The sequence below is a fragment of the Massilibacterium senegalense genome (genome assembly GCF_001375675.1).
In the GTDB taxonomy this organism is placed as follows: domain Bacteria; phylum Bacillota; class Bacilli; order Bacillales; family Massilibacteriaceae; genus Massilibacterium; species Massilibacterium senegalense.
Map to the genome: position 1 here is coordinate 987232 of NZ_LN831786.1, position 230686 is coordinate 1217917.

General features: G+C 35.5%; 236 protein-coding genes, 7 tRNA genes, 1 other RNA gene, 6 pseudogenes, 2 CRISPR repeat arrays, 1 riboswitch and 1 other annotated feature (2 of these 254 running past the window's edge). Of the genes and pseudogenes, 45 read left to right on the plus strand and 205 right to left on the minus strand.

What is annotated here, in order from left to right:
- The 25 genes from spoIVB to BN1372_RS08445 all read right to left on the minus strand — a co-directional run.
- Window positions 1-31, minus strand: partial view of a SpoIVB peptidase gene (gene spoIVB, locus BN1372_RS08325; RefSeq protein WP_062198487.1) — the 5' end (the start) only. It extends 1052 nt beyond the left edge of the window; 31 of the gene's 1083 nt are visible here — the first part of the coding sequence; it begins with the start codon at window positions 29-31; the stop codon falls past the left edge of the window.
- A 102-nt stretch (window positions 32-133) separates the two neighbouring features.
- Window positions 134-1861: a DNA repair protein RecN gene (recN, locus tag BN1372_RS08330; RefSeq protein WP_062198489.1), complete on the minus strand. Its 1728-nt coding sequence runs from the start codon at window positions 1859-1861 to the stop codon at window positions 134-136.
- A 15-nt stretch (window positions 1862-1876) separates the two neighbouring features.
- The gene (ahrC, locus tag BN1372_RS08335; protein WP_062198491.1) at window positions 1877-2326 is read right to left on the minus strand and encodes a transcriptional regulator AhrC/ArgR; all 450 of its coding nucleotides are present in this window, start codon (window positions 2324-2326) and stop codon (window positions 1877-1879) included.
- 253 nt (window positions 2327-2579) lie between these two features.
- Window positions 2580-3392, minus strand: coding sequence for a TlyA family RNA methyltransferase (locus BN1372_RS08340; protein ID WP_062198493.1), 813 nt, complete (start codon window positions 3390-3392; stop codon window positions 2580-2582).
- Between the two features lie 3 nt (window positions 3393-3395).
- The gene (gene dxs, locus BN1372_RS08345; RefSeq protein WP_062198495.1) at window positions 3396-5285 is read right to left on the minus strand and encodes a 1-deoxy-D-xylulose-5-phosphate synthase; all 1890 of its coding nucleotides are present in this window, start codon (window positions 5283-5285) and stop codon (window positions 3396-3398) included.
- 596 nt (window positions 5286-5881) lie between these two features.
- Complete coding sequence (locus BN1372_RS08350) at window positions 5882-6769, minus strand: polyprenyl synthetase family protein (RefSeq protein ID WP_062198497.1); 888 nt, start codon at window positions 6767-6769, stop codon at window positions 5882-5884.
- A gap of 2 nt (window positions 6770-6771) precedes the next feature.
- Window positions 6772-7011 carry an exodeoxyribonuclease VII small subunit gene (locus tag BN1372_RS08355; RefSeq protein WP_267902250.1) on the minus strand — a complete coding sequence of 80 codons (240 nt, stop codon included), beginning with the start codon at window positions 7009-7011 and terminating at the stop codon, window positions 6772-6774.
- Window positions 7008-8351 (minus strand): exodeoxyribonuclease VII large subunit, encoded by a 1344-nt coding sequence (gene xseA, locus BN1372_RS08360; protein ID WP_062201209.1) that lies wholly within the window; start codon window positions 8349-8351, stop codon window positions 7008-7010. Before xseA ends, BN1372_RS08355 begins: the two co-directional genes overlap by 4 nt.
- A gap of 17 nt (window positions 8352-8368) precedes the next feature.
- Window positions 8369-9223 (minus strand): bifunctional methylenetetrahydrofolate dehydrogenase/methenyltetrahydrofolate cyclohydrolase FolD, encoded by an 855-nt coding sequence (folD, locus tag BN1372_RS08365; RefSeq protein ID WP_062198499.1) that lies wholly within the window; start codon window positions 9221-9223, stop codon window positions 8369-8371.
- Between the two features lie 20 nt (window positions 9224-9243).
- A complete protein-coding gene (nusB, locus tag BN1372_RS08370; protein ID WP_062201212.1) occupies window positions 9244-9642 on the minus strand; it encodes a transcription antitermination factor NusB in 399 nt (132 codons plus the stop codon).
- A gap of 122 nt (window positions 9643-9764) precedes the next feature.
- The gene (locus tag BN1372_RS08375; protein ID WP_062198501.1) at window positions 9765-10133 is read right to left on the minus strand and encodes an Asp23/Gls24 family envelope stress response protein; all 369 of its coding nucleotides are present in this window, start codon (window positions 10131-10133) and stop codon (window positions 9765-9767) included.
- Between the two features lie 24 nt (window positions 10134-10157).
- The gene (gene accC / locus BN1372_RS08380) at window positions 10158-11522 is read right to left on the minus strand and encodes an acetyl-CoA carboxylase biotin carboxylase subunit (protein WP_062198503.1); all 1365 of its coding nucleotides are present in this window, start codon (window positions 11520-11522) and stop codon (window positions 10158-10160) included.
- Window positions 11523-11536: 14 nt separating this feature from the next.
- Entirely contained in the window at window positions 11537-12058 is a 522-nt protein-coding gene (gene accB / locus BN1372_RS08385; RefSeq protein WP_062198505.1) for an acetyl-CoA carboxylase biotin carboxyl carrier protein, read from the minus strand.
- A 407-nt stretch (window positions 12059-12465) separates the two neighbouring features.
- Window positions 12466-13041, minus strand: a complete 576-nt coding sequence (locus BN1372_RS08390) for a SpoIIIAH-like family protein (protein WP_062198507.1) — start codon at window positions 13039-13041, stop codon at window positions 12466-12468.
- Between the two features lie 15 nt (window positions 13042-13056).
- The gene (gene spoIIIAG, locus BN1372_RS08395; RefSeq protein WP_062198509.1) at window positions 13057-13635 is read right to left on the minus strand and encodes a stage III sporulation protein AG; all 579 of its coding nucleotides are present in this window, start codon (window positions 13633-13635) and stop codon (window positions 13057-13059) included.
- A gap of 9 nt (window positions 13636-13644) precedes the next feature.
- Window positions 13645-14208 carry a stage III sporulation protein AF gene (gene spoIIIAF / locus BN1372_RS08400; RefSeq protein WP_062198511.1) on the minus strand — a complete coding sequence of 188 codons (564 nt, stop codon included), beginning with the start codon at window positions 14206-14208 and terminating at the stop codon, window positions 13645-13647.
- A gap of 1 nt (window position 14209) precedes the next feature.
- On the minus strand, window positions 14210-15376 hold the full coding sequence (gene spoIIIAE / locus BN1372_RS08405; protein ID WP_062198512.1) for a stage III sporulation protein AE: 1167 nt from the start codon (window positions 15374-15376) through the stop codon (window positions 14210-14212).
- Window positions 15377-15391: 15 nt separating this feature from the next.
- Window positions 15392-15790: a stage III sporulation protein AD gene (spoIIIAD, locus tag BN1372_RS08410; protein WP_062198514.1), complete on the minus strand. Its 399-nt coding sequence runs from the start codon at window positions 15788-15790 to the stop codon at window positions 15392-15394.
- 8 nt (window positions 15791-15798) lie between these two features.
- A complete protein-coding gene (gene spoIIIAC / locus BN1372_RS08415) occupies window positions 15799-16002 on the minus strand; it encodes a stage III sporulation protein AC (protein ID WP_074018161.1) in 204 nt (67 codons plus the stop codon).
- A 13-nt stretch (window positions 16003-16015) separates the two neighbouring features.
- Complete coding sequence (locus BN1372_RS08420; protein ID WP_062198516.1) at window positions 16016-16531, minus strand: stage III sporulation protein AB; 516 nt, start codon at window positions 16529-16531, stop codon at window positions 16016-16018.
- A complete protein-coding gene (gene spoIIIAA, locus BN1372_RS08425) occupies window positions 16525-17436 on the minus strand; it encodes a stage III sporulation protein AA (protein WP_062198518.1) in 912 nt (303 codons plus the stop codon). Before spoIIIAA ends, BN1372_RS08420 begins: the two co-directional genes overlap by 7 nt.
- Before the next feature lie 100 nt (window positions 17437-17536).
- Window positions 17537-18094, minus strand: coding sequence for an elongation factor P (efp, locus tag BN1372_RS08430; RefSeq protein ID WP_062198520.1), 558 nt, complete (start codon window positions 18092-18094; stop codon window positions 17537-17539).
- 67 nt (window positions 18095-18161) lie between these two features.
- Window positions 18162-19229 carry a M24 family metallopeptidase gene (locus BN1372_RS08435; protein WP_062198522.1) on the minus strand — a complete coding sequence of 356 codons (1068 nt, stop codon included), beginning with the start codon at window positions 19227-19229 and terminating at the stop codon, window positions 18162-18164.
- Window positions 19230-19239: 10 nt separating this feature from the next.
- The gene (aroQ, locus tag BN1372_RS08440) at window positions 19240-19665 is read right to left on the minus strand and encodes a type II 3-dehydroquinate dehydratase (RefSeq protein ID WP_062198524.1); all 426 of its coding nucleotides are present in this window, start codon (window positions 19663-19665) and stop codon (window positions 19240-19242) included.
- 160 nt (window positions 19666-19825) lie between these two features.
- On the minus strand, window positions 19826-20272 hold the full coding sequence (locus BN1372_RS08445; RefSeq protein ID WP_062198526.1) for a YqhR family membrane protein: 447 nt from the start codon (window positions 20270-20272) through the stop codon (window positions 19826-19828).
- A gap of 250 nt (window positions 20273-20522) precedes the next feature.
- On the opposite strand from BN1372_RS08445, the gene BN1372_RS08450 reads away from it, so the two are divergent.
- Genes BN1372_RS08450 through BN1372_RS08460 form a run of 3 tightly spaced genes read left to right on the plus strand, consistent with a single transcriptional unit; the run spans window position 20523 to window position 22703 of the window.
- Window positions 20523-21452: a DUF1385 domain-containing protein gene (locus BN1372_RS08450; RefSeq protein ID WP_062198528.1), complete on the plus strand. Its 930-nt coding sequence runs from the start codon at window positions 20523-20525 to the stop codon at window positions 21450-21452.
- A gap of 21 nt (window positions 21453-21473) precedes the next feature.
- Window positions 21474-21881 (plus strand): SA1362 family protein, encoded by a 408-nt coding sequence (locus BN1372_RS08455; RefSeq protein WP_062198530.1) that lies wholly within the window; start codon window positions 21474-21476, stop codon window positions 21879-21881.
- Between the two features lie 48 nt (window positions 21882-21929).
- Window positions 21930-22703 carry a hypothetical protein gene (locus tag BN1372_RS08460; protein WP_062198532.1) on the plus strand — a complete coding sequence of 258 codons (774 nt, stop codon included), beginning with the start codon at window positions 21930-21932 and terminating at the stop codon, window positions 22701-22703.
- On the opposite strand, the gene BN1372_RS08465 is transcribed toward BN1372_RS08460, so the two are convergent.
- From BN1372_RS08465 to BN1372_RS08500, 9 genes and pseudogenes are all read right to left on the minus strand, one after another.
- Entirely contained in the window at window positions 22700-23566 is an 867-nt protein-coding gene (locus BN1372_RS08465; RefSeq protein WP_082418999.1) for a patatin-like phospholipase family protein, read from the minus strand. The genes BN1372_RS08460 and BN1372_RS08465 overlap by 4 nt on opposite strands.
- Before the next feature lie 183 nt (window positions 23567-23749).
- Window positions 23750-24181, minus strand: a complete 432-nt coding sequence (gene mntR, locus BN1372_RS08470; RefSeq protein WP_062198534.1) for a transcriptional regulator MntR — start codon at window positions 24179-24181, stop codon at window positions 23750-23752.
- A gap of 525 nt (window positions 24182-24706) precedes the next feature.
- Window positions 24707-25820, minus strand: a pseudogene (locus BN1372_RS08475) (RNA-guided endonuclease TnpB family protein).
- 35 nt (window positions 25821-25855) lie between these two features.
- Window positions 25856-26230, minus strand: a complete 375-nt coding sequence (tnpA, locus tag BN1372_RS08480; RefSeq protein ID WP_062198536.1) for an IS200/IS605 family transposase — start codon at window positions 26228-26230, stop codon at window positions 25856-25858.
- Window positions 26231-26609: 379 nt separating this feature from the next.
- A complete protein-coding gene (gene ucpA, locus BN1372_RS08485; RefSeq protein ID WP_062198538.1) occupies window positions 26610-27401 on the minus strand; it encodes an SDR family oxidoreductase UcpA in 792 nt (263 codons plus the stop codon).
- Between the two features lie 386 nt (window positions 27402-27787).
- Window positions 27788-29308, minus strand: coding sequence for a succinate CoA transferase (locus BN1372_RS08490; protein ID WP_062198541.1), 1521 nt, complete (start codon window positions 29306-29308; stop codon window positions 27788-27790).
- Between the two features lie 576 nt (window positions 29309-29884).
- Window positions 29885-30061, minus strand: coding sequence for a type 2 periplasmic-binding domain-containing protein (locus tag BN1372_RS15225; RefSeq protein WP_154662982.1), 177 nt, complete (start codon window positions 30059-30061; stop codon window positions 29885-29887).
- Window positions 30062-30074: 13 nt separating this feature from the next.
- Window positions 30075-30497 (minus strand): annotated as a pseudogene (locus BN1372_RS08495) (CGNR zinc finger domain-containing protein); the annotation flags it as partial.
- A 76-nt stretch (window positions 30498-30573) separates the two neighbouring features.
- The gene (locus BN1372_RS08500; protein ID WP_062198546.1) at window positions 30574-31464 is read right to left on the minus strand and encodes a LysR family transcriptional regulator; all 891 of its coding nucleotides are present in this window, start codon (window positions 31462-31464) and stop codon (window positions 30574-30576) included.
- Between the two features lie 132 nt (window positions 31465-31596).
- Between BN1372_RS08500 and BN1372_RS08505 the strand changes: the two genes are divergently transcribed.
- The 4 genes and pseudogenes from BN1372_RS08505 to BN1372_RS15960 form a co-directional block, all read left to right on the plus strand.
- On the plus strand, window positions 31597-32790 hold the full coding sequence (locus BN1372_RS08505) for a YbfB/YjiJ family MFS transporter (protein ID WP_062198548.1): 1194 nt from the start codon (window positions 31597-31599) through the stop codon (window positions 32788-32790).
- 140 nt (window positions 32791-32930) lie between these two features.
- A complete protein-coding gene (locus BN1372_RS15955; RefSeq protein WP_230198844.1) occupies window positions 32931-33005 on the plus strand; it encodes a hypothetical protein in 75 nt (24 codons plus the stop codon).
- A 565-nt stretch (window positions 33006-33570) separates the two neighbouring features.
- Window positions 33571-33858: an IS66 family insertion sequence element accessory protein TnpB gene (gene tnpB / locus BN1372_RS08510; RefSeq protein ID WP_074018162.1), complete on the plus strand. Its 288-nt coding sequence runs from the start codon at window positions 33571-33573 to the stop codon at window positions 33856-33858.
- Between the two features lie 234 nt (window positions 33859-34092).
- Window positions 34093-34289, plus strand: a pseudogene (locus BN1372_RS15960) (IS66 family transposase); the annotation flags it as partial.
- A gap of 270 nt (window positions 34290-34559) precedes the next feature.
- Here BN1372_RS15960 and BN1372_RS15885 read toward each other — a convergent pair.
- Entirely contained in the window at window positions 34560-34688 is a 129-nt protein-coding gene (locus BN1372_RS15885) for a hypothetical protein (protein WP_407656454.1), read from the minus strand.
- Window positions 34689-35083: 395 nt separating this feature from the next.
- Entirely contained in the window at window positions 35084-37645 is a 2562-nt protein-coding gene (locus tag BN1372_RS08520) for a vitamin B12-dependent ribonucleotide reductase (RefSeq protein ID WP_062198552.1), read from the minus strand.
- Window positions 37646-38041: 396 nt separating this feature from the next.
- Between BN1372_RS08520 and BN1372_RS08525 the strand changes: the two genes are divergently transcribed.
- The gene (locus tag BN1372_RS08525; RefSeq protein ID WP_062198554.1) at window positions 38042-38425 is read left to right on the plus strand and encodes a rhodanese-like domain-containing protein; all 384 of its coding nucleotides are present in this window, start codon (window positions 38042-38044) and stop codon (window positions 38423-38425) included.
- 100 nt (window positions 38426-38525) lie between these two features.
- On the opposite strand, the gene gcvPB is transcribed toward BN1372_RS08525, so the two are convergent.
- Genes gcvPB through gcvT form a run of 3 tightly spaced genes read right to left on the minus strand, consistent with a single transcriptional unit; the run spans window position 38526 to window position 42449 of the window.
- Window positions 38526-39986 carry an aminomethyl-transferring glycine dehydrogenase subunit GcvPB gene (gene gcvPB / locus BN1372_RS08530; protein WP_062198556.1) on the minus strand — a complete coding sequence of 487 codons (1461 nt, stop codon included), beginning with the start codon at window positions 39984-39986 and terminating at the stop codon, window positions 38526-38528.
- Window positions 39979-41328 (minus strand): aminomethyl-transferring glycine dehydrogenase subunit GcvPA, encoded by a 1350-nt coding sequence (gene gcvPA / locus BN1372_RS08535; RefSeq protein ID WP_062198558.1) that lies wholly within the window; start codon window positions 41326-41328, stop codon window positions 39979-39981. Before gcvPA ends, gcvPB begins: the two co-directional genes overlap by 8 nt.
- Window positions 41329-41348: 20 nt before the next feature.
- Complete coding sequence (gene gcvT, locus BN1372_RS08540) at window positions 41349-42449, minus strand: glycine cleavage system aminomethyltransferase GcvT (RefSeq protein WP_062198560.1); 1101 nt, start codon at window positions 42447-42449, stop codon at window positions 41349-41351.
- Between the two features lie 293 nt (window positions 42450-42742).
- On the opposite strand from gcvT, the gene BN1372_RS08545 reads away from it, so the two are divergent.
- Both BN1372_RS08545 and BN1372_RS08550 read left to right on the plus strand, forming a co-directional pair.
- Window positions 42743-44314: a DEAD/DEAH box helicase gene (locus BN1372_RS08545; RefSeq protein WP_062198562.1), complete on the plus strand. Its 1572-nt coding sequence runs from the start codon at window positions 42743-42745 to the stop codon at window positions 44312-44314.
- A gap of 34 nt (window positions 44315-44348) precedes the next feature.
- The gene (locus tag BN1372_RS08550; protein WP_062198564.1) at window positions 44349-45149 is read left to right on the plus strand and encodes a YqhG family protein; all 801 of its coding nucleotides are present in this window, start codon (window positions 44349-44351) and stop codon (window positions 45147-45149) included.
- 55 nt (window positions 45150-45204) lie between these two features.
- Here BN1372_RS08550 and BN1372_RS15230 read toward each other — a convergent pair whose 3' ends face one another.
- The 9 genes from BN1372_RS15230 to comGA are packed head-to-tail and all read right to left on the minus strand — an operon-like array spanning window position 45205 to window position 49674.
- Window positions 45205-45375: a YqzE family protein gene (locus BN1372_RS15230; RefSeq protein ID WP_147515360.1), complete on the minus strand. Its 171-nt coding sequence runs from the start codon at window positions 45373-45375 to the stop codon at window positions 45205-45207.
- A 14-nt stretch (window positions 45376-45389) separates the two neighbouring features.
- On the minus strand, window positions 45390-45911 hold the full coding sequence (locus BN1372_RS08555; protein ID WP_062198566.1) for a shikimate kinase: 522 nt from the start codon (window positions 45909-45911) through the stop codon (window positions 45390-45392).
- A complete protein-coding gene (locus BN1372_RS08560; RefSeq protein WP_062198568.1) occupies window positions 45829-46290 on the minus strand; it encodes a hypothetical protein in 462 nt (153 codons plus the stop codon). The genes BN1372_RS08555 and BN1372_RS08560 overlap by 83 nt, the downstream gene beginning before the upstream one ends.
- Window positions 46253-46723 carry a competence type IV pilus minor pilin ComGF gene (comGF, locus tag BN1372_RS15575; RefSeq protein WP_062198570.1) on the minus strand — a complete coding sequence of 157 codons (471 nt, stop codon included), beginning with the start codon at window positions 46721-46723 and terminating at the stop codon, window positions 46253-46255. The genes BN1372_RS08560 and comGF overlap by 38 nt, the downstream gene beginning before the upstream one ends.
- Complete coding sequence (locus BN1372_RS15375) at window positions 46636-46932, minus strand: hypothetical protein (protein ID WP_187118405.1); 297 nt, start codon at window positions 46930-46932, stop codon at window positions 46636-46638. Before BN1372_RS15375 ends, comGF begins: the two co-directional genes overlap by 88 nt.
- Window positions 46919-47356: a competence type IV pilus minor pilin ComGD gene (gene comGD, locus BN1372_RS08570; protein WP_062198572.1), complete on the minus strand. Its 438-nt coding sequence runs from the start codon at window positions 47354-47356 to the stop codon at window positions 46919-46921. The genes BN1372_RS15375 and comGD overlap by 14 nt, the downstream gene beginning before the upstream one ends.
- Entirely contained in the window at window positions 47353-47679 is a 327-nt protein-coding gene (gene comGC, locus BN1372_RS08575) for a competence type IV pilus major pilin ComGC (RefSeq protein ID WP_062198574.1), read from the minus strand. The genes comGD and comGC overlap by 4 nt, the downstream gene beginning before the upstream one ends.
- A gap of 10 nt (window positions 47680-47689) precedes the next feature.
- The gene (comGB, locus tag BN1372_RS08580; RefSeq protein WP_062198576.1) at window positions 47690-48712 is read right to left on the minus strand and encodes a competence type IV pilus assembly protein ComGB; all 1023 of its coding nucleotides are present in this window, start codon (window positions 48710-48712) and stop codon (window positions 47690-47692) included.
- Entirely contained in the window at window positions 48676-49674 is a 999-nt protein-coding gene (comGA, locus tag BN1372_RS08585) for a competence type IV pilus ATPase ComGA (RefSeq protein WP_062198578.1), read from the minus strand. The genes comGB and comGA overlap by 37 nt, the downstream gene beginning before the upstream one ends.
- 169 nt (window positions 49675-49843) lie before the next feature.
- Here comGA and BN1372_RS08590 point away from each other — a divergent pair, with 169 nt between their 5' ends.
- Together BN1372_RS08590 and BN1372_RS08595 are read left to right on the plus strand one after the other, a co-directional pair.
- The gene (locus BN1372_RS08590; RefSeq protein ID WP_062198581.1) at window positions 49844-50551 is read left to right on the plus strand and encodes a helix-turn-helix transcriptional regulator; all 708 of its coding nucleotides are present in this window, start codon (window positions 49844-49846) and stop codon (window positions 50549-50551) included.
- A 96-nt stretch (window positions 50552-50647) separates the two neighbouring features.
- Window positions 50648-50890: a DUF2626 family protein gene (locus tag BN1372_RS08595; RefSeq protein WP_062198583.1), complete on the plus strand. Its 243-nt coding sequence runs from the start codon at window positions 50648-50650 to the stop codon at window positions 50888-50890.
- A gap of 33 nt (window positions 50891-50923) precedes the next feature.
- Here BN1372_RS08595 and BN1372_RS08600 read toward each other — a convergent pair whose 3' ends face one another.
- The 5 genes from BN1372_RS08600 to BN1372_RS08620 form a co-directional block, all read right to left on the minus strand.
- Window positions 50924-52036: an SAM-dependent methyltransferase gene (locus BN1372_RS08600; protein ID WP_062198586.1), complete on the minus strand. Its 1113-nt coding sequence runs from the start codon at window positions 52034-52036 to the stop codon at window positions 50924-50926.
- Window positions 52037-52215: 179 nt separating this feature from the next.
- A complete protein-coding gene (locus tag BN1372_RS08605) occupies window positions 52216-52665 on the minus strand; it encodes a c-type cytochrome (RefSeq protein WP_062198588.1) in 450 nt (149 codons plus the stop codon).
- Between the two features lie 32 nt (window positions 52666-52697).
- Window positions 52698-52880 (minus strand): cbb3-type cytochrome oxidase assembly protein CcoS, encoded by a 183-nt coding sequence (gene ccoS, locus BN1372_RS08610; protein WP_062198590.1) that lies wholly within the window; start codon window positions 52878-52880, stop codon window positions 52698-52700.
- A 44-nt stretch (window positions 52881-52924) separates the two neighbouring features.
- Complete coding sequence (locus BN1372_RS08615) at window positions 52925-53419, minus strand: cbb3-type cytochrome c oxidase subunit II (RefSeq protein ID WP_062198592.1); 495 nt, start codon at window positions 53417-53419, stop codon at window positions 52925-52927.
- 207 nt (window positions 53420-53626) lie between these two features.
- Window positions 53627-54256 (minus strand): MBL fold metallo-hydrolase, encoded by a 630-nt coding sequence (locus tag BN1372_RS08620; RefSeq protein WP_062198594.1) that lies wholly within the window; start codon window positions 54254-54256, stop codon window positions 53627-53629.
- A 403-nt stretch (window positions 54257-54659) separates the two neighbouring features.
- Here BN1372_RS08620 and BN1372_RS14665 point away from each other — a divergent pair, with 403 nt between their 5' ends.
- Window positions 54660-54818 carry a DUF2759 family protein gene (locus BN1372_RS14665; protein ID WP_074018223.1) on the plus strand — a complete coding sequence of 53 codons (159 nt, stop codon included), beginning with the start codon at window positions 54660-54662 and terminating at the stop codon, window positions 54816-54818.
- A gap of 49 nt (window positions 54819-54867) precedes the next feature.
- On the opposite strand, the gene thiD is transcribed toward BN1372_RS14665, so the two are convergent.
- From thiD to BN1372_RS08765, 29 genes and pseudogenes are all read right to left on the minus strand, one after another.
- Window positions 54868-55665: a bifunctional hydroxymethylpyrimidine kinase/phosphomethylpyrimidine kinase gene (gene thiD, locus BN1372_RS08625; protein ID WP_062198596.1), complete on the minus strand. Its 798-nt coding sequence runs from the start codon at window positions 55663-55665 to the stop codon at window positions 54868-54870.
- Between the two features lie 13 nt (window positions 55666-55678).
- On the minus strand, window positions 55679-56794 hold the full coding sequence (thiO, locus tag BN1372_RS08630) for a glycine oxidase ThiO (RefSeq protein WP_325062682.1): 1116 nt from the start codon (window positions 56792-56794) through the stop codon (window positions 55679-55681).
- Window positions 56795-56808: 14 nt separating this feature from the next.
- Window positions 56809-57582, minus strand: a complete 774-nt coding sequence (locus tag BN1372_RS08635; protein WP_062198598.1) for a thiazole synthase — start codon at window positions 57580-57582, stop codon at window positions 56809-56811.
- 12 nt (window positions 57583-57594) lie between these two features.
- Entirely contained in the window at window positions 57595-58224 is a 630-nt protein-coding gene (thiE, locus tag BN1372_RS08640) for a thiamine phosphate synthase (RefSeq protein WP_062198600.1), read from the minus strand.
- Between the two features lie 68 nt (window positions 58225-58292).
- Window positions 58293-58392, minus strand: a riboswitch (TPP riboswitch).
- A gap of 41 nt (window positions 58393-58433) precedes the next feature.
- Window positions 58434-59570, minus strand: a complete 1137-nt coding sequence (locus BN1372_RS08645) for a M14 family metallopeptidase (protein WP_062198603.1) — start codon at window positions 59568-59570, stop codon at window positions 58434-58436.
- A gap of 98 nt (window positions 59571-59668) precedes the next feature.
- Window positions 59669-61543 carry an LTA synthase family protein gene (locus BN1372_RS08650; RefSeq protein ID WP_062198605.1) on the minus strand — a complete coding sequence of 625 codons (1875 nt, stop codon included), beginning with the start codon at window positions 61541-61543 and terminating at the stop codon, window positions 59669-59671.
- A gap of 295 nt (window positions 61544-61838) precedes the next feature.
- Entirely contained in the window at window positions 61839-62588 is a 750-nt protein-coding gene (gene nfsA, locus BN1372_RS08655; protein WP_062198607.1) for an oxygen-insensitive NADPH nitroreductase, read from the minus strand.
- Window positions 62572-62784 (minus strand): annotated as a pseudogene (locus BN1372_RS08660) (YqgQ family protein). The gene nfsA and the pseudogene BN1372_RS08660 overlap by 17 nt, the downstream one beginning before the upstream one ends.
- Window positions 62785-62792: 8 nt before the next feature.
- Complete coding sequence (locus BN1372_RS08665) at window positions 62793-63839, minus strand: M42 family metallopeptidase (RefSeq protein WP_062198609.1); 1047 nt, start codon at window positions 63837-63839, stop codon at window positions 62793-62795.
- A 19-nt stretch (window positions 63840-63858) separates the two neighbouring features.
- Window positions 63859-65352 (minus strand): rhomboid family intramembrane serine protease, encoded by a 1494-nt coding sequence (locus BN1372_RS08670; protein ID WP_062198611.1) that lies wholly within the window; start codon window positions 65350-65352, stop codon window positions 63859-63861.
- A gap of 131 nt (window positions 65353-65483) precedes the next feature.
- Window positions 65484-66869, minus strand: coding sequence for a Na+/H+ antiporter NhaC (nhaC, locus tag BN1372_RS08675; RefSeq protein WP_062198613.1), 1386 nt, complete (start codon window positions 66867-66869; stop codon window positions 65484-65486).
- 327 nt (window positions 66870-67196) lie between these two features.
- Window positions 67197-67769: a 5-formyltetrahydrofolate cyclo-ligase gene (locus BN1372_RS08680; protein WP_062198615.1), complete on the minus strand. Its 573-nt coding sequence runs from the start codon at window positions 67767-67769 to the stop codon at window positions 67197-67199.
- 81 nt (window positions 67770-67850) lie between these two features.
- Window positions 67851-68000 carry a 50S ribosomal protein L33 gene (gene rpmG / locus BN1372_RS08685; protein WP_062198617.1) on the minus strand — a complete coding sequence of 50 codons (150 nt, stop codon included), beginning with the start codon at window positions 67998-68000 and terminating at the stop codon, window positions 67851-67853.
- A gap of 96 nt (window positions 68001-68096) precedes the next feature.
- On the minus strand, window positions 68097-68753 hold the full coding sequence (phoU, locus tag BN1372_RS08690) for a phosphate signaling complex protein PhoU (protein ID WP_062198619.1): 657 nt from the start codon (window positions 68751-68753) through the stop codon (window positions 68097-68099).
- Between the two features lie 71 nt (window positions 68754-68824).
- Entirely contained in the window at window positions 68825-69568 is a 744-nt protein-coding gene (gene pstB / locus BN1372_RS08695) for a phosphate ABC transporter ATP-binding protein PstB (protein ID WP_230198845.1), read from the minus strand.
- 90 nt (window positions 69569-69658) lie between these two features.
- A complete protein-coding gene (gene pstA, locus BN1372_RS08700) occupies window positions 69659-70537 on the minus strand; it encodes a phosphate ABC transporter permease PstA (RefSeq protein WP_062198623.1) in 879 nt (292 codons plus the stop codon).
- Window positions 70538-70540: 3 nt separating this feature from the next.
- A complete protein-coding gene (gene pstC, locus BN1372_RS08705; protein ID WP_062198625.1) occupies window positions 70541-71497 on the minus strand; it encodes a phosphate ABC transporter permease subunit PstC in 957 nt (318 codons plus the stop codon).
- Between the two features lie 79 nt (window positions 71498-71576).
- The gene (locus BN1372_RS08710; RefSeq protein ID WP_074018163.1) at window positions 71577-72527 is read right to left on the minus strand and encodes a PstS family phosphate ABC transporter substrate-binding protein; all 951 of its coding nucleotides are present in this window, start codon (window positions 72525-72527) and stop codon (window positions 71577-71579) included.
- Window positions 72528-72710: 183 nt separating this feature from the next.
- On the minus strand, window positions 72711-74744 hold the full coding sequence (locus BN1372_RS08715) for a peptidoglycan D,D-transpeptidase FtsI family protein (RefSeq protein WP_062198627.1): 2034 nt from the start codon (window positions 74742-74744) through the stop codon (window positions 72711-72713).
- A 14-nt stretch (window positions 74745-74758) separates the two neighbouring features.
- Window positions 74759-75970: an MFS transporter gene (locus BN1372_RS08720; RefSeq protein ID WP_062198629.1), complete on the minus strand. Its 1212-nt coding sequence runs from the start codon at window positions 75968-75970 to the stop codon at window positions 74759-74761.
- A gap of 123 nt (window positions 75971-76093) precedes the next feature.
- On the minus strand, window positions 76094-76705 hold the full coding sequence (locus BN1372_RS08725; RefSeq protein ID WP_062198632.1) for a superoxide dismutase: 612 nt from the start codon (window positions 76703-76705) through the stop codon (window positions 76094-76096).
- A gap of 226 nt (window positions 76706-76931) precedes the next feature.
- A tRNA-Phe gene (locus tag BN1372_RS08730) sits at window positions 76932-77007 on the minus strand.
- Between the two features lie 3 nt (window positions 77008-77010).
- Window positions 77011-77087 (minus strand) — tRNA-Met (locus BN1372_RS08735).
- 17 nt (window positions 77088-77104) lie between these two features.
- Window positions 77105-77197, minus strand: a tRNA-Ser gene (locus BN1372_RS08740).
- Between the two features lie 19 nt (window positions 77198-77216).
- Window positions 77217-77293 (minus strand) — tRNA-Ile (locus BN1372_RS08745).
- A gap of 10 nt (window positions 77294-77303) precedes the next feature.
- Window positions 77304-77379 (minus strand) — tRNA-His (locus tag BN1372_RS08750).
- Between the two features lie 8 nt (window positions 77380-77387).
- Window positions 77388-77464, minus strand: a tRNA-Met gene (locus BN1372_RS08755).
- Between the two features lie 5 nt (window positions 77465-77469).
- Window positions 77470-77544 (minus strand) — tRNA-Asn (locus BN1372_RS08760).
- Window positions 77545-77668: 124 nt separating this feature from the next.
- Complete coding sequence (locus tag BN1372_RS08765) at window positions 77669-79291, minus strand: Na/Pi cotransporter family protein (protein ID WP_062198634.1); 1623 nt, start codon at window positions 79289-79291, stop codon at window positions 77669-77671.
- 302 nt (window positions 79292-79593) lie between these two features.
- Here BN1372_RS08765 and BN1372_RS08770 point away from each other — a divergent pair, with 302 nt between their 5' ends.
- Complete coding sequence (locus BN1372_RS08770) at window positions 79594-80367, plus strand: DUF1189 domain-containing protein (protein ID WP_062198636.1); 774 nt, start codon at window positions 79594-79596, stop codon at window positions 80365-80367.
- Here BN1372_RS08770 and BN1372_RS08775 read toward each other — a convergent pair.
- Window positions 80362-82047, minus strand: a complete 1686-nt coding sequence (locus tag BN1372_RS08775) for a methyl-accepting chemotaxis protein (protein WP_062198637.1) — start codon at window positions 82045-82047, stop codon at window positions 80362-80364. The two genes, BN1372_RS08770 and BN1372_RS08775, sit on opposite strands and share 6 nt — an antisense overlap.
- 116 nt (window positions 82048-82163) lie before the next feature.
- On the minus strand, window positions 82164-83042 hold the full coding sequence (locus BN1372_RS08780) for a DUF1002 domain-containing protein (protein WP_062198639.1): 879 nt from the start codon (window positions 83040-83042) through the stop codon (window positions 82164-82166).
- 138 nt (window positions 83043-83180) lie between these two features.
- Here BN1372_RS08780 and BN1372_RS08785 point away from each other — a divergent pair, with 138 nt between their 5' ends.
- Together BN1372_RS08785 and ispG are read left to right on the plus strand one after the other, a co-directional pair.
- On the plus strand, window positions 83181-83486 hold the full coding sequence (locus tag BN1372_RS08785; RefSeq protein ID WP_062198641.1) for a hypothetical protein: 306 nt from the start codon (window positions 83181-83183) through the stop codon (window positions 83484-83486).
- Between the two features lie 115 nt (window positions 83487-83601).
- Window positions 83602-84690 carry a flavodoxin-dependent (E)-4-hydroxy-3-methylbut-2-enyl-diphosphate synthase gene (ispG, locus tag BN1372_RS08790; RefSeq protein ID WP_062198643.1) on the plus strand — a complete coding sequence of 363 codons (1089 nt, stop codon included), beginning with the start codon at window positions 83602-83604 and terminating at the stop codon, window positions 84688-84690.
- A 67-nt stretch (window positions 84691-84757) separates the two neighbouring features.
- On the opposite strand, the gene BN1372_RS08795 is transcribed toward ispG, so the two are convergent.
- On the minus strand, window positions 84758-85102 hold the full coding sequence (locus tag BN1372_RS08795) for a hypothetical protein (RefSeq protein WP_062198645.1): 345 nt from the start codon (window positions 85100-85102) through the stop codon (window positions 84758-84760).
- A gap of 127 nt (window positions 85103-85229) precedes the next feature.
- On the opposite strand from BN1372_RS08795, the gene BN1372_RS08800 reads away from it, so the two are divergent.
- On the plus strand, window positions 85230-85820 hold the full coding sequence (locus BN1372_RS08800) for a 5' nucleotidase, NT5C type (RefSeq protein ID WP_062201226.1): 591 nt from the start codon (window positions 85230-85232) through the stop codon (window positions 85818-85820).
- A 65-nt stretch (window positions 85821-85885) separates the two neighbouring features.
- Here the strand turns inward: BN1372_RS08800 and BN1372_RS08805 are convergent, their stop codons facing one another.
- Complete coding sequence (locus BN1372_RS08805; protein ID WP_062198647.1) at window positions 85886-86302, minus strand: Fur family transcriptional regulator; 417 nt, start codon at window positions 86300-86302, stop codon at window positions 85886-85888.
- A gap of 299 nt (window positions 86303-86601) precedes the next feature.
- Between BN1372_RS08805 and ppx the strand changes: the two genes are divergently transcribed.
- Window positions 86602-88140, plus strand: coding sequence for an exopolyphosphatase (ppx, locus tag BN1372_RS08810; RefSeq protein WP_074018164.1), 1539 nt, complete (start codon window positions 86602-86604; stop codon window positions 88138-88140).
- 26 nt (window positions 88141-88166) lie between these two features.
- Window positions 88167-90293 carry an RNA degradosome polyphosphate kinase gene (locus tag BN1372_RS08815; RefSeq protein ID WP_062198649.1) on the plus strand — a complete coding sequence of 709 codons (2127 nt, stop codon included), beginning with the start codon at window positions 88167-88169 and terminating at the stop codon, window positions 90291-90293.
- 29 nt (window positions 90294-90322) lie between these two features.
- Here the strand turns inward: BN1372_RS08815 and BN1372_RS08820 are convergent, their stop codons facing one another.
- Entirely contained in the window at window positions 90323-91189 is an 867-nt protein-coding gene (locus tag BN1372_RS08820; RefSeq protein ID WP_062198651.1) for a YitT family protein, read from the minus strand.
- Window positions 91190-91255: 66 nt separating this feature from the next.
- Here BN1372_RS08820 and BN1372_RS08825 point away from each other — a divergent pair, with 66 nt between their 5' ends.
- The gene (locus BN1372_RS08825) at window positions 91256-91522 is read left to right on the plus strand and encodes a DUF2624 family protein (protein WP_062198653.1); all 267 of its coding nucleotides are present in this window, start codon (window positions 91256-91258) and stop codon (window positions 91520-91522) included.
- 28 nt (window positions 91523-91550) lie between these two features.
- Here BN1372_RS08825 and BN1372_RS08830 read toward each other — a convergent pair whose 3' ends face one another.
- A complete protein-coding gene (locus BN1372_RS08830; RefSeq protein ID WP_062198655.1) occupies window positions 91551-92444 on the minus strand; it encodes a deoxyribonuclease IV in 894 nt (297 codons plus the stop codon).
- 1 nt (window position 92445) lies between these two features.
- Complete coding sequence (locus BN1372_RS08835; protein WP_062198657.1) at window positions 92446-93762, minus strand: DEAD/DEAH box helicase; 1317 nt, start codon at window positions 93760-93762, stop codon at window positions 92446-92448.
- Between the two features lie 130 nt (window positions 93763-93892).
- On the opposite strand from BN1372_RS08835, the gene vrrA reads away from it, so the two are divergent.
- Together vrrA and BN1372_RS08845 are read left to right on the plus strand one after the other, a co-directional pair.
- A complete protein-coding gene (gene vrrA, locus BN1372_RS08840) occupies window positions 93893-94354 on the plus strand; it encodes a VrrA/YqfQ family protein (RefSeq protein ID WP_062198659.1) in 462 nt (153 codons plus the stop codon).
- A 200-nt stretch (window positions 94355-94554) separates the two neighbouring features.
- Entirely contained in the window at window positions 94555-95499 is a 945-nt protein-coding gene (locus tag BN1372_RS08845) for a 4-hydroxy-3-methylbut-2-enyl diphosphate reductase (RefSeq protein ID WP_062198661.1), read from the plus strand.
- 90 nt (window positions 95500-95589) lie between these two features.
- Here the strand turns inward: BN1372_RS08845 and BN1372_RS08850 are convergent, their stop codons facing one another.
- The 31 genes from BN1372_RS08850 to BN1372_RS15235 all read right to left on the minus strand — a co-directional run bounded on the left by BN1372_RS08850 (window position 95590) and on the right by BN1372_RS15235 (window position 124014).
- Window positions 95590-96711 (minus strand): Nif3-like dinuclear metal center hexameric protein, encoded by a 1122-nt coding sequence (locus BN1372_RS08850; RefSeq protein ID WP_062198663.1) that lies wholly within the window; start codon window positions 96709-96711, stop codon window positions 95590-95592.
- On the minus strand, window positions 96708-97418 hold the full coding sequence (locus BN1372_RS08855) for a tRNA (adenine(22)-N(1))-methyltransferase (RefSeq protein WP_062198665.1): 711 nt from the start codon (window positions 97416-97418) through the stop codon (window positions 96708-96710). Before BN1372_RS08855 ends, BN1372_RS08850 begins: the two co-directional genes overlap by 4 nt.
- A 225-nt stretch (window positions 97419-97643) precedes the next feature.
- Window positions 97644-98156 carry a c-type cytochrome gene (locus tag BN1372_RS08860; protein WP_062198667.1) on the minus strand — a complete coding sequence of 171 codons (513 nt, stop codon included), beginning with the start codon at window positions 98154-98156 and terminating at the stop codon, window positions 97644-97646.
- 113 nt (window positions 98157-98269) lie between these two features.
- Complete coding sequence (locus tag BN1372_RS08865) at window positions 98270-98821, minus strand: hypothetical protein (protein ID WP_062198670.1); 552 nt, start codon at window positions 98819-98821, stop codon at window positions 98270-98272.
- 127 nt (window positions 98822-98948) lie between these two features.
- A complete protein-coding gene (gene rpoD, locus BN1372_RS08870; protein WP_062198672.1) occupies window positions 98949-100064 on the minus strand; it encodes an RNA polymerase sigma factor RpoD in 1116 nt (371 codons plus the stop codon).
- 45 nt (window positions 100065-100109) lie between these two features.
- Window positions 100110-101936 (minus strand): DNA primase, encoded by a 1827-nt coding sequence (gene dnaG / locus BN1372_RS08875; RefSeq protein ID WP_062198674.1) that lies wholly within the window; start codon window positions 101934-101936, stop codon window positions 100110-100112.
- A gap of 45 nt (window positions 101937-101981) precedes the next feature.
- Window positions 101982-102440, minus strand: coding sequence for a YaiI/YqxD family protein (locus BN1372_RS08880; protein ID WP_062198676.1), 459 nt, complete (start codon window positions 102438-102440; stop codon window positions 101982-101984).
- A 192-nt stretch (window positions 102441-102632) separates the two neighbouring features.
- Window positions 102633-103430 carry a pyruvate, water dikinase regulatory protein gene (locus BN1372_RS08885; protein ID WP_062198678.1) on the minus strand — a complete coding sequence of 266 codons (798 nt, stop codon included), beginning with the start codon at window positions 103428-103430 and terminating at the stop codon, window positions 102633-102635.
- A gap of 18 nt (window positions 103431-103448) precedes the next feature.
- The gene (locus BN1372_RS08890) at window positions 103449-104093 is read right to left on the minus strand and encodes a transcriptional regulator CcpN (RefSeq protein WP_062198680.1); all 645 of its coding nucleotides are present in this window, start codon (window positions 104091-104093) and stop codon (window positions 103449-103451) included.
- Window positions 104094-104251: 158 nt separating this feature from the next.
- Window positions 104252-104995 carry a DNA repair protein RecO gene (recO, locus tag BN1372_RS08895; RefSeq protein ID WP_062198682.1) on the minus strand — a complete coding sequence of 248 codons (744 nt, stop codon included), beginning with the start codon at window positions 104993-104995 and terminating at the stop codon, window positions 104252-104254.
- A 137-nt stretch (window positions 104996-105132) separates the two neighbouring features.
- Complete coding sequence (locus BN1372_RS14670; protein WP_074018165.1) at window positions 105133-105276, minus strand: YqzL family protein; 144 nt, start codon at window positions 105274-105276, stop codon at window positions 105133-105135.
- 129 nt (window positions 105277-105405) lie between these two features.
- On the minus strand, window positions 105406-106314 hold the full coding sequence (era, locus tag BN1372_RS08900; protein WP_062198685.1) for a GTPase Era: 909 nt from the start codon (window positions 106312-106314) through the stop codon (window positions 105406-105408).
- Entirely contained in the window at window positions 106307-106702 is a 396-nt protein-coding gene (locus BN1372_RS08905) for a cytidine deaminase (protein ID WP_062198686.1), read from the minus strand. Before BN1372_RS08905 ends, era begins: the two co-directional genes overlap by 8 nt.
- A 14-nt stretch (window positions 106703-106716) precedes the next feature.
- Complete coding sequence (locus BN1372_RS08910) at window positions 106717-107112, minus strand: diacylglycerol kinase family protein (RefSeq protein WP_062198688.1); 396 nt, start codon at window positions 107110-107112, stop codon at window positions 106717-106719.
- A complete protein-coding gene (ybeY, locus tag BN1372_RS08915; protein ID WP_062198690.1) occupies window positions 107087-107560 on the minus strand; it encodes an rRNA maturation RNase YbeY in 474 nt (157 codons plus the stop codon). The genes BN1372_RS08910 and ybeY overlap by 26 nt, the downstream gene beginning before the upstream one ends.
- Window positions 107557-109689 (minus strand): HD family phosphohydrolase, encoded by a 2133-nt coding sequence (locus BN1372_RS08920; protein WP_062198692.1) that lies wholly within the window; start codon window positions 109687-109689, stop codon window positions 107557-107559. Before BN1372_RS08920 ends, ybeY begins: the two co-directional genes overlap by 4 nt.
- Window positions 109690-109847: 158 nt before the next feature.
- Window positions 109848-110810, minus strand: a complete 963-nt coding sequence (locus BN1372_RS08925; protein WP_062198694.1) for a PhoH family protein — start codon at window positions 110808-110810, stop codon at window positions 109848-109850.
- Between the two features lie 2 nt (window positions 110811-110812).
- The gene (yqfD, locus tag BN1372_RS08930; RefSeq protein WP_062198697.1) at window positions 110813-112012 is read right to left on the minus strand and encodes a sporulation protein YqfD; all 1200 of its coding nucleotides are present in this window, start codon (window positions 112010-112012) and stop codon (window positions 110813-110815) included.
- On the minus strand, window positions 112009-112305 hold the full coding sequence (gene yqfC / locus BN1372_RS08935; protein WP_062198699.1) for a sporulation protein YqfC: 297 nt from the start codon (window positions 112303-112305) through the stop codon (window positions 112009-112011). The genes yqfD and yqfC overlap by 4 nt, the downstream gene beginning before the upstream one ends.
- Window positions 112306-112405: 100 nt before the next feature.
- A complete protein-coding gene (locus tag BN1372_RS08940) occupies window positions 112406-112852 on the minus strand; it encodes a GatB/YqeY domain-containing protein (RefSeq protein ID WP_062198701.1) in 447 nt (148 codons plus the stop codon).
- A gap of 15 nt (window positions 112853-112867) precedes the next feature.
- Window positions 112868-113044, minus strand: coding sequence for a 30S ribosomal protein S21 (rpsU, locus tag BN1372_RS08945; RefSeq protein WP_062198703.1), 177 nt, complete (start codon window positions 113042-113044; stop codon window positions 112868-112870).
- A 100-nt stretch (window positions 113045-113144) separates the two neighbouring features.
- A complete protein-coding gene (gene deoC, locus BN1372_RS08950; RefSeq protein WP_062198705.1) occupies window positions 113145-113816 on the minus strand; it encodes a deoxyribose-phosphate aldolase in 672 nt (223 codons plus the stop codon).
- Between the two features lie 168 nt (window positions 113817-113984).
- Complete coding sequence (gene mtaB, locus BN1372_RS08955) at window positions 113985-115340, minus strand: tRNA (N(6)-L-threonylcarbamoyladenosine(37)-C(2))-methylthiotransferase MtaB (protein ID WP_062198707.1); 1356 nt, start codon at window positions 115338-115340, stop codon at window positions 113985-113987.
- A 233-nt stretch (window positions 115341-115573) separates the two neighbouring features.
- Window positions 115574-116948: a CRISPR direct-repeat array (repeat unit 32 nt; unit sequence ATTTCAATCCACACACTCATATAGAGTGTGAC).
- Window positions 116949-117105: 157 nt separating this feature from the next.
- Window positions 117106-118251 carry a type III-B CRISPR module RAMP protein Cmr6 gene (gene cmr6 / locus BN1372_RS08960; RefSeq protein ID WP_062198709.1) on the minus strand — a complete coding sequence of 382 codons (1146 nt, stop codon included), beginning with the start codon at window positions 118249-118251 and terminating at the stop codon, window positions 117106-117108.
- Window positions 118238-118579 carry a type III-B CRISPR module-associated protein Cmr5 gene (cmr5, locus tag BN1372_RS08965; RefSeq protein WP_062198711.1) on the minus strand — a complete coding sequence of 114 codons (342 nt, stop codon included), beginning with the start codon at window positions 118577-118579 and terminating at the stop codon, window positions 118238-118240. The genes cmr6 and cmr5 overlap by 14 nt, the downstream gene beginning before the upstream one ends.
- Window positions 118579-119376: a type III-B CRISPR module RAMP protein Cmr4 gene (cmr4, locus tag BN1372_RS08970; protein WP_062198714.1), complete on the minus strand. Its 798-nt coding sequence runs from the start codon at window positions 119374-119376 to the stop codon at window positions 118579-118581. The genes cmr5 and cmr4 overlap by 1 nt, the downstream gene beginning before the upstream one ends.
- Complete coding sequence (locus tag BN1372_RS08975) at window positions 119366-120457, minus strand: type III-B CRISPR module-associated Cmr3 family protein (RefSeq protein WP_062198716.1); 1092 nt, start codon at window positions 120455-120457, stop codon at window positions 119366-119368. Before BN1372_RS08975 ends, cmr4 begins: the two co-directional genes overlap by 11 nt.
- 2 nt (window positions 120458-120459) lie before the next feature.
- The gene (gene cas10 / locus BN1372_RS08980) at window positions 120460-122070 is read right to left on the minus strand and encodes a type III-B CRISPR-associated protein Cas10/Cmr2 (protein WP_062198718.1); all 1611 of its coding nucleotides are present in this window, start codon (window positions 122068-122070) and stop codon (window positions 120460-120462) included.
- Complete coding sequence (gene cmr1 / locus BN1372_RS08985; protein ID WP_062198720.1) at window positions 122067-122957, minus strand: type III-B CRISPR module RAMP protein Cmr1; 891 nt, start codon at window positions 122955-122957, stop codon at window positions 122067-122069. The genes cas10 and cmr1 overlap by 4 nt, the downstream gene beginning before the upstream one ends.
- Before the next feature lie 6 nt (window positions 122958-122963).
- A complete protein-coding gene (locus BN1372_RS08990; RefSeq protein WP_230198814.1) occupies window positions 122964-123782 on the minus strand; it encodes a DUF6602 domain-containing protein in 819 nt (272 codons plus the stop codon).
- A gap of 79 nt (window positions 123783-123861) precedes the next feature.
- Complete coding sequence (locus tag BN1372_RS15235) at window positions 123862-124014, minus strand: hypothetical protein (protein ID WP_154662983.1); 153 nt, start codon at window positions 124012-124014, stop codon at window positions 123862-123864.
- Between the two features lie 255 nt (window positions 124015-124269).
- On the opposite strand from BN1372_RS15235, the gene tnpB (BN1372_RS08995) reads away from it, so the two are divergent.
- From tnpB (BN1372_RS08995) to tnpC, 3 genes are all read left to right on the plus strand, one after another.
- Window positions 124270-124515 (plus strand): IS66 family insertion sequence element accessory protein TnpB, encoded by a 246-nt coding sequence (tnpB, locus tag BN1372_RS08995; protein ID WP_082419006.1) that lies wholly within the window; start codon window positions 124270-124272, stop codon window positions 124513-124515.
- Between the two features lie 63 nt (window positions 124516-124578).
- Window positions 124579-124941, plus strand: a complete 363-nt coding sequence (locus BN1372_RS15580; protein WP_230198815.1) for an IS66 family transposase — start codon at window positions 124579-124581, stop codon at window positions 124939-124941.
- The gene (tnpC, locus tag BN1372_RS09000; protein ID WP_230198816.1) at window positions 124875-126092 is read left to right on the plus strand and encodes an IS66 family transposase; all 1218 of its coding nucleotides are present in this window, start codon (window positions 124875-124877) and stop codon (window positions 126090-126092) included. The genes BN1372_RS15580 and tnpC overlap by 67 nt, the downstream gene beginning before the upstream one ends.
- Before the next feature lie 213 nt (window positions 126093-126305).
- Here the strand turns inward: tnpC and BN1372_RS15380 are convergent, their stop codons facing one another.
- A complete protein-coding gene (locus BN1372_RS15380) occupies window positions 126306-126473 on the minus strand; it encodes a hypothetical protein (RefSeq protein WP_187118407.1) in 168 nt (55 codons plus the stop codon).
- A 673-nt stretch (window positions 126474-127146) separates the two neighbouring features.
- Between BN1372_RS15380 and BN1372_RS09005 the strand changes: the two genes are divergently transcribed.
- Window positions 127147-127533, plus strand: coding sequence for a hypothetical protein (locus BN1372_RS09005; RefSeq protein ID WP_062198722.1), 387 nt, complete (start codon window positions 127147-127149; stop codon window positions 127531-127533).
- A gap of 713 nt (window positions 127534-128246) precedes the next feature.
- On the opposite strand, the gene BN1372_RS09010 is transcribed toward BN1372_RS09005, so the two are convergent.
- The 13 genes and pseudogenes from BN1372_RS09010 to gpr form a co-directional block, all read right to left on the minus strand.
- The gene (locus tag BN1372_RS09010) at window positions 128247-128534 is read right to left on the minus strand and encodes an ArdC-like ssDNA-binding domain-containing protein (RefSeq protein WP_062198724.1); all 288 of its coding nucleotides are present in this window, start codon (window positions 128532-128534) and stop codon (window positions 128247-128249) included.
- 3 nt (window positions 128535-128537) lie between these two features.
- Window positions 128538-129692 (minus strand): annotated as a pseudogene (locus tag BN1372_RS09015) (IS3 family transposase).
- 122 nt (window positions 129693-129814) lie between these two features.
- A CRISPR array of direct repeats spans window positions 129815-131647; the repeat unit is 32 nt; unit sequence ATTTCAATCCACACACTCATATAGAGTGTGAC.
- 277 nt (window positions 131648-131924) lie between these two features.
- Complete coding sequence (locus tag BN1372_RS09025; RefSeq protein ID WP_062198727.1) at window positions 131925-132677, minus strand: 16S rRNA (uracil(1498)-N(3))-methyltransferase; 753 nt, start codon at window positions 132675-132677, stop codon at window positions 131925-131927.
- Between the two features lie 12 nt (window positions 132678-132689).
- Entirely contained in the window at window positions 132690-133631 is a 942-nt protein-coding gene (gene prmA / locus BN1372_RS09030; protein ID WP_062198729.1) for a 50S ribosomal protein L11 methyltransferase, read from the minus strand.
- A 27-nt stretch (window positions 133632-133658) separates the two neighbouring features.
- Window positions 133659-134780 (minus strand): molecular chaperone DnaJ, encoded by a 1122-nt coding sequence (dnaJ, locus tag BN1372_RS09035; RefSeq protein WP_062198731.1) that lies wholly within the window; start codon window positions 134778-134780, stop codon window positions 133659-133661.
- A 195-nt stretch (window positions 134781-134975) separates the two neighbouring features.
- Window positions 134976-136814 carry a molecular chaperone DnaK gene (dnaK, locus tag BN1372_RS09040; protein ID WP_062201231.1) on the minus strand — a complete coding sequence of 613 codons (1839 nt, stop codon included), beginning with the start codon at window positions 136812-136814 and terminating at the stop codon, window positions 134976-134978.
- 26 nt (window positions 136815-136840) lie between these two features.
- Window positions 136841-137392 (minus strand): nucleotide exchange factor GrpE, encoded by a 552-nt coding sequence (gene grpE, locus BN1372_RS09045; RefSeq protein ID WP_062198733.1) that lies wholly within the window; start codon window positions 137390-137392, stop codon window positions 136841-136843.
- A gap of 30 nt (window positions 137393-137422) precedes the next feature.
- A complete protein-coding gene (hrcA, locus tag BN1372_RS09050) occupies window positions 137423-138451 on the minus strand; it encodes a heat-inducible transcriptional repressor HrcA (protein ID WP_062198735.1) in 1029 nt (342 codons plus the stop codon).
- Window positions 138452-138580: 129 nt separating this feature from the next.
- The gene (gene hemW, locus BN1372_RS09055; RefSeq protein ID WP_062201233.1) at window positions 138581-139714 is read right to left on the minus strand and encodes a radical SAM family heme chaperone HemW; all 1134 of its coding nucleotides are present in this window, start codon (window positions 139712-139714) and stop codon (window positions 138581-138583) included.
- Window positions 139715-139805: 91 nt separating this feature from the next.
- A complete protein-coding gene (gene lepA / locus BN1372_RS09060) occupies window positions 139806-141641 on the minus strand; it encodes a translation elongation factor 4 (protein ID WP_062198737.1) in 1836 nt (611 codons plus the stop codon).
- A gap of 151 nt (window positions 141642-141792) precedes the next feature.
- On the minus strand, window positions 141793-142083 hold the full coding sequence (locus BN1372_RS09065; protein WP_062198739.1) for a hypothetical protein: 291 nt from the start codon (window positions 142081-142083) through the stop codon (window positions 141793-141795).
- A 21-nt stretch (window positions 142084-142104) separates the two neighbouring features.
- Entirely contained in the window at window positions 142105-143256 is a 1152-nt protein-coding gene (gene spoIIP, locus BN1372_RS09070) for a stage II sporulation protein P (RefSeq protein ID WP_074018167.1), read from the minus strand.
- Between the two features lie 58 nt (window positions 143257-143314).
- A complete protein-coding gene (gene gpr / locus BN1372_RS09075) occupies window positions 143315-144337 on the minus strand; it encodes a GPR endopeptidase (protein WP_062198740.1) in 1023 nt (340 codons plus the stop codon).
- Between the two features lie 142 nt (window positions 144338-144479).
- On the opposite strand from gpr, the gene rpsT reads away from it, so the two are divergent.
- Window positions 144480-144746 carry a 30S ribosomal protein S20 gene (gene rpsT, locus BN1372_RS09080; RefSeq protein WP_062198742.1) on the plus strand — a complete coding sequence of 89 codons (267 nt, stop codon included), beginning with the start codon at window positions 144480-144482 and terminating at the stop codon, window positions 144744-144746.
- A gap of 83 nt (window positions 144747-144829) precedes the next feature.
- On the opposite strand, the gene BN1372_RS09085 is transcribed toward rpsT, so the two are convergent.
- The 3 genes from BN1372_RS09085 to holA form a co-directional block, all read right to left on the minus strand.
- A complete protein-coding gene (locus BN1372_RS09085; protein WP_062198744.1) occupies window positions 144830-145726 on the minus strand; it encodes a CsxC family protein in 897 nt (298 codons plus the stop codon).
- A gap of 154 nt (window positions 145727-145880) precedes the next feature.
- Window positions 145881-146681, minus strand: a complete 801-nt coding sequence (locus BN1372_RS09090; RefSeq protein ID WP_062198747.1) for a CsxC family protein — start codon at window positions 146679-146681, stop codon at window positions 145881-145883.
- Window positions 146682-146837: 156 nt separating this feature from the next.
- A complete protein-coding gene (holA, locus tag BN1372_RS09095) occupies window positions 146838-147869 on the minus strand; it encodes a DNA polymerase III subunit delta (RefSeq protein ID WP_062198749.1) in 1032 nt (343 codons plus the stop codon).
- A 386-nt stretch (window positions 147870-148255) separates the two neighbouring features.
- Between holA and BN1372_RS14680 the strand changes: the two genes are divergently transcribed.
- Window positions 148256-148387 carry a YqzM family protein gene (locus BN1372_RS14680; RefSeq protein WP_074018168.1) on the plus strand — a complete coding sequence of 44 codons (132 nt, stop codon included), beginning with the start codon at window positions 148256-148258 and terminating at the stop codon, window positions 148385-148387.
- 77 nt (window positions 148388-148464) lie between these two features.
- Here BN1372_RS14680 and BN1372_RS09100 read toward each other — a convergent pair whose 3' ends face one another.
- The 3 genes from BN1372_RS09100 to BN1372_RS09110 all read right to left on the minus strand — a co-directional run bounded on the left by BN1372_RS09100 (window position 148465) and on the right by BN1372_RS09110 (window position 152029).
- Window positions 148465-150699 (minus strand): DNA internalization-related competence protein ComEC/Rec2, encoded by a 2235-nt coding sequence (locus tag BN1372_RS09100; RefSeq protein WP_074018225.1) that lies wholly within the window; start codon window positions 150697-150699, stop codon window positions 148465-148467.
- 74 nt (window positions 150700-150773) lie between these two features.
- Complete coding sequence (locus BN1372_RS09105) at window positions 150774-151331, minus strand: ComE operon protein 2 (RefSeq protein WP_062198753.1); 558 nt, start codon at window positions 151329-151331, stop codon at window positions 150774-150776.
- A 62-nt stretch (window positions 151332-151393) separates the two neighbouring features.
- A complete protein-coding gene (locus tag BN1372_RS09110; protein WP_062198755.1) occupies window positions 151394-152029 on the minus strand; it encodes a helix-hairpin-helix domain-containing protein in 636 nt (211 codons plus the stop codon).
- A gap of 57 nt (window positions 152030-152086) precedes the next feature.
- Here BN1372_RS09110 and comER point away from each other — a divergent pair, with 57 nt between their 5' ends.
- Entirely contained in the window at window positions 152087-152905 is an 819-nt protein-coding gene (gene comER / locus BN1372_RS09115) for a late competence protein ComER (protein WP_062198757.1), read from the plus strand.
- A gap of 53 nt (window positions 152906-152958) precedes the next feature.
- On the opposite strand, the gene BN1372_RS09120 is transcribed toward comER, so the two are convergent.
- From BN1372_RS09120 to BN1372_RS09155, 8 genes are read right to left on the minus strand one after another with little or no spacing between them, the layout of a single operon-like run.
- Complete coding sequence (locus BN1372_RS09120) at window positions 152959-153705, minus strand: class I SAM-dependent DNA methyltransferase (RefSeq protein WP_062198759.1); 747 nt, start codon at window positions 153703-153705, stop codon at window positions 152959-152961.
- Between the two features lie 2 nt (window positions 153706-153707).
- Window positions 153708-154067, minus strand: coding sequence for a ribosome silencing factor (gene rsfS, locus BN1372_RS09125; RefSeq protein WP_062198761.1), 360 nt, complete (start codon window positions 154065-154067; stop codon window positions 153708-153710).
- The gene (yqeK, locus tag BN1372_RS09130; RefSeq protein ID WP_062198762.1) at window positions 154068-154649 is read right to left on the minus strand and encodes a bis(5'-nucleosyl)-tetraphosphatase (symmetrical) YqeK; all 582 of its coding nucleotides are present in this window, start codon (window positions 154647-154649) and stop codon (window positions 154068-154070) included.
- Window positions 154642-155214: a nicotinate-nucleotide adenylyltransferase gene (locus tag BN1372_RS09135; RefSeq protein ID WP_062198764.1), complete on the minus strand. Its 573-nt coding sequence runs from the start codon at window positions 155212-155214 to the stop codon at window positions 154642-154644. Before BN1372_RS09135 ends, yqeK begins: the two co-directional genes overlap by 8 nt.
- Window positions 155215-155233: 19 nt before the next feature.
- Window positions 155234-155524: a ribosome assembly RNA-binding protein YhbY gene (yhbY, locus tag BN1372_RS09140; protein ID WP_062198766.1), complete on the minus strand. Its 291-nt coding sequence runs from the start codon at window positions 155522-155524 to the stop codon at window positions 155234-155236.
- Window positions 155511-156362, minus strand: coding sequence for a shikimate dehydrogenase (aroE, locus tag BN1372_RS09145; protein ID WP_062198768.1), 852 nt, complete (start codon window positions 156360-156362; stop codon window positions 155511-155513). Before aroE ends, yhbY begins: the two co-directional genes overlap by 14 nt.
- 12 nt (window positions 156363-156374) lie before the next feature.
- Entirely contained in the window at window positions 156375-157481 is a 1107-nt protein-coding gene (yqeH, locus tag BN1372_RS09150) for a ribosome biogenesis GTPase YqeH (protein ID WP_325062684.1), read from the minus strand.
- 3 nt (window positions 157482-157484) lie between these two features.
- Complete coding sequence (locus BN1372_RS09155) at window positions 157485-158000, minus strand: YqeG family HAD IIIA-type phosphatase (protein ID WP_062201242.1); 516 nt, start codon at window positions 157998-158000, stop codon at window positions 157485-157487.
- Window positions 158001-158385: 385 nt separating this feature from the next.
- Between BN1372_RS09155 and sda the strand changes: the two genes are divergently transcribed.
- The 8 genes from sda (at window position 158386) to BN1372_RS09190 (ending at window position 165869) form a co-directional block, all read left to right on the plus strand.
- Window positions 158386-158529, plus strand: a complete 144-nt coding sequence (gene sda / locus BN1372_RS14685) for a sporulation histidine kinase inhibitor Sda (RefSeq protein ID WP_147515361.1) — start codon at window positions 158386-158388, stop codon at window positions 158527-158529.
- Window positions 158530-158786: 257 nt separating this feature from the next.
- Window positions 158787-161120, plus strand: a complete 2334-nt coding sequence (locus tag BN1372_RS09160; protein WP_062198772.1) for a Na+/H+ antiporter subunit A — start codon at window positions 158787-158789, stop codon at window positions 161118-161120.
- Window positions 161121-161122: 2 nt separating this feature from the next.
- Window positions 161123-161464, plus strand: a complete 342-nt coding sequence (locus BN1372_RS09165; RefSeq protein ID WP_062198774.1) for a Na(+)/H(+) antiporter subunit C — start codon at window positions 161123-161125, stop codon at window positions 161462-161464.
- On the plus strand, window positions 161457-162938 hold the full coding sequence (locus BN1372_RS09170) for a Na+/H+ antiporter subunit D (protein WP_082419007.1): 1482 nt from the start codon (window positions 161457-161459) through the stop codon (window positions 162936-162938). Before BN1372_RS09165 ends, BN1372_RS09170 begins: the two co-directional genes overlap by 8 nt.
- Window positions 162939-162942: 4 nt before the next feature.
- Window positions 162943-163419 (plus strand): Na+/H+ antiporter subunit E, encoded by a 477-nt coding sequence (locus tag BN1372_RS09175; protein WP_062198776.1) that lies wholly within the window; start codon window positions 162943-162945, stop codon window positions 163417-163419.
- Window positions 163419-163697: an MrpF/PhaF family protein gene (locus tag BN1372_RS09180; RefSeq protein WP_062198777.1), complete on the plus strand. Its 279-nt coding sequence runs from the start codon at window positions 163419-163421 to the stop codon at window positions 163695-163697. The genes BN1372_RS09175 and BN1372_RS09180 overlap by 1 nt, the downstream gene beginning before the upstream one ends.
- A complete protein-coding gene (gene mnhG / locus BN1372_RS09185) occupies window positions 163690-164046 on the plus strand; it encodes a monovalent cation/H(+) antiporter subunit G (RefSeq protein ID WP_062198778.1) in 357 nt (118 codons plus the stop codon). The genes BN1372_RS09180 and mnhG overlap by 8 nt, the downstream gene beginning before the upstream one ends.
- Window positions 164047-164360: 314 nt before the next feature.
- Window positions 164361-165869 carry a glycine betaine uptake BCCT transporter gene (locus tag BN1372_RS09190; protein ID WP_062198779.1) on the plus strand — a complete coding sequence of 503 codons (1509 nt, stop codon included), beginning with the start codon at window positions 164361-164363 and terminating at the stop codon, window positions 165867-165869.
- 10 nt (window positions 165870-165879) lie between these two features.
- Here the strand turns inward: BN1372_RS09190 and BN1372_RS09195 are convergent, their stop codons facing one another.
- The gene (locus BN1372_RS09195) at window positions 165880-166665 is read right to left on the minus strand and encodes a phosphatidylserine decarboxylase (RefSeq protein WP_074018170.1); all 786 of its coding nucleotides are present in this window, start codon (window positions 166663-166665) and stop codon (window positions 165880-165882) included.
- A gap of 133 nt (window positions 166666-166798) precedes the next feature.
- On the opposite strand from BN1372_RS09195, the gene pssA reads away from it, so the two are divergent.
- A complete protein-coding gene (gene pssA, locus BN1372_RS09200; RefSeq protein ID WP_062198781.1) occupies window positions 166799-167338 on the plus strand; it encodes a CDP-diacylglycerol--serine O-phosphatidyltransferase in 540 nt (179 codons plus the stop codon).
- Between the two features lie 162 nt (window positions 167339-167500).
- Here pssA and BN1372_RS15240 read toward each other — a convergent pair whose 3' ends face one another.
- The 10 genes from BN1372_RS15240 to mtnN form a co-directional block, all read right to left on the minus strand.
- Window positions 167501-167671, minus strand: a complete 171-nt coding sequence (locus BN1372_RS15240; RefSeq protein ID WP_154662984.1) for a hypothetical protein — start codon at window positions 167669-167671, stop codon at window positions 167501-167503.
- A 22-nt stretch (window positions 167672-167693) separates the two neighbouring features.
- Window positions 167694-168401: an RNA polymerase sporulation sigma factor SigK gene (sigK, locus tag BN1372_RS09205; RefSeq protein WP_062198782.1), complete on the minus strand. Its 708-nt coding sequence runs from the start codon at window positions 168399-168401 to the stop codon at window positions 167694-167696.
- Between the two features lie 995 nt (window positions 168402-169396).
- A complete protein-coding gene (locus tag BN1372_RS09210) occupies window positions 169397-171673 on the minus strand; it encodes a heavy metal translocating P-type ATPase (protein WP_062198784.1) in 2277 nt (758 codons plus the stop codon).
- 14 nt (window positions 171674-171687) lie between these two features.
- Window positions 171688-172002, minus strand: a complete 315-nt coding sequence (locus BN1372_RS09215; RefSeq protein ID WP_062198786.1) for an ArsR/SmtB family transcription factor — start codon at window positions 172000-172002, stop codon at window positions 171688-171690.
- A 214-nt stretch (window positions 172003-172216) separates the two neighbouring features.
- Window positions 172217-173443, minus strand: coding sequence for an EAL and HDOD domain-containing protein (locus BN1372_RS09220; RefSeq protein WP_062198788.1), 1227 nt, complete (start codon window positions 173441-173443; stop codon window positions 172217-172219).
- Window positions 173444-173695: 252 nt separating this feature from the next.
- Window positions 173696-177160, minus strand: a complete 3465-nt coding sequence (gene pyc / locus BN1372_RS09225; protein WP_187118409.1) for a pyruvate carboxylase — start codon at window positions 177158-177160, stop codon at window positions 173696-173698.
- 204 nt (window positions 177161-177364) lie between these two features.
- The gene (locus BN1372_RS14695) at window positions 177365-177523 is read right to left on the minus strand and encodes a DUF1540 domain-containing protein (protein WP_074018171.1); all 159 of its coding nucleotides are present in this window, start codon (window positions 177521-177523) and stop codon (window positions 177365-177367) included.
- Between the two features lie 59 nt (window positions 177524-177582).
- Window positions 177583-178212 (minus strand): cyclase family protein, encoded by a 630-nt coding sequence (locus BN1372_RS09230; protein WP_062198790.1) that lies wholly within the window; start codon window positions 178210-178212, stop codon window positions 177583-177585.
- A gap of 218 nt (window positions 178213-178430) precedes the next feature.
- Entirely contained in the window at window positions 178431-178883 is a 453-nt protein-coding gene (locus tag BN1372_RS09235; RefSeq protein ID WP_062201250.1) for an S-ribosylhomocysteine lyase, read from the minus strand.
- Window positions 178884-178887: 4 nt separating this feature from the next.
- The gene (gene mtnN / locus BN1372_RS09240) at window positions 178888-179601 is read right to left on the minus strand and encodes a 5'-methylthioadenosine/S-adenosylhomocysteine nucleosidase (protein ID WP_062198792.1); all 714 of its coding nucleotides are present in this window, start codon (window positions 179599-179601) and stop codon (window positions 178888-178890) included.
- 239 nt (window positions 179602-179840) lie between these two features.
- Between mtnN and BN1372_RS09245 the strand changes: the two genes are divergently transcribed.
- A complete protein-coding gene (locus BN1372_RS09245; RefSeq protein ID WP_062198793.1) occupies window positions 179841-180047 on the plus strand; it encodes a DUF2536 family protein in 207 nt (68 codons plus the stop codon).
- A 52-nt stretch (window positions 180048-180099) separates the two neighbouring features.
- Here BN1372_RS09245 and BN1372_RS09250 read toward each other — a convergent pair whose 3' ends face one another.
- The 18 genes from BN1372_RS09250 to cymR form a co-directional block, all read right to left on the minus strand.
- Window positions 180100-180714, minus strand: a complete 615-nt coding sequence (locus tag BN1372_RS09250) for a YrrS family protein (RefSeq protein ID WP_062198795.1) — start codon at window positions 180712-180714, stop codon at window positions 180100-180102.
- 184 nt (window positions 180715-180898) lie between these two features.
- Window positions 180899-181375 (minus strand): transcription elongation factor GreA, encoded by a 477-nt coding sequence (gene greA / locus BN1372_RS09255; protein ID WP_062198797.1) that lies wholly within the window; start codon window positions 181373-181375, stop codon window positions 180899-180901.
- 222 nt (window positions 181376-181597) lie between these two features.
- Window positions 181598-182794 (minus strand): peptidase U32 family protein, encoded by a 1197-nt coding sequence (locus tag BN1372_RS09260; RefSeq protein WP_082419082.1) that lies wholly within the window; start codon window positions 182792-182794, stop codon window positions 181598-181600.
- 88 nt (window positions 182795-182882) lie between these two features.
- On the minus strand, window positions 182883-183815 hold the full coding sequence (locus BN1372_RS09265; RefSeq protein WP_062198801.1) for a peptidase U32 family protein: 933 nt from the start codon (window positions 183813-183815) through the stop codon (window positions 182883-182885).
- Window positions 183815-184468 (minus strand): O-methyltransferase, encoded by a 654-nt coding sequence (locus tag BN1372_RS09270; protein WP_062198803.1) that lies wholly within the window; start codon window positions 184466-184468, stop codon window positions 183815-183817. The genes BN1372_RS09265 and BN1372_RS09270 overlap by 1 nt, the downstream gene beginning before the upstream one ends.
- Before the next feature lie 90 nt (window positions 184469-184558).
- Window positions 184559-185674, minus strand: a complete 1116-nt coding sequence (gene mltG / locus BN1372_RS09275; protein WP_062198805.1) for an endolytic transglycosylase MltG — start codon at window positions 185672-185674, stop codon at window positions 184559-184561.
- 210 nt (window positions 185675-185884) lie between these two features.
- Window positions 185885-186172 carry a DUF1292 domain-containing protein gene (locus BN1372_RS09280; protein ID WP_062198807.1) on the minus strand — a complete coding sequence of 96 codons (288 nt, stop codon included), beginning with the start codon at window positions 186170-186172 and terminating at the stop codon, window positions 185885-185887.
- 15 nt (window positions 186173-186187) lie between these two features.
- Window positions 186188-186607, minus strand: a complete 420-nt coding sequence (ruvX, locus tag BN1372_RS09285; protein ID WP_062198809.1) for a Holliday junction resolvase RuvX — start codon at window positions 186605-186607, stop codon at window positions 186188-186190.
- 2 nt (window positions 186608-186609) lie between these two features.
- Complete coding sequence (locus tag BN1372_RS09290) at window positions 186610-186879, minus strand: IreB family regulatory phosphoprotein (protein ID WP_062198810.1); 270 nt, start codon at window positions 186877-186879, stop codon at window positions 186610-186612.
- Between the two features lie 71 nt (window positions 186880-186950).
- Window positions 186951-189578: an alanine--tRNA ligase gene (alaS, locus tag BN1372_RS09295; protein WP_062198812.1), complete on the minus strand. Its 2628-nt coding sequence runs from the start codon at window positions 189576-189578 to the stop codon at window positions 186951-186953.
- A gap of 299 nt (window positions 189579-189877) precedes the next feature.
- A complete protein-coding gene (locus tag BN1372_RS09300) occupies window positions 189878-190927 on the minus strand; it encodes an AI-2E family transporter (RefSeq protein WP_062198814.1) in 1050 nt (349 codons plus the stop codon).
- A gap of 47 nt (window positions 190928-190974) precedes the next feature.
- Window positions 190975-191088 (minus strand): DUF3918 family protein, encoded by a 114-nt coding sequence (locus BN1372_RS15245; RefSeq protein WP_147515363.1) that lies wholly within the window; start codon window positions 191086-191088, stop codon window positions 190975-190977.
- 13 nt (window positions 191089-191101) lie between these two features.
- A complete protein-coding gene (locus BN1372_RS09305; RefSeq protein ID WP_407656457.1) occupies window positions 191102-191287 on the minus strand; it encodes a hypothetical protein in 186 nt (61 codons plus the stop codon).
- An 82-nt stretch (window positions 191288-191369) separates the two neighbouring features.
- Window positions 191370-193637, minus strand: coding sequence for an SF1B family DNA helicase RecD2 (gene recD2 / locus BN1372_RS09310; RefSeq protein ID WP_062198818.1), 2268 nt, complete (start codon window positions 193635-193637; stop codon window positions 191370-191372).
- 18 nt (window positions 193638-193655) lie between these two features.
- Complete coding sequence (locus tag BN1372_RS09315; protein WP_062198820.1) at window positions 193656-194324, minus strand: tetratricopeptide repeat protein; 669 nt, start codon at window positions 194322-194324, stop codon at window positions 193656-193658.
- A gap of 72 nt (window positions 194325-194396) precedes the next feature.
- Complete coding sequence (mnmA, locus tag BN1372_RS09320) at window positions 194397-195509, minus strand: tRNA 2-thiouridine(34) synthase MnmA (protein ID WP_062198822.1); 1113 nt, start codon at window positions 195507-195509, stop codon at window positions 194397-194399.
- A 14-nt stretch (window positions 195510-195523) separates the two neighbouring features.
- A complete protein-coding gene (locus BN1372_RS09325) occupies window positions 195524-196660 on the minus strand; it encodes a cysteine desulfurase family protein (protein ID WP_062198824.1) in 1137 nt (378 codons plus the stop codon).
- Between the two features lie 30 nt (window positions 196661-196690).
- A complete protein-coding gene (gene cymR, locus BN1372_RS09330; protein ID WP_062198825.1) occupies window positions 196691-197110 on the minus strand; it encodes a cysteine metabolism transcriptional regulator CymR in 420 nt (139 codons plus the stop codon).
- 165 nt (window positions 197111-197275) lie between these two features.
- Here cymR and BN1372_RS09335 point away from each other — a divergent pair, with 165 nt between their 5' ends.
- Window positions 197276-198622 (plus strand): replication-associated recombination protein A, encoded by a 1347-nt coding sequence (locus tag BN1372_RS09335; protein WP_062198827.1) that lies wholly within the window; start codon window positions 197276-197278, stop codon window positions 198620-198622.
- Between the two features lie 77 nt (window positions 198623-198699).
- Window positions 198700-199317 (plus strand): RsfA family transcriptional regulator, encoded by a 618-nt coding sequence (locus BN1372_RS09340; RefSeq protein WP_062201251.1) that lies wholly within the window; start codon window positions 198700-198702, stop codon window positions 199315-199317.
- Between the two features lie 142 nt (window positions 199318-199459).
- Here the strand turns inward: BN1372_RS09340 and BN1372_RS09345 are convergent, their stop codons facing one another.
- The 12 genes and pseudogenes from BN1372_RS09345 to BN1372_RS15585 all read right to left on the minus strand — a co-directional run bounded on the left by BN1372_RS09345 (window position 199460) and on the right by BN1372_RS15585 (window position 213475).
- Window positions 199460-200200 (minus strand): tRNA threonylcarbamoyladenosine dehydratase, encoded by a 741-nt coding sequence (locus tag BN1372_RS09345; RefSeq protein ID WP_062198829.1) that lies wholly within the window; start codon window positions 200198-200200, stop codon window positions 199460-199462.
- Window positions 200201-200333: 133 nt separating this feature from the next.
- A non-coding RNA gene (ssrS, locus tag BN1372_RS09350) (6S RNA) lies at window positions 200334-200512 on the minus strand.
- 183 nt (window positions 200513-200695) lie between these two features.
- Window positions 200696-202471 carry an aspartate--tRNA ligase gene (gene aspS, locus BN1372_RS09355; protein WP_062198831.1) on the minus strand — a complete coding sequence of 592 codons (1776 nt, stop codon included), beginning with the start codon at window positions 202469-202471 and terminating at the stop codon, window positions 200696-200698.
- A complete protein-coding gene (hisS, locus tag BN1372_RS09360; RefSeq protein WP_062198833.1) occupies window positions 202468-203748 on the minus strand; it encodes a histidine--tRNA ligase in 1281 nt (426 codons plus the stop codon). Before hisS ends, aspS begins: the two co-directional genes overlap by 4 nt.
- A 51-nt stretch (window positions 203749-203799) precedes the next feature.
- Window positions 203800-204015, minus strand: a binding site (T-box leader).
- A gap of 55 nt (window positions 204016-204070) precedes the next feature.
- Entirely contained in the window at window positions 204071-204892 is an 822-nt protein-coding gene (locus BN1372_RS09365; RefSeq protein ID WP_062198835.1) for a hypothetical protein, read from the minus strand.
- Window positions 204893-204962: 70 nt separating this feature from the next.
- Window positions 204963-205403 carry a D-aminoacyl-tRNA deacylase gene (gene dtd / locus BN1372_RS09370; protein ID WP_062198837.1) on the minus strand — a complete coding sequence of 147 codons (441 nt, stop codon included), beginning with the start codon at window positions 205401-205403 and terminating at the stop codon, window positions 204963-204965.
- Between the two features lie 16 nt (window positions 205404-205419).
- A complete protein-coding gene (locus tag BN1372_RS09375; protein WP_062198839.1) occupies window positions 205420-207609 on the minus strand; it encodes a RelA/SpoT family protein in 2190 nt (729 codons plus the stop codon).
- Between the two features lie 155 nt (window positions 207610-207764).
- Window positions 207765-208286, minus strand: a complete 522-nt coding sequence (locus BN1372_RS09380) for an adenine phosphoribosyltransferase (RefSeq protein WP_062198841.1) — start codon at window positions 208284-208286, stop codon at window positions 207765-207767.
- 17 nt (window positions 208287-208303) lie between these two features.
- On the minus strand, window positions 208304-210625 hold the full coding sequence (gene recJ, locus BN1372_RS09385) for a single-stranded-DNA-specific exonuclease RecJ (RefSeq protein ID WP_062198843.1): 2322 nt from the start codon (window positions 210623-210625) through the stop codon (window positions 208304-208306).
- Window positions 210626-210727: 102 nt separating this feature from the next.
- A pseudogene (gene secDF, locus BN1372_RS14995) lies at window positions 210728-212943 on the minus strand (protein translocase subunit SecDF).
- Between the two features lie 47 nt (window positions 212944-212990).
- Entirely contained in the window at window positions 212991-213299 is a 309-nt protein-coding gene (locus BN1372_RS09395; RefSeq protein WP_062198845.1) for a post-transcriptional regulator, read from the minus strand.
- Window positions 213281-213475 carry a hypothetical protein gene (locus BN1372_RS15585; RefSeq protein WP_062198847.1) on the minus strand — a complete coding sequence of 65 codons (195 nt, stop codon included), beginning with the start codon at window positions 213473-213475 and terminating at the stop codon, window positions 213281-213283. The genes BN1372_RS09395 and BN1372_RS15585 overlap by 19 nt, the downstream gene beginning before the upstream one ends.
- 59 nt (window positions 213476-213534) lie before the next feature.
- Here BN1372_RS15585 and spoVB point away from each other — a divergent pair, with 59 nt between their 5' ends.
- Window positions 213535-215088 carry a stage V sporulation protein B gene (gene spoVB, locus BN1372_RS09405; protein ID WP_062198850.1) on the plus strand — a complete coding sequence of 518 codons (1554 nt, stop codon included), beginning with the start codon at window positions 213535-213537 and terminating at the stop codon, window positions 215086-215088.
- Here the strand turns inward: spoVB and BN1372_RS09410 are convergent, their stop codons facing one another.
- Entirely contained in the window at window positions 215089-215751 is a 663-nt protein-coding gene (locus BN1372_RS09410; RefSeq protein WP_062198852.1) for a DUF421 domain-containing protein, read from the minus strand.
- Between the two features lie 124 nt (window positions 215752-215875).
- Between BN1372_RS09410 and BN1372_RS09415 the strand changes: the two genes are divergently transcribed.
- Window positions 215876-216247, plus strand: coding sequence for a TIGR04086 family membrane protein (locus tag BN1372_RS09415; RefSeq protein WP_062198855.1), 372 nt, complete (start codon window positions 215876-215878; stop codon window positions 216245-216247).
- Window positions 216248-216289: 42 nt separating this feature from the next.
- Here BN1372_RS09415 and yajC read toward each other — a convergent pair whose 3' ends face one another.
- From yajC to nadB, 12 genes are all read right to left on the minus strand, one after another.
- The gene (gene yajC / locus BN1372_RS09420) at window positions 216290-216553 is read right to left on the minus strand and encodes a preprotein translocase subunit YajC (RefSeq protein ID WP_062198857.1); all 264 of its coding nucleotides are present in this window, start codon (window positions 216551-216553) and stop codon (window positions 216290-216292) included.
- A gap of 19 nt (window positions 216554-216572) precedes the next feature.
- Window positions 216573-217712: a tRNA guanosine(34) transglycosylase Tgt gene (tgt, locus tag BN1372_RS09425; RefSeq protein WP_062198859.1), complete on the minus strand. Its 1140-nt coding sequence runs from the start codon at window positions 217710-217712 to the stop codon at window positions 216573-216575.
- A 1-nt stretch (window position 217713) separates the two neighbouring features.
- On the minus strand, window positions 217714-218754 hold the full coding sequence (queA, locus tag BN1372_RS09430; RefSeq protein WP_062198861.1) for a tRNA preQ1(34) S-adenosylmethionine ribosyltransferase-isomerase QueA: 1041 nt from the start codon (window positions 218752-218754) through the stop codon (window positions 217714-217716).
- A gap of 23 nt (window positions 218755-218777) precedes the next feature.
- Window positions 218778-218978 (minus strand): DUF2905 family protein, encoded by a 201-nt coding sequence (locus BN1372_RS09435; protein ID WP_062198863.1) that lies wholly within the window; start codon window positions 218976-218978, stop codon window positions 218778-218780.
- On the minus strand, window positions 218971-219975 hold the full coding sequence (ruvB, locus tag BN1372_RS09440; RefSeq protein ID WP_062198864.1) for a Holliday junction branch migration DNA helicase RuvB: 1005 nt from the start codon (window positions 219973-219975) through the stop codon (window positions 218971-218973). Before ruvB ends, BN1372_RS09435 begins: the two co-directional genes overlap by 8 nt.
- 15 nt (window positions 219976-219990) lie before the next feature.
- The gene (ruvA, locus tag BN1372_RS09445) at window positions 219991-220599 is read right to left on the minus strand and encodes a Holliday junction branch migration protein RuvA (protein ID WP_062198866.1); all 609 of its coding nucleotides are present in this window, start codon (window positions 220597-220599) and stop codon (window positions 219991-219993) included.
- Window positions 220600-220815: 216 nt separating this feature from the next.
- The gene (locus BN1372_RS09450) at window positions 220816-221406 is read right to left on the minus strand and encodes a YhcN/YlaJ family sporulation lipoprotein (protein ID WP_062198868.1); all 591 of its coding nucleotides are present in this window, start codon (window positions 221404-221406) and stop codon (window positions 220816-220818) included.
- Window positions 221407-221475: 69 nt separating this feature from the next.
- Window positions 221476-222222, minus strand: coding sequence for an NAD(+) synthase (gene nadE, locus BN1372_RS09455; protein ID WP_062198870.1), 747 nt, complete (start codon window positions 222220-222222; stop codon window positions 221476-221478).
- 119 nt (window positions 222223-222341) lie between these two features.
- Complete coding sequence (locus tag BN1372_RS09460; RefSeq protein ID WP_062198872.1) at window positions 222342-223202, minus strand: LysM peptidoglycan-binding domain-containing protein; 861 nt, start codon at window positions 223200-223202, stop codon at window positions 222342-222344.
- A 73-nt stretch (window positions 223203-223275) separates the two neighbouring features.
- Window positions 223276-224382, minus strand: coding sequence for a quinolinate synthase NadA (nadA, locus tag BN1372_RS09465; RefSeq protein ID WP_062198874.1), 1107 nt, complete (start codon window positions 224380-224382; stop codon window positions 223276-223278).
- Window positions 224366-225223: a carboxylating nicotinate-nucleotide diphosphorylase gene (gene nadC, locus BN1372_RS09470; protein ID WP_062198876.1), complete on the minus strand. Its 858-nt coding sequence runs from the start codon at window positions 225221-225223 to the stop codon at window positions 224366-224368. Before nadC ends, nadA begins: the two co-directional genes overlap by 17 nt.
- An 87-nt stretch (window positions 225224-225310) precedes the next feature.
- Entirely contained in the window at window positions 225311-226846 is a 1536-nt protein-coding gene (gene nadB, locus BN1372_RS09475) for an L-aspartate oxidase (RefSeq protein ID WP_074018174.1), read from the minus strand.
- A gap of 105 nt (window positions 226847-226951) precedes the next feature.
- Between nadB and BN1372_RS09480 the strand changes: the two genes are divergently transcribed.
- Together BN1372_RS09480 and BN1372_RS09485 are read left to right on the plus strand one after the other, a co-directional pair.
- Window positions 226952-228082 carry an IscS subfamily cysteine desulfurase gene (locus BN1372_RS09480; RefSeq protein ID WP_082419011.1) on the plus strand — a complete coding sequence of 377 codons (1131 nt, stop codon included), beginning with the start codon at window positions 226952-226954 and terminating at the stop codon, window positions 228080-228082.
- 6 nt (window positions 228083-228088) lie between these two features.
- Entirely contained in the window at window positions 228089-228610 is a 522-nt protein-coding gene (locus tag BN1372_RS09485) for a transcription repressor NadR (protein ID WP_062198879.1), read from the plus strand.
- 75 nt (window positions 228611-228685) lie between these two features.
- On the opposite strand, the gene pheA is transcribed toward BN1372_RS09485, so the two are convergent.
- The 3 genes from pheA to obgE all read right to left on the minus strand — a co-directional run.
- The gene (pheA, locus tag BN1372_RS09490) at window positions 228686-229558 is read right to left on the minus strand and encodes a prephenate dehydratase (protein WP_062198881.1); all 873 of its coding nucleotides are present in this window, start codon (window positions 229556-229558) and stop codon (window positions 228686-228688) included.
- A 20-nt stretch (window positions 229559-229578) separates the two neighbouring features.
- Window positions 229579-230022: an ACT domain-containing protein gene (locus tag BN1372_RS09495; RefSeq protein WP_267902256.1), complete on the minus strand. Its 444-nt coding sequence runs from the start codon at window positions 230020-230022 to the stop codon at window positions 229579-229581.
- Window positions 230023-230151: 129 nt separating this feature from the next.
- Window positions 230152-230686: the 3' portion of a GTPase ObgE gene (gene obgE / locus BN1372_RS09500; protein ID WP_062198885.1), read on the minus strand. Its footprint extends 761 nt past the window's final position; the window shows 535 of its 1296 coding nt (coding positions 762-1296); the start codon falls outside the window, past its right edge; the stop codon is at window positions 230152-230154.

Sequence of the window (230686 nt, forward strand, 5' to 3'; positions counted from 1 at the left end):
TTAAAACAAAGAATCCATGTATTTTTTTCATCAGCCACTCTCCTCGCTATAGAGTGCACAAAAAAAGGTGTGCAGTCATAATTTGACCTACCACCTTTTTAATTATTACAAAATCGCATGGGGAATGGATTCCTTATTTGGTTTTCTTTTTAAATTCATTCGCTAAATCAAGTAATTCTTTCGCATGTTGTTTCGTTAGTTCGGTCATTTCTACTCCGGAGATCATCCGACCAATTTCTTTTATTTTTTCGTCTTCTACTAACGGTTGGACTTTCGTTTTCGTCCGCCCCTTCTCTTCTTGTTTCGAAATATAAAGATGAACATCACTCATAGCAGCTACTTGTGGTAAATGAGTAATACATAGCACTTGCGAACCGTTGGCTAATTGGTACATTTTTTCGGCAATCGATTGAGCGACACGCCCACTTACACCTGTATCGACTTCATCAAAAATAATTGATGTCGTCCCTTGATTTTTCGATAAAATAGATTTTAATGCTAACATAATTCTCGATAATTCTCCACCAGAGGCAACTTTTGCCAATTCTTTTAAAGGTTCCCCTGGGTTTGTAGAAAGCAGAAATTCACACCGATCAATACCATTGCGGGTAAAATGTACATGCTCGCCATCAATCACTGGATCTTTCGTTGTCGCTTCTACTTTTTCAAAACGAATATCAAAACGCGTTTTATCCATATATAAATCTTTTAATTCTTGCGTAATGTCTTCTATTAGTTGTTGGGCTGCTTGTTGTCTACGTTCTGTTAGATTTTTAGCTTCTAAAATTAAATCTTGTGCCACTTCTTGGCATTCTTCTTGGGCACGACTTACATGTTCTTCTCGGTGAAGTAATGTATCAAGTTCATCTTCAATTTTTGCTGCATACTCTAAGATTTTCGCAACACTTTCCCCGTATTTTCGTTTTAATTGATTTACTTCATTTAAACGACTTTCGATGACATTTAAACGATTCGGATCAAATTCTAACGTATCTAATTCATTCCGTAATGTATAGGTTAACTCTTCAACGATAAAATAATGATTGGAAATTTGTTCATACCACTGTTGAAATTTTTCATCCATTGTACTGATTGATTCTAACTGACTCATTGCGTGTGATAACCAATCTAATCCTCGATTATCTCCATATAACGCATTATACGCATCGTGGATTCCTTCAAAGATTTTTTCATAATTGGCTAACCGTGACTTTTCGTGAAATAATGCTTCATCTTCATTTGGAACTAAGTCTGCTTTTTTAATTTCTTCTAATTGATATTGTAATAAATCAATTCTTTGGGCAACTTGTTGTTCATTTTCATTTAATTGCATTAAACGACGGGTTAATTTTTGATACCGTTCAAACAACTGTCGATATTCTTCTAATGCTCCAGATAAGATGTCTTTTGCATATTCATCAAGCAAAAACAAATGACGTTCTGGTTGCATCAAATCTTGATGCTCATGTTGCCCATGTATGTCAATTAACGATTGACCTACTTCACGTAATATCGCAATCGTTACCATTTTTCCATTAATACGACAAATACTTTTTCCGGAATCGGAAATATCTCGTCGTAAAATAATGGTATTTTCTTCTGCGTCAATTCCGTACTGTTTACAAATTTGCAAAGCTCTATGTTCCTCTTGAACAAAAAATAATCCTTCAATTTCTGCTTTTTTCGCCCCGTATCGAACGTATTCAAAAGAACCACGTCCGCCGGCTAAAAGACCAATCGCATCAATAATAATCGATTTTCCAGCTCCCGTTTCCCCGGTTAATACGGTCATTCCTTTTTCAAACGATAATGTTAATTGATGAATAATAGCAAAATTTTTAATCGATAATTCAAGCAACATTTTTTGTCACCTTCTTTATAGCATGTTTAAAAACCGTTGACAAACCGCTTCTGTTGTTTCCTCTTCTCGACAAATAATTAAAATCGTATCATCTCCACAAATCGTACCTAACACTTCATCCCAATCTAAATTATCAATCAATGCGCCAATCGCATTGGCATTACCAGGCAATGTTTTCATGACAAGTAAATTTTTTGCTTGGTCAATATGTACAAATGCATCCATTAATGCGCGTTTTAATTTTTGTAATGGATTAAATCGTTGATCACTAGGTAAACTGTATTTATACCGTCCATCAATCATCGGTACCTTGACTAAATGCAGTTCTTTTATATCTCTAGAAACCGTTGCTTGTGTAACGTTATACCCTGCTTCCTTTAATCGTGCTACTAGCTCATCCTGTGTTTCAATATCAAAATTGGATATAATCTCTCTAATTTTAATATGTCGCTGTCCTTTATTCATTTTTTCACCCCAAAAATCATACTTATGTTCATCTTATCGAATTTTTACTCATTTGTACAACTTTTTATGAATAAACATGCATTTTTTATATTTACCATATACTGTATGTTTCATTTCTTCCTTCTTATTTAACGAATATTTATTTGAACTGCTTTAAACGTTATCATTCTTACAATTCAATTATTCCTCCTCCAATCCCTTCTATCCATTATTAGGTACAAAATAAAAAAGAGTACATCGGTGTACTCTTTTACTATGTCTTTCTTAAATGTTCGTGCGCAGTATTTACTAACGATAGGACGTCTATTTCATGATCTACTTGCTCATTTGCTTGCCATTTCACATGTGCCAAAAATTCAATATTTCCATCTCCACCCGTAATCGGAGAATAAGAAATGTCACAAACCGTATACCCTTCTTGTTTTGCAAATTGGATAAAGGATTCAATAACACGAACGTGCACAGTTTTATCACGGACAATTCCTTTTTCGCCAACCTCTTCCCGTGCAGCTTCAAATTGTGGCTTTATTAATAAAATACAGTCACTATTCGGAAAAAGCATTGTTTTTAATACCGGTAAGATTAACTGTAAGGAAATAAAAGAAACATCTACCGTTGCAAATTGCGGCAAGCCTTTTTCAAGTTGTGCAGCAGTCATGTAGCGAAAATTGGTCCGCTCTAACACGACTACTCGTTCATCTTGGCGTAATTTCCATGCCAATTGATTATATCCGACATCTACTGCATATACTAATTTTGCTCCATTTTGAAGCGCACAATCCGTAAAACCACCCGTTGAAGCACCAATATCAATCATCACTTTATGTTGAACAGTGACTGGGAAAACACGTAATGCCTTTTCTAATTTTAAACCGCCCCGTCCGACATAAGGAAGCGTTTTTCCTTTTACTTTAATCGAAACAGTGTCCGCTACTTTCGTTCCAGCTGTATCCACCCTCATGTCATCTGCAAAAACAATCCCAGCCATAATTGCTCGTTTTGCTTTATCTGTGGTTGGAAAGTAGCCTTGTTGCACAAGCCATTCATCAATTCTTACTTTTTTCATTCCTTACGCCCTCTGTTCTTTGGACGGCACCATTTGTTGTACTCGCTTTTTAATTTCTGTGACGGTTAACCCAATTTCCTCATATAATTCAGGAATACTTCCATGCTCAATAAATCGATCTGGAATCCCAATTCGCTCTATTATGGTAGATGGACTATTTTCTTCTTCCAAAAATTCTAATACCGCACTGCCAAATCCACCTTCTAACGCATGTTCTTCTACCGTTAATAGTGGAATGTTTTCACTAACAAGTTGACGTAACATTTTAGAATCAAGCGGTTTGATAAAACGAGCATTAATCACCCGTGCAGAAATTCCTTGTTCCATTAACTGTTCCCGTGCTTCTAATGCTAATGAAATCATCGTACCAAATGTTAAAATGGCGATATCTGAACCATCTTCCAATACTTCCCACGTCCCGATTGGAATTTCTTTCAATGTGTCATCCATCGGAATTCCTAATCCATTCCCTCGTGGATAACGTACAGCAATTGGACCATCATTATATTGTAATGCCGTGTAAAGTAAATGCTGTAATTCATTTTCATCTTTTCCCATTGCGATTACCATGTTAGGGATATGGCGTAAATAACTAAGGTCAAAAACGCCTTGATGTGTTTCACCATCAGCTCCGACAAGACCAGCCCGGTCAATTCCAAAAACAACATTTAAGTTTTGACGACAAATGTCATGGACAACTTGATCATAAGCTCTTTGTAAAAACGTAGAGTACACAGCAAAAACAGGTTTCATCCCTTGAGTAGCTAGTCCACCCGCAAGTGTTGTCGCATGTTGTTCGGCAATTCCGACATCTACCATGCGATCTGGACAGGCTTCTTGGAATATGTCTAACCCAGTACCTCCTGGCATAGCAGCTGTAATCGCAACAATTCTCGGGTCTTCTTTTGCAATTTTCACCAATGTTTCTCCGAAAACTGCACTGTATCCCTTTGGACCAGGTTTTTTCACTACTTCTCCAGATTCAATCTTATATGGACCTAATCCGTGCCATGTTCCGACTTCATCATTTTCTGCTGGTTCGTACCCTTTTCCTTTTTTTGTAATTACATGTACTAATACCGGTCCTTTTGTCTTTTTTGCATAACTTAAAGAGGCTTGTAATTCCTCAAAACTATGCCCATCAACTGGACCTAAATACGTAAAACCTAAATCTTCGAAAAACATTCCTGAAACGAGTAAATATTTTAAGCTATCTTTCACGCGTTCTGCTGCATCCGCAATTTTTCCGCCAAAGGCCGGTATTTTCCGTAAAATAGATTCTAATTCTTCTTTGGCTTTTTGGTATTTACCAGCTGTTCGTAATCGGCCTAATACATTATGAAGAGCTCCAACATTCGGGGCAATTGACATTTCATTATCATTTAACACAACAATTAAATCTCGTTGTTCATGTCCAATATGATTTAACGCCTCAAGCGCCATGCCTCCAGTTAAAGCCCCGTCACCGATAATGGCAACAATGGATTCATCTGTTTTTTTCAAATCTCTTGCAACAGCCATTCCCATCGCAGCAGATAAAGAAGTAGAACTGTGCCCCGTCTCCCAGATATCATGTTCACTTTCATTACGTTTTGGGAAACCACAAAGCCCTTTGTATTGGCGTAATTGGTCAAATCCACTAGCACGTCCTGTTAAAATTTTGTGTACATACGCTTGATGCCCTACGTCCCAAATTAATTTATCTTTCGGGCTATTAAATAATTTATGGAGCATTATCGTTAATTCTACTACCCCTAAATTCGGACCTAAATGGCCGCCAGTAACCGACAATTTTTCAATTAAAAATTTACGTATATCAACAGCAAGATTCGTCAATTGTTCTTGATTTAATTCTTTTAAAAACGACGGACTGTTAATTTTTTCGAGATCCATGATTTTTTCCTCACTTTCATCTCGAGTAATCAATACCTCATGTTTATACTTTTTTATACCGGTTTCATCATACCAAATAAATACTCATTTGAGAAATCATTTCCCCTAAATTAGTCGAAAACGTGAAAATTGGCACTATCTTTTTATGATCTCTTTTTCCATTCTTTGTCCATCATAAGAACAAAAAAGCCGATATTTCCAGCGAAAACTATTCGTGGCATGTTCGGCTATTGGTATATTACATAAAACTTTTGTAAATCGTTTCTGATTTTTATCAAAAAATGCGGAGATGAGCTCATTCAACGATGAACTAAAAGTCGAATACCGAAAGAAGTTCTTTTTACTTCTGTAGAGCTTTGACTTATAGCAAAAGTCGTTCATTCATCCTAGCTACATTAGGGATTTTGTCCTCTCCTTCATGTTTTTCGGTACTTTATCTTAACATTTTGAAATAGGATTTTCTTCCCATTAAGAAGGATAAAATGGACAACGTACTATTTTGCGATTGAATGACTATTCTCCTATATAACAGGTTGTCATTTTTTATTCTTTGTTATAATACAAATTATACAAATTTTTATGGCTGTTGTCTATTTTTACGAATTACGTGTCATCACATAATCTGCAAGATTCAACAAATATTGATCATGAATCTTTGCTTTTTGGATGCTTTGTTTTGCTTCTTCGATATATTCATACAAGGTTTGTTTTGCTCCTTGTAACGTGAGCAACTTCGGATACGTACTTTTTTCTTGTTCATCATCGCTTCCGACATGTTTTCCAAGCGTTACTTCGTCCCCTTCCACATCCAAAATGTCGTCTTTAATTTGAAATGCAAGTCCAAGACTTCTTGCATATTGGTGAATATATTTCATTTGTTGTTCCGATGCACCTGCTAATAACGCTCCAGATTCAATACTAAAAGCTAATAAATCTCCCGTTTTATGAGTATGGATATATGTTAACTCTTCTAGAGACACTTGTCTTTTTTCCGCTTCCATATCGACTATTTGACCTGCAACCATTCCTTCAGGACCCGCTGCTTTAGCAAATTGTTGAATAAGTTGTACTTTCATTTCAGGTGCAATGTTTTTACTTTCCGCAATCACTTGAAAACTAAAAGTTAATAACCCATCCCCTGCTAAAATCGCCGTTGCTTCCCCAAACTTCACATGATTAGTAGGCAGATTACGGCGAAGCTGATCATCGTCCATTGCTGGTAAATCATCATGAATTAAGGAATACGTATGGACCATTTCAATGGCACAAGCAACATCAAGACCAATCAAAGGTTCTTTTTGAAACGCATCTAACATCGCTAAAACAAGAACAGGTCGTAATCTCTTTCCACCTGCTTGTAACGAATAACACATCGATTCTTTTAATGGTATTGGAATCATTTTATGTTCAAAATATGTCGGCAATGCTTGTTCAATGATGTTTCTTTTTTCGTGTAAATATTCTTTAAAAGAAAGATGCGCCACGATTATTCTTCCTCCTGGATAGAAAACGGTTCTGTTGTACCATCCTCTTTTAAAATTTCGTCCATTTGTTTTTCTACCGTTTGTAATTTATCATGACAAAACTTCGACCACTTCATGCCATCTTGAAAAAGCTGAATGGCTTGTTCTAACGGAACATCACCAGCTTCAAGTTTAGCAACAATTTGTTCTAATTCCTGCATTGCTTCTTCAAACGATACTTGTTGTTCTTTTTCTGTTGTCAATGGACTTCCTCCTTTTTCTCTACTTGTAACACCTGACATTGTAATGCACCATCTGATACTTTTACAGTGACATAATCATTTGTGTTTACTTGATTTACGGAACGAATAACGTTCTTTCCTGCTGTATACGAAAGACTATAACCGCGACTCATAATGTTGAGTGGACTTAATAATTGTAATTTGTTCAAAAGTGTATCATACGCATGCATATTTTTTGTAATGTTTACATTTGCCGCATTTACTAATGCTTCGTTTTGATGATTGATTTTTTCTTTCATCCGTTCAATTTGTGTTTGCGGATGATATTGTTCGACCTGTTGTTTATATGAATGTACCATTGTTTGTTTCCGTTCTACAAAATAGTTCATGGCACGCCCTAAATCTGTGTAAAGCCGATCTAGGCTTTGTTCTTTTTGTTCTATTAATTGTTGTGGATAGCGGAATGCATACGACGATTTTATTTGTTCGTATCTTTTTCTTTCATCGACCAGTTTTTTACGCATCGCTAAACGTAAACGAGCGGTTCGGTCGATTGTTTTTTCTAACAAATCTCGTACGTGCGGTACAGCCATTTCTGCTGCCGCTGTTGGTGTAGGGGCACGTAAATCTGCAACAAAATCACTAATCGTATAATCTGTTTCGTGTCCCACTGCAGAAATAACTGGGATAGTAGAAGAAAAAATGGCACGTGCCACTTTTTCTTCATTAAATGCCCATAATTCTTCAATCGAACCACCGCCACGTCCAACGATTATCGTATCAAAATATCCTAATGCATTCGCTTTTTCAATTCCTTCAGCAATGGAATCTTTTGCGTAAATCCCTTGAACCATCACTGGAATTAACGTTAACTTACACAATGGATATCGCCGTTTTACCGTAGTGAAGATATCGCGAATCACCGCTCCTGTTGGAGAAGTAATAACCGCAATATGTTTCGGATAAAGTGGAATGCTTTTCTTGACATTCGTATCGAACAATCCTTCTTTTTCTAACTTTTCTTTTAATTGCTCATATGCTAAATATAAATTTCCTATCCCGTCGAGTTGCATTTCTTGGATATAAAATTGATATTGGCCAGTTGCTTCATACACGGAAATTTTCCCTCGAACGATTACCTTCATTCCGTCTTCTGGATGAAACGTTAAATGGCGATTATTTCCTTGGAACATGACTGCATTCATTTTTGCTCCTTCGTCTTTTAAAGACAAATACATATGTCCACGAGAATGCCATTTAAAATTTGAAATTTCACCTTTCATCCATACTTCTTGTAAATGAACATTTTCATCGAATTGACGTTTGATGTACTTTGTTACCGCTGTTACAGAAGCAATCATAGAATGATTAGCCACGATTATTTTGCTCCTCGTCTTTTTGCCGATAAAATGGTGTTATGTAAAAGCATTGTAATAGTCATTGGACCAACGCCACCAGGAACTGGAGTAATGTAGGAAGCTTTTTCTTTCACTTCATCAAAGCGTACATCTCCACATAATTTTCCTGTTTCTAATCGATTTACACCAACGTCAATTACAATCGCGCCTTCTTTCACTTCGTCCGGACCAATTAAGTTTGGTTTTCCAACTGCCACAATTAAAATATCTGCTTGTTTTGTAATAGATGCACGATCTTTTGTACGAGAATGCGTATACGTTACAGTTGCATTTTCATTTAAGAATAACTGACCAACTGGTTTTCCAACAATATTGCTTCGTCCAATCACCACTACGTGCTTTCCTTCAATAGGAACGTTAATACTTTTTACCATTTCTAAAATTCCAAATGGTGTACAAGAAATGAAGCACTCTTCTCCTAATAGCATTTTTCCAACGTTCATCGGATGGAACCCATCTACATCTTTCTCTACTACAATACGATGGATGACTTTTTGTTCAGAAATGTGATCAGGTAATGGCAGTTGAACTAAAATACCATCTACTGTATCATCTTCATTTAATTGATCAATGATAGATAATAATTCTTCCTCTGAAGCGGTTGCTTCTAATTTAATTAATTGCGATTCGATGCCAACTTCTTCGCATCCTTTTTGTTTTCCTTTAATATAAGAAATAGAAGCGGGATTGTCACCGACTAAAACAACGACTAATTTTGGTGAAATGGCTGTTTTTTTTAATTGTCCTACTTCTTGCTTCATTGCTTCTCGTTTATTTTTGGCAAGTTCTTTACCACTAATAATGTGTGCTGTCACTTCAATGTCCCCCTAATAATTTATTTTTTTATTTCAGTTGCTTGAATAATGCTCGATAATACTCCGTTAATAAAGCGACTAGATTCATCTGTTCCAAATGATTTTGCCAGTTCAATTGCTTCGTTTAATGTCACATTAACGGGAATATTCTCCATATATAATAACTCATAAACCGCCATTCTTAAAATAGAACGATCAATATTTACTAATCGATCTAATGCCCAATTTTTTAAATGTTCAGAGAGTAACGCATCGATTTCTTGTTGTTTTTCACATGTTCCAAAAACAATTTCCTCTAAAAAGGCATCTTTTTTTTCTCCATCTAATACGTTTTCTATCGCAATTTGCGGACTTTCATTACTTAAATCAATTTGAAAAAGGGATTGTAGAGCTTTCTCACGTGCCATTCGTCTACTCATATTCATACAATAAAACTCCTTTATGGATAATTCTCTTACATATGAAATAATAGCATAAGACAAAGTCCCATAACAGCAAACCATGAAAAAAAAGGGGGATATCCCCCTTTTTCTTGTTTTTTTTATTCTGTTTGTTCAGAAAACTGCACACCTGTAATGTGGACATCGATGGACTTTGGTTCAAGAGATGCCATTGTTTCTAATTGTTTCCGGACATGATTTTGAATTTCGACACCTACTTTAGGAATCGACACCCCAAAGTCTACCATAACAAAAATGTCAATCATAATCCCTTCGTCGGTAATTTCCACTTTGACACCTTTGGAATAATTTTTACGGCCTAATTTTTCCACAACACCTTCTGCAAAAGTAGATTTTAATTCCGCCACCCCTTCTACTTCTTGCGTCGCAATAGCCGTAATCACTTCAATGACTTCCGGTGCAATTTCGATTTTCCCTAATTTCTCTTTCCCTTCGTCATGTTGAGTCAAAGCATTTCACCTCTGGATTTGATTTTATTTTTCTTCGTCGTCCATTACATTGTACGTTTCTAAGAATTTCGTATTGAACTCTCCACCAACGAACACTTCATGGTCGAATAAACGAGAATGGAAAGGAATTGTCGTATTCACACCATCGATTTCAAACTCGTCAAGTGCACGTTTCATACGAGCAATCGCTTCTTCACGAGTATCACCAAATGTGATTAACTTTGCAACCATTGAATCGTAGAATGGTGGAATAGAATATCCTTGGTAACAAGCAGAATCGATACGCACGCCAATACCACCTGGTGCTAAATATGTATTAATTTTACCTGGTGATGGCATGAAATTTTTGTACGGATTTTCCGCATTGATACGACACTCAATAGCGTGACCTTTTAATTGAACATCTTCTTGTTTAAGTGTTAATTCTTCACCTGAGGCAATACGAATTTGCCATTTTACAAGATCTAATCCAGTTACTTGTTCTGTTACTGGATGTTCTACTTGGATACGAGTATTCATTTCCATAAAGTAAAATGTTCCTGGAGCTGAATTATCGTAAATAAATTCAATTGTACCGGCACCTGTATAGTTACAAGCTTTTGCTGCATTTACAGCCGCTTGACCCATTTTTTGACGTGTTTCTTCTGTTAACACTGGTGAAGGTGCTTCTTCTACTAATTTTTGCATCCGACGTTGGATTGTACAATCACGTTCACCTAAGTGAAGAACATTTCCGTGCTCGTCCGCTAAAATTTGAATTTCAACGTGACGGAAGTCTGTAATACATTTTTCAAGGTATACATCTGGGTTACCAAATGCTGCTGCTGCTTCTTTTTGTGTAATGTTCATCCCTTTTACTAATTCTTCTTCGTTGTTACAAATCCGGATACCTTTACCGCCACCACCAGCAGTTGCTTTAATGATTACTGGGTAACCGATTTCGTTTGCAACTTCAATTGCATCTTCTACACTTTTAACAAGACCGTCAGAACCAGGAACAGTAGGAACTCCTGCTTTCTGTACTGTTTCTTTCGCAATATCTTTAATACCCATTTGCGTAATCGCAGCGGAAGAAGGGCCAATAAATTTAATGCCGTTTTCTTCACACATTTTTGCGAAATCTGCATTTTCCGCTAAAAATCCATAACCAGGGTGAATACCATCTGCTCCAGATCTTTTTGCTACTTCTAACACTGCTTCTTTTTTTAAATAACTTTCAGATGAAAGACGTGGACCCACGCAATAAGCTTCATCTGCTAGTTTTACGTGTAAAGAGTCTCGGTCTGCATCTGAATAAATAGCTACGCTTTTAATGCCAAGTTCTTTACAAGCTCGAATAATACGAACTGCAATTTCCCCACGATTGGCAATTAGCACTTTTTTAATCATTTTATCGCCGCCTCTTATTCAGGTTTTACTAGGAATAATGGTTGTCCATATTCTACAAGTTGTTCATTTTGAACTAATACTTCAACAATTTCACCTTTAACTTCTGCTTCAATTTCGTTGAATAATTTCATTGCTTCTACGATACAAACGATAGATTCTTCATCTACTTTATCGCCAACTTTAACATAAGCCGGTTGATCTGGAGATGGTGATGCATAAAATGTACCTACCATTGGTGAAGTGATTTTCACTAATGAAGGATCATCTACATTTGCACTTGGAGCTGCTGGTGCAGGTGCTTCTTCTTTCACAGGAGCTACTTCTGCTTTTGGAGCTGCTGGTGCTACTTCTTTCGCAGGAGCTGCTGGTGCTACTGGTGCTTGTGGAGCTGCTACTGAAATAACGTCAGCTGCAACAATTTTCTCTTTATTTCTTTTAAGTGTAATTTTTGCACCATCAAGTTCGTACTTGAATTCATCTAAGTTAGATTGGTCCATTAACTTGATTAGTTCTCGGATTTCTTGAATTTTTAACATTTTTTTACCCCTTCTCCTATAGTTTTAAACAGACACAATTAGTGGTATGAACTATTACAGATAAGTAAATATAAATTGTAATAGTACAGCTTATATTCATGCTACAACAAAAGTAAGAAAATTTAAAGAACTTTTCTACAAATTCTTAAAATTAATCACAAAAAAATAGAAAAAACAACAAAATATCAACTAAAAAACGTAAATAAGGTGACATATATTCGCGGATAAGTCCTTTTTTATACTATTTTTTGAAACAAAAGAAAAATTATCTACCACTTTTTTTGGAGGAGGTTTTTGTTATTTCTTTGTGATTCTGTATCACAACACAACAAAAAAGGTTAACACTTTATTTAGCGTCAACCTTTCATATCGAATTTATTCTTCCTATTTACACTTTTAAAAGAGTCTTACTTTGCTTGATATTCTACCGCTACATTTTTATGTCCTAATTCATCCATCGCAATAATCATTAAATGATCTGCTTCTTTTTTTGTCAGTTGATTCGATTTAACAATAATTCTAACTTGGTCCCCGTTGGTCGATACTAATGCATCTTCGTATCCTTTGGAGCGAATGAGCGACTCTAACATCGTTTCTTTTTGAGCCACTTCTTGTAGTGCTTCCATTTTTTGATAAGCATCATTTTTAATTTCTGCAGGCGTTTCATTAGAAGCAATCATTTGTGTATATTCTTCTTTCATTTGGCTACGATTTCCATCTCTTTCTAAACGTAATGTTTGAAAGACATCATCTTCGTTCGTCGCTTCTACCGATTGTTCTTGTGGCTCTTCTTTTGTTTGTTCCGTTGTTTGTTCTTCTTTTGTATCTTTTTCTTCTACCATTGGTTTGTCTTCTTTTTCTTTTAATGTCTCGATATATGCTTCGTTTTCTTTTTTTCGTTCAGGGTCTAGCATGTAATAAGCAGATAAAATCACCATTAAACTTAACATTGTCAGCAACCAAATCGTTTGTTTTCTCACCATTTCTCGCACTCCTTTTTACTTTTCTTTTGGTAAAACTGAAATCCGATGCGACCCTACATTTAACGTTCGACTGACAGCTTCTATTACCATTGTTTTTATTTTTGGATTTTCTACTCCTTTTGCTACAACCAGGACCCCACGCACTTTCGGTTGATCTTCACGAATAATAAACGGACGTTCTTCTCCATTCGTTTTTTCTACGACAATTTCGTCGTCAATAGAATGATCTTCAATTTCCCTTTTTCCTCCTTTTTGATCTGTTTCAATTGTTTTTTGTGTTTTTTCTTTTTTATTTTTTTCCACCACTTGCGTATCCATCGCTTCTAATGTAATTAACACCGTTACATCGCTCACGCCTGCAATTTCTTCTAATGTTCGTTGGAGTTTTTCTTCATAAAAATCTTCGTACTTTTGTACGTCATTCCAATCCTGCTCTTCTTTTTTATTTGGGGAATCTGTTGGAAACATAGATGCTTGTTCCACTTGATTTGGCATAATTGTTGTACTAATCATAAAAAGAAACCCAAGACCAAACAAAATAATGATGGTTGTTTTTTTTTTCAAAAAATGGACAAACGACTCGCTTTTGATCATTTGGACTCCTCATTCCCTTTTCACTTCAATTTTTAATTGTTCTTCTGCTAGTCCCCATTTTTCTTGAAAAAATGCAGAGAGTTCTTTTTTATCGTTGGCTTGTGTCGCTTCTCGTTCTGGTCTAATAATAATCGGATCTATTTTTTGAATTTGAAAATCTTGAAGAATCACTGTTACACCGTCATTGTTCTTGTTTGTTTCCCAAAAATGAATAGCGATAATTTCTTTTTGAAATGTTTCTTTCAATTCTTTTTCTACCTCTCTGATCATTTGCTGTCTCGTCTGTTCTAAAATATATGCATCCAGGGAAGCTTGTATTTCTTTTTTTTGTATTTGATACGATTTTTCTATTGTTTCATGATGAAAAAACTGCTCTATTTCTTTTTCTATCCATTGATCCGGTTGGATAGAAAATATCGCCGACAAAGGCTTGATCAAAAATAACACAAGCACCATTCCTAAAAACAACGATAAATAAGGACGATAACTCGTATTTGGCAACAGCCATTCCACTAAAGAAAGAAGCAATAATAAAAAAATAAGAGAGGTTATCCAAGGTATTATCATAGCCATGTTATTTCACCATCAAAAATAAATTACCAGAAATGATCATGATAGATAGAAGGAAAAAAAATAAGAAAGAAACAAACAAAAGTAATACTAAAAAATACAATATATACTTTCCAGCTACATCTACACATTCAATCATCTTTACCTCTCCAATTGGTTGTAATAAAGCACTTGAAACGCGGTACATAATCGCGATAACCCCAATTTTTATAACAGGAAACAACAGAATCCAAACAATAAACAATAATCCTGCAATTCCAATCGTATTTTTTACTAGCATACTTGTAGAAAGAACCGTATCAGCAGCTTCTGTAAAAAACTTTCCTAATACAGGGATAAAATTTCCCGTCATAAATTTTACTGTTTTCAAGGCGACTCCATCGCCAATCGATGCAGCTGCCCCTCGAATTGATGTCATTCCTAAAAAAATAGCAAAAAAGACACTTAGTAATGTAAACACCGTTTGCCGGATTAAAATGGCTAGCTTTAACGTATTAGTATGGGATGAAAGTAAACTGAACAAATGAAAAAAGGAAGCTAGCAATAACAATGGGACAAAAAGTTTTTGAACAGAAAAGCTCATAAAGTTTAAGAAAAAAATAAGAAGTGGGTGAAACAATGTAGCAGAGACAATTTGTCCAGTTGATAACATTAAACTTAAAAACAGTGGGACAAAAGCAATCATCATCGATACCATTGCATCAATACTAGAAATAACTAATTGAATCGTTTGCTTAAAACTTTCTAACACGGTCACAAACAATAAGATAAACATACACATATACGTAATAGGGTGAATGTGATTAGAAGCAAACGATTGGTGCAATAATTTCAAAAGAGCGCTTAATAAAAGAAGTGTAATCAAAACAACCAACAATTTTCCTTGGCCTACCCACTCTGCAAAAAAAAGATGCACAACAAGCGTTATCATTTGTTGAAAAGAAAAAGACCCGTGCATTAAATCGACAAAAGAAAGATCGGATAACTCTGGCATCGATTGCTCGTAACCCTTTTTCCATTCATTCCATTCTTTTTCCAATGTTTCGAGAGGCAAAGCTTCTAATTGTGCTTTTGTCATTTTTTCAACATTCGTTTCTTCAGTAGTGGCCCAAACTTCTTCTTGAAAACCGAATAAGAAAAAAAGAAGAAATAACCATCGTCTCATTTTCATTATTTCACTTCCAAACTACAAGAAAGATTGAATCATTTGTACAAAAGATTCAATTAACGCTGTTAAAATTGGCATAGCCATTGTAATCATTAAAATTTTTGCAGAAAGCTCTATTTTATAGCTTAATGCTTGAAAACCAGCATCTTTCATTAATTGCGCACTCAGTTCCGCAATATAAGCAACTCCAATCATTTTCATGATTAAAAGAACATAAGGTTCGTCCATTTTTAATTGTTTACTTAATTGTATAATCGAGGTGAAAATTTGTTGAATAGAATCGAGGAGTAAGAAAAAAATAAACAAACCAGCTACAAAAATAACAAGAAAACTAAAAAGAGTGTGCTGTTCTTTTAATACAAGTGATAAAAACATTGCCACAAACGCAATACTAATCATTTGTAACCATTCTGTCATACCATCACCTATTGAAAGAGAAAAACATCTTTAATTTTTTGAAATAAATCATCTAAAATAGAGGCTACTAAGTATAGGACAACAACAAAACCAATTAATGTGACCCAGTGTGCCCAGTCTTCTTTTCCCATTTGTTTTAACACGGTATGCAACATCGCGACAATAATGCCAACGCCAGCAATTTGAAAAATGATGTTTACATCATAGAACAATCACCACTCCTCCTCATATTAATAAAATAACGAACATCAATCCGAATAACAGCGAAACTCTTACCCCTAATTGCTTTACTTTTTGTTTTTCTAAAAAAGCTTCTTGTTCTTGTTCTGCTAAATGGAGTTGGGTTAATGCAAATTGCTTTTCTTGTTCTACACGATTAAATTTTCCTAACGTGTGTCCAATATCTTTTAACAACCATTTTTCTTCTTTTTTTAATGCCCAATTTTTTTCAAAACGATCAATATTCTCATTCCAAATCGTCATCAAATCAGCTTTACTTTGTTCTAAATCATGCTGCAAAGAAGCAAAAAAAGATTGATAATTAGGAGGAGCTTCTTGTTTAATTTTTTCACATATCATTTGTAACGGTAATTTTCGAAAAATAATTTCTGCTTCCATCCACTTTAACATATGGCTAATATACCGAATTTCCCGCAAACGCCGATCGTACTTTTCCTGCCACACCATTCCAAAAATAATCGATGACAGCATAATAAAAAGAGCACCTATGAGCTTTACCATTTTTGTAGATACACCTTTGTTATTTTCTCCAATGATTCGTTATAAATCGTTGCTGAAAATACATCTTGCATACGATGTAACACGATATACCGCTCAAACAATCGATTGTCCATTAACGGCATAAAAGACGGACGTCGACAAATATCTTGTAGCGTTTTTCCATGTGCGGTTGCCATGAAAGAAACGCCAGCATTCATTCCTTCTAATAATGCATCAATGTCCGCTTCTCTTCCAATTTCATCCACAATAATAACATCCGGGCTCATCGCTCGAATAAATAGCATCACACCTTCTGATTTTGGACAACCATCTAAGACATCTAGACGTGGACCAAATGAAAAGGAAGGTAATCCTTTTACACACGCACAAATTTCAGAACGTTCATCTACCACAGCCACTTTCATAGATGGTTGCGCTTGATTTCCTTGACTAAATAGGCGAACAAAATCTCGTAACAATGTTGTTTTTCCAACTTGTGGCGGACCAATGAGTAAAGTAGAATAAAGTTGCTTTTGATACACATACGGGAGAAATGATTGCGCAATGCCTATTTTTTCTTTGGCAATTCGAATATTTAAGGAAGAAATAAAACGAAAAGTTTGTATTTTTTGTTGATCAATCATTGGTTGTCCTGCAAAACCGACCCGATGCCCTCCTGCAATCGTTAAATATCCATTCTTCAATTCTTCTTCAAAAGCATAAATGGAGTAATGCGCTAATTTTTGAAACAAATGTTCAATTTGAAGAGGTGTCATCATTAATTCTTCTAAAAAAAGTACATCATCTGTTAACATGATTTCTATTGGTTGGTAACTTCTAATTCTAATTTCCTCCACTTTATCTAACGGTAATGTCTCCCACAAACAATGAAACGATGAAGGTAACCACTCGATTACTTGTCTCATCACATAAACTCCTATTAAGTAGCGTTTGCTTATCTATATGGTCTACTCGCGAAAAATAGAACAAAAAACCTCTTAGCGTCTATCGCTAAGAGGTTTTAGATTATGCACGAGAAACATAGTCACCAGAACGTGTATCGATTACTAGCACATCGCCTTCGTTTACGAATAATGGCACTTGAACCACATAACCTGTTTCAAGTGTAGCAGGTTTAGATGCACCTGTAGCAGTATCTCCTTTTACTCCCGGTTCTGTAGAAGTAACAGTTAATTCTACTGTATTTGGTAATTCTACTCCTAATGTTTCACCTTGATAAGACATTATATGTACTTCCATGTTTTCTTTTAAAAATTGAAGTTCATATTTAATTTGAGCTTCTGTTAATTCTAATTGTTCATATGTTTCGTTATCCATGAATGTATGCACATCACCACTGTTATATAAATATTGCATTCTGCGGTTTTCAATGTGTGCACGTGCAACTTTTTCACCAGCACGGAACGTTTTTTCTTGTGTAGAACCTGTACGTAAGTTACGAAGTTTTGAACGAACGAATGCTGAACCTTTCCCTGGTTTTACATGTTGGAATTCAAGGACTTGCCAAATTCCTCCATCCACTTCTATTGTTAAACCTGTACGAAAATCATTTACTGAAATCATTTTGTTCCTCCCTACTTAATAAGAAGTGCTACTTTATACTGTCACTTCTTTTCTAAAATTAGCCGGCTTATGCATCTAAAATAATTAATTCCTTCGGTGCTGTCGTTAATACTTCATTCCCTTGTTCGGTTATCAATAAATCATCCTCAATACGAACGCCACCAAATCCTTCCACGTAAATACCTGGTTCACACGTTACGACCATTCCTGGCTGCAATATGATATCGGAACGGACAGATAATGCAGGCCCTTCGTGAATTTCAAGACCAATTCCATGCCCTGTTGAATGTCCGAAGTTTTCGCCGTATCCCTTTGAAGTAATATAGTCTCTCGTTATGGCATCTGCTTCTTTTCCTGTTATCCCCGGTTTAATCCCTTGGATCCCTTTGATTTGTGCTTCTAAGACAATATGATAAATTTCTTGAAGTTTAGAATCTACGCTACCTACTGCAATCGTCCTTGTGATATCTGAACAATAGCCTTGATAATAAGCACCAAAGTCAAGCGTAATAATATCACCATGTTCAATTATTTTATGACTTGCTACCCCATGAGGCAAACTAGAACGAACACCGGAGGCAACAATTGTATCAAAAGAAGAGGATGACGCACCTTGTTTTCGCATCACATATTCTAATTCAGTGGCAATATCAATTTCTTTTATTCCCGGTCGAATGAACGTTAAAATATGATGAAAAGACGCATCTGCAATTTTCGCCGCTTCTTTTATTATCTTAATCTCTTCGCTATCCTTAATCAAGCGTAAATTTTCTACAAGACCATGTACAGGAACGAGTTCCGCTGGCAAAACTTTTTGATACATTTCATATAATGCATAGGTCATATGATCACGTTCAAAAGCTACTTTTTTAACCGCTAGTCGCTGTACTTGTTTTGCTACTTCTTCTGTCATCGGTCCTGTATGTTTCACAATTTCAAAAGATGGTGCTTGCACAGTTGCTTGTTCGATATAACGAAAATCCGTAATTAATAGGGCATGTTTGTCTGTTACGAATGCAACTCCACTAGATCCCGTAAAACCTGTTACGTAACGACGGTTTTCTATTCCTGTAATAAGCAAGGCATCGATACCTTTTTTATCCATCTCCTTGCGTAATGCTTGCAAACGATCCATGTTATCCCCCCTACTTCATTAGCGCGCATAAGGCTAGTTCATATCCTGTAAAACCAAGACCAACAATTTGCCCAGTTGCTACTGGCGCAATAACCGAATGATGACGAAATTCTTCGCGTGCATGAACATTCGAAACATGAACTTCAATGAGTGGAACAGTCACACTTGCAACTGCATCACGAATCGCATAGCTATAATGAGTAAAAGCACCTGGATTTAAAATAATCCCATCTTTTACTCCCTCTGCTTCATGAATCCAATCTATAATATCTCCTTCATGATTCGATTGTCGAAATTCCACTTGACAAGAGAGCGTCGTCGCAACATCTGTCACATACGTTTCTAAATCTTTTAACGTTTCGCTTCCGTAAATTTCTGGTTCTCGTTTGCCAAGTCGATTTAAATTTGGTCCATTAATGATTACGATTTTTTTCATTGCGGTTGCACTTCCTTACTTGTATTTCACGCGTCTCTATTTTTCTTTTCAGCGAATGCTCCAATCAAAAAACGCCACCTTATTTATTCGCTAAATTGGTGATTGTATCCATGAAATATTGTATCATAGCACCGCTTTTTTGAACAAGTACATCAAATAGTTACGATCCTTGTTCTTTTCGTTTTGCGTAGGAAAAAGACGTACCGAGAAACACACTATACAATACATATAAACAAATGCTCGTAATATTTGTACGAACACCGAGCTCCGTAACAGATTTAAAAGAATCAAAAAAACGGTAAAGAACAAAAAACACAAATAGCCATAAAAGAAAGCCTAACACAATCCCTATTGCAATAGATGCATTGGGAGGAACAATTCGCTCATATAGATAACCGATAGGAATAGACAAAAAACCAATACTAATAATCCCCATCACTTCACCTAAAGCGCCTTTCGTCCATGCAGCTTTCGAAAAAAAGTGAAGCATATACGCAGGATGCAGATCTGTAAAATTTAAAAAATACACCACATACCCTAAGAACGAAAAAAATATTCCCCCAAAAAGGCTTGTAATGAGCACAGATTGTTTGGAATGTTGGTTCATATTTTTCACCTCATCTATAGTATGAGTTAATTTCTCCTTTTTATTGACTAAAAAGAGTAATTCACCTGTTTTTTGGGAAAAATAAACATAGGATGGATGTTTTTCATGCTATTCCGATAGGAACCACTCTATTTTTCTTTCTTCCTCTCGAATAATTAATTAGGAAAGATAAGTCTTTGAGGTTTACACAACGTAGTTATAGCTTTAGAATAAAAGAAAATAATTGATTAAGATAGGAAGGTTTCGGCGCATGTCTCAACACTCACAACCAAATTATGGTGGGCAAGCAGTGATTGAAGGTGTTATGTTCGGAGGAAAACATACCTTTGTCACCGCTGTCCGAACAAAAGATCAGTCTATCGTCTATTACGAAGTAGAAAAAAAAGAGCAACCACGGATGAAAAAGCTAAAAAAAATTCCATTTCTTCGCGGTGTTGTTGCACTCATCGAAGCAAGTGCAAATGGTTCCAAACATTTAAATTTTTCTAGTGAACAGTACGATGAAGATAATGGCGTTGAAAAAAAAGAGCCATCCAAATTACGTTTATATTTAGGTGTTGCAGTAATCGGGATTTTATCTTTCATTTTTGGTAAACTTATTTTTACAGTAGTTCCAGCTTTATTGGCTGAATGGATGCGACCAATTTTTCCAGGGCACTTACTACAAAATATCGTCGAGGGACTTATTAAATTTACCTTACTTCTTCTTTACATTTATGTTATTTCCTTAACCCCTTTGATTAAACGAGTATTTCAGTACCACGGGGCAGAACATAAAGTGATTAACACATTTGAACATAACAAGCCGCTCACTGTAGAACAGGTAAAAAAACATTCTCGCCTTCATTACCGATGTGGAAGTAGCTTTATTTTATTCACTGTATTTGTTGGAATGGTTATTTATTATTTTGTTCCATCTGAACCACTTTCGACACGTATTTTATATCGTATCGCACTTATCCCTGTAGTATTAGGTGTTGCATATGAAGTATTACAAGCAACAAACAAAGTTCGTAACATTCCTTTATTGCGTTTTTTAGGATACCCAGGGTTAATGTTGCAACTATTAACAACGAAAGAACCGACAGATGATCAAATGGAAGTTGCTATCCATTCGTTCAACCAAATGCGAATTCGCGATTTAGAAATCGAACAATCACTAAAAGAAACAAGCTTATAACTACGAGTAGGAGGGATTTTAATGAATCGTCGATCAGCATTCCTTTTATATGTAATAGTTATGTTATTAGCGATTATTGGTTTTGGGTATCAAGTCATTACTAATCCAAAACAACTAGTTATAACATTGATAACTTTTTCCATCGTTGGAGTTATTTTGTTTTTTATTTTCAAAAAAATAGTGAATGCACAAATGAATGGACCAAGAAATTCAGAACAAGCTGCTTATAAAAAGGCAGTAAAACAATCGAAACAATTGCACGGCACGAAAGACGAAAAGAAAAGTGTCACTACCAAACCAAATTCAATGCTTCATCCATTCAAAACATCCAATAAAAACAAACCTTTACGCCATCGAAAAGACGTACCTTTTACTGTAATAGAAGGAAACAAAGGAAAGAAAAATAAAAAGAATCAAGCATCAAATTAAGCTTGATTCTTTTTTCTCTACATACCGGTAGAGAAAGGAGGAACAGTTATGCTTTCATCATTTTTAATTGATTCATTCACGTTATTGTTTGTGGTCGCGATTGGGGTTATTTATTGGACGATGGATAAAGAAAAAGGATTTCATCTACAATTATTGCTTGCTGCATCCATTTTTTTAAATCATATTATCCATGAATTTACTGCTACCATCGATGCCCCGTCATTAGAAGGTACCTGGTATAAAGATTTGCTATATCCGAATTTGTGGACACAAAACTTAACGATTTTAATTGGAGCATTACGCTTTGAAACTGGTCGTTTAAAAACAACGATGCTAAGTGGTATTATCATTAGTGTCATTTTATTACTAGCAATTACATTTTTTGAAACGAACATCATTTCTATTATTAGTGGACTTTTATTTGGTATTTTCCTCGTCATCGCGCTGTATCGTCAAGAAGAATGGATGAATGAATTGTTAGACCGAGATCGATTATTATTAATGATTTTTGTACCATTTATTTTCTGGGCTATACATCCAACGCAAACGACTAGTATTGTTTGTGGTTATATTTTAGGAGCAGGAGTCGGATATCAATTAGAAGCAATTAAATTACGCATGATTTTACGAGGACCATTCCTAAAAAAAATTGGTGCCACAAGTATTGGAATTATTGGAGTTATCGTCATTTTGTTTATCTTTTCCCGTTCGATGAGTAATCCCTTTTCTTTATTTTTATGCTATTTAAGCCTTGGCTTATGGACATATTATTTAGCTCCATTCGTTTTTATTAAAAGTAGATTGTATCGTTATATTGATTAAGGCCAATGTTGCAAGAATGTTTCTGTATGCACTTTTCCAAGTTCGAAAAGTGCTTTTTTTTCTTTTTCTGTAATGGAAAAATGCGTCGCTTGGACGTGATCAATCGGTAAAAACACTGTATTATTTTTAGCAAATTTATTCACATAACGAATATCATGGGCGTGGAGCATCGTATCTACTAACGCATGAAAGTAATCAATATTATTTTGAATCGATGAAACACCCTTCTTTTGTTTTCCAATATAAAAACCGATATTAGGCCTTCTTTCTTCATTTAATAACCAATACGGAAAATGACTCAAAACACCACCATCTACAAAGAAATACTCATTCTTAGCAGCTTTTAATCGTACTGGTTCAAAAATATACGGAATGCTACAACTCATTCGAATGGCTTTTGCGACAGGAAAATCTTCTTTCCGAATCCCATACTCTCCTAAATCATCTGGAATTACGACTATTTTTCTTCGTGTTAAATCAGACACAATAATCTTTAATTGTACTGTTTGTAAATCAGAAAAAGAAAATACTTTTTTTTCTTCCAGCCTTTTTTTTATCCATGTTTCTAGTTGATCTCCTTTATATAATCCTAATTGGTAGTACATTCTAACCCACTTTTGCCAACTGTATTTCGTTTGATTTTTTTCAAGAAAATCAGTTTTTTTCACTTCTAGTGCTACCTTCTTTAATTCGGTAGACGTATAACCTGCTGCTAAAAAACTGCCAATAAGAGCACCTGCACTAGAACCGATGATTTTTCGGTATGTCACTTGTTTTTTTTCGAGCGCTTCTATTGCCCCAATAAACGCAAGACCTTTCATACCTCCACCAGAAAACACGACATCAATCTCCAGCGTGATCACCTTCTTTTTATCCTTCCCGTAAAAAAAATAAGGAAGGGTTATGGGTAAAATCGGATGTACTACATATGTAAGCTTCTTTTCTTAAACTAGAACACAAAAAAACTTGCGATTCATTCTAACCTATCGCAAGTTTTCTTGTGAACGAGCTATACTTTCGTATAAAGAAAAGATTGTCTTATCGTTTTACGATTCTTTTTCCATTTCATTTTTTTGTTGAATGCTTAGCAATTCTTTGTGTCGTATTTCATCCTCTTCAAAATATTCCACCACGTTCCCGATTCTCTCTAACGTTTCCCAACTTAAGTGATGTTCAATTCCTTCTACATCATCATAAATAATTTCTTCATTGACGCCGATAATTCGTAAAAAATCCTCTAACAATTCGTGACGATCGACGAGCCGTTTTCCAACTTTTTTTCCTTTTTGTGTTAAAATTAATCCCCGATATTTTTCATAAATTAAATATTCACTTCGATCTAATTTTTGAACCATTTTTGTAACTGAAGAAGGGTGAACATGCAATGCTTCTGCTATATCTGATACGCGAGCATAACCTTTATCTTGAATTAGCAAATAAATTTGTTCAATATAATCTTCCATACTTGGTGTCGGCATCAATGTTTCCTCCATTTCCTCGTACCCGTACTTTACGCATTACATAAATGATACCTTAATTACGAATGTATGACAAGCGTACGAAAATCTCAATTTTATATAAAAAAATCGTAAGCGTCAAATAGCCCACACCTATTAATTAGTTTTGGGCTATTTGGCGCTTATTTTTATATAAAACTTTAATGATCAGAAATCCGTACAGAAACAATTTTTTATAATCCTATGAACTCGAGTAAGTCCCGTACTGAAACCTACACCAACCATTAGCTGTATGTCTAAAATTTTTCCACTCGCTTGTTGTGGTGCTTCATAAAGAAATCTTCCTTCAATAGGCGCTTTCGCACTTTCTACACCGATGATTAGATGTACTTATCTGTTTGTAGACCTATCTTACCATTGTGAACTACTCCTACCACTTATCACCCTTACGGGTCACTTGAAGTGGGGGCTTCTCGACTTCTCGTTGCTTTTAGTAGCCAACGAAAACTGACCGAGCTATCCCTCTCGTTCCAAGAGTTCTTTTTTCTATGATAACGCTAATAAACGTAATCCTTCATGTTTGATGTTGATAGAAGCATTCCAGTCTCTGTCTGCTACAAAACCACAATCACAGTGGAATGTACGCTCAGAAAGAAATAGAGACTTCTTTATCTGACCACAACATGAACAAATTTTGGATGATGGAAACCACTTAGCTATTTTGATCAGTTTTTTCCCTTGCTCTTCTAACTTGTATTGGAGAAATGTCGTGAACATGCTCCAGGCATTATCCGTAACGCTTTTACCGAAATGGAGTGCTTGTGACATTCCTTTCATGTTGAGGTCTTCGATTAACCACACAGTCATACAGTTTCACTAATTTGTACGATTCCTTATGTAGAAAGTCCTTTCGTTGGTTCGCAATTTTTTCATGTAGCTTCGCTACTTTTAGACGTTGTTTGTGCCAACGATTAGATCCTTTCTTTCTGAGTGATAGAATACGCTGTTCCTTCGCTAACTTTTCCAAAGCTTGATGATAGAAACGTGGGTAAGTGGCTGTCTTCCCTTTTTCACTATCGACAAATAAACCATTCATGGAAAAGTCTAAGCCAACAACAGCTTTTACTTCTTTTTGTACAGGTTGATGTTCGTATTCGATGAGAATAGAAACATAGTATTTTCCTGTTTTTGTTCGAGAAATCGTACAAGACTTGATGATATGATGCGACGGAATTTCCCGATGTTGCTTCATTTTCACAAGTTTCCATTTCGGTAATTTAATATAGCCATCCAAAAGCATAATGTTTCCATTTACCACGTTGGTTGTGTAGAATTGTCTTGCCTTACGGTTTTTGAACTTCGGAAATTCAGCACGACCAGAGAAGAAGTTTTTGTACGCCTTCTGCAAATTTAGTTGGGCGTTCGCCAATGCAAGACTATCTACTTCTTTGAGCCATGAAAACTCCTCCTTGTACTTAGCAGGAGTAGAGAACTTTTGCTTCTTTAGCGCTTCTTTGTCGTCCTTGAATTGTTCATACGCTTCCTTTCGTTCAGCTAACATTTTGTTGTAGACAAAACGAACACAACCAAAGGTTTTGACAAGAAGTTGCTCTTGTTCTTGCGTTGGATACAGACGAAACTTATATGCTTTGTTTGCCATATCGAATCACCTCACTTTACACCTTGATTTTCCATCTATTTCTTTATCACTTCAATGGAAGCACCAACAGTGGTAAGGAAGCGAAAATTCCTTGACCAAAAATACTCTTTCCACAGTTTCTTTTTCATCTGTGGAAAATGCTTTTTGATAAGTCGAGAACTTGCGCTTTTATAAGCGTTGATGAACTTTGACATGTCAGTATTCGGATGTGCTTTGAACAACATATGCACATGATCCATATCGTGATTCCATTCTACTAAGGAAATAGTATCATTTTCACCCAATCGAACAAACATATCTTTCGCATAGTCAGATATGGCAACGTCCATCACTTTTCTACAATATTTTACGACCAGAACAAGATAATAATAGAGTAGGAATACTGAATAATTATTATTATCTAATTTCATTGATACAACATACTTTCTATTATCTAAGACTGATTATATCATAATACAAAAAAGAGACAACTTTAGGCTACGCCTAACCGAAATTCATCTCCCACTTTCACTGGTGCTGCCGTACCTTCACGTTTAGAAGTGGGAGACTTCTTTCGGAGGAAAGTTAAAGTAGGGAGTTTTCTATCCGTTAACGAAGCTTAAATAGAAAATAAATATGGAAACTGTACATTTTCGTGCTTTATCAACAAAATGGAACTATGTTTAAAAAGAAATTTTTTCTTAACGTAAATGTCGGTTTGGACACTTACATTTTACATGGAGATTCCCTGATTTAATCCAATATTTTTGATTAAATCAGGGAATTCATACGAGTGATAAATTATTTTATTTATACTCCAACAGAAATGGTTTCTGGTAAAGTGCTTCCTCCGTCGATTACAATTTGCGTTCCTGTAATATAGCTAGATTCATCTGAAGCTAAAAAGGAAGCAAGTTCTCCTACTTCTTCAATTTCCCCTAAGCGTCCTAATGGTACACCACTAGCAATTCCATCGATTACTTCATTTGGATTATTAGGATTTGTTTCTTCAGCAATTTGTTTTGCCATTGGAGTTAATATGTATCCTGGTTGAATGGCATTAACAGTTATGTTAAATTCCGCCACTTCTCGAGCAAGTGCTTTTGTAAAGCCAATAATTGCTGCTTTAGATGTAGCATAAGCTGTTTCACCTGGATCAGCTACCATCATCCCTGTAACAGATGATAAATTAACGATACGACCATATTTTTTCTCTTTCATATAAGGTAGTACCGCTTTTGTAACATTCCAGACACCATTTATATTTACGTTGAATAAAAAATCACGATCTTTATCTTCTGTTTCAAGTAAAGAACCTAAATGGATGACACCAGCATTATTAACAAGTGCATCAATTTTTCCATATTTTTCGATTACTTGTTGAACTGCTGATTGAATGCTTGCTGGTTTACTTACATCCATTTCTACAGACATCGCTTCATAGCCTTGTTCAAGTAGTTGTTTACAAGCATCATGTACGGAAGTAGATAAATCTGCTAGTACTACCTTTCCGCCGTATTTAGCCATAACTTTTGCAATTCCTAGTCCATTCCCCATTGCAGCTCCTGTTACAATAACCACTTTACCTGACATCTTTGCCATAGCAATACCTCCTGAATGAAAATAATTTCTGTTCGCTACTTGTTTACCCTTGTTGTAAATTTATGAAACAACGAAATTACAGTACCACTTATGTGAACTACTTCCACCACTTACCATCCTTGATATATCAATCCTCTATTCTATTATGACTGATTATCCTAAAACCTTTTGCTAAGGGCCAACAGACGTTCATCTCCCACTTTCAGTAGTGTTTCCACACCTTCACACTTAGAAGTGGGAGACTTCTTTTAGGGGGCAAGGAAAAAGTTAATAACCGAAAATTTTGATTATTCTTAATATTCAAGTGAAATTAATATAATGCTAATGGGAAAAAATATAAAAGTATATATTTTATTATATATGGTAATCCTTTGTTAGTCTCAAATTTAATTTGTTTCTTTTTCTTCCTCAATTAACATTGTACCTTTTTCTTTTAAGTTTGTATGGAAAGAGAAAGCTTTCTCAAGAATATGTGGTGTATGACCACCAACTTTCTCTTTTGCTTCTTCAAAGTAAGCACGTAATTGTGGTCTATACTTAGGATGTGCAATTTCAATCAGCTTTTCTGCTTTTTTCACTGGTGGAAGTCCGCGTAAGTCAGCATATCCTTGCTCTGTCACAATGACATCTACATCATGTTCTGTATGGTCAATATGTGATACGAAAGGCACAATGGATGAGATAGCTCCGTCTTTAGCTAGAGAAGATGTTACAAAAATTGTAATTCTAGCGTTACGAGCAAAGTCTCCAGATCCACCAATTCCATTCATCACTTTTGTTCCACTAATATGCGTCGAATTGACATTTCCGTAAATATCTACTTCAATTGCAGTGTTAAATGAAATAACTCCTAAACGACGAATAATTTCTGGGTGGTTAGAAATTTCCTGAGGTCTAAACAAAACTTTACCTTTATATGTTTCTAAATCTTCAGCTAGTGAATCCACCCGCTTTTTAGAAAGCGAGAACGAAGTGCCAGCTGCAAATTTAACTACACCAGCATCTATTAAGTCAAAGATACCATCTTGTAATACTTCAGAAAAAACTTCGATATCTTTAAACTGAGAATTTTTCATACCATTTAGAACTGCGTTCGCAACAGATCCTACTCCAGACTGTAGTGGAGCTAATGATTCTGTCAAACGTCCTGCTTCTACTTCACCAGCTAAAAAGTCTAATAAGTTATTTGCAATTTGTTGTGTTTCTTCATTTGGCTCAAATAATGGAGAAGGAATATCAGGCTGTTCTGACAAAACAATTCCTTTTACTTTATCTGGATTAACTTTAATTCCAATTTCTCCAATTCGATCTGAAACTTTGTACAGTGGAATCTCTCTGCGCTCACCTTGATCCTCTAGTACAAAAATATCATGCAGACCTTCATATGCTTTAGGAGCAGTAGTGTTTAGTTCAATGATAACGTTATCAGCTTTTTCCACAAATATGGGGGAATTTCCCACAGAACCAGTTGGAATAATATAACCTTCTTCGGTGATTGCGGCAGCTTCAATAATTGCATAATCAATGTTTCCTAATGACCCTTTTCTTATCTCTTCAGCTGTATGTGAAATATGCTGGTCTATGTAGTATATTTCACCAGCATTTATTTTCCCTCGCATAACAGAGTTAGCTTGGTAAGGAACACGTAAATTAACAATTCCAGCTTCAGCCATTGATTGATCGGCGGCGGGTCCTAATGAAGCTCCAGTATATAGGTTGATTTTGAAATTTTTGTTTTTACCACGTTTAGAAAGTGCACGTGGAAATTCTTTTGGCTCTCCAAAAAGTGTAAATCCACTCATTCCAAGATTCATTCCATCTTCAATCCAAGAAGCTGCTTCCTCAGCCGAAACAACTTTGTCTAAAAACGCTTTATTTCTGATGAATTGACTTAAATCTTTTTCCATTAACAATCACCTCATATAAGTTTTGGATTTTGTTTTACTTTATAAATTTTTCCATAAAAATTTATAACATTATTGCCAATGGAAACTCCCTTTATCATGTAAATTTTTTCATCTGCATGAGTTTCTTGTCTACATTATAAAGTGGATTACAATGTTCGTCAATTACATCACTTCTATGATAATGATAGATAAAAACTATAATATAGCACGTTGCAAAAAATGAATCATATCTTTCTCGGTTTGAAAATGAAGTTTTGTGATTTCACGTACTAATAACTTAATATTTTCACGAGTAGCATAATTAATAAAGAAACCTTCCATGGGTAGAGGTCAATGTGTTGGAAAAACAAATCCTCTGTATCATAAAATTAGAATAGTGTACGTGAGACAACACCACTTTGAACGAGATTCAAAAAATTATGAACTGTGCGTTTTAACAATAAGCTCTATTTACTTTTCAATCTCATCACTCATCTTATTAAGCGGTTTCCTACATTGATGCATATTTAGAACTAACATAAAAGGACCATCTAAACTAGAAGAATATGGAACGCTCTATTCTCCATTACTAATGAACTAAAATTCTTCATCATACAACTCATTACTTACAACAAATCCTTCAGATTCAAATAAAAAATCCATACCAACATCAGTTTGATTTTCTAGCACAGCCTTTTTCACTTGATCAGTCGTTTCAATAAACACTTTAACGTTCGGATATAACTGATTAAAAAACATTCTAAATATCGCCATTCCATGTTACTCCTAAAGTTAATACATCAAAAGCAATTAAAGATAAAAGTACATCCTCAATCTCTCCAATCGGCAAAGGGAATAATTTATGTTTTATCAGTTTATATGTAAAAGGCGCTTTGTCAATTTACTTTTCTAAAAAAGTGATAAAATTGTTGGAAATGTGATTTTGATCTGCAATGGCTTCAAATTCTTTTCTTATAACCTTTCGCATTTCTAAAATATTTGATGTTACTTTGCCCAAACGTTCCTTAATTTTTATAAACAGTTGCTCATTCCAAAACGACTCTTCTTCTTTTACCGCATAGAGCCATTCCAATATATCTTCATCATTGATAAGTAAATCATATCGTTGTCCCCATTTTACTACCTCAGTATTTACTAAATTTAATGAAATATTTTCAGATAAGAGTGGAAATTTATTTGTTTCTTGCATACGTTTATCACTCATTTCATTATTAAATTTTTTAACCACCTAGTCGATAAAAAATAGGTTATATGTTAATTATATTTTATTTAATTGAATTATTTATTGTTGAATTTTCATTACCTAACATTTCTATAAATACTCTCAAAGAAGTTGACATATATTTATCTTTACGATAAACGAAAATGGTTTTGACTTTCCCAAATCTATTTGGAATAGTATGTTGGATAAGTTGATTATCTTTCATATGTTTATCAACCACACTTCGAGGGAGTAAACTTATTCCCAGTCCCGCGGAGACACAGCCAATAATTCCATCAAGTGTTCCAAACTCCATTATTTTTTCTGGAATCACCCCTTCATGATGTAACCATTCTTCAAACCTTGCCCGATACGAACAACCCTTATGAAAAACCAATATTGTTCTATTTTGTATTTCTTTTATAGAAGATAAAGAATGATGTAACGTGTCCGTTATCAGTACTAACTCTTCTTCTATTACTGTTTTATATGTGAGTTCTGGATGCTCAATAGGACCAGCAACAAAAGCTCCATCTAATTCATATTGTAGAACACCTTGAACATTTTGCTCAGTTGGACCTGTTTTTAACGTGAGTTCAACAGTAGGATATTCACGATGGAATTTTGAAAGCATTGTTGGCAAACGAACTGCAGCAGTCGTTTCCATCGAACCTATTAATAAAGGGCCTTTTGGGGTTTGATCATCACTCATCACGTTTTGAATTTCATCTAAAAGTTGAAATATTTCATCTGTATATGAAAGTAAAGCTTTACCTTTATCTGTTAAAGTAGTCCCTCGATTATGCCGGTAAAATAGCTTAGTTTGCAGATTTGATTCCAATTGCTGAATTCTTGCTGTGAGATTGGATTGTGCATAATTCATTTCTCTCGCAGCCTTTGAAATACTTCCTAATTTTGCAACAGCTTGAAAAAACCTTAATGCTTGTAAGTCCATGATTATAGCCTCCTTCCTTTTTGATATATAAATAAACGATATCAACACATCACTTTTAAGCATTTTAACATATAGATAAAATCAGGTAAATTATAAATGTAAGTAAATACTAATTTAGCAGGAGGTGCAAAATTGAGTAAAAATTCTTTTTTATTTCTATTAGGAGGAATTTTTTCTTTAATGATTGCAATGGGCATCGGAAGATTTGCTTATACTCCGATTTTGCCGTTAATGCAAGATGATCTTACCTTTACTGATGCTATGGCGGGTTACTTAGCTTCAAGCAATTACGCAGGGTATTTTGCTGGAGCAATTTTAGCTGGGGTTCTCCCATTAAAAAAGCATAAAACGTTTTATTTAAGAGGGAGCCTTGTTATAAGTATTATAACCACTTGCATGATGGGGATTTTTCATTCCTACATACTGATGCTAATCATTCGCTTTATTTCTGGAGTGGCAAGTGCATTCATTTTTGTTTTAGCTTCGAGTATTGTGCTAGACAAACTAGCTATTTCAGGTAAAACAAATTGGGCAGGATATTTCTATTCAGGTGTAGGCTTCGGTATATTCTTTTCAACCCTCTTTATTCCAAGCTTTAACGATTTATTTAAGTGGGAAGGGGTATGGATAGGACTAGCGATTATAAGTGTAATTCTTACAATCTTTGTTTGGTTATGGCTTAAAGACTCCCCAAACACAATCATAAAAAAGGATGATCAAATGCCGATTATACTTGCACCTCCTGTCAAATGGCTTCCTTGGTTAATTATTGCCTATGGTTTAGAAGGGTTAGGCTATATTGTAACGGGGACGTTTATCGTGTCGATTGCTGATAAGACCTCTCTGCTAAGCATTGACTCTGCTTTTATTTGGATGGTTGTTGGCTTAGGTGCAATTCCATCATGTATCATTTGGTCAGCTTTCGCAAAAAAACGGGGATTCGTAAAATCATTAGTATTTTCGATGATTTTACAATCTATAGGTATTGCATTACCCGTCTTCTGGTTGACTCAATCTAGTTTAATGATAAGTGCATTATTATTTGGGGCAACCTTTATGGGTATTACAACACTCGCAACAACACTCGCACGCCAAATGAATCCGAAAAACAGCAGTCGGATCATTGGTTATCTAACTGCCTTTTATGCTGCTGGTCAAATGATAGGGCCAACAATCGCAGGGGTTATATTATCTTATACCCAAAGTTTTAATTCAGCTTTGATTGGAGCAGCTAGTGTAGTGTTTCTTGGATCAATGTTACTTGTAAGCGGTATTCGATATGATCGAATGCCAAACATAGAAGAATCACCAATTAAATCAAATTGAAAAAGGAATTTTTATGCCATATGTAAATATTAAAATAACAATGAGAATGTTACACTTGAGAAAAAAGCTGCGTTAATTAAGGGGGTAAGTCAATTACTAGTGATGTTTTAAATAAAAATTCCAACACAACAGTTGTAGTTATTGACAAAGTTCATACTGATAATTGGGGTGTAACTGGGGAAACGATAACTGTTCGAAGAAGTAATGGTCAATAATATAGTTTTGTTTTGATGTGAATATTGAAAAAATACGAAGATTGAAGTAAAAAGAGGAAAACTATTCTTTCCCCTCTTTTCTCATATATTCCCATGTTCCATATAGTTTATCTTCCTTCACTAAACTGACCAATAGTTTAAGTGTACCATCATACATTCAATTAATAATCTACATCACTAAGTTAAAGTGTTTCTCCACAATAGCCCGTTTGCAGAAAAAAAATGAATACAATTAGGATAGATACTATAACATTCCATCTTCTTTATTTATATATTTTTCTGCCTCTTACTGTAAGTCCCCAGTCAAACAACGCATATCAACACGAAGCACCCCCTAGTATTATGCATGTATCCATTTAAGGGAGGTGCTTTTTTATGCCACAACAAAAACGAACGATTGTCCCTGTTACATTACATCTCGAAAACAAAAAACTTCTGTAACTAATCCTACAGTGGTTTTCCTCCATCCTACATGCACGATTAAAACCAGCAACGCTGAAATTATCTTCTTCAACGGCGTAGATGAGCATATCATCCGAACGGTCATGAAGGAGCTGAAAAATTGATGAAACACGATTATACAAGTGTAAAAAATATTTACATCATTTGCGGCAAGACAGAAAGGAGAAAAGGAATTGATTGCCTGGCAAAACTGATTCAGGATTATTTCGAACTTGCTCCATATGAGGATTTCATTTTCTTATTTTCAGGATGGAGTAAAGATTGCTATAAATGTTTATATTTCGACGGTGATGGCTTCGTCATACTTTATAAACGATTGGATAACAGCAAACTTCAATGTCCAAAAGATGAAAATGAAGTACGTAATTTTTCACAACAGGAGCTTCGCTAGCTCCTTGAAGGGTTATCAATCTAGCAGACAAAGGCAATTCAACCATCATCAAAAGGTGTGTTCTAATTTCATTAAGCCGCTAATTTTATCTTTATTCCACTGTTCGAACTAGTTATAATAAGAAAAATGAAACCGAACGAAAAGTGGTGAATGATGTGGTGAACACTTCTTCTAAAAATGAACATCAATATGAAAAATTAAATTGGTTGTACAAAGAACAATAGGCTCTTCTGTGTTAATGAAGCTGGTGCAAAAGCGAATGCTATTTGTTTGAGTATTACAGAAACCGCCAAAAGTAACGGTATTAATTTCTACGAATACATAAAAAACTTTTGACGGATTTATCGAATCTCGGCATTCATCAAAACCCAGAAACGCTAGATCCATACATGCCTTGTTCAAAAAATATTCAGACGACATGTGCAAACTAGCCATCTATCCGAAAGAATTTTAGGATGTATGGCCATTCGTCGTGCGTACCGAAAAGATGCACTTATTTTTTTATTTTGGGCTTACATAATATTTTTTGTTGTATTTCCGTAGCTAATGTAAAATAAAACACCCTCTTAAGCATTGATGTATGAGCATCAATATCAATGCTATAAACATATCTGCCTTGTATTTCAATTACCCGCATTCGTTTCGAATCGTTAATATATTGAAAAACTTGATTAATATAAATCATCCATATCTCACCTGTTTCAATCTATTCTCATCAATAGACTGAATTTTAATTGTCTGTCTAAATTCAAAGCTTCTAACAAGTTGATATGTATAATTTTTTGAGCAAGCAACTGATAAAATAACGTCAAACCACTACCGAAAGGCAAATGAGTATCAATATCAAACTTATTCGTAATTGCTCTAATACTATTTGTTTGATTGAACAGCCTTTACATTAATAAAATTGCCAATTCTTCAATGTGTATCTCATTTATTTCTTGGAAGACATCATAATCTTTAAAATGATAAGACCATGTGCATAACTTATATTTCGAGCTAATGTTTTTGGGATATCTTCATCAGTTACAATGACCCAATCAATATTTCTTCGTTACCAATACTCTTTCTCAATCTCAAACTTTTCAAGCACTCGTTCTTTTAGCCATAAAAAACCCCCCCTTTTTTTAGATAAATTTATCTAAAAAAAGGGGGGACGGTGCAACTTTTTTATAAACGGTACGACTTTATTTCAAAGCTACAATAGGATAATCCTTTGCTTTTTTTATAATCCACATTTTAATTGCGCATTACAATTTGTACACGTATTACAGCCACCGATTTCTACTACTTTTCCTTTACGACAAACTGGGCATGTATTCCCTACTTCATTTCCAATAGTTACATCCGTAGAACGTAACGCATTAATTGTATCTACTAGTACCACATGAGGGGCTTCATGTTTTTCGTTGTTTTCTGTCTCTGCATCAAAAGAATTTTCTTCTGCTGTTAAAGAAAGAACTTGTGCATCACGGCTACCATCCACATACACGGTACCACCTTTAGCTCCACCTTTATAAAGACGTTCATACACTTTTTCTACTTGTTCTACAGAATACCCACGTGGTGCATTTACAGTTTTACTAATAGAAGAATCAACCCAACGTTGGATCACACATTGCACATCCGCATGTGCTTCTGGTGATAAATCCATCGATGATACAAACCATTCAGGTAATTGATTTGAATCTTGCGCTGGATATTTGTCCAAATATTCTTGGACAATATCTGCTTTTACTTCGATAAATTTTCCTAAACGTCCACTTCTGAAGTAAGAAAAAGCAAAGTAAGGTTCTAATCCTGTTGATACCCCTACCATTGTTCCCGTACTTCCTGTAGGTGCTACTGTTAATAAATGAGAATTTCGAATTCCGTATTTTACAATATCTTGACGAATATCTTCTGGCATTTGTTTCATATAGCCAGTGTTAATAAAGTTTTCCCGCAATGTTTTTGTTTCCTCGTCTGTATTGCCAATTAAAAACGGGAAGCTTCCTTTTTCTTTTGCTAATTCTATGGACGTACGATAAGCAGTAGTAGCAATCACTTCAAAAATTTGATCTACTAACTGATTTCCTTTATCTGAACCATACACTGTTTCACAATAAATTAATAAATCATGTAATCCCATCACACCAAGACCAACACGACGTTCGCCAAGTGCTTGTATACGGTTTTCTTCTAAAAAGTAAGGAGTGGAATCAATGACGTTATCTTGCATTCTTACGCCAATTTCAACCGTACGTTTTAATTTTTCAAAATCCACTCGTTTTTCTTCTTTATTTGCCATATTTGCAAGATTAACTGCTGCTAAATTACAAACTGAATACGGAGCAAGCGGTTGTTCCCCACAAGGATTTGTCGCTACTACTTTTTGTCCGTACGCTTTTGCGTTTGTCATATCATTTGCATTATCAATAAAGAAAATGCCTGGTTCTGCAGAATATGTAGCGCAAATATTAATTAATTTCCATAATTCACGAGCACGAATCGTACGGTGTGTACGCACTTTGTACCCCATTTGTTCCCATTCACGCACATCTCCAACTTCATGCCAATGCGTGTTGTATGAATCCATTTCTTCTGTTGAATAATGTTCAATATCAGGGAATTTCAATGAAAACTCTTCATCACAATCAACTGCATCCATAAATTCTTTTGTTAAACAAACAGAAATATTAGCACCTGTTAAAAATTCGGGGTTATGCACACTATACGTACCCATTTCCGCTAATTTTTGTTCTGCTTCATCCATTACCGATTTGGTAAACCCACCAGTACCTGGGATATTTTTATAATTTAAAATACCTTGGTACATATCTTTTTCTGTTTCTGATAATGGCGTGAATTTTAATTTTTCTTTTGCTTGACGACGAATGTCTTCATCTTCTGAATGCTCAATCAAAAAGCGCAAAATACGCGGATTTTGCATTTTAGAAATAATAAATTCAATAATATCAGGATGCCAAATAGCCATCATAATCATTTGTGCACCTCGACGGCTACCACCTTGTTCTACTAAGTGTGTCAGTTTGGCTATATCATCTAACCACGAAACGGAACCACTCGACTTTCCGTTTACACCTCGTGCTAATGCATTTTTAGGACGTAAAGTAGAGCCATTGGTACCAACTCCTCCACCACGACTCATAATTTCCATTACTTGTTTGCGGTGTTCACTAATACCTTCTCGACTATCTTTCACAAACGGCATAACATAACAATTGAAATACGTTACTTCTGTATCTGCTCCTGCTCCGTATAAAACACGCCCAGCAGGAATAAAGTTTAGTCGTACAAGTTCTTCATAAAATTGTTCAAATGACTGTTGTTTTTTATCTTCCGTCGTCTCTACAGAAGAAAGACCACGTGCATTTCTTTTGGCAATTTGCTCATAAAATAATTCTAACGGTTTATCAATTACATCTAATGAACGAACAACAATTCCTGTTAATTGTTCTTCTTCTGTATCTAAAGATGATCTATATTCCTCTTCTACGACAACAGTTGCTTTTTTTTGTTCCCAATCAATCGCTTTAATAGAACCAAGACCACGTGCTGGAAAATTAGGGTCTTCTTTAATCGTTAAAACGACAAAATCCCCCTCTTTTAACGTTTTCTTTTCTGTATCTTTAAATGAATAACGATCTAACATAACAAGGCGCGAAACCCCTTTATGTGTTAAATTCATATCTGAAGTAATTTCGTGCACTTGTGAAAATTGACGAATATCTTCATTTAAGCAATCGATGTTTACTGATTGATACATACTGGCCATCACAGTCATTTAATCTCCTCCTAAATGGTAAAACACAAAACTATGTCCATTCCGCTTGATTTCTCATCCGAAAGGAGCTAGAATGGACAAAGTGGCTTATCACATTGATTCTTTTACTATACGCTATTTTTCAAAAGCACTCAATATGTAGTGCTTTTTTTCATTTTTAAAACCTATATATAGTATATATCGAAAAAAAGGGGCATTTGTCAATTCGTTAAGATGCTAATTTTGGAGGAAAAAACGAGAGAATGAAACATATCCTCCTTTTTTCTCGATATTTTAAGGTATTTTATACATTGACGGATTCCCAGACAAAAATAACGCCAAATATCTTTTGCGTATTTAAATAATCCGTTTTATAATGTACATTAGTGTTATTTGTGAAAGGGAGGAGCATTTTCGATGGAAATCGTACTTAATCTTCTTATTTTTACTGCTCTTATTATCCTCTATTTTGTAATTTCTTCTTTGTTACAACGTCGATATTTAAAAACATTTACGCAAGAAGAATTTATTGAAGGATATCGAAAAGCACAATTAATTGACGTGCGTGAGCCAAGTGAATTTGAAGCAGGTCATATTTTAGGCGCTCGAAATATTCCATTAAGCCAATTTAATTTTCGAATGGAAAAAGAAATTCGAAAAGACAAACCTGTATACATCTATGACAATACAGGATTTTTGAGTAGTCGTGCTGCTCGGAAATTACATAAAAAAGGTTATCAAGATTTAGTACATTTAAAAGGCGGCTTTAGAAAATGGACAGGAAAAGTAAAAGTTAAATAAAGACGTCGTCAATCATGATTATTTGTAAAATTATTAAAAAACCAAGAAAATGGTTTAGCCATTATTCTTGGTTTTTTTCTTTTCATTCGCTTGTACCTGATTACTCTTTTTCATAACGTAATACCGGTTTTCTTGCAGCGAGTGTTTCGTCTAACCTTGATACAACCGTTGAATGCGGAGCTTCTTGCACAATTTCGGGATTCTCTTCTGCTTCTTCGGCAATTTGAATCATCACATCGATAAATTCATCTAATGTTTCCTTTGCTTCCGTTTCAGTCGGTTCAATCATTAATGCCTCTTCTACGTTTAATGGAAAATAAATGGTTGGGGGGTGATAACCAAAGTCAAGCAATCTTTTTGCAATATCTAACGTACGAACGCCTAATTTTTTTTGACGTTTCCCGCTTAGAACAAATTCATGTTTACAATGTTGATCAAACGGCAAATCATAATGTCCTTGTAAACGTCGCATCATATAATTAGCACTCAAAACAGCATATTCCGATACCTTTTTTAGCCCTTCTGGTCCTAATGTCCGAATATACGTATACGCCCGAACATTAATTCCAAAGTTTCCGTAAAATGCTTTTACACGACCAATGGATTGAGGACGATCTTCATCCAAGAAATAGCGATCTCCTTTTTTGGAGATAATCGGTTTCGGTAAAAATGGAATGAATTCTTTTTTTACCCCTACTGGCCCACTTCCTGGTCCACCGCCACCATGTGGCGTACTAAATGTTTTATGGAGATTTAAATGCACCACATCAAAGCCCATGTCTCCAGGGCGCGCTTTCCCTAGAATAGCATTCATATTTGCGCCGTCATAATATAGTTTACCACCAGCTTCATGGACAATGTCCGCCATTTGCACGATATCTTTTTCAAATAAACCGAGCGTGTTCGGATTCGTTAACATTAACGCTGCTGTATCACGTCCTACTACCCGTTTTAAATCTTCTAAATCAACTAAACCCTGTTCATTCGATTTTACGGTGATAGTTTCAAATCCAGCAACAGAAGTAGAAGCAGGATTTGTTCCGTGTGCGGTATCTGGCACGATTACTTTTGTCCGCCCAGTATCTCCTTTTGCTTCATGAAACGCACGGATGAGTCTTAATCCCGTCCATTCTCCGTGAGCTCCTGCAGCAGGTTGCAACGTCACTTCATCCATTCCAGTTATTTCACCTAAATCTTGCCCGAGTTCATACATTAATTGCAGTGCACCTTGAATTGTATTTTCCGGTTGCAATGGGTGCAAATGTGCAAAACCAGGCATCCGTGCTACTACTTCATTTATTTTTGGATTATATTTCATCGTACAAGAGCCAAGTGGGTAAAAACCAGAATCTACTCCGTGATTTCGTCGTGATAAGGCAGTATAATGCCGAATTAATTGTAGTTCTGACACTTCAGGTAATTGTGCAGGTTCCGTTCGGATATAGTCAGTTGGAATCCATGTTGTTTCTTCTTGTGCTGGGACGTCTAGTTCTGGTAAGGAATAGCTAATTCGTTGTTCTTTACTACGTTCAAAAATGAGTAATGATTGGTCGTTACGCATAATATCCCTCCAGTTCTTTCGCTAGTAAGTCAATTTCTTCTTTCATACGAAGTTCTGTTACGCAGACAAGCATACTATTTTTTAAATTATTTGCATATTTTCCAAGATCTAACCCACCTATGATTCCTTTTTCCATTAACTTTTTGTTTACTGCTTCTATCGGTTTGTTTAACGGAATCACAAATTCGTTAAAGAACGCATCACCAAATAAAACGGTGCCACCACAACGTTCAATTCGTTGTTTTGCATAGTGTGCTTTTTGGATATTTTGTTTTGCAAGTTCTCGGATACCTTGTTTCCCAAAGGCAGTCATTGCGACAGATGCAGCTAACGCATTTAATGCTTGATTGGAACAAATATTAGAAGTAGCTTTATCACGGCGAATATGTTGTTCACGCGCTTGTAACGTTAAAACAAATCCACGACGTCCTTGCTCATCTATTGTTTGCCCCACTAATCGTCCAGGAATTTTTCGCATTAATTTTTTTGTTACCGCAAAATAGCCACAGTGTGGTCCGCCTAGTGATTGAGAAATCCCAAATACTTGCGCATCACCAATCACAATATCTGCGCCAAAATTTCCAGGCGGGGTAAGTAGCGCTAATGATAACGGATTGCTCGATACGATAAAATGTGATTTTTTTGCATGAACAATCGGTTCCATTGCTTGTAAAGGCTCAATTTGTCCATAAAAATTCGGATATTGAATAATGACACCTGCGATATCTTCTGTCATCTTTCGTTTGAGATCTTCAAGGTCTGTTTGACCTTCTTTTAGTTCTAATTCCACTATCGTTATTTTTGCACCAGACGCATATGTTTTTAACGTTTCTCGGTACTCTGGGTGTACCCCTTTCGAAACTAAAATAGTCTGTTTTTTCTTGGAATTCCCAACCGCTAAAAACGCTGCTTCGCTTAGAGCAGTAGATCCATCATACATGGAAGAATTAGCCACATCCATTCCCGTTAATTCACAAATCATCGTTTGAAATTCAAAAATAGCTTGTAATTCTCCTTGTGATATTTCTGGTTGGTACGGTGTATAAGCAGTATAAAATTCTGAACGTGAAATCACCGCCTCGACAACAGCTGGAATCGTATGATCGTATACGCCTGCACCTAAAAAACTCGGATATTCTTTTGTATGACAATTTTTATCGGAAAGGTGTTGTAACTGTTTCATGACGTCAGATTCCGCTTGAGCTTCTTGTATAGATAATGAGCGATTTAAACGAACATTTTCTGGAATATCAGAAAACAAATCCTCGATGTTAGATACTCCAATCGTTGCTAACATTTCTGTTTCATCTTGTTCTGTCATTGGTAGGTACCGAAACTTCATGCTTATCCCTCGTTTCTGGATTATTTTAATCGTTTATAAAAAGGCGTCGTTCTTACTATGGCCTTTACCCGTTTTTTTCGAACCTGCACCTCAACTTCTTGTCCTATGTCAGAAAAATCTGTCTTTATAAGCGCTAATCCGATATTTTTCTTTAACGTCGGTGACTGCGTCCCACTTGTCACCACACCAACCTGTTGTCCCTCGACAAATAGCTCGTAACCTGTTCGTGGAATACCTTTTTCAATCATTTCAATTCCAACAAGCTTCCTTAGAACACCATATTCTTTTTGTTTATTTAATGCTTCTCGGCCGATAAAAGATGGACTTTTCTGAAGTTTTACAGCAAAGCCAATGCCTGCTTCAAGCGGTGAAATTGTTTCGCTTAGTTCTTGACCATAAAGAGGCAAACAAGCCTCAAAGCGAAGAGTATCGCGCGCCCCTAATCCACACGGCAACAAACCATCTTCTTTTCCAGCTTCTAATAAAGCGGTAAATAAAAGAACTACCTCGTTTGCTGCTACATACAATTCAAATCCATCTTCTCCTGTATATCCAGTTCGTGAAATAAGCGTCTCTACATTCGCAATCTTCACCTGTTGCTTAAAACCAAACATAGGAATGTCACCAATCGGATCTTCTGTTAAAGAGTGAACGATTTGTTCTGCCGATGGTCCTTGAATAGCTATTTGTGCAATTTGATCTGACACATTTTCAATCGAAACATGGTCCATTCGATGTTGAACGAGCCAATGGTAATCTTTTTCTATGTTTGCTGCATTGACAACGAGTAAGTATTCTCCGTCTTTTTGTTTATACACAATCAAATCATCAATTACTCCGCCATCTTCATTACACATTACCGTATATCGCGCCTTATCTGTCGTTAACGATTGAAGATCATTCGTCATCATCTGTTGTAAAAAAGGAAGAGCGTTTTCCCCAGTCACTAAAATTTCCCCCATATGAGAAATGTCAAATAATCCCGCTTTCGTCCGCACTGCCTCATGCTCTTCCTTAATACTCGAAAATTGAACTGGTAATTCCCATCCTCCAAAATCAATTGTTTTTGCTCCGAGATCTTCGTATATTGTAAATAATGGTGTACGTTTTAATTGTGTCATAGCTTTGTCTCCTTTCTTTTTCTTGTTACCTGTCCATAAATTTGACTACTAAAAAACAGAGACATCCTACTAATTCATAAGGTAGTTCGTCTCTGTTCATGACAATTATTCTTTTATAAAACGGAGACGTATGTGTTTCTTTAGAGCCACAGCTCATTCAAATGATTTTCTTCTTACCAATCATCTACGTTTTTAACATACTTTTACGTTTTATTGTACAGACTAATATTGTTACCTTTATCCTACCATTAGTATCTTTTATATAGCAATGCAGAAAGAAAGGAGCAGGTAAGATGGATATTCCTGTTTTTTGGGACACTGATTTTGAAACGTCCTTTCAAGAATGGTTAACAAAAGGAGCACCCCATACACCAGAGTCTCTTTTTCGTTTACATTATGAACATGAAAAAAGAAATACAATTGATGATTTTTATGAATTACAAGCATTGCATTATTTACCCCATCTTTCATTCTTTCCTCACCAAGTAGAAACATGCAAAAAAGTGATCCGGGAATGCGATGGGAAAGCCATTTTAGCAGACGAAGTAGGGCTAGGCAAAACAATAGAAGCAGGATTAATTGTAAAAGAACTTATCATTCGAAATTTAGTGAAAAGCGTCTTAATCTTAACTCCCGCTTCCTTAGTCAAACAATGGGAAGCAGAACTAAACGAAAAGTTCCACTTACCTATTTATGAATTTCGAAAAAAAGTTCCATTACAAGAACAACCGCATGTCATTATGTCACTAGACTTTGCAAAACGTTCTCCTTACCGGGAAGAATTATTAAATCAATCGTTCGATATGATAATTATTGATGAAGCACATAAATTAAAAAATCCTAAAACAAAAAACTATACATTCGTAAAAGAACTAAAGAAAAAGTTTTGTTTGTTATTAACCGCAACACCAATCCAAAATCATTTACCAGAAGTCTTTTATCTCGTATCTCTTTTAAAACCGGGATATTTAGGGAATGAGCAGACACTCTCACGTTATAAAAAACAAACCGACGATCAATTAAATCATGTAAAGTCACTTATCGAAAAAATTATGATTCGAAATCGAAGAAAAGACTTAAACATGAAACAAGTAAAACGAATCATTCATGTTAAAACTTTTACACCAACGATTGAAGAACAAAACATTTATAAACAATTAACCGATTTAGCAGAAAAGACATCCGTTCCTATATTTCAATCTTCTTTATCTGTTCTAACGCTTTTACGAGAATACTGTAGTAGCAAAGAGGCGCTTTGGATGACATTAAATAAAATGTGTAAAAAACAACCATCTCTCCTGAAACATCATCAAATGAAAAAACTTTTACAATCGTTAGAACAAGTCCAACGCCATTCCAAAGCAGTGCTTGTGTTAGAACTGTTACAACGAATAGACGACAAAGTCATTATTTTTACGGAATATAAAATAACGCAACTTTTTTTACAATGGTTTTTACAACAACACGGCATTCGTTCTGTTCCTTTTAATGGAGATTTTAAAAAATCCAAAAGAGAATGGATGACCCAACTTTTTTCGAAAGATGTGCAAGTATTAATCGCAACAGAATCTGCTGCAGAAGGGATTAACCTTCAGTTTTGTCATCATTTAATCCACTATGATTTACCATGGAATCCGATGCGCTTAGAGCAAAGAATTGGGCGGATTCACCGTATTGGACAACAAGAGGACGTTCACCTGTACTACTTTATCGCGCAAAATACGATAGAAGAAAAAATGTATGCAATGCTTCATGAAAAAGTAGCTTTATTTGAAAGAGTGATTGGAGAATTAGATGTTATTTTATCAAATAAATCGTCCTCTCCTTTGCAAACTGATCAACAAACGAACATTAGCATACACTAACTAGAAAAAAATACATTTTAAGGAGAAGATGTTGATGGATCATGACACTTTTTTTCAATGGATGAAGCAATTTTTTTTAGCATCTGGTTGCTCTTTACTAGAAGAACATGCAAATGTCGCGACCGTGCAACTAACAGAAGAAATGGATAGCTTATTAATGAATCGCCCATTCTACTGGCAATATGTCAAAAAAACAAATCAACAAGGAATACCACAGACATTTTCCTTTACGACAGATATTCAGCATTCTACAAAAGAGATAGAATATATCCATCCAGGCTCGTTTCGTTTTGAACGATTAAAAAAGTATATGAAAAAGCATGCGGCCTTTATTCAATTATATGAAACGACAAGCACCCCTACCTCGCTGCATCCATGGCTAAATGTTAATTTTAAATTGCAATACCGAACCAATACGATGAAAGAAGAAACGCATTCATGGGGCATCCATCTCATTAGCGGGAAGATTGTAAGCTATTTTTTAGAACAGACGGATTCTTTTTCATTTCAACCTGCTATTCCTTCCTATCATTTCACTTTAACACCACTTATCAAATGGCCGTATGGAATACAGAGAATCGAACATCTCATTTTGCAAGGATTAGAAAAAAAAGAAAAAAAGTGGATTCATGAAGCCACAGAGCGATTAACGCGAGAAATAGAATTACTTCAACGTTTTTATAAAGAAGACGACCCGTTGTTCCAAAAAGAAAAAAAGGCAATTATCGAACGACTTTCCCCACATATTCAGCTGTCTTTTATTAACATAGGATTATTTTATCTCTCCCCTTTCTCAACTAACATATTAATACAAAAAAAAACACCATTTACATAAAAAGAGAGACACTATCAACCAGCGTCTCTCTCTTTTTGTGTAATGGATATATCTTTTATCTTTTCGTTTGTTTTCTTTTCCAAGTCCAAAAAGTCATCATCCAACCGACTAAACCGAACCATCGAATCAACCTTGGTTGTTTTATTTTTGATTGTTTTTTTCGTCCATGCTCTAAATATTGAATAATTTGTTTTGTCATATATTGCACATATTCATGAGAAGACATACAGAAACTCCTTTTTATAAAGCAGTTTCTCCTTCAAGGATTTTATTTATACGTGTCACTACTTCAGTAGCAACTTCATTTATTGCTTTTCCAGTAGTATCGACTGTAATATGTGCTTCTTCATACCATGGATAACGACTTGTAAATAACGTTTGAATCTGTTGTTCTTTGTCCGTTGCTAACAGTGGGCGCGTCGTATCATTTTTTAATCGGTTTAGCGTTTCTTCGACAGAACAATCTAAAAAAATAACGATTCCGTTTTCTTTCATAAATTGACGATTTTCTTCTTTAATCACTATCCCGCCACCTGTAGTTACTAGACGATTCCGTTTTGTCACAGAGTGTAACACTTGCGATTCCAGTTGTCGAAAATACGCTTCCCCTTTTTCTTTGAAAATTTCTGCAATAGTTGTTTGTTCCTGCTCTTCTATCCATTGATCAGTATCTACTACTTCAACTGATAATAACTCGCCGACTATTTTTCCAATCGTCGTTTTCCCGGAACCCATAAAACCCGTTAAATATAAGCATTGCATGTTCATGTACCTCCTTGACTGGCAACATAATTTGCTTTTGTACCGTATTTCCCTTTGGTAAGTATAACTGTAAATCAACAAGCCATACATCTTTTTCATATGGTTCGACTACTTTATAGTGTATCGTTCCTCCATTTGTTTGAAAAGTGCCTTCTTCATATGCTTGTAAAGGAATCGAAAAAGTAGATAAAATAAAGCGATTAGTTAATTGTTCTTCTTCATATCGATGTATAAACGCTACTAAACTAAGTCGTTCATTTTGTAATTGAATAAGAAAAAATAAACAAGCTGATAAAAATAACAAGATAAATAAGATAGTATATGGTAACACATATCCTTGTTCATTGTTGTGTTTGTTTATATAAAAAGGTTTTTTCATATTCCTCACCATCTTTACCCGTTACTTTTACGTTTAGATAATATGCTGTTTGTTTTATGTCCATCGATGAAACGTGTTGTAAACGAACGTCATGACCTTGTCCTTGTACTTGTCGCCTAATAAGGTGATGATACATGTTATACGACACTCGTTGTTGATAAGGCGTATCAAATATAAAACCTTTTCTTGTTATGGATACGTTACTAGCCATCGATAAATCTGTATAAAGTTCATGAAAAAATAACTGCACTTCTACGGGTTCCATCGATGTTGTGTGTATAGGTTCGAAAAGAGAGGTGACGAGAAGGGGGAAAAAACTAACTAAAAGGATAAAATAAAAAAACGTTAAGACTGTTTCAATGAGCGTGAATCCTTTTTGCTGTAATGCGGTACACATATAGATTCGTTTTCTGTTTGTCGCAAACGAACGCAACGTTCCTCCTCCTTTTGTTCCATTCCATCTTGAAAAAAATATTTGATATTTTCCGTTTCTAGCCGTAAATAGGCATCCATTTGCTCTGTAATTTGCTGCCGTTCTTTTTGAATCGTTAATAAAACCGGGAGAAGTACCAACAAACTACTAAAAAGAAGACTTATACTAAGCAGTACTTCTATAAGAGAAAAACCATTATCCCTCCACAAGATAAAACCTCCCCCTCGTTAATAAAAAGCGAATCTGAATAGTTTTTTGTTTGGTCGTAATCTGAAAGGAACGATACTGTAAAGGAATACCATTAGAGGTAAACGTAAAATGTGGTGATACTGGAAAAATAGTCATGTCCATGTGGGACGGAATCGGACGAATATGAACATTTTGATTCGTATTCACATTTCTAATCACATACTGCTTTTTTGTTTGATTGATTTCCAATCGGTACATTTGCCGATATACAGCTGATTGTTGTTGCATCATTGCTAAATCACTTTGTAATGTTTTAATAAATTGATTCGTTTCATATGTTTCAAACATCGTTCGAAAATGAATAAAAGTGATAATTGTCATAAAGGAGCCAAGCATTAACACGATTAATAATTCAATTAATGTAAAGCCATGTTCGTTTTTCATGGGCGCTTCATCACAACTTCTCCATTTTCAATGGCTAACGCTCTTCCATCAGGGCATTCTGTTGTAGAGACATATGGTTGTAATTCTTCAATGGTCGTTGGTTTTCGTTTATGTTCAATTTCAAACGTATACATTTGAGAACGAATTAATTTTGCTGTTGCTTCGCACGATCTATCTTTGACTACATCATTGTTATTTGCTAATTTTGGTACAGCAATCATTAATAACAACGTAATAATCAAAATAACAATCAACATCTCAATCAACGTAAATCCAACTTCTGATGTCACTGTATTTTGTTTCTTTTTCAAAGATACTTTCATGTCATCCCTCCTACAGATTTTCCATCATGTGAAACATTGGCATAAAAAGTGCTAAAAACATAAAAAACATCATCATCCCGACAACTAAAAACAGAGACGGCTGAAAAATATCTAAAACACGTTTCATTTTTTTATCTAATAAGGTAAGCACCATTTCACTATAATGAATCAACTCTTGCTCTAAATATCCTGTTAAACTACCATGTTGGACTACCGTTGCTAATTCTTCTGTAAACAATCGACTTTGTTCTAATGATTGTTCTAATGAATAGCCAGCAAGAAGATAATTTTTTATCGTCTGTCCTTCGTATTGCAAAACGGTAAACTTTGCATCTTCTGAAAAACAAGAAACAGATTCATAAATAGATAAACCACTTTTTAATAACGAACCGAAATGCAAACAAAATGTATGGGTGCAAAATAACTGATAAAAAGAAGATAAAATGGGGATTCGAATCATCCATGTTAGCTGTTTTTCGGGGCTTAATTTACGAAAAGCAAAAAGATAGTATAAGAGACATAACAATAAAACAACAAGAACAAAAAGCAGAAAATAAGGAAGACCTTTCGCAAAGGAAATAAACATCGTAGTAACAAGAGGAAAATCCGTATTTAACGAATCATATAATTGTTGAAATTGAGGAATTAAAAAACGAATCATAAAAAAAGATAAAAGAATTGTCGCCCATATTAAAAATAAGGGATATTTTAATTGTTGAATCATTTGCTCACGAAAAGCCTCTTTCTTTAATAACCACTCCCCTGCATATTGACTACCTAGCGCGATTTTTCCGTGCCGCTCAGAAAATGTAATATGGGAAAGAACATCTTTTGGAAACTTTAAACTAGAAAAAATCGTAGACAAGTTCTCTCCATTTTCAAGTGTAGAAAAAGCGGTGATTAACGATGTACGAATGGCCGACGGATACATTTGTGCAATAAGCGTTGTCGCTTCTTTCATAGAATAGCCTTGCTTCAACAATAAACTAAATCGAATTAAAAACTCTCCTCGTTCTTTTTGAGACCAGCGCATGCTGTCCATCCTTTCATTTCTGCTAATTCTATCCATTCCGAAAGAGGTTGATTGTTGGTCGTTTTCATCGGATGTTCGAGCAATGTTGTAATGTCATTTTTTTGTATATACTCTACGATTGCCTTTCGCTTATAAACTGGATGAAAAACAAGACGTTGACATATAATGCTAAGCATCGTTTGTTTTATGTCTAACATGGAAATCCCAAATTCCAAAAAACGTGCAACCACTTGTTCTGCATAAGCAGCATGCATCGTTGAAATAACAAGGTGGCCTGTTAAGGAAGAGCGAATAGCTATTTTCGCTGTTTCCTCATCACGGATTTCACCAATAAAAATAACGTCTGGATCATGACGCAGGACTGAACGTAATCCTTCATGAAATGTCATTCCAGCTTTATTATTTACTTCCATTTGAACAAAAGGCTCTACTTTTTGTTCAATTGGATCTTCAATCGTGATAATCTGCCGCTTGCTTTGCCTATTCATTTCTTTCAACATGGCATACACAGTCGTGGACTTACCAGATCCTGTTGGCCCTGAAACTATAATGAGTCCATGTTCATGTTGACAAAGTTTTTTTAAAAACAATGCTTGCTCAGAAAAAACAAATAATTCGTTAAAGGAAACAGAAACATGTTGCGGTAATAATCGGATAACAAGACTTTCGCCGTTAGGGGTGGGGATAGTGGACAAACGAAATTCATACTGCCAATCTGCATTCGAAAATGCGCCACTTTGTGGAATTCGTCGTTCTCCCGTATTCATTCCAGCCAAAAATTTAAAATGGGAGATAATACGTTGATAATGTTGTAACGGAAGGGAACAAAAATGTACTAACTTTCCATACATTCGAAACAATACATGCGCACCATTTTCGAAAGGATGAATGTGACAATCACTACACCCTTTGTCTACTGCCTTTTTTAATAAAAATTGCGCTTGTTGAAAAGTCGTATTCACTCATCTACCTCCTCTTTTTTAGACATCTGTAACAACTATTCGTTGTTTTTCGTCAAACTCCTCCTTCTTTTAAATTTTTTTATATTTTGAATATCCTGTAGCTCCTGTTTCTTTGTTTTGTTTTCTATATTATAATGTTAGTAGGAACGTCATAATAGGAGGTAATACTTTGGAACAAGATACATTAAAAATTACCGGTGTACTATCAGATTCAACTCGTTTTTCTATTTATCAATACATATCAAAAGCGCATCGTGCTGTGACTGTACAAGAAATTGCCGAAACATTTGACATTCATCCGAATGTGGCACGTTTACATTTAACAAAATTAGAAGATGTACATATGCTTGTGTCAGAAACACAGAAAACAGGAAAAGGTGGAAGACCTAGTCGATTATATCGTCTTTCTGATGAAGTAATTAGTATTCAATTTCCGTTTCGTGATTATCAATTATTGGCAAATATTGCGCTTGAATCACTTGCTAGTTTAGGAGAGGAAGGAAGAAAAGCGCTATCTAAAACAGGAAGAAAATTTGGCATACAAGCAGCTGAAACATTTATTTCTAAAAAACATCTTTCTTTATCTCAATTAACAATGGAAGGGAAATTGCAATTATTAAAAGAAATTGCCTTAACACAAGGAATCGATCCACAATTAGAATGGATAGCAGCAAAACAACAAATTCGTTTAGATATTTATAATTGTCCATTCAAAGAAATAGCAAAAGTAGAAACTCATCAAGTTTGCCATATGCATCAAGAAATTATGATTGGGATGTTAAGCGTTATTTTCCAAGATTTTAAATTAGATGAGATTGAAAATGCAGTCGAAGGAGCGCAAGCTTGTTCCTATGCAATTATGGTTCAAACAAAATAACGATGGATTTAAAGGAATAAACGTTTACAGAATGACCTCTATTTTTATATAATGAATACGATGAGATATTAGTGTTTTCTAAAAGGGGGGATACATATGCCTGGAATGTACCGTGTACTAGCATTCTGGACAGCAATCATTGCTATCATGTCAATGGTTGGTGGATTTGTTCAAATGTCAGGACTTTTCTTTGCACAAGCGGGTATTTTCTTTGCTTTAAGTTTCTTGAACTTATCTGAAAAAATGTATGTTTATATTTTTGGTGCTTATTTAACATTATTCTTCATTGGTTTCACATACTGGACTCATTTTATGATGGTTCCTGGAATGACAGAATAATAAAAAAAGACGATGACTTTTTCATCGTCTTTTTTATTTCCAATCCAAAGGTTGAGAGAAAGACCATTCTTTCATATTCATACACCCTTTTTCTTGAATACATACATCAAACGACGCACTCATAGAAGAAGTTAAAAAAGAGCGTATTGCACGATTTTTTTTCATTGTGGATGAAAATGGGTTTGGATCATGCGTTTCTTCCAAATGAGACAACATCCCAGAATGCAAGAAAAATTCCGTTTGTTTCATTAAGGAAATCGTCTGCACATCGCATTCTTCCGCTACTTGTTTCACATACTCCCAATTCACATCGATTGTAATATCCATGTCCCCCACATGCATTAACACATTGGTCATTAATTGATGATGATAATAGCCTCGCATGGTTCCATTTTTTCGATGCGCTGCCCATCGTTCTGACCGCTCAAATCCGTAATCAACAAAAACAAAGATTGCTTGGTTCATTTGATGATAAAGCGCTTTCAATTCTTTCATCATTAAAATAGGAACTTCTATCCGAAAATCAGTCGGAATTTTCGGATCATACTGCTCTAAAAAAGATAAGACTTCTGAGGAAACAGTCGGCAATGTCACTTCTACAAAAGAATCCGCTTGATGTTTTACACCAAGCTCATATAATCGATCCTGCTTCTTTTCAATTACACGGGTTGGGATTGCGTCTAGCCATTCATTCGCAAAAATAATTGCATTTTTTGCTTGTACTTCTGCTAATGAGCTGACTGTGCGAAACCCTGAAAATGGAGACAATCGTTTTATCTGCTCTTTCCTGTGATAGGGAGAAATATCGACTATCACATAAGAGAGCTGTTCATATAATGTGGCATCCAATTCTTTTATTGTCCCAATGACTTGTTCTGCAAACTTTCCAGTTCCTCCACCAAGTTCAATAATACACGGATCAAGTTGCTCTTTTTTTATCCATTCGATAAACAATTGTGCAAAATGTTCTGCAAAAATAGGATGAATCGAGCTATTCGTAATAAAATCCCCCTCTTTTCCTATTTTCTCCTTATCTTTCATGTAATATCCATTTCCTTTTTCATACAACGCCATATTCATAAAATCTTCATAGGAAATAATTGGTTGGTCAAATGCAAGAAATGCTTGATGAATCCATTGTTCCATCGTTTCACCCCATTTTTATTTTTTCTTACGATATGTCATCCATATTAATACAAAAAATATTGGGAATAACGCAAACCAAGCTAAATAACTAAGTAACCCTACATCTCGTAACATTTGTCTCATCCTTTCACTTAAAAATAGAAAAGGACACGAAGCAAGTTCGTGTCTCTTTCTATTCATTATTTTAAAGATAAAATGTACTCTGCAATACCTTCAGCATTTTGAGATACTTCTTCATTTGTAGCATAAGATGGCATTCCAGCACGTTTTGAAGCATCAGCACCATGATAAGTTGAAAACTCATCCGTAATTGCTGCTCCACCTTGATCTAGAACTTGTTGAATGTATTCTGCATTCATCCCATCGATTGCTGCAACTTCCTCAAACGCTGGAGCTGTTGCACCGTGACATGCTAAACAAGTTGTTGTCACGATTTCTTGAGGTGTTTTTTCTACTGTACGTTCTTCCTTCACATAACCAGGATATTTCACAGCGTAAATAACAGCCCAAATTGAAACAACAGTAAATGCTAAAACGAGAAATTTAGGTATTTTACGATGACCTATTTTAATGCCAGCATTTTCGACATAAAATACTTCTTCTTCGTTTTGTTTTTTGTTGTTTGCCATATTTCCGCTCCCTCCTTTACAACTTTCAGCCATTATGATTCTTTTTTATCAGAATCATCGTCTTTCACTATTTCATCATCGTCCTCGAGCATACGATATTTAATTCCCTCTACATCGTCGAATTGACCAAGCTTTTTCCCAAGTAAGTATATAAGGATTGCAGAACCACTAAAGCTTATTAGAACAATGATAAGAGTCCAAGCTCCAATATTCATAAAAGTAAACTCCTTCTATCAACAAATAGAAGTTTTATATCTTACTATTTTTGATCAGGTTTTTCTTTTAAGCTACCTAAATATGTAGCAAGATCTTCTAACTCTTGATCACTTAAATAGTCATACTTTGGCATAATTGAACCTTCCACTACTTTTTGTGGATCTTTTAAGTGTTCAATATTCCACTCTTTTGTACGACGGTCACCAACCCACATTAAATCCGGGCCTGTACGGTTAGAGTTCATTAATTCAGGTGCATCATAATAATAGTCACCTGGAACTACTGGACGACCAATGCTTTGGTTTAAGTCTGCGCGTACTTCACGAACATATTGTGTGTGACATGTGTAACAACCTTCACGAACATAGATTTCACGTCCCTTTGCTTCAGGACTATTTGGAGCGTAATTTCTACCTTCTGCTGTTTCGGTAGGTGTTGTCATATCATCATCGAAGAATGGTAATACCACAGTACCAAACACACCTACTAAAAAGAGCATAAATGCTGCGATACTAATCGCCAGTGCATTTCTTTCCAACGCTTTCCCCTCCTCTTCATTGACAAGTAATCGCTTTCCTAAATACAGGATGTTAGAAAAGAAGACAATACCTCTAATCTATTTATAGATTAGAAAATCCATTTAGTATACCCATTTACCATAATAACAGTTTAACAACAAAATAATCAATTATATATAACGGACAAATTTATTTTTTGAACATTTTGTGAACAAAATCCGAAACTTCTATGACAAAAATGGATTTTTTTGTTTTTCATATCCAATTGTTGTATTTGGTCCATGTCCCGGAGCAACAATTGTTTCATTAGGTAACGCGAATAATTTTTCTCGAATACTTTTTAATAAAGTTGGCTGATCGCCAAAAGGCAAATCAGTCCGACCGATACTTTGGAAAAAAAGTGCATCTCCACTTGCCACAAATTGCGTATCTTTAAAATAAAATGAAATGCTTCCTGGGGAATGACCTGGGGTTTCCAAAATATCAAACGTGAAAGATCCAATTTTAGCAGTCTGCTCTTTTTCGAACACATAATCTGCCTCTTTTACCGTTACTTCTGGTAATCCAAAAACAAGTGAACCATTTAAAGAAGCATCCCTTAACCAAAGTTCTTCCTTTTTATGAACATACAACGGAATTTGATAATACTCACGCACTTCATCTACTGCACCAATATGATCAAAGTGAGTATGCGTTAATAAAATAGCAATTGGTTTTGCGTTACATTCCTCGATTTTTTCTATCACACGATTTGCTTCACTTCCTGGATCAATAATAAGCATTTCATTCGTTTTTTCCTGATGTAAAAGATAAGCATTTGTTTGTAATGGGCCTAAAGGCAATTGAATAATATTCATCATTTCCTCCTACACTTTCATTATATTATTAGCTTTATTTTACAATAACCAACTAAAAATACAAACTTCAAAAAGCGACGATGAGCACGGGCAACGACGAAGGTATCAGACAAAAAATAGGAGAAGCGCTTTTAGCTCCTGTAGGGCTTTGACGTTTGCCCATCAGAGATGGATTATCAAAAAGGCGGAGATAGGATCAATTAGAAGCATTGAGAACGAAGAGTAAAATTTTCAAACGAAAATGAAAATCCATTGATAGACAATCTCGACAAACGAACAAAAAATGAGTACAATAAGAAGTAGTCCTTATTTTTTATACTACATTTGCTATGTGATAGTATATGTCTGTTTTTAAGAGCAGATTGAATGTTTTTTAGTAAAGGGGGATTGGCATATGGGTCAAATGGGCCTTGTCGTCATTTTTGCATTAGTAACAATTTTAGCTTTAATGGCAATTGTTCGTGAAGGAAAAAAGCGCAACGGATTAGCTGTCTTTTTCTCTGTTTTAACAGTCGGAGTTTTCGGATGGTTTACAGTTGCAACATTTTTAAGTCTTATTTAACAAAAAAACTATCAATGGATATCCATTGATAGTTTTTTTTATGAAAACGTTATTTTTGATGACGATATGCTGCGTGATTCGTTGGACCAATACCATGTCCAATCTGTAAGCTTTCTGAAATAGCTGCCGTAATAAACGCTTTTCCTGTTTGGACAGCAGATTGAATATCATGTCCTTTTGCTAACTCTGCACAAATAGCAGCTGAATACGTACATCCTGTTCCGTGTGTATGTTTTGTTGCAATACGTTTGGCTGGTAAAACAACAAAATCTACGCCATCATAAAGCACATCAAACGATTCATCACTAGATAAATGGCCGCCTTTCATTAAAACACTTTTAGGACCTAAATCAAAAATGCGTTTTGCTGCTTCTTTCATATCTTCCATCGTTTCAATAGAAGATATATGTAAAATTTCACACGCCTCTGGCAAATTTGGTGTAACGACTGTAGCTAATGGTAATAATTTTTCTTTTAACGCATTCATCGCACTTTGTTTTAATAACGGTGCTCCGCCTTTCGCAATCATTACCGGATCTAACACATAATTTTTTAAGTCATATTGCTTCATTTTCTCACTAACAAGTTCGATAATTTCTTCTGAAAAAAGCATCCCTGTTTTCACCGCATCACAACCGATATCGCTTAAAACAGCATCCATTTGTTTTTCAATCGCTTCTAACGACATAGGGTACACTCCGTGAACACCAAGTGTATTCTGAACAGTAATTGCCGTAATCACACTCATTCCAAATGTATCTCGTTCTTGAAATGTTTTAATATCTGCTTGTATTCCTGCGCCGCCCCCAGAATCACTTCCCGCAATCGTCAATGCCTTTTTAATCATGTTTCATTCCTCCTTATGAAAATCTTTCAGGTTTAAAATATGTAAATGGGACGTGAGATGTTTTTCCTTCTAGTTCATCAGCAATCATCCATGCTGTAATAGGGCTAAGTAAAATCCCATTGCGGTAATGACCAACAGCTAGATGAACGCGCGGAAAACCATCCAATCTACCTAAAAGTGGAAATCCATCTTGTGTAGCAGGACGTAATCCTGCCCAACGATGAAATGGTTCCATGTTTTGCAAGTTCGGAAACATTTTTTCACTCCAACGAATTAAACGTCCTACCCCTTTTTCCGTTATTTCCGTACTAAAACCAGCTACGTCTTCACTTGCGCCACAAACGAGCGTACCGTTCGCTTTCGGTGTTAAGTAACTTTGACTTGAAAAAATGAGATGGTTCACTTGATGTTCACCTTGGAAATCATACGCACAAATTTGCCCCCGAATTGGAAAAACTGGAATGCGAATTTGAAATACCTCTTCCCATTCTGAAGACCATGCTCCAGTGGCCATGATTAATTCATCACTTTTCCACGTATTCGTACCATTGGAAACGATTATTTCGTTCTCTAATTCTTGAATTGTCAAATCACCACATTGTTCCACAATTTGAACACCGAGCATCCGATTCGCTTTTTCTAGTGCTTTTACATAATCAGGAGCATACACGTGCGCTTCGGTTGGATAATGTAAGGCACCTAAAATTTCTTTTGATACATTCGGTTCTATTTGTTCTAATGCTTCTTTGCTAACGAATGTTGCTTGAGCGCCAAATTTATTTTGCCACTCCGCGCGTTGTTCTAAAGCTAATTCATCAGCTTCATGAAAATAAACATAATAACTACCACATTCTGTATATTCAAATTCTTGTTTAGAAATTTCTTTTACATCTGTCACCCATTGCTTATAATGTTGTAAACTTTTTAAACAAAGTAAAAAAAAATCATCTGGATCTTCTGCAATTTCTGAAAAAGGAGCAAGCATCCCAGCTGCTGCACCCGATGCTTGACCACCACATTCTACTTTTTCTAAAATCGTTACATGATGACCCCTTCTTTGTAATTCAAATGAAATCGCAAGGCCAATGACCCCACCACCAATGACAATGATTTCCTTTGACATTTCCATAATCACTCTTTTCCTTATAATGTATCTGTTAACGGGCTACTAGCAGTTGCATATTTCTTTTTCGGAATTCTTCCAGCTAAGTACGACGAACGTCCAGCTTCAATCGCGTATTTCATTGCTAATGCCATTTGTACGGGATCTTTTGCCTTTGCTACTGCTGTATTTAATAAAACAGCATCTGCTCCTAGTTCCATTGCATGGCACACATCTTTTGCTGAACCGATACCTGCATCAATAATGATGGGGACATTGGCTTCTTCGATAATTAACGATAAGTTATAAGGATTTAATAAACCAAGTCCTGTTCCAATTGGTGCCGCTCCTGGCATCACCGCTGCTGCTCCTGCTTCTTCTAAGCGTTTACAAAGAACAGGATCATCACTTGTGTAAGCAAAAACATGAAATCCTTCTTTTGCTAATTGTTCCGTTGCTTTTAATGTTTCAATCGGGTCTGGGAGCAATGTTTTTTCATGCACACTAATTTCCACTTTTACCCAATCGCTTAGTCCACTCGCTTTCGCTAATCTAGCAATACGAATCGCTTCATCAGCAGTTTTTGCTCCAGAAGTATTCGGCAAGTAAACAAATTCTTTTTCAAAGTGTTGTAAAATGGCATCTTCATCGGGATGTTCTAAATTGACACGTCGAATAGCAAAGGTTAACACGTCTGCTTCCGCTGCACGAATCGCTTCATTTTGAATAAAAGGGTTCGGATAACGACCTGTCCCTAGAAAAAAACGAGATTGTAATGTTTTACCACCAACGACAAGATCATCTTTCTTTTTCACTGTTCACATCTCCTATTTTTCATATGCGTCTATTTTTTGGATAAATTGTTCACATGTTTTCGTTACATTTTTACTTTCGACAATTTCACTAATCGCACAAATTCTTGTTGCTCCTGCACGTAACACTTGGTCTACGTTATGAAGTTTAATGCCTCCAATGGCAACAAACGGAATCGTAATTTCTTTCACTACTTCTTCAATATATTTTGTTGTTACCGGATCTACTACATCAACTTTACTTTTAGTAGGAAAAATTGGACCTACTCCAATATAATCCGCTCCGTTTTGTTGTGCTTCGCGAGCTTCTTCGATGCGATGCGTTGAGATTCCAATAATTTTATTAGGTCCTAAAATTTTTCTTGCTACTTGAAGTGGTAAATCCTCTTGTCCTAAATGAACCCCGTCTGCATCAACTGCTAATGCAACATCGACATAATCGTTAATCACAAAAGGTACCTCGTATTTTTCGGTTAATGCGCGTAACTGCAATGCTTTTTCATACACCTCTTTTTTGGAGCTATTTTTATCACGTAATTGAATAAAATCTGCTCCCCCACGAATTGCTTCTTCCATTACTTCTACCAATGGACGATTCGGGTGAAATTGTTCACCAGTAATCGCATAAAGTTTAAATTCCTTCATCCGATGAGCCTCCTATCTCAAATAAAAAAGCCGTTAAAAAACAAACGTAGGTTTTTTAACGGCTAATATATGCTATCAGTCGACTTCCCTACGCTGGTGTTAACCAGTTCAGGTTCATAGAGTTGAAGTTTCCCTCTCTCAGCCATATTGGCACCCCTAGTCTACTTTCTGTTATATTACATTCATTATGACAAAAAAAAACGAATCTTTCAACTAAACAGACCAAGACTCGCTAAAAATATCTTGAAAGTCTCTGCGGCCATTTTATCAAAATCGTCTAAAGGTAACGGATTTTCCCCACGGCCTACTTCAATCGTAAAACCAGGACGTCTATAGTGATGAATAAACCAATCACGAAACCCCGCATAACTATCGATTGTTTTCACTGCTTTATATCCACTTGCACGTTCTATTTCCGCTGCTATCCTTGTGGACTCTTCAGGTTCATGTCCTAAATATCCATAATAAAATTCTTCTCCTTGCGAATGGAACGCAACTAACCGATCAACTTGTTCTTGTTCCACAAGTTTAGCCATTGCAATCGATTCTGGCTCCGATAGGGGGGAATAACCTGGAAAGTCTCTAGGAGCAGGATGTTTCGGTTTTCTGTATTGTTCTTTTTCCCAACATGACGGATACTGATTATTTAAATCAACCCCACAAATATTAGCTTTCCAATGAGAAAAAGTATCGACTCCATTATTGACATAAGAAACATACGATTGAAAAGGACCGGCAGCTGGCAACCCTTTTATGACTAAATCAACCCCATCAGGATTAACCATTGGAACGATTGAAACTACTATCTCTTCATATAATACACGCATGTTTTTTTCTTTCCATTGTTCGTAATCGATTAACTGAAACACATATTCTTTTACAGCATTCATCAAAAGAGCAGATGTTATCCATTCATTCGCATGGAAGGACGCATTAAAATGTACAGTGCGTTTCCCTCTTCCGATTTTCAGTTCATAGATGGGATTATTTAACCGAGAGTAACCAATCACTTTTTTTTGAACAAACGGAAAAGCAGTACATAAAAATTGAATATGTTTTTCGCAAATTTTTGAATGATATGGTTGCTTTGTTTTCATCATTCTTTTAGAAACGGGCATTAAAATATTCCAATATGTTTCATCTACTTTATTATGTCGACAAAACCAGTCAGGATGTTGGTGATATTTCTCGACCGCTTCCTCTAGCTGTTCTCGTTTTACGATTTTTTTTGGAATATACCCAGGAATAGCCCACTTTTTTTGTTGCTTGTATGCATCTTCTAATAGAAAACTAGGAAGGTTAAAAAAATGCTGATAAGAAGACAACGCTTGCTCAAAAGACACCATCCTTCCCTCCAATCTTTTTCTTAGATAAAACCTGTCATTGCTTTTAATCTATGAAACAAAATAAAAAAAAGTCGTAAAGACAAGCTTTACGACTCTTTTTATTCATTATCATTTTGTTTATTACGATCGTAGAAACGAAGTAAATCACCGTAAATAACTTTATCAGATAATGCAAGTTGTTCATTTGCTTTTTCTATAAATGGTGTACACTTTGCATCTTCAATTTGTAATTTACTCTCTTTATCGTAACAATGATTTTGTGTGTAAACAAGTTCGTCTGTCACTACACTGCCATCACGGAAAGCAACAAATGAATCATGCTCTGGAGAAAGTAAATCAGAACCAAATTGAATTTCATTTTTTGTATCTACACCTAATAAGTTCATGATTGTTGGACGCATATCAATTTGCCCACCTACCGTATGAACAATTTGTCCTTTATTAGAACCTGGAATATGCACAATAAATGGAACACGTTGCAATTGCGCACTGTCTACTGGTGTAATTTCATGCCCTAAAATTTCAGCCATTGCTTTATTATGGTTTTCCGAAATGCCGTAATGATCCCCGTAAATGACAATAATGGAATTGTCATATAGCCCAGCTTCTTTTAATTTTTCAAAGAAAATTTTTATGGCTTCATCTGTGTAACGAACCGTTGTGAAATAACGATTTACTACTCCATCTTCCGTTGTGTATTCCGGAATCAGTTGATCTTCTGGATCATAATAAAACGGATGGTGGTTTGTTAATGTAATAAATTTTGTATAAAACGGTTGTTTTAATGTTTTTAAGTGTTCCACTGATTGTTCAAAAAACGGAATATCTTTCATTCCCCAGTTCACACTATTTTCGTCCGTAACATCATATTCTTCGTCACTAAAGAAATGATCGTAGCCTAATGAATCATACATGACATTTCGGTTCCAAAAACTTTTTCCGTTTGCATGAAGGGTAGCAGAATAGTATCCGTAATCTTTTAAAATAGTTGGTGTCGCATAATATTTATTTTGTCCGTGTGTAAAGAAAACTGCCCCACGAGGCATTGGATATAAAGAGTTTTCTAACATAAACTCTGCATCACTTGTTTTCCCTTGCCCTGTTTGATGATAAAAATTATCAAAGTACAGTGTGTCAGAATCACGGATTAAACTATTCACAAATGGTGTCACTTCTTGTCCATCAATTGTACGATCAATAACCATACTTTGTGTAGACTCCATCGAAATAACAATCACATTTCTACCTTTCCCAATACCAGTGTATGAATCATTTGGTTGTTTATAGTTCGCTTTTACATAGTTTTCGACATCTGTAATTTCACTACTATCTGCAAACGCACGTTGCGCTGTTGATTTTGATTGTAAAAACACATCATAAATATGATAGTTAAATGTTCCAATATTTTTTACAAGCATTTCTCGGTCAAAAGAACGAGTTAATAAATCAGGACGTTCTTTTTCCGCTAATGACAAGTTTACAAAAAATAGCGCCACTGCAGCAGCTAATACAATTAGTGCTTCTTTTTTTAGACCTTGAATAGAATGTGAGAATGTTTCACGGCGTACTAAGAATGCTAAAACGAGCACATCCACAAAAAGTAAAAAGTCTGTTGGCTCAATTAATTCTAAAATACTTCCACCTAACGCGCCAAAATTACTCGTTTGGAATAACAGTGGAATCGTAATAAAATCTTTAAAGAATCGATAGTAAACTGCATTCGCAAATAAAATAAACGTTCCTGTAAAACTAAAGAAAACAATTAATCGGTTTCTCCATTTTCCCGAAAAAAACAAACTAATTCCCAAAAATAATAAGGTTGTACTTAGTGGATTGAGAAATAGGATAAATTCTTGTGAACTCGAATCAATAGATATATTAAATTCTTTTTTATACACAATATATGTTTTGATCCACAATAAAATTGTGGCAATCAAAAACAATGATAATCGGGAAGATACTTTTTTAAACATAAACATCCCTCCAATAATAAAGCTGTTCCATTGCTCCATCAGATACTTCTTCATTTTCTTGTATCTACCTTTATACTAACATAACAAACTTTATAGTACTTTAATAAAATTTACAATAAATTAACTTTTGTTCATAATTGATATTATATCAATCTGAAAAAATAACGCAACAAAAACATATTTGAAATTTATGTCGAAAAAGGCATCTATCGCCTGGTTCATTTTTAATATGATTGTTCATAAAAAAAGACCTCCCCGCTATTTTAGCGAAAAGGTCTTCATCTATCTTTTTTTATTACTTTAAAGGAAATCCTTGCTTTGTTAAATAGTCTTTTATATATGTTCTTTTTGCCTCTTTAAGTGTATCTTTCATTTGATTTGTCCATGTTTCATTTCTTCTACCTTTCGTACGCTCAACATAATAAGCAGAAACGACTTCATCAAATTCATCTAATTGCTTTTTCAATGCTTCTTCATCTATTTGATACACATTTTCATGATAAGCAACAGACATTGGATAACGCGGACGTAAAATAGGGTCTTGTTCGGGGTAACCAACAGCTAATCCAAATAACGGTACAACATGTTTTGGTAGTTGTAACAATTCCGTTACTTCATGTAATTGATTACGTAATCCACCTATGTAACAAATACCTAACCCCATTGATTCACAAGCTAACGCTGCATTTTGAGCTGCTAAAGCAGCATCAATTACGCCGACCATAAACATTTCAGTCGATTCTAATGATTCGGTCATATCAATATTTTTCCATTCCGCTATCTTTTGATGGCGATATAAATCGGCACAAAATACAAAAAAGTGTCCATTTTGAGCAACATATTTTTGGTTTCCTGACAATACAGCTAATTGTTCCTTTTTGCCTTGTTCGGTTACTCCAATAATGGAATACGCTTGAATATAACTAGATGTTGATGCCATTTGTGCACATTCCACAATCGTATTAATTTGCTCCTTCGTTAATGACTCGTCTTTAAAGCGACGAATAGAGCGATGTTTCAACATACATTCAATCGTTTGATTCACGTTTATCCATCTCCTTTGCTATTTCATGTCGTACTATAAGTATCGCTTGTTGATATACAATCGGATCAATAAATTTTGCTACGTATCATTCTTTTATTTCCATCTCCATCAATTCTAAATCTCCAAGTCGATCTCCGACATATATAATAGTACCAAATTTTTTTAATAATTGCTGTATATCGTATACACTTTTCATCGATTTTTCTACCCCTCTATTAACGGTGAATATAAATAAGCATAAACGAGTTGTGCTGTTGCTTGTAATGAATCAACATGTGTCCGTTCATAAGAATGAGACGCATCAATGCCTGGACCAATTAATGCATGTTTTACATCAACTCCCGCTCGCATCGCACTAGATGCATCGCTCCCGTAATAAGGATAAATGTCCACTTGATATGGAATATGACGTTCTTTTGCTAAATCTGTTAGCTGTTTTCTAAACCCAAAATGATAAGGCCCAGAAGAATCTTTCGCACAAATGCTTACAGTATACTCATCTGTTGCTTGTCCATCCCCAATTGCTCCCATATCCACTGCTAAAAACTCGACTGTTTCTGTTGGAATCGAGCTATTTCCACCAAATCCAATCTCTTCATTGTTAGAGATAAGAAAATGTGTCGTGTATGGAAGCGGCCCATTTTCTTTTATGACTGGCAATAACGACAATAAAATAGCAACACTTGCTTTGTCATCTAAATGACGAGATTTGATAAATCCACTATTTGTATAAGAAAATCGCGGGTCAAAAGAAATAAAATCGCCTACTTGTATGCCGAGTTCCATTACTTCTTCTTTTGTTTGCACCTTTTCATCGATACGAATTTCCATATGTTGTTCATCACGGGGAAGTTCACCTGCATCTTTATAAACGTGAACGGATGATTCATGCATCACAATCGTTCCTGTATACGCCTTTCCTTCCATTGTATGAATCGTACAATATTCTCCTTCAATTGCGTGAAACCTAAATCCACCAATTAATGACATCACCAATCGGCCATTTGCTTTCATTTCTTTTACCATCGCACCCAATGTATCAACATGAGCTGTTACAACACGGTGGACATGTTCATTTTCTCCCGGAACCGTAACCCGTAATAACCCTTTATTTGTTTTTGTCATAGGAAATCCAAGCGACTGTATTTCTTTTTCAATTTGATGTATAATTGTTGCTGTAAAACCAGAAGGAGATGGAATATTTACTAATTTATCAATCCATCGTACAATTGCATCTGTTTCCATTTTCATCTTTCTATTCCCCCTATCCTCATTGTTGTTGTAGTTCTTCGTTGATTTTCTTTTCCAATTTTTTATATTTTTTCTCTTTCGTATTTAACCGTCTTGCATCTTCAATCGATTCTTTTGCTAATTGTAATTGCCCGGTTTTTTCATATGCATATGCTAAATTATAATGTGCTTCATGCATCGAACGTTGACGAACAATCGTTTCTCGAAAAAGCGGAATTGCTTTTTCATACTGTTTCTTATCTAATTCTAGATACCCTAATAAAAAATATACAGAAGCATCACTGTTTGGATTTTCTTTTATTGTTTTTGTTAATAAATCATATGCCTTCTCTTTTTCATCCCGTTCAATATATTCATATGCTACTTGTGCATTCGTTATAGGATCATATTTTTGAGGCGTTCCGATAAAACCATACCATAATAAACTGGATGTCAAGAGCGAAATCATTGCAATAGAAAGGGCACTATATGATAGTTGATAGTTTTTCTTTGGTAAGTGAACAATTGCAGATGCTAAAAAGCCACCAACTAATCCTCCTATATGTGCCGCATTATCAACCATTGGCATAATCATCCCAAATACAAGGTTGATCCCTAGAAGAAATAATACGTTCATACCCATTGTTTTAAAAAACAACTCTCGGTAGAATACACCAAAATATAAAAGGGCACCAAATAATCCAAAAATTGCGCCAGACGCACCTGCTGAAATAACAGGTGAAAATGCAAAGCTTGCAATGATACTAAAAATACCAGCTGTCATATAAATGACAAAAAAACGAAATGAACCGTATATTTTTTCGACAACAGTTCCTAAAAAATAAAGCGCCATCATATTTAATAAAATATGTAAAATGCCAATATGAAGAAACATTGGTGTTAGAAAACGCCACCATTCTCCTTCATAAATAGCTGGATTAAACTTTGCCCCCCAATCAATTAACGTTAATACACTCAAGGTGGAACCTTTCACTTCCATCATAATATAAACAATGGCACAAATGGTTAAAAAAATCATCGTCCAAATAGGCTTCCCATATGAAAAAACTTTTTGGGCTTCTTCATCAATCCCTATTTGTTTTCCTACTTCCGCCAATACTTTTTGACGGATCATCCGCGTATCCGTTAAAGCTGAAAATTCACTTTCTTGAAAAGGCGGACTCAATTTCGCCTCTTCTATAAGTCGTTCTAGGTCTTGTGGACATTGATATAATTTAATCGTATATTGTTCATCAGCCACCGCATAACGAGTAGATTGTTTTACCATTCCTGTATATACAATAAAAACAGAGTCAATTTTTTGATTAAATACTAACTGTACTTGTCTAGCCATACGAATCGTCTTACCTTCAAAATTAGCCTCTACATTTCCTTGAATGACTCGAAATAGTTGATTCTTTTTCATCAACCATGCTTCTTTTTCGTTTTTATGTAGCATTATTACTTGTGCTTTTTCTTTATAAATGAGTTGATGCAGCGTATGCCAAAATAATTTGGATTCTGTATCTTTCAAATATGTCACCTCATCGCTTGATTTTCATCATCCAATTCCATTTTTATCTTCATGGAAAACAAATTAATCCTTATGCAAAGTTCTTTTTTATTATACCAATAAATTCATCAAAACAAAAAAAGATACACGAATCACTGTGTATCTTTTTTGTTTACGCTAGGAACAGAAAAACCTATATATCCAAACAAAATCGTCAATAATGGAGAGAGTGTTAAAAAGAATGCAAATAAGGCATATTCTACTACTGGTACACCTAATGTGTGTGCAAAAAACGCTCCACTGACTCCCCATGGTATGAGGGGATTTACTAATGTTCCAGCGTCTTCTAATGTCCGCGATAAATTTTTTAATTGTAACCCAGCTTTTTCATAATATTCTTTAAATGTTTGTCCAGGTAATAAAATCGATAAGTATTGCTCACCAGTTAAAATATTGACACCAATCGCTGATAAAGCTGTAGAAGCAATAAGATGACCTCGTTTTTGTAAATGTTCTGTTAACTTTTCAATTAACGTTTGAATAATTTGCAACTCCCTGAGTAACCCACCGAAAGCTAAAGCAATCATAATTAACGCGACCGATGGCATCATATTTAAAAGCCCACCCCTATTGACAATTCCATCAACAATTTCATTCCCTGTTGTTAATTGATACCCTTTTTGCAAATAACTTATCATCGTATGAAGAGACATTGATCCTTGTACGAAAAACGTCGTAAGAAGAGCTGAAAAAATACCAAAAATAATGGTAACGACTGTTGGTATACGTTTCACTGCTAAAAAAATAACGAAAAGCGGTGAAAGAAGTGTCCAATACGAAATCGTAAAGTGGGTTGTTAATGTTTCTTTTACATCTTTCATGGAAGTGGCAGCTGAAGAACCTACTGTATCTATTCCAATCATCCAATACAATAATGCCGTAATCAATAAAGCTGGAACTGTTGTATATAATAAATGACGAATGTGAGTGAATAAATCGACTCCAACTATTCCCGGTGCAAAGTTGGTAGTATCAGATAATGGAGACATTTTATCTCCGAAAGCAGCACCAGAAACGACCGCACCAGCAGCCAATGCAGGATTAATACCAAGACCAGCCGCAATTCCCATTAAAGCTACCCCGACTGTACTAATCGTTGTAAAAGAACTTCCGGTAAACGTAGAAACTAAAATGGTAACAAGCAAGACACTTAATGTAAAGTAAGTGGGAGAAATCGTTTCAAAACCAATATACATTAAAGTAGGAACCGTTCCACTCATCATCCAAGCAGAAATTAACATACCGATTACCATTAAAATTAAAATGGGTTTTAATCCATAACTAATGCCATCCATTAATGCTTTTTCTAACTGTTCATAGGAATAGCCTTTTTTTATTCCAAAAAGAATTAATACAACGATACTTACAATCAGTGGAATATGCGGTTCTACTTTCAACATAAAAATACTTAAAAATAACAAAATAATCATACTTAATGTGACCAAAAATGCTTCAGAAAAAGTAAAAACTTTTTTCATGGACGTAATTCCTTTCAACGCAAAACTGCTTTAAAACAATATCGCTTTTATGTACTAAAAGAAGCATACCGAAAGAAGGAAAACACGTCAATCATCTGAAAAACATCAAGAAAAGTCCCTATTTTCAGACTATTTTTTGAAAAGAGGCGAGGCTTCGCTAAGCATTATCAAACATAAGAAGGATTATTAAATGTAGGGAATCTTCTCATCAACGTAAATAAAAAGCACAGAACATCTACTCACCACTTTTTTGAAGTGCCATCCGTAAACAACGTTCCGTGCGGATAGAACAATTCATCCTTTTTGTTAATTTCCTTATCTACTCTTTTAACATGTTTCTTTCACGATGATTGTTTTTGTCTCTGTTAATATTGTCTGAACTGGAATATCATGATCATCTTTTGGAACATTCGGGATTAGCTGTTGGTCTAAACAAAGGCTTACGGTTAATCCACGATATTTTTGTAAAAACCGATCATAATATCCACCACCATATCCAATACGATATCCATTTTTATCAAAACAAACACCTGGAACAACAACTAAATCAATCACTTCGTTAGTAATAAGTTCACTTTTCTCTTCGTTAGGCTCTTTTAACCCCATAAAACTGTCTTCTAGTTGCCGAAAATCGTTCAAACGATAAAACTCCATTTCTCTCGTTTTTGGACGACATTTTGGAACAACAACTTGAATCTGATGATTCCAAGCAAATCGAATAAGCCGATATGTATCGATTTCCCGATGATGCGAAATAGTTATAGCCATCGTTTTAATTTGATGTACAGATAACCATTGCGTAAACCGATGAAAAATTTGTTGATTTTTCTCTTCAAATATTTTATCTGAAACAGTAGCTAATGCATGCAACATATTTTCTCGAATTTCCTTTTTTGACATAGGTCACCACTCCTCTATCCATTTGCTATTTTTATAAAAGAAAACAACAGGTGAATATTCACCTGTTGTTTGGACATTACATTATTTTACTTCACGATGTAATGTATGTTTTTTTAATTTTGGACAATATTTTTTTAATTCTAAACGTTCAGGATTCGTACGTTTATTTTTTGTAGTAATATAATTACGCTCACCAGATTCTGTGCAAGCTAAAGTAATTTGTACACGCATATTTATCCCTCCTCGCGACTAAAAGTAAAATGGTTTAAGACATTCACGACAAATAGACTTTTCTATATTAGCAAAGAACCTTAAAAGTTTCAAGTATCATTCATTCAAATCGTAATGTTTTCCTTTAACGAGATACACAACATGTTCTGCAATATTGGTAACATGATCCGCATATCGTTCAATATGGCGAGCGATAAATGCATACTCTGTTTGAATTTCTAATGTCTCTGTTTGGATGGTAGACGTAATAGTCGAAATAAACTGTTCATATAACACGTCAATATCATCATCTATTTTGGATGCTCGTTTTGCTAATGAAGCATCTTGATTTTTAAAAGCTTCCATTGTGTCATCTAACATTATAAGTGCTAAATCAGCCATTTTATAAATTTCTTCATTCATAACCGCCGGAACTTCATATGAACCGATTCGAACAACTGCACGTGAAATATTTACCGCTAAATCTGCCATCCGTTCTAATTCATATGAAATCTTGATAATAGAAATAATAAATCGTAAATCAATTGCTACTGGCTGCTGTTTAGCGATAATTAAAATTGCATCTTCATTAATGCTAAGTTCTTTATTATTGATTACACAATCGTGTTCAATAATTTCTTTTGCAAGCGTATGATCATGGTTTTTTAGTGCATCCATTGCTTTTTGAAATGCCTCTTTTGTTTCGTTGTTTAATTTTAATAAAGAATTGGACAGCCCTTCAAGCTGCCCAATAAAGTTTTCGCGTTTTACCATCCGTTTTCCCCCACTCTACGTTTTACCTATACACTAGGAAAACTTTGTATCATCTGTTTACTAAATATTTTTTATCCAAAACGTCCAGTGATGTAATCTTCTGTACGTTTGTCACTAGGGTTTGAAAATAATTGATCAGTATTAGAATATTCAATTACTTCTCCTGATAAAAAGAAAGCTGTTTTGTGAGAAATACGAGCCGCTTGTTGCATGTTATGTGTAACCATTATAATGCTAAATTTCTCGCTTAATTCCTGAGCTAATTCTTCAATTTTTAATGTTGAAATTGGATCTAACGCACTTGTAGGTTCATCCATTAAAATAACATCTGGTTCAATTGCTAAACAGCGTGCAATGCAAAGGCGTTGTTGTTGCCCACCAGATAGACCATACGCATTTTCATGCAGACGATCTTTAACTTCATCCCAAATCGCTGCCCCTTTTAAACTTGTTTCTACAATTTCATCTAAAATTTTTTTATCGCGAATACCGTGCAATTTCGGACCATATGCAACATTCTCATAAATGGATTTTGGAAAAGGATTGGGTTTTTGAAAAACCATCCCTACTTGTGTTCGTAATTCCTCTACACGATAAGATGGATCAAAAATGTTACGTCCTCGATATAACACTTCCCCACTTGTACGAACGACTGGAATCATTTCAACCATTCTGTTTAACACTTTAATAAAAGTTGATTTTCCACATCCTGATGGACCAATAATGGCAGTAATTTGTTTTTCTTTCACATCTAATTCAATATTTTTTAATGCTTGATCTTCCCCGTACCATAAGTTTAAGTTTTTAACGGACATCACTGTATTTTCATTTCCTGATGTCACAGTGTTTTTTTGATTATCCACTACTAATTGCATACTAGCTCCTCCTCAAAACTTTCTATTATTTTAGTATCTCTTTTGAAATTTATTTCGAATAAATACGGCAATGGAATTCATGATAATTAATATTCCTAATAAAACAATGATTCCAGCTGCAGCTACACTTTGGAACTCCTCTTGCGGTCTACTTGTCCAGTTATAAATTTGTATTGGCAACACAGTAAAACCTGATAGTAAATTTTCTGGTAAAAAGGCAACGAATGAAAATGCTCCGATAACGATTAATGGTGCTGTTTCACCGATTGCTCGCGATAAAGCTAAGATCGTTCCTGTTAAAATGCCAGGTAATGCGGCTGGAAAAATAATTTTTCGAATCGTTTGCCATTTTGTTGCACCCATACCAAACGAAGCTTCTTTTAATTCTTTTGGTACTGCACGAATTGCTTCTTGAGCAGCTACTACAATGATAGGTAAAATTAACAAACTCATTGTCAATCCACCCGCTAAAATACTACGTCCAAATCCTAATGTACGAACAAATACTGTTAACCCTAATAAACCGAATACAATAGATGGAACACCAGCTAAGTTAGCAATGTTTAATTGAATAAAACGTGTCAGTTTATTTTTCGGTGCATATTCCTCTAAGTAAATAGCACAACCAACTCCTAAAATAAACGAAACAGGGGCAACAATTGCAATCAACCATAGCGATCCAACTAACGCAGCTTTAATTCCACTAGCTTCTGGTCGTCTAGAAGCGAAATTTTGGAAAAACTCCAAATTAATATAGCCAATTCCTTGAGTCAATATCCGATATAATAGAATTCCAAGAACGATTAATGAAAATGATGTTGCAGTAATAAATAATACTTTAAAAAATTGATTCTTTACTAATCGTTTGGAAATTCTTCCTTGAACTTCTTCCTTATCAATAAAATTCATCGTTTAATACTCCTCTCTAAAGCGTCGAGAAATATATTGTGCTAGTAAGTTCATTAGTAAAGTGAACACAAATAATGTCATCCCAACTGCATAAATACTATAGTAAATGGTTGTTCCGTAACCTGAGTCACCTTGACTAACCTGAACAATGTAAGCAGTCATCGTTTGAATTGATTGTGTTACATCAAACGCTAAAACAGGATTCGATCCCCCAGCTACTGTAACGATCATCGTTTCACCAATCGCCCTTGAAATACCAAGAACAAACGAAGACATAATCCCTGATAAAGCTGCAGGAATTACCACTTTCATTGTTACTTCAAACTTCGTAGCACCGAGCGCTAATGCTCCTTCGCGCATTGCATTAGGCACTGAACTCATTGCATCTTCTGATAAAGAAGCGATCATAGGAATAATCATAATTCCTACCACGATTCCTGGACTAAGCGCATTAAAAATAGATAAGTTCGGAATAACCTTTTGTAACATTGGCGTTACAAAAGTTAATGCAAAGAATCCATAAACAATCGTTGGGACACCCGCCAACACTTCTAAAATAGGTTTAACCGTACGGCGCACTTTATCGGAAGCATATTCACTCAAATAAATAGCCGCTCCAAGACCAATTGGAACTGCAACTATCATTGCAATAATAGCTACCATTAATGTTCCGCTAATTAATGGTAATATTCCATAACTAGGATTCACATCAGAAAACGGGAACCATTCTTTACTAGTAAAATATTCTAAAAATGAAACCTTTGTAAAAAATGTAATCGTTTCGAATAATAAAGTAAAAACGATTCCTAATGTCGTTAATACAGAAATAAAAGCAGTAAGAAAAAGTAAAACTGGAACTGCTTTTTCTACAAGAACCGACAACCCTCTACCTTTCTGTTTTTTTTCTTGTATCATTTTATTGATGGATAATGATGACTGAAAGTCTTTTACTGAGTCCATGTATGTTTCCCCTTTCACCAACGAATGGCTTTACAATAGTGAAGGTGAGAAGGGCTAACCCCTATCTCACCTTAGCACCTTACTTCACAGCATCTTCAATTGCTTTTTTGTTTGCCTCATATTTATCTTCTGGCATTTTTACATAACCAACTTCTTCTGCTAAATCTCCAGCATTTTCATTCATAAAATCAATAAAGTCTTTTACTTCAGCTTTCTCTAAAGATTTTACATTTACATATGTGAATAATGGACGAGAAAGTGGTGCATATTCACCGTTATTAATTGTTTCTTTTGTTGGTTCAACTGCTTTTCCGCTTTCACCAACGATTGGAACTACTTTTAATTTGTCTTTATTTTCTTCGTAGTATGCAAATCCAAAAAATCCGATTGCATTTTTATCACCAGATACACCAGTTACTAATACGTTGTCATCTTCAGAACGTTGTGCATCTTTTTTCATTTCTTTTTCTTCTAAAATTACTTCATCAAAATAATCATACGTACCAGAATCAGTTCCTGGGCTATAAATTTTAATTGGTTCGTTTGGCCATCCTGCACGAACGTCTGCCCATGTTTTTGCTTCGCTTTCTTCTAAGAAGATTTTACGTAATTCATCAAGTGTTAATTGATCAATAAAATCATTTTCTTTATTTACTACTACTGAAATACCATCATATGCAACATTTAATTCCAAAAACTCAATGTCATTTTCTTCTGCTGCTTTTTTCTCTTCGTCTTTCATTGGACGAGATGCATTTGATAAGTCTGTTTCACCTTTTGTAAATTTCTCCATTCCACCACCAGTTCCAGAAACACCAACTGGCGCTTTTACATCAGGTTGCTCAGCTAAATATTCTTCCGCAACAGCTTCCATAATTGGCGCAACTGTTGAAGATCCATCAATGCGAACTTCCCCGCTTAATTTTTTGCCATCTGCTGCACCTTTTTCTTCGTTGTTTCCACATGCAGCAACAACGACTAGAAGGGCACTCATTACTAGCGCTAAGAAAATAGATTTTACATTCTTCACTTTTTGTTCCTCCTGATCCTTTTGGTTTTTGTTGAATATAAAACTATGTATGAAGTTGTCTTGTTCTATTATTAGATTAATCGTTGATTGTTAAACACGTTTTAATTGAATGTAAAGAATGTGTAAATTTAAATAAAAAACAAAAAAAAACGAAGCACTCTTCTCTTCGAGTACTTCGTTTTTTTATTCATCTTTCTCATCAATAATAGGTTCTTTATCTGATTTTTCCGGAATTCCTTGTACGCCATTGCTTGCTTCTTTTAATTCAAAATAAGCATCTAGAATAGCCATCCCCAATACCTGATTGGCATTTTTACTGTCTCGATACGGTAACACGAGAGAAAAAGCAACTTCTGGATCTTCAAATGGAGCATAGCCTATTAAAGTAGAGTTATATGTCCATGATCCGTTTACAAATGTTTGGGCGGTTCCTGTTTTTCCTGCTGCATCATAGGGTTTATTGGAAAAAGAACGAGCTGTACCTTGTGAGCCATGATAAACAAGATAAAACCCTCTCTGAACTCGTTTTAATTCTTCTTCGGTCACATTAATCTTATTTAATGCGACTGGATTATGTTGAAAAACAATTTGTTCCCCGTCATTCGGGTTAATAGCTGGTTGGGTAATTTGTTTTACAAGCTGTGGTTTTACCCGATACCCACCGTTTGCAATTGTAGATACATATTGCGCCATTTGCATTGGTGTATAAGTATCTAATTGACCGATAGATAAGTCAATTAATTTTCCTGGTTCTTTTGGGTTAAAATCTGAACGGTACCCTGTTGCTTCATTAGGTAAATCAATACCAGTAGGTACACCTAATCCAAATTCATTAAAATGTTTTCTCATTAAATCATATGCTTCTTCTTTAATCGGTAGTGGAGCACCGTAACGATATTCCACTCCAGCTAGAGCCATCGTCACTTTAAACATATAGACGTTCGAAGACACTTCTAATGCTTTTACATCACTAATAGACCCAAAATTTTTATATGATTTTTTTTCAGGTGTACCAGCAATTTTTATTGGAGCATCATATAAAACAGTTCCTGGTTGAATAGCGCCAGTTTGGTAACCAGTTAAAATAGTTGCTCCTTTGACAGTAGAACCCATTTCAAACGAATTATAAATGGTACCGATTGCAGCATCTTCATACTTGCCATTTCTCGCTTTTTTTCCAGCTAACGCTAACACTTCTCCGGTTTTCGGGTTCATCATCACGACATACCCTTCCCGAACACCATATTGCGCTAGAACAGAAGATAAACTTTGCTCCACACGTTGTTGTAGGTCCATATCAATTGTTAACATTAAATTACTACCTGATTGGCCTGGTTTTGTGCCGACACTTTTTCCTTCTTTATTCACTTTACTATATATTTCTTCACTTTTTTTCCCACTTAGTACATCTTCATAATATTGCTCAATATAACTTTGTCCTACTTTATCATTTAAACTGTATCCACGTGTTTCGTAATAATCACGTTGTTCTTTTGGAATTTCTTTAATCGTACCTAAAAACGAACGGAACGTTTCACCGTACGGATATTTTCGGTTCGAATCCATTTGAACTTCTATTCCCGAAAAGAAACCTAATTTTTCTGAAATCCGGGCTACCTCCTCGTTTGTTAAGCCACGTTTAATGACTTGTGATCCTTGAGCATATCCTTGTTGGATTCTGGAAAAAATCATCGCTAACTGATGGTCTTCTTCATTTAACGATGCCAACTCGTCTTCTGTAATGACATCAATTAGCTTATTATACTTTTCTTTATCGTTTAATTTTTTTCGTTGTTCATTCGTTAATTTTTTTTCGTACGCTTCGTCTAAATCTTTAAAACGAGTTAAGATATAATAATCTTTCAAATCGCGTTCTTTTACTTTTTCCGTATCTACATCAATTAATGTAGAAATTTCTTTTGACATATCTAATCGTTCTGTTTGCGTTAATGATTGTGTTTTCGTATACACTAATTCATATAATGGCTCATTTTCCACAACAGGCCTACCATACCGGTCAACCATCACTCCACGTGGTACAGATTTTTTTACAACTATATTTTCCGATGCTTCTACTTCTCTTCGGTATTCTTCCCCTTTTACAATTTGCATATATCCAATGCGCAAAATTAAAACGGAAAAAAACAAAAAGACAAGAAAAAATAACACATTCAACCGAATAAATAATATATTTTTTTTCTTTTTCTTTTTTTCCATAATGTTCTCCTCTCCTACTTTACTTTTATATCTAATGGTAAATGACGAATCGCTACATAAATCAACCAATAGCTAGCACCAACGATTATTAATGGATAATAAAAAAAAGATTCATTCCATGCTAAAAAACAAATAAAAATAAACACAGAACATAATCGCCCGCCATTTAGCAAAAAATCGCGACTAACTAAATATTCTACACGGTGAGTCGCACCATCTTTTTCTTTGCCTATTATATCATAAGTTAAAGAGATAAATGGCACGAGTACGAGTGGGTATCCAATCGAAATAAATAAAGCGTATATATATAATAATGGGGGTTGAACTTGAAAAACAATAAAAAAAGCAGAAAGAAATAAAATCATCCCACCGATAAAAATTGATTTTTTATACCATTGTTTTTTTAACCTTTTTCCAACCATATAATACGTGATAAAAGATAAAAAAGATTGCACAAATGAATACATGCCAACTTCCCATTCTTTATTCGTTAAAACAAAAATATAAATAATGATGACAAAAGAGTATGTCCCTTCTCGTAATCCCTGCAAAAAAAAGCCAACTGACAACTTTCTCCACGTTTGTCCTGCATGTTTTTTTAACCAAATTTTTGAAATTTCAAATTTCTTTTTATATCCCTTTCGAATAAAAAAATGACTTCCAACTATCGCAAGAAAAAATAAACAAAGAGAGAGCATAAAGGCATACATATACCCTTGTGAATGAAACCTTTTGATAACGTAACCAGAAAGCAAAGGTCCAAACATCCCAGATAATGACGTCCATGCCCCAAACCAACCATTAAACACTTTTCTTGTATTTGGTTCTGTTATTTCAAATGTTAACACATTATACGATAACCAAAATAAACCGAGCCCTCCACCTAATAGTACTCCTAAAAGTACCATATATTGATTCGCTTCTGTTCCTAAAAATAAAACCGTTATGTAAAAAATAACTAACAACGTAATGCCAAAACGTAAAAGCCATTTCCGATCTAAATAACTAGATAAACACCCACCAATAAAAAATGTCGCCATTTGCATGGCATAAATAATTGCCTGATATTTTGCCATGACCATCCACTCTTTTGTTTGTTTCCATAAATAAACATTTACAAAAGAAGAGGAAATGGCCATTGCAAAAGAGAAAAGAATACCAATGATTATAAGCAAGTAAAAATCTTGTTTATGTTCTTTACGGTTACGATAAAATTCTTTTCGCATCGTTTAAACTCCCCTTTACTTATCAGAAATAGTGTTTGTTTTGGGGAGTAATTTATGCACTACATTCCACTAAATCAAGAAAGCTGAATCTTGTTAGATTCAGCTTTGTATCTTACTTATTTATTATTTTGCTTGCGCGTAACGTTTTGCAACTTCATCCCAGTTTACAACATTCCAGAATGCAGCGATATAATCTGGACGTTTGTTTTGGAATTTTAAGTAGTAAGCATGTTCCCAAACATCTAGACCTAAAATAGGTGTTTTACCTTCTGAAATAGGAGTATCTTGGTTTGGTGTGCTTGTTACTTCTAATGCACCATTATTAACAACTAACCAAGCCCAACCAGATCCGAAACGGCCTGCTGCTGCTGCAGAAAATTGTTCTTTAAATGCATCGAAGCTTCCAAAAGCTTTTGTAATTGCTTCTGCTAATTCACCAGTTGGTGCACCACCAGCGTTTGGTGCCATGATTTCCCAGAATAATGTATGGTTAAAATGACCACCACCGTTATTACGAACTGCTGTCCGAGCAGCTTCTGGAACTGCATCTAAATTTGTTAATAATTCTTCTAAAGATTTCGCTTCTAATTCACTGTTACCAGCGATTGCCTCGTTTAATTTTGTTACATACGTATTATGGTGTTTCGTATGATGAATTTCCATAGTACGCGCATCGATATGAGGTTCTAATGCATCATAAGCATAAGGTAATTTTGGTAGTTCATGTTTAGCCATAGTAAATCTCCTCCTTAAAAATATGTAGCCTTTTACTTTTTAAACTTAATAAACAACTATGTTTAATAAGTCCATACCTTTACAGTATCAAATTTTCCTTAAACATTCAAATAATAAACATTATTTTCTTTTATTTTTTTATTTTAGCCTTTCTTTATAAAAATATGCTATTGTAAAAGCAAAAAAGCTTTCCTCTAAAATGAGGAAAGCTTGTATTACTTAAAAATGGTGGCTCGAGACGGAATCGAACCGCCGACACGAGGATTTTCAGTCCTCTGCTCTACCGACTGAGCTATCGAGCCATTTGGTTGCGGGGACAGGATTTGAACCTGCGACCTTCGGGTTATGAGCCCGACGAGCTACCAGACTGCTCCACCCCGCGATAATATGAAATTGTAATGGCGGAGGAAGAGGGATTCGAACCCCCGCGAGCCGTTAAGCCCCTGTCGGTTTTCAAGACCGATCCCTTCAGCCAGACTTGGGTATTCCTCCGTAAACTAAATTATTCACTTGGTGGACCCTGTAGGACTCGAACCTACGACCGGACGGTTATGAGCCGTCTGCTCTAACCAGCTGAGCTAAGGGTCCAGATGATTTATGGGGCGATTAGTGGGAATCGAACCCACGGATGCCGGAGCCACAATCCGGTGCGTTAACCACTTCGCCATAACCGCCATATTAGTGGTAGCGGCGGAGGGGATCGAACCCCCGACCTCACGGGTATGAACCGTACGCTCTAGCCAGCTGAGCTACACCGCCATTTTTGGCTCCACAGGTAGGATTCGAACCTACGACCGATCGGTTAACAGCCGATTGCTCTACCACTGAGCTACTGTGGAATAAGGATTAATTATTTGCGACATATATTAATGTATCATCAAAAAATATCAAAGTCAATAGTTTTTTTGTTTTTTTTATAAATTCAGCTTCAAACTGAGTAAATACTCTGCTTGAAGCTGATGGTTAGTCTATAATTTCTTGCGCAATATTACTTGCATGATCTCCGATTCGTTCTAAATTACTAATAATATCTACAAACACAATTCCCGCAGAACCAGAACATGCTCCTTCGTTTAATCGTTGAATATGTTGTTTGCGAAGCGTCCGTTCCATTGTATCAATTTGTTCTTCTTTCAATAGAACTAATTTTGCTTTCTCTCTATCGCTTTTTTGAAGCGATTCAATCACTTCTTCTAACATACTAAGAGCTAAATAGAACATTTCATCTAATTCATGTTCTGCTTGTTCCGATAATCTTACTTTATTCGCAAATTTATACGTTGAAAGTTCAGTAATATTTTCTACATGATCCCCAACTCGCTCAATGTCTCGAACAGAATTCATTAACATAAAATGAAATTCTGATTCTCCTTGAGCTAAAGAAGCTGCAGAAACTTTCACAAGATAATCTGTAATCTTTCTATCTAAATTATTAATTGCTTCCTCTATTTGTTTTGCTACTTCTAGATGTTTTTTCTGATTTGTTTTTAAATAACTATGAGCCTCTTCTAATCCTTTTTTTGAAAACTCTGCCATCCGAATCACTTCTTGTTTTGCTTGTCCAAGTGCAATAGATGGAGATTTTTCAATAAATACAGGATCTAAATGATGTGGTTTGGAATCAATAATTGTCTCTTCACCTGGAATGAGTTTCGTTACAATTAACGCCAGAAAACCTATAAAAGGAAATTGAATGATTGTATTCGTTATATTAAATGTTCCATGTGCAAATGCGATTGTCATTGGTCGATTTAAATCGAGTGCCGTTTGAATAAACTGGATAAAATCAGTATAGAACCCTAAAATAAGAAGAAAAACAACCGTACCAATAATATTAAATAAGACGTGCGTTAACGCTGCTCTTCTTGCAGCAATCGTTGCCCCAAGACTTGCCAATACTGCCGTAATAGTTGTTCCAATATTATCCCCGAACAATACAGGTAAAGCTGCTTGTAAAGAAATCGCTTGCTGATCAAACAATTGTTGTAGAATACCAATCGTTGCACTGGAACTTTGAACGATTAATGTAAAAATAGTACCAACCATAACACCTAGAACTGGACTATGACTCATATCGACCATTAAATCCTGAAATACTTGAAATTCCCGAAGTGGTTTCATGCCTTCTCCCATTGTTTCCAATCCATAAAAAAGAGCACCAAAACCAAAAATAACTTGTCCAAATGCATTTGCTTTTGCATTATTAAAGAAAAAAATAAGCAGGGCACCTACTGCGATAATTGGAAGCGAATATTCGGCTACATCTACCCCAATAATAAACGCTGTAACGGTCGTTCCAATATTTGCCCCCATAATAATGCCAATTGCTTGTCGCAATGTCATAAAACCTGCATTAACAAGCCCAACTGTTAACACCGTTGTTGCGGAGCTACTTTGAATTAGTGCTGTGACGATAATTCCAGCTAAAACGCCCATCAATGGATTGGAAGTATACTTATCAAGAATTTCTCTTAATCGATTACCTGCTGCCTTCTGTAAGCCATCCCCCATAAATTTAATACCAAACAAAAAAATCCCTAGACCACCAATAAACTCAAAAATCATCCTTTGAACGTCTACTTCCACAACGGTTCATCTCCCTAAAATGTGTTAATTAGCGTCTTTCGAAATATGTACCATTACTTATTATTTATGATTCATTCCTTAATGTAAAGGAAATGTTAAGTTTTTATTAAAAGGAAATCTTTCTATCGTTATTTTTTTCAAAAACCGTTGTAAAAAAACACTACGTCTTTTGTGTTTGAAACTTTTCACTCCCCTTTTCTACCATATTAAAAAGCAACAGATGTTCACATTTAATGACTGCTATTGTCGATTCTTAAAGTATTATGTAAGATAGAAATATTGCATGAAATAAGGAGGTTTCTATGAATATTTTTATTCAACTTATAAAAAGTTTGTATTCCCCCAAAATAATTAGTCGTTTTCGTTTTCATTCTATGGGGCGAGCTATTGGTTATACATTTCTCATTGTTTTTCTTTTTTCGATTCCACAATACATCATGATTTATGTAGCAACAAATGTATTTTCAAATGAAGTTACACGAACTCTGAATACAATTGGTGATTTAAAAATTGTAGATGGTGAACTTCATACTTCTTCCAAAGATTCATTTGTAGATGAAAAAAACGGAAGCACTATTGCTTTTTTTCCAGTAGAAACTGATATGCCAAAGGATATTGCTCCTCCAAAATATGGGGTCATTATTTTAAAAAATCAATTTATTATTTATGAACAAGGAAAAGCTAGAAACTTTTCTTATGATATGCTACCGCCAACAATTACGTCTCAAGATGTTAAAAGTTTTTTTAATAACTCAATGGGCTTCGTTTATTTATTAGTAACATTATTAATTGTATTTATTTATCTTTTAACAACATTTAACCAATTTATCCTCATTGCTGTATTTGCACTTTTAGGTTATTTATTTTCCAAAATCGCACATCGAAAAATAAATGGAAAGCAGATATGGATTTTAACTACTTTTGCCTTAACATTACCAACACTGTTTACTTCTATTTTTCCTTACTTTGGAATTGATTCTGTCACTTTATTTATTATTTACCTTGTTAGCGCAATCGTGATGGTAAGCATGTCCATTCTATCTCTTCCCAAACCAACAAAACAACCGACATCATGACGATGTCGGTTGTTTCATTAATCCTTCACTAATGGTGAATAATTCTTTTCCGATAGCATTTGTTTGTTGAAATTGTTTTTCTTGCTCTTTCGAAATCCACTTCATTTTCACCGATTGTTGTAACGTTTGTTCTGATGTTTCTTTCACTTGTTCCATTGATTTTAAAACCTCTGGTAAAACACATTGGAATTGATCCACCATTTTTTCAACTTCTACCATTTCATGATTCATTTGTTTAATCGCCTGAATTAACGTATTGAAAACGACTTCTGTTTGCTTTGTCGTTTGTTTATACTCCATTAACTCTTCTTTCATTTGTTCTACTTCTATTGTTATTTTCGATGTAACATCTAGCATATGATGAACCGTTTCTGCTATTTTTTTTGTGGCCGTTTTCGATTCTGTTGCTAGTTTTTGAACCTCTTTTGCGACAACAATAAAACCTTTTCCTGCTTCTCCAGCATGCGTTGCCTCTATAGTAGCATTTAATGCTAATAAGTGGGTTTGTTCAGAAATCATCTGAATCCACTCCACAACGGAAGTGATTTCTTTTGAAAAATGATTAATGTGGTTGATTGTTTGCTCTACTTGATAAAATTTCTCCATAAATGATGCAATTTCACAAGACATTCGTTTTACTTCTTCTTCCCCGCTAATAGCCGATTTGTTCATTTGCGTATGATTGACGACCATTCCTTCGATATGATGCACTAATTGAGAAGAGGAGTTTGAAATTAATGCTAATTTTTCAAGATGCTCATGTGATTTCTGTACACTTTTTTGTACAGTGCTATCTACATTATCAATTATTTCTAGCAATGTTTCATTCGAATCATTCGTTTCATAATACGCGTTTTGCAAACGATTACTCGTTTTATTTAAACAAGACGTTGTTTGCTCCATTCGTTCAATCATTTGTTTCATATGTAAAAGCATTTGGTTAAAACTAATCATTAATGATTTAATCTCTTTAGAAGATGGGGTAACCTCTACAAACCTATGTAAATCACCGTTTCTAACTGCTTTCATCACTTGTCGTAATTTCAATAAAGGTTCCGTTACTTTTCTTACAAAAAAAATCATAACAATAGATCCAATGAACATGCTAACAAAAACAACCATCATAGTATATTTCTTTTGTTGTTCGAGTCCTGTTAGATAACTTTTCGTTTCTGTCACCAATACATAATATCCATTTAACTCTTGTATTTTTTTCGTTGTAATCGTATAATCTATCGAATTATTAGTAACATAAAAGACATCCCCAGATGATTCACCTGATTGCTTAGAAATTTTTTTAGCAAATGATGAATCGATTGTCTTTTTGTTACTTAACGATTCTAATTGATTATCTTTTAATAAATAAGCATCCGAACGAATTCCTTCCTGCATTAAATTCACTATCTGTACACGGGAAATTTTTTTCACTTGTTGATCAAATAAATCATCATTGTTTACATATGCATATTTAATATTTTGGATCGTATCATTCATCATCACAACTTCTCGTTTAAGACGATTTTCCATAATTGTATCAATCGTATTTTTTGTTTGGAAATATCCTATTGCCCCAACTACTGTCAAGCTCGAAATAAATAATAGTAAAAAAACAAGCAACAGTTGTGTTCGTAAGCGTAAAGTATGAAAAAAGCTATCTTTCCGTTGTGCTTGTTCATCCATGTTAATCACCTCACGTTTGATTATGACAGCCAAAAGTAAAGGAAGTATTAATTATTTGTAAAGAAAATAGGCACAAAAATAAGTAGGCATAAGAGTTCCCTCCTATGCCTACTATATTACTTACTAAAGAATGCTTTAATTTTATCAATTAATTGGATAAACCAATCGATGATTTTCTCTAAGAAATTTTGTGTCTCTTCTTTATTTAACACTTCGTTTAAATTATCTTTTAAATCTGTTAATTGTGTTTTTACTTGATCCCAATCAATATTCAAATCTTTCATTTTATTAAACAATTCTACTAATTGATTTAATTCTTCTTCAGTCAATGTAATCCCCAAATCTTGGGCTATTCGCTGAATTAAACTTCGTAAATCTTCTTTTGTTGCTGGTGGATTTTCAGCAATTTCTTCTTTAATACGCGTCATTAATTCGGATGCTTGATCCGCTCCGATTCGGTCGCTCAGTTCTGCTGTACGAACCATTTCTTCATTCGCTACTTGCTTTTGTTCTTCTGGAATCGTTTGATTTGTTGTTTCTTCATATGCTTTAATCAATCCAGTTAATCCAGCTGTCCCAGAAACACTAAATGGAGCAGTCACGTATACATCCGCATCTTTTACACCAGCCGTAATTAGTGCATTTGCATACATTTCTTCTGTGACCCAGTTAATATTATTTGTTTTTACTTGAATACCTGAACCTTTTTCTTTCAATGTTATTTTAGAAGATGAAATAGCTCTTGAACCAATTTGAGATTTACTAATATAATTTCCTAAATATTTATGTTCTTCTGCATTTGATACCGTAATAATAGTTGCATTCTCATCTGCATTCATTTCATTTAAAATCGATTGTTTTTGTTCTTCTGTTAAGTTTTCTCCTAATGTAATAATCGTATCTCCAACCGCAGCATCTGCAAATACACTACGTGGAACCATAAATAAAGTAGCAACTAAAAAGAATATGGAAATCATTACCCACTTCTTATTCATCTTTTACTTCTCCTTTTCCAAAATTTCAGTTCTTAATTATTTCTTCGTTTGGAAGAACTTTTTTTATGATACATCCCCCTCTCATCATAACATATGTTTTTTATTCATATGATAATTATATGAAGGGAGTGGGACAAGTTGAAAAAAATAATTATTTTTTTATTATTCGTTGTCCTTATTCATTCTGTTCATTATGATTTAACGAATGGATCGTTACACGTATTTGAACAGAAACAATCATCCACTACCGAACACACACAACCATACCGAATTGTTGTCGTTCCCCCTGGTGGCACTGTATTATCAATCGTAAAACAACTTCACACTGATAAGATAACCGTTTCAGATGCACAAATTAAACGTGACTTTGAAACGCTTAATAATGGAATAAAACCAGATGCTATCTCCGCTCATCAAAAATATAAATTTCCTATTTATGAATAAGGAAGATTCTTCATCAAGTTTTTATCCTTCTAAAAATGAATATTCTACTTTATAATGTAGAAAGTGATATCATACATTGTTTTTAACAATGAACCATTAAAAGGAGCGATTTTTGATGAAGGAGATTACCCATCGAACAAAAACGCGTCCCGTCAAAGTTGGAAATTTAACCATAGGCGGAAATAATCAAGTTATCATTCAAAGTATGACAACAACAAAGACGCATGATGTTGAAGCTACTGTAAAAGAAATTCATCGTTTAGAAGAAGCGGGCTGTCAAATTGTCCGAGTGGCGTGCCCAGATATGCGAGCAGCAGAAGCAATTGCAGATATTAAAAAGCAAATTTCGATTCCACTAGTAGTGGATATTCATTTTGATTACAAATTAGCGTTAAAAGCAATTGAAGGCGGGGCAGATAAAATTCGTATTAACCCTGGAAATATTGGGAAACGCGAAAAAGTAGAAGCTGTCGTAAAAGCTGCAAAAGAACGTGGGATTCCAATTCGTATTGGAGTAAATGCTGGTTCTTTAGAAAAACGAATTCTTGAAAAGTATGGCTACCCGACTGCTGACGGAATGGTTGAAAGTGCTCTTCATCATATTAAAATTTTAGAAGATCTTGATTTCCATGACATTATCGTGTCCATGAAAGCAAGCGATGTGAATTTAGCAATTGAGGCGTATGAAAAAGCTGCACAAACGTTTGATTATCCGTTACATTTAGGGATTACCGAAAGCGGAACTCTTTTTTCAGGGACAATAAAGAGTGCTGCTGGATTAGGCGCTATTTTAAGTAAAGGCATTGGAAATACGATGCGTGTATCGTTAAGTGCAGATCCAGTAGAAGAAGTAAAAGTAGCTCGTGAATTGTTAAAATCATTTGGATTACTTTCCAATGCTGCTACACTTGTTTCTTGTCCAACGTGTGGCCGAATTGAAATTGATTTAATTTCTATTGCCAATGAAGTCGAAAAATATATTTCAAAAATAAAAGCTCCAATCAAAGTATCTGTTTTAGGTTGTGCCGTTAACGGCCCGGGAGAAGCAAAAGAAGCAGATATCGGAATAGCTGGGGCACGTGGAGAAGGGTTATTATTTCGCCACGGTCAAATCATTCGTAAAGTACCAGAAGAACAAATGGTAGAGGAATTAAAAAAGGAAATTGATCAATTAGCAAAAGAATACGAAGCAAAAAACTTATAAAAGCAATCGGAGTGAATGATGCCCCATCCTTTCAAAACGGTGCAGGCTACATTCACTCCGATTTTTTTTATATAAGTGGTCCAATTGCATAGCGCCAAATAATGGCAACAATCCCAAGTCCAATAGCCCATGTTCCTAAACTAATAGCCCCTCGACGTCGACCGATAAATCCTAAAATAATCCCTGCTGCTCCAAAGAAAACTGGTGCCATAAAAAAGGCAATAATCGATAAAACAATGCCAAAAATAGCCCACCCACGTCCTGCAGTTTCTTCCCCACGTGTATCTATATCTCGATCTTGAATTGTATCAATCGGAGAACGGTTTACTGCTCCTTCAGCTGCAAACTCTTCATTATGAGTTTCCACACGAGGTGCTTTATTTGTTTTTTCTCCAAATGCATTTTCCGCCATAAAAAATCACTCCTTTCTTTTGTTTTCCCTCTTAGTATGGTTCATTTTATGATAAAATGTAGGAGGGAATGGTTTGTCTTATCGACACCTTTATCCAATCGATGAGAATTTTGGGAGTGTATGTTATATGAAACGAAAAAAATTTGGATTAGACATTGATGGAACTGTAACAAGCCCTCATACGTTTATTCCATATATTAACAAGGCATTTAATAAAACGTTAACCCTTGAAGATATAACGGAATATAGTCTATCTGTTGCTCTTGGGATTAGTGAAAAAAAATTTTGGGAATGGATGGATCAAAATGAACCGACAATTTATGAAAATGCTCCTCTATTTTCAAAAAACACCAAAAAAATTTTAAACAATTGGGAAAAACAACATGAGTTATTTTATATAAGTGCACGGAGGGAACATTTATTACCAACTACTTATTCATGGTTTGAAAAACATATGATTCCCTACAATAAAATTGAATGTGTTGGAGAACGAAATAAAGTAGAAGTTGTGAAGGAATATGATTTAGACATTTTTTTTGAAGACAAACATGAAAATGCATGTAATATTGCAGAAGAATGCGGTATTCCTGTCATTTTATTTGATACCCCATACAACCGACTCCCTACTCCTAAAAACGTATTCCGTGTTTCCGCATGGGACGAAGCAGAGCAAACAGTCGAACAATTCTTTCAACCAGCAAAAAACCTCTTACGATAAGGAGAATAAGTGCACCTAACCATTAGTGGGGAAAGTATAAAAATCCCCACTAATGGAGGATTTCTTCATTTTTTTTTGCATTCTTTACATGTTCCGTAAACCTCAAATTTATGACCAATTATTTCAAATTCATCTAGTTCATCTGAAATAATTTCCATCGGACAATGGTCAATTTGCTTCGTTTTCCCACAAGTTAAACAAATGAAATGGTGGTGATGATGATCCACCGAACAAGTAAAGCGAAATTTTTTTTCTCCTTCTAATTCTGTCACTTCTAAAATACCTAATTCAGCAAACAGAGATAAGTTGCGATAAATCGTATCGAAACTTAATCCTGGATATTGTTCTTTTAATTTATTTAGTACTTCTTTTGCGGATATATATCGTTTATCATTGCGAAATAACCGTAAAATATCTTCTCTTTTATCAGTTTGTTTATATCCATTTTTTTTTAAAATCGCAATGGCTTCATCGACGGTCACATCGATTCCTCCTCTTAATCAGTACAATCATACATTTAGTATACACTGTTTTTTTTATAACTACCAGAAGGACCAATTCGTAAACATTTTCTCTTAACCATTTCTCCACCTTTACAAAATCTTAACATTATTTACTAAGCATCTACTATAAAATTGATATAAAATAAATACAGTAACATTTTATGATGATGTGTTTTGCTACTATTAGATAAGGGGTAAAGAAGTATAAGATGATATATAGATATCCGTTAATAAGTGGCGGACTACATGATTGGATTTGTATATAAAGGATGGGGCCTATGATTGAAAAAAAAATTGGAATTATTGATTTAGGATCAAACTCTATTCGTCTTGTCATTTTTAAAATTGAACAAAATGGACGATACAAAGAATTGTATAATTTAAAAGTTATCGCGCGCTTAGCTAATCACATTGAAGCAAATGGAGATATTACATCAGAAGGAATACGAATTGTGATTGATGCGTTAAAACGCTTTGAACCAATTGTTATACACCACCATGTTTCTGATGTAAAAGGCATTGCCACAGCAGCTATTCGTTCTGCTCAAAATAAAAAAAATGTCTTAGAACAAATCAAACAAGAAACCATCTTTGACTTTCGTGTACTAAGTGGTCAAGAAGAAGCATACTATGGATATCTAGCCGTAGTAAATTCAACAAATGTAACAGAAGGCATTACAATAGATATTGGTGGTGGTAGTACCGAGGTCACATATATGAAAGGCCGTGAATTAATAAATTCCCACAGTTTTCCTTTCGGGGCAATTACGTTAAAAAGACAATTTATTTTAGGAAATGAACCAACTGATACTGAATTAAAACAGCTTTCTACTTTTTTGCGTACACAGTTTTCAACATTGCAATGGGTAAAAAATAAGAAAGTTCCGGTCATCGGTATCGGAGGGAGTGCCCGAAATTTAACAAGGCTTCATCAATCTAAAACAAATTATCCATTGTTTGGATTACATCAATATTACATAAACCCTGCAGATATTAAGAAGATAAACCAAAGACTGATGGCAACACCGTTAACAGAACGCCAAAAATTAGATGGTCTATCAAAAGATCGAGCAGATATTATCATTCCCGCAATCGAAGCCATCTACACTTTAGTCGATGTTGTGAATGCCACATCTTTTATGATGAGTAACAAAGGATTACGAGAAGGTATTTTTTATGAGGAAATTTTAAAACAATTACAATTAAAATTTTTCCCCAGTGTTGCAAATGAAACACTATTTCAACTCTCAAAAGATTATGAAATTGATACAAAGCACACTTCTCACCTCCTTCATTTAGCACGCGTATTTATCGAAGAATGTGAAGCAAAGAAGATTCAAGTATTTACGAAAGAAGAAAAAGAAATTTTATTTAAAAGCACAAAACTCGTTCAATTTGGGGAATACATAGATAAGGCTTCTAGTAGCCAACATACTTTTTACTTGCTTACAAACCGTTCTTTAGATGGATTTGACCACTTATTACGTTTAAAAATTGCTTGTGTCGCTTCTTTTAAATCAAAAGCTATTATGATGAATTATTTATCTCCTTACAAATCGTTATTAACCGAAAAAGAAGTAGATCACTTAGAACTACTTGGTAGTATGTTAAAATTTTTAAATGCTCTTAACCATACGAGACGTGGAATTGTTTTAACTATTACCATTCACCAACACATGCAATCCGAACTAAACTTTTCGATTACATGCCAGGGTGATTATACATTTGAAGAACAAAACGCATTAAAACATAAAAAGCATTTAGAACGTTCGCTTCAATGCAAGATCAACATACATTTTCTTCTTCAAGAATCATAAATTAAAAACAGAAAGGTTGAAGCATAATGGATTATTCTCAAGAACGACAAGAATTAGATGAACAACAACCAGATTTAAGTAGCCTTATTTATTACAACAATCGTGAGTTAAGTTGGTTAGCGTTTAATGAACGTGTGTTACAAGAAGCTATCGATGAACGTAATCCGTTATTAGAACGATTAAAATTTTTGGCTATTTTTAGCTCCAATTTAGATGAGTTTTTTATGGTTCGTGTCGCTGGTTTAAAAGACCAAGTCCGCGCCGGATTCAATTTGCCTGAAAATAAGGCTGGTATGACACCTAAACAACAACTAAATGCTATTTCGAAAAAAAATCATACATTAATTAACCTTCAATATGAAACGTATAATCAAGTGTTAGTACCTCTTTTGCAAAAAGAAAAAATTGAATTTGTAGATACATCACAATTAACAGAAGAACAACTTACCTTTTTAGAATATAAATTTGATTATCAAATTTTTCCGGTATTAACACCAATGGCGATTGATGCTTATCGTCCTTTTCCGATGTTATTAAATAAAAGTTTAAATTTAGCGGTGATGCTTCAAAACGAAAGAAGCGGCCAAAGCGAACTAAACTTTGCTTTAGTTCAAGTTCCAGCTGTGTTAACACGGTTTATTGAATTACCAAACAAAGAAGATAAACGCCAATTTATTTTATTAGAGGATGTCATTCGTCATTTTACGTATAAGTTATTTAGTGGATATACAGTCGTTAGTGCTTCACCGTTTCGGATTACTCGGAATGCCGATTTAACAATTCATGAAGAAGGTGCACGGGACTTATTACGTGTGATTGAAAAAGAATTAAAGAAACGAAAATGGGGAGCTGCCGTTCGTTTAGAAATACAAAAAAATTCAATGGATCCAGAAGTATTAGATTATTTAATGGAAGTATTAGAAATACACGAAAAAGATGTGTACAAAGTAGACGGTCCAATTGACTTCACATTTTTATTTAAATTTTATGGAACCTTAGAATCTGACTTTGAATATTTAGTAAACGATTCTTTTATTCCTCAACCAGCACAAGGTATTCAAAGTGAAAATATTTTTGATGATATTTTAAAACATGATATTTTATTACATCATCCATATGAATCTTTTCAGCCAGTCATTGACTTTATTGATCAGGCAACGGATGATCCACATGTACTCGCGATTAAACAAACATTATATCGCGTGAGTGGCAATTCTCCTATTGTGCAAGCATTGGCGCGTGCTGCTGAAAACGGGAAACAAGTTACGGTTTTAGTAGAATTAAAAGCACGATTTGATGAAGAAAATAATATTCAATGGGCAAGAATGTTGGAGAAAAATGGCGTTCATGTTATTTATGGCTTTAATAATTTAAAAACCCATAGTAAAATTACACTGGTCGTTCGCCAAGAACCAGTAACGGCAAAAATTCAACGGTTTGTCCATTTAAGTACTGGGAACTATAACGATCAGACAGCAAAATTATATACAGATATCGGTCTTTTTACAGCAGATGAGACGTTTGGTGTCGATGCTACTAATTTTTTTAATTATTTAAGCGGTTATTCAGAAAAACCAAAATGGAACCATTTTTCAACTGCTCCATTCCAAATACGCGATACATTTTTGGAATTAATTGATCAAGAAATTACATCTCATAAGGAAAAAGGCAATGGATATATTATCGCAAAAATGAACTCTTTAACCGACAAAAAGATTATTTTAAAATTATATGAAGCTTCACAAGCAGGAGTAAAAATTGACCTTATCGTACGTGGTATTTGTTGTTTACGTCCACAAATACCTGGTGTAAGCGAAAATATTACTGTCAGAAGCATTGTTGGACGTTTATTAGAACATAGTCGTATTTTTTATTTCCGTAACCAAGGAAAAGAAAAAATCTTCTTATCATCAGCTGATTGGATGACAAGAAACATGGAAAAACGTGTAGAAATTCTTTTCCCTGTCTATGATCATTTAATAAAATCTAGACTTAAAAAATTATTAAAACTTCAATTAGCAGATAACGTAAAAGCCCGTGAACAAAATGCTAATGGGGAATACCAATATGTTCCTAGTAGGGAAGGCGAAAAACCGATAAATTCACAAGAAATTTTATATGAGGAAGCTTGCGAATATAGTGAAAATCATTAAAAAAGCTCTAGCATCACGCTAGAGTTTTTTTAATGAATAGGAGATTTGAAACGACCGCCTCTCGTTTCTTGTGTACTCATAATTGTTAAAAAGGCATTGGGGTCTGTTTCATAGACAATCTTTTTCAATTTCATTACTTCTAACCGTGTACATACTGCATAAATTACTTCTGTTTCTTTATCCGTATATCCACCTTTTGCTTTTAACTTTGTTGTACCACGTCCTAAACGATGCAAAATGCCTTCTGATATTTCGTCGTGCTTCTCTGAAACAATCATAATAGCCTTCGTTTCATCTAACCCTTGAATAACTGTATCAATTGTTTTATATGCAATATAATACGTCATGACTGAATACATCGCCTTTTCTGGTCCAAACACAAACCCGGCCCAAGTAAAAATAAAAATATTCATAAACATAACGAATTCACCTACAGAAAATGGAAGTCGTTTTGTTAATAAAATTCCTAAAATTTCAGTACCATCTAATGATCCACCATAACGAATGACGAGCCCCACTCCTGCTCCGAGAACAAGCCCCCCAAAAACAGTAGCTAAAATATTTTCATTCGTAAATGATTCTATATTTGTAAATAACATATCTGCAATCGATAAACAAACAATTGAAAACAACGTCGAAAAAACAAATGTTTTCCCAATATGTTTATAGCCGCTATACATAAATGGAATATTTAATAATAGAACGAGTAAACTGAATGATAACGGGCTTATGTAATCTAAAATAAGAGAAATACCAATAATTCCTCCATCGATAATATTATTCGGTACTAAAAATGCTTTAATAGATAAGGAAGCAAGTGTTGCACCAAAAGCCATCATAAACATTCGAAATAAAATCGAGGAGAATGTTTCTTTTTTATGTTGTTTTTCATCCATAGACATCTTCCTTTTGACACATTTTTTTCTCCGTCCCATATACTAATCAAAAAAGGAGCGATTAGTATGAAACCATTTATTGAACAATGGTTATTGCAAAAAGTACAATCGTTAACCGTTCAAGATGTGATTCAACTTGGGCAAAAACACAACGTTATCTTATCCGAAAAAGAAGCAAACACTGCCCTGACGCTTTTTTATGGTCACCTTCATCACTTACATTCAAAAGAAGATTTAGAGCACTTTTTTTATTTGCTAGAACAGTCGATTGGTGAAAAAAATACAGAAGTACTTAAAAAAATGATTCAACCATATGTAACGTTGTTATTTTGAAAAAGGACAGTTGATTTACTCAACTGTCTTATTGGTTTGCAATCTTTGTTAAAACATCTGTATCAAATGATTGATTTCGTAACATTTCAATTTCAAACTTATATGGAGGCTTTTTATTTTTTTTATCTTCTCCAACATACGGCGTTTCTAAAATTTTAGGTATTTCTTGTAATTGAGGATGATGCACAACTTTTGCTAATGCGTCAAAACCGATATGACCGAATCCGATATTTTCATGACGGTCTTTTGCTGCTCCTCTTTCATTTTTACTATCATTAATATGAAGCACCTTAATGCGGTCAACACCAATCACTTTATCAAATTCATTTAATACACCATCAAAATCTTCCACAATATTGTAACCGGCATCATGTGTGTGACACGTATCGAAACAAACCGATAACTTTTCGTTATATGTAACACCATCGATAATTTTCGCTAACTCGTCGAATGTACGTCCACATTCACTACCTTTTCCTGCCATTGTTTCTAAGGCAATCTGCACTGTTTGTTCTTTCGTAAGTACTTCATTCAATCCTTCAATAATTCGTTTAATCCCAACATCTGCACCTGCACCAACATGTGCGCCTGGATGAAGGACAATTTGTTTTGCTCCAATAGCCTCTGTTCGTTTAATTTCTTCTGCTAAAAATCGAACACCTAATTCGAATGTTGCGTTATTAGTTGTATTTGCAATATTAATAATATACGGAGCGTGTACGATGATTTCATCGATCTTATGCTCTTTCATATGTTGCATTCCCGCTTCAATATTTAACTCTTCTATTGGCTTACGACGTGTATTTTGAGGTGCCCCTGTATAAATCATAAATGTATTTGCACCGTAAGAAACTGCTTCTTCACTTGAAGCAAGCAGCATTTTTTTTCCACTCATTGATACGTGTGAACCTAGTTTCAACATGTTATTTCCCCCTGTACTTCTTTCGACTTGCTTTTTTTATGGCTTTTTCTACTTGTTCTCGGTGTTTTTTCTTATAGCCTGGTTTTACTTTTTTTGATTTCTTAGGCAAACGAATAGAAGGTGCTTCCTCATTTATTCCTTGTCGTGGTTTTGCTTTTCGACGTCTTCTTTCAGATTTTGTAAATTCACCATTTTTAAATTCATAATAGTGAAAATAGACGCCTCTTTTTTCTAATTGATCTAAATGATCACCATCTGTATCGTCGTATATTGAAATGCAGATACCTGTATAATTTCCTCGTCCAGTTCGCCCGCTTCTATGAATATAAAAATCTAAATCTTTCGGGAAACTAACGCTAAAAATGTGACTTACTCCTTTGATGTCGATTCCACGCGCTGCAAGATCTGTTGCAATCACGTATTGGTATTTTAAATCATGGATTTCTTTCATCACTTTTTTACGCTCTCTCGCAGCTAATCCTCCGTGTAGAATCCCAACATTCCATCCTTTTTCTAATGCGTCACGATATAATTGATTTGCTTCAACTTTTGTATTCGTAAATACGAGCGCTAAAAACGGATTTGTTTTTTCCATCATCGATAATACGACTTCGTTTCTATCGCGATGACGCAATGAGATTGCCCAATGTTCTACATTTTGATTTGCAGTTTCTTTTTTAGGAACTTGGACAAATTTTGGCTGATTCATATATTTCTTTAAAAATGGTTCTAAAGGTTCAGGAATCGTTGCAGAAAACACAAGCAATTGTGCAGACTCATTTATACTTTTTGCGATATAGTCTACATCTTCTAAAAAGCCCATATCTAACATCATATCCGCTTCATCTACTACGAAAGAAAAAGCAGTATATGATAAAAGATATTGTTTCGAAATATAATCTTTGATTCTTCCTGGTGATCCTATTATTAACTGCGGTTGCTTTTGATGCAATTTTTCTTGTTCTCGAAGCCGATCTGTTCCGCCAATAATTAATTTTGCTGATATTTTTTCTTCTTCCTTCGCAAACTCCATTAACTTTTGAAATTCCCCGTATATTTGTCTTGCTAGTTCACGTGTAGGTGTCGCAATAATGACTTGAATTTCGTCTACTTGTGGATTTATTTTTTGCACTAATGGCAATAAATAAGCAAGTGTTTTTCCTGTTCCAGTTTGTGATTGTCCAATGGCATCTTGCCCTTTGATAATCGTTGGGAATAACCGTTCTTGAATAAAAGTTGGTTTTTGAAAACCTTGTTTGCGAATAGATTGTAATAAATAATTGTGTAATGTACCGTTTGAAAAAAATTGTTCGTTCATAAATAGCCTCCTTTTTATATTGTACCTTATGATACAACGTTAGAAAACAAAATGTCACTTGAAGGTGACCAATTATCTCTTTATAACATATCTTATAATGAACATGAAGAACAGGAAGGAGCTAAGTCAAATGAAATTCCCTTTTTCTTCTAGTCCATCTCCATTTGCTCCTTATACTCATACACCAATGGCACCATTTGGAAAAACAGGCGGTTTTTTGTCCTCCCTATTCTCACCACAAGCACCTGTACCATTTCAACCACAATCATCTTGGAATCTTGTTTCGTTATTACAAAATACACAAAAAGCGTTAAAAGTTGCGCAAACAGTTGGACCAATCATTCAACAATATGGTCCAGTGATTAAACAATTGCCGCAAATAATTAAATTATTGCAAACTCTTCAAACGAATTCAACAAGCGGAAAAGAAAAAAATGATACAGTAAGTGCTGAAGAAGAAAAAAATAATCCTCCAAATCCAAAAGGAACCAATAGTTCTATCCCAAAACTTTCGTTACCGATAACGACATCTGTACAAACTGTTCCCAATCTGGAGCAAAAAAAACCATCTACTCCAAAACTTTATATATAACAACTTATTTCCCTATTATTTTTGTATATTTTATATCTCATTCGACTGTTACAAATCATTATTTGTAGCAGTCGACTTGCTTAATAAAGAAGGAGACTAGAATAGTGTACAAACATTCACTGCTCCTTTATAATAAAAAGAAACTATCGCATACAAAAGCGAAGGATATGTTTCTTTTATCTTAAAGGAGGCCTTTTTATATGGAAGTGATTAAAATTTCACCACGTGGCTATTGCTACGGTGTTGTCGACGCCATGGTTATCGCGAGTCAGGCTGCTCAAAATAAAGATTATCCTCGTCCTATTTATATTTTGGGAATGATTGTTCATAATCACCACGTCACAGATGCTTTTACAGATGAGGGAATCATTACACTAGATGGAAGAGACCGATTGGCATTATTAGATGAAATCGATCATGGTACAGTTATTTTTACCGCACACGGTGTATCACCAGAAGTGCGTCAAAAAGCAAAAAATAAAGGACTTACCATTGTAGATGCTACTTGTCCTGATGTTACGAAAACACATGATTTAATCCGCGAAAAAAAACAAGAAGGTTATCATATCATTTATATCGGGAAAAAAGGGCATCCCGAACCAGAAGGAGCCGTGGGAATCGCACCAGATATCGTTCACCTCGTTCAAACAGAAGAAGACATTAAAGCATTAAATTTTGAATCGAATAAAATTATCGTAACAAATCAAACAACGATGAGCCAATGGGACGTGGCTCATTTAATGAATGCGATTAAATGTCGATATCCACATGCTGAAATTCATAATGAAATTTGTTTAGCAACACAACTTCGACAAGAAGCTGTAGCTAACCAAGCGAAAAAAGCAGATTTAACGATTGTTGTTGGCGATCCTAGAAGTAATAACTCCAATCGTTTAGCACAAGTTTCAGAAGAAATTGCTGGAACAAAATCATACCGTATTTCCGATCTATCGGAATTAAAATTAGAATGGTTAAATGAGGTACAAAAAGTCGCCGTTACTTCTGGAGCTTCCACCCCAACACCGATTACGAAAGAAGTAATTGCTTTCCTAGAACAATACGATCCAAACGATGAATCGACATGGACAATAGAACGAAAAGTAACATTAGATAAAATTTTACCGAAAGTTCGAGTGAAAAAATAAGGGCTATCCGTGCCTTTATTTTTTTGAAATCAGAAATGGATACATATATCTTACCCTTCCGTGTGTAAATCACACGGAAGGAAGATTTCTTTATTGAAATTGAAATGGGTCTGTTTTGACAGTGGAAAGGATGACATCGGTTTCGTATTTTCGTTTTGTTAGCTCCTGTTTTAAATAATGCATAAGCCCTTTTTTCATCACTTTTTCGACATTGTGCCCTGGGTCAACACAATGAAGCCCAATGGCTTGTGCGTCATGCGCAATGTGGTAATATAAATCACCCGTTACATAGACATCGGCCCCGCGCATTTTTGCTTTTGCCATGTATTTGTTGCCGTCGCCACCTAAAACAGCTACTTTCTTTACTGGTGCTTGCAAATCTCCAACAACACGTACACCTTCTACGTCAAATGATTGTTTTACAAGGTGAGCAAATGATTGGAGTGTCATTTCTTTGTTTAACGTCCCTAACCGTCCAAGACCGAACATTTCACCTTTTTGATCTAAGGTATACAAATCATATGCTACTTCTTCATATGGGTGTGCCTCTAACATCGCACGAATGACTTGTTTCTCCATCGACTCTGGTAAAATCGTTTCAATTCGAACTTCTTCCACTACCTCTAACTTTCCTACTTCCCCGATATAAGGATTTGCTTGATTTGTTGGTAAAAATCGTCCCTCTCCTTTTGATGAAAAAGAACAATGACTGTATGCACCGATAAACCCAGCCCCTGCATCTCCTAATGCTTTTCGTACGAGTTGTTCATGGGATGCTGGAACAAAGACGACTAATTTCTTCAAGACGGCTGATTGTGTTGGAATTAACACTTCTACGTTTTCTAATTCTAATGCTTCCGCCATTAAATCATTTACACCACCATTTGCTATATCTAAGTTCGTATGTGCGGCATATACAGTAATATCATGAATCAAGAGCTTTTGAATCATACGCCCATATGATGTGCTCGTATCAATTTTTTTAATGGGGCGAAAAATTAATGGATGATGTGCAACAATCATATCTACTCCGTGCTCAATTGCCTCATCTACAACAGCTTCTAACACATCCAACGTTACTAATATTTTTTTTACTTCTTTTTGATAGGATCCTACTTGAAGGCCAATCGGATCTCCTTCATAAGCAAAATGTTTTGGTGCTAATTGTTCAATGAGTTGAATGACGGTTTGTGATTTAGCAAACTTTTTCATGACCGTAACACGCTCCTAACTTTTGTGATTTTCTCTGTTATTTCTTGTTTCTTTTCTATTACTTTTTCTTGATCCGCTGCTTCATTTAGTTGTTCTAAAATAGACTCCCATTTTTCTAATTCCTGTGTCCATTTTTTTTGAAAAACCTCGTTTTGCTCTTTTGCTAAAAAGGGGCCAACTAGAATACCAACTTCGCCAATTTTTTCATATGGCTTGTTAGCTATCCCTTTTTCAGCCACTAGTATTTCATATATTTTCTCATCTTCTTCGAGAATCATTTCTGCTAGTAATTCGTATTCATTTTGAAACAACCATTTTCTAACTGCCTGACTTGCATTGTTTGGTTGTAAAATCAATCGTTCGTTCCCTATTAGTTTTTCTTTTCCTTCTTCTAAAATAGCACGAATTAAACTTCCACCCATACCTGCAATTGTTACACATGTTACTTCGCCTGGTTTTAATACATGCAAACCATTTCCTTTTCTTACATCTATATATTCCGTTAATTGAAGCGTTTCTACTTGATTTTTGGCTAATTCGTACGGCCCGTTATTTACTTCTCCAGCAATGGCTTTTTGTATCAACCCTTTTAAATAAGCGTATGTTGGCAAATAAGCGTGGTCGCTACCAATATCCGCAATCTTAGCACCTTTTGGAATAAAAGATGCTACCAATTCTAGTCGTTTAGATAGTTCGTGTTCGTTCATTTTCTTTCACCACTTTAATTAAAATCTATTTGCAATATACAATACTGTTTTATCATCTATTCTATCCAAAAATAAATGTTATTTTATCATATCATGGAAAAGGAGTGAAAAACAAAAAATCTAGTGTGAATGATAAATGGTACTTCGTCTGTCATAAAAAACGTCACAAAAAAAGAGCCATCTAATAAATATTCCTGTTTATTAGATGTGCTCCACTAGTGTTGCTTATTTTCCTTTTTGTTCAGCAAGATATGCTACAACATTTTCAAGGTCGTCTCCTTTGATAAGACCTTTAGGCATTGCTCCACGTCCGTTTTTAAGCACTTCTTCAATTTCATCCGCGCTTAAACGACTACCAACATCATTTAGAGATGGACCTACTCCACCTTCTAAGTTTTGACCGTGACATGCCACACAACTAGTTTTCAACGTAGCTTTTGCTGCATCTGCATCAACTGCAACTGTTTCACCTTCAGCAGCATCTTCTTCTTTCGCTGCGTCATCTTTTTTTGCTACATCTTTGTTTTCATCCGTTGCTTCTTCTTTTGCTGCATCTTTTTTGTCAGCTTTGTCTTCTTTTGCCGCGTTATCTTCTTTTGCTGCTGTAGTTTGTTTTTCGCCACCATTTTCTTTTACAAGCTCTTTGTATTTATCTTGACCCACGATAGAAAGAGCAATTATTAGAACAATACCAACAACCGCAATTAAAGCAAAAGGCATTAAGGCATTACGTTTCATCGTTTTCCCCCCTATGTATAAATAATCGATAATAAAGACAAGTTGTCTTCTATATTGTAGCGAAAAAATACCTAATAGAAAAGCATTTCGATTAAAATTCTTTTAAAAATTCATTAAAAGAACAGTCGATACAGTAAAATAATTACCATTAATGCCAGTCCCCCTACACCAGCATAAGATAAAAATTTCATTTTAACTTTTTTCCCAAAAATTATCCAAATAATACAATTTATGAATGTGTAATAAACAACAGCCGATGAAAAAGACGGAACAATACGTAGTAATAATTCATTTCCTAGTAACAAAATTAACAATGCTATGATAAAGACGGCTACATAATAACTGATTGATTTATTTTTGCGTAAATACATCATCATTCCTATTAAAAACAAAAGAACGAAAATCCCGAAAGTAATTTGCAATTGAATTGAAAAGTCAGTAAAATATATAACAAGAGCAACACCAATCAATAAAAGCAGAAAAAAGAAGCTTAAAACAGCATGAATGCCATTAAACATTGTGGTTTTTCTTTCCTTATCTTTTTCGGCTATCTTTTCTCCACCGGTATAAAGGGCGAGTAAAAAGTTGCAATATGTTTCAGGAAGAAGTTTATTTTCTTTCCAATAATGTATTTCGTTAATAATAATTTTCTTTTTTTCATCCATTATCTATCACCCATTAAAAAGATTTCATAAAAAAGCAGAAGGCGCTATCTAACATATAAACGCTCTTGATAAAAGAAAATAGCTTACTCCATGATGAAGTAAACTATTCTTTCTCATAATTATCGGTTTATTCAAGGAAATCTTTTAATCGTTTACTGCGACTTGGGTGACGAAGTTTACGTAATGCTTTTGCTTCAATTTGTCGAATACGTTCTCTCGTAACACCGAAGACTTTCCCAACTTCTTCTAATGTGCGAGTTCGACCATCATCTAAACCAAAACGTAAGCGAAGGACATTTTCTTCACGGTCTGTTAAGGTATCTAGCACATCTTCTAATTGTTCTTTCAGCAACTCATATGCAGCTGCGTCAGATGGACTAGTAGCATCTTGGTCTTCGATGAAATCACCTAAATGAGAGTCGTCTTCCTCGCCAATAGGTGTTTCTAAAGATACTGGTTCTTGTGCTATTTTTAAAATTTCACGAACTTTTTCTGGTGTTAAATCCATTTCTTTCGCAATTTCTTCAGGTATTGGTTCACGACCTAAATCTTGTAGTAATTGACGTTGTACTCGGATTAGTTTGTTAATGGTTTCCACCATATGCACCGGAATACGAATCGTTCTTGCTTGGTCTGCAATCGCACGCGTGATTGCTTGACGAATCCACCATGTCGCATACGTACTAAATTTATATCCTTTTGTATAATCAAATTTCTCAACAGCTTTAATTAATCCCATATTTCCTTCTTGGATTAAATCAAGGAATAACATCCCACGGCCAACATAACGTTTCGCAATGCTAACAACAAGACGAAGGTTCGCTTCTGCTAAGCGTTTTTTGGCTTCTTCATCGCCATTTTCAATTCTTTTTGCGAGTTCAATTTCTTCTTCTGCACTTAATAAGTCTACTCGACCTATTTCTTTTAAATACATCCGAACTGGATCATTTATTTTTACTCCAGGAGGGACACTTAAATCATTTAAATCAAATTCTTCTTCATCTTCTTTTACATCGTCATCATCTGGATCTTCTTCTTCCTCGACAATTTCAATTCCTTGTTCACCAAGGTACTCATAAAATTCATCCATTTTTTCAGAATCTAATTCAAAAGAAGACAACCGTTTGGATACTTCCTCATACGTTAAAGAACCACGTTTTTTTCCAATTTCCACTAATCGTTCGTACACTTGCTCAACTGTTAACTCTTTTTCCTCTTTGGAGTGAGTTGGTTTATCAGCCATTGGTTCCCCTCCTTACACACTATATACCCTAAAAACATGTAATGGCTATTTTCTAACACCTATTTCTTTTTCTAATTCCCAAATTTCTTGTAAAATTTGCGCTGCACGTTCAATGTCTTGTGCTTGTTCTGCTACCAATAATTCTCTCTCTTTTTCTTTTATTGTAAACTTCTTTGGCTCATTTAACACAACATTAACATAATCATGAAACGCTTCATCATTTAATTCATCTGCAACTTGTTCCATTGCAATCTCTGTTACTATTTTTTCTAATTCACGATTATTTAATCGTTGAATGAATAAACTTAAATTTGGTTCATGCCCTTCTTCATAAAAGGCATATAAATTAGCAGCAATGGCCGCGTGCTCTGATGTATTAAATGCACCCCCAACAGCTTCTTGTATTTTATATGCAACATATGAACTTTTTAGCATATGGGCAAGTAGTGCTCGTTCTGCCCGTTGATATGCTTTTAATAATGGTTTTTGCTCATGAAAGACATTCTTTACATTCGATTTAAACTCATTCGAATGTTGCGGATGAAAATCCTTTTTTTGCGCACGAAAAATTTGATATTGCTGATTTTTTAGTGCTTCTAACGATATCGAAAATTCCTCCGATAATTGCCTTAAATAGTGTTCCCGCTCAACCGCCTTCGCTAATTTACTAATTTCATGCAACACATCATCGATATACTGCATTCGTTCAGCATCATCATTCATTCGACGATTTTTACGAAGAATGTCCATTTTAAAAGCCATCACTGTTTCTGTAGCCCCTATTACATTCGTCACAAACTGGTTTGTACCAAACTTCTTAATGTAGTCATCGGGGTCAAGTCCATCTGGCATTTTTGCAATTTTTACTAAACAACCAGCTGTTTCTAATATATCAACAGCACGAATCGTTGCTTCTACCCCAGCATCATCACGATCGTAACAAATAATGACTTGGTCTGTTACTCTTCGGATTATTTTCGCATGTTGCTCTGTTAGTGATGTACCAAGGGACGCTACACCATTTTCAACTCCCGCATGATAAGCAGAAATAACATCCATATATCCTTCAAATAAAACGAGCTGATTTTGCTTCCGAATAGATAATCGCGCCATATTTAAATGATATAAAATTTTGCTTTTATGAAATATTTCTGTTTCCGGGCTATTTAAATACTTTGGCTTTTCGTCCGTTAATGTTCGTCCGCCGAACGCAATAACTTGTCCTTGCGCATCCCAAATTGGAAACATAACACGATGCCGAAATCTGTCATAAAAATGACCGTTATCACTTTCAGATAAAAGACCTGCATTTACCATCTCATCCAATGTAAAACCACGACGTTCTAGAAATGTTTTGGCAAATTCAAAAGAATCAGGTGCGTATCCTAACTGGAAGTGTTCTAACATTTCTTCAGTGAATTGTCGTTCTTCTAATAAATACTTTTTTGCGATGGCTCCTTCTTCTGTATTCATTAGTATATGATGATATAACTTCGCTAACAATTTATGTGCTTCAAAAATCTGTTTTTTTTTCGAAACAGACTCAGAAGACCTAGAAGACTTAGAAGACACTATCGTTGGCAATTCAATATGTGCACGCTTTGCTAAAATTTGAAGAGCTTCCACAAAACTATACCCTTCTATTTCCATTAAAAAAGAAAAAACATTTCCCCCTGCTCCACAACCAAAACAATGGTAAATTTGTTTTTCTTCCGAAACTGAAAAAGAAGGTGTTTTTTCTCCGTGGAAAGGACATAATCCGAAATAATTTTTTCCTTTTTTTATTAATTGGACATATTCTGATATGACCTCCACGATGTTAACTGACCGTCTCACTTGTTCAATTACATCTTCTGGAACAAAATTCCCCATGTTTACCATCACCAGTACCAACTATTTAATATTCGATGTGTTCATTTAAATTCCTTCATGAATCGACAAATTTTTTTCTAATGTGCGTAAAAAAGCTTGCTTATCTGATTCAGAAAAGCGATTCATCCCTTTCATTCGCACTCCGCTTTTTCGCATTTTCATCGATAAAAAGCGTTCATAAAGCAAAACGTCGATATTTTTTTCTTCAAACTGTTTCCCTCTCGGAGAAATAGCAATTCCTTTTTTCTTTAATACAATACTTGCTAATCCAAAGTCTTGTGTAACCACAATGTCATGTTCCTTCATGTGATTCAAAATGTAAAGGTCCACCGCTTGGTCAAATGAATCTAAAATGATCCAGGTACCTATTGCTTCATTCATCACATGTGCATAAGTGGCAATAAAAATTACCGGTACATTGTGCTTTTTGGCTATATAAAGAATTTCTTTTTTTACAGGACAAGAATCTGCATCAACAAAAATTGTTCGATTGTATTCTAGCATATTTTTTTATTCTACATCCTTTTTTATAATCCTTCTAAAACTTCTATTTCTTTTTAACATTTTGTCGAAAAGCGTCCTTCTCTCTCTATTTCTTATCGTATTATCATGTTTACCCAAGTTAAACAAAAAATAATCGGATTTACCTATTTTTTTTATTCAGAACTATTTAGGCACTACAATTGGACTTCTTTGTTAAGAATAAAAATTTACAATCATATTCGCTGTTTCTTCCACTGCTTTATTTGTAACATCAATTACTGGACAGCTAATTTGATCAGTTATTTGTTTGAAATATATTAACTCTTCTTCAATTCGTTTGTAATTGGCATAACTTGCATCCTCATTTAGTCCTAATGCTTTTAATCGTTCTAGTCTAATTTCATTTAATTTTTTAGGATGGATGTACAAACCGAAACATTTTTGTTTATCAATTTCAAATAACTCTTCCGGTGGTTTTACTTCAGGAAAGATAGGGACGTTTGCTACTTTATATCGCTTTAAGGCTAAATACTGTGAAAGTGGTGTTTTCGATGTTCTAGACACACCTATTAGCACGATATCTGCTTGAAGAATACCGCGTGGATCACGTCCATCATCATACTTGACAGCAAACTCCATCGCTTCTATCCGATGAAAATAATCAGCATCTAATTTATGCACTAATCTAGGTTCATATAGCGGTTTTCTTTCATACGCAGCTTCCATTGTGGAAATGACAGGTCCTAGAATGTCTACAATTGGTATATGATACTCTGTCGCTTTTTCTACTAAGTATTCCTTTATTTCCGGTACAACAATTGTAAAAGCAATGAGTGCACCATCTTCCTTTACTTGTTCTAAAGCAGCGTCAATATGATACATATTTTCGATATATGGAACGCGTTTAATTTTAACACCATATTTAAAAAATTGACAAGCTGCAGCCTTTACAACAAGTTCCGCTGTTTCTCCAACAGAATCGGAAATAACATATACAATTTCTTTATTCATGAGCGATCGATCCTTTCTTTAAACGATCTCATCATTTACTAAATCAATAAAAGCTTTTGTAATGTTTGTCTTTGTTACACGACCAACCACTTCAAATTGCGTATCCGTAATTGGTTTTACAATCGGCACTGCATCAATTTGCTTTTCGATAATTTTATTTGCGACATCAATGAGTAAATCGTCTTTTTCACACATCGCAACATTCGGCATTCTCGTCATGATGATGTTCACTGGTATTTGATTTAAATCTTGTTGACCTAAACTTGCCCGCAATAAATCTTTCCGTGATAAGACTCCGACTAAAAGGCTTTGGCTATCTACTACAAATAGTGTACCAACATCTTCTAAAAACATTGTACAGATGGCGTCATAAACGGAAGCCTCTTCATTTACAATAACCGGCATCGATTGGTAATCATTTGCAGTTATTTTTTTAATTTTTTCAGTTAATAACTGAGAGCCATTTTTACCTGTATAAAAATATCCTACACGTGGCCTTGCTTCTAAAAAGCCTGCCATTGTTAAGATGGCTAAATCTGGTCGTAAAGTGGCTCTTGTTAAATCTAACTGATCTGCTATATGCTCTCCTGTAATAGGTCCATTATCTTTGACAATTTGTATAATTTTTTGTTGGCGACGACTAAGTTCGATTGTTCTCACCACCTTGTATCCCACACTATGTTATACTATACTTCAATCATTATATACTATTTACCTCTATTGTTATAGGAAAAGATACATTCTTTCGCGTCATTTTATCATTACGTTATACTGACAGCAAAACAAAGAGCCCTTATATGCGTTATAGGGCTCTTTTTGTATTATTCCATCATCTGAATTTGATCAAGAAACCTTTTGGACTTTAAATAAACACCTGAAAAAGCTTGGAAATATTCATCTAAAACATATTTAATTTCTTTTTTTGTTTCAGATGAAACAGATATATTTCCTAATCTGGTTAAATCGAAATGATAATATAGTCTTAATAAACGGACTGTTTTTTGAGAAATTTGAATGCGGTATGGATCAAATTCAAAACAGCGATGACAAATAAAACCACCTTCACGAATGGAAAAATGGAATTCTCCTTCCGTATTTCCACAATGAACACAAGCATCAACAACAGGACGAATTCCTGAAACCATCAACATTTTCACTTCAAATAATTGTGTTAATATTTCTTCATCTTTTCCTTCATCCATGTAATGTAATGTTTGATAAAGAAGCTCAAATAAATAAGGATTAGGTGTTTCATCATCTACTAATTTATCGACAAGCTCCACAATATAAGCACTATAAGCAGTCTTTGTTAAATCGGTCATAACAGACGTAAAGTGATCAATTGCGTCCGCTTGTTGCAACGATTTCATCCCTTTCGATTTTGTAAACAAAAAATATCCATACGTAAACAATTGTGTTCCACTAGCAAGACGACTCTTTGGTTTTCTTGCCCCTCTTGCCATCACAGCTACTTTTCCGTTTTCTCGTGTATATAACGTGACAATTCGGTGACTTTCACCATAATCATTTGTTCGTATTATAATGCCTTCTGCTTTTTGTAACAATTATGTCACCACCATTAAACATGCGAAACGATTGCTCTTTTGCTTATCAAAAATGGAAATAGGAAAATGAATGACGCAACTTTACGATAAAGCGCTAACAAATAGATGTATAAATCTTTGGTATGAATATGAAAGAGCTAAGGTGAGACTGGTGAATCAAGTTTTTCCTGAAGTTTTAAAACTTGTGACCATTCGTCTGATTCTTTTTCCATTTCTTTCAAGAGCAAGTAAGTGTCAATGTTACCTGTTACTTTAAATAAATGCCACGTGAACTCTAACACTACGCTCACAACCTTTCATATTGTCATATGAACCCCTCTTATCCTTAGCTTTACCTCCATGTAATTAAATAATGAGAAGGAAATTCTTCTATTTTTTTATTTTCCTCCTATTCCATTATATCACATTGTTTAATATTCATCTTCACGAAATCCAAAATCGCGTAAATTTTGTGGACGGTTACGCCAATCTTTTTGAACTTTTACCCACAATTCTAAAAATACATGTGAACCTAATAACGCTTCAATATCGTTCCGAGCTAACTTACCGATTTGTTTTAACATGCTTCCTTGTTTTCCGATAATAATCCCTTTTTGAGAAGGACGTTCGACGATGATTGTAGCGTGAATATAAACGGCTTCTGAATTTTCACGTCTCTTGATTTCCTCAATGACAACCGCAATCGAGTGTGGAACTTCTTCCCTTGTTAATTGTAAAACCTTTTCTCGAATTAGTTCCGCCATAATAAAACGTTCAGGGTGGTCTGTTACTTGGTCTTCTGGGTAATATTTTGGCCCTTCTGGTAAGTAGTTCGTCACTTGCTCTAACAACGTCTCAACATTGTTTCCGTTCAACGCAGAAATCGGGACAACTTCTGACACTGTCAGTTGACTGCGGTACTCATCAATAAACGGTAACAACATATCTGGATGAACTTGGTCGATTTTATTAATAACTAGAATGATTGGCGTTTTTACTTCTTGTAATTGATCAATAATGTATTGATCTCCTTTTCCAAGCTTTTCTGTCGCATTCACAACAAATAAAATGACATCCACTTCTTTCAGTGCATTAGACGTCATTTTCATCATGAAGTTTCCGAGTTTATGTTTTGGCTTGTGCACACCTGGTGTATCAATAAACACTATTTGTGCTTTTTCAGTCGTGTACACACCTTGAATTTTATGTCTTGTCGTTTGTGGCTTATCGCTCATAATCGCAATTTTTTGCCCAATAATCGTATTTAACAACGTGGATTTCCCAACGTTTGGTCGCCCAATAATGGCTACAAATCCTGATTTAAATTGTTTTTCACTCATGTAGATCCTCCGCAGTAAAACTTCCTGGTAATAATTTTTCTATTGTCCACTCTTCTTGGTGACCGGACACATTTGCTAAATAAATTGGCATATCTTTTTTAAAAAACTCTGCCATTACTTGACGGCATGCCCCACAAGGTGAGATGACGTCTTTTGTATCAGCTACTATCGCAAGGGCTTTAAATTCTGTTTCTCCTTCCGAAACCGCTTTAAAAATAGCCGTTCGCTCTGCACAATTCGTTAATCCGTAAGAAGCGTTTTCGATGTTACAACCGACATATGTTCCGTTTTTAGTTAACAGAGCAGCCCCTACTTTAAACTTAGAGTACGGTGCATATGCCATCTCCCTTGCTTTTATCGCTAATTGGATGAGCTGTTCCTTTTCCATTAGAAGAGCTCCTTTCAACTAAAGAAATGAATGACTTTTGGTCCTAAAATAATGATTCCAACTAAAACAGCAAACAAAACAAACAACAACACGGCTCCAGCTGCTACATCTTTTGCTATTTTTGCCAACGGTTTATACTCTTCGGTTACTAAATCAACAACATTTTCAATCGCTGTATTGACCATCTCTAATGCTAAAACAATACCGATGACGATAAACAATATTGCTCGTTCTAACATCGTTAATGGAAATAAAAACATTAAAAAGATAACAACGACCGTGGCAAGAAGATGAATTTGCATATTTTTTTCCGATTTAATTGTATGCTTCATTCCTTCTATAGCGTATGAAAAGCTTTTTCTTAATCGAATCCATTCATTTTGCTTAGGATCGCTCGAGCCCGTATGCATGTAAAATCTCCTCTTGTTTAGCGAACATTTCTTTTTCTTCTTCTTCAGTCATATGATCATATCCTAATAAGTGTAAGAAGCCATGTACAGCTAGGAATCCTAATTCCCGTTCAAAAGAATGCCCATATTCTTTTGCTTGTTCTTCTACTTTTGGAATAGAAATAATTAAGTCACCTAAAAAGCGTGGCATTTCTTCATCGATCATCTCGATTTCCTCTTCTCCCATTTCTTCTAAGGCAAATGATAATACATCTGTTGGACGGTCAATCCCGCGATACTCTTGATTGAGTTGATGAATTTTTTTATTGTCAACAAACGTTATAGATAATTCCGCTTCTTCTGTTATTTGCTCTACTTCACAAGCTTTTTCAATTAATCCGCTCAATAGTTGAAAATGTTCTTCTGTTAATCGTTCTACTTCATCGATCAAATCAATCGTTACATTCATGCTTTTTTCACCTTTTTCTTTTCATCTTCTGGATATTCAATTCGTTGATGGAAAATACCTTGTAACGTTTCAAATAGAGAAATTGCTACTTGGTTTAATTCACTTAATGTTAAATCACATTCATCAAATTGACCGTCTTCTAATCGGTCGCGAATAATGCTCCTTACTAATGTTTCAATTTTTTGTGGCGTCGGTTTGGATAATGAACGAACTGCTGCTTCTACACAATCCGCAATCCCAACAATCGCCGCTTCTTTCGTTTGTGCTTTTGGACCAGGATAACGAAATACTTCTTCTAAAATCTCTTGGTCTGATAGTTTTTTCGCTTTATAGTAAAAAAACTTAAGAAGCGTTGTTCCGTGATGTTGTTCCGCAATTTGTACGATTTCATCAGGCATATCCGCATCTTGTAACATATCTCGTCCATCGTACGGGTGTGCGATGATAATCTTTTTACTTAGTTGTGGTGAAATTTTATCATGGGGATTTTCCATATTCATTTGGTTTTCAATAAAAAAATGTGGTCGCTTTGTTTTTCCAATATCATGATAATATGCACCGACACGAGCAACTAAGCCGTCTGCCCCGATTGATTCACACGCTGCCTCTGCTAAATTTGCTACCATCACACTATGGTGATAAGTACCAGGTGTCTCTATTAGTATTTTTCGCAACAATGGATGATTCGGATTTGATAACTCAATTAGCTTTAGCGATGATGTAATTTTAAATACGGTTTCAAAAACTGGAATACTGCCTAGCGTTAAAATAGATGCGGTAATACCACTAATAGCCGCAAAACTATAACTAAAAATAATATCATGAGACGTTAAGTGACCATTTTTAAAAGAGATTAACATACTCACTAGCAGTAAATTAAATAAGGAAATAAATAGCCCAGTTTGTAAAATTTTTGAACGTTTCGTTTGATCATCTAATAACATAATGCCTAATAAAGAGCTAAAAAACACATAAAATCCATAAGTAGGATGAACAGGACCTGGAATATCAGAATTAAAAATAATACTCGCAGTCATGCCAAAAATGACAGCAGATACAAAAGCCATTTTATTATTGATCAACATTTTGACCATCATCGTACCAAATGCAACTGGTACCAAGTAAACAATCATCGATAGTCCATCCATTTTTTGCAATAAACTAAACGATTTCATCAAAATCATTGTAAACAGAAAAATAATCGTAAACATGACAAGATACGTATTTTGCGACCTCACTTTACTTGGCATTTCTTTTGACACATACACGAGTGTAGACACAATAAATGAAACAAAAATCAACAACCCGATATAAGGAAATGGATTAAACCGGTTTTCGAGAAGTCCAACTGCTTCTAATTGTTGGTAAACGTCACGGGTCACCATTTGTCCTTCCCTTACAATTACTTGTCCTTCTCGAATAATTACTGGATTGACGGATTCTTTTGCTTCTTGTTTTTTCAATTTTGTCGCTTCTGTATCTAACACGTAATTAGCGCGAATGAATAATTGAGCAATATCAATCATTACTTCTTGTTGTTCTTCATTCACACCAGAACTAGCTAATTTATTTGCTACATTTTCTCGCGCCTTTTTGACACCATCTACTGAAATTTGTTGATCCATCACTTCGTTTATTGCAGTAGATGACAACTCTTTCATATATTCAAGTTGGGACGGGGACGAGTTTAAAAATAAGAGGAGGGAGCCATCAGACAAACTATCTCGAACAACAGATGGAAGGTTCGCTCTAACTTGTTTCAGCTGGTCGTTGGCCACACCCTCTCCTGGAAATGTTTGTTGAGCTTCGATGCAAACGTTAAATGTCTCTCTTGCTTGTTCACTTTGCAATTCTGCATAATCACGCTTATAAACATATTGAGGCGAGACAGCATCTGCAGCTTCTTGTTGTTTTTTTTCTGTCGCTTTTTTATTTTCAATCGTTAACGGTGAGATGATATCTTTCGATGCCGTTTGGTACAATTTAATATTTAATTTGTCTGGAACGATATTTCCAATTAACATACTATAAAGAAAAATGGAAATAAAGAGAAAAATAAATCCTTTAAAGTATTTTAATTGTAAAATACGTTCGCCGAGCACATGTAAGTTTACGTTTCGTTTCTTCATATCCATTCACCTCTCGCTCACCCTCATCATGTGAGAATAAAGCTCCCATCTATTGTCAATGGGTATTTTTCTATTAACCATGCAAACGTATCCTATTTTTTGTCTCTCATTTTTAGGTGACCTATACAAACGGGCTAACCACACATATTTTCCATTGTTTAATCGTGTGATTTTTCATAAGCTTCAATGATTTTAGCTACTAGTGGATGACGAACCACATCTGTTTGTGATAAATAAACAAAGGAGATGCCTTCTGTTCCTTTTAATATTCGAGCAGAAACAGCTAATCCTGATTTTTTTCCACGTGGTAAATCTACTTGTGTCTCGTCTCCTGTAATCACCATTTTAGAACCAAATCCTAATCGCGTTAAAAACATTTTCATTTGTTCGGCTGTTGTATTTTGTGCTTCATCTAAAATCACAAATGCATCATCTAATGTTCGTCCACGCATATACGCAAGCGGAGCTACTTCAATGATTCCCCGCTCCATTAATCGATTCGTTTGTTCTAATCCTAACACATCATGAAGAGCATCGTATAACGGGCGTAAATACGGGTCTACTTTTTCTTTTAAATCACCTGGTAAAAACCCAAGATTTTCCCCCGCTTCCACTGCCGGACGTGTTAAAATAATCTTTTTAATTCGTCCTTGCTTTAAAAATTTAATGGCCATCACGACTGCTAAATACGTTTTTCCTGTACCTGCTGGACCGATGCCAAAAACTAAATCTTGTTTTTCGATAGCACGAATATATTCGCGTTGTCCTAACGTCTTTACGCGAATCGGCTTACCTTTTGCAGATACGATAATTTCTTCGTCATAATATTCCATCCATTCATCTAACATACCTTTTGTTTGTAGATTTAAAGCATAAATGACGTCTCTTTCACTTATTCGCGCTCCCTGGCGAATCATTTTCATGAGCGCATAGAAAAACTCTTTTATGTCTTTTACTTGTTCTTCATTACTACAAATCGAAATAGCGCCACCCCTTGTGACACAGTGAATAGAAAAATATTCTTCAATTCGTTTTAAATGAATATCGTTTGGACCAAAAAGAGTTGCCGCCTCTTCGGATGTTTCAAATTCAATTGGAATATCGAACAATACTTCTGCCAAATTTACTCAATCTCCTCGGTTATGGTTTGTTCTTTTGAAATCGGTTCAATCACTAAATAGTGAATGGTTAACTTAACTTTACCATTAGCATAATGCTCATGCAAAACTTTTTCGTTTTTTATTTGTGAATTTTTGGGAAGTGATCGTTGTAATTGCTCTTTCGCCATGATAAGTCCTGCTTCTACCGCTTCTTTTTTAGTATACGCCCGAATCACTTTTTCTGTTTCGTATAGCTCTTCCGTACGCAAAAAAATAGGAATTGTTTTACCTTTCCATTTCCATGACCTTACTTTTTCATACGATTGAGCTTTTTTCTTTGTATCATACCAAAATCCCCAAATAGGAATCGAATAATCTTGTCCGATATGCAATACGTGTTTTACAACACGTTCTTCTCGTAAAACAGAAAAAGAAGATTGTAATGGAACTTCCATTTCTGTTTTATACCATATTTCCCCGTACACGATTCCTTGTGCAGCGACAAACGTTTCATTCCCTTCCTTTCCAATCATTCCAGAAATTAAAACTTGCCCTGGTGTGACAAGTTCGTGTATCGACACAAGTGGCTGCCCTTCCTTTGCAAAAATATCATAAACGACTGCTTTTTTTGTCGCCACAATATGTTGCGGAGAAGGAGTATTTTCTTTTTCTTTTATTTTCTTCTCAACTGGCTGAAAATATAAAATTGTTCCTTTCCTTTGTACCCCCACCCAGATTAAATGGTCCATCTCATCCATTAACGTATGTTGTATACGGCTCGGATTTGTAGTGTTTCGAAAAAAGCGGCCTTTTTCTACTCCAATACTTTTCAGTTTTCCTTCCATCTCATGTTGTAACGAAGCAGATCCACCAACAATTTTAATATCCCAAATTAATTGCGAACATAGATAAACGGTAAGAAAAAAACAAAAGAGGCCAACGATAAGCCCCATTCTTGTAAACAAACGCATCATAAAAAAAGGAAAACCAACTCGTTTTTTAAAAGAGAGTTTTACTTGGTATTTTTTACGGAAAGAGATAAGGTTAAAAACGTCACGAATGACAATGGTAGCTTGTACGATGTTATCTGAAATAGTTACGACATCATACATATAAATCCCTTTTTTTAATGCGAGATTCATATAAGAAAGAATGTCGTTTTTATCGCCTTTTATTTGCACTTGAACAGCACCTTTTAGCCAAAGAAAAAAATGAACTTTCACTGTTTCCCTCCTTGGTTCACGATATAATGGAATGATTTAAAAATACCTTCTAATAACACTTCATCCGGTAATATCATTTTAATAACAAAAGCTTCTCCTTGAATAACGAGCGAACCTTGTTTTATAGCAAGTCGTACTTCTGTGGGAGAAAAATATAACATTCCTTCATGATTTTCGATGTATAAGTGAAGGTTTCCAATTGCCGTAATTCTAGGCATATGATATGTGATATCATCTGGTAAACCTAGTGGCCTTGATAACCAATGTTTCATTTGTTTAGCCCAATGGTTCATAGATTACCACCTCTACCTCAATATATGAATGCATTAGTTGTTCTACCACTAAAAAATAAAAAAGCATTCAACAAATAATTTGTTGAATGCTTTTTGTTTATTATGGTAAATGTTTCATGACAATTTGATTAACAATGGTACCATCAGCTTTGCCTTTTACTTTCGGCATTAAGCTCCCCATAACTTTACCCATCTCTTTTTTACTTGTAGCTCCAACGCTTTCAATCGTTTGGATGACAAGTTGTTCGACTTCTTCTTCAGAGAGTTGTTCAGGTAAATATTCCTTTAAGACCACAATCTCGTCTTTTACTTTTTCTACTAAATCATTACGATTAGCAGCTTCAAATTCGCGAAGGGAGTCTTTTCGTTGTTTTAATTCACGATTTAAAACAGTAAGTTCGTCTTCTGCTGGTAAGGAATCTACTCCTTTTTTAATCGCTTCATTTTGAATAGAAGCTTTCACCATTCGGATAACCGATAAACGAACTTTATCTTTGTTTTTCATTGCTTGTTTCATTTCTGCCGTAAGACGTTCAAGAAGACTCATGAAAAACACCCTTTCTTAGTACTTGCGTTTTCGAGCTGCCTCTGATTTTTTCTTACGTTTTACGCTTGGTTTTTCATAAAATTCGCGCTTTCTATATTCAGCAAGTGTACCTTCACGAGCTACTGATTTTTTGAAGCGACGAAGTGCATCATCAAGTGATTCGTTTTTGCGAACGTGAGTTTCTACTGACATTTTTCTTTCCCTCCCTCCGACCTGCATAGGAGCATACTATATCATAAGATTGTTAGCATGTCTTTTCCTATTATAGTATAACGATTTTTACTTTTCAATACTATTTTTCTTGTTTTCTATTCTCTTCCTCAACAATTTGGATTCCTTTTGAGGCACCAATTCGATTTGCTCCTGCTTGAATCAACGTTTTAGCATTGTCCCATGTGCGAATACCACCGGAAGCTTTGACGCCCATTTTTTCACCAACTATTTTACGCATTAAGGCGACATCTTCCACGGTGGCACCACCAGTCGAAAATCCAGTAGATGTTTTGACAAAATGTGCCCCTGCTTCTTTGGCAATCATGCATGCTGTTATTTTTTCTTTTTCCGTTAACAAACATGTTTCTATAATGACTTTTACTACTTTTCCTTGTGCAGCCTGTACAATTTCTTGTATTTCCTTTTTTACTGTTTCCATATCGCCACTTTTTAATAAACCAATATTGATGACCATATCTATTTCCGTCGCACCATTCAGCACTGCCTCTTTTGTTTCCGCTACTTTTGTATCGATTGTAGAAGCACCGAGTGGAAACCCAATTACGGTACAAACAGCAACTGAACTTCCTTTCAACATTTCTACAACAAGCGGAACCCATACTGGATTTACACAAACAGATGCAAATTGATATTCTTTCGCTTCTGTACAAAGCGTGAGTATTTCTTTGCGTGTTGCTTCTGGTTTTAATAACGTATGGTCAATCATGCTAGCAACTGATTGTTGTTCCATCCCAACCTCCACCTTTTTATGTTATTTACTATTTGTATCATAGCACAAAGAAATATTCTATCCGTGTTTTTCCCCTTCTTTCCCTTACTGCTTTTGACAGCTATCGAAATAATTTAAAATGGTGGGGCTTACGACTCCTTCATAAGCATAAAAAAACAAGTTTCTTCTTTACGAAGAAACTTGTTCATCTTCAAGGACTCGTACAAATTGGCCTTTATTATAAGGATAACCTGATTGAACAATTTTGACTTTTACTAATTTTCCTACCATTTCTTCTGTCGCATCTACTACGACACGCAAATAATTATCTGTATATCCAACATATTTTCCTTCTTCATTCATTTCTTTAAATGGCTCTTCTGGAATAATTTCAAGCACTTCCCCTTCGAATTGAGAAGCATATTTTTTTGCTAGTTGATCAGATAATGAGATTAAACGATGAACCCGCTCATTTTTCACTTCTTCGTCTATTTGATCTTCCATGCGTGCTGCTGGAGTTCCTGTTCGTTTAGAGTACGGGAAAACGTGTAGTTCACTAAAACGATGTTCTTTAATAAAATGATATGTTTCCATAAACTCTTCTTCTGTTTCCCCCGGGAAACCAACAATGACATCCGATGTAATCGCAAGGTCAGGTAATGCAACACGAAGACGATTCAAACGATCCGCAAAAAATTCCATCGTATATTTTCTTCTCATGCGTTTTAAAACGGAATTAGAACCTGATTGAAGCGGAATGTGTAAATGACGAACGACAATATTCGATTGTTGTAATACTTCAATCACTTCATCCGTAATTTGACTAGCTTCAATAGAACTAATACGTAATCGTTTTAAACCTGTTACGTTTTTTTCGATATCACGTAATAATTGTGCTAAGTTATAGTCTTTCATATCTTCTCCGTAACCACCAGTATGAATACCTGTTAACACAATTTCTTTATATCCTGCATCTACTAATTGTTGCGCTTGTTCCATCACCGCTTTCGGATCGCGCGAACGCATTAACCCACGAGCCCACGGAATAATACAAAACGTACAAAAATTATTACATCCTTCTTGGATTTTCAACGAGGCTCGAGTTCGATCCGTAAAGGCAGGTACGTCTAATTCTTCATATACACGTGCTTTCATAATATTTGATACACCGTTAATCGGTTGGCGCTCATTTTGATATTGCTCAATATATGCAAGCATTTTTGTACGATCTTGTGTCCCCACCACAATATCTACCCCAGGAATCGCCATAATTTCTGCTGGAGAAGTTTGGGCATAACACCCTGTAACACAAATCACCGCATCTGGGTTTTTACGAATGGCACGACGAATCACTTGACGGCTTTTTTTATCTCCTGTGTTCGTTACGGTACATGTGTTGATCACATAGACATCTGCTGTACTTTCAAAATCTACGCGTTCATAATTTTGTTCTTTAAATAATTGCCAAATCGCTTCTGTTTCATAATGATTTACTTTACAACCTAATGTATACATAGCTACGGTTTTACGAAGCTCGTTACTCATATATTTCATCCTTTCATTGTATCCACACAAAAAAATATCAACGAATTTAATAATATCATATTATTGTACATTCTTTCTATTTGAATTATCTATTCCTACTAACAAAAAACAGATGACATATTACTTTCATGGTTCATCTGTTTTATAACATTATGTCATTACTTTACGTAAATTATTTTAACATACTTCACTCAAAATATTCTATCATTACATAATATTTAAACCTATTTTGATTTCAAATCCACACACTCATATAGAGTGTGACATGGATGGGTATTACAATATGTGCCAAAGGTATTTCATATTTCAATCCACACACTCATATAGAGTGTGACTATCCTGTTTGAAATACAATCTACCACGATAGTAATATTTCAATCCACACACTCATATAGAGTGTAACAATGTGTTTTCCGAACCAATCGAATTGCAAAAAGGAATTTCAATCCACACACTCATATAGAGTGTGACCGGCATTGCAATATGTTTCAACCGATTATTATGAAATTTCAATCCACACACTCATATAGAGTGTGACTTATCGCAGATATTAATAAGTTGTATAGCGAGAAAATATTTCAATCCACACACTCATATAGAGTGTGACAATCGACAATCTCGTCAAACTTCATGGTCGAGTTAATTTCAATCCACACACTCATATAGAGTGTGACTAAAAGTAAAATAATAATAAATTTATTTAAAAAAACATTTCAATCCACACACTCATATAGAGTGTGACGACTCCTTCCTTACTCCAATATTCTTTAAGTGTTGGAATTTCAATCCACACACTCATATAGAGTGTGACTCGCATCGGAAGGTTGGACACTTCAGATGCACTTCATATTTCAATCCACACACTCATATAGAGTGTGACGAAAGTTTTGTTCCAAACGAAAACCAAATGCGCATTTCAATCCACACACTCATATAGAGTGTGACAGCATTATTGTATAGTCATAACGAGTTAATTAAAATTTCAATCCACACACTCATATAGAGTGTGACTCTGTCTCGATAATCTGAACCAAATGCAAGAAGGAATTTCAATCCACACACTCATATAGAGTGTGACTTTAAGAAAAAAGAAGTATAATAGTTATTATTTAATTTCAATCCACACACTCATATAGAGTGTGACTTTTATATAGTGGGATTGCTGGATGCAGAGCCAATTTCAATCCACACACTCATATAGAGTGTGACAATGAAATAGGCGCTGAAATAACTAAGGAGGAAATGATTTCAATCCACACACTCATATAGAGTGTGACTTTGTTTTAAGTAAAGTTATTAAAAATGTAAAGAAATTTCAATCCACACACTCATATAGAGTGTGACACCTAACTTACTTTTCTACTATGCAATGAACATATATTTCAATCCACACACTCATATAGAGTGTGACTTGTAGGGTTAGACACTAGAGTTGTAAGGCGACATTTCAATCCACACACTCATATAGAGTGTGACAAGTTGGAGTGGCATTTGTTAAGCACAGACAACATTTCAATCCACACACTCATATAGAGTGTGACACAATAAAGATAGAAAGTTAAACAAGGAGGAAATAATTTCAATCCACACACTCATATAGAGTGTGACCGCTAGATATAGTAATTGCTATACTTAATATACTATATGTAGTGATAAATAAAACCATAACCTTGTTTCATCTTATCAATTATTATAAAATCAGCCCATTTAGTGTGCGAACCTATCAGGGATTTTATGGGCACTTTAGGTTCGCGCAAACTATGTTTTATAAAAATCTTTTCAATATTCTTATTTTTTCTTGTTGCTTTTTAGATAGTTTACCAATATCGCAATTATTCCAATAACTTAATAGCTTGGAAGCTAACTCCGGTACTTCATTAGCTATGCGTAATACTTCTTTGTAAATAACACCTTTTGACTTCTCTATATCTTGGTGACTAGCTGTTAATGTTTGAATTTGTTCGATTAATCGCTGAGCTGGTGTTAAACTCGCTAGCCTTCGTTGTTCCTTCTCATACTGCTTTTGTATACGTTTTTTCTCTGCTAGCTTTTTCTGCTCTTTTTGTTTTTGAATTTCCCGGAATTTTTGCTCTTCTTTTTTTCGAGCCTTTCGTTGTTCATTATTCACAAGATATGCTTTGTATGTTTCAGATACATCGGTAACATTATGAGCCAAACCATAGCCAACTGACTTTTTTCCGCCTAAACCATAATCCTCTAAGGTCGTCTTTAGGTACGATTTAATGAGGTCTTTATCACCTAAAGATTTTGCTAGCATGCCAATTTGTATAATAAATGTTGTGTCCTTTACCACATAGAAATTAAATATATTCGGTGATTGATCATCAGTTGGTGGATCTTCGCCTTCATTTTTATAATACTGAGGATAATGAGGTGTTTGAATATCTTTAACTAGTGAAAATGTATTTTTTGGAAAGCTATCAAAAAATATTAAATTGCCTTGCCCATACTTATTTTCGAAATCTTCGCTACTAACACCAAATGCATACTTAAACCATCCCTCATCACTTACGTCATCACATTCTTGCAGGATACAATTTCGAAGCGCTCCTTTAATTGAAGCCCCCTCAATATAAGGAGCCCCGTATATACTGTGAAGTGACGAAATGGCATCACCACTATAAGGTGATAACGTGCTTCCAATGATTAATTTATCTGCCGTGTATTCAATAACAATTACATCCTCACAATTACTCATTAATTGTTTGCGATATGCATTCAAATGATTAGGGATATCTACATTTAAAATACTAAACTTCTGTTTGTCAAAATACGGCTTTAGTTTTCCTTTAGCTTCATCCGTATAAGAATAACGATAGAAACTTGAATAATAATGTTCACTTTGGGATATATAAGGTTGCGCTTTTTCTGTAATGTTATACTTCAACATCTTTAATCATTCCTTCTGCAAAACGTTTTACCCAAATCAATAATTGCTGTACTTCATTTGTCATGACACGGTATTCTGTAATACTTACCTTAGTTATTGCCTCCATTAGTTCTTCGTCTCCTAATAACTTTCGTTTACGAAGCCACTCCGTTAATAGGTCATATAATTCTTTCTTTTTAGCAAACAAAAAAGCAACCGTAGTAGCTAATCCTGTCATTTGGATTTTTGCGGGCATAGAACGAGCGATCGTAGCAAACTCACTTTTACAATGTAAGGCTAAAACTTTTTCATAAGCAAAGGCAGCACGTTCATTTTGAATATTTTTCATTATGCTTGCCCTCCCCCATGCACTTTTACAAACCCCTTACCAAGCGTCATATTCCCACCAATTTGTAGAATATCTAGGTCTAATTCACTAATGTAGGCTTGTTCTCCATGAATCGTAGTATAGAAAATCGTTTCTGTTGGCACATACTCTTCATCAAACAATGCATGTGTAGTAACAATTCCTGTCTCATGATTAATCGCGGTACGTGTAATAATTTCTGTATTATGTTTCACAAAGTAAGTAAACTCATCATCTGATATTAAAAATGCATGGGAGGCGATATCTACACCTGACATCCTTCCCTCAACATATTTTATGCAAGTGTTGAACTCCAAATTTTCTTCAACCTGTTCATAAAGGTATTCATCTAATAAAACATTATTACTATTTTCCAGTTTAATAGTACTCGTACTTGTTACATGTCCTTGATTTCCATCAATATTTACAGTAATATTTTTACCTTCTTCCTGCATATAACGATTTAAGACAATTGGGCATGTGAGTAATGCATATACACCTTTAGCAGAACGGACAGGAAAAAATAAAATACGTGCATCTGTAAAAGTCAATTTACCAGCGTAGTCTGTATCGCCAAAAATCACTTTTTCTTGCGCATTATCTTTTACAGTACGTACATAATGATGTCTAATGCTTCCTTTTAAACTTGAAGCTTCGATTTTTGGAAAACCCGTATGCCCTTCTCGCTGAATAGGTTGGTCAACTACACTAAATTCATAGGTACCCCCTACGTGCATTGGCGATAATAAATGAATTAGCATGGTATTTTTATTTGTCATGATACACTTCCTCCTTAACTTTACCTACAAATGCATAGCCAAATCCTCTATCGCAATAAACTAAGCGATTCCACCATATATAATCAAAGCCTAACTTCCCTGTATTATCGCTACGATAATCACTTATACATTTTTGATGAAATAATTTTATAGCATCTTTATGCGTTCCTTCAAGCAGTTCAAAATAATATACGCTACCTGCTGGCACTGCTAAATGCATAGGTCGAGGACCATTTTCTGAGTAACCACCAATAGGCACTGGCTTATCAATGGCAGCTGCTACTAAACGAACTTTTACTTGATTTTTTCTATAAGTAAAACTACCAACCTTAGTCTCGGGATCAATCCATCGAGGTAACCAACCATATTTAAAGACGGCCGGAGTAGCTAAATACAACTTGAAATAGTTTGTTGGATTACTAGGCTCTGGTATAGAAAGCTCTTCTATTTTTGTAACTGTCGCTAATTTAGTGTCACCACCGATTTTAACTGTTGCCTGATTATCAATAGTAAAGCCTTCAGCATCTACAACTAACGAACAATGATTGTTATTTTGATTTTTCAATCGTATGAGTTCCTCGCTATACCACATACCATCTTTCGTTTTATGCGTCTCGTGTTCCATCTCAATACCTATATGCGATTCTTTCGTAACGTAATCACCTAATGCTTCATATTTCACTTGGTTACTACCATTTAAATAATTTTCAAAGTCAGCTTGTACTAGATATGCTCCTCCTGATACGTTTACCTTTTTTTCAATTTCTTGAGCAGGCGCTAACATCCAATCTAACTCATGACTACTTGTATAACTTTTGCTTAACTTCATAGACTGTAAGGTTTGCTGTTCAGTTACTAATGTATCTAATGGTTGTGGAAAAGCATATTTACCGTTCAATAACAAACCACTAAAACCTATCTTAATATCACGTGCCGCTATTTTTTCACCACGTCGCAAAGCCCCTGCATATACGGATGGAAAAGGAGGAAATTGACTATAGGCATAGAAGTTTACACCTGCATCAAAAGGATTGGCTGTTCTAAATACTAAGGTATCTACAGCATCTATTTTATACATCATCGTTAAGCTTCCTCCTTTTTGGGTTCAACAAATGTCTCTCGTGCAAAAAAAGATACCTGTTGTAAAAAGTGTAAAAATACTGGCGTTTCTTCATTCAAAGCTTCGTATAAATTTAGAAATACCGCTACTTGCTTTTCCACTTGCTCTTTATTTTGCAAGCTGCTTCTTAGTACTTTCTTTAATAAAGCTTCCACCATCTCTTTTGTTACATTGTTTTGTATTGGCTCTATTATCATAATAATATTCTGAACAAATGAGTTAGAATGCTCTTGTTTAGCTAATCCCTTGATTGCGTCCTCAAAGATAGTAAGATTAGCCGCTTTTTTTCCAAACTTCATGCGAAGTGGTGTAGATAATCCCCCTCTTCGCATAATTTCCATAGAAAAAGCTGCTTTACCTGCATCAATTTGTTTCGCGTGCGACTCTAGCTGTTCTACTTGCTGTAATAAAGGCTTTAACGGTGACATTAAGTGAGCCACAATAATACCAGCAGACAGCGTACCCTGATTATTAAGCTCTTTAATTCCTGCAAAAGCTGTAATTAATTGAGTTAATGATAAAAATAGCGTATGTAATGGTAAAAAAGCTAAAATATCTTCTCCCCCCGCAAATACACAGACTCCTTGGTGATTTTCAATAATCTTCTTAGCTTCTTTTGAAAAATCACTTATGGCTTCACTTAATTTTTGGGCTTCTTGTACACTTTTTACAGCTTTATATTTCTGCCCTACACCATCACCATCTAGCTTTACAATGGCATAATAAGGACTTCCAATATATCCGCCATATGAATCATACAATCTTTTAGCAGCTGATATCGTTTTATCTTGATATTCTATATGATTCACAATATCTTCTTGATTTTTAAAATCAAACAATGCTTCTGAACCTTCGTCTTTAATAGGTTCTAAATCTGCATCTTTTGGTAAGTAACTCTTTAATAACATATACGCTACTGAAGTTACATTCATATCAAATACTAAAGGTTGAGACTTTACCCATGTCGAAAAATTACGCTTTACTAATGCGATTGCTGATAAGTTTTCACCATCTTTTAACTTCGTCTCTTGTAGGTTCTTCCTTGATGGCTGCTCACTTGTAAATAGCGCATTATATTGTTCATACAAATCACACTTACGCCCCGCTGGCTCGCACATTTGATGAAACATACGTGTATTTTTCACACTATGCATATGGTTCATTAATTTGATATAGCTCTCTTTAAAGTCAAGACCTAATGGCTCGATTACCCAATTAATCTCTAAAAAATGAGATAGCTGTCTTTTTACGCTATCAGAAAATATTAACTTACTATCTTCAATAATTGCTCTACTAATATTCATGAATTGCTTTTGTACATGTTGTTTAGCTGCAATTGCTATTTCTTTACCTGAATGAGTATTAGATAGTTTAACAATAATACGATTCGGAGCATTGACAGTATTAGGTGAAGGTATGATGATGCTCCCTCCACTATCCTCAAAGAATTTTTTTGCAACTATCGCCAAATGCGATAGTAAAAAGCTTCCTGTATATAAATCCTTTAATTTACGTGAAGGCTCAACAAACTGTTGCACTGGTCCTATCGTAAATAACAACAATGATTCACTCATACCTTTGCTCCCTTCAATTGATTTACAAACACTTCTCTATTATCTATAATTTTCTTTCGATTGTGAATGGGCTTTAAAAAAACGTAAATTGGATAAATTTTATGATCTTTTGTTTTTACTAAACTAACCATCAAACTAGAAGCAAACTTTCCACTCTTAATATCTCCTCCAGTGGCAAAAACACCTGATTCTCCAGTGAATTTTCTACTTTCATGTGCAGCTTCATCAACTTGCTGTAAGAAGTTTTCCACAGACTTTGTTAAAGCTTCACCTATCTCTATTTTTTCCAAAACGGGTCGATTAATTTTCTGCCTAAAAGAAGATATAATAATATTCCCTTTACGGTTAAACATCTTTGGTGAAAAATACTCCAACATCGTATGAAGAAAATTTAGTAGTTGCTCTTTATCTTCACAAAGTTCTTTTTCAAAACTTATAGCACCACGTGCCCTACGACTGCGCTGTCCAATCCCTCCCAAGTAGGATGAAAATCGCAATATATCAATATAAGTTTGAAATTTAGCATCTGATAGTTTATTTTTTCCTCGTACCACAAGAGTAAATTTTGTTTGCTCTCCAAAACAATTTACAGACTGATTATTTCTATCACTCTTTTTATTAACATGCAACAAGCGTTTCCTGTTAATTTTCTCTTCTTTTGCATCAATAATTTGCAGCGTAATTGGAGATGACTGCGTAGTAGCATCACCAAAGTACTGACTCTCCAGTTGAAACATTTTTTTACTATCTACAATTACGTTACTCACTCGAAAAGCATTGCGCATTAAAGCCTTAATCTCCGTTACTCTCAGTTCAGGTACTTTTCTATCGACACCATAGCTCATTAACGTGCTTAGTACCTGCGTCTCTAAACTATATTTATGCAAGCAGGCTCATTCTCCTTTCGTATTAAACATTTCAACATACGCTTGATGAGGAAAGAGCATTGGATTATTTAATAACATTAATGCTTGATTTAAGATAAAGTTTAATGATAGAAGAGAAACTTCTCCTTTTGGTTGCTTTACACGATACCCCTCTAATTCAATATCCTTATTCAATTTTCCACTAGCTTCTTCTACACATTCGTGGAAGTTTAAGGCTTCATAAATTTGATTAAGTGTTTTAAATTTTTCGTTCACTTTAACATTGAATTTTTCTTGTTCTTCATTTGCTTGCAACGTTATATCAAAAAATGATTCATTTTTATCTTGATTATTGCCTAAATGACAATATATCAAGATAGGACGTGTAGCTTTTTGCCCTGGGATTCCTCCTTGTGGAATCCCATTTGCCATACGAGCAATACCACTGTTAACTGTTTTCAACTTCTTAATAGAATCTACCCAACTTTTAATAGATTTACATGAAGGTTTAGATACACTCTTACACTGAATAACAACGGCAACAGCTTCAATTGGGATAAATTTCAGTTGGCCCTTCTTAAAGATATAAGGTGTATACATTTCGTCTAAAATAACTAAATCTACTTCTGAAGATATTTCACCACTTGAATCAATAATGAACACCGATTGCTCTACGACAAATTTTTTTGGCACAATACTTTCAAAAAGTGACTGCCATATTTGTTCCCTATATGTACCTATCGTAAGATCATGAGTAGCTTTAAAATAAAGCTGGCTTACAATGGATTTCTCTTCACTTTGATAATTATAGATTAAATTCTGTACTATCCCTTTCTTTTTTACCAATAAAATCACTCCTATCAAATTTTATACTTATCATATCATAAAAATGTAATATATAACCATGCAAACAAATTTTACATTATTAAACAAAAAACACTCTCATGTAGAGAGTGACGTAAGCCCCGTAATCAAATAACGCATATAAAAAATCTGGCACCTCCGGTACGATAAACGTATCAATCAAAGGAGGTGCCATTCTTATTCCTACAAATAAACTAATCATCGTTCCCGTCAAGCTCAATCCTCTTCCAGTTGAAACTGCTTCGTTCTATTCTAACCACTACACTGCCAAACCAAGTTGTGTAATTAAAACCGCTTTGGCTGAAATTTCCTTCTACAACATCATAGATGAACACATCATCCAGACGATTATGAAGGAGCTGAATAATCGATGACACAGGATTTTACGAGCGTGCAAAACATCTACATTGATATGTGGTAAGAACGATATGCGTGTAGACATTGATGGCCTCGCAACGCTTATTCAAGATTGGATCCATATAGTAATTCTATCTTTCTTTTTTCTCGATGGAGGAAGGACCGTTATAAATGTTTGTATTTTGATGAAGATGGCTTCGCCATGCTTTATAAACGATTAGATAATGAAAAATTACCATGGCTAAAAGATGAAAAGGAAGTACGCAAATTTACGCAACAAGAGCTCCGCTGGTTATTAGAGGGCTTATCCCTACAACAGGCGAAGGCAATTGTAAAATCTGCAAAAGGTGTCTTTTAATTACCCTATTTTAAGTGGTATAATCATCCATAACTTATCCTGAACGAAATGTGGTGAATGATTTTGAAAACGCTTCAAATATTGGAAGAACAGCTAGACTACTCAAAAGAACAAAATAAAAGTTTAACCAAACAAATGGAAGTATTGACTGAACAAATTCGCCAATTAACAAAAGCCTTATACGGTTCTAAATCAGAGAAATTCAAATATCAGTCCCTAGATGGACAAGGCTCTTTATTTAAAGATGACCCGTCTTTTTGCGAACCTGAGCAGACAGAAGAACAAAGCATGGAAACCGTTAGCTATACAGTGGTCCGTAAAAAAAGAATAAAAATTGGAACGATTCGTTTCGTGATGATATGGATGTGGAAGAAATTCACCATCATCCTGCCGACATCACTTGTGAGTGTTGTCGTGGTGAGATGATCGAATTCAGTTCAACTTTAGTACGGGAAGAAGCGAAATTTATCCCAGCTATCGTGAAGCCTGTGCAACATATTGAACATGTGTATGAGTGTAAATCGTGTAAAAAAGATGTAACACAACAAGCACAAATCAAACGTGGAAAAGCAACACAAAGTAAGTATGCCGGCCCTACTGTTTTAACAAAGCTTATTTACGATAAGTTTATCCAGTACTTTCCTCTTTACCGTCAGGTAAAGGAATGGGAGCGACATGGCCTATATACAAACGATGAAAATTTATCCAATTGGGTAATGCGTGTAGCAAAGGATTGGCTTCAACCGCTTTACGATTTAATGAAGCCATTATTAACGGCTAAATCTGTGCTGCATATCGCGATGAGACTTATGCCCAGTTCCGATGGAAAGCCTGCTCAATCAAACGCTTATAACTGGGTATGTCGCAGTGTACATAGTGAAGGTCCTGTCATCGTTTTATTTAAGAGCGCACTCTCACGGGGCCGAGCTATCTTAGAAGATTTAATTGCGGGATTCAAAGGCACCGTGATCTGTGATGGCTATTCAGCCTATGGTCCATTACCTTACGTTCAATTCGCCAACTGTTGGGCACACGTACGACGCTATTGGCTGAAAGCCGATAGTAAGAATGGACGAATAGGCATTCAGTATGGTGATCGTTTGTTTCACATCGAACGTAAAACCAAACATCTTTCCTCAGAAGAACGTGTGAAAGTTCGCCAACAAGAAGCAAAGCCCGTCGTCGATGAGTTTTTCGATTGGATTGATTGTTCACCTTTTCTCGGTAAAAATGCCTTAGCGAAAGCAGCTGAATATACATTAAGTCGTATATCTGAGTTAAAGGTCTTTCTGGAAAATGGAGACGTCGCAATTGATAACAATCCCGCTGAAAATGCCATTCGTCCAAATGTTATTGGTCGCAAAAATTGGCTTTTTTCCGTGAGTGAGGCAGGTGCCAAGGCAAATGCCATCTGTTTAAGTTTGGCTGAAACGGCCAAAGCAAACGGAATTGATCTTTATCAGTATCTAGTGAAGCTGATGACGGAGTTACCAAATTTACCGTTTCATCAACAACCTGAGATTTTACATAACTACATGCCTTGGTCAGAAACCATTCAAGCCACATGTGCAAAATAACCAACTATCCAACAAAAAATCTAGGATAGTTGGCTATTCGTCGTGCGTACCGTAAAGGTGCGCTATTTTTTTATATTTCGGGCTTACGGTTATTCAATCATTGCTATGTGGAACTGGGAACGTAAAAATTTTTATATAAAAGGGGGGCAGCGATTGCCACCACTTGGAGCAAAAAAGAGAGATGGATATCCATCTCTCTTTTTAAGATAGTAATTAATCTTTTACTTTTCTAGTAATCACAAAAATTACTAATACAACAAAAAACAAAACAATTCCAACAATTCCCGTTACAACTTCATTTTTTATAGTAAAATTCACTAACGTTAACAAAAAAAGAAAAATACAACCAATGACAGGTAGAGCACTTTTTAATTTTCTCATTTAAAAAACCCCTTTTTTGGATTAAAACCCATAAATCACTGTTAAACTACATGCTTTTTACGATTTCTTATTAATTAATTCTGACACTTTAATAATTAAAGCAATTACAAATAAAGAAACAAATAAAGTTGTACTTAATGTGTTACTTATAATATTAAAATTGGTTAAAAGTCCAACAAGAAAAAGAAGGAAAGCTATTATAAACATATTTTTACTGATATTTTTCATGGTTGATTATCCTCCTATCAATATATTTGGATCTAAGTCAAGATTTTGGTGTTTGGAGAAGTTAAAGATTGAGTTTATAAACATAACTAATATTAAGATTGTAATGGCTATGTCTAATAAATTCAGAAAATCCATGTAGATTAATCCTTTTTAGTAAAAATGTGTTAATTTATACTTATTACACATATTAACATAAAAAATGTTAGGAGGAGTTTTAATGTCTAAAAAGAGTTTCAAAGTAATTATTATTGGACTATGTTTTACGCTTTTGATTTCCTTCGGAATACAACCTGTTAATGCATCGGAGTGGAAAGAGAAGGATTTTAGTTTATCAAGACGTTGAAATTATTGAAATGGAAGCTGAAGCTCTTGAAGGGGGTTTAAGAGGTTTTTTTGGATTAATTGAAGAAATGCCTATTGAAGTATTGAAGAAGGAGTTCAATGGTTGAACGATAATAAAGGGAACGAATTTTACGGGAAGTTATTTATTGCAGATGGTGAAAATGTAGATTTAATAGATGATCCAGATATGATAACTACTTACGGTATTGTTGCTTGTAGTGCAGCAATAGTAGGAGCAATAACAATGAATGCATGGCCGTGGGCAAAAATTTTTAAAGTTAAAAAGGCCATTCAGTTATTGGGTGGATCGAAAGTTATGGCTAAGACATTAGTTACTGCATATAAACATCAAAGGAATTTAGGTTATTCAAAAGCAACTGCTGCTAAAAGAGCTATTGATGTTACGAAACGTGCTCTTCCAGGGGAGTATGTAAAAGCATTAACTGAATTTCTTTCGTTGAAAATGGTTATGGCAAAGTGTTTTGATTAAAATTTAATAGAAATTAGTTTGGTGAAGAGTAGCCCTTGCTACTCTTTTTTCTTTAGATTTTGATTAGTTAGAGGAAGAAGGGATATGAGGTAAAGCGGACTGAACGAAGCGTAGCGAAGTGAGGGAGAATGTAAGGAGTTGACAATTTGATTGCACTCAAACCATCTTGGTATTGTCGAAAATTCATTTTTTAATCTGCCTCCTGGTGATGGAGCCCCCCCCCGAATGATTCGGGAGGGCTCGTGGGGTTAGATAAAATGGGGGGCAAGGGGAATCATTCCCCTTGTTGGTTTGGGTAAAACCCAAGATTTTCCTGACCAGCTTTTAGACGGGATAGTCGGTGATTGCCGAAACAGCCTCGCAGAGCACACTCTTTACGAATGTAAAGTATAATGTGTTTATACTTTACATGGAAGTATTCCGAAAATAACGCTCGCGACATAGGGGTTGGTTTTTTTATGAGTTATGCAGTCGTTGTTGTTTTAAAATAAAGATGCGATGTTTGTAAAAAAGTTTGATCGTTTATAATAAAGATCGATCGAAATATTAGAAAGTTATGTAAGGGAATGTTGTTAAATCAACATTTTCTTATTTTTTTAATCAAACTTTTTTACAAAAATAGAGGATTCAAACTTAATAGAAATTATGGTTTTAATCAAACCTTTTTTCAAAATAGGTAAATATGTATTCTTAATTCATCAGTGTTTGCAGAACTATTTATAATCAAACTTTAATTCAAAGCTGCACTTACAAAAAACAACTATATGAGAACGTGCGCCCTTTATGACTCGCCCTCCTGCTTCTTTCACCTGTTTGAAAGTCAAATATTCCCCTGGCTCTAATAGCAAAGTATTTATGCCCCTATAAGCCTTTTGGGTTTTCCAGTTTACAGCTGGCCCTTTTTGTCCAACCCAAGGTTTTTTCCAAGGAATTACACCTTCTTCAAGTTGTTCAATAATTTTGTTTGATACGATTTGGATTGTCAACACTAATTCAAACAAATATTATAAGGTCATCAATCTAAATTCCACTGGACTTTTATAACCAAGTGTTCCGTGGATTCTAATGTTATGGAACCAGTTTACTTCATCATTAAATTCGATTTCGAGTTGATATAGGCTGTTAAAGTGCGAACCGTTTGAAAATTCCGTTTTAAAAACTTTAAATGTCGCTTCCGCGACTGCATTGTCATAGGGACAGCCTTTCATGCTTAATGAGCGTTCGATTCCAAACGTTTCTAACGCATCATCGATCCATTGATTTTTAAATTCGCTTCCGCGATCTGTGTGAAACATTCCGATTCGATGTAATGGTCTTCTAATGCTTGAAAGTGCTTTGTAAACAAGACTTGCAGTCTTGTTCGCTCCGGCACTATGACCGATAATTTCACGATGGAAAAGGTCAACAAATAAACATACGTAATGCCATTTGCCATTTACGCGTACATATGTTAAATCACTAACAACAACAGCTAATTCTGATTGCTGATGAAATGCTCGATTCAGCGTATTTTTCACAGGTTCTTCATTTACCTTAGACTTGTATGGCTTGAACTGAGTGACTGTGTAAGTTGAAACAAGCCCTTCTTCTTTCATGATTTGACCGATACGTCGTCTAGAAACTGTTAGCCCTTTCTTTTCAAGTTCAACTTTACTCTTTCTTGTACCATAATTATTGCGACTTTCTTTAAAAATAGTTATGATTTTTTTGTTTAAGATTCATCTTTAGGTTCTTTTTTGGACTCGTAATAGTACGTACTTCTAGCGATTCCAAGGACTTCGCACATTGCTGGTACCAAGTATTTGTGAGCGTTATTACGGATGACATCTACTTTCGTCCCATGATCAGCGCGGCTTGCTTTTTAGAGTATCTAGCATTTTAATGCGTAGATACTTTTATACCTTTAGGTGCAAATATCATTCTCCATCAGTAAACGTTGATTTTCTTTACGTAGTTTCAACAACTCTTCTTCTTCCGGTGTTCGATTATCTTTTTCTTTAAAGGAGCCGGAGGCTTTGCTTCACCCATTTATCAAACGCTGAAGCTGTTAAATCGTACTCGCGTATGATATCTGCACGTGGCTTTCCACTCTCATAAAGTCGGACCATTTGGCTTTTGAATTCTGGACTAAATGTTCTGCGTGTTCTTTTTTCGGTCATTGTAGATTCTCTCCATTTCAGTTACTTTTGTTTTACTCTACTAGACCTTAATTTTATTGTCCAACTTAGTGTAGCCTATCCAGACTTTATAAGCCTTGTGCTGATGGTGCGTTTAATAAGAGATTTCAATCCACACACTCATATAGAGTGTGACAAAATGTGACAGCAAAAGATCAAGACGATTATTTTATTTCAATCCACACACTCATATAGAGTGTGACTTAGGTTACTGGAAACATACCTAAAAGTTAAAAATGATTTCAATCCACACACTCATATAGAGTGTGACAACGTCCCGGCACACACAAGGACATCGTAAGTACATTTCAATCCACACACTCATATAGAGTGTGACGACGCAGCTTGTCACGGAATGTCCATCGTGATTACGATTTCAATCCACACACTCATATAGAGTGTGACGTTCGTTGTTGCAGAGATCCTAGGTTGGGATGAATTTCAATCCACACACTCATATAGAGTGTGACAAGGATGTGCGGTGCCCATCCTGTAACAAAAAATTAATGATTTCAATCCACACACTCATATAGAGTGTGACCCATGCCATGTTGTTCCTGTACCATATGCAATCGGATTTCAATCCACACACTCATATAGAGTGTGACGGTGCATTAGGGTCGGGATATTGTTCTGGGTCTGATTTCAATCCACACACTCATATAGAGTGTGACTTGTTTGTAACACCTTGTCCATCTAATGGATTAAAACATTTCAATCCACACACTCATATAGAGTGTGACTTTGTATCTTAGTTCCTCTACCATAAATATTTAATTTCAATCCACACACTCATATAGAGTGTGACTGCAGGGAAGCTGTGGATGTAATTCATAAGAAATTATTTCAATCCACACACTCATATAGAGTGTGACAATCGTGACTAAGTGCTGCAGCCACTGAATATGCATTTCAATCCACACACTCATATAGAGTGTGACAAAATAGACAACTTGCTCTCTTACTTCCCATCCTATTTCAATCCACACACTCATATAGAGTGTGACCATCCAGTGCAAGAAAGGGAAAATCGTTTAGCAAAATTTCAATCCACACACTCATATAGAGTGTGACGGGGTAAGTCGAGCTTCTTATTTCAGGTACTGCAGGATTTCAATCCACACACTCATATAGAGTGTGACCGGTTTAACACAAGAAATGATGAACCAGGTAGTAATTTCAATCCACACACTCATATAGAGTGTGACTATTATTCCCGATGTATTTCATATCGTCTGCATTGATTTCAATCCACACACTCATATAGAGTGTGACCTTATGAATTTTTGTAAAACGTGAAAGAAGGTGAAATTTCAATCCACACACTCATATAGAGTGTGACGCAAATGAAGGTGGATATTTTAGGCGGGCAACGAATTTCAATCCACACACTCATATAGAGTGTGACACTTGCTCGTAAGGACCTCTAATGAATGGTCATGATTTCAATCCACACACTCATATAGAGTGTGACGTCCTCTTCGTCCATTTCTTCAATGTCGCGACCATCATTTCAATCCACACACTCATATAGAGTGTGACTTGAGTGATTTTGAACAAGATACAGGCATTCCAATTTCAATCCACACACTCATATAGAGTGTGACGATTTTTTCAAGTTCTGTTTGTTGGTTTTCTACATTTCAATCCACACACTCATATAGAGTGTGACATAAAAAAATAAATGAGCTACAGTGTCTGCTCAAAATTTCAATCCACACACTCATATAGAGTGTGACCCCATGATTACGGTATAAAACCGTATAAAGATGTAATTTCAATCCACACACTCATATAGAGTGTGACTGGTATCATCCATCACCTCTCTCAGAGCTATGTAATTTCAATCCACACACTCATATAGAGTGTGACTGTAGACTTTCCCAGTGCCTCTTTAATATCTGCATTTCAATCCACACACTCATATAGAGTGTGACCGCGAGATATAGTAATCTCGCTCTCTTAGCGTACTACATTTAGTGTTTTTTAGAAATACTTTACAAGAAAGTCGTCGATATTATACTAAAAGCCGATAAAAAGTGTGCGAACCTTCTAAGGTTTTCATGGGCACTTGGGGTTCGCACAGGTTAAACGAATTGGCATAATCTTTTCTAAATAATAATATCTCTAATAATCATGCATATTAGAAAGAATCATAGTTACATTTACAACACCACAGCTTAACGTATTAAAAAAAACTATTAACATATTGGCTCATCTCCGCATTTCAAATTGATACGAAACAGTAGATAAAAAATATAATGGTGCTGTTTCTGTTCGTAAAATTCTTGGGCCTAAACTCGTTGTTTGTGCACCATGTTTCAAAAACTCTTCTACTTCTTCCTCCGTTAGCCCACCTTCTGGACCTACAATAAGCGCAATCGTACTACCAGGTTTTATTTGTTCTAACCGTTCTGCTAATAATACTTGATTGTTTTGTTTTGCCACTTCTTCATAAGCAACCAAAACAGCATCAAAAGAATGAAATTGTTGCACCATTTCTTTTACAGATATAGGTGCATGGATGATTGGGAGTCGGTTACGATACGATTGTTCCGCTGCTTCTTTTGCGATTTTATTCCATCGCTCTACTTTTTTACTTTGTTTTTTCGGATCCCACTTCACCACAGATCGTTTTGCTGTAAATGGAGTTAATGCTTTCAATCCAAGCTCTGTTCCTTTTTGAATGACCCATTCTAGCTTATCTACTTTTGGCAACCCGTGAAAAATCGTCACATTGACTGGTAGTTCTCTCGTTTGCTCTTCCCATTGTGTAATCGTTGCGACTACACGTTTTTCTTCTATGTCCGTAATTTCACAAATAGCTGCTTTTCCTGAATGAAAACAACAAATAATCGTATCTTGTTCTTTCATTCGCATAACGTGCCGAATATGATGCACATCTTCACTATCAATCACAACAAGCGAACCATTTCTATTTGCATCTTCTACAAAATATCGTTGCATGTTTCTTCCTCATTACTTTTCTTTTTTCGCAATAATCGCGACCCAATCTTCTAATTCACTCACTTCTACAATCGAAAAACCGCTTTTTACTAACGCTTCTTGCACTTCATTTTTCTTCCCTTTAATAATACCAGACGTAATATAAAGACCATTTGGTTTTAAAACTTGATATGCATCGTCTGTAAAACGCAAAATAATTTCCGCAAGCAAATTACCAACAATTACGGCTACCGTCCCATCAATCCGGTCTAGTAAATTATTTTGCTTGACCGTTACGATATCCTGCACCTTGTTTAATTTTACATTTACCGTTGCTGCTTTTACCGCAACTTCATCTAAGTCATATGCAGCAACAGATGCAGCACCTAATTTGGCAGCGGCAATACTTAACACACCACTTCCTGTTCCCACATCAATCACATGATCGTTTTGTTTCATGTATTTTTCTAAAGCACGAATGCAAAGAACAGTAGTCGGATGCGTACCTGTACCAAATGCCATCCCTGGGTCGAGTTCAATGACTAGTTCATCTTCCGATTCTTTTTTATATTCTTCCCAAGTTGGTGTAATTGTAAGGCGTTTTGATACGCGCACTGGTTTATAATATTTTTTCCAAGCGCTAGACCATTCTTCTTCGTTTACTTCCGATATTGTTACTTTATTTTGCCCTAAATCAATATCATATAACATGAGTTGATTAATCGCTTCTTTTATTTCTTCTACTGTTTCTCCTAAAAAACTAGTCATTGGTAAATAAGCTTTAATAATGACTCCTTCTTCTGGATAATCATTAGGATTGAGTTGGTAGACTTCGCCGAACGTTGTATCCCAACTTCTTTCTAAATCCATCGGATCTTCAATCACAACTCCGCTAGACCCTGCTTCATGTAATATATTTGAGATTGCTTCAATGGCTTCATGGGTGGTATGAATACTAATTTCTGACCACTTCATGTTCTACCAACTCCTTTAATCAATAAATTAATTTCCTTTAAAAGCACGCTTTACTTTCGCAAACAATCCTTCATCATGTTGCTCTTCTACTGATTCTCCACCAGTTTCCGCTAATTTACGTAACAACTCTTTTTGATCATCGGTTAATTTCGTTGGTGTCATCACACGAACGATGACGTGTTGATCTCCCATTCCATATCCACGAACATCTTTTATCCCTTTTTGACGTAGTCTGAATCGTGTACCAGTTTGTGTACCAGCAGGAATTTTTAATTTTACTTTTCCGTGAATAGTCGGAACTTCAATTTCATCGCCTAATGCTGCTTGTGTAAACGTTAACGGCATTTCACAATATACATCATTACCATCTCGTTCAAAAAATTCATGTTCACTTACTTCAAATACAACGTATAAATCTCCACTTGGTCCACCGTTCAGTCCCTTTTCCCCTTCACCAGGAATACGAATTTGTTGGCCTGTATCTACACCAGCAGGAATTTTTACACGGATTTTTTTCGTTTTACGAACAGTTCCTTTTCCGTGACAATCCGGACATGTTTCTTTAATCATTTCACCAGTACCACTACAATATGGACATGTACGTTGATTAACCATCCGACCGAACATAGTGTTTGTTTCTTCTGATATTTGCCCTGTACCATGACAATGAGAACATGTTTCTTTTTTCGTTCCTGGTTTTGCACCAGAACCATCACACGTTCCACACGGCTCATCTTTCGGAATCTCTATTTCTGTTTCTTTTCCAAATGCCGCTTCTTCAAAACTTAAATTCATTCGGTATTGAAGATCAGCTCCTTGTCTAGGTGCGTTTGGATTACGTCTTCCGCCTCCGCCTCCACCTCCGAAAAACATATCGAAAATATCTTCAAAACCACCAAATCCAGCGCCAGCGCCACCAAAGTTTTGATTAGCGCCCGCATGACCAAATTGGTCATAACGAGCACGTTTTTCATCATCACCCAACACTTCATATGCTTCATTAATCTCTTGAAACTTTTCTTTTGCTCCTTCTTCTTTATTCACATCTGGATGATACTTACGTGCTAACCGGCGATATGCTTTTTTAATTTCAGATTTTTGCGCACTTTTATCTACTCCGAGTACTTCGTAATAATCTCTCTTACTCATTCAACCCACTCCCGCTTTTTTTCACATACGTTTTATGTTATCATCACTCATTTTAAACGTAAAGAGTGAAATATTCGAACATGATTTGTTTTCTTTTTTCTAGTTTCAAAAAGTTGTTTCACTAATCAAAGAGAAATAACAGAAAAAAAGTCAAAGCCAAGACAGGCCTGACTTTGACTTTTTTATTTACATGCATTAGTTCTCTTTTTTATCATCTTTTACTTCTTCAAATTCCGCATCCACTACTGTATCGTCGTTTGCAGTGTTTGTTGTTTCAGCACCTGCATTTTCTTGAGCTTGTTTTGCTGCTTCTTCGTATAATTTTACAGAAAGTTGTTGAACAATTTCTTGTAATTTATCTTTTTCTGCACGAACTTTTTCCATATTATTTTCTTCTAATGCTTTTTTTACTGCATCTTTTGCTTCATTTGCTTTATCTACTTCTGCTTGGTCTACTTTTCCTTCTAAATCTTTTAATGTTTTTTCTGTTGTAAACACTAACTGATCTGCTTCGTTGCGAAGTTCCGCTTCTTCTTGACGTTGTTTATCTGCTTCAGCATTTTCTTCTGCTTCTTTTACCATGCGTTCGATTTCTTCGTCTGATAAACCGGAAGAAGATTTGATTGTAATAGATTGTTCTTTGTTTGTGCCTAAATCTTTTGCACGAACGTTTACGATTCCGTTTTCATCAATATCAAAAGTTACTTCGATTTGTGGAACGCCACGTGGTGCTGGTGGAATATCTGTTAATTGGAAACGACCGAGTGTTTTGTTATCTGCAGCCATTGGACGTTCCCCTTGTAAAACATGAATATCAACAGCTGGTTGATTATCTGCAGCAGTTGAGAATACTTGTGATTTACTAGTAGGAATCGTAGTATTACGTTCAATTAATTTTGTAAATACACCACCCATTGTTTCGATACCTAATGAAAGTGGTGTTACGTCTAATAATAAAACGTCTTTTACGTCACCAGTTAATACCCCACCTTGGATTGCAGCACCTACTGCTACCACTTCGTCTGGGTTTACACCTTTAGAAGGCTCTTGGCCTGTTACTTTTTTAATTGCTTCTTGTACTGCTGGAATACGTGTAGAACCACCAACAAGTAATACTTTATCAATTTCATTTGCTGCAAGGTCTGCATCTTTTAATGCTTGACGCACAGGACCTAGTGTACGCTCTACTAAGTGAGCAGATAATTCTTCAAATTTTGCACGTGTTAAAGATACTTCTAAATGTTTTGGTCCTGTTTGATCTGCTGTAATAAATGGTAAAGAAATTTGTGCTTGTGTTACACCTGATAAGTCTTTTTTCGCTTTTTCGGCTGCATCTTTTAAACGTTGCATTGCCATTTTATCTTGAGAAAGATCAATGCCATTTTCTTTTTTAAACGCTTCTACTAGATAGTTGATAATGACTTCATCAAAGTCATCTCCACCTAATTTGTTATCACCAGCAGTAGCTAGAACTTCAAATGTTCCTTCTGCTAATTCTAAGATAGAAACGTCAAATGTACCGCCACCAAGGTCATACACTAAAATTGTTTGTTCTTGGTCTGTTTTATCTAAACCATAAGCAAGAGCTGCAGCTGTTGGTTCGTTAATAATCCGTTTTACATCTAAACCAGCGATTTTACCAGCATCTTTTGTTGCTTGACGTTGAGAGTCATTAAAATATGCAGGAACAGTAATAACCGCTTCTGTTACTTTTTCTCCCAAATAGTCTTCTGCATATGATTTTAAATGTTGTAAAATAATTGCACTAATTTCTTGTGGTGTATAGTTTTTCCCTTCAATTTCTACTGTATAGTCAGTACCGATATGACGTTTAATTGAAAGAATTGTGTTAGGATTTGTAATAGCTTGACGTTTTGCTACTTCCCCAACAGAACGTTCTCCGTTTTTAAATGCAACAGCTGAAGGTGTTGTTCTCCCGCCTTCTGGATTCGGAATAACTTTTGCTTCACTACCTTCCATTACTGCTACACAAGAGTTTGTTGTTCCTAAGTCAATTCCAATAATTTTACCCATAATCGTCATTAGCCTCCTAAATTTAATTACATATTCACTTTAACCATTGATGGTCGAACGACACGATCTTTTAATTTATACCCTTTTTGAAGTTCTTCTACTACTATATTTGAATCGATCCCTTCTTCTTGTGCTTGCATCACTGCTTGGTGCACATTTGGGTCGAATGGTTGACCGACTGATTCAATCCACTCTAATCCTTCTTTTTGAAGGGCTTGTAAAAGTTGATCATATACCATTTGAATACCTTTTTTCAATGAATCAGCTTGTTCATTGTCAGTTTCAACAGAAAGTGCCCGTTCGAAGTTATCTAGTACTGGTAATAAATCTTCGATAACAGATTGTGATCGATACTTCATATACGTTTGTTGTTCTTGTTTCATTCTACGTTGGAAGTTCTCAAAATCTGCTTGCGCTCTTAACGCTTTCGTATTTAATTCTTGTACTTTTTCTTCTAATTCTTGGATGCGTACATCTTTTTCATCTACCACTTCTTCTGATTGTACAGCTTCCTGTTCTGTCACTTCTTCTGCTACATTTTCTGTTACTTGTTCTTGTGTTTGTTTTTCTTCTGTCAATACATCCACCTCCTAGGTATTGGATTATTCTTAATCATGATACCATTTATGAAACAATTTCGTTAAATCTCGGGATAACAATTCGATTAAACTAATAACCCTTCCGTATTGCATACGAGTTGGTCCAACAATCGAAATAGATCCGATATGCTTATCATGAACGGAATAGCTTGCAGTAATTAAACTACAATGCTCCATCCCATGAAATGTATTTTCTTGTCCAATACGCACTTTCATATCTTTTGCTTGCAAATCGGATAAATATTGAATAAAGTCTTGTGTTTCAATTGTATCCAGCAATGTTCGCAACGTGTTTACATCATGAAATTCTGGTTGTGCAAGCATATTGACTTTTCCCCCGTAATAAACCTTATCTGTAACAGGGACTTGCAATAGTTCATCAAATATTTGAATTAACGCTTCATAATTTCGAATATGCTCACGTAAGACATTACTTACTTCTGTATGAATCAACTTTCGAAGTTTATAAAGTGGAACATTTTTTAAGCGTTCGTTTAAAATATTTGAAAACTTTTCAATATCCCCTTCATTCATTTCTTTTGGGAGCGTAAATATTTTATTTTCAACATAGCCTGTATCCGTTACAAAAACCGCTACGACACGCGTATCTGAAATAGGGATAAGTTGTAATTGCTTTAAATTGGTATAAAAAATCTCTGGTCCTAAAATAATTGTCGTATAGTTAGTTAAATCGGATAAAATTTTTGCAGACTGTTCAATTACTTGCTCAAATTCTAACATTTTTTCTGTAAACATCGCTCGAATATTATGCAAATCATTTTGATTTAGCATACTTGGTGACACGATATGATCCACATAAAAACGATACCCTTTTTCAGAAGGGATGCGTCCTGCTGAACTATGTGGTTTTTCTAAAAAGCCCATTTCTTCTAAGTCAGCCATTTCATTTCGAATTGTCGCAGAACTATAGGTTACGCCTTGACGTTTAGAAATCGTTCTAGAACCTACAGGCTGGGCAGACCGGATATAATCATCAATAATCGCTTGCAAAATAAATAACTGACGATCCGTTAACATCCACCTCACCATCCTTTTGTTAGCACTCAATACCTATGAGTGCTAATACTATTATTTAAAGTAACAGATTCTCATCTAAATTGTCAATAACGTTGCTTGCCTAAAAAAAGACTTTCGCAATTTTCTTCTTTAAAGAAGAAACTGTTCAAAAACTTCATTTCCTAAAAACAACCCTTTGTTCGTTAAATGAATAGAATCATTCGTTTGCGCTAACCACCCTTTTACCGTTAATTCATCGATTGGTTGTTGAAAATATGTTTCCATCTCTTCCCCATAACGTAGAAAAAATTCTTTTTTGGATACACCTTTCCTTTTCCTTAATCCCATAAACATAAACTCTTCCATCATTTCTTTTTTTGTTAAAATAATTTCTTCTGTATAGGCATGCTTTGCTGTTTGAATGGCATCAATATATTTTTGAATTGGGCCTATATTGCTACGCCGAACCCCATTCATATAACTGTGCGCACCTGCACCAATGCCATAATATTCATCATTATTCCAATACGTTAAATTATGATAACTAACCTTATTTTCTTTCGCAAAATTACTAATTTCATATTGATGAAAATGATGGTTCTCTGCTTCTTCCATTACTAATTCATACATATTGGCCTCTAATTCTTCACTCATTCCCGCTAATTTTCCTTTTTGATGAAGCACATAAAAGATTGTTTTCGGTTCTATTTGTAATGAATAGGAAGAAAGATGGGAAATTGGTAATCGAAAAGCTATCTGCAACGACTCTTTGACATCTGCCAACGTTTGCTTTGGTAAACCAAACATTAAATCAATAGAAAGTTGGTCAATCCCTACTTGATGAGCTGTTTCTACTGTACGAATTACTTCTTTTTCTCGGTGCGTTCTACCTAGCGTACGTAACAGATTGTCTTGAAAGGCTTGTACACCAAAACTCATTCGGTTCACCCCAGCTTGTTTTAAAAGCTGTAGTTTTTCTTTTGTCACTTCATTTGGATTTGCTTCAACAGAAAATTCGATGACATCGCGCTCCGAAACAAAAGAATGAATCGTTTCTAATAAAAAGGCTAATTCATCCATCGATAAAGCGGTCGGTGTTCCTCCACCAATAAAGATTGTTTTTATTTTTTTAGTAGGAACCATTTCGAGCGTTGTGATTAATTCTTGACGAAGTGCTTGCAAATAAGTCATCACTGGTTGCTTATCATAATACACTTTATTGAAATCACAATAATGACAAATTTGTTTACAAAACGGGATATGAATATAGAGAGATTCAATCATTTTTTTCATCCCTTTCTGAGAATCTATACGATGAGCTACCTTTCTTTGGAAATCATCAAAACCGCAAGAAAATTCTTGCGGTTTTTTAGTGTTATTTTTTACTATTGCTATCATCCATTTTAAGCACTGCCATGAACGCTTCTTGAGGGACTTCTACACGACCAATTGTTTTCATTCGTTTTTTTCCTTCTTTTTGTTTTTCAAGCAATTTTCGTTTACGTGAAATATCCCCACCGTAACATTTAGCTAAAACGTTTTTACGCATCGCCTTAATAGTACTTCTAGCAACAATTTTTGTTCCAATTGCTGCCTGTACTGGCACTTCAAACTGTTGACGTGGAATTAATTCTTTTAACTTTTCTACAATGACTTTTCCCCGTTCATAAGCAGCATCACGATGAACAATAAACGATAATGCATCGACTTTTTCACCATTTAATAAAATATCCATCTTTACTAACTTACTTTGCTTATAACCAATTAACTCATAATCTAAAGAGGCATATCCTTTTGTATTCGATTTTAATTGGTCAAAAAAGTCATACACAATTTCCGCTAATGGAATTTCGTACATAATATGCACACGTGTTTCATCCATGTATTGCATATTAACAAAAATACCACGCTTTAATTGACAAAGTTCCATTACGGCACCGACATAATCGTTAGGAACCATTATTGAAGCTTTAACAAATGGTTCTTCCACGGATTCAATCGTTTGTGAATCTGGCATATTACTTGGGTTATCTACTACAACCATTTCTCCGTCGGTTATATTCACATGATAAATAACACTTGGTGCAGTTGTAATTAAGTCAATTTTAAATTCTCGTTCAATCCGCTCTTGGATAATTTCCATATGAAGCAATCCTAAAAACCCACAACGGAAACCAAATCCAAGCGCCTGTGATGTTTCCGCTTCGTATTGCAACGCAGAATCATTTAATTCTAATTTTTCCAACGCTTCCCGAAGGTCATTATACTTGCTAGAATCGATCGGATATAAGCCACAAAAAACCATTGGGTTCATTTTACGATATCCTGGTAACGGCTCAGTCGCTCCATTTTTCGCTGTTGTAATCGTATCCCCAACACGAGTATCAGCTACTTGTTTAATAGAGGCCGCTACATATCCTACATCTCCTACATTTAATTCCTCTCTCGGTGTTTCTTTTGGAGAGAATACGCCTACTTCTGTCACTTCAAATTCTTTTCTAGTTGCCATCATTTTGATTTTTTGCCCAACACGAATCGAACCATCCATCACGCGAATGTAAGCAATAACCCCACGATAAGAATCATACACAGAATCAAAAATTAACGCTTTTAAAGGAGCCTTGGGATCTCCCACTGGTGCAGGGACTTTTGCCACAACTTGTTCTAAAATATCTTCAATCCCAATTCCAGCTTTTGCGGATGCTAAAACAGCTTCGCTCGCATCAATTCCAATAACATCTTCGATTTCCTTGCGAACACGTTCTGGGTCTGCACTCGGTAAATCAATTTTATTAATAACAGGAATAATTTCTAAGTCATTATCAATTGCCAAATACACATTGGCAAGCGTTTGAGCTTCAATCCCTTGTGCAGCATCTACTACTAAAATGGCACCTTCACAAGCTGCTAAACTGCGGGAAACTTCATATGTAAAGTCAACATGCCCTGGTGTATCAATTAGATGAAAGACATATTCTTCTCCGTCTTTTGCACGATAGAGTAATTCTACTGCATTTAATTTTATCGTAATTCCTCTTTCGCGTTCTAAATCCATGGCATCTAATAATTGATTCCGCATTTCTCGTTTTGTTACCGTATTTGTACTTTCTAAAATTCGGTCAGCAAGCGTTGATTTCCCATGGTCAATATGGGCGATAATAGAGAAATTGCGGATTCGTTCTTGACGTTGTAATCGTTCTTCGTTATTCATTCACGGATCCTCCTACTATTGCAAAATGCATTGATTCTAATTATAACAATGATGAAATTATCTAGCAATAACAACTGATACTCGGATAGCTGAAGTAGTGGGTGTTCTTCGACTCTTTTTGTAAGAAAAGAAAAAAAGGAAGAAACGAGCATTACCTCGCTTCTTCCTCTATTGTTTCCGGTTGATGTAAAACACCTTCAACGATTTCATTCATCGTTTTAATGCTTTGTAGAAAAGAATGGTCTTCTACTTCTTGTTGTCTTTCTATTAACGTTTCAACATCTACATCCGTTTTCCATAAGGATGTTTGTTCTTTTTTTTGCTCTACTTTTACTTGTTCTTCTTCACCAAAGAACTGTCCAATTTGGACCATTCCAAACACAACACCAAATAAAAACAACGATAACAGAACAAAAAGCGATAATAAAAAACGTACGACCATTTTTCCCCCCCTATTAGTAGTCTATTGTGCTTGTCCATTTTGTTGATTGAAATAATGTTCACTCATCACATCTGCTAACGCTTCAGTCGTAACATACATTTCTTCTAATGAATTCGCATATCCGCCAATTTCAATTAATAACGAGTTAGAAGATAAGTCTTGATTATAAATACCATCCACACCCTTACCACGCTTTTGAATAACCCCGCGGCTTAACCCAGGATACTTTTCATCTAATTGACGATGGAGCGTTTGTGCTAAATGTAAATTTTGTTCATATCCACCATGATCCCCGCCAATGACAAAAATTATACGGGCATATGTGGTCCCATTAATCGTGACGGTTGTTTTTTCTTTCGGCAATGAATCGCGATGTAAATCAATCACATATTGCAATTTATTCGTTTGTATCGCCTCTTCTACAAGCTGTCGTGAGGCTTTATACGATTGCCAATATTGTAATCCTTCTTGCTTTAAGAAAGTCGTAACATCTGACTTATCCACCAAGGCACCAATTCCTCTCTTTTCTATTTCTTGTGCTAACCGATCTCCAACAAGGGTAATATTGACTTCGGAATGATAAGCGCCATTTGGATTTTTCACTCCTTCTAAATGGGGTAAAAATGATTCACGGTTATGTGTATGGTAAATAAACACTTTTTTATCTTCGATAGCAGAAATATTTTCTTTTTGATTCGTTTCTACATTTGTGGTCGTTGCTTCGTTTTGTTTCTCTAATAATTCTTTAGGAGGAGCAGATTCCACTGGTAAATTCGTATAATCCGTCCCTTCCCCTGCAACGACAATCCGTCCATCAAAAAACTGAAATCCTGGGAGTTCTCGTCCTAAAAAGCTACGCGGATCATCTAAAGAAATATTCGTTGCCAATTCAAACACAATTGCACCGATATTTTTAGGTAATGTTTCTTTAGACATAACTTGTCCAAAATAACGATTTTCGTAGGCTAATACAAAACTAAATGATTCTCCTTGAATATCGCTTGTCCATTCTCCAATGGAGTGAGAATAAAGACGATACTTTGGGTCTAATGATGTTAAAATACCTGACAATATAGATAAACTAACAATCAAGAAAATAAAAAGAAAAATGATATTTTTTATTTGCTTTCTGTCAACAGCATACATGAGGATCTTTTTGTTAGATCCTTTCATCTTCTCACCCTTTCTGTTTCTCTATTCGAAGCATATGAGAGAAACGAAAGGGATAGAACTATTGATGAAGTGCTTCATTTAAACTATCTGCTAACACAGAAGCAAACGTTTCAATATACATATCCACTTCTTTTGGCGTAACCATAAGATTTTTTTCATAGGAAGCTAACACTTCATATAAAAATTGTCGTTTTTCTTCCTCATCTAACGTGCCAACGATACCTAAAATTTTTTGTCTTTCTTTTGATTCAACTTCCATCGGTTTCCCTCGTTTTTTCTTCATCCATGATGGAACTAACGCATACGTAGATGTTTTACTTTCCGCTGTTTCTCGAACAATATGTTGCAACATATAATCAAGCGTATCACTAACAATCGAAGCAGCGTCTACTACCGTTGGAATTCCGATTGCAATGACAGGAATACCAAACGTTTCTTCATTTAACGCTTTCCGCTTATTACCTACCCCGCTACCAGGAGCGATTCCTGTGTCTGAAATTTGAATGGTAGCATTCACCCTTTCTACCGAGCGTGCTGCTAATGCATCAATCACAATCATAAAATCAGGGTTTATTTCGTTCACTAATCCGCGGATGACATCACTTGTTTCAATGCCTGTTGTACCCATTACTCCTGGCGCTATCGCACTAACCGAGCGTTTTTCTGATTCCAGATTACCTGGAAGTTGTTTTAAATGACTCGTAACAAAAAGTTTATCAACCGTTTTAGGACCTAACGCATCGGGGGTCACCGCCTTATTTCCTAACCCAACGACTAACACTTGCTTTTCCTTTCCAAGTTTTCGTTCCTTTAAAAAACGATACAATACACTAATCATCACTTTTTTTAATGTTTCTTCATCATTTAATGAATATTCAACCGTGACATAATGCCCTTTCGTTTTTCCGATTCGTCGTTCCCCTTCCTCCTCTACGATTACTTTTGTTACTTTAATTCCTTCTACTTCATCCTCTTCAATAATGACACCGCTCACTTCTGTCTTCTTTGATTCTTCTTCTTCCCTCACCATTTCATGAGCTTCAAGTGCTAAATCGGTTCTCGGTAATTGTATCTCTTGCATCCTTTTTGCTCCTTTCTTTTTTCATAGTATTATCATTTAGGAAGCTTTGATTCAGTATTGCAATTATGATTATCGTTTGATAAAATATCATTTGTTCTATATTGAATTTGAACGTTGATCTACTTTTCAGGAGGTGAACGATATGCCAAACATTAAATCTGCGATTAAACGTGTGAAAATTAACGATGATCGTCGCACTCGCAACATCCAAGTAAAATCTGCAATGCGTACAGCGATTAAACGTTTCGAACAAACAATCGAGGCTAATGATGTAGAAGCTGCAAAAGCTGCGTTTTTAGAAGCTACTAAAAAAGTGGATAAAGCAGTTAGCAAAGGAATTCTTCATAAAAACACAGCAGCCCGTACAAAATCAAAACTTGCAACTAAATTAAACGGTCTATCTGCATAATTACGTTGCATACAAATGAAAAATAACGTTCTTCTCTCGATAGTTTTATCAAGAAAAGACCGTTATTTTTTTATCCATCTTTACTAAGAACAATCCATTTGTTCTTCCTCATCCAATACTGTCTTTTTTTCCTCCGAGTAATTCGAAAATTCCACATCCTGTTGTTTTTGCATGTTTTCGTTAGCTATTTGTTCTTCTTTTTTTTGTACCAATCTATTTAGCATCGTTTCTTCCGTTAAAATAATCGTCTGCTCAGCTTGCAGCTCTTTATCATGTACCACTTTCATTTCATTTGATAATTGCACTTGTTGTTTCTGCAATACCTTCACTGTTAATTCCATCACGATTTTTTCCCTAATTATTTTAAAAGTATGTTCATTTGGTAACTCTTTTGTTTTTTGATGATGTGGAGCAAAATCAATTTCAAAAAATTGTACTGCGACGATTTCACAAAAAGGTTGTTCTTTATACGTAACTATTTCTGAAAATTGTCGCTCTTCTTGAAAATTCCCTCCTTTATCCGTTTGCATAATTGGCATTTCCATTGCGTTCCGTTCCCCCATTAACGGAAGAGAAGAACTAAAATCTAGCGTTGTACAACAATGAAATGGAATATGAGCAGTAGCATGATGCATTGGACCACATACAGCAGAAGACGTCACTTTATTGACCGTTGCATATTCAATGTTTTTTCGAATATATCCAGATAAAAATAATTTGTGTCGATGCATTGTTTCATCTACTTTTAAACCAGGCAATAGCTTACATTGCGTTAATGATACATCTTTTTTGCTTCGTTTTATTTCTAAGGCAGGTTCAGCAAGTTCAATATCGGCTTCCACACATACCTGAATCGTCGGTTGCGCCAAGACGACTAATGCTTCAATTGTTTGTTCTGGAAAATGCGGAAGATTGGAACATTCGGACTCCATTTGCGAACGAACTAACGTACACCCATCATTTTTATGTTCTCTATCCATCTGAATCCCTCATCTTTCACCTAAAAATTCATTCTACTACAGTTTATTAGCCCGTTTTTTATTGGTGTGGACGAATGTACTATTTTGTTAAAATAAAAGACTGTACAAACAGGGAAGAAACTCTTCCCTTTGTTGCACAGTCTTTGTTCGTTTCTTATTGATGACCTAACAATTTTTGATTCCCATTATTCACTTGATTTTGTTCTTCTTTTGCTCTCGCTGAAAAAACAGCTGTTGGAATTTCCACTTGTTGTTTTTGTAACACTTTTACCATTACATCTACAACAATTTTTTCTCTTAAACGTTGGAACGTTACTTCATCATCAATCCCAGAAACCGGTGTCGTTGTGTTAGGTGGTGCAAAGTCGATTTCATGGAATTCTGCATATACTAATTCACAGCGTGGTTGTTCTACATAATACACATATTCGTCAAATTGTGTTTTATCAAAACGCGGACGATCCCCACTATCTGCTAAGAATGGACTTTGATTGCCATATCTATATCCTTGATCTGGCCATGGGCCACCCCCTGGAATTTCAATTGGTGTACAGCAAGAATACGGAACGTGTGCTGTCATATGACGAATATCTCCACAAACGCCAGATGATGTTGATGTTGTTCGAGTTGCATACTCGATATTTTTTCGAATATATCCTCCAATAAATAATTTATATACACCCCAAGTGGATGGTACTAATTTACATTGCGTAATGACGATATCTTTTTTTACTCGTTTAATTTCAATCGCCGGCTGTTCTAATTGAATATCCGCTTCCACACATACTTGAATAGTTGGCTCTGCTAAAACAACATCTGTTTTAATCGTATTTGGGAAGTAAGGGATATTTGGACATTCTCCTTGCGTATTTGCAACGACACTACAATTTTGTTGTTGTTGTTGCGTCGGTTGATTTACCGATGCACAACCTTTTGGCATGACTTTTCTTTCCATGAAGCATTCCCCTTTTCTAAAATTTTGCTTTCACTACACTATATTGCATTTTGATCAAAACGGATGGACAAATTCATTGATACAAATACATCAATTTTGAAAAAGGGAATACGATACAATCTAAAAAAGCAAAAAAGCGATGGCTTTTTTGCTTTTTTACTTGCTCGTTTTGGCGGTTTGCGCTAACAACAACTCGATTGCCAAAAATTTATCTATTTTCCCGCTTTTGATTTCGTAATCATATTGCGCACAAAAGCCTAATATCGTTTCTAATTCTTTTACGGAGAATTTTTTTCCTTGTCCCATTGCTAATTTCACGGCAAAAGGAGGGATTTTTAACATTTGAGCCATTTGCTTTTGACTATAGCCTTTCGTAGTTAACCCCGTCACATGATAAATAATGCGAACTTGTCTAGCAATTAACATTAAAATTTTAATCGGCTCTTCTTTTTGGATATATAAATCTTTTAAAATAAAAAATGCCTTTCCAATATTTCGATTGGCTATTTCATTTATTAATGCAAAAATATTATCTTCCATCGTTCGTGGAACAAACGTTTCAATATGCGCTTCCGTAATTTCTTCTTCATCATGACTCGCTAATAGTAATTTTTCCATTTCTTTATGAATAAGCGATAAATTTTTACCAGTTAACGCGATTAATTGCTCTGCTACTGCCTCCTTCATTTGACGGTGTTGTTTATGCGCCATTTGGACAATCCACTGAATTAACGTCCGTTCATCCATCGTTGCTGCTTCAAGCACCGTGGCACTTTTTTTAAATGTTTTCACAAGTTTTTTCCGCTCATCTAATTTTTCGTACGGCGCTACTACGATTAAAATGGTTTGTGGATTTGGTGATGCTATGTACGCTTCTAGCGTTTTTGGGTCGTGTTCTACTTTCGTTTTATCTTTATTTGCTGTTAAAAATATCGGGTTTTTCATAATCACTACCCGGTAATCTCCAAAAAAGGGTAACGTTTCGCAATCTGTTACCGCTACTTGAACTGGTGTATCTTCTAAATCAAATTGGGATACATTAAATTCAAGTTCTTCTTCTTTCAATACTTTTTTGATAATTTGTTCTTTTGCACGTTCGATTAAAAAAGATTCTGCTCCGTATAAAAAGTAAATGGAAGCAGGGTTATTAGAACGTTTTAATTGTTCAAAAAAATCTATGGATGACATGTTTATCCCCTTTTCTTATCCTGCATACTATATACGAAAATGATGTGTTGGAAAATCATTGATGATTTTTAGAAGTGAGAGAATGGGTAAAAATTGCAAAGATTGATTTCTGGCCGTTCGTATTGTCTGTCAACATTTTACCGAGTTATCAGTTGTAGTGCAAGAGAAAAAGGAGGCAGATGCCTCCCATTTATGTGAACATCAATATTTCGGACCTAGGATACCGAGACATTGATGGTGTTCACCTCGTTGCTTATTTGTTATCATATCCTATGCAAAGATTCATTATATGTGTTAACTCTTAACAGCTATGGAAATTGACACTCTCAAGTATAGATTTTTTAAACAAATTCCCTTATACTAAAAATGATATAGGAGGGATAAAGATGAATGAATTCGAACAAAACGTACAATGTAAACGGAACGATGCGATTGATTCGGGCGTTGGCTTTTTAGTTTCCTTTGGCTTTTTTGCAACTATTTTTATTATTGGTACAATTTTCCAATCCCTAGCGTAATAACAGCAGAAAAGATGGCATTTTAATTTTTTTTACACTTATCTGCAAAAACAAAAAAAGAGACTTCAACGATTTCGTTAGTCTCTTTTTTGTTTCGTAACTGAAAAAGTTCCTTTTTCTTTTCCATGAAACGTATAAATAATCGCTCCTTGTTTGTCCGTTCGAAAAATTGGTTTATTTACCGCTTCAAGCGTTTCGATTACTTCGGGATGAGGGTGATTAAATCGATTATTGCGCCCGACAGAAATATAGATCCATTTCGGTTGAAGGTGTGCTATCCACTCACTACTGGTAGACGTTTTACTACCATGATGTCCTGCTTTTAACACATCTATTCGTAAATCTGGATACTGTTCCATTATTTTTTGTTCTCCTTCTTTTTCAAGGTCTCCTGTAAATAGCCAAGATAATCCTCCTATTTCCGCATATAAAACAATCGATTGATTATTATCAGATGCTTCACTTCCTGCTGCTGGATTTACGACGTGCCAATCACAAAAAGGATCCTTTTGTTCGTCTCCTGCTTTTACAAAACGAACAGGAATTCCCTGTTTTTTTAATTGTTGCATCACATCTTTTTCTAAATCAGAGGTAATTGGCATAGATGGATACCAAACTTCTTTTACATTTATTTCACGTAAAATCCCCATCGCTCCACCAATGTGGTCCATATCTCCATGTGTTAAAATTAAACGATCAATTTTCGTAATTCCTTTTGCTTTTAATAATGGAACGACTATATCTTCTCCTGTATCAAATGGATCTTTCTTCTGCTTCCACGTTTCTTTTTCATAGTTCATCACCCCACCTGTATCAATTAGATACACACCTTTTCGTTTTGGTAACTCAATTAACATACTTTCGCCTTGCCCGACATCAATCATCGTAATCTCTCCTTTAGAAGAAAAATATGGATGGAAGATTGGAAACAAAAAAATCATCAAACAAAGAAAAAGTGGTCGTAACCACGTTCGAAAGGATTCTCCTTTTTCCATCACAACAAAAAAGGAAAAAATAGCACTATACATTAATCCTACCCAAACTAAGGACGGTTTTCCCACCGTTAACATAAAGGTACTATCCATTGTTAACCAAAGAAAGAAACGATGACAAATACGCAACAAACTTTCCAATATAAACGGAACACCAAATAAAGATGGGAAAAAATAAACGATATAAGCAAGCGGAAAAATAAGAATGGTCATAATCGGAATGTAAAGGAGATTAACAAGAAGACTAATCATCGATACTTCATAAAAGTGAAACAATAAAATCGGTAAACTAGCTAATTCTGAAATAAGAGAAGTAATAAACATTTGTTTTGCGTAAGAAGATAATGATAAGATGTACGTCGAAGATAAGACAAGGCATAAGCTAATCATAAAGGTCAGTTGAAAACCTGCGTGAAACAACAAATATGGTTGAAAAAGCAACATCACGAATGCGGCTAAACTAATCGCATCAATTGGCTTCATAAAAAATCGAAATCGCAAGGAAAAACAAAGAAAAAAGGCCATCAAACAAGCCCTAACAACCGATGGACTCTCCCCTGTGATGACAGCATATACAGGTAGCAGAATGAGTAAAAGTTCTAATGACCGTTCCCTTGTCATTCCGATTCGAATCATAAAAAAGAAAAGTATTGCAGTAAAAATCGAAACATGACTTCCTGAAATAACTAGTAAATGAATAATTCCTAATTGACGATAAGCATCGTGAAGCGCTGGGACAAAACCATCCTGGTAACCGAAAACGAGCGCTTGTAAAACCGATTTTGTTTCACCATGTACGGTATGTTCTAATTTTTGAATGTTCGCTTGGCGATACAACCGTATTTTTTGACTGATTGAGGGATCTACTAGAGGGGTACAATAAATAGCAGTACTGCGAAAAATCCAATGTACTTTTTTTTCACGTAAATATTTTTGATAATCAAATGCATATGGATTCGTCTTTCCTTCTGGATTAATCATTTCTCCTTTTAATTGGCAAGCGGAATGAATCATGAGCTTTTCCACCTGTTGTTTTTCTTGAGGCGACTGAAGTTTATACGAAACCATTACCTTTTCCCCATTCTCTAATCGAAAGAAAAAAGAGCTCGAGTCCCCATCTATTTTTGGAATCGACACTACTGACCCTTTTATTTCATTTATTGAAGAGGAAAGAAGGGTTTGATTAGCTTTGTCCACATACTCGTAGTAAAAATAACCAAGAAGAAAGATACAACCGGAAACGAGTAAAAGTCGTTTCCGGGTATACAATAAAAAAAGAAAATAAAGAAATGCTATTACATAAACAAACGCATGATCCATAGAAGCTGCAAATAAGCCTATCGTAAAACTAACAGCAATAAAAAACCATGGAAAAAAAATCGTAGACACTCCTTTTAAGAAAAAAGATCAGTTAATAGTCGTTGTATCTCCTCATCTGCTACACCTTTTTCAATTAATTTATCTTTTAATGCATGAATAGTCGCTCGTTTTTTTTCTGGTTCTCTTTCAATATAAAGCGAATTAAATTCTACTCTTTTTAATTTCACTCCCGCATTTTGATACAATTCTAAAGCGTATGGATCATTTTTATAATCGCTTGCATAATAAACAGCCTTAATTCCTGCTTGGACAATTGCTTTTGAACAATGTAAACACGGAAAATGTGTTACATAAATTTCTGCGCCATGCGTTGGAATACCAAACTTTGCACATTGAAGCAATGCATTTACTTCCGCATGAATAGTGCGGACACAATGATTATCTACGACATAACATCCTTCATCTATACAATGAACATCTCCGCTCACTGAACCGTTATAACCACCTGCAATAATTCGTTTATCTCGAACAATCGTCGCTCCTACCGAAAGACGTGTACAAGTACTTCTCAGTGCAAGTAAGTGAGCTTGCGCCATAAAATATTCATCCCATGAAATACGTTCTGGTTCCATCTTGCCTTCCTCCTTTTCTCTTTTTAAGTGTAGTGTCGGAAGGCTTTTCCGTCAATCATTGTTTATTTGACAATAAAATAATCGCGAATATTTTCTAACGTTTTATCGCCTATTCCAGGAACATTTGTTAAATCATCTACTGTTGCAAACTTCCCGTTTTCTTCTCGATATTGAATAATCGCAGCTGCTTTTGATGGCCCAATTCCCGGGACAGTTTCCAACTCCTGTGCTGTTGCTTGGTTTAACAAAACCTTTTCTTTATCCTTTTCAGTGTTAGGACCAATCGTTTCATTTACTTGTTCTTCATGAATACTAGGAACATAGATTACCATAGAATCATGCAATAATTCTGCTAAATTAATGGTTGTCGTACTTGCTTCACTCGTCATTCCACCAGCTATTTTAATAGCATCTAATACTCGTTCATTACTTTTCATCGTATACACGCCAGGAGACATTACTTCTCCCTTCACATCAATCACAACATCAACAGGTGCTTTTTCGTCTTTCGTTGTTTCGTTTGGCACAGGCGCTTTTTCGTCTTCTGTTTTCATGGCATGCTCCCCAACCTCCATTGGGAGTTGCTCCGGTTCTTTTTCTTGATTCGAAGGCCAATAAAAATAGAAAAGTGCACCAGCTAGCATCATACTACAGCCTCCAAACATAAGCCATTGTCGTTTTGAAAAAAAAGAAAACATATACCACACGCTCCTTTCATATACATAATAAAGAGTGCAACTAGAAGGAGGATTTAAATGAAGATTGGTATTATTGGCGTTGGTAAAATGGGAAATATGTTATGTCGGACATTGCTTACTTCAAAAGCTGTCCTGCCAGAGGATGTACACATTACACAACGTTCCAACCAGCATTCCACTATCCTAAAACAGGATTATCCAACCATTCATGTGCATCAAACACTCGACACTCTGCTTCCTGAAGTTGATCTTATTATCATTTGTTTGCGACCATTGGATATTCATCCAATGTTAAAACAATTTCAAACACAACTGTCAAACAAAATGATTCTTTCAATCACTAGTCCCATTACTGTAAACGACTTATCATCGCTTCTCCATACGAATGTAGCTCGTGTCGTTCCTAGTATTACAAATCAAACAAAAAGTGGCGTGACATTAGTAACGTTTCATCCTGCGTGCGACACAAATTGGAAACAAGCTATTTTCACACTCCTTCAATCCTTTTCTACACCTGTCATCGTTTCAGATGAGGTTATTCGCATTAGTTCTGATATTACTAGTTGTGGCCCCGCGTTTGTCAGTTCCTTGTTACGCACCTGGATGGAGGCTGCAAGTAAACATACTTCTCTTGACCCATTTTTAGCAGAACATTTTATGCGGGAAATGATGATTGGTTTTGGGAAACTAATGGAAAAGGAATACGATGATTTTCAAACATTAGAAAACACAGTCATCGTTAAAGGGGGAGTAACTGGGGTAGGAATACACGTTATCGAAAAACATGCACCTCCATTATTTGATGAACTTGTTTTGAAAACACAAGAAAAATTTGCTGATGATCGTCAAAAAATCATCGAACAATTTTCTTCCTAAAACAACAGTTCCACATACTTCGAGAAAATCCTTCAAAAAAAAGCGAACTTTTGTTAGTTCGCTTTTTTTGCCATAAAAATAATTCGTTCATGTTCACGTTGGACTGGATGTTCAAAATCACCCAACACTTCACAAACCTCAAATCCTACTTCACGTAGCATATTTTGATAGTCTTCAATTGGTAACGTTCGTTGTTGATGCCATTCATCAAAACGATCGTATGCTTTTATTTCTTCATCATACACGAAAAAAGTTAAATCATGTTCTACAGAATACGGTACTTCTCCTTTTTGACATTGCCATAAAAAAGAACATTCTTCATCGTTTGAACCGAATAAATGATTTCCAAACACTTCTTCCATCTTGTACAGCGAATGAACATCAAAAAGAAATAATCCATCGTCTACTAGCAAGGAATGGATTCGTTCAAATGTTTGACGCACCTGTTCCTTTGTCGCTAAATAATTTAACGAATCACAAAAAATAAAAGCAACATCAAAGGAAGAAAATCCTTCTAATTGACTCATATCTTGTTGAAACCACGGAATCCTCAGTCCTTGCGTCATTGCTTTTTCAGCAGCAACAGCAAGCATATCTTCACTCAAGTCCACGCCAGTTAAATGGAATCCTTCTTTTGCTAAACGGATAGTAATTTCACCCGTCCCACAGCCGATATCGATTAATTGTGTCGCATTTGGTTTGTGCATTTTAATGCTTTTTTTCACGTACTGTACCCATTCATGATACGGAGCATCTAGCATTAATTCGTCATATACATACGCAAAATGATGATAAGCCATCGTTATTCTTCGTCAAGCACGTCATGAATACGATACGTTTTTGCATCGCCCCATAACTTTTCTAAATTATAGTATGAACGTTCATCCCGATGGAAAACATGAGCAATCACATTCCCTAAGTCAACTAATACCCAACGCGCTTTTTCGTATCCTTCTACTCGTTGTACTTCTAATCCGTTTTCGTGTGCGACTTCTTTTATTTCTTTTACAATTGCTTGTACTTGTTTTTCAGAATTCCCGTGGCAAATAACAAAATAATCAGCCATAAAGGAAAAACCATTCATATCAATTGCCATTAATTCTAAAGCTTTTTTGTCATCTGCAGCTTTCATGACCAGTTTTAACAATGCATCAGGTGTCATCTATTTTTGTTCCCCCTTAGATTTAAGTTCCTTGATAAGGCTATTATAAGTAAAAATTGTTCCTGGATATACGGAGCGATGATGTTTCATTAAAAATGCTGTCGTATGTTGAAGCGCAAAAAGAACCGCTTCATCTAAACTTTCTTTTGCGATTTCTCGCGCTTTCTCGACCCCTTTAAAAGATCGATTTGGCTCAATAAAATCAGCCAAAAAAACAACCTTTTCAAGCTTTGTCATATTTGGTCGCCCTGTTGTATGATAACGAATGGCATCTAACACTTCTTCATCTTGAATGCCTACTTCTTTTTTAACTAAAAATGCGCCTACAGGAGCATGCCATAATTCTGTTCCATACAAAAGTAAATCTGGCTCCATTTTTTCCTCGATAATAATTTGTTTCATTTCTTCTTTCGGTCGAAATTTTGCATAATCATGAAAGATGGCGGCTAGTTGTACTTTTTCGACATCTACATCGTACAAAGATGCTAATTTTTTAGCGGTCATTACCACACCTAATGTATGTTCGTAACGATGGTCTGTTAATTGTTTTTTCACAATTTCAAGCGCTTCTTTTTTATCCATATAAGTCATTCTCCTCTATATACACACGTACTTCATCCATTACCAAATAGCGGATACTTTTTTGCTGGTGAATACGTTCCCGAACCATACTAGACGAAATATCTATTTGCGGAACTTCTACTTCTATTACGTGATTAGGATAAGGACAACTCATGTCATACCCTGGACGTTTCGCTCCAATGAATGTAATCATCTGTAATAACTCGTCAATTTTATGCCATTTCGGTAAATATTCCACCATATCTCCGCCAATGATAAAATAAAAATCATCATCTGGGTAACGTTTTTTTATTTGTATCATTGTATCATACGTGTATGATACATCGCTTCTCTCAAATTCAATGAGTGATATGTGAAACTGAGGATGACCTTTAATCGACCGTTTGACCATTTCAATCCGATGTTCATTTTGAATAAAGGGATTTATTTGTTTATGTGGTGGAGATTGATTAGGCATAAACCAAATTTCATCTAGTTTGCATTGCTCTCTAACTTCTTCTGCAATAATTAGATGCCCCAAGTGAGGAGGGTCAAACGTGCCACCTAAAATACCAATTTTCCTCACAATGCCCCTCCTTCGCTGATTATGGTAATTCTATTTGTTTTTTATCGACAGATTCTCGATAAAGGACAATCGTCATCCCAATCAGTTGCACCAGTTCTGCATTTGTTTTTTGCGCCACTTCTCCTGCTACGATTTTTTTATCTTCTTCACAATTTTGCAAAATACTAATTTTAATCAATTCTCTCGCTTCTAATACATCGTCTAATTGCTTGATTAAATTATCATTGATGCCACCTTTTCCAATTTGAAAAATCGGTGTTAAATGATGCGCCATTGAGCGCAAATATCGTTTTTGTTTACCTGTTAACATAATCATTTCCTCCAAGTTGTTCCAACACAACATTTTTCATTCGTTCTCGGTCTGGTTTAATATACGTCCATTTTTCAAATGCTAATGCTCCTTGGTTAATAAACATCGGAACACCATTTAATGGGATAGCCCCTTTTTGTTCTGCTTCTTGTAACCATTTTGTTTTTAATGGGTTATAAATAATATCTGCTACTACTGTTTGTTCTTTTGCATTTTCTAATGATAATGGCATTTCGGCGGTAGCAGGACTCATACCCACAGATGTCGTATTAATGATAATATCGTACTCACCTGTATGTTGCACCGCTTCTTTTAATGAGTAAATGGTTGTTTCATTGTTATTTTGGCAATGTAGGACTAATTCATTTGCACGTTCATTGGAACGATTCGCAATATCGACAACATTGATACCACGTCGTACAAGGGTTGTATAAATCGCCCTTGCTGCTCCTCCTGCTCCAATCATCAATACTTTTTTCTCTGTAATCGTCGGTCCTACTAACTCCAATAACGATTCATAAAAACCTTGTCCATCTGTATTATACCCAACGTAATGACCATCTTCTAAAACAACCGTATTAACTGCACCGATAATTTTTGCTTCTTCATCAATTTTGTCTAAATAGTTCATCACGTCTACTTTATAAGGAATCGTGACATTAAATCCTGAAATACCAAGGGCTTTCATTCCAGCAACAGCATCTTTTAGCCTTTCTTGTTCAACAGCAAATGCATGATAATAATAAGGCAATTGCAACATCTTAAAAGCATCGTTGTGCATGAGCGGGGATAAAGAATGTCCCACTGGATTACCGATTAATCCAAATAATTTATTCATATTCGGCACCTCCTAGATTAACGTTGGTCTAACAAATACTTCTACTCCTTTTGGAACGTAAGCTGCAACGTGAATTTGATCGGCGTGAACGGTTACCCAACCTAATCCTGAAAAAACAAGGTCTTTTTCCCCATCGATGGTGAATTCTACTCGCTTCAATGGTGGTAATGTCTGCAATGTTTTTTCGTTAGGCGGAAATAACAATGTTCCGACATGTTTTTCGTATACAGAATCAGCATTTTGTAACTTTGTCCGATGAATGTTTATTTCATTTGAAAGGTAACAAACAAACGAAGTACGTTTTCCTTCTATAAAATCCATTCTCGCTAATCCCCCAAAAAAGAGAGTTTGTCCAGCATTTAATTGATAAATCTGCGCTTTTATTTCTTTTCTTGGCGTAATAACTTTTAAATCCGCCTCATCAACATAATGTGCCATTTGGTGATGATTAACCACTCCTGGTGTATCAAATAGTGTTTTCCCGTCATCTAATGGTAAATCGATAAAATTAAGCGTAGTTCCTGGGAAATAACTAGTCGTAATTAATTGCTCCATATCTCCGTCAAATTCTTGAATTAATCGATTAATAAAGGTTGATTTTCCAACATTCGTACACCCTACGACATATACATTTTGGCCACGGCGATACTGATCAATAGCTGCTGCTACTTCTTTCACACCAAAGCCACTTTGTGCACTCATTAAGAATACATCTAATACGTCAATTCCCATTTCTTTTGCACGTTCTTTTAACCATAAACGAAGACGGTTTATATTAACTGATTTCGGTAATAAATCTACTTTATTGCCAATTAAAATCACGCGGTGCTGATGGGCATATTCTTTAAATTGAGGCAACCAGCTCCCGTTAAAATCAAAAATATCCACAATCTTTACAATTAATGCTTTTCGATCTTCAAAAATTGTCGTAAACATGTTTAAAAAATCTTTATCCGTTAACTGTACGTCTTGCACTTCGTTATAATGTTTTAAACGAAAACAACGCTGACAAATGACTAGATCACGTTGCAGCGCTGACTTAGGTGCATAACCTAACCCGGATTTATCTTCTGTTTGAATTGGTACTCCACAACCAATACAATATACTTGTTCTTCCAACAATCATTCCTCCCAATATATCATGCCTTTTCGTTTCATTATTTGCAGCACACGCTTTTCCATCATTCGGTTAAACTTTGTTGCTAATCCATCTGTTACAGCTACTGGTACGACTAAAATAGTTCGTAAACCGAACGCATTCGCACCAAGGATATCAGTCATCAATTGATCTCCAATAACGACCACTTCCTCTTTCCTTAATTCCATTCGTTTTAATGCTTTTTTATATACACCTTGAAGTGGCTTTTTTGCACGATGAATATACGGAATTTCTAAAGGTGAGCAAAATTGTTTTACTCGTTCTTCTCTATTATTTGATGCAATAATCACTTGCATACCATGTTGTTTTATTTCTTCTATCCAACGAATCACTGTATCATTTGCATTTGGTTCGTCCCAAGGCACTAACGTGTTATCTAAATCGGTAATAATTCCTCGAATTCCTTCTTTTTTTAAATGGGCTAAATTAATTTCAAAAACACTTTTCGCATAATCATTTGGTAAAAATTTTATTAACAATGGTGAACACCCCAACATTTATTTAATTCCTTCCTACATCATACATGGATTTTCTTCATGTTTCAAAGATATTTCTTGAAAACGTACGAATAAAAGACATAATCTAATATGATGCGCTATTCAACTTGCAGGAAGTTTCTTTTGTGTTTAAAAAATATTCCTTTTTCATAAAAAAATCGTTCGACAAATTTTTCTACCTTCTATCCTGTGGATAACTTTTCACACATCATCCACACTACTATATCAATATTTCAGTACCATTATAAACATTCTATTCACAGTTTTCCCACCAAAACTGTGGATAAAGCGAACGGTTGTTCTTCTTTTTAATACATGGTAAAGTGGTGATATAAGATGCTTGGTAAATAAAAGGAGGGTTTGCAACATGTACCAGTTGTCGGATGATCTTTTAATCGAGTCGTACATACGAGCGATTCACTTGCATCTTTCTGATGAATTTATTGAAATGATTGTACGTGAAATTGAACGAAGAAATATAGAATTTACAACTTTTTTTTCATGCCTATAGATAATGAAGCTATCCGTTTGGATGGCTTCTTTTTTTATTCCTATTCCCGTTTATGAGTTGAAAAACAGATAAAATTGTGAGTACAATAAAGTGAAACTTTATTTTTGCAACAAAGTTCAAAACAGATAGCACCATTCAAAAGTTGAGCAACCTTTTTTTATTTATCCATTTTACGTAACCGATTAAGATGGCTTTTTATATGTACATACATTGTACATTTTTTATTCGTACTATTTCGCAAGGAGGGATGACCCTTTATGCTTCAACTAGGAGTAATGACTCCATTTTTATTTGCATTATTCGTGCCATTTTTATTTAAGGCAATCAAGAAAGTCCATACAGGTTGGTTCGTTTTATTTATTCCTGTTAGTTTGTTTATCTTTTTCTTACGTTTTATCCCGCAGATAAAAGCTGGCGAGGCAGTAAAAGAAACAATGAAATGGATTCCATCTTTACACATCAACTTCGATCTTTACTTAGATGGGTTAAGTTTCCTATTTGTATTATTAATTACTGGAATTGGTTCATTGATCGTTTTATATTCTATCTTTTACTTACATAAAAACGAACGATTAAATAACTTTTATGTATTTTTACTATTATTTATGGGTGCTATGCTAGGAGTTGTTTTATCAGACAACTTATTTGTTTTGTATGGATTTTGGGAATTAACAAGTTTATCTTCTTTTTTACTAATTGGTTATTGGTATCATAAGGAACGCTCTAGATACGGGGCATTAAAATCGATGATGATAACGGTATTTGGTGGGTTGATGATGCTCGGTGGGTTTATTTTAATGAGTATCGAAACAAATACAACAAGCATTCGAACATTGCTCGCTCAACCTGAATTAATTTTACAAAGCGAGCATATTACGACTATCATTATCCTTGTTTTACTAGGGGCTTTTACAAAATCCGCTCAATTTCCATTCCACATTTGGTTACCTGATGCAATGGAAGCACCGACACCTGTTAGTGCCTACCTTCACTCCGCGACAATGGTAAAAGCAGGTCTTTATATCATTGCTCGTTTTACAATGATTTTCCATGGTCATGATTTATTTTTTGTGTTAGTTACTGGAATTGGAATTATTACATTATGCGTAGGTTCTTATCTTGCACCAAAACAGCATGATTTAAAAGGGATTTTAGCTTTTTCAACGATTAGCCAACTAGGTATGGTTATGACAATGTTAGGTTTTGGAACAAAAGCTGCTATTTTTGCTGCCGTTTTTCATATTATTAACCATGCGACGTTTAAAGGTAGTTTATTTATGCTGGTCGGCATTGTCGATCATGAAGCGAAAACGCGAGACATTCGCAAACTTGGTGGACTTTATACATTGATGCCAATTACTGCGACACTTGCTTTTTTTGGCACCTTTTCGATGGCTGGTGTACCATTACCAATTTTTAATGGTTTTTTAAGTAAAGAAATGTTTTTTGCTTCGTCACTACACTTAGAAGGACAGAGTGGAATTGCTAGTACAATAGTTCCGTTCATGCCATACTTAGCTGTTTTCGGAAGTATTTTTACATTTGTATATTCGATGAAATTATTTTTCGGTACTTTTTTTGGAAAAACCAAAATAGATACATCCAACATTCGTGAACCTAAACTAGGCATGCTGGTGTCACCGATTATTTTAGTTGCGCTCGTTATTTTTATTGGTTTATTCCCAAATACAATAAACCAAGGATTGCTAACACCTGCTGCTTCTAGTATTTTAGGAGAACCAGTAACAGAGACCATTCATTTTTGGCACGGTTTTACTACTGCGTTTATGATGTCACTTGCTGTTATTATGATTGGAACGCTTCTTTATGTAACACGTGAAAAATGGAAAGGCATTTATAACATCGTCCCTGGTTCGATTAGCTTTAATAAATGGTATGATCAATTTTTCGAACGACTATATCGTTTCTCTACCTTTACGATGGAGAAACAAATGTCAGGTTCGTTGCGATCATACATGCTATATATTTTTACAGGCATGCTCGTTCTATTAACTACCTCTTTCCTTTTATCAGGTCCATTAACAATTAACACAAATGACATCGCTCCGATTGGCGTAGCAGAATTATTAACGGGGCTCATGATGGCTATCGCGGCGATTGCTGTGGCGTTCATTTACAACCGGATAGCTGCCATTTTAGTTTTAGGAGTGGTTGGATACGGTTTAGCACTTTTATTTGTCTTTTTTAAAGCACCAGACTTGGCTTTAACTCAATTAGTTATTGAAACCATTACGGTTGTGTTATTCTTATTAGCATTTAAACACCTGCCTTCCTTAAAAAAAGGAAAGGTTCCAAAATCAAAACAATTCGTCAATTGGATCATTTCTATTGCAATTGGTGGATTTATGACCGTTATCGCTCTTAGCGCTCACAGTCACAAATTGTTTGCACCTATCTCCGATTATTTCTTAAAAACATCCGTTCCACTCGGAGGAGGACACAATGTGGTGAACGTTATTCTAGTTGATATGCGTGGATTGGATACGATGTTTGAGATTACAGTTTTAGGAATTGCAGCATTAGGTATTTATACATTGATTAAACTTCGAGATAAAGGAGGGAGCAAATAAAGATGGAAATATGGATGTCGATACTAGCTGGCATATTATTTACTGTTGGCGTCTATTTAATTTTACAAAAAGAAATTTTACGCATTATTATTGGTACATCCTTAATTTCACATGGAGCTCATTTATTTATTTTAATAATGGGTAAATTAAATCGCGGTGCTCCTCCTATTATTATTGAAGGTATTGAAAAATATGTAGATCCGTTGCCTCAAGCGCTCATTTTAACATCTATCGTTATTAGTTTTGGTGTTACATCCTTTTTACTTGTGCTTAGCTATCGGATTTATCAAACGAACGGAACAGATCAAATGGATCAGTTAAAAGGAGGTGATGATGATGAGTAATCTTGTCATCCTCCCAATTATTTTACCGATGATTACTGCGCTCGTCGTTGCACTTATTCGAAAAGGTCTTTTAGCCGTTCGAACGATATCTATTTTAATGACGATTGTGAATTTAATTATAATCGGATATATGACATATCTTGTTTTCCATACAGGTACATTAGTGCTTGAAACTGGTGATTGGAAAGCTCCTTATGGCATTATCCTTGTAGCGGATAAATTATCGATATTACTCGTTCTAACGACTAATATTATTGCTCTTGCTATTTTTTTATATAGTATTTTTTCTCTCGGAGAAGAAAAAGAAAAATATTATTTTTACACATTTACCTTACTTTTAATTGCTAGTGTAAGCGGTGCTTTTTTAACTGGAGATCTATTTAACTTATTTGTGTTTTATGAAGTTCTTTTAATGGCTTCTTATGCGCTAATGATTGTCGGCGGAAAAAAAGGACAACTTCGAGAATCATTTAAATATTTAATGATGAATTTATTTTCTTCCATGTTATTTGTCATCGCAGTAGCCTTTTTGTATTCTGTTACAGGAACCGTTAATATGGCGCAATTAGCCGAACGGATAAGTTCAGTAGAACAACGCGGACTTTTAACTACAATTGGCATTCTACTCTTTTTAGTATTTGCGACAAAAAGTGCTTTGTTTCCATTTTATTATTGGATGCCATCTTCTTATGCAAAACCACCGATTGTCATTTCTGCGTTATTTGGAGCATTATTAACAAAAGTAGGGGTATATTCTATTTTACGCGTCTTTTCCCTTATCTTTGTTGGGGAACTTTCTTTTACACATGAAATGTTTATTATATTAAGTGCGATTACGATGTTGATTGGTGTCATTGGAGCATTATCGACAACGGACATTCGTTTGATCATCATTTACAATATCATTCCAGCAATAGGATATATGTTAATGGGAATTGGCATTTTTTCCGAAACATCTGTGTCAGGGTCTATTTATTACTTAATGCAAGATATGCTCTTAAAAACTGCGTTATTCTTACTTGCTGGTGTTCTCATTACAATTACTGGTACGACAAACATAAAAAAAATGGGCGGATTAATGACACACTATCCTTTAGTTGGTTGGATCTTTTTTATCGCTGCTTTAACGCTTGCAGGCATCCCTCCTTTTAGTGGATTTATTGGCAAATACGCCATCATTCGAGGTGGCTTTGAAGAAGGATATTACTTGATCAGTATTTATGCATTATTGATTAGTTTACTAATCTTACTTTCCATTATCCGTGTATTTATGTATGCCTTTTGGGGAACCGAACAAACAGAACATCTTACCAAAAAAGGAATCGAAAAAAAGCTTTTACCATCCATTTTGTTATTAATCGCACTCACAACTTTCCTTGGAATAGGGGCGGAATTAGTTTATCCATTTGTGCAAGAAACCGCTCAAGACATACTAAATCCTGCACTTTATATCCAAGATGTATTAGGAAGGTGATCTGATGGCTTTTCAAATTATACTAAACATATTGATTGCGATTATGTGGATGTTTTTAGCGGAAGAATACACATTTTCTAAATTTGTTGTTGGTTATATTTTCGGTGTATTCATTTTAATCTTACTCGATCGTTTTATTCCGGATCGTTTATACCTTCATCGTGTGAAAGCAATCATTAAGTTACTCTTTTTATTTATAAAAGAGTTAATCCTTGCTAACGTAGATGTGATTAAACGAGTATATAGTCCATCTTTAAATATTGAGCCAGGTATTTTTCAATACCCCACTCAATTAAAATCCAATTGGGAAATTACGTTATTAGCAAATTTAATTACACTTACACCTGGTACTTTAACGGTTGCAATTAGCAACGACAATCAATCGTTATATATTCACTCAATCGATGTATCAAATGTAGAAGAATCTATTTATCAAATTAAAAACACATTTGAAAAGGCAATCATGGAGGTGACCAGGTGATGTCAACTGGACTTTCTTTCATTCTCTATGGATGTTTAATTGTCATTAGTATTTCAATGATCATGTTACTTTATCGAGCGATTGTCGGACCGACAAACCCTGACCGCGCTGTAGCACTTGATACGTTAGGTGTAAACATAATTGCTGCAACAGGACTACTGGCGATTCAATTACGATCTATTGAATTAAATGATGTCATTTTAATAATCGGTATTTTATCCTTTATCAGTACGGTAGCCATAGCAAAGTTTTTAGAAAAGAGGGAAGATCATGAATGAAATCATCATTAGTTTCTTCATCATTGTCGGTACATTTTTTGTCATTAGCGGTTCTATCGGCATGCTTCGTTTCCCTGATGTTTACTCTAGATTGCACGCAGCAACAAAAAGTTCTACATTAGGTGTGGCTGGGATTTTAATTGGCGCCTTCCTCTACTTTTTTCTAGATGAAGGGGTGATTGCAGGAAAATTGCTACTCGGCATTCTCTTTCTACTATTAACAGCTCCTGTTGGCGGACATATGATTTCTCGCGCAGCGTACATACGTGGCGTTTCGGTTTGGGCAAACCATATAGAAAAAGACGAATTACACGATGCCATTCTAAAAAAAATCCAACAAAAACAATAAAAAGTGAAGGGGGCTCGATACCCGACAGAGTAATAAGGAGTACGGTGGAAGAGGCTTTTCTTTTCCTCTGAAATTGGGTGACTTATTTCGGCAGTCGGTAGCCTACCAGATCTGGATTTCAATAAATATTTTTTATCGCCTAGTATCTATTTCCATATAGTGATACTAGGCTTATTTTACGTCTTTTTATTTTTCTGTTATACTAAAAAAGGTTTGTTTCTGAAAAATATCTTTTTTTCTCTTAAAAAATCGCTTTTATCATTCTTTTTTTAAACTAAGATATTTTTTTTAAAAAATATGGAAGGAGAGATTTGATGAAGAGGCTAACTCCTGCTTTTGCGTTTTCAATCCTACTTATCTTACTATTTATTATTTGGGGATTGATACCAGAAAAGGTAATGCCAAATCTTAGCTTAAACGCAGTCACTACGATTATCCAAAACATTATATTAACAAAATTCGGATGGTTTTATTTGTTATCAGCCAGTACTTTTGTAATCTTTATACTATTTTTAGCATTTTCCAAGTACGGAAATATCCGCCTTGGGAAAGATGAAGATCGACCTGAATTTAGCACTACGTCATGGTTTTCAATGTTATTTAGTGCTGGTATGGGAATCGGACTTGTCTTTTGGGGTGCCGCAGAACCACTCAATCACTACTACAATCCACCACTAATAGAAGGACAAACCGATGAATCTGCACGATTAGCAATACGGTATTCTTTTTTCCACTGGGGTATTCATCCTTGGGCAATTTATTCTTTATTAGCATTGGCACTTGCTTATTTTGGTTTCCGAAAAAATGAAAAAAATTTAATTAGTCATACGTTACGCCCTCTATTTGGTTCTAAAATAGACGGTCCACTCGGTACCCTCATTAATATTACTGCCATTTTTGCAACCGTTTTTGGTGTTGCAACATCATTAGGTTTTGGTGCAATGCAAATTAGCGGAGGTTTGTCTTTTTTAACCGATGCAAACATTCCAAATCAATTGTCAACTCAACTAATCATTATTTTAATTGTGACGATTCTGTTTATGCTTTCTGCTTATACAGGTTTAAAACGTGGCATTAAATACTTAAGCAACCTTAATATTTTTTTAGCGATTAGTATGATGATTTTTGTATTATTTTTAGGTCCAACTAATTTTATTATGGAATTTTTCACGACATCGCTCGGTCAATATATTCAATATTTACCTTCTATGAGTTTTCGATTAAGTCCGTTAAATCAAAATATTACTTGGTTTCAAGATTGGACAATTTTTTATTGGGCATGGTGGATTTCTTGGGCACCATTTGTAGGAATGTTTATCGCTAGAATTTCTCGCGGAAGAACAATCCGAGAGTTTGTCATTGGGGTATTAGCTGTACCGACATTGTTTAGTGCCTTATGGTTTTCTGTTTTCGGTGGATCTGGAATTTACTTCGATCATTTACAAAATGCCAATCTTATAGATGTTGTGAAAACAGAAGGAAGCGAAATAGCATTTTTTGCATTACTCGAACAACTACCTTTCTCTTCTTTTTTATCGTTTGTTGCTATTTTATTAATTATTTCTTTTTTCATTACATCCGCAGACTCTGCAACAGTTGTATTGGGAATGCAATCAAGTAATGGCATATTAAATCCACCAAATCGAGTAAAATTATTATGGGGTGTTATTCAATCTGGCATTGCTGCTCTATTATTATTTATTGGGGGTCTGGATGCGCTTCAACGCACATCCATTATTGCAGCTTTTCCATTTACGATTGTCCTGTTATTGATTATTGCATCACTTGCAAAATCATTAAAAAAAGAAAAAATACCTCAGTAACCAAATTGTACTAAGGCATCAATAATTCGCCGATTTTTTCTCCCATTTGAATAGTATGAGGAAGGAAATAAGGATAAGGTTCTATCAAGTGTTCTTCAAAAAGCAAAATAACCGTGGAACCAAATGAAAAGTAACCAACTTCATCCCCTTTTTTATAGGTAGAGTCCAAATTCGTTAATTCAATACTATTTACATTAAGTGCTCCCACTTTTACAATCGCTATTTTTTTCTGATGATAATCTAATTCTGTAATATGTCGATAATTTGTGGAAAATGGTCGTTCTCCGTATGTCACTCCCCAATCATTTACTGGACATGATTTACCACCTAATATTCGGTGGTTTAGAACCGCTCCATCAATTGGAGAATGAATACGGTGATAATTGGTAGGACTTAAATAAAAAATCATATATGTACCATTTTTATATTTCTTTGCTTCCTCGAACCCTCCAAGCATTTCTGGCAGCGTATACCATTGATTTTTTACATGGAATCGATGTTTGGAGGAAATACGCCCACAATAAGCTAATGTACCGTCTACTGGACTAACAATAGAAGTAGGACTGAAATCAATGGGACGTGCTTCTTTTTTTAAGTGACGAGTAAATAATTCATGTAACGTTTTATACTGGGCTAACGGTTTTTCCATTTCTTCCACATTAATTTGATAATACTGAACAAAAGAAGGAATCATAAAACGACTAATTGGTGAGCATGTGAAATTTTTTAAAACGGCAGATTGAATAGGTGAATTCGCTAATTCAACGAAGGAACGAAATAATTTTTGTTTAATCATAATGAACTCCTATTCATAAATTTTTTATTAAATTGATTCTTTTCTTTACTTTACCGCATATAATACATAAAATAAAGGTACTATATGTCAACTTCGATGCTTCACTCAACTCGTCTAGGAAGGAGTGAAAAAAATGTTTTTATTAGAAAGACTTGATAACACCATAAAAAAAGCAAAAGCTCAAGCAGCCAATGTTTTAACGTTACTAAATTTAAGTTTTGGTATTTTAGCTATTATCTTTACTACTCATGGGCATTATAATATTAGTTTGACGTTAATTTTTTTAGCCGCTTTATCCGATCGTTTTGATGGGATGGTCGCACGGCGCTTTGATATTGTTTCTGACTTTGGTAAACAACTGGACTCTTTGTGTGACCTCGTATCATTTGGAATTGCCCCGAGTTTACTTATTTATCAAAGTATGTTGAATGGTTCAAGTACAAGCGGCGCTGTTGCAGTCATCTTATATATTCTATGTGCAGCGATCCGCCTTGCTAAATTCAACGTTCAAGAAAATACAAGCTACTTTTTCGGTATCCCAATTACGTTAGCAGGAATCCTCTTAACGTTTAGTTATTTATTTGCAAATTCATTATCTAGTGTAGCTTATCTTTATATAATGGTCATTTTAGCAATTTTAATGATTAGCCCATTTAAATTAAAAAAAGTATAACAAAAGCCTCCATCAATGTGGATTAGGTACTTTCCCTCCCGGACGATGAGATGCGTCTATCCATCTTACTTCTTATGCATGATGGATCATAATCCCCTTAAAATTTTGCTATTTTAAGGGGACTATCTTTTTTAAAGTCATGCGTTCGAACAACTGACCACCTTATTTATAATACGCATAAAATCCAAACCCAATGATAAGTAATAAAATGACAATAACGATAATGAAAACACCCGTATAATTAGGACTAGACACACCGTATGGATAATAATAAGGATATTCTGGTGGATAGTTATAAAAAGGATCAAAGAAATAGGAACGATCACTTTCCATTTTTACAACTCCTTTATTTTTCTTATTTCGATTGTTGTTTTTCTTTATAAAACGCATGAAATAATTTCGTTAACGCCCGTTTTTCAATTCGAGAGACATAACTCCTAGAAATACCTAACTGTTTCGCAATTTCACGTTGTGTTTTTTCTTTTTTATCGTGTAACCCAAATCTTTCGATAATAACTAACTGCTCTCGTTTATCTAAAATGTTTAAAAACCGATATACCTTCTCTTGATCAAAATGTTGTTGCAGTTTTTCTACAATATCCACTTCATCATTTTTTAACACTTCCATTAATGTAATTTCATTTCCTTCTTTATCTTGACCAATCCGGTCATGAATAGAAATATCTTTTTTCGTTTTTTTCGTTGCACGTAAACACATTAATATCTCATTTTCAATACAACGGGAAGCATATGTCGCTAATTTGGTTCCTTTTCCTGGTGTATAGCTTTCAATTGCTTTTATTAAACCAATCGTCCCAATAGAAATTAAATCTTCTTTATCTTCTTTTGTATTATCAAATTTTTTTACAATATGAGCAACTAATCGTAAATTATGTTCAATCAACTTATTACGGGCAGCTACATTTCCTTTTAACATTTCATCAATGTATTTTTTTTCTTCATGACTAGGTAATGGCTGAGGAAAAGCATTATGTTTTACATATGAAACAAACACCATTACTTCTTTTAAGATGTACGTCATAAACGCCACAATTCCAGACACGATGCTCACCCCTTTAGGCTCTTTACTACACCTTATGTGAATTTGGGTAAAACTGTGCCTGTCAGCATCATTCTTTTTTAAAAAAATAAAAAATCACCTTCTCTCCAAGCGTCTGAGAGAAAGTGACCAAGTTCCGTTCTATTTTTTTATTCATTTCTTCTATGAGATTGAATGGACTCTTTGTATCAAAGAAAAACCGAGGGAGTTAGTTTTTCTTATACGACAGAGTCTTTTTATATTTCGTTCAAATGTTCATATGTGTGATGTTTATATATATTTCGATTATTTATCCTTTTTATATAAACGAAGAGATGGCATTTTATCAATAAACGATTACTTATCTTATCACTCATTTGTGGCGAATGAGTTTTTATACTGAAAGCTATGTGATATTTTTTATTATTAAAAAAGAGGGAACGATAAAAATCCTTAAAAAATGTTGTCGAACTGAATTTTAATTCCATTACCTGTATAATATATGAGATAGAGAAAGCGTTTTCTTTTTACATAAAATTTTTTAAATAGAATACATTCAGCAATCCTTTTTACACATGTACGTTTTCATCTATGTACAAAAAGTTTTTATTCTATTTATTGTGTACTGGACTAATCCTTAAACACCTTTTAATTAACAAAACAGCATGATTGATTCTTGTTTTACAAAAAAATGTCTTTCTTTTTCCCCTATTGTCTACTTCATAGTATGATGTTGCGACTTTGTTCTACTGCATGAACTTATTTCTTCATTCCATAAAGCTACTAACTTTTTTCATACAATACTTACTATTTTTAGGACTATTTTAGTACCATGCCCTCCTTCCATTTCATGTTATTACTTTAAAAACATTAAAAATGATTTCTATTGTGTTATAGTTTGTTTTTTTATAACTAACTCTAACAATTTTTATTCTACAAATGTTTCCACATTTAATCAAGTATGAAAAAAGAAAATATTTGAACAATTTATGAATATTAAAAAAACAAGCCGATTACTATCATCGACTTGTTTTTTGTAATAATATCGTTAAACTTGTGAGCGTAACAATAATCGTTGCACCCATATCTGATAAAATAGCAATCCATAACGTTAACATACCTGGAATAGTTAACAATAAAGCAATTAATTTCAAACTTAATGCAATGAGTAAATTGACTTTTATAATCCGATTTACTTTTTTAGAAATAGAGATAGCTTGTGGTAATTTACCTAAATGATCTTGCATTAACACAACATCCGCTACTTCAATCGCACTATCTGTTCCTTTCCCCATCGCAATTCCAACATTGGCTGTTGCTAATGCTGGTGCATCGTTAATTCCATCTCCAACCATTGCTGTTTTGTTTACTTGTGTTAATTCTTTTATTTTTGCTACTTTTTGTTCAGGTAACAAGTTCCCGTAATATTCATCTAATCCAATTTGTTGCGCTACTTTTTCAGCCGTTTGCATATGATCGCCTGTTACCATAATGGCTTTTTGAATCCCTACTTCGTGTAAATCAGCGATTATTTTTTTGGATTCAGGGCGAATCTCATCTTCTAATCCAAATATTCCTAGTACTTGTTTTTCATCCGATACTACTACTAACGTTAATCCTTGTGCTTTCATTTGCTTGATATCTTGTTTTACCGCATCAGATAGCGAAAAATCTCGGATTATTTTTTCGTTTCCAATTCGGTATGTTTGCTGATGAAGTACAGCTGTCACACCAAGACCAGGGAGTGTTTGAATATCTTCTACTGTTGGAATTTGTTTAATAGAAGCAACCACATGAGCAAAAACAGCTTGTGCTAAAGGATGAGAAGACTTTTGCTCAATAGCTGCACTCACGAGATAACATGTTTCTTGATCATACATTTTTTCGTGCGCAACATGTGGCTTGCCTTTCGTTAAGGTACCTGTTTTATCAAAGGCAATTTGTTTCAATTGTCCTAACTGTTCAAGGACAACACCGCCTTTCACTAAAATACCGTTTCTTGCATTCACGGTTAAACCTGATACAATTGCAATCGGGAAAGATAAAATTAATGCACACGGACATCCAACGATTAAAACCGCTAATCCTTGGTAAATCCACGGCATCCATTCTGCACCTAATAATAACGGCGGAACAAACATTACTAACATTGCAATGATAATAATAGCTGGTGTGTAATATTTAGCAAATTCATTCACAAATAATTCTGTTGGTGTTTTCGCTTCTTGCGCTTCTTCCACTAAGTGTAAAATTTTCGCCAAAGAAGAATCTTCATATTCTTTCTCCATTTGAACATACAAAACGCCTTCGTTATTAATACTTCCACCAAAAACAAAATCCCCATTTTGTTTATCAATCGGTAACGATTCCCCTGTAATAGCAGCTTCATTTACCGAACTCATTCCCTGTACAACAATTCCATCGGAAGGAATTTTTTCTCCTGCTTTTACAATCACTACATCATGGACTTTCAAATGTTCAATTGGTATCCGTTTTTCTTCTCCGTTTCCTAATAGCGTTGCTTCTTTCGGTGCTATATTCAAAAGCGACTCCATTGATTTTCTTGCTTTTTGCATTCCGTAACTTTCAAGCATTTCGTTTAATCCGAATAAAATAGCGACAACAGTTGCTTCTTTCCATTCTCCTATTAAGACGGCTCCTGTTAAGGCAATGGTCATTAACGAATCCATGTTAAATGTAAATTTCGCAAGGTTTTTTAATCCTTTTAAAAAAGTAGAATATCCACTCAAACCAATGGCCAATATATATATTGGAACGGCATACGTTGAATCAAACTTTCCAACTATTAATGCGCCAATAAACAACAAAACAGAACCGATTAACTGTCGTTTCATTTTATCCATTCGATGATGTCCTTGATCATGATGTGTTTCTTTTTGCGCTTCCATAATTGCAGCTCCGTCTGAAGCGAGTATTTTTTTAATGGCGTCTAAATCCGCTTGTTCATGTACAACTAATTTATTAGAAGCAAAGTGCACTTTTGCATCTTGCCCAAAATCAAGCTTTTGAATTTCTTTTTCTAGCGTGGCTGCACAATTGGCACAACTTAATCCCTCTAGCTTATATTCGATAGTTTTTGCTTCAGGAACAATGCTTGCTCCATCTGAAGCTAATATTTTCTCGACTTGTTTCATATCCACTTGTTCCGAAACAACTAATTTACTGGAATTAAATTGTACTTTTGCTTTCTCACCGTGTTCTAGTTTTTTTATTTCCGATTCTAATGAAGCTGCACAGTTTGCACAACTTAATCCTTCTAATCGATACTCTTTCATGCCTTCTCCCTCCATTAATCATGCTTGGCATGATCGATTGCTTCATGTAAAAACCGAATGACGTGTTCATCGTCAATCGAATAATAAATCGACGTTTTTTCTCGTCTAAACTTGACTAATCGTAAATTTTTTAAAAAACGTAGTTGATGAGAAACGTTGGATTGAGATAAATTAAGAATTTCTACGATTTCAGAAACAGAACATTCTTTTTTGGATAATAAAAATAAAATTCGAATCCGCGTTGGATCGGAAAGAGCTTTAAATGTTTGAGAAACTAAAAATAATGTTTCCTCATCTAATAGATGTTCCATTTCATTTTCTTCTATCATCATCCTCACCCCTATGTCATCATTATATGAACATATACTCATGTATATCATTATAATAACCTATTTGATAATTACTTTCAATAAAGAATCATTCATCACGGTTCGTTTTTTCTTCTTATTTCCATACTAAATTGTGAATTACTGTTCGTTCATAAAAAAGCAAAAAGCAAAGAAAATTTCTCTGCCTTTTGCTTTTTACCATGATAGATAGACACTACGTTAAAAAACTATTAATCTCATTTACCCATTCGATCGTTTCTAAATATAATTGATATACATCATCTTTTGTTACGTTTAGGAATGAAAGGTGTTGCTCTACCATTTCCCATTCTCCTCTTTCTAAGTGCTTAGCCATTTGTAAGAGATATTGTTCTTGCTGATTATTTTTTTGCAACAATGTATCTTTTATGGAATCTTTTAAAGCTAATTCGTCTAGTGCTTCTTCTAAAGAAACACCTAAAATAACATCAATATAGGAAAATAACCCAATTAAAAAACATTCCGATGGTTCAAAAAAATTTCTATTTAATTGAGCTAAACGTTCACATAATTTCCCACGCATTAAACTAAATTGAAAAATTTCATGATTACTATCTGATTGATCGGCTTGTAAAGAAAGCAAATATACCATTTTTTTGATTTCATCTATCCCTAAAATGACAACCGCCTTCTCAATGGATCCCACTTTATGCCGTGTAAAATAAGATGGTGAATTTACTAACTTTAATATTTTATAGGAGAAGGATACATCTTGTTCAATTAATTGTGCAATCTTTTTTACATTTGGTTCTTCTTGATTTAGTTCCATATACAAATCGTTGTAAGAAAGTAATCCCCCTTTTGGAACGACTTGTCCTTTCATAATCACTGGTTTACTAAAAAAGTATCCTTGAAAATACGTGTACCCAAGCGATTTTGCTTCTTCAAACTGTTCTCTCGTTTCTACTTTTTCTGCTAATAATTGAATCCGATGCTTAGATAATGTCTGAACAAGTTCTTTTCTTTCTTCTGGTGTCGTTAGTAAAAAATCAATTTTCACAATATCAGCGAAATGTAACAAAGATTCACTTTGATCTTTTAAAACAAAGTCATCTAATGCTAAAATGTACCCTTTTCTTTTTAACTCTCGACATGCTTCTATAACGGCAGGTGTCGGACGAACATCTTCTAGTATTTCTACAACAATTTGTTTTGCGGGTAACAACAATGGTAACCGTTGTAAGAGTAAATTTTCTGTAAAATTAATAAAACTTAAATGATTGTCTGAAATTTGATTAATGCCGATATTAATCAGGCTATTAATTAATACTTCAATCGTCGCCTCATCTGGATTGTTATTTTCAAAAACATTTTGTTCTTCATTGCTTCTATATAACAACTCATACGCACAGACAGACTCATTTTGATTAAAAATCGGTTGGCGTGCAACAAAAACTTTCATTTTTTCCACCTCACGAAAACAAATAGCTAAAAAGTAATATGTTAGGAAAATATCCTTCTCATTTTTCAAATAATAATCTATGCTAATGTAAAAAAATATTATTGTACTTTCTCACCTATACTATCATGATATAAAACCTTTCACGACATATGTTTTATTATTCATTATACTGTAATTTTACTATTTATATGAAAAAATAAGGAAAAATCCTTTCGTGATATAGAGATAAAAGGATTTTTCTTAGTGTTATTGTTATGCCGGATCTATTTCTAGTAATAAATCTCCTGTTAAAATAGATTCCCCTTCTTGAACATGAATATCTTTTACTATTCCAGCAACCGGTGCTTGTATGGTTGTTTCCATTTTCATCGCTTCTGTAATCAGTAAATGCTCACCGCTTTTTACTTCTTCTCCTTTTGTAACTAACACTTTCAGCACAGTACCTGGCATCGTTGCACCGATATGAGACGGATTTGTTTTATCTGTTTTCCTTTTTTCTATCATGGTTGATTTAATGCTTTGATCTTTTATTGTTACTTCACGCGGTTGCCCATTCATTTCAAAATAGATAATTCTGGTACCATCGGATTGTGGTTGACTAATCGCAACGAGTTTCACGATTAACGTTTTTCCCTGTTCAATTTTGACGTGAATTTCTTCTCCTAAACGCATACCGTAAAAAAATGTTGGTGTATCTAGCACGGATAGGTCCCCAAATTCATCTGTTACTTTTGCAAAGTCTAAAAAGACTTTCGGATACAATGCATAGCTAAGTACTTCTTCAGCTGTTGCTATATGATGTAATGTATCGCTTAATAACTCTTTCATCGCCTTAAAATCTACCTCTGGTAATGTTTTTCCCGGACGATCGTCTAACGGTTTCTTTCCATTTAATATAATGTTTTGTAGTGGTTGTGGAAATCCTCCACTAGGTTGACCTAAGTACCCTTGGAAAAATTGAACAACAGAATCTGGAAAGTCTAATGTTTTCCCTCGTTCGAAAATAGTTTCTGCCGATAAATGATTTTGTACCATAAATAACGCCATATCACCGACTACTTTAGAAGACGGCGTCACTTTTACGATATCTCCAAATAATAGATTTACCCGTCGATACATATCTTTTACTTCATCAAAGCGATTTTTTAATCCAACCGCTTTTGCTTGTTGTTGTAAGTTACTATATTGTCCGCCTGGCATTTCATGTTGATATACCTCTGTATGTGGTGCTAACAAGCCGCTTTCAAAACCATGATAATATTTTCGTGTTTCTTCCCAATATCGACTGATTTTTTCGACATGCTGTATATTCATTTTCGGGCGTCTAGAACTATGCTCCAATGCATAATATAATGTGTTCATACTCGGCTGTGATGTTAATCCTGCCATTGACCCCATTGCAGCATCGACAATATCAACTCCCGCTTCAATTGCTTTTGCATACATAAAAATTCCATTTCCGCTCGTATCATGCGTATGCAAATGAATGGGGAGATCTACTGTTTCTTTTAACGTTGTAATAAGTTGATAGGCAGCTTCTGGTTTTAATAAACCTGCCATATCTTTAATACCTAAAATGTGCGCTCCTGTTTGTTCTAGCTCTTTTGCTAACTGTTTATAATAGGAAATGTCATATTTTTTTCTTCCAACATCTAAAATATCACCTGTGTAACACATCGTTGCTTCTGCCACTTTTCCTGAATCAATAACAGAAGCAATCGCTATTTCCATCCCTTTTACCCAGTTTAAGCTATCAAAAATTCGGAACACATCCATGCCATTTTTCGCAGCTCGTTGCACGAAAGATTGAATGACATTGTCCGGATAATTAGTGTACCCAACTGCGTTTGCACCGCGCAATAACATTTGTAACAACACATTGGGAACTTCTTGTCGTATTGTTTTTAATCGCTCCCATGGGTCTTCAAATAAAAAGCGCATCGAAACATCAAACGTTGCCCCTCCCCACATTTCCATTGAAAATAAATGTGGTAATAAATACGCTTCTGGCTTTGCAATTTGGTTTAAATCTTTTGTTCGTACTCGAGTAGCTAACAAGGATTGATGTGCATCACGAAATGTTGTATCTGTGATGAGTACTTCTCGTTGGTTTTTAATCCACTCTACAAGCCCTTTTGCTCCATGTAATTCTAGAATTTGTTTCGTTCCATTTTCAATAGAAACATCTACCGGAATTTTTGGAATCATTGGCTCATCAAATGTTGGTTTCTTTTGTTTTTCTAGCCCTGGATAGCCATTTACCGTTGTTTTTGCAATATACGTTAACATTTTTGTCCCGCGGTCTTTCAGCTTTGTAAATTGAAACAATTCTGGTGTCGTGTCAATAAAAGACGTATCATATTGACTTGTCTTAAATTTTTCATGCTGCATTACATTTATTAAAAATGGAATATTCGTTTTAATACCACGAATACGGAATTCCCGTAAGTTACGTAACATTTTTTGTGATGCTTGCGCAAAAGATAACCCCCACGTTGATAACTTCACTAATAGCGAATCATAATAAGGAGTAATCACTGCACCTTGAAAACTATTTCCTGTATCTAACCGAACACCAAATCCCCCACTAGAACGATAAACGGTAATTTTCCCAGTATCTGGCATGAAATTATTTGCTGGATCTTCTGTTGTAATCCGGGCCTGAATAGCATATCCGCGACAAATAATTTCCTCTTGTTTCGGTATTGCTAGTTCTTCGCTATGTAGCGACAAACCTTCAGCTAAATGAATTTGAGTTTGGACAATATCAATGCCCGTCACCATCTCTGTAATTGTATGTTCGACTTGAATTCTTGGATTCACTTCAATAAAATAAAAATCCCCATTTGGTGTCACTAAAAACTCTACTGTACCGGCATTTTTATAATGAACATGCTTCATTAAACGAACAGCTGCTTGACAAATTTCCATTCGTAATTCATTCGATAAAGAAACAGATGGTGCAACCTCGACTACCTTTTGGTATCTTCGTTGAACGGAACAATCTCGTTCGTACAAATGAATAATGTTCCCATCGTTATCCCCTAAAATTTGTACCTCAATATGTTTAGGGGTTTCTACAAATTTTTCAACATATATTTCATCTTGACCAAATGCCTTTTTTGCTTCTGATTTTGCACGTTCGTATGCTTCTTTTACTTCCTTTTTAGAACGAACAATTCTCATTCCGCGACCACCACCACCAAGAGACGCTTTAATAATGAATGGAAAACCGTGGACATCACCGAACCTTTCTGCTTCTTGTAAACTTAAAATCGGACCATCGCTTCCCGGAATGACTGGAAGGTTAGCATCAATTGCTGTCGCTCGGGCCGCTACTTTATCTCCAAACATTTCTAAGTGACGAATCGCTGGACCAACAAAAATAATTCCCTCTTCTTCACAGCGCTTTGCAAACGTCGCATTTTCGGATAAAAAACCATATCCAGGGTGAATTGCATCTACATCTGTTCGTTTTGCAATTTCAATCATCCCTTCAATATCTAAATATGCTTCAATTGGTTGCTTTCCTTCTCCAACGGCGTACGCTTCATCAGCTTTGAATCGATGATACGAGTTGCTATCTTCTTTGGAATAAATGGCCACAGTACGAATCGATAACTCAGCGCAAGCTCGAAAAATTCGGATTGCAATTTCTCCTCGATTTGCCACTAGTAACTTTTTGATTTTTGTTTTTTGCAGTCCCCTCTGTTTCATTTACGTTTCTTCCCCTTTCCCCAAAAAACTGAAACAATCATCCACACTTTTCAAGCTAAAGCAGAAGAAATAGAGTTACAAAGGAATATAAACCGTTTAGCAAATAGTATGTCATAATTATTTTTATTATGTCATACTTATATTAAAATTCCTATTATTTTATAAAAAAAGAACCTAAAAATATTAATTTAGGTTCTTTTTTCCTTATATCGTAGTTGCTTCAAACGTTTTACAATCGGTTTCTTTTTGATGTTTTGCATGATTTCCATTTTGACTAACAACATAAATTTGTTCTGCTCCACACTTGTTTCCATTTTCCCAATAAGAACAGTTATTTACTTCACAAAGAACATCTTTTGCCATTTTCACTCCCCCTTTCCTTTTTAATATGCAGGGAAATTGGGGGACTTATTCATTTTTCTTTAGACAATTGCGTATGCTCTTGTAAAAGCACCGTCACTATTTTTTATCTTTAATGGAGCCGCTGAAAAGAAAAAACGTTCTTTCTGTATTTGATCCAAATTTTTTAAGTTTTCTATTAGGATAATTTCATTTTTTAACAATGTGTGATGGATTGGAGATGTTTCACTCGTCACTTCGTCAGGAGACAAAAAATCAATTCCAAGTGCATTGATTTCTAGTTCTACTAATCGGTCAGCTAATGCTTGGGACAAATAAAAAGACTGTTCTACATACTTCTCCGTATTCCATAATTGAGAAGCGTTCGTACGAAGTAACACAATATCCCCTTTTTGAATCGATACATTTTCTAAAATGGACAGTGGAAGCGCAGATCCTAGTACATTTGTCGCATCCACTATGACTGCTTCACCTACAAATTTCTTTAGTGGTAGGTTATCAATTGTTTTTCCACTTGAAATAAAATGTTTTGGTGCATCACAGTGTGTCCCCACATGTACAACAGCATGTAAATCTGTTACTTGAAACCCGCTTTCCTCAATCGAAGTAAGTTCACGTAGTTGAAGGGAAGGCGTGCCTGGAAATTGCGTCATATTTTTCTCAAACGTTTGGGATAAATCGATAATTTTCATCTAGGTCCTCCTTCTTAAAAATTCCAATATGATTACTATGATTATAAAGAAGCTCTTTTCTTTTTGTCAATAAAGAAATCTTCCATCAGTGGGAGTTTTCGCACTTCCCACAGGGATAGTTAGATGTACTTATCCTATGTTTACACAAAAAGCGTAGGAAGGCTCGTTCACTAACTGAATAAAAAAACGAGAGCTTTTATTTCGCTCCCGCTGCTTGTTTATGCAAATACTTCCGTCCACTCTGCGCGCTTTTCTAAAAGATATGTGGCGATTTTTTTTGCACCTTCTAAGCTATGGCTTGCAGCAAATCCACATTGCACTTCGTTGCACGCTGGTACTTCTGTTGCTTCTAACACATCTTGTAACGTTTTTTCTAATACGGTTAAAATCTCCTCGTAATCATCATGATTAATAACCGATAAATAAAAACCAGTTTGGCATCCCATTGGACCAATATCAATGACACAATCTAAATGATTACGGATAAGTTCGGCCATTAAATGTTCTAAAGAATGAAGCGCTGGCATTTCCATATGAGATTGATTTGGTTGGCAAACACGAAAATCATATTTATGAATTTGATCGCCATTTTTACCAGTTGTTACGCCAACGAGACGAACATATGGTGCTTTCACCTTTGTATGATCTAAATTAAAACTTTCTACATTCATTTTTTTATTTTCCACGTTGTTTCAACTCCTCAATCATATTAATTACTAACGTCGCTGAGTGACGACCTGCTTTTTCCAAAAATTGTTCATATGTTTGATGCGTATCATCATTTTTTCCTGCAATATCCGAAAGTGCACGAATGACTACAAACGGAATGTTAAAACGGTAACAAGTTTGCGCAATGGCACCTGCTTCCATTTCTGCAGCATAAATAGATGGAAATTTTTCTTTTACAAATTGTACACGATCGGCACTATCCATAAAAGAATCACTAGTTGTAATTAAACCTTTTGTAACATGAATATCGTCAATTTTTTCAGCACTTTTAATTGCTACATCTACTAATTTTTCATTTGGTACATAGTTTGCAGGCATTTGCGGCACTTGTCCATACTCATATCCGAAAACAGTAGCATCTACATCATGGTAACGAACTTCTGATGAAACAACAATATCACCAACTGCTAACTCCTGATGAAATCCTCCAGCTGAACCAGTATTAATAACGTATGTAGGTGTGTATAATTCATTTAATAACGTCGTTGCAATTGCTGCATTCACTTTACCAATTCCCGACTTTACTAACACCACATCTACGTCGTGAAGAGTCCCGTGATAAAATTCACAACCAGCAATTGCTTTTGTTTCCATCCCGTTTAATTGAAGGCGTAAAATATCTACTTCTTCTTCCATTGCACCAATAATTCCAATTCTCATCTTCTTCCCTCTTCCATTATGTATGTGGTCAAACTTTTATGAACAAAAAGAAATTTCAAATTGCCCTACTCCATTTTTTACATTAAAATAGATGTTTCTTTACATCTATCATACCTTACTTCTTTATTATTTAACAATCCTTAGATTGCATTCTAACAATTATAAGCGATCCCCTTGCAAGGATAAAAAAGAATGATTATTCTTAATACGGAAGCAATTGAAAAAAGGAGAGGTACGTTTTGATTACATTAGAACAAATAAAAGATAAAATAGAACTTTTTGAAGCGAGCGATTTAGTTAGTTTAGAAAAAAAGATTCAAGAAAAAATCGATGCTAACCAAGCATTGCTTTTATCCGTCCATTCTGTCTCCTATCAAACAGCCATGCATCTAGAGACAGGAAAGGTACATTATTCCGCATGCGTTCACTTTAAAGCTAACTATTAACAAAACGATGCTTGTACATAATAAAAATCGGGAAATATCTCCCCGATTTTTATTATTTCGTAAATGGATTTGATTCTAATAATTGTACACTTTCTGGTTTCCATCCTTTTTCTGGTACCCACACTAATGACACTTCATACGGTGTATTTTGCGTTTCTCTCGTACTTACATAACCAATCACACGATCTGGTGCACCACCATTTTTTACCCACCAAGTAACCATTTGATCTCCGGGAATTTCTGTTGCGTAACTCATTGCTTTCTCCATTTCGCTCCAGTCCACACTGTTTTTATCAAACTGTGTCACATGTGGTTCACTTTGGCTTGTCCCAATTGGTTGAAATTCTCCTGGTTCTTCTGCCTCTTCTTCCGTTTCTTTCTTTTCTTCTTCCTCTTGTTTTTTATCTGCTTGTTCTTTTTTATCTTTTTCTATTGTTTGTTTAGAAGAAGGTTCTTGTTTTTCCTCTTTTGTTGTATTTGTCTCTACTTTCGTTTCGTTTGTCTTATTAGAAGCCGTATCTTTTTGCAAAACGATTTGAATCCCGATAATTAAAATGAGCATAAAGACGAGTACAATTGATAAATTTAAATATTGGTTATACTTTTTCTTCTTTGTATTCACTTGACGTTGCAAACGGCTCTTTGTCTGTTTTTCCTTTTCATCCATCGAATAAACCTCCTTATCCTTCACTATTCTTATTGTAACATTAAATGAGAGATGAAGTGACTTTGTCTTTTATATTATACCATTCGAATGCCTTTGAAAATAAGTGCTCCTTTTTATTGATTTTCCTCTTGATAAGAAGAAAAAAATCAAGCGATACAACCTTTCTTTGTATCGCTTGATTTTCTTATTGAATGGAAATAATTTTCACTTTCATTTCTCCACCTGGTGTTTTTACTTTTACTTCCTCACCAACACCATGGCCCATTAAACTCTTTGCCATTGGAGATTCATTTGAAATTTTCCCTTCAAACGGATTGCTTTCTGCACTTCCGACAATCGTATATGTTTCTTCCTCTCCGTCTGGAAGTTCGATAAATGTCACTTGTTTTCCAATAGAAATAACACTAGAATCTGTAACGTTTTCTTCGATAATAACCGCATTGCGAATCATGTTTTCTAATTGTTGAATACGTGATTCCACGAATGCTTGTTCATCTTTTGCTGCATCATACTCGGAGTTCTCCGATAAATCACCAAAGTCACGAGCTATTTTAATTCGTTCTACTACTTCTTTTCGTTTTTCCGTTTTTAAATATTCTAATTCGTTTTCTAACTTTTCTTTCCCCTCAAGTGTCATGTAAAACTCTTTTTCTTCCGCCATAATTCTTCACTCCTTCAATACAACTTTCCTTACTGTACGAGCTATTTTATCAATGATTACCTTCTTATGCTATTACAAATCATTCACTTGTTCAAGAATAGAGATAATTTTTATGTAAAAATCATCTGGACATAATCGTATTGTGGATGATTCCTATCTTTGTTATGCATCACAATATTTTCATATATATTCCATTCCCTCACAAATCATGACATGTATTACTTACATCATTCGTTTACGCATAATATCATGAGCTTCTACTGGTTGTTCTACTTTCAATTTTACAATTTGTAATGGGTGACGTGCTGCATCTATTTTGTTATCGTCTTCATCCCAAATAGTACCTACTGTTTGCGTGAAATTGTCGATATTTGGACCGAAAAATTCAATTTCATCTCCAGGTTTAAAATAATTTCGTTGTTGCAACGTCACCATTTGTGTATCTAGATTATAATCTAACACAATTCCAGCAAAATCATGCGTCGTACGTTGTGAATGTTCCCGATACATTTGTTCTTGATAACCTGGTTCATTAAGGAAAAATGCAGGTGCCGTATCACGATTTGCACATTTATTTAATTCTTCTATCCATTCTTTTTTAATCGAAAAATGATTTGGATCTTGACAGTAAGCATCAATGACTTTTCGATACACACTTGCTACCGTTGCAACGTAGTGAATCGATTTCATTCTTCCTTCTACTTTTAAACTGTCCACACCAGCTTCGACTAATTGCGGAATAAATTGAATTAAATTTAAATCTTTCGGACTCATAGCAAATGGTGCATCTTCTTCTTCAAATAACGCTTTTTTATGTTTTTCATCGTACTCATATAACTCATAGTCCCAGCGACAACTTTGACAGCATCCACCGCGGTTTGAATCACGAGCCGTCATATGATTACTTAATGTACAACGACCAGAGTACGAAATACACATTGCACCGTGTACAAACGTTTCGATTTCAATATCCACTTTTCGTTTAATTTCTAGTAATTCTTCATAACTAACTTCCCGTGCTAATACGACACGTTCTAATCCTTGTTGTTTCCAATACTCCACTGCTTTATAATTTGCAAGTGATTGTTGGGTACTTAAATGAACTTCTAATTTTGGGGCTACTTTTCGTGCTGTTTCAATGATGTATGGGTCTGCTGCAATGACAGCAGCAATCCCAACACGTTCTAGATCTTTTAAGTATTCCTCTAATCCTTGCATATTTTCATTATGCGCGTAAATGTTTGTTGTTACATATACTTTTGCACCGTACTCTTTCGCAAAAGCAACGCCTTCTTCCATTTCTTCAATAGAAAAGTTATCGGCATTTGAACGCAAACCAAATTCGCGTCCTCCAATATATACAGCATCTGCACCAAAACGAACAGCAGTTTTTAATTTCTCTAAATTTCCAGCTGGCATTAACAATTCTGGTTTTTTGATGATGATACGTTTTCCTTCGCTTGTTACTGTTGAAATTTCCGTAGCCACGTTTTTTTCCTCCTTTTCCTTAATAAATCGTTTCTTTATAGAAAAAGCCTGTTCCTAACGGACGTGTCGTCGGTTGAAGTTCTTCTACTTCTTGTAATAATTCATCCGCTTGGTCCTCATACTTTTCTGGATTTTGTTCGTATAAATCAAACGCTTTTCGATACGTCCGTGTTACTGCAGTAATATAGTCTTTTTCCTGTAGCACACCATCGATTTTAAAACTATCAATCCCTGCATCTAACATGTCTGTTAAATCATCAATAATCGTTACATCATGTAGTGACATAATGTGTGTACCGCTCGCATCTTCAAAAATAGGATAATGTACTTTCCGCTCTGGATCGTATAACATCAGATGACGGCTAGCATCACTTTTTTCTACTTTTAAATTTTTCCCTTGGTATTCAAAATAATTTCCTAATAAATGGCGTTTTGATTGGAACATGCAGAGCATCCCGTGTACTTGTACTTCAATTTCCACGTTAGCATGTTCTTTCGTTTCCACTATTTCTTCCATATTAATTTCTTTTGCCATTACCGCCCGTTTCGCACCGCGTTCTCCCCAATAATTAGCTTGAAAATAATTTGTACCTGTCGTTTCAGTGCTCCAATGTAACGGCATATTAGGTGCTATTTCATTTCGAATCATTAAAACAGCAGGATCTCCAAAGATAATTGCATCCACCTCTACATCACGCAAAAATGCAATATAATCATATAATCCGTCTACTTTATCATTATGAAAAATACCGTTTACCGCAACGTACACGTTCATGTTTAAGGAATGAGCGAGTGCTGTCGCCTTTTTTACATCTTCTCTGTTGAACTCTCCTGCTAAACGAAGACCAAATTGTTCTTCTCCGATTACAATGGCATTTGCTCCCGCTTCATGTAAATCTTTAATATGATCAACGTCAATTGGTGTAACAAGTAATTCTTTTATTTTTGTCATTACTTCTCCCCCTTTTTTATACTAATTGCAATACCATCCCCAACTGGCAAAATAGTCGTACGATATAGTGGGTGTTTCATTAACCATTCATTATATTTTTTAATCTTTTTTGCTAACGTTCGAAGGCGTTTACTTTCAATATCATCTGCTTCTTTTGCCACTAACCCACGAAACAAGACATTATCAGATAAAATAATCCCTTTTTCTGTTACGAGTGTACCATACAGTTCAAAAAACTTTTGATATTGGCCTTTTGCAGCATCAATAAATAGAAAATCGAACGGACCGTATGATTGAATTTGCTCAAATACGTCAAGCGCATCTCCTTTTATGACGATAATACGGTCGGATAAATTCGCTTTTTGAATATTTGCTATTGCTTCTTCATATCTTTTTTCATCACGTTCAATCGTATAAATCGTCGTTTCTTCTAACGTTTGCACCATCCGAATGGCAGAATAACCGATTGCTGTACCAATTTCCAAAATTTTTTTTGGTTGATGAATACGAAGAATTTGTAGTAACGTTTCCACTCCTACTAATTCCATAATCGGCACATGATGAACACGTGCATATTCTTCCATTTCTAGTAACTGTTCATTCCTTGTTGGAATAAGGGATTCAAGATAGGTTATCAATTCATTTGGGATCATGAAAATACTCCTTTAAAACCATTTCATTCTTTCTATTCTGCATAAAAAAGAGGGAGAATGCAAGTTCCATTTCTCCTCTTCCATCAATTCTTACTTTAATTCTGCCCATTCAGATTTATATTGTTTATAAACGGCATCATGTTCTTCATATGTTTTCGTATAAAGTACTTCTCCGTTTGGTCTTGCGTAAAAGAATAAATACTCACTTTTTTCCGGTAATAATGCCGCTTTAATCGATTCTTCTCCCGGGCTATCAATTGGTCCAATCGGTAATCCTGGGTTTGTATATGTGTTATATGGTGATTTTGTTTTTAAATCTTCGTACGTCACTTGAACCCGGTGGTCATCTAATGCATATAAAACCGTGACATCCGATTGAATTGGCATATTTTGAGCGATTCGATTATAAAAAACCCCAGATACTTTAAAACGATCCGCTGTTGTTTTAGATTCTCTCTCAATAATAGAAGCTAACGTAAAAATTTGATGCCGACTAAGTGATGATTGTTCGAATTGTGCTTCATACCTTTTCATATATAAACTTGTCGTTCTAACTAACTCTTCTACCATATCTTTTTCGTTCATTTTCGTTAAGTCCCACTCATAAGTAGCTGGGAATAAGTATCCTTCTAATGGATGTTTAATCTCTTTTTGTAAAATTTCTTCTGTTAAAATATTCGGATATTTTTTCATTAACGCTTGAATAAAAGTCGGATCATCCATTATTTGAATCCATTTTTCTTTTGGAATAGCTGTCTTTTCCGCTAAAATATCCGCTATTTCCACTAAACGTTTTCCTTCTGGAATCACTACTTTCACATTCGTTTGAAAAATCTCGCCTTTCGATAATTTATCGACTATTTCTTGCACACTCATACTTTTTGAAAATTGATACGTTCCTGCTTGTAAGGAATGAATATCTTCTTTTTTTACATAATAACGAAATGCCTTTTCATCTTGAATAAGACCTTTTTCATCCAATATTTTCGCTATATCAGCTGCCGAAGCACCTTGTTTAATTTCAATTAATTCCTGTTGCTTACTTTTTGGATCTACAGGTTGTAAAGCCTTTGTATTATATGACTGAAACGTAAACACGCCGGCAACGACAAATATCAAAACAAGAACAATAAACAAGGATAAAAAGAAAAGCACTTTTTTCTTTCGTTTATTCGTCTGTTCTGGATGTACATGTAATGATGACATAAAACCTTCCTTTCCGTCTCTCCATCCAATCTTCTTTTTACTCATTTTAATATTATACTATAGTTCACCTAATTTTCGATAGATTTCACTATGAAAGACGGAAAAGCATGAAAAAACGTCATTTTTTCCTATCGATTCATGTGTAATAAACGAGATAGAAGGAAAGCGGAAAGCAAAAAACCTCTAAACATCGTTTAGAGGTTTTTTTGTTTATTCTTCATCTAATGTTTCTAACGTTTCTAATACTTCTTCTACCATATCCCACTCTTCATCTGTTTCAAGTGGTGCAATTGGTAAATCTTTTGCATCATCTGTATCGTCTTCTTCATAATAACGGAAAGCAAATACTTCCACTTCTTCTTCCATATTTTCGCCAGCTGGGAAGACTAAAATATACGAATGGTCGTAATTGTCTGGTTTAAACATGTAATATACTTCGAATAAATGCTCTTCCTCTTCAAAAGGAATAATAATTTGATCGCCAATTTCTAAAGCCATTTTATTCACCTCGGTTTATATTTTGCTATCAAGATACCCTTGTAAAATCATGACAGCCGCCATTTTATCAATGACTTTGCGACGCTTTTTACGACTAACATCAGCTTCGAGTAGGACTCGTTCTGCTGCCATCGTTGTTAAACGTTCATCCCATAAGACAACAGGAATGCCCGTCTTGTCTTCCACTTTTTCTGCAAAATCTTTACTTGCCTCTGCCCTTGGTCCAATTGTACCATTCATATTCTTAGGTAGTCCGATGACAATTTTTTCAACCGAATACATGTCAACCAATTCTTCAATTCGTGTAAGCCCACTTAAAAAATCTTTTTCTTCGTCGCGAGGGATTGTTTCTATACCTTGTGCCGTCCATCCTAGTTCATCACTTACTGCAACCCCGATTGTTTTTGTTCCAACGTCTAACCCTAAAATCCGCATGATTATTCATCCTCTTTTTTCTGTTCTAAATAAACTTTGACTAATTCTTCGATTAGTTCATCTCGCTCCACTTTTCGAATCATTTTACGAGCGTCTTTATGTCGCGGAATATAAGCTGGGTCCCCTGAAAGTAGATATCCAACGATTTGGTTAATCGGATTATATCCTTTTTCTTGAAGAGCACCATAGACGGTAAACAAAACTTCTCTAATATTTTCTTTTTCAGGTTCTTCATCAAAATTGAATTTCATCGTATTATCGATTGAATCCATGCTTATCACCTCTCTTTTCAGATTCAACAGAATCTGAACGACTACCTATATTGTACAATACTTGTTGCCAATTACGAAATGGTTTTCACCCATTCGTAAACAAATTCTAATGCTTCTTTAACTTTAGATGGATCTTTTCCCCCTGCTTGTGCCATATCAGGACGACCACCGCCGCCGCCACCACAACGTGTTGCTACTTCTTTTACTAATTTACCAGCATGGAAGCCTTTTTCAATTAAATCTTTCGTTACACCACAAGAAATGTTCACCTTTTCGCCTTGTACACTTGCAATGACAATGACAGCTGATTGTAATGTAACTTTTAAATCATCGACCATTCCACGAAGACCATTCATATCTACATTGTTTACTTGAGCTGCTAATATAGGAACACCGCCGATTTCTTTTACTTGGTCTGTTAATTGTTTTGCTTCTACATTGGATAATTTTTGCGCTAATGATTCATTTTCACGTTGTAACTGTCTCATTTGATCTAATAGGGTATCGATACGCTTTGGAATGTCTTTTGTGTTCGTTTTTAATTTTTGCGCACTATCCATTAAAATATTCATCTGTTCATTCATAAATTTGTATGCTTCTTTTCCTGTTACCGCTTCAATTCGACGTGTACCAGCACCAATTCCTGTTTCTTGGACAATTTTCAACATGCCAATTTCCGCTGTATTTTGTACATGGCACCCACCACAAAGCTCTAAGCTATACTCTCCTACTTGCACGACACGAACGATATCTCCGTATTTTTCGCCGAATAAAGCCATCGCTCCCATTGCTTTTGCTTCATCGATTGGTTTTAATTGTGTTGTTACTTGTAATTGTAGCCAAATCTTTTCGTTTACAACCTGTTCAATTTTTTCTAATTCCTCTTTTGTTACTTGTCCGAAATGAGAAAAGTCAAAACGTAAACGTTCTGGTGCAACTAGAGAACCTGCTTGATTCACATGTGTTCCTAGTACATCTTTTAATGCTTGATGCAGTAAGTGTGTAGCTGTATGATTTTTCACGATATCCATTCTACTTGCACGATTTACGGTTGCAATGACCTTCGTCTGAAGACGTAACGTTCCTTCTTTCACGACTCCGGTATGAAGGTTTTGACCATTTGGTGCTTTTTGAACATCCTTTACTTCAACTAATACATTTTTTCCTTTTAGCGTTCCTTTATCGGCAATTTGTCCACCGCTTTCTGCATAAAAAGGCGTTTGATCTAGTACAAATTTAATTTCTGTTCCTACAGAAACTTCTGAAACAAACTCATCGTCTGACACTATCACCGTTACTTCACTTTCTGTTTGGAATTGATCATAACCAACAAATGAACTTGCCTCATGGATATCCCCTAAAACACCACCTTGAACGTGCATGGAATCAACATCTGCACGAGCAAGACGAGCGCGTGTCCGTTGTTTTTCCATCTCTTGCTCAAAACCTTCTACATCGACCGTAAATCCTTTTTCTTCGGCATATTCTTCTGTTAATTCGAATGGGAATCCGTATGTATCATATAAACGGAAAGCATCTTCACCAGAAACAACTTTTTCTTGTTGTTTTTCTAAAATGTCATTCAAAATCGCTAATCCGTCATGTAACGTTTCATGGAATCGTTCTTCTTCTGTCCGAATTACTTTTTGAATAAATGCTTGTTTTTCGCTCACTTCTGGGTAGAATGATTGCATAATTTCGCCTACTATTGGCACTAACTGATACATAAATGGTTTTTCAATTTGTAATTGTTTTGCATAACGAACAGCCCGACGTAATAATCGACGTAACACATATCCACGTCCTTCATTCGACGGAAGTGCTCCGTCCCCAATCGCAAACGTTACTGTACGAATGTGGTCCGCAATTACTTTAAACGCTACATCTTTTTCTTTGTCTGTTCCGTATTTTTCAGATGTATATGTTTCTGTTTGATGAATAATCGGCATAAAAAGGTCTGTGTCAAAGTTAGTTGGTACATCTTGAACGACCGAAACCATCCGCTCTAATCCCATTCCTGTATCGATATTCTTTTTCGGTAGCGGTGTATATGTACCATCTGGATTGTGATTAAATTGCGAGAATACTAAGTTCCAAATTTCTAAATAACGATCATTTTCGCCACCAGGATATAATTCTGGATCATTCGGGTCATTTCCATACGCTTCGCCGCGATCATAAAAAATCTCTGTATTTGGTCCACTTGGCCCCTCTCCAATATCCCAGAAATTCCCTTCCAATCGAATGATGCGTTCTTCAGGAATTCCAATTTTATCACGCCATAACACATATGCTTCTGTATCTTCTGGATGGATAGTGACGGATAATTTTTCTTTTTCGAATCCCATCCATTTATCGCTCGTTAAAAATTCCCAAGCCCATTCTACCGCTTCTTCTTTAAAATAGTCACCGATTGAAAAGTTTCCCAACATTTCAAAAAACGTATGATGACGTGCTGTTTTTCCGACATTTTCAATATCATTTGTTCGAATCGACTTTTGCGCATTACAAATTCTCGGATTTTCCGGGATAACCGAACCATCAAAATATTTTTTTAACGTCGCAACCCCACTATTAATCCATAATAAAGACGGATCATTTACCGGAACGAGAGAAGCACTCGGCTCTACTGCATGTCCTTTTTCTTTAAAGAAATCGAGAAACATTTGGCGAACATCACTCGATGATAATTTTTTCATCTACATTTCCTCCTCTTATTTTTAAGCACATAAAAAGCCCTCACCCCAAACAGGGACGAGAGCTATCTCACGCGTTACCACCCTGATTATGAACGAATCTTCGCCCATCACCTCGCATGACGATAACGGCGTCTACCGGCAAGTTGTCTTGCGTTTTCAAGAATAGCTTCCGTCACTCTTCACCTAGAATCTCTTTCAGCCAGGGAGACTCTTCTCTTTTGATGGGCTTTAACGTACTTGTTTCTATCATTAAACGAAAATATATGTGTATATATTATAGAAAATAGGTAAAATGGTTGTCAATCTTTGTTCTGCAATCGCAAACTATGCAATAAAACAATTTTTAAAATCGCATACATTGGAACGATGATAATCATCCCGATAATCCCCCATATTTCTCCACCTAAAAACAATAAAAAAATAATGAATAATGGATGAATTTGCAAACTTTTCCCGACCACGATAGGAGACAAAATATTTCCTTCTACAAATTGCAAAACAAACACGATTCCTAGAACAAAAAACACTTTTTGAACAGAAATGGTAAAGGCAATAAAAACAGCGGGAATCGCACCTAAAATAGGGCCAAAATAAGGGATAACGTTCGTTAAACCAATAATGGAACCAAGTAAAATAGAATAAGGTAAGCCAATCATCATAAAGGCAATCGTCGCTAATACCCCTATGGCAAGACAAACGAAAATCATTCCCCGTATATATTTTCCAAGGGAGATGTCTAAGTCTTTTATTAATCGCCGACAAAATCCGTGATAGGTAAATGGGATGATTCGTTTTCCCCATTTTTTCATCATTGGATAATCATTCAACACATAAAACACAATAACCGGAATAATGAAAACAACAAACAATTGATTAAACGAAGTAAAGACATGTTCCAACGATTTTTCAGCAATAGTTCGTATTTCTTTTTCCATCTTCGTTAGCCCTTCGTTTATTTGTTCATGAACAAAAGCCGGAAGACGATTCGTCCGTTCAAATAGCACATTTACATACTCTCGATAAATATTCGTTAATTTTGGCAACACATCGACTAATTCACTCATCTGTTTTGTCATATTGGGAATCGTTTGAATAAAAAATACAGCTGCTAGACAAGTAAAGACGACATAAAGAATACAAATCGCCCAAATACGTTGAATGTTTCGTTTAATCAAAAATTGAAGAAGCGGATAAAGCAAATATGCAATTAAAAAACTAAGTAAAAAAGGAAACAACACTTTCCCCATCACTTGTAAAATGGGGATGTAAATGTACGATATTTTTGCAAAAATCCACAATGTTAAAATCGTCAATAACATTAAAATTAAAATAGAAATGGCTTTATACATATTCCTCACCTGTATGTAAAAAGGCTAGCAACTGCTAGCCCTTTCTGTTATGCAAACAATCGGGTAATAACATTTTGTCGGCGATTCCGCATCATTCGCCAAGCTACTGCTCCAACACCTAGTGTCATAAGCGACATCATCATCGTACGGTTATTATTCATGTTCTCACCGCCTTTAAAGAAGCTTTCTTTCCGATTCTGTAAATAAATCATCGAGTGAACTTAACGTCCCATCTTCTTCTACTTGATGTAATTGAAGCACTTCGCCTTCCACGGTTAATTCAATAAAACAATCCCAACAATAATATTGCCCTGGTCCAATTCTTCCTAAATTTTTACTTTGACAATTTGGACATTGCATCTCCATTCCTCCAAAAAATGTTCTTTTGTCCATTGTCGTCAAAAGAAGAATCAATTATACCAAAAAAGAATGATCGTTAGGATCATTCTTTAGTGTAAGGAAATTCTTCAATTTTATTCGTAAAAGCATGTGTTAATTTTTCTGCTAACATGGAATACCTTTTTTCTTCTTGATGATTCGACACCGCTAACCGAAATGCTTCCACTTCGCCACATATGATTAAATAATCTTTTGCGCGAGTAATCGCAGTATAAATTAAATTGCGTTTTAACATACGATAATAATCGCGTACAATCGGTAACACGACAATCGGAAATTCGCTGCCTTGTGATTTATGAATCGAGGTACAATAGGCATGTGTTAACTGAGAAAAATCACTACGACGATAGGTCACTTCTTTTCCATCGAACGAAACGACTAATTGGTCCAACTTTTCTTCTGTTTCTTTCGCATAAAATAATGCCACAATCTCTCCAATATCCCCATTAAATACTTGTTCTTCAGGATTGTTCACTAACTGAAGCACTTTGTCCCCTTTGCGATACGAAATATCCCCAAATACTAATTCTCGTGTCCTCGCTTGTTTTGGATTAAATAACTGTTGTAACGATGTATTTAATTGATGAATTCCAACTGGCCCTTTGTACATCGGAGCAAGCACTTGAATATCTTTTGCACTAAATCCCCTATTTATCGCCCCTTGACAAACTTGTTCAATGGCGGATAAAGTATGCTGTTTGGCGCAAGGGAAAAAGCGTCGATCCGTTTTTTTAGCGAGTAAATCTTCAGGAATCTGACCCTTTTTGATATGGTGGGCTAACACCACAATAGAAGAACCTTCTGCTTGGCGATAAATCTCGGTTAATGCAATCGTTTCAATCACTTGCGATGCTAGCAAATCGCGTAACACTTGACCGGGTCCAACCGAAGGAAGTTGATCTTCATCTCCTACAAAAATGACCGTCATCCCACTTGGAATCGATTGCAACAATTGATTGGCTAACCAAATATCCACCATGGAAAACTCATCGACAATTAATAACTCTCCGTTCATTTTTTTCTCTGCATTGTATTCAAACTCGGTGCCGTTCCAGCCCAATAAGCGGTGAATCGTCGATGCTTTTAACCCTGTGGACTCACTCATTCGCTTCGCCGCTCGTCCAGTCGGTGCGACTAACACAACAGGAAAATCTTCTTCTTTTTTATAATCGCTTACTTGTAACGATTTTTCATTCAATCGACCATATAATTCTACAATTCCTTTAATAACGGTCGTTTTTCCTGTACCTGGTCCACCGGTTAAAATCATCACCGGCGATGTTAATCCTTTGAATACTGCTTCCCGTTGCATCGGTGCATATTCTATGTTTAGTTCTTCTTCTAATTCACCTAGTGCTTTTAAAAAATCTGCTTGGACAATTTCTTCTTCTTTTGGTTGATTCATTAATCGAAACAAATGATTTAATGTACCAACTTCTGCATAATATAACGTAGGCAGATAAATCCGGTCATCATTCACAATTAATCGTTCTTCTTCCTCAAGCATCAGTTTTACTTCATCAATTTCAGAACGAGTTATTGGTTCGTTGACGGATAATAAGTCGGTAACGGCCTCGAGCCATTCTTCGTATGGTAGAAATGTATGTCCTTCGTTTAAACAACGTTCTTCCAAAAGATACAAACATCCAGCTTTAATTCGCTCGGGATCTTTTTCGGTAATTCCAAATGCTTTTCCTAATTCATCTGCTCGTTTAAAACCGATGCCTTCTACTTCTTGAATAAGGCGATATGGATTTTCTTTGATGATACGTAAAGAGTCTTGCTTATACACATTAAAAATATTCATCGATAATTGCAAGCCAAACCCGTATTCCCCTAATGCTTGTACTGTTTGTTCTAGACCTTCATATTCTATTAGTGTCATGTAAATGTTCTCTTTTTGCTCGCCTTTTAAAGAAGGAATTGCATCTAACGTTTGTTTATTTTGGATGATTTTTGAGATAGCATTTTCCCCTAATACTTCTACAATTCGTTCTGCTGTTTTTTTCCCAATCCCTTTAAATAAATCGCTTGATAAATATTGCACGATTCGATCTTTCGTTTTCGGCTTTTCTTTTTCAAAACGTGTAACGAGAAATTGTTTTCCATACCTTGGATGCACACGAAAAGAACCTGAAAAATGATACGTTTCCCCGTCGAGTACTTTCGGCAATGTCCCGACTACTGTCATTTTCTTTTCTCCGTCTATCGCTTCTTTTAAACGAACCTGAATGACAGAATAATAATTCTCTTCATTAAAGAACACAACGTGCTGTACAGTACCAACAATAGTGAGTTCTTCTCCTGTCATGCAAATTCCTCCATTCGTTTACTTGTTTTTCATTTGTAAAAATTGCTCGATTTGTTTTTTGCCGTGCCCCGCTAATAAATGATCAGGTTGAACGTGTAACGCTTGTTCAAACATACTTTTTGCTTGTTCCGCTTCTTCTTTATGCATATAGGCCACACCTAAATTATAATACGCATCGGCGTGATCTGGGTGTTGCTTAATGACTACCATCAATTCTTGAATAGCGTTATCGATTTGCCCTGTTTGTGCTAAACATAATCCATATTGAAAACGAGCATCCATATCCGCGTCGTTTAATTCCACAGCCCGTTGAAAATGTGCTAATGCAATTAATCCTTTTTCTTGTTGATATAAAGACATACCTAACATAAAATACGTATCTGCTTCTTTTAATCCTTGACTAATTGCTTGTTGAAAAAATCGTTCGGCGTCTGAATAACGCCCCATTTGATAATAGGCATTTCCTAACCCATAGTTAGCTGCTGCTGCAAGCGGATCGATTTCTAACGCCTTTTCAAAAAAAACAATCGCACGTTCCATATCCTCTCCAGCTAACAGTAAGTTTCCAAAATTAATCCACCCAGTCGGATTATTCGGCTCTTTTTCAATTGCTTCATTAAAAAATTTTGCTGCTTCTTCTAACTTCCCTTTTTTCATACTTTCAATACCTTGTTGTAATGCGTCCATTTCTCATCACCTTTCTTCTTTTTAGAAAAAAACACGAAATTCCTCAATACATTCGCATTGAGGAACATTTCTTTACATATACCAAAGTGGCTTTTCATCTTTATATACTTCATCAATTGTCCCACCACCAAGACATTCATCTCCATCATAAAAGACAACGGATTGTCCTTTCGTAATGGCCCGCTGTGGCTCTTTAAATTCCACCCATACAGTATCGTTTTTTTCGAGATGTACCGTAACTTCACGATCTGGTTGTCGATAGCGGAATTTTGCTGTACATGTAAACGTTGTCGGTTTTAGCTTTTCGCTCGTAAAACTAACTTTATTTGCTCGTAATGATTCCGAGTACAACGCTTCATGATGGAATCCTTGTTCGATATATAAAATATTTTCTTTTACATTTTTCCCAACAACAAACCAAGGGTCACCATCCCCGCCAATACCTAATCCGTGACGCTGCCCAATAGTATAATACATAAGACCGTCATGTTCCCCTTTTATTTCACCTTGTAACGTTTGCATGTTCCCTTTTTTCGCTGGTAAGTATTCACTTAAAAATTGTTTGAAGTTTCGCTCGCCGATAAAACAAATACCTGTACTATCTTTTTTCTTTGCTGTCGCTAAATCATATTGCAATGCAATTTCCCGCACTTGTTTTTTTTCGAGATGACCAATTGGAAACATCGTTTTGGATAATTGTTGTTGATTTAATTGATTTAAAAAATACGTTTGGTCTTTATTTTCATCTCGTCCACGGAGCATTTTATACTCTCCATCTTGAAACTCTACACGAGCATAATGCCCTGTCGCAACAAAATCTGCTCCGAGTGCTAAGGCATGGTCTAAAAAGGCTTTAAATTTAATTTCTTTATTACACATGACATCCGGATTAGGTGTTCGTCCAGCTTTATATTCCTCAAGAAAATACGTAAACACTTTGTCCCAATATTCTTTTTCAAAATTAACGGCATAATAAGGGATGCCAATTTGATTACAAACACGAATCACATCTTCATAATCTTCTGTTGCCGTACAAATGCCTGATTCATCTGTGTCATCCCAGTTTTTCATAAAAATACCTATTACATCATATCCTTGTTGTTTTAATAACAACGCAGCAACTGACGAATCTACTCCACCGCTCATCCCGATTACAACACGTGTTTCTTCCGGTTTTTTTATCATACTTTCACCTTCTTTTACTTTTGCAGTCTTTTTACGATTTCTACCGTTTTTTGTGCAACGGAACGGATTTCTTCTATTGTATTTCCGTAACCAAAACTAAAACGAATGGCAGAATTTATTCGCTCTTGTTCTCCTTTAAACATACTTACTAACACATGTGAAGGATCGACTGCACCTGCTGTACATGCAGACCCACTCGACGCTGCAATCCCAGCCAAATCTAAATTAACAAGCATCACTTCTGCTTTTACACCTAGAAAACTAACGTTGAACACATGTGGTAAATATTGTTCGTCATGTCCATTCTGAACGTAACGAATGCCACTTTCTTGAAACGTTTGCTGGAGCACTTGACGAAACGATTCAAATAACGCTCGTTTAGAAGCAGCTTGCTCACTCGCTAATTGGACGGCTTTTGCCATTCCTATAATGCCAGGAACATTTTCTGTACCTGCACGACGTTTTCTTTCTTGATCGCCGCCATGGAGAAAAGGGGACCATATTATCCCTTTTCGTACATATAAAAAGCCAACTCCTTTAGGACCATTAAACTTATGCGCAGAAACAGACATTAAATCTACATACAGATCATCAACATCGATAGGCATCGTTCCGAACGCTTGGACGGCATCGGAATGAAAGTAAATCGAGTTTTCTTTTAGAAATTGACCAATTTCTCGAATCGGTTGTAATGTCCCGACCTCGTTATTCCCATACATAATCGACACAAGTACCGTCTCATCCGTCACCGCTTTTTTTACATCTTCTACAGACACTTGTCCGTTTTCATCCACTGGTAAATACGTAACGTGAAATCCTTCTTTTTCAAGAAATTTACACGTATGAAGAATAGCATGATGTTCAATTTCCGTCGTAATCAAATGCTTTCCTTTGTTTTGATTGGCAAGCATCACTCCAATTAATGCCGTATTGTCCGCTTCTGTTCCACCACTAGTGAAGACAATTTCTTTTTCATTTGCACCAATTGCTTGACTAATTTCATTTCGAGCACGGTCTATGGCTCCTCTTGTTTTACGACCAACTTGATGAATACTCGATGGGTTGCCGAATGTTTCTGTAAAAAAAGGCAACATCGTTTCTACCACTTTTGGGTGTGTCGGTGACGTTGCAGCGTGGTCCACATAAATCATTTTTGTAACTTCCTTTCTTTCGTACTACCATTAAATATAAAACATATACGCTTGTTGTTCCGTATCATCTTCATAATTTGCTAAATCTTCTAATGTTGTGTTATCTAATACTTCTTTCACCGCATCGCGAATTTTAATCCATAAATCTCGTTTCGCTGGTTCTTCGTCTTCTAACACTTCAACTGGGCTAATCGGCCCTTCTAACACACGGATAATATCGCCTGCTGTAATGTTTTTTGCATCCTTTGCTAAAATATACCCACCATACGCCCCGCGAATACTTTTTACTAACCCTGCATTGCGAAGTGGAGCGATTAATTGTTCTAGATAATGTTCAGATAAATCATGTGCTTGCGCAATAGATTTCAAACTCGTTGGGCCACCGCCAACATTTTTTGCTAAAGAAATCATAATGGTTAATCCGTAACGACCTTTCGTCGAAATCTTCATACATTCATACACTCCTAACTAATCATCATTGTTTTCCATTTAAAGCATATCAAATTGATATGGTTATCAGTATATCTTTTAGCATTATAGCATGAAAAGGCAACTTCTTGCATTGAAGAATGGTCTTATGTATGCTTTGATTGAAGAATAGAGAGGTGAAACGCGATGGATTTATTTGACTTTACAAATGAAACCGAAAAACAAGACAATCGTCCGCTTGCTTTTCGCATGCGTCCCCAAACGTTAGAACAATTTGTCGGACAACAACATATTGTTGGAAAGGACAAACTGCTTTACCGGGCAATTAAAGCGGACCGATTAACACCAATGATTTTTTTTGGTCCTCCGGGAACAGGAAAAACGACGTTAGCAAAAATTATTGCCCAATCGACAAAAGCCCATTTTTCTCAATTAAACGCGGTCACAAGTGGCATTAACGATATTCGAATAGTAGTGAAAGAGGCACAAGAACGCTTAAAATACGATCAACAAAAAACGGTATTATTTATTGATGAAATTCATCGTTTCAATAAATCCCAGCAAGATGCATTATTACCATATGTAGAAGATGGAACGATTATTTTAATCGGGGCAACGACAGAAAGTCCCATGTTTGAAATTAATCACGCTTTGTTATCTCGCTCTCGCTTATTCCGCTTTCAATCGTTAACAGAAGAAGATATTATCAAACTTTTAAAAGATACTCTAACAGATAAAGAACGAGGGTTTGGAAATGATTCCATTACATACGAAGAAGAAGCACTCCTACATATTGCTCGTGTTGCGGGTGGGGATGCTAGAAACGCCTTAAATGCGCTAGAATTAGCCGTTTTAACGACGGATCGAACAAAAGATGGTACGATTCATATTACAAAAGGAATAGCAGAAGAGTCCATTCAGCAGCGAGTCCTTGGATATGATAAACAAGGAAATGAACATTATGATACGGTTTCTGCCTTTATTAAAAGTATGAGAGGAAGCGACCCTGATGCAACGCTCTATTGGTTAGCAAAAATGATTTATGCCGGTGAAGATCCATCTTTTATTGCAAGACGTATTTTCATCCATGCAGCGGAAGATGTTGGCCTTGCAGACCCAAATGCCTTATTAATTGCCCATGCAGCATGTTATGCAACGGAATATATCGGCATGCCTGAAGCCCGTTTAGTATTAGCAGAAGCCGCTGTTTATATCGCAACAGCACCGAAAAGTAATGCGATGATTAAAGGAATTGATAAAGCCCTGTCAGTAATGAAACAAACGACAAATGCTAGTGTTCCCTATCATTTACGAGATGCCCATTATAAAGGTGCAAAAGAACTAGGGTATGGTATCGGTTACTTATATCCACATGATTTCTCAGATGGCTTCGTTCCGCAAGATTATTTACCAGAAGATGTGCGTGGCTTAAAATTGTACCAGCCATCAGGACGCGGCTTAGAACGAAACATTCAAAAAAGACTGGATTTTTTTATGGAACGAATAAAGCAACAAAAAAAGAAAGAAATATGAATCTTATATGTTTGTATAAATCTTCAAATTTAGGACAAGATGATAGATAAATACTTGTTTTAAAGGAGATGAATATGTTGAAAGTAAGACAAGATGCTTGGACGGAAGAAAATGATTTATTATTAGCAGAAACTGTCCTCCGTCATATTCGGGAAGGAAGCACCCAATTAAATGCATTTGAAGAAGTAGGAGATGTATTAAATAGGACGAGTGCTGCATGTGGATTTCGTTGGAATGCAGTGGTGCGTAATGATTATACAGAAGCAATTGAACTAGCAAAAAAACAACGAAAAGAACGAAAAAGAAAATTAAAACAACAACAAGAAGTAGCTAGTTCTTATCCGGTGATGGCACCGACCATTCCTGTTGCGACTGAACAACCATCATCTACCATGACGTTACACGATATTATTCAATTTTTACAACAGTTAGACTATGATTCCACACATACGACAACATTAAAAGTAGAAAATGATCAACTCATGATGAACAATCGGATGATGCAAGAACGTATTTCTTTATTAGAGCAAGAAAAAGAAAAACTAGAACATGACTATCAAACCATTCAAGAAGATTACCAATCGTTTATGGAAATTATGGAACGCGCTCGTAAAATGGTCTTGTTTACGGAAGAAGAACCAAAAACAACATTCCGAATGGAGAAAAATGGGAATTTAGAAAAATTAGCAAAATAAATGGAGTGGTACATCACTTTTTTCAAAGTGGTGTACTTTTTTATTTATCTATACAATCATTTAAATGTTCAGATTATCTATCATGTCAAAAAAAGAAAGAGAACAAGTTATTTTTGTCCTCTTTCTTTGCGCTTTTCTATTCTTATACTTGTTTCAACAATTCTCTTACAACGTAACTAGCTGCTATTAATCCAGCTACGGAAGGAACGAATGCATTGGAAGCTGGTGGAAGTTTTGCTTTTCTTATCGTAGCATCTTGATTGCCCACTTCTTTTAATACATCTTTTCGTTGTTTGATCGGTGGTTCATCAGAAAATACGACCGGAACTCCTTTTATGATTCCTTCTTTGCGTAATTTTGTTCGGATTACTTTTGCAATTGGGTCGTAACTTGTTTTGGAAATATCGGCTATTTGAAAACGAGTAGGATCCATTTTATTCGCTGCACCCATGCTTGAAATAATCGGAATGTTTCGTTTTAAACATTCTTTCATTAAGTGAATTTTATATGTAATCGTGTCAGATGCATCAATAACAAAATCAAGTGGGTACGCAAACAGCTGCTCATACGTTTCCTCTGTATAAAACATTTGTAATGCAATCACTTCACAAGCTGGATTAATATCTGTGATTCTTTCTTTCATCACTTCTACTTTCGGACGTCCAACGGTAGACAACAACGCATGAATTTGACGATTTACATTTGTAATATCAATATCATCCTTATCGATTAAAATAATTCGACCAATCCCGCTTCGTGCAAGTGCTTCTGCAGCAAATGAACCAACTCCACCAACACCAAGCACACACACCGTACTGTTTGCCAATGTTTCTAGTCCTTCTTTTCCGAATACAAGTTCGTTTCTTGAAAATTGATGTAACACATTCACCACTCCATTTATGTTCCAATCACCTATTGCACTATCCTATGTGTATCATCAAACATACTGCTATTAGATGATTTATTTTAAATATATTAAAATCATATCTATTTAATCTGATTTAAACGTAAAGAAAAAGAGTCCCAATGGTGCCGGTGCTTCTTACGTTTTGAACCTGCCCTCGCAGGTGGGTGTCCTACTTTATTGTTCCTACGTCCCCGATGTTGGGGCATGTATTCCGAACAAAGACGCAGACTCCCGATTAATTGGTGTTGGCTCAAAACATAAAGAATCAATCGTACACTTCAGGACTCTTTTATTCACTTTTTGTTTCTGTAGTTATCATAGCATATGAATTTTTAGAATGCAATATGTTATGTTTTCCAAATCGAAAGTGCTTTCCCTTTTTTCATCCACAAATAAAAAACAAAGAAGCCACTAGCCCTTCCTCGAAAAATCAAAGAAAGGCTAGCGCTATTTTCAAGCACTTTTTTACTTTTATTTATCTTGTTGTACGATTGGACGAAGGTTTAATTCTACCAATTGTTCCGTACTTACTTCATCAGGTGCGCTTGTCATTAAGCAACTAGCGCTTGCTGTTTTCGGAAATGCGATTGTATCACGCAAGTTAGCACGACCAGTTAAAATCATAATTAATCGGTCTAATCCAAGAGCAATACCGCCATGTGGTGGAGTACCATATTCAAATGCATCTAATAAGAAGCCAAATTGTTCCCGTGCACGTTCTTCTGTAAATCCTAACGCAGCAAACATTTTCATTTGTACATCTCGGTTGTAAATCCGTTGTGAACCACCGCCAAGTTCGTATCCGTTTAACACAAGGTCATACGCTTGTGCACGAACTTTTGAAGGATCTGTTTCTAAATATTCTAGGTCTTCATCCATTGGACGTGTAAACGGATGATGTTCTGCTACGTACCGTTTTGCTTCTTCGTCGTAAGAAACAAGTGGGAATTCTGTTACCCATAAGAAATTAAATTTCGACTCATCGATTAATCCTAATTGTTTTCCTAATTTTAAACGTAAGTTACCGAGGGAATCATATACTACTTTTGCTTTATCAGCAACGAATAATAATAAATCACCTGCTTCTGCACCGAATGCTTCTAGTAACGCTTGTTTTTCTTCATCGTTAAAGAATTTTGCAATTGGACCTTTTAAGCCGTCTTCTTCTACTTTAATCCATGCTAACCCTTTTGCTCCGTAAATTTTCACATAATCTAAGAAGCCGTCAATTTCACTACGTGTGAATTTTTCATTTCCACCTTTGACGCAAATCCCTTTTACCGGATTTCCTGATTTAGCTACAGAGGCAAACACTTTAAAGTCAGAGTCTTGCACAATTTCTGTTACATCGACAAGCTCCATACCAAAACGTGTATCTGGTTTATCACTACCAAAACGGTTCATTGCATCTACATATTTTAAGCGTGGGAATGGTGTTTCAATATCCATCCCTTTTACTTCTTTCATGATTTTTTTCATCATTTCTTCCATCATTGGAAGTAAATCTTCTTTATCTAGAAAAGATGCTTCAATATCTAATTGTGTAAATTCTGGTTGACGATCTGCACGTAAATCTTCATCACGGAAACAACGAGCTACTTGATAATAACGTTCAAAACCAGAAACCATTAACAATTGTTTAAATAATTGTGGAGATTGTGGTAAGGCATAAAATTCTCCTGGATGGACACGAGATGGAACTAAATAATCACGTGCTCCTTCTGGCGTACTTTTTGTTAAAATTGGTGTTTCCACTTCAAAAAATTCTTGTTCATCTAAAAAGTCACGCATCATTTTTGTAATACGATGACGTAATTTAAATGTTTCTAACATTTCCGGACGACGTAAGTCTAAATAACGGTATTTTAACCGAACATCTTCTGATACTTCAATGTTATTTTCAATTGGGAACGGTGGTGTTTTTGCTTCATTTAAAATTTCTACATCTTGAACATGTACTTCGATAGCACCTGTTGCAATGTTTTCGTTTACTGTACTTGGGTCACGTTTTACCACTGTTCCTTTAATATCTAGTACATATTCATTACGAACCTTTTCTGCTACTTCATGTGCTTTTGCTGAAATTTCTGGGTTACATACGATTTGTACGACCCCCATGCGGTCACGTAAATCGATGAAAATTACGCTCCCTAAATCACGACGCTTTTGCACCCAACCTTTTAATTGTACTTCTTCTCCTACATGAGCTTCACGAAGCTCTCCACAACGATGTGTACGACCAATCATTCTTTTTCCTCCTTAGCTTGTTTCATATAAGAAAGTAAATCGGCAAATGCCACTTCTGTTTGTTCACCAGTTGCTAGTTTTTTCACGACTGCTTTTTCTTTTTGTAATTCTTCTTCTCCAATAACAATCACAAACGTTGCTTGTAACCGATCTGCTTGTTTAAATTGTGCTTTCATTTTTTTCTGCTGGTAATCTTTATCACAAGAAATACCTGCAAGTCGCATTGTTTGAAGAATTTTCACTGCTTTTTCTGTTGCTTCTTCCCCTAATGCGATAATGTAAGCATCCATTTTTTGCATGACTGGTAACGTTTGTTTTTCTGCTTCTAACGCTAATAAAATACGTTCAATACTAAAAGCATACCCAATTCCAGGCGTTTCTGGTCCCCCTAAATCTTCTACTAATCCATTGTAACGACCACCGCCACAAAGAGTCGTAATAGAACCGAATCCTCGTGCTTTACTCATAATTTCAAACGCTGTGTGATTGTAGTAATCTAAACCACGTACAAGCGTTGAATCTACTTCATATTCAATCCCTAATACATCTAAGTAACCAAGCACCTTTTCAAAATATCGTTTCGATTCTTCATTCAAATAATCTAAAATCGATGGTGCTGTTTGCATTAATGGATGTTTATGATCAACTTTACAATCTAAAATACGTAATGGATTTTTTTCCAAACGTCCTTTACAATCTTCACAAAACTCGTGAATATGTGGTTGAAAATGATTGATTAATGCTTGTCTATGAGCAAGGCGACTTTCTGTATCACCTAGTGAATTAATTTTTAGGACAAGCTCTTGTAAACCAAGCCCTTTAAACGTATTCATTGCCAGGCTAATTACTTCTGCATCAATTGCCGGATCTTGACTTCCAAGCGCTTCTACGCCAAACTGAACAAATTGACGATAGCGGCCTTTTTGTTGACGCTCATACCGAAACATTGGACCTGTATAATATAATTTTGTTGGTTGGTCCGGTAAGCCATATAATTTTTTCTCTACAAACGCTCGCACAACCGCAGCTGTTCCTTCCGGACGAAGGGTTAAACTTCTACCACCGCGGTCTTCAAAAGTGTACATTTCTTTTTGTACGATGTCTGTTGTATCTCCCACACCTCGGCTAAAAAGCTCGGTATGTTCAAAAATTGGCGTCCGAATTTCATGATATTGATAAGCTCCACACATATTTCTGGAAAATTGTTCAATATATTGCCACTGTTTCGATTGTTCTGGTAAAATATCTTGTGTTCCGCGTGGGATTTGAATGGACACGTTTCATCCTCCTTGCTTTTTTTTACAAATATAAAAAACTCTCATCCCCGATGAAGGGACGAGAGTTTATTTCCCGTGGTACCACCCTAATTGAAGCATCTTTGCTTCCACTTTCAGTTAACGCCTGAATACGTTAATTCCTACTTTATTCAGAATTAAACCTATGGAGTGTTTTTCAATAAGTCGCATTGGAGAAATGTTTTCAGCCATGACATTTCCTCTCTAACCAAGCGGGTCTTACCTACTTCTCTCCTTTAACGGTACGAATATGTATCGTTTTTTATCTTACGAATAGTTGACTATTTTGTCAAGATAAGCGGCATTATTCTTTTTCCGTTTGTGATGGAGATTGTGGGCTGTTAGGCTCTTTTATAAAAGACGAATCCCATTTTTGTTCTTCAATTGTCGTAGGTTTTGTTGGTTCTGTCGGTGGTGTCGGTACTTTTGGTGGTACATTGTCTTGCTTTTCTGTTGGCAATACTTCATCTACTTTTTCTTCTGTTGGAGTAGGTGGTTCCTTTTGTTTTTTCTCTGTACTTTCCATCGCCTTCTCTGTTACTATCTCATTTATTTTTCGTTTTCCTTGTTTATTCCACGTATATAACGAACGAATCAATGTTTCTTTCGTTAACAGGTCCATTGATTTTGTATCTTGTGCAAAAATTTGCGTATCTATTAATTTCTTCACTGCTGCTTCTTCTTTTGTATATAATTCACCATTTAAATATAAAAAAAGAGTTGCAGCTTTCCCGTTTGTGACAGGCTCCGTTCCTTTCGTTTTTCCTTCGACTAATGGTAAGTGATAAGGAGCTAATGTTTCATATACTGCTTCCTCTCCTACCGATTGCTCTTTTTTTAGTAATCCATAATAAATAGCTATACTTTTTAAAAAAGTTGCTTCCGATACTTTTTCTTCTCGATTTAGATGACCAGATTCATCTGATTGCACGATTCCTTTTTCAGTTGCCCAAACAATCATTGGATAGTCTGGGTCTTGTGTGGAAACATCCGTATACAATGGCTTTTCTTTTGTAGTCGAAGTTGGGGTATCTTGTTCTGGTTGTTCTTTCCATGAAAGATATATCGTAAACCCCGCTAATAAAATCGAAACAATGCCAGCAAGGATGATGCCTTGTTTTAACATGCCGTATCTCCCCTATCCTAAAAAACTCCTTCATTTTCCGTTTGAAAAATGAAGGAGTTTGATTCATTCTCTATTTACTTTCTACGATTAACGTAACAGGGCCATCATTAGTAAACGTAATGTCCATCATCGCACCGAAACGACCTGTTTCAACCGGAACCCCGTGTGCGCGAATAGCTTCATTAAATGCTTCGTACAACTTTTCTGCTACTTCTGGTTTTGCTGCCGCCATAAAGTTTGGACGGCGCCCTTTTCTACAATCCCCGTATAACGTAAATTGAGAGACACTTAAAATTTGACCACCGATATCTTTTACAGATAAGTTCATTTTTTCAGATTCATCTTCAAAAATGCGAAGGTGGACCGCTTTTTCTGCTACGTATTTAGCATCTTCTATCGTATCTTCATGCGTCACACCAACTAAAATCATTAATCCTTTTTCGATTTGACCAACTATTTCATTGTCTACTGTCACTTTTGCATATTTTGCGCGTTGAATAACAATTTTCACTTTGAAACTCCTTTAATTACTGCACAATTCTTCTCACAGAATAAACGTCTGGAATTTGTTTAATTCGAGCGACGATTTTATGCAGATGACTAATATTTTGAATCGCAATCGTCATATGAATTTGGACCACCTTATTGCGATCAGATTTGCCAGAAACAGAGGATAGACTTGTTTTCGTATCATACACAACTTGTAATACTTCATTTAGTAAACCTCTACGATCATATCCCATAATTTCAATGTCTACATCGTACACTTTATTACTATTTTCATTGTTTTCCCATTCTACTTCTAATAATCGTTCCTTCGCCAATCCATCTTGAATGTTCGGACAATCGGTACGATGGATGGAAACGCCGCGTCCTTTCGTAATAAATCCGATAATATCATCCCCTGGCACCGGATTGCAGCATCGAGCCATTCGAATAAGTAAATTGTCAATGCCTTTTACTCGGACGCCAAGCGTTGCTTTTTTATGACGATGTTCTTGTTTACTGGAATCCTGGGTAACTTGTTCTAATAACTCTTTCGTTTCCGTATTTTTTTGACGAATTTTTTCTGTTAAACGGGTAACTACTTGCTTCGACGTCAATCCATTAAACCCAACTGCCACTAACATATCTTCTACATTCGTGAAGTTGAATTTTTTCGCCACATCCGCAAGTTTTTCATCTGTCATTAATTCTTTCGCATCAAAGTTTTGTGCTTTCAACTCTTTTTCGATGAGTTCGCGACCTTTTGCAATATTTTCATCGCGACGTTGTCGTTTAAAAAATTGACGGATTTTATTTTTTGCTTGGGAACTTTGTGCTAATTTTAACCAGTCTTGACTTGGACCGTAAGAATGTTTCGATGTTAATACTTCTACAATTTCTCCGGTTTTTAATTGATAATCAAGCGGTACAATTCGACCGTTTACTTTTGCACCAATACACTTGTTTCCGATTTCCGAATGGATTCGATAAGCAAAGTCAATTGGTACAGAGCCTTTTGGTAATTCTACGACATCTCCTTTTGGCGTAAATACAAATACCATATCGGAAAACAAGTCAATTTTCAACGATTCCATAAATTCTTCCGCATCCATTGAATCGTTTTGCCATTCTAAAATTTCTTTAAACCAAGCAATTTTCTTTTGAAACGATTGATTGTTTGTTTTTCCTTCTTTATACGCCCAATGCGCAGCAATTCCGTATTCTGCAATCGAATGCATTTCTTTTGTTCGAATTTGAACTTCTAATGGTTCCCCTTTTGGACCGATAACCGTTGTATGAAGCGATTGATACATATTTGCTTTCGGCATCGCAATATAATCTTTAAAGCGACCAGGCATCGGTTTCCAACATGTATGAATAATTCCTAAAACGGCATAACAATCTTTAATGCTTTTTACAATTACCCGAACAGCTAACAAATCATAAATTTCGTTAAACTGTTTATTTTGTAACACCATTTTTCGATAAATACTATAAATATGTTTCGGTCGTCCGTAAATATCGGCATCAATAGACAGTTCATCTAAGCGCAGTTTAATTTCATCAATGACTTCTTGAATATATTGTTCACGTTCCGCTCGTTTTCGTTTCATTAAATTAACGATTCGATAATATTGCTGTGGATTCAAATAACGAAGTGCCGTATCTTCTAGTTCCCATTTTATTGTTGAAATACCTAAACGATGTGCCAACGGAGCAAAAATTTCAAGCGTTTCGTTAGAAATTCTTCGTTGCTTTTCTGGTGGCAGATGTTGCAATGTTCTCATATTATGAAGGCGATCGGCGAGTTTAATTAAGATGACTCGAATGTCTTGTGCCATTGCTACAAACATTTTTCGATGATTTTCTGCTTGTTGTTCTTCTTTTGACTTATACTTGATTTTTCCAAGCTTCGTCACGCCATCCACAAGCATCGCCACTTCATGGTTAAATTCTTGTTCTAAATCTTCTAATGTAATCGACGTATCTTCCACCACATCGTGCAATAAACCTGCTGAAACAGTCATCGGATCCATTTTTAATCCAACTAATATACCAGCGACTTGGATGGGATGTAAAATATATGGCTCACCAGACTTCCGGTATTGACCTACATGCGCATCTCGCGAGTATATATAAGCTCGTTCAATAAACTGTATATCTTCTTCTGACAAATATAGACGCGCCATTTCTAGCACATCATCAATGGTTAACACTTCTTCTTTCGCCATTCGATCACCTTTGCTTTAAAATATATTGCTTTTATTATCTTTAAATTTTGAAAACTTGTAAAGACAAAGACAAAAAAATGTCGAAAAAACAATTCTTTTTGTCCATTTAATCACAAAAACAAGGACTGCCACAAGACAGCCCTCTATATTTTTCCTTAAGATGGATATTTCATTAACGATAATACGTCGTATCCATCCCCAATTTTTTGTCGCCCTTTTAAATCTGTTAATTCAATGAGGAAAGCAATTCCTACTACTACCCCACCTATTTTTTCCACTAATTGAATGGTTGCTTCAATCGTTCCACCCGTTGCTAATAAATCATCCGTAATTAACACGCGTTGGCCTTTTTGAATACTATCTTTATGTAAAGCAAGTGCATCTACCCCATATTCCAGTCCGTAATCAACCTTTACGACTTCACGTGGAAGCTTTCCTTCCTTACGCACAGGAACAAACCCTTTCCCTAAAGAATACGCCACAGGGCAGCCAACAACAAATCCACGGGCTTCTGGACCAACTACAACATCTACTTGTTTATCTTCTGCAAACTGGCAAATTTGATTGATGGCATATTGATAGGCATCTTTATTTTGCATTAACGTCGTAATATCTTTAAAACTGATTCCTTCTACTGGAAAATCAGGCACAATTGTAATATATTCTTTTAAATCCATTGTATAATCCTCCTACATTACTCGTTCCGTATATTTTTTTCAAACCATTCTTTTAGTTGTTGATACGTGGCATATGCCAGTTGTTGTTCTACTTTCATTTGATTTAATCGTTTTTGATAGATTGGTGCAGATTCAATCTGTTTCTTTTTAGGTGACGGATGAATAAAAATAATTCCGCTTTCTATTTTAACAAATCCTAATTCAAAAAACACTTTTGTCATAAAGGTTAATTTTTCTTTTGTCCAATTTTTATAACGCTCGACTTGTTTCACTACTACCGCAAACGGGACTTGTTTTTGCATTCGTAACCATTTATAATAGGCGGAAAATTCTTCTCTCGTCGGTAACGGAGTAAACAGATACGATTCACGGTGATAAAAAACAGTATAAATCCGCTCTGGTCGTTCTATTTTTTGCAAAACATGTTGTAATTCGTGTAACGATGACGGTAAATCTAAAAATATAACGTGTGAATAGGTTATCATCTCTTCTTCGATAGTTGGATAAAATAACAACGTTGCATCATTTGTAGCTTGAAACAACGTAACCGTTTCTTCTTGAAAGGCAATACAAGCCGTCGTTTGTTTCGGTAAACGTTGAATCACTTCTGCTACATTTTTTTGATTACGAATATCAAACAGTTGCCATTCTTTTACTGCCAAATCTTGAATAATCATTTGTGGCTTTCGATGACCATTCCATTCATTAATCGATAACTCTCCCACTAATGAAACAGGACTTTGTTCCGAAAGGTCATGCCATTGATCACCAAATTGAAAGCCTACTGCATCTAATTTTGTATTTTCTTCTTGTAATAGCAATTTCAAATGATTTTTTTGTGCTCCCATTTGGCGCTTTTCCGCAATGCTTGCGTTTTCAATTAATACGGTGGGAAACGCATTGTTCATTCCAAATGGCGCTAATTTTTGCACATCTTGAATAAGAGAAAGGTCTACTTCTGACACAGACACGGTTGCATCTATTTGGATAATCGGAATTCTTTCATGCTCTGTAAAACAAATTTTCGCATATTGTTTTAAACGAATCCGAAGCTCTTCTAGGTTCTCTAATGATAATGTCATACCCGCTGCTTGGGCATGTCCTCCAAAATGAGGAAGTAAATCTTTACATTTCGACAGTTCTTGAAATAAGTGAAATCCTTCAATACTCCGAGCAGAACCTTTTGCGATATTTTTTTCGCGGTCAATCGTTAACATAATGACTGGTTTATAAAACATTTCCACTAAGCGGGATGCGACAATTCCGATGACGCCAACATTCCATCCTTCTTTCGCTAAAATAAGAATGTCATCTTCCTCGTCTGATTCGTTTTTAACCATTTCCATTGCTTCTTCTGTAATTTGCTTTACTAACTCTTGTCGTTCTTGGTTTAATTCATCAATTTGAGTCGCCATTTGCTTTGCTTCTTCCACGTTTTCGCTCGTTAGCAATTCTACTGCTAGCATCGCGGATTGCAACCGACCGACAGCATTAATTCTCGGTCCAATGCCAAAGCCTATATCATATTCATTACAGTTTGGAACGTCTACTTGTGCAACGTCCATTAACGCTTTTAATCCTATTTTTTTCGTTTGTTGTAACCGTTTTAATCCTAGCTTTACAATCGCCCGGTTTTCTCCTTGTAACGGAACCAAATCACAAACCGTTCCAATAGCTGCATACTCTAACAAATGAGTTGGTATTTTTTTATATAAAGCATGCGCTAATTTAAATGCAACACCCGCTCCGCATAAATCAGAAAACGGGTAATTCGGGGAACATTGTGGATGAATAATGGCATAAGCATCGGGCAATTGATCGCCCATTTGATGGTGATCCGTAATAATTAAATCAAGGCCAATTTCTTTTGCAAATGCAGCAACATCCACTGCTGCAATTCCATTATCAACGGTAATAATAACGTGAAAATCTTCCTCTTTCGCCCGTTGAAATGCTTGTTTATTCGGACCGTATCCTTCTTTAAAACGATCTGGAATATAGTAATCAACTAATGCGCCTAATTCTTTTAATGTTTCAACTAAAATAACGGTTGAGTTTACACCATCGGCATCGTAATCGCCATATATTAAAATTGGTTCTCCTTCATCTATCGCACGTTCAATTCGTTCTACGGCAAGGTCCATTTGATTCAATAAAAATGGATCGAACAAATCTGATTCGCGAATGTGTAAAAAGGATTCCGCTTCTGTTGGTGTCGTAATACCTCGGTTTATTAACAAATGGGCTAAAAATGGTGAAATGTTGACAGCGGATGCTAACATTTTCACTTTATCTTCCGGTGGCTTACTCAGTTTCCATTTTTTCTTTGCATGTAGCATCTATGGTTCACCTCTTAACCCATTCATTATACAAGATAAATCATTCTTTCGCCTATGTATTACTCAAAATAAAAAATACCGACAACTGTCGGTATTTTTCCCTTAAATTTTTAATTGTTTATAGCCTATTTTCTTTAATTGTTTGTTTTTTAAGACGAGCCATAATTGTGCTGCGATGAATAAAGACGAATACGTTCCGGCAATTAATCCTACTAATAATGCGAATGAGAAGTTTTGAATGGCAGGTGCACCGATGAAATAAAGTGCAGCTGCTGCAATCACTACCGTTAAGACCGTATTAATCGAACGGGATAACGTTTGAATAATACTCATGTTCACAATGTGCGCTAAGTCTTCAAACGATTTCACACGTTTTTCTTTGCGGACATTTTCACGAATCCGGTCAAACGTTACAATCGTATCATTAATCGAGTACCCAATAATCGTTAGGACAGCCGCAATAAACGTAACGTCTACTTCTAATCGTAAAATACTAAACACGGCAACAATTAAAAAGGCATCATGTAATAACGAAATAATCGCTGAAATCGCAAAATAAAATTCAAAGCGAATCGCTACATAAATGACAATTCCGATAGAAGCTAAGGCGATGGCAATCATCGCATTTCGTACTAATTCTTTCCCCACTTGTGGGCTAACAATACTTACATTCGGTTCATGTTTATAAAGGTCATTAAAATGTGTTTTAATTTTTGCTACGTCTTCTTTTGACAACGTACCAACATATTGTACCGTCACGATTTCATTCTTATTTCCTGAAACAGTGATGCGATCATAATCTCCAAACCCAATGGCTTTTATTTCTTTTTCTACTTCTTTTATCTCTAACGTTTCGTTCGACGAAATGTCTACGCGCGTACCACTAACAAAGTCAATGCTTTTATTTAACCCCATTGTAACCAATACAATGGTTCCCGCAATTAAAAGAAAAAGAGAAAAAAGAAAAAATTTATTACGATGTTTGACAAAATCTAAATCTTTCGTTAAAAAAGTATATCTCATCGGTCGATTTCACTCTCCTTCACACCAAACAAGCCGATTTTCTTTTTCAACATACCACTGTTTACCCAAAGTCCTAACAACCATCTTGACAGGAAAACAGCGGTAAAGAAGCTAAGCACAACGCTAATAAGTAACATGGTCGCAAACCCTTTAACCGAGCTATTTCCATAAGCAAAAAGAACACCAGCTGCGATAATCGTTGTAATGTTTGCATCAAAAATAGCCGAAAAAGAATGCTTGTTTCCATCACGGAAGCTGCTACGAATCGACTTACCAAGACGTAATTCTTCTTTAATTCGTTCTGCGGTAATGATATTTGCATCAACAGCCATCCCAACCCCAAGAACTAAAGCTGCAATTCCTGGTAACGTTAGCACCGCGCCCATTAAATCAAACACAAGAATGATTAAGTAAATATATGTAACGAGTGAAACAACCGAAATAAATCCTGGTAATCGATAGAAAACTAACATAAATAAAAAGATAATGGTAATCCCAATAATCCCTGCATATACAGTAGATTGTAAGGCATTTTCACCAAATTGTGCCCCAACAGAAGTTGAATAAATTTCCTTTAATTGAACAGGAAGAGCACCTGCATTTAATAAATCAGCTAATTCTTGCGCTTCTTGTTTTTTGAAGTCCCCTTCAATTAACACATCTGTCGTATTTAATACTTTATTTACTTGAGGAGATGATAAATATTTTGGATTTTCTTTTGTAACCTCTGCCAAGAAGGTATCTTTACCTTCTTCAAAGTCTAGCCAAATCACTAATAAATTTTGTCCTGGTCCTCTATCAAGCACTCCTTTGGTTACTTTTCCGAACTTATCTCCATCTTTTAATGTTAACGCTACTGCTGGTTTTCCTAATTGGTCAAACGTTAAACTAGCGCCACCTTCTTTTAAATCACTTCCACGAAGCAACACTTTATCTTCTATATCACGGAATGTAAGATTTGCCTGTGTAGATAAAATTTTACGTGCTTGGTTCTGATCTGTTACACCAGCAAGTTGCACCCGAATGCGATTTTCCCCTTCAATTTGAATATTTGGTTCAGATACACCTAATACGTCAATCCGTTTATATAACGCACTAACAGTATCATTTAATACTTCTTTCGTTATTTTTTGCCCGGGTTCTTGTGGTTTTACTTCATAAAGCACTTCAAACCCACCTTGGAGATCTAACCCTAATTTGATATCTTTTGTAATATCACGAATTGTTAAACTAACCGTTGCTACTAATAAAATAACAAATAGAAAAAAAGCAACGATTTTTCCTTTTTTGACCATATGCTTTATAGTCCTCCTTGAATGAAATTGTTCCTATGCACTATTCTTTACTTAAGTTCTTCTACATTCATCGATAACGTAGCTTCTGGCACTTCTCCTTCATCAAAAATCCAATGTGGATTTTGATATGCTTGGATTGTTAAATAATTCATGTAATCAGTTATTTTTAATCCCATTGCCATACTAACCGCTTCATACATTCTCCAAAGCTTTTTATCGCGTCCTTTGTGAAGCAAGCAAGCCCATATATCTTCTACGGTTGCTTTTTCATATCCAAGAATATGAAACTCTTTGCACTTGCTTTGTAATACAACATCAATTTGCGAACGATAGTATTCTAACTCTTTTTCTTCCATAAAGCATACTCCTTTCTTTTTTGGTTGTCATGTTTGTCCAAACGATGTGCATATAGTGAACTATACGTTTTCTTTCTTATGAACCCCTTCATCAAGAAAACAACACAAACTTTTTTAAAATCCGCACCTTTTTTTCGGTCACAGATAATCAACCACCAACGACCACCAACATGCATTCTTTACGCTCCCGCTACTGAGGGATACCGTTAATCTAGAATAAAGGCAGGAATGAACAATGACGAAAGAATCTTTTATAAAAGGTACGCTCATTTTAATCATTGCTGGTTTATTAACAAGAATTCTCGGTTTTTTTAATCGAATTATTCTCGCTAGAACAATTGGCGAAGAAGGTGTTGGGCTTTATATGATGGCAGTCCCCACCTTTATTTTAGCTGTTACCATTACACAGCTTGGCCTTCCGGTTGCTGTTAGTAAACTCATTGCGGAACAAAAAGCAGCGGGCAACCGTCAAGCAATGAAACGCATTTTGCTCGTTTCGTTATGTATTTCGTTATTGATTAGTCTAACACTTTGGGGCGCGCTTGTGTTACTCTCCCCTATTTTATCAAAAAATTTATTAACTGACCCACGAACTTTCTATCCACTACTAGCAATTGGCCCTATTTTACCAGTTATCGCTGCCTCTTCTATTTTACGCGCTTACTTCCAAGGACTTCAACAAATGAAACCTTCTGCTTTTTCGCAAGTGATTGAACAAGTTTTCCGTATTGCGTCCATCATAATCTTCACACCTTTTTTCTTACAATATGGCATTGAATTTGCTGCACTCGGTGCTGTCATTGCATTATTTGTTGGAGAGTTTGCTTCTTTTATTTACATTCTTTTATTATTTCGTAAAAAAGTTTCCTTTTCAATGGCTCCTTACACAAAAAAAAGATTTAGTTACCATAAAAAAGTAACAAAATCGTTATTAGCCGTTGCACTACCTACAACAGGAAGCCGTTTTATTGGATCGATTTCGTATTTTTTAGAACCAATTGTCGTCGCGCAAAGTTTAGCAATCGCTGGTGTTGCTACGGCCGTAGCAACAAGGCAATACGGGGAATTAACAGGATATGCCCTACCATTAGTCTCTTTACCTACCTTTATTTCGTATGCATTATCCGTGGCATTAGTTCCAGCTATTAGTGAAGCATATATTCTAAACAATCATCAAATGATTATTCGCAGGTTACATCAAACATTGCGATTATCTTTTTTAACAGGCGGGTTAGCAGTTGTTATTTTATACACGTTTAGTGAACCAATGACACGATTAATGTACGATGCACCACAAGTCGCAAAATACGTCCAATTGATGGCACCTTTTTGCCTATTTTTGTACATTCAAGGACCATTACAAGCCGTTTTGCAAGCAATGAATGCAGCTAAATTAGCAATGTTTAACAGTTTTTTTGGTGCACTCATTAAAACAATCCTTCTATTTTTATTAGCGTCAACACCTTCCTTAGGTATTTTAGGTGTTGCGTTTGCAATAGCGGTTGGGATGACCATTGTTACTATTTTTCATTTTATTTCGATTACAAAATTAATCGGCTATGTCGTACCAGCAAAAGAGTATATTGTCATGACCGTTTTGATTGTAGTTACACATTTTTTAAGTAAATACGTATATACACACTTTCTACATTCTTATACCCTTTTTTTTAAAACCATGTTCGCCATTCTCATCTCCATCGGTATTTATTTTTGTTTAGCTATTATCTTTCGGCTCATTGATTGGAAACAATTGAAAAAATTCATCCGCTTATTCGGATTGTTTCGATAGTTAAGAATCGTACGTATCAATAAAAAAACGATTTTTATCGTCCACGCTACAATACGAAATATCTTTTATTTTTCGATACCCCATTTTACGTAATTGTTGATATAACCAAAATGGGGTTTTTTGAATTAATTTTAAATGATCATGTTGAATTTCTCCATCTAAAATAATCGGTAGTGCGAGTTGGGCATTTCGCTTTTCTGGCGCCCGTTTTTCTGTATTTGGTTTCTTTTTAAACACAGACAGCTTCCCGCTTGACTCCAAAATAGCAAACTCTACATCTTTCACGTTATAGATATCTTTTTCCCTAAGTTGCATTAATAAATCATCAAAATTATACCGCTGCTTTCGCATCACTACTTCATCAATTTCCCCTTTATGAATAATAACGGACGGCTTCCCATCTAATAATTTTCTCGCCCGTTCGCTTTTAAGAGAAAGGTAAGAGAGAATGATTTGAACTAAAGCAAGTAATCCAATCACTGCTACCGTCTGGATGAGCGGAGACTTCGGATTTTCAATAGAAATAGCAGCTAGTTCCGCAATCATCATTGTAATGACGACATCAAAAACACTTAGTTGTCCTATTTCTCGTTTTCCCATTAAACGAAACACAAATAAAATAAAAAAATACATAAAAATAGTTCGAAGTAACATCACACTCATCGTTTCCCCTCCCTTTTTGTTTAGTGTGCACAAAAAGTAAAAAGTCATAACTTCTATTCCAACATTAACGACATATACATATATTAATTGTTTTACGAAAAGTAATTTTTAGGGGGGAATATCGATGACACATCGTTATACGAAAGCAGTTTTAACTGGGTTACTTTGGAGTGTAATCGGTATTATTTTTTTCGCAATCGTAGCTACTTTATTATTAAAATGGACACCTTTAACAGAAAAGAAATTGCAATTATATTACATGATATTGCCGTATCTCGTGTTATTCATTGGTGGCTGGATTAGCGGAAGAAAAGCGGGGGAAAAAGGGTTCCTTTTTGGATTTTTAACTGGGTTTTTGTATGTTTTTCTCGTATCCATCGTTCAATTTTTAGGATTTGATTATCGATTGGAAGGAAATCAATTGTTAGCATTTTTGTTTTTGGTTATTTCCTCCACTGCTGGTGGTGTATTAGGGGTAAATATGAAAAGAGAGTAAAATAAAGCCGCATCCACTATCATTGTTGGATACGGCATTTTTTTATTCACTTACTACTTCACGAACCGAACTACGGTCAAAAGTGATTTTTGAACCGTCTGTTGTTTTAATCACAATCGTTTTGTCATCGATCGCATCAATGATTCCATGACAACCACCGATTGTAATAATTTTGTCACCTCTGTTTAAGTCACTTTGCATTTGTTGCACTTGTTTTTGTCTTTTTTGTTGTGGACGAATAAGTAAAAAGTAAAACAAGACAACAAACACTAAAAGCGGACCAAATGTCGCTAAAATACTTTCCATTTTGTTTCCTCCTTCACACTTAAAAGTTTTTTGCATTTTCTTTATTGAACCCATAACGTTCAAAAAACTCTGCTTTAAAGTCTAGAAGACGATCTTCTTTAATCGCTTCTCGGACTTGCTTCATTAAGTTTATCAAAAAATAAACATTATGGTAAGATGTTAAACGAAATCCAAATGTTTCATTACATTTCACTAAATGGCGAATGTAAGCACGAGAATATGTTTTACATACGTGGCAATCACAGTTTTCATCAATTGGACGAAAATCACGGGCGTATTTCGCATTTCGAACGACGAGACGTCCTGTCGAAGTCATACATGTTCCGTTTCGCCCAATTCGTGTTGGCAAGACACAGTCAAACATGTCTACCCCATTCATCACGCCATCAATGAGTGAATCCGGAGACCCAACGCCCATTAAGTAACGTGGTTTATTCGTTGGGAGAAGTGGTGTCGTAAAAGAAAGTACTTGGTTCATCACATCTTTTGGTTCCCCGACCGATAGTCCCCCAATCGCGTACCCAGGAAAATCAAGACTTACTAAATCTTTTGCACTTTGTTTTCGTAAATCTTCAAATTCTCCTCCTTGCACAATACCAAACAACCCTTGTTTATCCGTGCGGTCATGTGCAGCTAAACATCGTTCGGCCCAACGGCTCGTCCGCTCCACTGATTGTTTCATATACTCGTGTGTAGCGGGATATGGTGGACATTCGTCGAATGCCATCATAATATCAGAACCTAATGCGTGTTGAATTTGCATTGATTTTTCGGGTGATAAAAATAATTTTTCCCCGTTTAAATGATTACGAAAATGAACCCCTTCTTCGGTAATATTTCGTAAATCACTTAAACTAAAAACTTGGAAACCTCCAGAATCCGTTAAAATTCCTTGGTCCCAATTCATAAAGGAATGAAGACCACCAGCTTCTTCTACAATATCCTCTCCAGGACGCAGCCATAAATGATACGTATTACTTAAAATAATACCAGCACCCATTTCTTTTAATTCTTCTGGGCTTAACGTCTTTACGGTTGCAAGTGTACCGACTGGCATAAACATCGGTGTGTCAAACGTACCATGTGGCGTATGAATACGACCAAGCCTTGCTCCGGTATGTTTTTCTGTTTTGATTAATTCATATGTAATGGCTGACATATTATTCCTCACCTTCTAAAATTAACATCGCATCTCCAAAACTAAAGAAACGATAACGTTCTTTGACTGCTTCTTCATACGCATGCAAGACGTTTTCTCTTCCTGCTAACGCACTAATTAACATAATAAGCGTTGATTTTGGTAAGTGGAAATTCGTAATCATTCCATCAATTGCTTGAAACGAATATCCTGGATAAATAAAAATAGTTGTCCAACCGCTTTCTTCCATAAAAGTTCCGTTATGTTTGGACGCAATCGTTTCTAATGTCCGCGTAGACGTAGTACCTACTGCAATAATTCGTCCACCACGTTTTTTTACTTCATTTAGCTTATCCGCTGCTTCTTTAGACATTTGATAATATTCACTATGCATCGCATGGTCTTCAATCTTTTCTGCACTTACAGGTCGAAACGTACCTAATCCAACGTGAAGCGTAATAAATACTTCTTCAATGCCTCGTTCTTTTGCTTCTTTTAACAATTCTTCGGTAAAATGAAGACCAGCAGTTGGAGCAGCTGCAGACCCTTTTTCTTTCGCATATACCGTTTGATAACGGTCTTTATCATCTAATTGTTCTTTAATGTAGGGCGGAAGGGGCATTTCTCCTAATCGGTCGAGTAGTTCGTAAAAAATACCATCATAAGCAAACATAAAGTCTCTTCTTCCATCTTCCCCAACATACGTGCAAGTCGCTTCTAACAAGCCATCTCCAAATGTAAGCACGGTTCCTTCTTTCACTCGTTTGGCAGGCTTACATAATGTTTCCCATCGATCATTTCCTTGTTCTTTTAATAACAATACTTCTACTTTTGCACCCGTTTCCTTTTTTACCCCAAATAACCGGGCTGGAATGACACGTGTATCGTTGAAAACAAGGCAATCCCCTTTTTTTAAGTACGATAAAATATGTTTAAACGTATCATGTGTGAGCTTTCCTGTTTTTTTGTCTAATACTAATAAACGAGAAGCAGTCCGATCTTGTAGCGGTGTTTGTGCAATTAATTCTTCTGGTAAATCATAATCAAATAACTCGATATCCAAAAAAGTCACCTTCTTGCAAAAAATTAACGAAATCGTCCTAAAATCATAAAAATTAACGATAAAACGATACTAATGATAATACTCGTTACAATCGGAAAATAAAAGGTCGTATTTCCTTTTTTAATTAAAATATCTCCCGGAAGTTTCCCGATAAACTGAATAAATATTCCGACGACAATCATAATAATTCCAATGGTTATAAAAAGCTTTCCGAATTCACCCATTTTTTGGTTCCTCCATTTGAAAATGGTCATACGCTAATTTCGTAGCAATTCTTCCACGTGGCGTACGTTTAATAAACCCAATCTGTAATAAATATGGCTCATATACATCTTCAATTGTATGAGATTCTTCGCCAATTGTTGCAGCAATTGTATCAAGTCCCACTGGCCCACCGTGAAATTTTTCAAGTAAACTCTTTAATAATTTATGGTCAATATAATCTAGTCCTAAACGGTCTACTTGCAAAAGTTCCAATGAATAGTCTGCCACTTCTTTCGTAATATTTCCATCAAAACGCACTTGTGCAAAATCTCGTACCCGTCGTAGTAGACGGTTTGCAATTCGCGGTGTGCCTCTAGAACGGCGGGCAATTTCATATGCTGCTTCTTTTTCTATTTCCACTTCAAAAATATGAGCAGTTCGTTCTACGATTTGTGCTAATTCTTCCGGTGTATAATATTCCAAATGTAAAATGACACCAAATCGGTCCCGAAGTGGCGCGGTAAGAAGCCCAACACGTGTCGTTGCTCCTACTAACGTAAATGGTGGTAAATCTAGTCGAAGCGAGCGCGCTTGCTCACCAGAACCAATGACAATATCTAAACAAAAGTCTTCCATCGCTGGATATAATACTTCTTCAATAGACCGGTGTAGTCGATGGATTTCATCAATAAACAATACATCTCCTGGTTGTAAGGAAGATAAAATCGCTGCTAAATCACCTGGTCGTTCAATCGCAGGTCCACTCGTTGTTCGTAACTCCCCGCCCATTTCATTGGCAATAATCGAAGCGAGTGTCGTTTTCCCCAGTCCAGGTGGTCCGTAAAGTAACACATGGTCCAACGCCTCGCTTCGCATTTTCGCCGCTTCAATAAAAATCGTTAAATTTTCTTTTACTTTCTTTTGCCCAATATATTGTTTTAAAAACTGCGGTCGTAATTCTAGCTCATACTCTTCCTCATTAGAAAAAGACTCCCCAGAAATGATGCGATCCTCCACTATTCTCCCCCTCTCTTATTTCAACATTAATTGTAGTGCTCGTTTTAAATACATATCTGTTGTGCCCGTTTCTTGTTCGAGCGTTGGTGTAATTTTTTTAATTTCTCTTTCGCTATACCCTAATGCTTTCAATGCTTCTATTGCTTCTTTTAACGCACTATTTTCTTCCGTTTGAACTGGCACCATTATTTCGGTTGTCGCAGCACGGAATAAATCAGGTGCTAAATCATCCAGTTTTCCTTTTAAGTCTAAAATAATTTGGCGTGCTGTTTTTTTTCCTACGCCAGGAAACTTCACTAAAAATTGTTCGTTTTCCTCTTCAATCGCCTGCACAATATGTTCCGGGTGACCAGACGCTAAAATAGCAAGCGCTCCTTTCGGTCCAATGCCTGATACTTGAATCAATTTTTGAAATAACATCTTTTCTTCTCTCGTTTCAAAACCGTACAGGGTAAATTGATCTTCTCTTACGTAATGATATGTATAAATAATCATTTCTTCATGCATATATTTTTGAAATTGGTAATTGTTCGGACAACGAACTTGGTACCCGATCTGCTGATTGTCCAGTACAATATATTCAGGTGTAATATAAACTAATGTTCCTTTTATATAATCAAACAATGTGAATGTCACGTCCTTTACGATAGTTAACCCATCTTTATTGTACCATAAGGGATGGAGCAAAAAGTTTTTGCACAAAAACGAATGTACGTTCTTTTTTCATTGTATCGTAAATTTCATCATTTGCCTATCATCTATTTATAAACTTCTTCCACGATATCATACTTCTACTTCTTTTCATTACAATGAAAAAGAGTAGAGAATCTCTCTACCCTTTTAACGATTATTTTCAAATGGACGTGCTGCTGCGTTCCCTAAATCATTCACGATGGCACGTATATCACTCGTCACTTCATCCATGGCACTACCGCGACGAAGTCTTGTATCCACATCACGAATTCGTCCGTTTAATTTGGAATCGGAAACGACTCTGATTTCATCTTTATTCGTCATCGTTTGGCAAATATTTCGTGCTTCTTTTTCTACATTATTCACATCGTTTCTTGTTGTATCAATTCCAACAAGTGCTGTATCCTCATATAGGATTACCGATGCATTTTTTACTCCATTAATTTGTTCGATTCTTTTTGCTACTTGCTCTGCTAAACGGCCGTCGTAGTCTTTGTAATACCCAATGTTTGTTGTGTCATTTCGACGCATTAACCGGTCGTCACGAACGTCACGAACAGTACGATCATTCGTATTAGGCCCAAAACTAGTGTTTTTATTGTCCGTTACGTCGTTATTTCGGTTTAACGCGTTATCATTGTTGTTTCGGTTTAGCGCATTGTCGTTATTATTCGTACAAGCTGCTAGACCACTTAAAAGCATCACAGATGATAAAGTAGCTATCATTGTTTTTTTCATTGTAAAACCCCCCTTCAATGCTTAATGTGGCATAAAAGAGGAGTTCTTAATCCATGAAGAAATTGGATACTATTTCGAAAATTTTGGTGGTGTTGCTGCAAGATTTCGTTTATGCTCGGAACGTTGATGTAATCGTTCGATAATTTGGCGATCTTGTTCTGGAATTTCTTTTCCTTCTAGAAAATCATCAATTTTATCGTAGGTCGTTCCCATCTCATTTTCATCTGTTTGTCCTTCCCAAAGACCTGCACTTGGAGGTTTTACGATAATATCTTCTGGGACACCTAATGTGATTGCAAGTTCCCGTACTTGACGTTTTGTATAATGAACGAGTGGTAAAAGATCACATCCACCATCGCCAAACTTTGTAAAATATCCTGTGTACCATTCCGCCGCATTATCCGTTCCAACAACTAAATATCGATAGTTGTTTGCAACTGTATAAATCGTACTCATTCGCAACCGAGCACGCAAATTGGCATCCCCTAGTTGACGAGTATCTTCTTTCCAATCACCTAGCGTGTTAATTCCCTTTTCCACCCGAGAAAAAACAGCATCATGTGCTTCTGTTAGATCAATCGTCATATTTTTAATGCCGCATCCTTCTACTACTTTTAACGCATCGTTAGCATCTCCAGCATGACTTTTACACGGTAAAATCACACTTAACGAATCATTAGGAAATGCTCGCTTGATTAAATACGCAATAACTGCTGAGTCAATACCACCACTTAATCCAACAATTAATCCTTTCATTCCTGCTTGATGTACTTGTTCTTGTAACCATGTTACTAACTTGTCAACATGCGCCTCCATACGTCTACTCCTTTTTATCGAATCGTTTTCTTTAGTTTAACACAATTTGCATAAATATTAGAGGCTTTCCCTTTTTGGCGTTTCCAACAAAAAAAAGACGATTCCTTTTGAAATCGTCGCTACACTTCTTCTTCCTCTTCCTCTGCTTCTCGGTAAGGACCTGGTTGCGGAGAAGCTGGATATGGTTGTTGTACCGATTGCACCGGATATCCGTATGGTTGTGGCATCGGTGGATATGGATACATAACAGGCGGATAACCCATTGGATTTGGACCACCACATCCGCACGGTGATGGCATTGGGGTTGCACCGCCGCATCCACACGGAGAAGGCATCGGATATCCTACGAATGGATGATGTGCGGGAACCATAGGTGGAAAACATTCCGGATGTGGTGGATGATAAGGCATCATCATAGGTGCAGCAGGTACTGGTTGCTGAACTGGTTTCATTGCTTCTAAAGTCGGAAGCTGCGGCATAGGTGGTACTTCTTCTGCCATTGGTAATTCTTCTTCTACGCACATTTCTTTTTCTGTATGCCATATTTCTTCCATAGACGGTAAACTTGGTAATTCTGGCGGTGTGAACGGAGCAACAGGTGCTGGTGCTGGCGCAACTGGTGGCACCTGACATTCTTTTGGCGGCATCATAAGATGTGGTTGGTAGTACACATAGGGCTGCATTTGGTATAAATTCATCGACAAATACGGATGATGCATCGTTGGTGGCATTGGTTGTTTTGGCAATTCCGGAAATTCTAGTTTGATTTCTTCCATCACCTTTTCTTTTTTCACTTCTTTGACAACTTCTTCTTTTTTCACTGGCACTTTTACCGTTGGAACTTTCACCTTCATTCCAGGCAATAACATTTCCATGTTTGGAATATGCGTGTTTAAACTCTTTAATTGTTCCACATCGATTCCGTATTTTTTTGCAATTTTATAAAACGTATCACCTTTTTGGACGATATGAATTTTCAATCTTTTCCCCTCCTAGATGGGCAGGTAGTTTTATCATTTACACGATATGCGAGCAAAGGGGAAAAGATGACTATTAAGCAAATTGTAACATTCGACCAAGTGCTAATTTTGCTAGTTTTTTCGTTGGTTCTTCCACTTTAATTTGTTGAATCACGTTTCCTTCTTCCAACAATTCAAGAATCCATACTAAGTGTGGTAAATCAATCCGATTCATCGTTAAACAAGGACACATATACGGATTTAACGAAATAATCTTTTTATCTGGATGTTGTTTAATAAGACGCTGTACTAAGTTCATCTCTGTTCCAATCGCCCATTCACTTCCTGCTGGGCTATTTTCAATCGTTTGGATAATGTAATTCGTTGAACCTGCATCGTCTGCTAATTGGACGACTTCGTGTGTACATTCTGGATGCACGATAATCTTCATATTTTTATATTCATTCCGAACAAACTCAATGTTTTTTGTTGTGAATTTTTCATGAACGGAACAATGGCCTTTCCACAAAATAACCTTAATGTTTTCTACATTGTCCCCGTCAAACACTAATGTTTCTTCGATTGGATCCCAAATCGCCATTTCATCAAGTGCAACACCTAAATCATATGCTGTATTTCGTCCTAAATGTTGATCAGGCAAAAATAATAACCGTTTTTTTTGTTCAAAAGCCCACTTCACCATCGTTTTCGCGTTACTAGACGTCACAGTTGCCCCGCCATGTTTTCCAACAAACGCTTTAATTGCGGCTGTTGAATTAACATACGTTAACGGAATAATCGTATCGCCAAACGTTCGTTGTAATTTTCCCCAGGCACGTTCTGTTTGTTCGATATTCGCCATATCAGCCATTGAACAGCCTGCGCTTAGGTCAGGTAAAATAACAATTTGGTCTTCTTCCGTTAAAATATCTGCAGTTTCTGCCATAAAGTGTACACCACAAAAGACGATGTAATCTGCTTCTTTTCTTTCAGAAGAAAGTTGAGCCAATTTTAAGGAATCTCCAGCATCATCCGCAAATTGAAACACTTCATCTTTTTGGTAATGATGACATGGAATATAGAGACGACTTCCTAATTTTTCTTTAATCTCTTTTACACGTTGTTCCATTTCTTCTGCTGACATGTTTTTATATTTTTCTGGTAATAATTCTTTTTGAAAAGCATCAAGCACGTTGCTCATCTTTTTTTCCCCCTCTTACATTAAAACTAATATCTAATGCTTGCACAGAATGTGTTAAAGCCCCCATTGAAATATAATCTACTCCTGCATATTGATAATTCGAAAGCGTTTCTAACGAAATACCTCCAGATAATTCCGTCGTAATAGGAGCTGGTATTTTTGCTTGAAATGCTGTTGCTTGTTCCGGAGAACAGTTATCAAACATAATAATATCTGCTCCCGCTCGGATTGCTTCTTCTAATTCTTGTTCCGTTTCAATTTCAACTTCAATTTTTACCATGTGACCGACTGATTGTTTTACTAGTTCTACTGCTTTCATAATGCTTCCGGCAAATTCAATATGATTATCTTTAATCATCACACCGTCATACAGACCGAAACGATGATTTACTCCACCGCCACATTTGACAGCATATTTTTCTAACATCCGAAGACCGGGTGTTGTTTTTCTTGTATCACAAATTTTTGTTTTACTTTTGCCCAATGCTTGCACCGCTCGATGCGTCATCGTGGCAATCCCACTCATGCGTTGAATGAGATTCAAAATAACTCGTTCTGCTGTTAATAAATGTCTCATCGGCCCTTCTACTATCGCGATTTGTTCATATGCACGGACAAAGTCTCCGTCCTTTTTTAATAAAGTCACCGAAATATCGTTCGAAAATAAAGTGTAAGCAGTACGAATAATTTCCTCCCCTGCAAAAATACCGTCTGCCTTTGCTAAAAAAATACCAGTTCCACGTTCTGTTAACGGAAATATTGCTTCACTCGTTACATCCCTTTCTCCGATATCTTCTTCGTAAAAAGATGCAAGCATCGAGCGTAACCGAATGATATTCATTCTTCTTCGTACGAAACGCTACGACTTCTCTTGTTGAAGTTGTAGCGTTTCGTACTTCCCCCTTTCCTCATCCCCTCATGGATGTTTTTACACGTTAGCATACGCAACATGATTTACTTCTTTTATGATAAATCGTTGCTCATCTTGTTCATTTTGTTGTGGGTAATCCGAACGGTAATGGCCACCGCGACTTTCTTTTCGTTCTAGAGCTGATGTTGTAATTAAGTATGCAATTTGCGCCATATTAAACCGTTCATACGCTTCTTTAGAAAGCCTGAAAAAAGCTCCTTCTTGTTGATACGGTTGCAACCATGTTTTCATTTGTTGTAACAATGTTTCCGTCCGAACTAATCCGACATGTTGAAACATCTTTTGTTGTAATGTTTCGATGGAAACGAGCGGGATTGAACATTCCATTACTTCTGGCAACTCATACGGAACAGACACTTCCGTACTTTTTTGTAAAATACTCGTTTTACATTGTTCTGCAAACACAATCCCTTCTAGAAGCGAATTGCTAGCTAAACGATTAGCGCCGTGAACACCTGTGCAAGCTACTTCTCCAATCGCATATAAACGTTCGATATTCGTTTCCCCATATTCATTTGTCAAGATCCCACCCATGAGAAAGTGAGCACCTGGGACAACTGGTACTTTTCCTTCCGTTAAATCAACATTAGCTTGTTGGCAAAGCGATGTAATCGTTGGAAATCGGGAAGAAAAATGATCAATCATTTTGATGTTTAAATAAATTGTTTCTCCCTTTGATGTAAATTCAAAAATTCGACGAGCAACAATGTCTCTTGGTGCTAAATCTTTTAATGGATGAACCCCTTCCATTATTGGTTCCCCATGTTCATTTTCTATAACCGCACCTTCCCCGCGAACAGCTTCACTTACAAGCCCAAAACATTCTCCATTTTGAACGAGCATCGTCGGGTGAAATTGAATAAACTCGAGATCAGCAAGTTGCACTCCTGCACGATAGGCCATCGCAAGACCATCCCCAACAACAGTTTCTGCATTAGATGTAATAGGATATAGCATGCCTACTCCACCCGTCGCCAAAACAACATGGTCTGCTTCATACACGATAGGTTGGTCGGCTTCCGTTTGCGCCCAAACACCGACACAACGTCCATTTGATACAATTAATTCTAATGCTTGTGTCTGTTCTTTAATGGTCGTATGTGTAGCAACTTTTTCATGAAGAGTTTTCACAATTTCTTTTCCAGTTTGGTCTCCACCTGCATGTAAAATACGCCGAATTGAATGCGCTCCTTCTTTTCCGCGAAGAAAGATACCATTTGAATCTCTATCAAAAGGAACACCTAACTCCAATAACTTTTCAATCATAAAAGGTCCCTTTTTCACAAGTAACTCCACTGCTTCTTCTTTGTTATGAAAGTTTCCAGCAGTAATCGTATCGTAAAAATGACTCGTCCAATCATCATCATCCGTCGTTACTGCAGCAATTCCACCTTGTGCTTTCCATGAGTTACTGTTTTCCCATTCCGACTTTGTGAGAATTATCACATTCTTATGATCGTGAAGTAATTCTGCTAACATTAAAGCAGAGATTCCCGAACCGATAATTAACACATCGGTTTTTATCGCTTTCATTTTCTTCCCCTTCTTCTATGTTAATTTACATATGTCTTGACACATATGTTTACACATAATTAAACTAATGACAAGTGTTTTTTATCTGAAAGAAGGGAAAAAATCATGTATTTTGATTATGGGGCGACAACACCAATGAGTAAAAGGGCGTTAGATGCCTATCAAATGGTAGCTGTTCGTTTTTATGGAAATACTAGCAGCCTTCATGAGGCCGGAGTAGAAGCAAGCCGATTGTTAGAAGTAAGTCGAAAAAAGATTGCTTCTTTTTTACACGCGCAAGAGGATGGGATATACTTTACAAGCGGAGGAAGCGAAAGTAATCGGTTAGCGATTCGCTCCATTGCTTATGGACAAAAAAACCGTGGAAACCACCTTATTACTTCTTGTTGTGAACACCATTCTGTCCTTGAAACATGTAAACAACTAGAAAAAGAAGGGTTTTCTGTCACCTATCTTCCTGTTAATCCAAATGGACGTCTCGAAGTAGAAACAATTCGTAACGCTTTACGAGAAGATACGATTTTAGTAAGTCTTGCATATGGCAATGGAGATATCGGAACGATGCATCCTATTTTACAAATTGGACAACTTTTACACGAAAAAAACGTGATTTTCCATTGCGACTGTGTTCAAGCATTTAGTAAAGTAGACATAGATGTAACACGAGATTATATTGATAGTTTATCCATCTCTAGCCACAAAGTGTACGGACCTAAAGGGGTTGGCGCTTGTTATATCGCCCCGCATATCCATCTTGTCTCGCAACATCCAGGCGCGACACACGAAAAAGGCTTTCGAATGGGAACGATTGATACACCAGGAATTGTATCATTTATTTCGGCTTGTGAAGAGCTATTTCAAAGTGATGCATATCGGAATCATCTGCAAGAAATGAGAACGTATTTTTTAAACCAATTAGAAGCACTTCCATTTGCACACACAATCGAAGGAGACAAAGAACATAGTCTCCCCCACGTAATAGGGATCCGTTTTCATGGCGTTGAAGGCCAATGGTTGATGATTGAAGCTAGCAGACAAGGGCTTTATTTTTCTACTGGATCTGCTTGTCATGTCCATTTGCAAGAACCGACACCAACCATGACCGCTTTAGGCCGCACAAATGAAGAAGCATTTGAATTTATTCGATTTACGTTAGGAAAACAGACGACCAAAACAAAAATCGATCAAGCAATTCAACTACTGAAGGAACAACTCGTGCGATTTTTTAAGGAGTGAAAAAAAGTGAAAATATTAGGTGATGAACGAAGAAAATTAATTGTAGAGTGGCTAAAAGAAACAGAAGAACCAATCACCGGTGGTACGTTAGCAGAAAAAACAAAAGTAAGTAGACAAGTTATTGTCCAAGACATTTCATTATTAAAAGCAAAAGGAGAACCGATTATTGCTACTAGTCAAGGATATGTATATTTACGATTACAAAAAGAACAAACAAACCATCGTCGAGTTATCGCTTGTTTCCATAAACCAGAAGATACGAAAAAAGAATTATTATTGCTAGTGGATACTGGTGTAACCGTGTGCGATGTATCAATTGAACATCCTATTTACGGTGACTTAACTGCTTCCCTACGAGTAAGTAGCCGATTACAAGTCGAACAATTTATGAAAAAACTCGAAGAAACAAACGCTGGACTATTATCTTTATTAACTGACGGTACCCACCTTCACACCATCGAAGCAGACAGCGAAGAAAAATTAGACGCCGCTTGCCAATCTCTAAAAAAAGCAGGCTTTTTATTATAAAAAGCGGAGATGGGCTTGAATACTAACAAAAACCACCATCGATATTTCTTTTTGTAGAAATGGATGGTGGTTTCTTTATTTTATATGCACTGCTTGCCGTTTAAAAACAGGATAGCTCCCTAAAATTTTCACGCCACATCCGAGTGCTTCTAGTTCAGCTTTTACCCCAGGGATTAAAATATCATCCATTTTCATTTCAACATCAATAACGAAAAAATAGTTCCCAAGTCCTGTTTTTGCTGGCCTTGATTCAATTTTCGACAGGTTTAATTTTCGCCATGCAAAAGCAGATAATACTTGATGAAGTGCTCCTGGATAATCTTTTGGCAACGTTACTAAAATAGTGGTTTTTTCGCTCGTTTGATTCGTTTTTTGCGGTACTTGCACGTGTTCACGATGAAGCACAACAAAACGAGTAACGTTATTTTCATAATCATGCACATTGCGATGGATAATGGACAAATGATACTCATCTGCTGCTAGTTCGTTTGCAATCGCAGCAATGCATTGCTCTGGATGTTCTTCTACATACTGAGCTGCTGCGCCTGTAGAATTCATATATTTTATTTGAATGTTCGGATAATTTTCTCGTAAAAAACGATGGCATTGCGCGATTGCATGCGGATGGGATAATACCACTTCCGGGTCCTTTTGACTATCTTTATTCGCTGGATGCACCATAAAATGTTGTTGAATTGGAACGTGGATTTCTCCAACAATCGGTAATGGTTGTTCGTGAATTAAATAATCAATCGTTAAATTAACAGATCCTTCAATGGCATTTTCTAACGGTACAACTCCGTATTCGACTTCTCCCCCCATCACAGCATCGATACAACGTGGAATGGTCTCATATGGGATTTTTTCTGTTTTTTCAAATACTGTCATAACCGCCATTTCTGTGAATGTCCCTTTTGGTCCTAAAAATCCTACTTTTGGATATGTCATCTTCATCCCCCTTTTTCTTTCTACATGCCTGATCCGATAACTTTTACAGAATTTACTGCATCTAGTAGTTTGATTTGCTCGATAAACTCTGAAAATTGCTTCATCTTACTTACATCAAGGGAAACCGTAATACTTGCTTTTCCTTGCAGAGGAATCGATTGATTGATGGTAACAATATTACCATGATACGTAGCTACAATCGAAAGTAATGTCGATAACGTGCCAGAACGATGATCTAATTCGATAAATAAACTAACGAGTTTTTCTTTTACAATCATCTGAAATGGGAAAATGGCATCGCGATATTTATAGAAAGCACTTCGACTAAGACCCACTTGCTCCACTGCTTCTAACACAGATGAAACTTCTTCTTTTTCGAGCAATTCTTTTGCTTGTAATGTTTTTTTCATTGCATCGGTTAATAATTGTTCTTTAATTAAAAAAAGGCGTTCCTGTTTTTCCACCAAAAAACCCCTCCAGTAAAATAAAACGTCCATAAGCAGTGTGATACTGCCTATGGAAAGTTAGACATATGATCCGAATTAACATAACGTCCTATTTTTCATTTTACATACATTCCGATAGACTGGCTGTTAATCAATAAAATCAAACTCAATTTTACCAAGACGAACCGTATCACCATCTTGGGCACCTAGTTTTCGTAACGCATCATCAAGCCCCATGGCGCGCACTTGTCGTGAAAAACGACGAACGGCTTCATCGCGTTCAAAATCGGTCATCATATACAGACGTTCGATTGTTTCACCAGTTACGACCCAAGCGCCATCGCTATCACGATGAATCGTAAAGGGTGCTTCTTCCTCATGTTTGTATACAACACGAACGGATGCATCAAAATCATTTCCTTCTGTATCCCTCAATAGCGGGAACGCTGGTGTTGTTTCTAACAAATCCGCTATCTTAAATAATAACTCGCGTGTACCTTGATGGGAAATCGCAGAAATAGGAAAAATCGGCACATCGTCCCCTATTAGCTCTTGAAAACGTTGTAAATTTTCTTCACTTCCTGGCATATCCATTTTATTCGCAACGACTACTTGTGGTCGTTCTAATAACCGAAGATCATATTGTTCTAACTCTTGATTAATTTTCACATAATCTTCGTAC

Bases quoted from the DNA above. Each gene is read 5' to 3' on its own strand.
- recN (WP_062198489.1), bottom strand. From the start codon at position 1,861: ATGTTGCTTGAATTATCGATTAAAAATTTTGCTATTATTCATCAATTA.
- ahrC (WP_062198491.1), bottom strand. From the start codon at position 2,326: ATGAATAAAGGACAGCGACATATTAAAATTAGAGAGATTATATCCAAT.
- BN1372_RS08340 (WP_062198493.1), bottom strand. From the start codon at position 3,392: ATGAAAAAAGTAAGAATTGATGAATGGCTTGTGCAACAAGGCTACTTT.
- dxs (WP_062198495.1), bottom strand. From the start codon at position 5,285: ATGGATCTCGAAAAAATTAACAGTCCGTCGTTTTTAAAAGAATTAAAT.
- xseA (WP_062201209.1), bottom strand. From the start codon at position 8,351: ATGATTGCTTCTGTAACAGCGGTAACAAAGTACATCAAACGTCAATTC.
- nusB (WP_062201212.1), bottom strand. From the start codon at position 9,642: ATGAGTAGACGAATGGCACGTGAGAAAGCTCTACAATCCCTTTTTCAA.
- accC (WP_062198503.1), bottom strand. From the start codon at position 11,522: ATGATTAAAAAAGTGCTAATTGCCAATCGTGGGGAAATTGCAGTTCGT.
- accB (WP_062198505.1), bottom strand. From the start codon at position 12,058: ATGTTAAAAATTCAAGAAATCCGAGAACTAATCAAGTTAATGGACCAA.
- BN1372_RS08390 (WP_062198507.1), bottom strand. From the start codon at position 13,041: ATGGTGAGAAAACAAACGATTTGGTTGCTGACAATGTTAAGTTTAATG.
- spoIIIAG (WP_062198509.1), bottom strand. From the start codon at position 13,635: ATGATCAAAAGCGAGTCGTTTGTCCATTTTTTGAAAAAAAAAACAACC.
- spoIIIAF (WP_062198511.1), bottom strand. From the start codon at position 14,208: ATGGCTATGATAATACCTTGGATAACCTCTCTTATTTTTTTATTATTG.
- spoIIIAE (WP_062198512.1), bottom strand. From the start codon at position 15,376: ATGAAAATGAGACGATGGTTATTTCTTCTTTTTTTCTTATTCGGTTTT.
- spoIIIAD (WP_062198514.1), bottom strand. From the start codon at position 15,790: ATGACAGAATGGTTACAAATGATTAGTATTGCGTTTGTGGCAATGTTT.
- BN1372_RS08420 (WP_062198516.1), bottom strand. From the start codon at position 16,531: ATGGTAAAGCTCATAGGTGCTCTTTTTATTATGCTGTCATCGATTATT.
- spoIIIAA (WP_062198518.1), bottom strand. From the start codon at position 17,436: ATGAGACAAGTAATCGAGTGGTTACCTTCATCGTTTCATTGTTTGTGG.
- efp (WP_062198520.1), bottom strand. From the start codon at position 18,094: ATGATTTCAGTAAATGATTTTCGTACAGGTTTAACAATAGAAGTGGAT.
- BN1372_RS08435 (WP_062198522.1), bottom strand. From the start codon at position 19,229: ATGGATCGTTTGCAAGCATTACGCAAGGAGATGGATAAAAAAGGTATC.
- aroQ (WP_062198524.1), bottom strand. From the start codon at position 19,665: ATGAAAAAAATCGTAATCATTAATGGACCAAATTTAAATCGACTTGGC.
- BN1372_RS08445 (WP_062198526.1), bottom strand. From the start codon at position 20,272: ATGAACCAACATTCCAAACAATCTGTGCTCATTACAAGCCTTTTTGGG.
- BN1372_RS08450 (WP_062198528.1), top strand. From the start codon at position 20,523: ATGTCTCAACACTCACAACCAAATTATGGTGGGCAAGCAGTGATTGAA.
- BN1372_RS08455 (WP_062198530.1), top strand. From the start codon at position 21,474: ATGAATCGTCGATCAGCATTCCTTTTATATGTAATAGTTATGTTATTA.
- BN1372_RS08460 (WP_062198532.1), top strand. From the start codon at position 21,930: ATGCTTTCATCATTTTTAATTGATTCATTCACGTTATTGTTTGTGGTC.
- mntR (WP_062198534.1), bottom strand. From the start codon at position 24,181: ATGCCGACACCAAGTATGGAAGATTATATTGAACAAATTTATTTGCTA.
- tnpA (WP_062198536.1), bottom strand. From the start codon at position 26,230: ATGAAATTAGATAATAATAATTATTCAGTATTCCTACTCTATTATTAT.
- ucpA (WP_062198538.1), bottom strand. From the start codon at position 27,401: ATGGCAAAGATGTCAGGTAAAGTGGTTATTGTAACAGGAGCTGCAATG.
- BN1372_RS08490 (WP_062198541.1), bottom strand. From the start codon at position 29,308: ATGGAAAAAGATTTAAGTCAATTCATCAGAAATAAAGCGTTTTTAGAC.
- BN1372_RS15225 (WP_154662982.1), bottom strand. From the start codon at position 30,061: ATGGCGATATTTAGAATGTTTTTTAATCAGTTATATCCGAACGTTAAA.
- BN1372_RS08500 (WP_062198546.1), bottom strand. From the start codon at position 31,464: ATGGACTTACAAGCATTAAGGTTTTTTCAAGCTGTTGCAAAATTAGGA.
- tnpB (WP_074018162.1), top strand. From the start codon at position 33,571: ATGAAACACGATTATACAAGTGTAAAAAATATTTACATCATTTGCGGC.
- BN1372_RS08520 (WP_062198552.1), bottom strand. From the start codon at position 37,645: ATGACTGTGATGGCCAGTATGTATCAATCAGTAAACATCGATTGCTTA.
- BN1372_RS08525 (WP_062198554.1), top strand. From the start codon at position 38,042: ATGGAAATCGTACTTAATCTTCTTATTTTTACTGCTCTTATTATCCTC.
- gcvPB (WP_062198556.1), bottom strand. From the start codon at position 39,986: ATGCGTAACGACCAATCATTACTCATTTTTGAACGTAGTAAAGAACAA.
- gcvPA (WP_062198558.1), bottom strand. From the start codon at position 41,328: ATGAAGTTTCGGTACCTACCAATGACAGAACAAGATGAAACAGAAATG.
- gcvT (WP_062198560.1), bottom strand. From the start codon at position 42,449: ATGACACAATTAAAACGTACACCATTATTTACAATATACGAAGATCTC.
- BN1372_RS08545 (WP_062198562.1), top strand. From the start codon at position 42,743: ATGGATATTCCTGTTTTTTGGGACACTGATTTTGAAACGTCCTTTCAA.
- BN1372_RS08550 (WP_062198564.1), top strand. From the start codon at position 44,349: ATGGATCATGACACTTTTTTTCAATGGATGAAGCAATTTTTTTTAGCA.
- BN1372_RS15230 (WP_147515360.1), bottom strand. From the start codon at position 45,375: ATGTCTTCTCATGAATATGTGCAATATATGACAAAACAAATTATTCAA.
- BN1372_RS08555 (WP_062198566.1), bottom strand. From the start codon at position 45,911: ATGCAATGCTTATATTTAACGGGTTTTATGGGTTCCGGGAAAACGACG.
- BN1372_RS08560 (WP_062198568.1), bottom strand. From the start codon at position 46,290: ATGAAAAAACCTTTTTATATAAACAAACACAACAATGAACAAGGATAT.
- comGD (WP_062198572.1), bottom strand. From the start codon at position 47,356: ATGAAAAACGAACATGGCTTTACATTAATTGAATTATTAATCGTGTTA.
- comGC (WP_062198574.1), bottom strand. From the start codon at position 47,679: ATGAAAGTATCTTTGAAAAAGAAACAAAATACAGTGACATCAGAAGTT.
- comGB (WP_062198576.1), bottom strand. From the start codon at position 48,712: ATGCGCTGGTCTCAAAAAGAACGAGGAGAGTTTTTAATTCGATTTAGT.
- BN1372_RS08595 (WP_062198583.1), top strand. From the start codon at position 50,648: ATGCCTGGAATGTACCGTGTACTAGCATTCTGGACAGCAATCATTGCT.
- BN1372_RS08600 (WP_062198586.1), bottom strand. From the start codon at position 52,036: ATGGAACAATGGATTCATCAAGCATTTCTTGCATTTGACCAACCAATT.
- BN1372_RS08605 (WP_062198588.1), bottom strand. From the start codon at position 52,665: ATGGCAAACAACAAAAAACAAAACGAAGAAGAAGTATTTTATGTCGAA.
- ccoS (WP_062198590.1), bottom strand. From the start codon at position 52,880: ATGAATATTGGAGCTTGGACTCTTATCATTGTTCTAATAAGCTTTAGT.
- BN1372_RS08620 (WP_062198594.1), bottom strand. From the start codon at position 54,256: ATGAATATTATTCAATTGCCTTTAGGCCCATTACAAACAAATGCTTAT.
- BN1372_RS14665 (WP_074018223.1), top strand. From the start codon at position 54,660: ATGGGCCTTGTCGTCATTTTTGCATTAGTAACAATTTTAGCTTTAATG.
- thiD (WP_062198596.1), bottom strand. From the start codon at position 55,665: ATGATTAAAAAGGCATTGACGATTGCGGGAAGTGATTCTGGGGGCGGC.
- thiO (WP_325062682.1), bottom strand. From the start codon at position 56,794: ATGGAAATGTCAAAGGAAATCATTGTCATTGGTGGTGGGGTCATTGGC.
- thiE (WP_062198600.1), bottom strand. From the start codon at position 58,224: ATGAAGGAATTTAAACTTTATGCGATTACTGGTGAACAATTTCACCCG.
- BN1372_RS08645 (WP_062198603.1), bottom strand. From the start codon at position 59,570: ATGGTGTCTTTTGAGCAAGCGTTGTCTTCTTATCAGCATTTTTTTAAC.
- BN1372_RS08650 (WP_062198605.1), bottom strand. From the start codon at position 61,543: ATGTTTAAAAAAGTATCTTCCCGATTATCATTGTTTTTGATTGCCACA.
- BN1372_RS08665 (WP_062198609.1), bottom strand. From the start codon at position 63,839: ATGAAAATGGAAACAGATGCAATTGTACGATGGATTGATAAATTAGTA.
- nhaC (WP_062198613.1), bottom strand. From the start codon at position 66,869: ATGAAAAAAGTTTTTACTTTTTCTGAAGCATTTTTGGTCACATTAAGT.
- BN1372_RS08680 (WP_062198615.1), bottom strand. From the start codon at position 67,769: ATGTCAAAAAAGGAAATTCGAGAAAATATGTTGCATGCATTAGCTACT.
- rpmG (WP_062198617.1), bottom strand. From the start codon at position 68,000: ATGCGTGTACAAATTACTTTAGCTTGCACAGAATCTGGTGAGCGTAAT.
- phoU (WP_062198619.1), bottom strand. From the start codon at position 68,753: ATGGTAAAACGCGAAAACTTTATTGGGCAGCTTGAAGGGCTGTCCAAT.
- pstB (WP_230198845.1), bottom strand. From the start codon at position 69,568: ATGTCCGTTAAAAACTTAAACTTATGGTACGGGGAAGATCAAGCATTA.
- pstA (WP_062198623.1), bottom strand. From the start codon at position 70,537: ATGAATTTTATTGATAAGGAAGAAGTTCAAGGAAGAATTTCCAAACGA.
- pstC (WP_062198625.1), bottom strand. From the start codon at position 71,497: ATGGACTCAGTAAAAGACTTTCAGTCATCATTATCCATCAATAAAATG.
- BN1372_RS08715 (WP_062198627.1), bottom strand. From the start codon at position 74,744: ATGGAAAAAAAGAAAAAGAAAAAAAATATATTATTTATTCGGTTGAAT.
- BN1372_RS08720 (WP_062198629.1), bottom strand. From the start codon at position 75,970: ATGCGAAAAGAATTTTATCGTAACCGTAAAGAACATAAACAAGATTTT.
- BN1372_RS08725 (WP_062198632.1), bottom strand. From the start codon at position 76,705: ATGGCTAAACATGAACTACCAAAATTACCTTATGCTTATGATGCATTA.
- BN1372_RS08770 (WP_062198636.1), top strand. From the start codon at position 79,594: ATGAATATTTTTATTCAACTTATAAAAAGTTTGTATTCCCCCAAAATA.
- BN1372_RS08775 (WP_062198637.1), bottom strand. From the start codon at position 82,047: ATGGATGAACAAGCACAACGGAAAGATAGCTTTTTTCATACTTTACGC.
- BN1372_RS08780 (WP_062198639.1), bottom strand. From the start codon at position 83,042: ATGAATAAGAAGTGGGTAATGATTTCCATATTCTTTTTAGTTGCTACT.
- ispG (WP_062198643.1), top strand. From the start codon at position 83,602: ATGAAGGAGATTACCCATCGAACAAAAACGCGTCCCGTCAAAGTTGGA.
- BN1372_RS08795 (WP_062198645.1), bottom strand. From the start codon at position 85,102: ATGGCGGAAAATGCATTTGGAGAAAAAACAAATAAAGCACCTCGTGTG.
- BN1372_RS08800 (WP_062201226.1), top strand. From the start codon at position 85,230: ATGAAACGAAAAAAATTTGGATTAGACATTGATGGAACTGTAACAAGC.
- ppx (WP_074018164.1), top strand. From the start codon at position 86,602: ATGATTGAAAAAAAAATTGGAATTATTGATTTAGGATCAAACTCTATT.
- BN1372_RS08815 (WP_062198649.1), top strand. From the start codon at position 88,167: ATGGATTATTCTCAAGAACGACAAGAATTAGATGAACAACAACCAGAT.
- BN1372_RS08820 (WP_062198651.1), bottom strand. From the start codon at position 91,189: ATGGATGAAAAACAACATAAAAAAGAAACATTCTCCTCGATTTTATTT.
- BN1372_RS08825 (WP_062198653.1), top strand. From the start codon at position 91,256: ATGAAACCATTTATTGAACAATGGTTATTGCAAAAAGTACAATCGTTA.
- BN1372_RS08830 (WP_062198655.1), bottom strand. From the start codon at position 92,444: ATGTTGAAACTAGGTTCACACGTATCAATGAGTGGAAAAAAAATGCTG.
- BN1372_RS08835 (WP_062198657.1), bottom strand. From the start codon at position 93,762: ATGAACGAACAATTTTTTTCAAACGGTACATTACACAATTATTTATTA.
- vrrA (WP_062198659.1), top strand. From the start codon at position 93,893: ATGAAATTCCCTTTTTCTTCTAGTCCATCTCCATTTGCTCCTTATACT.
- BN1372_RS08845 (WP_062198661.1), top strand. From the start codon at position 94,555: ATGGAAGTGATTAAAATTTCACCACGTGGCTATTGCTACGGTGTTGTC.
- BN1372_RS08850 (WP_062198663.1), bottom strand. From the start codon at position 96,711: ATGAAAAAGTTTGCTAAATCACAAACCGTCATTCAACTCATTGAACAA.
- BN1372_RS08855 (WP_062198665.1), bottom strand. From the start codon at position 97,418: ATGAACGAACACGAACTATCTAAACGACTAGAATTGGTAGCATCTTTT.
- BN1372_RS08860 (WP_062198667.1), bottom strand. From the start codon at position 98,156: ATGAAACGTAATGCCTTAATGCCTTTTGCTTTAATTGCGGTTGTTGGT.
- BN1372_RS08865 (WP_062198670.1), bottom strand. From the start codon at position 98,821: ATGGATGAAAAAAAGAAAATTATTATTAACGAAATACATTATTGGAAA.
- rpoD (WP_062198672.1), bottom strand. From the start codon at position 100,064: ATGGCTGATAAACCAACTCACTCCAAAGAGGAAAAAGAGTTAACAGTT.
- dnaG (WP_062198674.1), bottom strand. From the start codon at position 101,936: ATGGGGAATTTTGTTCCAGAAGATGTAATTGAACAAGTGAGACGGTCA.
- BN1372_RS08880 (WP_062198676.1), bottom strand. From the start codon at position 102,440: ATGCTAGAATACAATCGAACAATTTTTGTTGATGCAGATTCTTGTCCT.
- BN1372_RS08885 (WP_062198678.1), bottom strand. From the start codon at position 103,430: ATGAATAAAGAAATTGTATATGTTATTTCCGATTCTGTTGGAGAAACA.
- era (WP_062198685.1), bottom strand. From the start codon at position 106,314: ATGAGTGAAAAACAATTTAAATCAGGATTTGTAGCCATTATTGGGCGA.
- BN1372_RS08905 (WP_062198686.1), bottom strand. From the start codon at position 106,702: ATGGAAAAGGAACAGCTCATCCAATTAGCGATAAAAGCAAGGGAGATG.
- BN1372_RS08910 (WP_062198688.1), bottom strand. From the start codon at position 107,112: ATGCATACGGGCTCGAGCGATCCTAAGCAAAATGAATGGATTCGATTA.
- ybeY (WP_062198690.1), bottom strand. From the start codon at position 107,560: ATGAATGTAACGATTGATTTGATCGATGAAGTAGAACGATTAACAGAA.
- BN1372_RS08920 (WP_062198692.1), bottom strand. From the start codon at position 109,689: ATGAAGAAACGAAACGTAAACTTACATGTGCTCGGCGAACGTATTTTA.
- yqfC (WP_062198699.1), bottom strand. From the start codon at position 112,305: ATGAACCATTGGGCTAAACAAATGAAACATTGGTTATCAAGGCCACTA.
- BN1372_RS08940 (WP_062198701.1), bottom strand. From the start codon at position 112,852: ATGAGTCTTCTTGAACGTCTTACGGCAGAAATGAAACAAGCAATGAAA.
- rpsU (WP_062198703.1), bottom strand. From the start codon at position 113,044: ATGTCAGTAGAAACTCACGTTCGCAAAAACGAATCACTTGATGATGCA.
- deoC (WP_062198705.1), bottom strand. From the start codon at position 113,816: ATGGAACAACAATCAGTTGCTAGCATGATTGACCATACGTTATTAAAA.
- mtaB (WP_062198707.1), bottom strand. From the start codon at position 115,340: ATGAGTAACGAGCTTCGTAAAACCGTAGCTATGTATACATTAGGTTGT.
- cmr6 (WP_062198709.1), bottom strand. From the start codon at position 118,251: ATGTTGAAGTATAACATTACAGAAAAAGCGCAACCTTATATATCCCAA.
- cmr5 (WP_062198711.1), bottom strand. From the start codon at position 118,579: ATGAAAAATATTCAAAATGAACGTGCTGCCTTTGCTTATGAAAAAGTT.
- cmr4 (WP_062198714.1), bottom strand. From the start codon at position 119,376: ATGACAAATAAAAATACCATGCTAATTCATTTATTATCGCCAATGCAC.
- BN1372_RS08975 (WP_062198716.1), bottom strand. From the start codon at position 120,457: ATGATGTATAAAATAGATGCTGTAGATACCTTAGTATTTAGAACAGCC.
- cas10 (WP_062198718.1), bottom strand. From the start codon at position 122,070: ATGAGTGAATCATTGTTGTTATTTACGATAGGACCAGTGCAACAGTTT.
- tnpC (WP_230198816.1), top strand. From the start codon at position 124,875: ATGGATGTGGAAGAAATTCACCATCATCCTGCCGACATCACTTGTGAG.
- BN1372_RS15380 (WP_187118407.1), bottom strand. From the start codon at position 126,473: ATGAGAAAATTAAAAAGTGCTCTACCTGTCATTGGTTGTATTTTTCTT.
- BN1372_RS09025 (WP_062198727.1), bottom strand. From the start codon at position 132,677: ATGCAACGATATTTTGTAGAAGATGCAAATAGAAATGGTTCGCTTGTT.
- prmA (WP_062198729.1), bottom strand. From the start codon at position 133,631: ATGAAGTGGTCAGAAATTAGTATTCATACCACCCATGAAGCCATTGAA.
- dnaJ (WP_062198731.1), bottom strand. From the start codon at position 134,780: ATGAGTAAGAGAGATTATTACGAAGTACTCGGAGTAGATAAAAGTGCG.
- dnaK (WP_062201231.1), bottom strand. From the start codon at position 136,814: ATGGGTAAAATTATTGGAATTGACTTAGGAACAACAAACTCTTGTGTA.
- hrcA (WP_062198735.1), bottom strand. From the start codon at position 138,451: ATGTTAACGGATCGTCAGTTATTTATTTTGCAAGCGATTATTGATGAT.
- hemW (WP_062201233.1), bottom strand. From the start codon at position 139,714: ATGATTGAATCTCTCTATATTCATATCCCGTTTTGTAAACAAATTTGT.
- lepA (WP_062198737.1), bottom strand. From the start codon at position 141,641: ATGAATAACGAAGAACGATTACAACGTCAAGAACGAATCCGCAATTTC.
- BN1372_RS09065 (WP_062198739.1), bottom strand. From the start codon at position 142,083: ATGGTCGTACGTTTTTTATTATCGCTTTTTGTTCTGTTATCGTTGTTT.
- spoIIP (WP_074018167.1), bottom strand. From the start codon at position 143,256: ATGAAAGGATCTAACAAAAAGATCCTCATGTATGCTGTTGACAGAAAG.
- gpr (WP_062198740.1), bottom strand. From the start codon at position 144,337: ATGCAAGAGATACAATTACCGAGAACCGATTTAGCACTTGAAGCTCAT.
- rpsT (WP_062198742.1), top strand. From the start codon at position 144,480: ATGCCAAACATTAAATCTGCGATTAAACGTGTGAAAATTAACGATGAT.
- BN1372_RS09085 (WP_062198744.1), bottom strand. From the start codon at position 145,726: ATGGATAGAGAACATAAAAATGATGGGTGTACGTTAGTTCGTTCGCAA.
- BN1372_RS09090 (WP_062198747.1), bottom strand. From the start codon at position 146,681: ATGGAAAGAAAAGTCATGCCAAAAGGTTGTGCATCGGTAAATCAACCG.
- holA (WP_062198749.1), bottom strand. From the start codon at position 147,869: ATGTCATCCATAGATTTTTTTGAACAATTAAAACGTTCTAATAACCCT.
- BN1372_RS14680 (WP_074018168.1), top strand. From the start codon at position 148,256: ATGAATGAATTCGAACAAAACGTACAATGTAAACGGAACGATGCGATT.
- BN1372_RS09100 (WP_074018225.1), bottom strand. From the start codon at position 150,699: ATGGATCATGCGTTTGTTTATGTAATAGCATTTCTTTATTTTCTTTTT.
- BN1372_RS09105 (WP_062198753.1), bottom strand. From the start codon at position 151,331: ATGGAACCAGAACGTATTTCATGGGATGAATATTTTATGGCGCAAGCT.
- BN1372_RS09110 (WP_062198755.1), bottom strand. From the start codon at position 152,029: ATGTTTTCTTTTTTTTCAAAACGACAATGGCTTATGTTTGGAGGCTGT.
- comER (WP_062198757.1), top strand. From the start codon at position 152,087: ATGAAGATTGGTATTATTGGCGTTGGTAAAATGGGAAATATGTTATGT.
- BN1372_RS09120 (WP_062198759.1), bottom strand. From the start codon at position 153,705: ATGGCTTATCATCATTTTGCGTATGTATATGACGAATTAATGCTAGAT.
- rsfS (WP_062198761.1), bottom strand. From the start codon at position 154,067: ATGACACCTGATGCATTGTTAAAACTGGTCATGAAAGCTGCAGATGAC.
- yqeK (WP_062198762.1), bottom strand. From the start codon at position 154,649: ATGGATAAAAAAGAAGCGCTTGAAATTGTGAAAAAACAATTAACAGAC.
- yhbY (WP_062198766.1), bottom strand. From the start codon at position 155,524: ATGTTAACAGGTAAACAAAAACGATATTTGCGCTCAATGGCGCATCAT.
- aroE (WP_062198768.1), bottom strand. From the start codon at position 156,362: ATGAATAAATTATTTGGATTAATCGGTAATCCAGTGGGACATTCTTTA.
- sda (WP_147515361.1), top strand. From the start codon at position 158,386: ATGTACCAGTTGTCGGATGATCTTTTAATCGAGTCGTACATACGAGCG.
- BN1372_RS09160 (WP_062198772.1), top strand. From the start codon at position 158,787: ATGCTTCAACTAGGAGTAATGACTCCATTTTTATTTGCATTATTCGTG.
- BN1372_RS09165 (WP_062198774.1), top strand. From the start codon at position 161,123: ATGGAAATATGGATGTCGATACTAGCTGGCATATTATTTACTGTTGGC.
- BN1372_RS09170 (WP_082419007.1), top strand. From the start codon at position 161,457: ATGAGTAATCTTGTCATCCTCCCAATTATTTTACCGATGATTACTGCG.
- BN1372_RS09175 (WP_062198776.1), top strand. From the start codon at position 162,943: ATGGCTTTTCAAATTATACTAAACATATTGATTGCGATTATGTGGATG.
- BN1372_RS09180 (WP_062198777.1), top strand. From the start codon at position 163,419: ATGTCAACTGGACTTTCTTTCATTCTCTATGGATGTTTAATTGTCATT.
- mnhG (WP_062198778.1), top strand. From the start codon at position 163,690: ATGAATGAAATCATCATTAGTTTCTTCATCATTGTCGGTACATTTTTT.
- BN1372_RS09190 (WP_062198779.1), top strand. From the start codon at position 164,361: ATGAAGAGGCTAACTCCTGCTTTTGCGTTTTCAATCCTACTTATCTTA.
- BN1372_RS09195 (WP_074018170.1), bottom strand. From the start codon at position 166,665: ATGATTAAACAAAAATTATTTCGTTCCTTCGTTGAATTAGCGAATTCA.
- pssA (WP_062198781.1), top strand. From the start codon at position 166,799: ATGTTTTTATTAGAAAGACTTGATAACACCATAAAAAAAGCAAAAGCT.
- BN1372_RS15240 (WP_154662984.1), bottom strand. From the start codon at position 167,671: ATGGAAAGTGATCGTTCCTATTTCTTTGATCCTTTTTATAACTATCCA.
- BN1372_RS09210 (WP_062198784.1), bottom strand. From the start codon at position 171,673: ATGAAAGAGTATCGATTAGAAGGATTAAGTTGTGCAAACTGTGCAGCT.
- BN1372_RS09215 (WP_062198786.1), bottom strand. From the start codon at position 172,002: ATGATAGAAGAAAATGAAATGGAACATCTATTAGATGAGGAAACATTA.
- BN1372_RS09220 (WP_062198788.1), bottom strand. From the start codon at position 173,443: ATGAAAGTTTTTGTTGCACGCCAACCGATTTTTAATCAAAATGAGTCT.
- pyc (WP_187118409.1), bottom strand. From the start codon at position 177,160: ATGAAACAGAGGGGACTGCAAAAAACAAAAATCAAAAAGTTACTAGTG.
- BN1372_RS14695 (WP_074018171.1), bottom strand. From the start codon at position 177,523: ATGGCAAAAGATGTTCTTTGTGAAGTAAATAACTGTTCTTATTGGGAA.
- BN1372_RS09230 (WP_062198790.1), bottom strand. From the start codon at position 178,212: ATGAAAATTATCGATTTATCCCAAACGTTTGAGAAAAATATGACGCAA.
- BN1372_RS09235 (WP_062201250.1), bottom strand. From the start codon at position 178,883: ATGAATGTAGAAAGTTTTAATTTAGATCATACAAAGGTGAAAGCACCA.
- mtnN (WP_062198792.1), bottom strand. From the start codon at position 179,601: ATGAGAATTGGAATTATTGGTGCAATGGAAGAAGAAGTAGATATTTTA.
- BN1372_RS09250 (WP_062198795.1), bottom strand. From the start codon at position 180,714: ATGGATGAAAAGGAAAAACAGACAAAGAGCCGTTTGCAACGTCAAGTG.
- greA (WP_062198797.1), bottom strand. From the start codon at position 181,375: ATGGCGGAAGAAAAAGAGTTTTACATGACACTTGAGGGGAAAGAAAAG.
- BN1372_RS09260 (WP_082419082.1), bottom strand. From the start codon at position 182,794: ATGCCAGCTGGAAATTTAGAGAAATTAAAAACTGCTGTTCGTTTTGGT.
- BN1372_RS09265 (WP_062198801.1), bottom strand. From the start codon at position 183,815: ATGACAAAAATAAAAGAATTACTTGTTACACCAATTGACGTTGATCAT.
- BN1372_RS09270 (WP_062198803.1), bottom strand. From the start codon at position 184,468: ATGATCCCAAATGAATTGATAACCTATCTTGAATCCCTTATTCCAACA.
- mltG (WP_062198805.1), bottom strand. From the start codon at position 185,674: ATGTCATCATTACATGTACATCCAGAACAGACGAATAAACGAAAGAAA.
- BN1372_RS09280 (WP_062198807.1), bottom strand. From the start codon at position 186,172: ATGGCTTTAGAAATTGGCGATCAAATTATTATTCCTTTTGAAGAGGAA.
- ruvX (WP_062198809.1), bottom strand. From the start codon at position 186,607: ATGCGGATTTTAGGGTTAGACGTTGGAACAAAAACAATCGGGGTTGCA.
- BN1372_RS09290 (WP_062198810.1), bottom strand. From the start codon at position 186,879: ATGGATTCAATCGATAATACGATGAAATTCAATTTTGATGAAGAACCT.
- alaS (WP_062198812.1), bottom strand. From the start codon at position 189,578: ATGAAAAAATTATCATCGAGTGATGTTCGCCAAATGTTTCTCGATTTC.
- BN1372_RS09300 (WP_062198814.1), bottom strand. From the start codon at position 190,927: ATGTATAAAGCCATTTCTATTTTAATTTTAATGTTATTGACGATTTTA.
- BN1372_RS15245 (WP_147515363.1), bottom strand. From the start codon at position 191,088: ATGAATAATAACCGTACGATGATGATGTCGCTTATGACACTAGGTGTT.
- BN1372_RS09305 (WP_407656457.1), bottom strand. From the start codon at position 191,287: ATGCAATGTCCAAATTGTCAAAGTAAAAATTTAGGAAGAATTGGACCA.
- recD2 (WP_062198818.1), bottom strand. From the start codon at position 193,637: ATGACAGGAGAAGAACTCACTATTGTTGGTACTGTACAGCACGTTGTG.
- BN1372_RS09315 (WP_062198820.1), bottom strand. From the start codon at position 194,324: ATGGACGCATTACAACAAGGTATTGAAAGTATGAAAAAAGGGAAGTTA.
- mnmA (WP_062198822.1), bottom strand. From the start codon at position 195,509: ATGATAAAAAAACCGGAAGAAACACGTGTTGTAATCGGGATGAGCGGT.
- BN1372_RS09325 (WP_062198824.1), bottom strand. From the start codon at position 196,660: ATGATTTATGTGGACCACGCTGCAACGTCACCGACACACCCAAAAGTG.
- cymR (WP_062198825.1), bottom strand. From the start codon at position 197,110: ATGAAGATTTCGACGAAAGGTCGTTACGGATTAACCATTATGATTTCT.
- BN1372_RS09335 (WP_062198827.1), top strand. From the start codon at position 197,276: ATGGATTTATTTGACTTTACAAATGAAACCGAAAAACAAGACAATCGT.
- aspS (WP_062198831.1), bottom strand. From the start codon at position 202,471: ATGATTGGTCGTACACATCGTTGTGGAGAGCTTCGTGAAGCTCATGTA.
- BN1372_RS09365 (WP_062198835.1), bottom strand. From the start codon at position 204,892: ATGTTAAAACAAGGCATCATCCTTGCTGGCATTGTTTCGATTTTATTA.
- BN1372_RS09375 (WP_062198839.1), bottom strand. From the start codon at position 207,609: ATGGCGAAAGAAGAAGTGTTAACCATTGATGATGTGCTAGAAATGGCG.
- BN1372_RS09380 (WP_062198841.1), bottom strand. From the start codon at position 208,286: ATGGATTTAAAAGAATATATTACAATTGTGCCTGATTTTCCAGTAGAA.
- recJ (WP_062198843.1), bottom strand. From the start codon at position 210,625: ATGCTACATGCAAAGAAAAAATGGAAACTGAGTAAGCCACCGGAAGAT.
- BN1372_RS09395 (WP_062198845.1), bottom strand. From the start codon at position 213,299: ATGGAAGAAAAAGAGTTAGAATACTATCGTTCGCAAATTGATGTTGTA.
- BN1372_RS15585 (WP_062198847.1), bottom strand. From the start codon at position 213,475: ATGCATGTTGGTGGTCGTTGGTGGTTGATTATCTGTGACCGAAAAAAA.
- spoVB (WP_062198850.1), top strand. From the start codon at position 213,535: ATGACGAAAGAATCTTTTATAAAAGGTACGCTCATTTTAATCATTGCT.
- BN1372_RS09410 (WP_062198852.1), bottom strand. From the start codon at position 215,751: ATGAGTGTGATGTTACTTCGAACTATTTTTATGTATTTTTTTATTTTA.
- BN1372_RS09415 (WP_062198855.1), top strand. From the start codon at position 215,876: ATGACACATCGTTATACGAAAGCAGTTTTAACTGGGTTACTTTGGAGT.
- yajC (WP_062198857.1), bottom strand. From the start codon at position 216,553: ATGGAAAGTATTTTAGCGACATTTGGTCCGCTTTTAGTGTTTGTTGTC.
- tgt (WP_062198859.1), bottom strand. From the start codon at position 217,712: ATGTCAGCCATTACATATGAATTAATCAAAACAGAAAAACATACCGGA.
- BN1372_RS09435 (WP_062198863.1), bottom strand. From the start codon at position 218,978: ATGGGTGAATTCGGAAAGCTTTTTATAACCATTGGAATTATTATGATT.
- BN1372_RS09450 (WP_062198868.1), bottom strand. From the start codon at position 221,406: ATGAAAAAAACAATGATAGCTACTTTATCATCTGTGATGCTTTTAAGT.
- nadE (WP_062198870.1), bottom strand. From the start codon at position 222,222: ATGGAGGCGCATGTTGACAAGTTAGTAACATGGTTACAAGAACAAGTA.
- nadA (WP_062198874.1), bottom strand. From the start codon at position 224,382: ATGAGCAACGTGCTTGATGCTTTTCAAAAAGAATTATTACCAGAAAAA.
- nadC (WP_062198876.1), bottom strand. From the start codon at position 225,223: ATGAATATCATTCGGTTACGCTCGATGCTTGCATCTTTTTACGAAGAA.
- nadB (WP_074018174.1), bottom strand. From the start codon at position 226,846: ATGAAAGCGATAAAAACCGATGTGTTAATTATCGGTTCGGGAATCTCT.
- BN1372_RS09480 (WP_082419011.1), top strand. From the start codon at position 226,952: ATGTATTTTGATTATGGGGCGACAACACCAATGAGTAAAAGGGCGTTA.
- pheA (WP_062198881.1), bottom strand. From the start codon at position 229,558: ATGACATATCCAAAAGTAGGATTTTTAGGACCAAAAGGGACATTCACA.